Origin of the sequence: Anaerocolumna sp. AGMB13020 (genome assembly GCF_033100115.1) — a bacterium.
In the GTDB taxonomy this organism is placed as follows: domain Bacteria; phylum Bacillota; class Clostridia; order Lachnospirales; family Lachnospiraceae; genus Anaerocolumna.
Map to the genome: position 1 here is coordinate 1,326,444 of NZ_CP136910.1, position 230,686 is coordinate 1,557,129.

Below are 230,686 nucleotides of genomic sequence, written 5' to 3' on the forward strand. Positions count from 1 at the left end.
TCTACTCTCTTCTGATACTCAAGAAAGGATTGCTCGCAGCAATCCAAATAGGATAATAGAGATAAATCCGAGTTCCCAGCTTCGCTGTCGGGGATGGGGCGGCAGGTATCCATAACTTCAAAGCCATAATACCCGTTAGCGCCGGCATCTATTTGAAAAACATAAGGTTTTTCACTTACTAATATTGCTGCTGCCCCTGCTCCGGAACTGGGTTCTGCAAAGGACCAGTCAGCTGTTAGTGCTTCCCCTCCGTCCACTGCCATAAAGCGGGTGATGTCCGTAGCGATTACTAACGCCTTTGCACCCTTTGAACTTCCTGATAATATGAAATTTATAGCCATCTGAAAGCCTGCTGTTCCGGAATAACAGGCATTTTTTAGCTCAAACAGGCGGCAATTTCTGTTCAATCCCAGATAATGGTGGATATAGGTACTGATGGATTTACCAAAGTCGATACCCGATTCCGTACAGGTAATGACCATTTCAATTCGATTTCTCTCGTCTTCACTTAAGGCATCCACGATGGGTTTCGCTGCATTAACACCATAGGTAATCGGATCCTCATAGGGTAATACCACAGTTTTTTCTTCCATCAGCAGGTTTTCAAATCTGGTTGTATCCAGCTTGCGGTATTCGGCTAATTCCTTGACATTAAGATAAGCAAGTCCGCTATAAAAATTTATTGCTTCTATTCCGACACTTGTCATTTTACCCTCTATTCTTGCGCACGCTCTTTGCGCATACCAAGTTTGTGGTGCGCAAGCACAAACTTGCAGTTGAAAAATTTATTTTTCAACCCAACTCCTTTCGTGAATATCAAATCTTTGATTTAATATTCCTGAATTCATAGTTGAAAAACTGCTTTCTATTTTTCAACTAACCCCCTTCTGTGTACTTTAGACATATAAAATCAGGACGTTGAAAAAACTGCTTTTATTTTTTCAATAACCCCCTTCGTAAATTTCAAAATCCGTCCTTTGATATTTCTTTCAATTGCTACATTTTTCTTGCTACTTTTTTCATTTTCATCTGCCTTCTCTGTCGGCTGTTTTCCGTGGTGCTGAAACTCTGCCACTTATACTAATTCTCCCAGGGGAACTTACCCCTTGTGGCAAATTGATAGATCCATTCAAGGTTTTGAGGCTCCAGAAACATCTTACGATTGGCCTCGATGGCAGAGGTTTTATCGGCAGAAAGCTTGTTATACAATTGATTCATATATCTCTTATATTCTGCAATTCCAGACTTTGGCAACCGTTCTAGCCGCAGTAAATGCCTGCGCAGGATTGAATCACTCTTTTCTTCATAAGCATCTACTAACCCCCATTCAAAAGCTTTGGAAACAGAAACCGGTTGTGTCATGATAGTAAGATAATGTGCCTTCTGAAAACCGATACGCCGGATCAAAAAAGGTAACACACAAGCAGGAAAGAGGCCGAATAACAGCTCTGACAAACTAAATTCCGCAGTAGCATCCGCCAAAACGATATCACTGGCTGCAACAAAACCAATGCCACCGGCATTCACCTTTCCTTTTACATGCGCTATTGTAATATAAGGGCCAGTTGCCAGCTTAACCCATACTTCATACAATTTTTCTGAATTGTTCCTGCCAGTACTGTCTTCCCCTTCAGAAGAAATCTCAGCAAAATCTGCTCCCAGGCAGAATACCTGAGGCAACCCCTCCAGAACAATAATATTTACCCGGTCTTCACACTGTGTCAGTACTTCATATAATTCCTCCACCATCAGCGTGTTTATGGTATTCTTTGCATCAGGCCTGTATATCTGGATAAAACAGCGCTTATCATTCCATTGCACTCTGAGTGTCTGATATTTCATATATTCCTCCTGCAAGGGTATTCTGTAATACTTCTTCAATCGTTTTTACTGCTTTCTTAATACCTTCCTGGTCAATTTGCCTTAATTCTTTGCCAATCCTGGCACTGTTATCAATGATCACTTTGTTACTCATGGCTTCTTTAATCGCTGAGGCTAATTTTTTACTTGTTAATTGGGAACGGCTCACTGCCTTTGGTATTAAATGCTTCTTGTATAATAAAGCTCCCTGATAATAGTGATCCAGCATATGAGGGATCAAAACCTGAGGTACCCCGGCCCAGGCCGCTGTATATACTGTACCGGCTCCCCCATGATGGACTACGGCAGCTACTTTGGGGAACAGCTTATAATGGGGCACATATCCAATCATATACGTGTTCTTCCTGTCAACGTTTGTACAAAGCTCTGCCCAGCCTTTTGAAATAATTGCCCTTACGCCTAAGGTATTGATGGTTTCTTCAATTATCCTGCTGGTTTCCTTGGGATTTGAATCTGTCATACTGCCAAAACCTATGTATACCGGCGGAGGACCACTTTCCAGAAATTCAATTAATCCCGGCTCCAGTTCTTCTTCTATTATTTCCGGTACATGCCACAGCCCGGTCTGGATATAATCAAAACTGTAGTCCGGTACTTTATCCAATACTTCATTCACTGCAATAATACAGGTTTTAAAGCTTCCGATAATATGATCATAAAGATCCTTGATAGGCTTTAGTCCAAGGTTATCCCTCTGTTTATTTATAATACCCACCAGGGATAAATTGATAAAGGAGTTTACAATATTCCATAACAGCTTATTTACCCATTTAGGTAAATTCTGCCAGGGTATTACTGTAGGCGGATAGTTTGAGGAAGGCATAAACTGTGTCACCAGATTAAGGAAAACAAAGGGAATCCCATATTTTTCTGCAATCGAAGGTACCGCAAAAGGTTCGCCACTTCCAACGATAAGATCCATGCCCTTTATGCTGTTTTCTAATTCAAACTGTCCGCCGATAATATCGTGCAGAGTTTTCTTAACCGCTTTTAGCAGGCGGACAGGATGTCCCATATATCCGTTTAAATTACCGATGAGTCCATTAATGTCACAGCCAGAGGAGCAGAAATTTAAACCATAGCCGGTAATCCAGGCCTTTTCATTTGGGGGAGCACACAGGATTACTTCGTGACCGGCATTTTGCAGCTCAATTGCCAGAGCTAGTAAGGGGCGTACCTCACCGTGTGTACCCACAACTGTGATTGCTATTTTTCCCATAAAAATCTCCTTCTTTCTATCTTTTTAATTTTTACTTCGTGCATAGCCAAAGCTTATTATGTCCTCCAAAAAGCTCCTCTTTGTTTATTCTTCATTATCATTATTCTAGCTTTGTATTTCCGTCTCTTCAAAATCCCGAACCAGATAAGGAAATTCAGTACAGTAATACTGACTGCTTAAATCTTTATTATTTACAATAATCACATCCAGCCCCGCCTGCTTTGCCGCCAAAGAACCATTAAAAGAGTCTTCAATAACAATGGCTTCCCAAGGCTGTATATTTGCCAGTTGTAATGCTTTCAGATAAATTTCCGGTGACGGTTTTGCTTTATCAACGTCATCTCCGGTTACAATAAAATGAAACTCCTCATATAATCCCAGTTTATGAAGTGCTAAGGTGACACCTTCTCTGGAGGAGGAAGTAGCTACAGACAATATCTTTCCCTTATTTCTTAAAAGTCTGATAAAAGCTATTGCTCCTTCATAAGCCTCTAATTTCTGGGTAATTAATTTTCTCACCAGCTTTTGCTTCCTGTCTGTGAATTCCTCTATTTCTTTTTCAGAATAAGAGATGGTCTTTGACTGGAAGAAATCCTTAAATACTTCCTTGGTCTTCCTGCCCATATAGGCTTCATAATGAAAATCAAATATTCCCAAGGGTTGCAGGACCTCTTCAAAAGCAGCGCGGTGCAGCCGGTTTGTATCGGCTATGGTTCCATCGAAATCAAAGATTACATATTTTTTATTATCCCACTTTAATTTCATAAGTTAATTCCTTAAAAAACCGGTTGTAGTAGATATCTTTTATGGTTGCAACGGTACTTACGGCATCATGCTTGCCCAAATCCGTAGGGGATTCATAGTTGCCATAAACAATATTAATCGGTAATTTTTCCAGCTTCGGAAAATCATTCTCCACATAGCGAATTTCCTCTTTTGTATCGGAGCGGGAGGTATTTACCAGTGCTACATGGATAAAATCAGAAAGAGGCAGTTTTAGTTTGGCGTTTCTGGTCAAATATCGATAAGCACTGGTCAGGAATTCACTGGCGGTATAATCAGGCGTTTCATAATCCTCGCCGATATTACAGATAAATACCTTCAGTGCCTTGGTATTGGAATAGATTGCTTCTGGTATTCCCATTGTCATATAGCTTGGGAAGAGGGAAGAATGTTGCGTTCCTGGTGCATAAATAATAATGTCGGCATTGTTAATTGTCTGTATTGCTTCAGGTGTTCCATATACATAGCTTTGTATCCGGGAAAGATAATCCATCTTTTCTCTGGTTGTCGTAAATTTACTTTCTATCAGTTCTTTGTCCAGGTACTCATCAATCAGAAAGATATCCTTGATTCTGTCACTGGAGCGAAGCTCCACAATTTCCGCTTCATCATAGCAGATAATACCATTTTCCCTGATGCCTACCAATTTCTTATTTTCCAGATTCGTTGGTACAACATCACCACGTACATGCAGAAGCAGATTAAACAGATTAATGGTTTTATTAAAGTCTTTATCGAGAATCTCATAAGCACCTGCATACAAGCAGTTGGATAACGAACAATCGGAAAAGTTAAATTCCCTTCCCTGTACCTTCTCATATATCTCAAGGGAGGTCAAAAACTGACTTAACAGCTTTTTGATCAGACACTCAAGATTACTGTCATTAATCATAATATTGTCTATTCTGTTACTATTCCCGTCTACAAAAGAACTTAAGATATGGACGCATTGTTCATGCTCGATATCTTCCGGAAAACGGTACTTGAATATTTCCGACCAGATTTTATAATTCTCAAAATTGGGAGACATAAGGTTCTCTTGATTCTTTCTAATATCGGAAGGACCCAGCATATTAAAAAAATCACGGATCTCACCAGTGGATTTCCCGTCATCATATGCGTTAACAATCAGTGATAACCTTAAGGTTTCGTCCTTTACCAATTCCTTGACTAATGTGTTAGATCCTCTGCCGCCTGAAAATACCGCTACCTTTAACATAATAATCCTCCTTTAAATTGTGAATTGCATTGTAAAAAGCTGTTAATATCATTTTGGCTATAGGTGACTTCCTCGATAATGCTCCATAAGTGTTCATATTGAATCCCCTCAAAGGGATTATCCGGAGTAAGAGGTGCAGTAATTAAAAAATGACCGCTTAATTCCAATCCCCCCACCATGGATTCTATTGCACTGGATACTTCCTTTCTTCTGGGTACAAAGAATATTTTATCCTCCCAGAAAAGAAGCGAAAACAGAGGGGTTTCGCTTAACATTCCGTCTTTATCAGTAGTTGTCAGGGTTTCTGAACTGGTAAGTGCCTTTATTAAGTCAAATAGCAGCTTACATCGTTCCTTTGGCTTACCGGTAATAAGCAGGTTTCCTCCCGGATAGTCCGGGATAGTCCCTAAATTATTGTCCATAAGCTCATAGGGTAAGCTTTCAAGATGAAAGGGCTCAAACAGTACCTGGGTATGAAAATGATTTAAGGTGGCTGCGGTACCAACGAGATTCAGAAAAGCCCGAAAGCCATGGAGTTCCACCAAACGGGTCACTTCATAGATTTCCTCATAAGCTAATTCATTTTGTGGGTGATATTCTCTGGAACATAAAATACTGTGATATCTGGTTACCGGCCTGTTGTTTGCCAGCAATACCAAATTGTCAAATTCATATAAGCAATCCTTCCTGTTCCAGATTTCAGTACCTAACGGAAGCTGATGATTTTTTTCTCCCTGAAACCTCTTTGCCCTTTCCGGTGCATACTCAAGCGTTAGAGGAAAGCTTTCCCTGTGTAAGATAATTTCTTTGTTCTCCTTTGGGTAATAGTGTATTAATCCCTCTTTCCATAACTTATCCCAGTTATCCTTGACCGCTTCAACAGGCATAACCCACCTCCTTACAGTTGTTACAATTATTAATGCTCCTTTATTTCTCAGAAATTCAGGAATTGTGTTACTTATACTTTTCAAGAAACACAAGGATTGCATTGCTTACGAGCTCATGATGGGTAAGATGTATAAAATGGCCTCCATCTGCAATCTCGATGTATTGAGAATCTCTTACTTTTGAATGAATAAGCCTGGATTCCTCCGTCTCTACTACCGTATCTACCGCACCTACGATTACCAGCGTGGGTACTGTTATCTGTTCCAGCACCTCCCTGGTGGTCATTTTTATTTTCATTAATTCAAGATACTTTAATAATACCGGGCTATTGGTCGATTGGCTGTGCTTATATAAATCAAAATAGTAATCAATATTTTGAATTACATCAGAGGATATTGCATTTTGCTTAACGGCTTCAAAATCTTTCGAAACAGCTTCCGTAAAAGAGAATACCTGCGCTACTCCTTCGAACTTGGTAGCGGTAATGCTGCCAATAAGGGTCAAAGTCTTAACCCGGGCGGGATACTTAAGCGCGATGTTCTGTGCTATGATTCCACCGTAAGAACCTCCCACTACATGTAACTGCTGACGGATCTCCAATTTTTCAAGGACTTTTATAAGGATCTCGCTGATACCTTTGAAGGAAAGATCATCAATTCCGTCACTTCTGCCATGGCCTGGCAGGTTAATTCCTATGACCTGATACTTGGAGGATAATTCTATAAATTGATAGGAACTGATTACTGTCGTTACAGCCAGACCAGGAATAATCAAAATCGGCTCACCTTTCCCTTTAATGCTTACCTCAATTTTTGTGTTGTCCTCAACTTCTACCAGAAAGCTTTCCAGATCAATGGGTAGTTTGATATCCTTTGATTTTTCTTTGACTAAATCTGAGAATCGGAGTTCCTTTATTCCTACGGGCTGAGTCAGTTTCTTTTCTGTTATGGTTTCCTGCGATTCAGTTCTTGGCTTTTCGCCATATATATCATCCGTTTCAGCTGTCAGCTCTCTGCCATATATGTCATCTGTTTCTGCCGTCAACTCTCTGCCATATATGTCATTTGTTTCAGCCTTCAACTCTCTGCTATATGTATCATCTGTTTCAGCCGTCTGTATTCTGCCATACATTTCATCCGTTTCAACCGTCAACTCTCTGCCATATATATCATCTGTTTCAGCCGTCTGTATTCTGCCATACATTTCATCCGTTTCAGCCGTCAACTCTCTGCTATTTATGTCATCTGTTTCAACCGTCAGCTCTCTGCCATACATATCTTCCGTTTCAGCCGTCAGCTCTCTGCCATATATGTCATCTGTTTCAGCCGTCAACTCTCTGCTATATACATCATCTGTTTCAGCCGTCTGTATTCTGCCATACATTTCATCCGTTTCAGCCGTCAGCATTCTGCCATACATTTCATCCGTTTCTGCCGTCAGCTCTCTACTATCTATGTATTCCGTTTCAGTCGTTGACTTCCTACTGCCAACTTCAGCTTCTCTTACTTTACTCCTGCCAGTTAATGCTTGTGATTCAGACTCATAGCTATCTTCCCAAAACATAGATTTGACTTTCTGAGAATAATTCAGGAGCAGAAACTCCGCCAGCTCCTCTACGTTCGTATTATCTAAGAATAAAGTAGCAGGTAAATCTTCAAAGCTGGCTTCTAACGCTGCCAGGAGTTGAAACCCTAAGATTGAATCGATGCCGAATTCTTCAAAACTAAGCTGTGGTTCTATACTTGCCTTATTACATTTTAGGATTTCGGCAATAGTCTCCTGTAAAAAATCATTCAGTTTACTTTTTACAATCTCCTGGTTCACTTTTTTGACAGATTCTGTATTCCCCTGGGTAGTGTTCGTCCAACTATTATCCTGCGATTTATTGTTTCGCATGCCACTGCTTTGCCTTTCATTACTTTGACTATTATTGCATTGACTGCTGTTGCTTTGACTGTTGTCGCTTTGACTGTTGTTGCATTGATAATACAATTGATGGACTCTGTCCTCTTTATTTTGCAGAAAAAAAACAACAAGTTCATCAATATTATCGTTATCAAGGAACAAGGTGGTAGGAATATCTCCGAAACTTTCTTCTAAATCCCCATAGATTTGAAAACCTAAGATAGAGTCGATGCCATACTCCTGGAAGCTTGTTCGGTTTTCTATACCTTCTTTTTCACATTTCAGGTTATTCGCAATAATTGTTGAAAGATAATCACGAAGGAACTCCTTTACAGTTAATAGCTCCTCCTCAGCTGGATACTCCCCTGCTTTCAGCTTATTCTGTAGTGAGATTTCAGTTCCTTCCCCATTACCGGCAGAGTTTCTTATCTCTGACTGGAAAACCTGGCGGGATGCGATAGCAGCACCTGCATGAGCTTTATCCGATGTAATTCCCATCTGCTTTAGAACCTTGTTTTCAGCTTTTAAAATAAAGACTTGCTTCTCATTTGCACTCAGTACCCGCTCAACAATTTCCATACCTTCTATGGGTTCAATTGCCTGTATGCCGGTTTTCTTCATTCTTTCCCTGAATTCTGTCTGCTCACCGGAACCAATTCCCCAATATCCCCAGTTAAATATTTTAACCGGATAGGGTAACTTCTTTTGTATGTAGCTGGCGAAATTATCTTTAAAATTCAATCCGCTGACATAATTGCTTTGTCCCGGCATTCCGATTTGTGAGGAGGTTGACGAAAAGAACGCCATAAAATCCAAAGCTTCTTTTTGAAATACGGAATATAGTGCTACACTTCCATATACCTTCGGAGAAAAGGCAGTTTTGAAGTCTTCTTCTGTCATCTTATAAATCAGCTTATCAGCTGATACCATTGCAGAATGAAAAACACCGTTAATCCTATTACCGCAGACAGCTTTCACTTCTCTGATTGCTGCCTCCAGGCTCTCTTTATCCGTAATATCTGCCTGATAATAATGAACGGTTCCGCCAAGCGACTCAATTTCTCTGATTGTATTTTTCCCGTTTTCACTTAACACGCTTCTGCCGATTAGAAACAGCTTAGCTTTTACGGTTTTTGACAAATACCGGCTTAGTATAAGTCCAATCCCTCCTGCTCCGCCAAGAATAACGTAAACACCCTTTTCTTTTAATACACTTTGTGTTACCAGTGGTATCTGAAGGGGTTCTATTCTACGTTCATAACGCTCACCCTCTCGAAAAACCACGGTTTCACCATTGGGGTTGAAAGCCTCTGAAAATATCGGTAATAATACAGTCGCAAGATTTTCTTCCGTTAAACTGTTCACAGTAAGGTTTTCACTGGTAAGCTTATCTGGATTTGCGTTTATCTCCGAAAGAACTTCCTTTTTATCAGTCTCCCTACTGGTAAGTAAATCGATATCGATTGTTGTAATTCTATATTTGGTATATTCCTTTGCCAGTGATTTGACAAAACCGTGGATACTGGAGGCAGCAGGTAAAATAACAGGACTGTTGTTAACGGGGTAGATATTATTGGTAAGAATTTTTAAGTCCACTGTTTGTTTGCTGTATTTACTGCTTTCCAGAGCTTTTATTAACCGAAAGAGGCTGATTACCCCTTTTTCCTGGGACTCACGTACAGCCTCCAGATCATCCGCTTTTAGAGGTTTCAGCTGAATTCCACCCAAAAAGTATATAAGCTTTCTTTCATTAATTTTTTTAATTATTTCACCGAGAGCCTCTGAAGCATCGTACTTTACTTCCCAGTAATCCTCTGCTATCTTGTTATTTTTTTCTCCTAATAATACTCGTATCGCTTTCCCGTGCTTTTCGGCTATTCTATCCGCAACAGGCTTACCCTCTTTGGTATAGATTATCACAGCAGTCTCATGAGCTGCGAGAACCTCATCACCTATTTTCTTTTGTGTATCCCTGGAAACGGAGGATTTTCGCCATACCGGCTGATAGAAAATATCCGGTGCTTTGCTGCGGATTTCCTTTAACACATATTTGTGGAACCTGGCACAAATTTCACCGGTTTCACTTATCAGGGAAATCTCATAGCTGTTATTACCGGCAGCTCTGACATAGGTATACATAACAGGTTTTAAAGGCTTCCGTATTTCAAATCGTTCCACAGCAAAGGGAAGATTTATCTTTCCTTCTGCCCCTGCAATGCAGCTGATTGTTTGTAAGGCACTGTCCAATAAGGCAGGATGAAGCGTATAGGTTTTTAAATCGGGACCGCTGTTATCGGGTATCTGAATAATACCAAGCACCTCCCGGTCATTCAGATAAACTTCTTTGATACCCTTAAAATAAGCCCCATAGCTGATTCCGTCATTTTCATAATGTCTGTAAAGCTCCTCTCCCTTTATTCTCTGAGAGCATCTTTGCTTTATGGCTTCCAGAGAAATAAACTGGTCACTATCTGATTCCTCTGCTTTTTTATGTAACTCACCTTTGACATAAACAAGAGCATTGGAACCATTAACAGCTTCTTTGATCTCAAAGATTAATTTCTCCTCTTCCTTTTTTAGTGAAATAACAATCTTCACAGCGGATTTATTCAATATAAGAGGACTTAACCAGAAGAGCTTGCAAATTTCAATATCCCTACTGTTAAAAATAATACTTGCTGCCTGATAGGCCATTTCCATATATCCGACTCCTGGAAATATATTCTGTCCGTTTATGATATGGTCTCTAACAATTGCTTCCTGAAGCTTTAACTCTTTACTGAATATTATTTCTCCGTCAAAACTCCTAAGATACTCGGCTCTGTCAATTAAGGCAGCCAACTCTTTGTTCGTTGTCTTCATGGAAGTTATAGGCAGCCAATGGCTTTCCTTTGTAAAGGGATAGGTAGGCAAGGAGATTCTCTGCACGGTATTGGGATTATGAAGCAGTTTCCAGTTGATTTCATAACCTGTGACCCATAGCTTGGCCAGCTGGATTAACTTTCGTTTGCTTATCCACTGCTCTACCATTACAGCAGCATCTTCATCCCTGGCTAACAGTTCATAATTTTCCCGTGTTTTTTTAGTGTTGCTGGATAACAGATCCTTTGACCTTTCCCCTCTAATATATTGGTTCAAGGAGTTTCGCAATTCCTCCAGGTTATTTGCAACAAAAGCCAGCCTTTCATTCATTTCCTCCCTGCCTGTTTGAAGGGTAAATGATATATTTGCAAGGCAAAGGCTATCGTTTCCGTAAGTGTTAACGGCCTTTAATAAATCCGTTGCATATTGTTTTAAATTGCCTTCGCTTCTGGCAGATAATATTATAATCTGGGCTTCCTCTGCTGCCTTCTGGAGTTCTTCCTTCTTATATTCCTCCAAAACAACATGTGCATTGGCACCACCAAAACCAAAAGAGCTAACTCCCCCGCGACGGGGTATTCTATTTCCCTGCAGATCTTCTAACGGAAGCCATTCTTTGGTTTCTGACACAATATAAAAAGGACTGTTCTCAAAGTTAATGTAAGGATTAAGTTTATGAAAGTTAATACTTGCCGGCAAGGTATGGTAACGCATTGCCAGAATGACTTTTATGATTCCGGCAATTCCGGCTGCCGGTTCCAGATGACCAATATTCGTTTTTACTGAACCCAGGCCGCAATTGGGTCCATTTATGGTCTTTTTGTACTTCTTACCTAACTCCCTAAAGGCTTTCTTTAAGCCTTCTATTTCCACCGGATCTCCAAGTTCGGTTCCGGTTCCATGGGCTTCAATATAGGTAACAGAAGCAGGATCAATCCCTGCATCCCGATAAGCAGCCATTAACACTTCTGCCTGGGAATCGGAGTTAGGGGCAGTTAAGGAATTTGCCCTTCCTCCATGATTTTGGGCACTGCCTCTAATCACTGCGTAAATGTTATCGCGGTCTTTGATTGCCTGCTTTAAGGGCTTTAGCAGAATAACACCGATACCTTCTCCTCTTACGTAGCCATTGGCACTTTCATCAAAGGTTTTACAATGGTTATCGGGAGATAAGACGCCTAATTTACTGGCGCTTAAAAAGGTTTTAGGAGAAAGCATCAAACTTACACCACCAGCTACGGCCATTTCACTTTCTCCTCTTTGCAGTGACTTAACCGCATGGTGGATTGCAACGAGGCTGCCGGAGCAGGCAGTATCAATGGCTTCACTTGGTCCTTTAAAATTCATAAAATAGGATATTCTGTTAGCTAAGACCGCATGAGAGTTACCGGTTACTATCTGAGGTTTCATTTCATCCGATTCCTGCAGCAATTCCTGATAATCATTGAACTGAACCCCAATATAAACACCGACTGATTTTCCCGATAATTCCGAGGCCTTATATCCTGCATCTTCGGTTACTTTCCAGACCGTCTGAAGAAGCAGGCGCTGCTGAGGATCCATAAGTTCCGCTTCCATCGGGGATATATTAAAAAAAGGAGCATCAAACTTATCAACCTCCTTGATAAAACCGCCGCATTTGGACGTTGCTTTGTTTTTTGCCAGACGGTCCTCACTATAATACTCTTTCCAATCCCATCGGTCAGGGGGAATTTCTGTAATCAGATCCCTGCCTTCCTTTAGATTATCCCAGAAGTCGTTTAAATCATTTGAACCGGGAAATATTCCTTCAGCGCCTATGATTGCAATGGGTTCATAGGGCATTTGCTCTTGATTATCCCTACGATATTTGACAGCAAGCTCCTGCGTATGATTTTTAAAAGGTGTCAAATACCGCTTATGACTGAATCTTACTTCTCGTTCTGCTTCTTCTTTGTTTAATTGTTCTTTGTTCAATTCTTCTTTGTTTAATTCTTCTTTGTTTAATTCTTCTCGCTCTGTATCTTTTCTGCTTGCTTCTTTTCTGTTTGTTGCTTTTCTGTTTGTTTCTTCTGTTGGCACAGTTCCGGTTCTTACTTTGCTGTTCAATGTTTTGCTAGGTTCTGTTTCCGCAATTTCATTTTTATATCCAGTTGCTTCCTTCAAGCCTTCCTTCGTCCCTGTCCGCTCATAATACCTATCTACTGCCTCAAAAAAATTATTTAGAATATAATCCGCCAGGCCTTTTATGGTGCTGGCAGAAAATAATATGGTCGGTGATAAAGCAAGGTTATATTTCTCTCCAAGCCTTTTTACCAAAATCTTTAAGGAAATTGAATCAAAACCAAAATCCCCAAAGTTAAGATTGCTCTCAATATCTTTTACCTTAACCTTTAGTATATCCGCTGCGATGGTTCTTATATCCGCTTCCAGAGAATGCTCCAACGTTTCGTCTTTTCTATTCTGTGTCCCTTGGGGAAATATTGCTTCATGGTTTTGTTCTGACTGCTTATGTGCATTCAGATTTGCTTTCAGGTGAGTACCCTCACTAAACCTTAAGATTTGATCAACCTTATGTGGGTATCCGCAGAATACAATTGCCTGTCCTCTGTTCAGAGCCAGTATTTCCTTAAATGCCCTTAGGCCGTCGGAGTCCTTTAGATAGCTTAGTCCCGCAGTTTGCAGATATAGATTTTCCGCGTCCTTGTCCTGATGCATTCCTCCGTTTTCCCATAAGGGCCAGTTTATGGTTATGGTTTTTCCGGATCGTAAGCCATTTTCCTTTAAAGACCGCCTATGCTCCTGATAGCAGTCAAGGAACCGGTTCCCTATGGAATAATCGCATTGTCCAAAGTCTCCGATAATCGATGAGGTAGAGGAGAAAAGGAAAAAATAATCCAGTGGTTCATTTTTTGTCAGCTCATCTAATACAATGGTTCCAAGCATTTTCACCTGTATGATTGTATGAAATTCCTCGTACCCTTTTTGGGAAATCAGCTTATCACTTACCAAACCTGCGGCATGAATTACACCACTCAGTGCCCCAAACTTCTTTTTTGTTTCGTGGATTACCTTCTGCATCTGGCTTTTGCTGGTGACATCTGCTTTTTGATATAAGACCTGGCTTCCTGTTTCTTTAAGTTCCTCCAACATAGCCTTCTTTTTATCATCTAAATCAGAACGTCCGACCAACACCAGATTAACCTTGTATTCCTCTGTTAAGTATTTGGCAAATAACATCCCCAGCTTTCCCGCTCCCCCTGTGATTAAAAAAACTGAGCCTGGTCTTATATCCGCCTTTTCAAAGAAAGGAGCCGTTAATTTATGATAGGTTTTTATGTACCTCTTGCCTTTTGTATAAAAAACTTCCGGTTCAGAATAGGAACATGACAATTCATCATTTATAACATCATTTATTTTCTGTACATCACTGATATGTATCGTTGAGAAACCTATTTCCGGCAGAAGAAAACCGGTGGATTTTCCATAATTGGCTATAATCTCATGAAAAGGATTCGTTTGCCTTTCATCCTTATGGGTAAATACAAGCATTTTAGAGAAATGCGTCATTCCTGCCTGTATTATGCTTGTTAGAACCAGAAAAAGATATTCGACCTCTTCCGACATACAGGAGGTTTCAATATCGAAGGCAGACTTCTCTCCTTTGATCAGTTTTTGAAGGACAGCCTGATCCACACCTTCGGATTTTAGCGCCCAGAAATAAAGGAGGTTCTTTATTTTAAGACCCTTCTCTTTTATATCCTTCAGAAGTTTTCTATAGTCCTCCTGGTTGTGCGGATTAACTTCATACTCCTTTCCGCTAAGGCTCTGATACCTGCCTCCTTCGTATACAGTTACGATATGGTCTCTGTCTGCTATATTACTGTCGATACTTACCTGGAGTTCCTTCACCCCAAAGATTAAAATAATCTCCGTTCCTACTGCTTTATTATTCTCAAGGCTTTTCTCAGGTTTTTTCTCACTCCATTGCTCTTCATAATAATTCAACATATATCCGGCAGAAGAGTTTTTATTATCCTCTGCTCTGTGAACACTGCCTGACGGTCTATCTTCTTTTCTGCTGCTTCCTGACATATCACCCCTCCTGTATATTTACTTACTGATACCTTTGATTTTACAAATACGCTCTAATATACCTGCAAAATGGTTCAGGAATAACCCTCCCTGAACCATTTACTTAGTATCCTATGATATTGTAATTGGATATTCTCACAGCAACCTCACCTTCTGTATTGAGAAAGCTTACGTTAAATTTCCATACTTCTTCCTCTTTGTCGGCTTCACACCCGGATAAAACCATATGAACAAAACAAGTCTTAGGAAGTCTTTTAAATATTTCAAGGCTGTCAAAGCCGCTGAGATAATAATGACTTAATTTTCGATCCTGTATTAAAAAAAGGCCGATTTGAAAAGCCGACTCCAGAAAGAATGTATTTAATTCCAAGTCCGGCAGCAAGAAGCATACATGATCTCTCATAGATATTTCTGCGAAGGCTGAATTCTTTTCGGTCGCTATGGATAAAGCGGTGATTATCTGAAAATCAGCTCCATAGTTTCGTTTGAACTCACCGGATAAAAACGTATATAATTCTTCTTTTTGTACTACCAGGGGACAATCATTTTTCAGTAAGTCAAATTCAACCAGGTCAGGCGCATCCATATCAAGCTTGAACGTATCCGCTCTATTCGCCAATAACATATTGGTACGATCAACGAAAATCAGCTGTGCCTGGGCACAGACAAACTCTTCTTCCTCATTAACTGCTACAATTTCTCCCTGGCAGTGTTCACCCACGGGATAAACTTTAGTGTTTAGCAAATATTCCTTTCCATTAAATATATCATTTCCCGCAAAATGTATATTCGAAATAATTCTGACCGGCTTTTCTCCGGAAATCTCACCGGCTTTTCGCAGTATCTCAAGGAAGTTTGCATAAGGATAATGGTTTCTGCCGTGAGACAGACAGTCTTTCCTAAACAGATTCTCTAAGCTTATCTCTGTACGGAATTTCTGCTCCTTAAAGCTTGATATATTCTCATCAATTAAGGGATGCAATCTAATTATTTCCGGCTTCACAAGCTTCGTTTCATTTGCCTGTACCCAATAGCTATTCCTTGCAAAAGGATAAACCGGAAGCGGTATCTTAAGATGCTCCTCTTCTCGGTACAGTCTGCTCCAGATCAGTTCTTCCCGGTTTTGATAAGCAGCAGAAAAACTTTGGAGAATTTCCTTAAAGTCTTCGGCTGAAGGGTTTCTGCCCAACTCCTCATACAACCTGCTATGGTTTCCAAGTTGTATGCTGCCTGTATTCAAAAGCTCCGTACTGCCTGATTCACCTTTTATAAGGTAATGATTGATTGCCTGCTCTAAATCTGACTGTTCCTTTACCACAAAGGCTATTCGTTTATGAAAATGTTTACGACGGTTTCCCAGGGAATAACATATATCCCCCATACGGTAAGTTCCTTGATTTTTCTTTGACCATGCCAAAAATTCCTTCAGCCGCTGCCTTAGCTCCTCCGTAGTTTTTCCGGAAAAGGCCGCCAGATAGCAGGGTTCTTTCAGAGTCGTATTCCTGTTCTTACATGTATTCCGGGTTTCCTGGTATTCCTCTATTACCAGGTGTGCATTGGTACCCCCAAATCCAAAGGAACTGACTCCCGCCCTCAAGGGTCCTTCCTCATTACTCCAGTCCTTTAGCCTGGTATTCACATAAAAGGGACTGTTCTCCAGTTCCAAATGTTCATTTTCCTTTTGAAAATTAAGAGAAGGCGGTATTTCTTTATGTTTTAGTGCCAGTACCGCTTTTAGAAAGCTTGCAATTCCTGCTGCTAAGGAGGAATGTCCAATGTTAGTCTTTACCGATCCCAGAGCACAAAACTGCTTCTTCGCCGTGTATTCCTGGAAAGCGTTTTTCAAGGCCTCAATTTCGATGGGATCGCCTAGCTTTGTACCTGTTCCATGGGTCTCCAAATAGGTTATCGTCTCCGGGTTAATATTTCCTTTCTTATATACCTCCAGCTCCAGGGCTGTTTGGGACAGAGAACTGGGAGCTGTAATTCCATTGGTTTTGCCATCCTGGTTAATACCGGAGCTTCTGATTACACCATAAATATAATCCCCATCTTTTACTGCCTTCGCTAAGCTTTTTAAAACTACTGCTCCGACACCTTCTCCGTTAACAATTCCATTGGCAGCATTATCAAAGGACTTGCACTTGCCTTCGGGAGACAGCATTCCTGCATTGCTTGTAAAGATATAATAGTGGGGGGTGCTGCAGATCCACACTCCTCCTGCTATTGCCATTGTGTTTTCCCCAAGGATTATACTTTGGCAGGCCAGATGCAGTGCAACCAGTGAGGAGGAGCAGGCAGTATCTATGGCCATTGCCGGTCCCTTTAAATTCAACAGGTAAGATATTCTGGAAGCCAATACAGAGCCGGTGTTTCCCCAGAAGGCCTGGGCAGTAATATCAATCTCCCGTTCGCTAATGTTATTGAGATAATCTCTTGGTGCTGCCCCCACATACACCCCACAGGAAAGACCGGAGGCCAGATCATTGGCATAACCTGCATCCTCCAGGGACTTCCAGCACTCTTCCAGAAATAATCTCTGCTGGGGATCCATTACCTCTGCCTCCATACCGGAGATATTAAAAAAGGCCGGATCGAACTTATCAATGTCACTTAAGAATCCTCCCCAGCGGGAATTGGTTTTGTCTAATTTCTCAACCTCCGGGTCATAGTATTCCTCAATATTCCATCTTTCCCCTGGCACTTCCGTCACAGAATTTATGCCGTTCCTTAGATTGCTCCAATACTCCTCCAGATTTGATGCACCTGGAAAACGTCCTGACATCCCAATCACGGCAACCCCTCCTGCTTCCGGTAAAGTTTCTCCGGTAGGAGCTCCTGCCATAGTTTTTATTTCTTCAATATTCTTCCTGCCTTCTGCCGGTGTTATCTTATTGTCCTTTACCCTTTGCAGAATATCCTTAATCCTCTTTGTTACGTCAGCTTGCTCCATTTTGTTTTCTCCTTCTTCACCATATCGATACCCTATTATGACCAAGCCTTATGCTGGATTTTCAGTATTCCTTCCAGAAATCATTTCCATTACTTCCTCAATATTCAATATTCCTTTTGCTAAAAGCTCCAAAGGATCAACTTCTGAAGCCTTTCTGTTATCAAAAGTTTCTGCTGCCGAAGTCAAGGCGGCTTCTGTTTCCAGATTAAATTCCCTGCATAAATACTCACTTAACGACTGAATATTGCTATAGTCAAATAGAACCGTGTTTTTCAGGACTATACCAAAAGCATCATTTATATTTCTCAACAAGGATACACCGGTAATGGAGTCTACACCGTATTCAGAGAACTGCATGGTAAAATCAATATCCTCCCGGTTTACTTTCAGGGTATCTGTAATGCAGGCAATGAGTTTTTCTGTAACACTTTGATTCATCACAATCTCTTCCTGGCTATTTGCATTCCAAGCAGAGCTATCCGGATTCCACTCAGAGCTATCTGGATTCCAATCAGAGCTATCTGCATTCCAGTCAGAGCTATCTGGATTCCACTCTGAATCACCCTCAACTTGCTTTTCTGCCTCTTGCCCGAGCTCAGTTTCCAAATAACCTGCCAGGTCATCTACATTGCTGTAGTCGAATAGAATCGTCGTTTTCAGAGTAAGATCAAACTCATTGTTCATACGGTCAATTAATTCCATTCCGGTGATGGAATCAACGCCATAATCAGAAAAGGAGGTACTGTTGTCAACTTCTCCTGCTTCTACCTTTAATACCTCTGAGATACATTGGATGATTCGTACCTTTAAATACTCTAATAGGCTGTTGTTCCAATCTCTGTCAGAGCCTCCTGAGTTAAATACCTTAATTGGACTGCCGGTAACTGCCTGCATTCCCTCTTCTTTGCTTTTATTTTCATATACCAGTGGATTCACTTGTTGTGTCTTCTGGGTTGAGCTTTTTTCAGGTTTTGCGTTATCAATGATGTCTGTCTGTTTCAAAAGGAAGGGTTTGGCTTTCAACACTATGACCTGGCAGACAGCTTTCTCAGCCAGGATTCTTTCGATTGCTTCCATCCCTTCCTCCGGTTGAATAGAGAGCATACCTTTTGAAGCCATTATTCTATTATGCTCCTCAGAGGAAGCAACTCCAACGCTGCCCCAATATCCCCAATTGATAATCTTCACAGGAAGGTTTCCTGCTTTCCTTAAATGAAGGGCAAAAGAATCCTTAAACCCGCAGGCAGCCGCATAATTGGCCTGTCCCCCATTGCCGACAAAGCTTTGGATAGAGGAAAAGAACATGATAAAATCCAGATTTTCCTCCTTTACTGCCTCATATAAGATAATACTTCCTCTTACCTTAGGCTCCAGGGAATCCATAAGATCCCTTTCGGACATATTGCGAATTGCTCTGTCTTTCATTACGATGGCAGAATGAACAACTCCATTGATTCCACCAAATTCCCGTTTTACTTCCTGAACGGCTGCTTTCATACTGTATAAATCGGTGGCATCAGCTTTCACATATAGAAGCTTTGCGCCTGAGGCTTTCATGGATGAAATCTTCTCATACTTTTCTGCGTCCAGCTCCGAGCGTCCCAGCAAAGCTACTTTAGCACCTGCCTTAAGGGTAAGATACCGACAGAATTCCAAGCCAATACCTCCTGCACCGCCCAGTATCAGATATACACCGTCTTTTCTAAAGGAAGTAGTTGTTGTTTTATTCATAACAGTTGGTATTATCCTATGGAGGTATCTTTGCCTGTTCCGGATTACTATCTCCTCCCCATTTCTATTACCAGGTTCCTCTGCAACGAATCGGGTCAGCGTTTCTTTATCGCTTTCCCATTCCTGAAGATCAATATCAATACAGGTAGTTTTCCAGTATTGAAATTCTTTGGCCATGGATTTTGCAAATCCTAAGATACTGCCGCCGCAAGGTATTACGTCCTCTTCTCCTAAGGTATGGACATTATTGGTTATTATCTTTATATGAAGCCTTTGATTGTCCAGTTCTTTCATAACAAATGCTTTCATCAGGCGAAACAAAGAGAGAACACCCATTTCCTGTGTTATTTCCAAGTTGTCCGGTTCTTTAAAAGCAATATCCTGTGAGGTTATTCCTCCCAGAAAATATACATAATCCAAGCCATCGATTCTTACCAGACAGTCACTTATGCCTTTCTCATCAAAAGCATTTATTTCCCAGGAATTCATACCTATTCTTCTGTTTTCTGAACCCAGAAAAATTACATAGACCTCCGCCTTACCGTAATAATCCATGAATTGCCGGCTCATATCAGCATATTTTGCTGGTACGAGGATTAATACCTTTTTGTCTACCAGGTTACTTACGCTACTCTCTTTCTTATCTGGCAGCGGTAGGGGTTTCCACGTTGGCAGATAAAAACAATCTTCCAGGGAGGCAGCACTTTCATCTGGCATTACCTGATTAAATGAAGCAGCTGTATGAGGACTTTTTTCTTTTACCCTCTCCTGTTGCGGTCCTCTTGCGGAAACGTTTATTTCAGCCGTTTTCCACACTCTTCGCTTCTCAAAGGGGTAGGTAGGTAAAGGGATCCGCGTCAATTGTTTTTCACCATACAGCTGCTTCCAGTCAATTTCAGCACCGGATACCCAGAGATTTGCTAATTTCGTGAATTCGCCCTTTTGCATAAGTTCCTTTATGGCTGAGGCTGTAGTACTTTCTTCTAACGCTGTATTTCCTTTGCCTTTTTCCAAATGCTTCTGGTACAAGCCAGCTATTCCATCTTTCTCCTGAAGATAGTCCGTGAGTTTATGAATTAACTCTTTCAAGTCTGAAAATACGATTGCAAGCCTTTCATCCATCTCTTCCCGCCCTGCCTGCAGTGTATATGCAAAGTCAGAAAGGGAACCATTCTTTAATCCCTCGTAGTTATTTTCAGTTTCCCGCTTAAGAAAAGAGAGCATTTTCAGGGCATAGGCAGCTAACCGGTCTTTGTTTCGGGCCGATATGATAAAGATATAGGGTGTGTCCGTACTGTCCTTTTCCTTGTTCTTCCCTTCATAGGCTTCCAGTGCGATGTGTGCATTTACACCTCCAAAACCAAAGGAGCTAACGCCTGCACGTCTTGGCAATTCCGTTCCATACTCATCGGTTAAGGTCTTCCATTCCTTTGTCTTTTCTACGATATAGAAAGGACTGTCTGTTAACCTGATATAAGGATTCTGTACGCTAAAATTAGCGATTCCGGGAATCATCTTATTTTGAAAGGCCAGTAAAACTTTTAGAACACTGGCAATGCCTGCTGCTGTTTCCAGATGTCCGATATTCGTCTTTACCGAACCAATTCCGCAGTAGGCCTGCTTTCCTGCTGTTGTAATGTCCTTCTTACCCATTTCTTTGAATGCTTTTATCAATCCGTTCACTTCCACGGGATCTCCAAGCTGGGTGCCGGTTCCATGGGCTTCTATGTAGCTGACGGTTTCCGGTTCAAATCCGGCTTTCTCAAAAGCTTTCATAATAACCTCTGCCTGTGCCTTGGTGTTAGGCGCTGTCAGGGAGGCCGCGCGTCCACCGTGGTTGATTGCTGTACCTTTAATTAAGGCGTAAATAGTATCTCCATCCTTAAGCGCTTTGCTGAGAGGCTTTAATAAAATTGCCCCGGTACCTTCTCCACGCACATAACCATTGGCTTTTTCATCAAAAGTCTTGCAGTGTCCATCCGGTGAGAGCATACCGGCTTTGCTGAAGGAGATATGCAGGGTAGGGCTTGCGATTACATTAACACCACCTGCGATTGCCATATCGCAATCACCGCTGTAGATGGATTCTACTCCCCTGTGGATTGCCACCAGGGAAGAAGAGCACGCAGTATCAATGGGTTCGCTGGGCCCATGGAGATTTAGCAAGAAGGAAATCCTGTTCGTTAAAATACAATGAGAATTACCGGTGGAGGTCAGGGCTTCTATTTCACTGTCCTTTAGCACATCCCTGTAATCCGTGGTAGAAACTCCCACAAATAAGCCCGTATTGGAACCTGTCAAATCAGAGGGCTTATATCCCGCATCTTCAATGGTTTCCCATACTGTCTGCAAAAAGATTCTTTGCTGGGGGTCCATTAATTCTGCTTCCATGGGTGATATACCGAAAAACAATGGGTCAAATTTGTCGATTTCTTTCATAAATCCACCCCAGCTGGAAATATTATCCGGCAGCTCTTCCTTTTTCCAACGGTCAGAAGGTATTTCTGTCACCAGATCCCTTGCTTCTTCTAAGTTTCTCCAGAATGAGAACATATCCTCCGATTGAGGCATGACACCTCCTATTCCTATAATGGCAATAGGTTCTCTTTTTCCGGGCAGAGTGTTGGAAAAGTCTTCTTTAACGGCAGTGACACTGACCAGATTCCCTGGCATTATCTGTTCTGTTTCTTCTTTCCCATGGACTGCTAATATGCTGTCATAATGCTCCTTGTACAAGTAATCCGAAAGTGCACCCAAAGTACCATATTCAAAGAAAATGCTGGGGTTTATTTGAATGGAATACAGTTGATTGATTTTATTTGCCAGTTCCGTAAAGGTCAGGGAATGAAATCCATACTCATTCATGTCTTTTTCCAGAAATATATCTTTTTCTTTGATTCGAAGGATTTCCTTTACCGCATTTTTAACATCCCGGTGGATATCTTCCAAGATATCGGTCATAGGAAAGGTATACAAAGTATTGTCTGATATATTACTTTCCGTATTACTCTGAATATTTCTCTGGGTATAATCCTCGGTATTATTCAGGGCAAGATTCTGGACATGCTTCTTAGCATGATGCTGTACACTATTCTGCGCGTGATTCTCGGCTTGATACCGGGTACTATTCTGTGCATGATTTTCTTCATTTTTTCGGGCATGAATCAGTTTAGCATTCACATCTGCTGCTGTATCCATCATCCCCAAAAGCTTACGCAGCTTTTGTCCATCCCCCTGCAATACCACCAGCTGATCTTCACCAGACCTCAAAGTATCTTTCAATGACTGAATTCCACTGCTTGTCTCAAGGCTTGTAATTCCCATACTGACAAATAAATCTTCCGTTGCTTTCTCTACCTGTATCCCTCCTGCTTTCCATAAAGGCCAGTTAACGGACAGGGTATTTCCATACCGCAGCCCCTGTTTACCAAGTTCATTACGCAAACAGGAGAAATAATCCATGAAACAATTACCATATGCGTAATCTGCCTGTCCCAGATTGCCGGTAACTGCCGCCGTGGAAGAGAATAGAATTAGAAAGTCCAGGGGTTCGTCCTTTGTTAAAAGATCCAGATTAATGGTCCCCTGAACTTTTGGTATGATTACCTGTTCCATATCCTCTTTTTGCTTGTCTCTCAAATAGTTATCTCTGGTCATACCGGCACAATGAAGAATTCCGTTAATCCGGCCAAATCTTTCTTTTACAGCATCTATGATCACCGCCGTATCGTTAAGGACTGACACATCCCCCTGTACAAATAATACTTCACTGCCCAAAGCTTCCAATTCTTTTATATGTGATATTTTTTCTGCATCCAGCGGGCTTCTGCTGGTTAAGCACAACTTTGCCTGATAAGCCTCCGCCAAAAATTGTGCAACAATCAGCCCAAGTTTGCCAAAACCACCGGAAATCAGATATACTCCTTTTGTTTTAAAGTCTTCTCTGCCTCTTGAACTGCTTTCTGTGTTTTCTCTCTGTATAGTATTCTCTTTCTGTATAGTATTCTCTTTCTGAATACTATTCTCTTTCTGAATACTATTCTCTTTCCCTATATTATTTTCTTTCTGTATATTAATGTCTTCTATCAAATACTCCTGTATCGTCCTGACGAACCTTCCTTCAGGAGTATGTAATATTTCAATCTCCTCCTTTGCTGCAGCAAGTAATTCCAGAAGGATCAGATTGCTTACCTCCTCTAAAGAAAAGGTTCCATCGAACTGTATGGCTTTGCTGCTATATTTTAAATTTTCTAATTGCAGGGTTTTTGCAAAACCACCAAAAGCTGCGCTAAAGGGTGAAAATACCTTTCCATTGCCTTGAAACATATAGTTCAGATTAATTCTCTTTTCTGGTGCCAGACGCTCTACCGCCTGGTATAGATACAGAAGCGGATAGATTGTATATTCCAGGTCCTGTATCAAAACCGATTCAAACTCATAGTCCGGCTCCTTTGACCACAGATAGATGATATTCCCTGAAAAATGCTCCTTCTGCATTAGACTTTTAAGAAGACGTACATAATTCTCTTTTTGAGTTGGAGCAATGGTAAAGTCATTACCGTCTTCTACGTAATCTGTCCCGGGTTTCACCAGAATAATGGTATATTTCCCAGCCATTTTTTTACGCAGATAGTTTGATAAAATATCGTCTGTATCAAAGACCAAAAGCTCATTGCCTAAGACCTCCGGGTGGTTTTGCGGCAGCCAGAGATCACTTTTTTCCCAGATATACTTATAGTAATGGATCTGATTCCCTGCTGGTTGGACTTCATTTGCTTTCACTCCGATGGTCCATAAGGAAAAATCCTTTACTTTAACCAATACTTTCCCTTTGTCATCCAGGATAAATACCTCGTAACTATCCGATTCCTGCAACCCGTTCTTTTTCCGCCCGGTATATCTTGCATAGGAAAAACAGTTTTCTGTCAAGTCATCCAGAATCTCCACTTCGCCGATATAATAAGGCAAGGTTACGCTGCCATTCCTGGCTTTTGCACTTACCATTCCGATCACTGCCTCTAAGGCTCCATCCATAATGGTCGGATGAAGCCGATATTCCTGAAAGGTTTCTCTTAAATGCTCCGGTAACTTTATAAAAGCCAGTACTTCATTTTCGTTGTAATACAATTCCTGTATAGATTGAAAACTTTTTCCCAGCTTTAGTCCTCCTTTTTTAAACAGCTGGTAACACTCCAGTCCGGTTATCAGACTGGGACACCTTGCTCTTATGGCGTTTAAATCCAGATATTCCTTTAAGCCTTCCTGGCTTGAAGGAATATATTCAAGCTGACCTTTTCCATGTAAAATTTCCTGTTCATTCTGCTCCTGGCTTATTACCTCGTATTCCATAACATTACTGTCAGTTTTGTCCGGAAATAAGGTTATCTTGATGTTTTGGGTGGAATCCTTTACTTTAAGGGCATTAAGCCAGTAATTATTCGTTATTTTCATAACCTTTCTGTTTTGAAAATTGCTGCCTGCTGCCCTTGCTATTTCCAGATAAGCTACAGCAGGCAGGATTTTCTCATTCTGTACGATATGATCCTTCAAAAAGAATTCTGTGCCCTGAAAAGATTTTTCATAAGCAGCTTCTTCCGTACCGGAAAGCTTTCTGTCTATCATAGGATGAAGAAACGCTGTGGATTTGTTTTCTGCATATAATTCTGTCTCTTTCTCAACCCAATATCGATCTCCGAAAAAAGGGTAGGTGGGCAGATGTACAAATTTAAACGTATGGCCTGCATAAATAGATTCACAGCCGGTTACTTTGTTCTGTACATAGAGCCTTGCCAGTTCTGTCAGATTCTCTTTATAGGTTTTCTGCTCAGCAATTGTGCTGCTTTTCAGTACCTCAAAAATCTTATTGAGTTGGACTTTTGTATTTGCATCGGTTTTTACAGGTTTTGAATTATTGGCCTCCATAAAATAGTCTGTGGTCTGACCGGTTGCCACCAACTCCTTAAGCCTTTCTTTTAATTCCAAACAACTGTTTACTATCAATGCACCTCTGATATTAAAATGGCTTCTGCCAATCTGCAAAGTATATGCAATATTCCCAAGATTACTGTTATTCTCTGGCTTCTCTAACCAGTTTAGCAAATCTTTCATCTTCCGGTCATAGGACTCGCGGGTCTTAGCGGATAAGGTAATTAAATAATAAGGATACGCAGGGGTAAGCTCCTTTTCCTTTTCTCCTTTAAATTCCTGTAAAACAACATGTGCATTCGTCCCGCTAAAACCAAAGGCACTGATAGCCGCTAATCTTGGTTTATCCTTATGGACTCTCCAGTCAAGGGTTTTCTGATTGACATAAAAAGGAGTATCCTTTAAAGCTAGATGCGTATTGGGCTCCTGAAAATGAAGTGTGGCAGGTATCTTTTTATGTTTCATTGCCAGGAGGACTTTTATAATGCTGGTTACACCGGCAGCGGTGGTTGTATGTCCAATGTTGGATTTTACAGAACCGATGACGCAAAATTGCTTATCGGAGGTATACTTTTCAAAAACACTGGTCAGGGCTTTCACTTCAATAGGGTCCCCTAATTTTGTGCCTGTCCCATGAGTTTCAATATAACTAATTTCCCTGGGATTAATGCTCGCTCTTTCGTAGACCTCTGTTTCCAATCTTATCTGAGACTGCATGCTGGGTGCTGTTATTCCATTGGTTTTTCCATCCTGGTTTATACCGGAGCTTTTAATGACTCCATATATGGAATGTCCTTCTTCCAACGCAGTTTTCAGGGGTTTTAGTATGATAGCTCCTACCCCTTCACTGATGATGGTTCCATCAGCAGAATTGTCAAAAGCTCTACATTTACCGGCCTTTGACAGCATCTCCACTTTACTGGTGGCTATATGCAAGTCCGGCGTGACCATCAGTCTGACTCCTCCTGCAATGGCCATGTCACTTTCTCTGTTTCTAATACTCTGGCAGGCAAGGTGAAGTGCCGTCAGAGAACTAGAACACGCCGTATCTATCGTGATACAGGGACCGATCAAATTTAAAAAATAGGATATGCGGGAAGCCAGTATGGATACCGCCATTCCAGTAAAGGCTTCACCGCTGTTTTCTGAATTATTTCTGGTTAGTGCCTTTACATAATCCCCTTGAGAGGCTCCTACAAATACACCGCATTTCTTTTCCGACAAACTTCTGTCTGAGCAGCCTGCATCCTCCAGGGCTTTCCACACCTCCTCCAGAAAAAGCCTCTGCTGGGGATCCATATAAACGGCCTCAACTGGGGAAATATTAAAAAATAACGGATCAAATTTATCAATATCCCTGATGAACCCTCCCACTTTACTATAGGATTTACCTGGTGCTTTGGGATCAGGATCATAGAATTCTTCTGCATTCCAGCGTTCTTTTGGTACCGTAATAATACTATCCTTCTCCTGCTCCAGATTAGACCAGAACTCTTCCACATTTTCTGCTCCCGGAAATCGGCCGGATATCCCTATAATGGCAATGTCAGTTATATCCTGATTGGCAGCGTTTACACTAGATTTGATATCTGCTGAAATGGCATTCTTAATATGTTCCTTAGAGCTTAGCTGTATAGCAGCCGGTTTTTGGATTACGGAGTTGCTATATTGTAACCTCGGTTTATCTTGTTCTTCATATTTTTGATTTTTTCTTTGTTCGTTATATTCAGGTATGAAATAACCATGCTTTAAATTACTGAGTTTAATTTTATCAGGTTTAGCAGTCTCTTTTTTATTAATGTCCTGATTAATATCTTCTTTTAGAATGTCTTCTTTTTTAATATCCTCTTGTCTTATATCCTCTTGTTTTATATCCTCTTGTTTTATATCCTCTTGTTTTATATCCTCTCGATAATAATCTACCTGTTTTATATCTTCTTTTTTATTATTTTCTTGTTTACTACTTTCTCGTTTATTACTTTCTCGTTTATTACTTTCTCGTATAGTACTTTCTCGTATAGTACCATCTCGTCTAATACTATCATCTATTACATGATTATGCTTACTTTCGTCAATTCTTAAATTATTGGCTTTGCAATAATTCGTATCTGTACTGCCAAGCCTAATTTTTTTATTTTCCGTATTATTCTTGCTTTCCTCAAGGTGGCTTTTATTTCCCGCTTGAAATTTATACGTTAGATTATATTCCGTATTTATTTCCTTTAGGGCTTTTGAAGTTCTGTTTCTCTCCTGTACCACATACTCAGCAAGCTTTGTAATCGTGGAATAATCATAGATTATAACTGCATCAAGATTTAGCCCGAAGCTTTTATTTACGTCTCTGATAATTTCAATTCCATTGATGGAATCAACACCCAGTTCTTTAAAACTTACTTCGTATCGAAGTTCTTCTTTGGGAAGATGCAGATTGGAGGATATAATATCCGACAAGATGAAATACACCTCTTCTTCCTCAGCACCGGATTCCGCAGAGTCGATGTTATCTGTATATTCTTCCCGGGCAGATTCTTTGTCGGGGGTATTCACACCTGTCCGGGCTAGCGTGATAAGGTTCTTATTTAGTTCTTGTAATACGAATTCACTTAGCTTCGTTACATCGGCATGATCATAAATTACAACAGCATCAAGATTTAAGCCATAAAACCTGTTTATATCACGGATTATTTCAATCCCGTTTATAGAATCAACGCCAAGGTCCTTAAAACTCATTTCATACGCTAACTCCTCCTCTGACATGTGCAGATTACCGGCTACTATTTTAACAATCTCAGCCAATATATCCTCTGCCTGATAAGCCTTGTTGTCTGCTTCCTCCAGGATATGAACATGACTTTCCTTTAGCTCTGCCTCAGCTGCTGTCCTTTGAGGGGCAGCTGACAACAAAGAAAGAGCCTTTTCTTTGGTTATCTCATGGTTAAATAGCATTTGATAGATTTCTTTTTCCGTATAATTATTCCCAGACATCTAATACCCCCTTCGTAATCCATTTTTATTCCCTTGTTCTTTCAATCCTGTGCCGGAACAAAACTGCCTCCTCCGGTGTAATTTTTCCTGCCTCTAAGGCTTCCAGCATTTTACCCAGGTCTGCTGTAAAATCTGATTTACTCTCTTCCGCTTCCCTCTTATCACCCTCCATTTTTATGGCAGTATTAAAAGCTTTATCCTCCAGATAAAAATGACGGATTCTTTCCTTTACTTCCGGTTTGGTGAAGGTTTGGCGGTGCATCAGATTTTCCTGTCTGATATACTCCGGTAATTCCCTTAATATCTTTCCTGCCAGATTTTGCTTTAGGGTTTTTAAGGTGATTAGGGGCTTTTCCGATAAAGATCTTGCGATACTTAAGGCTTCTTTTAAAACCTCTTTGCCTTTTACGAAAGTAACTCCCGCTCCTTTTTGGTATAATTCTTCCCCGGAGTAAGTCTTGGCAGTGTACATCATCTCCGTCGACAGGTTAATGCCGAATTTCTCTTTTAATATATAGGTAGCTCCCATACCAGGAGTAAATCCATATTTAGCAAAAACAGCGCTGTAAATGCCTTCTTTTGCCATTATCACAATATCCCCGAATAACCCAAAAAGTAAGCCGCCGCCGGCTGCATGTCCCTGTATTGCCGTTATGACGGGGACAGGTGCTTCTAATAGTCCCCTGTATAAAAAAGGCGCATCCGTAAAACTGTTCTTCTGCTCTGCGATATTTAACAGCTGCTCCTGGGTCCCTCCCATGCTGAATATATTCTCATAACCCGTTACAATGATTGCTTTTATTCTGAGATCCTTTTTCACCTGTGCAAATCTCGCCATTAATCCCAGTATCAGATTTTCAGCAAACATATTCCTGTTTTTTTCATCCTGCATGGTTATTAGAGCGATGGATTCCTCTATTATTTGCAAGGATACTTCATTTCCTTTATAGTTGCTTTCGGCACACACCAAATCCAGCTCTTGTTCAAACCCATTGGAAACAACTTCATTCTGGGAATCGGTAATTATAACCTGGCTGCTTTCTTTGGGGATGCTTTCTTTGGAAATGCTCTCTTGGGACACTTTCTCAATTGGAGTTCTCTCCGGCGTAATTCGTTCAGCAGGAGTTTGTTCAACCGGAATTCTCTCTGCCGGAATTCTCTCCTTTGTTTCCGATATTTTTTGAAAACTGTTATACCAGTATCTTTTCCTCTCAAAGGGATAGGTTGGTAGCGACAGGGTTTTTGGTTTTTTATCTGAATAGAGTATATTCCAGTCTATCCTTGCTCCTGTTACCCATAATTTAGCTATTTTCATATAATCTTCATTTTGAATACTTTCTTTGGAATAATCTTTCTTTTCCGTTACACTGCCGGTTATAAAACTATTATTTTCGTTCCTGTCCTTCAGGAAATCTCTTAATTTTTGTTGTAATTCTTTTGCATCAGCAGCAATAACAGCCAGCCGAAAATCTTTTTCCTCACGTCCGGTTTGTAAGGTATATGCAATCTCCCTCATATTAATCTGGCATGTCCAGGTATCATTACTTTCCGGCTTTTCCTCTAAGAGTCCGGCCTTGCTAATCTGGTTCGGGCACCTGCTGCTTAAGTATAAAGCAATGCTGTCGACACTAGCATATTCCATTACATCTCTTACCGTCACATCCACATTGAGCTTCTGATTGATACTTTCCACCAGCAGATTCAGTTTCATAATATCTAAATTTAGCTCCGAGAATACTCCCACACTTCCAACCTCCAAAGCCTCAACCTGGAGTAGTTCCGCTATTAGTCCGCATATAAGGTTACGTACCTGGGGCTGAGTTCCTTTCACATCATCGGTTTTATTGCTGAGCTTTTCAATAGAAACACACAGGGCTTTCGCATATTGCTTCAATCTGTCCTTATTACGTGCAGATAAGATAATAAGCTGAGGTTTTGCTGCTCGTGTTTCTGCCGCTTCCTTTTCTATGTATTCTTCCAGGATTATATGGGCATTGGAGCCGCCTGCACCAAAGGCACTGATTCCGGCTATTCTCGGACATTTTTTTTCTTCTCCTTCCAGCTCAACGGTTGGCTGTGCCCAATGGGAACAGCTTCTTTGAAGGTAGAAGGGGGTGTTATTAAATTCGATATTGGGGTTCGTGCTTTCACTATGTAAGGTAGGTACCAGCTGCTTATGCTTCATCTGCAATAGTATTTTCGTGATGCCGGCTATTCCGGCTGCCGCCTCCCCATGACCAATATTGGACTTTACCGATCCGATGGCACAATACTGTTTCTCATCGGTGTATTTTGTAAATGCTTTGGTAAGTCCGGTTATCTCAATAGGATCTCCAAGAGAGGTTCCGGTTCCATGCGCTTCCAGATAACTGATTGCTCTTGGATTAATCTGCGCCTTTTCTAAGGTTTTAACTATAAGCTCACTCTGTCTCTTAGGATTTGGTACCGTGTAGCCGTTGGTCCTTCCGCCATGATTAATGGAACTTGCTTTTATTACAGCGTAGATATGATCTCCGTCTGCTTCCGCCTGACTCAGGGATTTTAATAATAACGCCCCTACTCCCTCCCCTGGTACATAGCCGTCGCCCCCTTCTCCAAAGCTTCTGCATCTGCCGTCTGTGGATGCAAAATTATTGGCACACAGATATTGATGCTTGGTTGGATGTATGGTAAGATTCACACCTCCGGCAACAGCCATCTGGCATTCTCCGCTGTGTATGCTCTCACAGGCAAAATGTATGGTAGTCAGGGAAGACGAACACATGGTATCAATGGCAATACTGGGTCCAGTGAAATCTAAGGTGTAGGATACCCTGTTTGCAATGGAAGCATAAGAAGAGCTTAGTGCCATGGGATTTCCGTATAGCGTCTCCTCCGCACCGAATATCTGATAATGTCCATACATAACGCCTACATAAACACCGACCTCATATCCTTTGAGCTTATCCAGATTATACCCTGCATCCTCCATTGCCTGCCAGGTAACTTCAAGAAATAAACGCTCCTGCGGATCCATCATTTCAGCATCTCTTGGGGTAATTCCAAAGAACAGCGGATCAAACATATCGTAATCAGCCAGGAAACCTCCCCATTTACTGTAAGCTTTGTCTTTTATACCCTTTTCCTTCTTGTAATATCTCTGGTAATCCCATCGTTCCTGCGGAATTTCCGTAATACAGTCCATGCCCGTTTTCAGGTTTTCCCAGAATTCCTCCAGATTCTCTGCCATAGGGTACTTACCGCTTATACCAATAATGGCTATGTCGGTGTTATTTTTATGATTCTTTGCTTTGTTGTTACCCTCCCTTACTCTTTCCGGGTTGCTGTCTGGAGAGACATTAAGAAATCGACTTTTCCCAATTCCCTTATCTTCCTTTATATCTTTACCCATTAGAGGGGAAGCTGTTAAGGGCTTAGAAGCTTTCTGCTCGTTATGAATCAATTTATCCAGAAGGATTTCTTTATGGCTTTCCGCAAAATATTGAACTAATTCCTGAAGATTCTGGTATTCGAAAAATAAAGTTTTTGAAATAGGGCCAAAATCCTTCTCAATTTTATTTGTCATTTTTACAATGGACATGGAATTGATGCCGTACTTTTCCCATGGTTCCGTAGAAATAAAACAGCTTTCAGCTAACTTTAATTCTTCCGCCAGAATTTTTTTAAGATAATTCTCTGTAACTTCACCTATATCAGCAGAGGTTGTTACGAGGTCTGTTTTAACGGAATCCGGCGCCCTCCCTGCTCCCTTTAACAGTCCGTCAATTATATCCAGCTTGTCTGTTTCTGTCTGGACTACAATGACCTCCTCATAAGGACTGTTTAGAGCTCTCAGTAACACTTCCATCCCTTTTTCATTACCAATTGCCTGCAATCCATAATTTTCCTCTAACCACTCTCTCTGCTGCTGTTCAATCCGCATACCGCCATTTTCCCATAAAGGCCAGTTAATGACTCTGATTCTGGTGCCTGGAAGCTCCTTTTTAAGATACCTTGCATAATGGTCTTCAAAGGCATTAGCATAGGCATAATCGATTTGACCCACATTTCCGAATATACTTGCCAATCCGGAAAAGAACACCAAAAAATCCACCGGATACCTTTTTAGCCTTTCACTGAGATAAATGGAGCCATAAATTTTAGGGCCAAATACTTCTTCTATTGCTTCCTGCTTTTTGTTAAGTGCCAGAGTATCCTGAAATATCCCGGCACAATGAAAGATTCCGTTTATCGGTCCGAACTTTAAAGTCCCCTGTTCTAAGAGATAATCAACCTCTTCTTTGTTGCTTACATCGGCTCGAAGATATGTAACAGCTGCGCCCAGCCTTTCTAAATCCTCTAACTCCTGTTTCTTTACTGCACTTAATACGGAACGGCCAGTCAGAATAAGATTTCCAGGAAAGTATTTTGCCAGGTAGCGGGCAATAAACATTCCAATACCGCCGGTTCCTCCTGTAATGAGATAGGTTCCCTGTTGTTTTAACAGGGGCTGACCTTCCTGTAAAGGCGGCAGTTGAATTTCTCTGTATTCCCTCTTATATCTTTCTCCGCCATAATACTTAATCTCTGTCTCCTTCTGTCTGCTTATGAGCTCTCTCGTTATAACTTTAAAGGTAGTCCTTAACTTATCCTTTTCTTTCCGTGAGGCTGAGCCTTCCTCCCATTCTTTTGCAGCTGCAATTACCTTAATAATATAATTTGGGTTTTCCAACTGTATGGTTTTAGCAAAACCACTCATTGCTGCATAGAAGGGTTCATTTTTATCTTGAGCATCATAAAGAAAGAGCATTTTCAGTTGATTTTTTATCTTAAGCTGTAACAACGCCTGGGTTATAAACAATAATGAGTAAAAGCTAATTTCAAGCTGATGGGATATTCCTGTCTCTGCTGCAGGCAGCTGTGTTTTTGCCCATAAATGAACGATTTTTTCCGGCATGATGTCTTCTTCCAGCAAATTATCAAAGAAACGTTTATAATCTTCTTTCTCCGATGGGTTAATTTCATAAGTGTAAGCATCAAATTTGTAGAATTTTTCTCCTGGTGTTACAAGGATAAGCGGAGAGGCTTCCAACTCAGGATCAGCAATGAATGCATTTCTTAAATCGCCGTTGTAATCAAAAAGAATCATATTATTAAAGGACTTATTGTCCCGGTTCTCAGGGTTTATTATCTCCTGGCTTAGCTCACATTTCACCCAACCGGATTGAAAGGTTTTGGTAAGCGTAGAGGAAGCAGGCGCTTGTCTCTCGTCCCTGGGCTTATTTTGCTTCAATAAAAGCAAGCCTTCCCTTGAAGTAATTTTCTTCTCTGCTATCAGCTTTAAAATCTCACTTCTGCTAAGCTTCTCCTCACTCATTGGCTTCCTCCATCAATTTTTCCACTTCCCATGGTGTTAAGGTTCCATTTTCCAATTGTTCCAGCAGCTTTAACGTATTATCCTTCTCTGTTTCCTTCCTAAGCTGCCTTATGTTGTAGCCCTCGATGACAGCCAGGATTTCACCTTTCTTATCTGTAATGGAAAGGTGAAAGGTAAAGGAATTATTCGTTATGGATTCATTTACTTTTATTACATGGGCATAACACTCCGGTTCCAGTGGGTGAAAGAGCTGGACTTCCTGAATGAAAAAAGGAACAAAAGCGGCTTTTGAATCTACCTCCAGATAATCGGCTAACCCTATAGCCGTTTGTAAAGCACCATCAAGTATGGAGGGATGGATTCCGTACATATAAAAACCAGCGGTAAGGGGAGCCGGCAGCTTAAGATATGCCAGTGCCTCCTCTGAATTGCTGTAAAGCTCTTGTATTACCTGAAAGCTTTGACCATAATTCAGGCTCCTTGTCCTAAACGAGGCATAACACACATCTCCCGGCAGTACTCTGTCACATCTTTTCTGAATTACCTCTAAGTCCAGCTTGTGATTGAAAAGGATATCTTCTGATGTATTTTCTTCGAAATCCAGAACACCCTGAGCATGTGTCAAACGTTCTCTACCCTCTTTTGTATAGATTTCAAAGGCTACCTGGCCATCTTCTATCCTTAGTCCGAGATTTACTTCTTTGTTGTCCGTAATTACAACAGGTGTGCCCCAGATAATATTTTTAATACTTTTAACCGGTAATTCTGCTGCTAATTCGCCGCTGGCACGAACCATTTCAATATAGGCTGCACCTGGCATGATTTTATTTCCATTTATCTCATGGTCTTTTATGAAATTTTCCTCTCCGTTAAATTTGGTAGTATATTTTTGCTCATTCAGCGTTGAGGTGTTCTTACCAAGGAGTGGATGAAGTTTTCGGGAGATATCATCATTCACAGCCAGTACAGCTGCTTTGCTTTCTATCCAATACCTTTCTTTTGCAAAAGGATAGGTGGGCAGGGATACTTTTTTATAATCCTCTGAAGCATAAAGTGCTCTCCAAGCCAGAGAATAACCTCTCACATATAATTCTCCTAAACGTGAAAGCTTCTCCTCATATTCAACCTCTCCGGAAACCGATACACGAAGTTCCTCTGCTAAATCATCGCCCGACTTTTGCTCTCCTGGTTCCGGTCTGAAATTTGTACTGATATAATCCCCGGAAAGCATTTTACTATCCGGTGATTGATTTCTTGCCAGTTCCAGTTCCTGAACCAACTCAGCTATGGATTTAACGACAAAGGCCGCCCTATAGGAAAAATGGCTTCTTCCCGTCAGCAGGGTATAGGCAATATCGCCCAGAGAATGGGCATTATTATCTGCTGACAGCCAATGGGCCATATCGGCTAATTTAAGCTGTAACGCCGTTTTTGTCTTTGCCGAAACTGCCACCAGATAATAGGGTAAGGCTGCTGTTTTACCGGCAGGTTCCTCCACATATTCTTTCATTACCATATGGCTGTTGGTGCCACTGATACCAAAAGCACTGATGGCAGCAGTTCTGGGGATTCCCTCCGGTGATGTCCAGGGTATTAATTCTGTATTTACGTAAACCGGGCTGTCCTTAAATGATATGAACTCATTAGCGGTCTCATAGTTTATACTGGGGACAAGTTTCTTATATTTCATGCAGAGCAGAACCTTCATTAAGCTTGCCATTCCCGAAGCCTCCAGTGCATGTCCGATATTTGCCTTTACTGCACCGATTGCACAGAATTGCTTTTTCTCCGTGAATTTGCGGAAGGCCTCGCTAAGTGCTTCAATTTCAATGGGATCACCTAACTTTGTACCTGTACCATGGGCTTCTATATAGCTGATGTTTTCCGGGTCAATCTTATATTTCGTATACACCTCGTATTCCAGTGCTGCCTGAGAGGGCGCACTGGGAGCAGTAATTCCGTTGCTTTTTCCATCCTGATTAATTCCTGTGCCAAGGATTACGCTGTAGATATGGTCACCGTCTTTTATTGCTTTATCGAGTTTTTTGAGCACCACGGCTCCTACGCCCTCCGCAGGAATAAAGCCATCCGCCTTGTTGTCAAAAGGGCGGCATTTATCATTATAGGAAAGCATTCCGGTGCTGCTTGCAATAGTATGGAAATAAGGTGTAGGGAATACATTGACCCCACCAGCTATCGCTATTTCTGAATCTCCCGTAATAATACTTGCACAGGCCTGATGGAGCGCTACCAGGGAGGAGGAGCAGGCAGTGGTAACTACCAGACTGGGACCTCGTAAATTAAGTAAATAGGATATCCTTGCTGATAAAATAGGTAGTGTATTGCCTGTAAAAACATAGTTGCTTTTTTCGATCCCGCTCTCTTCTATAAGCTGCATATAGTAACTTTCGTTGCAACCTACATATACTCCGCATTTCCTTTCATTGAGATATTCATCTGAAAAACCCGCATCCTCCAAAGCTTTCCAGGCTTCCTGTAGAAATATCCTTTGCTGCGGGTCCATTAGCTCAGCTTCTCTTGGTGAAATATGAAAGAATAAAGGATCGAACTTATCTGCATCGGTTAACATACCCGATGTTTTAATATAGCTCTTATTGGGTACCTGGGAATCTGGATCATAAAAGCTGTCCAGTTTCCATCGGTCAATTTCTGTCACTGAATTTTTTCCACTGCATAGGTTATCCCAATACTCCGTCAAGGTAGCTGCCCCCGGAAACATACCGGACATGCCGACGATAGCAATATTCATGGAAGCCTCCTGGCTTGCGGTGTTATAAGTGGTATTTCTGCTTTCTTCCCAGTCTCCGTCTTCTTCCCTAATACAGTCTTTTTCCCTGATGCTGTTTTCTACCTTATCCGTACTATCATTACTATTGGTCTCCTCAGACTTACTTTTATAATCCAACAGTATCTGATCCTGATATTTTTTGAATATGAATTCTTTTAATTTCAATGTGGTGGGATAATTGAACAATGCCGTGGAATTAAGTTCGATTCCAAGCTTATCATTTATTTTATTTATGATCTGTCCGGATAATATGGAATCCACACCATACTCTTTATAAGGTGTATTGATATCCAATTCTTCTATGCCAATCTTTAACACCTCAGCCAGGCAGTCCAGAATGGAGGCTTCCACCAAATGCTCTACATTCCTGCTATCCATTTGTTGGTCGAGGAAGGAAGAGGTTTGAATTGCCGGTTTTATTATCGGGCTTTTTATAGCTTCTTTTTTTATAGCCTCTTTTTCTACAGGCAGCTTAACCACTCCGTCACTTTCAGAAATAATGACATTCTGGTGCAAATGGAAAGCTTCCTCCTCCGGCTGCCCAAATTGTTTTACATTTCGATAACCCTCTTCCAGTAAGAGCTTTCTCCACATATCATTATCCAGTAGAGGAGAACCATTCATACGGCTGCTCTCGTCTTCAAATAACCACCAGCCATCCAGCAATCCAAAGGTTAAGGTGGCAACTTCCTCTACTTTTGTATTTTCATTTAATATCAGCCACCCGCTCTTCTTTAGAAGGACTTTCGCATTTTTTACCGTTTGATTGATATTAATCGTTGCATGCAGAACATTGGTCGCAATAATCAGATCAAACTCTCCCGGTACATAACCCTGGGAGAGGATATCTTTTTCAACATTTAAGGTTCTGAATCTGACATAAGGATTCTCTGCTCCAAAGGATTCTTTACCGTATTTCAGAAAAGCCTCTGAGATATCGGTAAACTCATATTGAAGGTGTTCCCCATATTTCCTGATTCCGTTAAAAACAGTACGGCTTGTGCCTCCTGTTCCGGCACCGATTTCCAATATCTTTATTTTCTCATTTCCCCGAAGACGCTTCAAACGCTTCTCGATATATGTCTTCACTGCCCAGGTTATGACCTCATTCATATAATCCGATACTTCATTTCCGTTATAAATTCGTTCCACCAGTTTCATGGAGGAACCCGGAAAAATAATATCTGTGGCGGGATATTCCCCACTTAAGATTTCCCAGAAATGTCTGGAACAGGTCCATAACAACTCCAAATAGGGTATAACCATAGGATAAAGTTCAGACAAACTGACCTTTTCTTCCTCCATCCGCAGCAACTTGCTTTTCAGAACTTCATTTTCTATCCGTTGGGATACTCTAAAGGTATCAATTCCCGTCTGAACAATAACGCCATCCTTTACTAAAATGTTGAGCATACTATCAAACAGCCTGTTGTATTTCTCCATAAGATGGACTTCTTTTTTAAAAGCTGACAGACTGTAAAGCTGTTCCTTCTGTGCAAATATCCCTTTCTTTTGAAAGGCCTCCAACAAGATGAAAGCTGTAAATTTCCTTAGCTCCTGAAAGGATTCCTCTATTATTTGCAGCCTTTCCTTTCCTAACTCCGGCATATCCTCTTTCTTTAATAGTTCAGCACTAACAGAGTTATCCTCCTCTTTGTATGCAGATATCTTAAGTTTCAGGTCCACACCTATATTTTCAAGAACCTCTTCATTTGCTTTCAATGCAAGTATCTGAGCTCCCTGGGAGCTTAAGATTTTCTCGATTCCGTCTATGCCTTCCTTTGTCAGGATGGGATATATTCCATTGGCAGAAAGCCGTCTGCTGTATTCCCCCCCTGCAACGATACCAACTTCACCCCAGTACCCCCAATTGATTAACTTAACCGGATACTCCAAAATCTCCTTTTCGTACAAGGCAAAGGAATCGGTAAAGGCACACGCCGCCGCATAGTTGCTTTGTCCCTGGTTTCCAAAAAAGGTCTGCCCTGAGGAAAAATACATTAAAAAGTCCAGTTCCTCCTCTTTTACCACATTATGAAGAACTACACTTCCTTTTACTTTTGGTGCAAGAACCTGTTTCATTGTATCTTCTTCCATGTTACAAAGGGACTGATCCTGCAAAACCAGGGCAGAATGAATTACTCCGTTTATTTTACCGAATCTGTCCTTTGCTGTCCTGAGCACTTCTGTCATACTCTCCGGGTCAGTTATATCTCCACGGACATAAAGTGCCTTTCCCCCCAAGGCTTCTATTTGCTTTACTTTTCCTTCTATTTCCTGATTTATTTCCCGTCTGCCGGTAAGCACCAGCTTTCCCTGATATTTTCTTGCCAGATGCAAGGAAAGCTCCAGACCTATACCACCGGCTCCGCCAATAATGAGATATACTCCCTTTTCCTTAAAACCAGCAGTTTCAGAATGAGACAGATTCACCGGGTATATTCTGCGGATATATCTGACCTTGTCCCTGATAACTATTTCTGATTTGCTGATGGACAGGCTGTCATAGACTATTGACTGTAAAGCGGTTTTCTTTTCCGGGAATAAGCTACCTTCTCCGTTATAATCGATATCGAACCCGCTGACCTGCCAGTCAGGAAATTCTTTCTCTGCTGATTTCATCAAACCAAATGCACCGGCTGCATAAGGAAAACAGTTATCTTCCGGTGATATTTTATGTACATTATTCGTAATCAGTTTAAAGGTAATATTGTGGGATCCATAACCACAATTTACCATAGCCTTGATAAGCCGGTACAAGGACATTACACTTTGCTCCTGTACAAGATCTAAATAATCCAAAGCCTGGGTATCGATACCTCCAGCTATCATTCCGCCAAAATAGAGAAAGGTATCTATTTCCTTAACTTCTGTCAATAATTTCTCAAAGGAAGCCAGAGAACTATAATCTAACCTGTACTCTTTTTGCGAAATTCTTTCCTCCCAGGTATCCAGTTTTGCTTTTATTACTTCCTGCTCTTCATACAGTTTTTCCATTTCCTTACACACAGCCTCAGATGCCTCATTTATGATGAGAAGAACTTTCTTGGGCTTAATGGTTCTGCCGGTATTTTGTTCCGATGCTTTCATGCGTTCCCACCTGGGACTATAAAAAAAGTTATCCGCTTCTGCCTCTGCTTCGGCGTATTCCTTTTTGTCTTGCTTCTTTTCATGAACTACTACCGCTTTCGCCAGGGAATACTCACCCCTTGCAAAGGGATAGGTGGGAATGGAAATAAGCTGCGGTAAACTATCCTCTATATATAACCAGTGCCAGTAAATGGCTACGCCTGCTACCCATAGCTCGGCAAGCTTATCAAACTCTCTGTTCTTCATTAACGCTTTTACAAATTCTTCACTTGCTGCTCCTTCAAAAACCTCCCTGAAGGGAAGGGCTTTGGTATTCCCCTGGTAAAGATTTGGTATATATTCTTCCCCGTTGCTATAGTCCTGCAATTTCTTCTTTACTTCTTCAAGGTCAGCTGCTACGATTGCAATTCTTTCCTGCATAGCCTCACGTCCAACCTGAAGGGTATATGCCATATTCTGAAACAGACTGTCCTTATCCCCGTCCGCCTGGTCATTGCAGCCGGCGATATAACTCTGGTGTTTCAAGACATATTCCTTTAATCTTTTCTCATCTCTGGCTGAGAAAACATATATTTGCCGGGATGGCTTTCCGGTACTTTTAGCAAGGGTTGGTTTTATGTACTCTTCTATAACGATATGCGCATTGGAACCACCTGCACCAAAAGAAGAGATTCCGGCCATCAGAGGGAATTCTTTTATCTCACCGTTCAGGCTTAAAGTACAGCGTGTCCAGGGCTCCAAATCCTGCTGCACCTTAAAAGGGCTGCTGTTAAAATCAATACCCGGATTTAATCGCTTCGAATGAAGAGAAGGGACCAGATACCCATATTTCATCTGTAACAGGATTTTTGTAATTCCTGCAATCCCCGCCGCACTTTCACAATGACCGATATTGGATTTTACCGACCCGATTCTGCAGAACTGCCTGTCCTTTGTATATTCGCTGAATACCTTATTTAAGCCACTGATTTCTATGGGATCACCGAGAGCTGTGCCGGTACCATGAGCTTCTATATAACCCATTGCTCTGGGATTGATATTGGCCTTTTTATAAGCCCTGCGTATAACCTCTGCCTGGGCATTGGGATTGGGTACAGTATAGCCATTGGTTTTCCCGCCATGATTGATAGCAGTGCTTTTAATAATTCCATAGATATGATCCCCCTCAGCTACCGCCTTGTCGAAGGGTTTCAGCAAAAGAGCTCCTACTCCTTCCCCCGGAACATAACCGTCTCCACCTTCTCCAAAGCTCTCACAAAGACCCTTGCTGGAAAGGAAATTATTTTGTCCTAGCAGTACATATTTATTGGGATGAAGCGTTACATTGACACCTCCGGCAACGGCCATTTCACAGTCACCTTTTTGAAGACTCTGGCAAGCCAGATGTATAGCTGTTAAGGAAGAAGAGCATAAGGTATCAACAGCCATGCTGGGCCCGTGAAAATTAAAATAATAGGATACTCTGTTTGCAATAGAAGACAGACTTCCGTTCAAAGCAATCATATTCCCCTGTTCCTGTTCCCTGGCACCATAAAACTGGTATTCCTCAAACAAAGCCCCTACAAAAACACCTATATTCCCCTCCATCCCATTTTCTCTGTAACGACTGCAGGTTTCCTTTGTATAACCTGCATCCTCCAGCGTTTCGTGGACACAGGTAAGGAAGAGTCTCTCCTGTGGGTCAATTATCTCAGCTTCATGGGGAGAGATATTAAAGAACAAGGGATCGAACTGATAAACACCCTCTAAAAATCCACCCCACTTGGAATTTACCTTTCCCTCTTTCTGTTTATCCGGGGCATAATATGCCGTGTAATCCCAACGCTCCTCCGGAATTTCTGTAACGCAGTTCCTGCCTGCCTTCAGGTTTTCCCAATATTCGTTCAGATCTTCTGCCTGAGGGTATTTGCCCCCCAGACCTATGATGGCAATTTCCCCGTTATTATTTTTTTCTTCCTGTAGTTCCTTTTCTTCCTGCTTAAAAGAAGCATAACGGCTCTTTTGCTTCCTATCAAACCCTGGAGTTAGGAACGGTATATATTCTTCTTCGTAAGCAAACGCTTTACCCAGGTCTTTGCTTCTATTTCTATCCTTGTTTCTTTTCATATCATCCTGAATTATGTCTCTTTCAAGATTCTGTACCCGTTCTTTGGCTGGTTCTTGCTTCCGTTCATATTGTGGTTCTTGCTTCACTTCCTGGTTTGGTTCTTGCTTTGGTTCATTCTTTGGTTCTTGACTCCGTTCTTTATATAAGACTTTATTGAAATGCGTATCCAAATCCATCGTATTGTCCCGGTTTTCAAGTCCTGGTTCTTCATTATGGGCCGAACTTAAAATCTCCTGCAGTTTCTGATAATGTTCTGCCATGAAATACTCCGTAAGCTCCTCAATGGTCCTGTATTCAAAAAACAGAGTCTTTGGAAGTACGCCAAAGGCCTCCTCCAGCTTATCGGTCATCTGCATAATCATAACCGAATCTATACCATACTCCTCCATAGGCACATCGTCCTCAATTTTATGCTTTGGGACCTTTAATTCTTCTGATAACAGCTCTTTAAAATATATGGTAACCCTTTCTTGGGAAACAACTGCCCCAGCAGGACTGTCTTTTTTCTGGATACCTAAAATATCTCTTAATTTCTGCTGATGCTCGGACATAAAATATTCCGTCAGTTCCCCAATGGTCTGATATTCAAAAAATAAAGTCTTAGGCAGGTTCCCAAAGGTTTCTTCCAGTTTATCGGTCATTTGCATGACCATTACGGAATCTATTCCATATTCCTCCATGGGCACATCTTCTTCTATTTTATGTACCGGAACTTTAAGTTCCGCCGACAGCAATTCTTTAAAATATGGCATTGCCCTCTCTTTTATATTTTCTTTCATATCCGATTTTCCTTTTCCTTTTGACAAAATTGTTAAGTGACCTATCTATTTCTCAATAAATTCACGGATTTTCCTGCCATCTCCCATTGCAACCATGACTTGTGCCTGCTCCTGTCCATATATTTTATAAAAAGCCTCCAGACCTTTCTCTGTCTGTAAGGCTTTCATTCCGGTCTTTGCCCCATGAAGTTTCTCCGCTTCTTCCGTCATATGCATTCCTCCGCTCTGCCACAGCGGCCAGTTGATGGATACTGTTCTGCCATAACGCCTGCCGTTCTTTACCAGCTCATTTCTGTACCCTGCATACTCATCCATAAATGCGTTGGCAGCAGCATAATCCGCTTGTCCGGGATTACCAAGAGAACCTGCAATGGATGAGAATAAAATAAAAAAGTCCAGGGGAATGTCCCTGGCTGTTTTATCGAGATTTATCAGACCACTTACCTTTGGTTCCAGTACCGTCTGAAATTCATCTTTTGTCTTTTTGTATATATAGTTATCACGTTTTATACCCGCGCAGTAGAGAATTCCATTTATAGCTCCATACGCTTTGATGATTTCTTCAATAAGCTCCTGTACGCCCTTAACATCCGTAACATCTGCCTGCCTGTACACAATCGATGCTCCAAGCTTTTGAAGTTCTCTAAGAACCTCCTGCTTATCTTCCTTAAGCTTTCCTCTGCCGGTTAATATAATCGTTGGATTTTTGGATTTTTCTGCTATCTCTCTTGCAAATATTAATCCCAGTTCTCCTCTTCCTCCGGTTATCAGGTATCTTCCGTTATCTCTCCAGGGTTGCTTTTCCCCTAAAACTCCCGTTAATTCCTTCCAGGATTTCACATAACGTTTTCCCTCCCGATAACTGACCTGCTTCTCTGTGGGACTTTTACTATTATCAATGATTTTATCTGCCAGGTCTGCTGCTGTTTCTCCCTGTTCAATTTCAATGATCTGACCATTTATCCTGGGATTTTCCTGTTCTGCGGTCTTTAACAGACCGCTTAAGGCTCCATATAACTTTTCCTCAGGGTTATTATGTATAATAAGCTGTACCAGCTTTTTCTTACTGCTTTTTTCTGAAAGGACTTTCTTTATTTCCTCAAATATTTGGCTGGTATAGCTTTTATACCTTAAGCCTATGTCACTGTTGGAATCCTCAAGTTCCATAAAGTTTAAATCTACAGTGTTCCCAGCCAAAGCTTCCCTTAATTGTCCAATGTTGATTTCCGGTACTTCACAAAGAATTATCAGGTGGTTATCATAGGGAACTACCCCCTTCTTTCTTACATCTGCTTCCTTCCATTCCGGTGCCAGTAATAGCAGCTCTCCCAGATTCTGACTGACCACTGCCTTTTCAAATTTCTTTAAGGTTAATCCTTGCATCTGTATACCTACTTTACCGGTATCACTGCATAGATCAATATCAAACTTTCTAAGATTATTTCTGCTGTTATCCAGGTTAATAGCTCTGATAGAAGCCCACTTAATCTCCGTATTCTGATCAAGTATCCTAAGGGTCTGCAAGGCAAAAGGGACATAAGCACCCAGAGTTCCATTTTCCATCATAAGTCCCATAGTCGCCTGAATAGCAGAATCCAGGATACTTGGATGGAGGGTATAGTTCTTTCTTGTACTTTTAATCTCTTCCGGTAACTCCAGGCTTGCCAGGATTTCATCTTTTCCCAGATAGAGCCGCTCTATTCCCCTTTGTTCCCTGCCATACTGAAAACCAATCTGTTCAAAAGCCTTATAGCATTCCTCTTGTGAGATTTCACCGCTTCTGCACTCCAGCTGTTTGAGTCGGATATCTATTTCATATGTTCTTTCGGTACGTCTTAAGCTTGCCGAACCTTCACTGTGTATACTGGAGTTATCCCCGGTTATCTGGTAGCTGATCTGTTCCTCATTTTCCAAATATAAGGATATCCTAAGAGGAACCGGCTTCTCATTTACTATAACGGCCTTAGCCCAAATTATATTATTCAGCTGGAATATGATATCCTCTTCCTTACGATCAATTGAGGCTTTTATGGCTGCGAAGGCCATTTCCAGATAGGCAACCCCCGGTAAGATTTTCTGACCATGAATCACATGGGCTTTTAAAAAGAATTCCTGTCCGGTTAATATTGTAAGATATTTTTGTTCCGTAAAATTTGACAGATTCTCATGAAGGAGCGGGTGAAGAATTGATATCTTTCCGTTCTCTGTATCGGATTTTTCCTTATGAGCCCCGGGAATCCAATAAGCTTCCTTTTTAAAGGGGTAGGTAGGCAAGCTTACAATTTTAGGTTTCACCTTCCCATAAAGAAGCTTCCAGTCAAAAGACAATCCCTTTGTCCACAAATCAAGTATCTTCTCATATTTTCCTTTATTGGCCCAGTTGAACAAGGTCTCACTGAATTCCTGGTCATCCTCTAGTATTGCTATGGTTTTCTTCTGGGTCTTAACATTACCGCTGAAGACTTCTTTTTGTTCTCTTCCTTTTAGGAAGACATCCAGTTTCTCTGTAAGGTCCTGTATGGAATCCGTCAGAATGGCGACTCTTTCCTGCATGGCTTCACGTCCGCATTGCAAGGTATAGGCTATATCAATAAGTTTGTGGCTGGCTGCCTCCCCCGTTCTCAGAAACTTTAAGAAATTTTCTGCATAAACTTTCAGCCGTTCTTCCGTTTTTGCTGATAGTAGTATGATATGTTCAGGAAAAGTGTCCGTCCTGTCTGCAGCTCCTGCCTTCTCCTGATATTCTTCCATTACGACATGGGCATTGGCGCCGCCAAAACCAAAGGAACTGATCCCTGCCCTTCTGGGTAATGGAACACCGTTTACATCCTCAAGGGCTTCCCAGGGCCTATTGGAGTCTACGACATAAAAAGGGCTTCCCTCCAGACGAATCTTATCGTTAAGTTTCTGAAAATGAAGATTTCCGGGAATCATTTTATGTTTCATGGAGAGCAGCACTTTAAAAACACCGGCAATTCCCGAAGCAACTTCCAGATGTCCTATATTGGACTTGACAGAACCGATTCCGCAATAGTTATCTTTTAAAACAATACCTTTTGCTTTTGCCGCTTCTTCAAAGGCCTTTTTTAATCCATTTACTTCAATGGGATCTCCCAGACTGGTACCGGTTCCATGAGCTTCTATGTAGGATATGGTATCAGGTGTTATATTTCCTTTTTCCAAAGCGGTAAGCACTGCTTCTGCCTGTGCATTTGGACTGGGAGCTGTTAGGGAGTTTGTCAGACCGCAATGATTTACGGCTGTTCCTTTTATTACTCCATATATTTGATTGCCCTCTTCCACTGCTTTGCTAAGAGGCTTCAGTAGGATTGCTCCCACTCCTTCCGCTCTGACATAGCCATTGGCTGATATATCAAAGGTCTTGCACCTGCCGTCTTTGGAGAGCATCCCTGCATGACTGAAGGATAAGTAAGGACGGGGGGTGCATATAAGATTAACACCGCCGGCGACCGCCATTGCACATTCTCCGTTCTGTATGGCCTTCACTGCCTGATGGATTGCCACAAGAGAGCTGGAACACGCAGTATCTACCACACTGCTTGGTCCATGTAGATTCAGAAGATAAGAAATCCGGTTTGCAATAATGCAAAAATACGACCCTGTGGCTGCATAAATATCCAAGCTTATATCACCTTCTGCAATCAGCTGATTATAATCATCATTCCCAACACCAACAAAAATACCGGTATTTGAACCGGCTACCGCCGAAGCTTTATAACCAGCATCCTCAAATACTCTCCATACCTCCTCCAGTAAAATACGCTGCTGGGGATCCATTAATTCAGCTTCTCTGGGAGAAATATTGAAGAACTGTGCATCGAAACCTTTTATATCCTTTAAGAAACCACCACATTTGTTATTTGCTTTATTGCCTTTATGAGGGTCTCCATAATATTCCTCTTTGTCCCATCGATCCTTCGGAATCTCTGTTACCAAATCCTCCCCGTTTACTAAATGCTCCCAGAATTCAGATAAATTCTCTGATTGAGGCAAGCGCCCGCTCATTCCTATTATCGCGATATCTTCTGCAGCCACTGGCGTTGTGACTGTACTTTCTGAAAATAAATCTGATAATTCCCGAATGGATCTCTGCCCTTTTGCTACCTGCTCCCACTCGCTTTCTATCATACCAGACGGATACTTCAATTGCTCTGTCTGGCTTATAGTCTGCTCCGCTTTATTTGTTATCGGTTCTGTCAGACTTTCAGTTTCCTTCAAGTCGTTTATTATTTCCACCGGATTATATTCAATTTGTTCTGGTTGGCTTTCTGTTTTCTTTAACTGGCTTTCAAGGGAGGAATCAAGTGCCGGTTCCTGATATTGCTTAACAGAGTACCTATATTTTTCCGTTAAGTAATTTCCTATTTCCTTCATATTGGAATACTCAAACAGTAGTGTTGAGTCAATGTCAGTATCCAGACGGGTATTAATCATATCGGTGAATTCATTGAGTGCAACGGAATCCAGGCCGAATTCACGTAAATCCGTGTTCTCATCTATTTCCTTTTCCTCTATACATAATAACTCTGCAAGCATGGCAACAAGCAGTTTTACCACATTTTTTTCATCTTCTGTCAGAGTATTCCCAGAAATTTCTGTGTTCCCTTTCCCTCTCATATTGCCTCCCTTTTCTTCTTATGATTTACATCTGTTCCATGTTGTTTGTATAACAGTTGATATGATTCTTAGACAGGAAACTTTCGAATTTTTCCTTATCAGCCACTACGATTACCTGATTTACTTCGCTGGTTATTATGTTTACGAAATCCTTGGTACCAGCCTCTGGTGTAATCAAACCTGTCTTGTTTTCAAAATTCTGAATGGCAGCGCTGTCTTTACCCATTCCGGTATTTTCCCATAATGTCCAATTAATGCTGATACTCCTGCCTGGGCAGGAATTATGCCTGCGATAATCCATAAAAGCATCAAGGACGCCATTGGCATAGGCGTAATCGGACTGTCCCACATTTCCGGTGATGGAAACGACAGAAGAGAATGCCGCGAAAAACTTCAATGGTTCCTTCGCCGTAACTTCATTCAGGATAGAGGTCCCTATGGTCTTTGGCCTTAATACCTCTTTAAAATCCTCCCACTCTTTACTGAGCAGAAGTCTGTCATGATTTATTCCTCCACAATGGATAACGCCCTGGATATTTAAATATTTCTCTTTTATTTTATTTATCAGTGCTTCGGCTTCCCTTTTGTTTGTTATATTACACTCATAATAGTCAACGCAGGCCCTTGTCTTATTATGGTTTAAGGCGATTAGCTGTTTCTTTTTCACTGAATCAAGGGCGGAGGAACCAACAATCAGAATATTGGCTTTTACCAGCTCACAAATCTGCTGAACCAGCTTACTGCCGATTCCCCCTAAACCTCCGATTATCAGATAGGTATCCCCGTCTTCCAAAAGAGAAAGGTTTGGTCTTTTTATATCAGCTGCTTCTACGAGACCTCTAACATATCTGTCTTCTCCCCGATAGGCTACCATACTGTCTTTTTGCTTGTTTTTTTGTTCCATGAACATATCATATAGCATGTCGAGTTCTGTTTTCTGGTAATTGGATTCTATTTTTTGGTATTTGGCTCCTGCCTCAAAATCAATGATGGTAACAGATACTCTTGGCGTTTCCTGCCTGATTGACCGTATCAGGGCTTCAAGGCCACCGTAGATAAAATTAATTCCTTTGTCCTTGTCAACAACAATCCTGCTGTCTGTTACTCCAATTACCAGGTTGGTCACTTTACCGATTTTTATATTTACCAGGGTATGGAGCAAGTAAAATATTGCTTGCACATGCTCTTCTTCCATTTCCTCTAACTTATTGGAAGATGCATTATTCTCTATAATTCCCTCCGTTTGGTTTGCCCATAAATAGTACATATCGTATTGCATATTATCATTCGAATGATTTTTTAGGGCTTCCAATAAGGCAATATAATCACTCTGCTGCTTGGTATTCATGTTATAAATCTTATCCTGTTCCTTAAAGCAACTACCTTTTAGAACGATATACACCTTTTCATAACTTTTCTCTAATATTCCAGCTATTACGTCAAATCCATTCGTTCTTCCATTATCAGAAATCAATCCATTCACACGACTTCCGGCCTTTTCCCTTTTTACACTTTCAACAGTTTTATAAATCATCTCATCCTTAGCGAAGATTACGGCACATTTGTTATTAATTCCCGTTTCTCCAGCATCATTTTTCAGCGTTTCTTTTACCCAGATTGGTTTGTAATGATATAAGAATGCTTCATCTTTCTTATTCAGGTTGACTGCTTTTTGCAAAAAATCTTTTGGACAGGCTTTTAAGCAGAGGCCCTTCATCGAAATTACTGGTATTCCCTCCTCATTAAATACTTCAAAAGAAGCGAGGATATTTCCGTCTTGTTTCTGCATATCCGCTTTATCAATTGCAGCGTAACAGGTTCCTTTCAGCTCTCCCATTATGGTTATTTCTGATATTTTAAAAGGAATGCAGATAGTATTTTTTAGGTTTAAATTTCCTTCCACATATTCTACTGCCAATACAGATTGTATTACTCCATCTAAAAGTTCTGCACTTAGGTGCCTGCTTTTCCTCCCTTTCTGTTCTTCTAACCTTATAAAATAACCATTGTTTATCTTCCAAATCTTCTGAATAACTCGTAAGCTCTCTCCGTATTGGTACCCCATGGAGAATAAAAAACGGTATAGTCCCTCAAAATTTATTTGTGGATAGGTATTAATAGATGACATATTAACCGGTATCTGTGGTACATATTCTATCTCACAATATTCTCCTTTGGACAATATTTCCTGTTCAGCTGCAAGCCGAAACCGGTTATTCTCTAACTGGGGGATTACTGACGTCTTATTCATAACAATACCTGGTTTCATAAAATATACATTTCGAAAGGTTATGACAGATTTCTGATTTTCGGGGATAAGCTCATCTGCCAGGAGTTCGAGCATTAAAGCTCCAGGGATAAGATTTACGCCGGTTATTATGTGATCTCTGATTATGGTATCTTCTGTATTGAAATAGAAAGCTGCCTTATCCCGCTTTTCCTTTTGCTCTTTTCCATTCTCTTTGGCCTGTACTGGCTGAGATTTTGTTTGCGCTTTCCTTTGTAATAATACTTCTGCCTCTGCTTGATCTTTTGTTTGATCTTTTATTTGATCTTTTGTTTGATTTTTTGTTTCTTCTCCTGTTGCTATTTGCAAATCTGATATTTTTAATTCCTGAACTGCTGCTGACATCTCAGAGGTTTTAATTTCCGGTACTCTCCTGTCTTTCATTTCAAAATCTGGAGCTTTCACTCTTAAAGGCTCTGTTTTTTCAAGCTTTAGCTTATTTCCATTTATGGGTAATAAAAATGGACTCTGATCAAATTCATATACTGGTAACGGAACTTTATAATATAATTCTTCCGGAACAACTTTCTCCCAATTAATATCAGCTCCCCGAAGCCAGGCTTTAAGTACCAGATCTGTAAGCATCCCACTCAGTTCTTCTGGTTCTTTTACTGTTTTCTGATTCAGTAACTCTTTTGTTGCATTACGTCTGACAAGAATAGTTTCCACCTTCTCTTCCGTTTCTTTCTCATAGGTAGTTTCAGAGGTCTCTAAAAGATTCAGCCAAGTTTCATAATCCTTGATTTCAGTCAGTTCATGATTGGTTACTTCTGTAAATTTATATTTTTTCCCAGCACCTTGAAGTCTCTCACTGATATTACCTGCAATTGCTTCGTAATCCGGTGTTTCGCTTCCAAATAACTGAACAAGCTCCTCTTTACTAATAAGATTATCTTCAACAAAAGTAAGAAGCTCTGTGAATTGAGAGGTGCAATTAAGCTCTTCCATCCTTAAATCCCATTTCTGGTTTAATCTTCTGAGAGAGCTGCTAAGAAGAACAATCGTCAGTAATTGCTCTTTTGAACCTTGAAAATCGGTATACTTTGAAAATAAAAGTTCTTTTATACTCATACCGGCTTGTGCTAACGGATTATTCCATTCCTCTAACAGCTTGCGAAAAGAAGGAACACTATGATACAAGATTCCTGCTTTTTGCTGATATTCTATAAAATCAGTAAATTCAAGCTTTATACCCTCCAACAGTTTTTTTATATTCATTCCTGTGATCTGATACGGCATAATCTTATTTACTTTATTACCAATATCCCCTGTGTAATCAAGAAAAGTGATAGTGGGTCTGTGAAAGCATAAGCTGTTACTTTCCCTTTTTCCCATAAGATAATGGAGGATATCATTAGGTTCTAAGATTCCGCTTATTCCAAGAGCAGCCCAAGATCCCATACCGCTAGAAGCAATGGAAGTAAAAGGAATCCCCAGCTCTTGCAAAGCAACTGCAATGGAATAGGTTACCATAAAGGAATACAGCTTTTTATCAGCCTCTTTCCAGCTTCTCTTAAGCAGGCCATTCCACTCCCCGGCTTTCATACATTTTCGAAAGCCTTCCAGGCAAACGCGAAAAATTGATTGTGTTTCATATAGCTTTTTAAAATCACCAAACCCTGTCAGCTTCAGATCACAGAGGTACAATAACCAATTATCATAGCTTGCTTTCTTTGGAAGTATGGCCGCATCCTTTAAACTTCTTATAAGTTCTTCTTTATTCTCAGCCTTAATCCCATACCGAAACCGGAAACCAGAGCGGCTTGCCATTGCCGTGCCAAGAATATCATGAAAGCTTAAAGCCTGAAATTCCCGGGTGGTAACAAAGTTTCTCCAGCTGTCTAGAAGCATTGCAAGGCTTTTTGAACTTTTTGCTGATAATAAAAATACATTGATATTTCCAGAAGCTTCTGCCTTTTTTTCTGGCTGATATTCTTCCAGCAGAACGTGACAGCCGGCACCGCCAAAGCCATAGGAGCTTATACCTGCCCGCAGAGGTATGGTTTCCTCCAATCGTTTCCAATCACTTAAGTTATCTGCCGGAATAAAAGGTGTTGCCTTAAAATTTATAATAGGATTCAGTTGTTTGATATTTAACGTCTTAGCTATTTTATGATTCTTCATCATAAGAACCGTCTTGATCAAACCTGCAAGTCCTGAAGTCCCTTCCAGGTGACCGATGTTGGTTTTAACAGATCCGATTTTGCAATAACCGGAGGCCTTTGTGTATTCTCTGAAGGCTCTGGTCAGCCCCTCCACTTCAATGGGGTCTCCCAGGGGGGTTCCGGTACCGTGAGCTTCCACATAACTTACGGTCTCCGGGGTAAACCCGGCTTCTGCGTATGCCGATAAGATCAATTTCTCCTGTTCGCTTACCTTAGGGGCAGTGATGGAAATATGCTCACCGATATGACTTGCTTTGGCAGCCTTGATTACAGCATGGATATGGTTTCTCTCTGCAACGGCATCCTCCAAACGCTGCAAAAGTAAGACGCCTGCTCCCTCTCCCGGAACATAACCATCCGCATTGGCATCAAAGGTCTTACATTGCCCCTCCGGACTTAGCATCCTTGCTTTTGAATAAGAAATATAACGTCCCTGGTGAAGAATATAATTGGCACTTCCTACCAGAACATAATCACATTCACGGCTCTTTAATGCTCTTACCCCTTCGTTAACGGCTACTAAAGAAGCTGCACAGGCAGCCTCTACCGACAAACTTTGCCCCGTCAGCCCAAAGGCATAAGAGATTCTGTTTGCAGAAATACATTGATAATTTCCTAAATTCGTATAGCTGTCAACTTCTCTGTCAACCGCATATGCCCTGAGTCCATAATCGTTATGGGAAGCATTCATGTAAACAGCAGTCTTGCCTTTTTGCAGCTGCTTTCTATTTAAACCGGCATCTTCTATACATTGCCAGGCTATTTCCAACAGTTGTCTCTGATGGGGGTCCATTACAAGGGCCTCACGGGGTGATATCTTAAAAAAATGATTATCAAAATATTCCATCCGCTCCACTCTTCCACACCATTTACTAATGCTTTTATCCGCTTCCATAAGAGAAGAATAATATTGTTTGGTATCCCACCGCTTTTCATCAATTTCTTTGATTAAGTTATCACCCTTTTCCAGGTGACTCCAAAATTCATTGTAATTATCAGCCTCTGGAAAGCGGCAAGCCATACCTATTATTGCAATATCTGAAGTTCTAACCTCAAGAATATTCATGTTATCTGATTGATTTTCTATCATGACTTCCCTCCTTACCGATATAACTTAAAACCGTTTGTATTCTAAACAGTTACAATGACTAGCCTTACAAACCTATGAAATAATTTAAAAAATGCTTGTCCCCATCCAGCACGGCACAAGCATTCTATAAACTCACTATAGCTTTTTATATCATGATTCTTTCATTAAACGTATCAGGCAATTTGCGCAAAACCGAAAGAACGAATACGCCTATTGAAAGGTATTAGAAGTCCTTTCTATGAAAATTTTGTGCTATCTTATAAAGCAGATTGTTTGAGCGCAGCGAGTTATCTGGTTTATAAGATGTCAAGCACAAAATATTCATAGAACCAGGACTTCTTATACCTTGAAATTGAAGTATGAGTCTTTCGGTTTTGCGCACATTGCCGTCCCCTTGCGAAAAACTTCCTTTTGAAGTTTCATCTCACACCCTTTATTAAGATACTCGTATTAATCCCCCCAAAACCAAAAGAATTACTCATAGCCACCCTTATAGAAGCTGGCACCGCTATTTTTCCTGCAAATAAGAACTCCTGGCAGCTGGGCTTCTCCAAATTAGCATTTGGGTGAATAAAACCGAAGTTCATTTGAAGAATAACAGCAATAGCTTCCACAACTCCGGCTGAAAATAAACAGTGACCGGTTAACCCTTTTGTAGAGTTGATAACTATCCTGGAAGTATTCTCTTTATAAACTCCTTTAATCGCCTCTAATTCCGTATCATCTCCCAGAGGGGAGGAGCTTCCGTGCGCATTGATATAATCCACTTCCTCTGGCTTAATTCCCGCTGTCTCCAGGGTCCTTGCCATTGCTTTTATTTCACCGGCCAGACTTGGATTGCTGGACCTGTTACCATCAAGGTTTATCACACCTCCAAGAATTTCGGCAAGAGGTCGTACAGCTCTTTGAGCTGCCGATCTTTCTGATTCTAAAATCAAGCAGCCGGAAGCCTGCCCATAGAGAAATCCTTCATGTTCTTCATCAAATGGACGGCAGGCCTTATCAGGCTCGCCGTAATACTTTCGTCCGCCCAAGGCTCCTATATTATAAAAGCCTTGAAGCTCCATATTGGTCAACTCCGTTAATGCCCCCACTACCACACAAGCCTCCGCAAGTCCCAGCTGCAGCAATTGCCAGGCCTTAATAATACCTGCATTCCCACTGGCTGAGGCACCTCCTACCGTAAAGCCCTCACCCTGGATGCCAAATATCTCACTTAAGGTACCGACATGATCCGTATCCATAAATTGCAGGGCATATTGGGGTGTCAGGTATTCCGGATCTTTTTGAAACTTGTCGAAATACCCCTCCCTGATACCGCTTGTAAGATTGCTGCCCGTCACGATAATTGCAATTCTGTCACCGGGAATAGTTCTATTGAAAAGGTCTGCCTGACAATAAGCCTCCAAAACACAGGCTAATGCGGCTTTCACGGTAATCGAAGCTCTGCGGGCAGTTTTTCTGGCTCTATCAATGAAAGCTTCGGGTACTCTTTCTGAACCTCCATAGGAATCCATTCTTTTGTCAAAAGAAAAGGAGCTAATATCAGCTCCTATGACTCTTGCATTATTAACCGTTTTCCCCTCAAGATACCGAAAGCTCTGGCGCCCGTTTCTTAAGCCCTGTTCAAAATCAGGGATTGAGTCTGCAATGGCATTCACTACTCCCATACCGGTTACATAGACAGTTTTATCCCCTCCCGGCATCATGACACTTTTTTTGAATATACCAGATCAACAATTCCCTGGATATTCTTAAGCTGTCCGAATTCCACAAGCGGAATTTTTACCCCCAGTCTTTCCATCAGTTCGATAATAATATCCATCCGGTCTACCGAATTTGCTCCAAGCTCTCTTAAACTGTCTTCCGGAGTAATTTGACCGGGGTAAACCTCCGGCAATATTTCAGCTATTATTTCTTTCATTATTATAAAAATTTCGCTCTTATCCATATGATTCTCCCTTATTTTATGCTTTCAATAATCGAAAGCGGTTGTTTAAGAAGGTTGCAGTTTCTCCCAACATCAGTAAAGCGATTTCGTCCACATGACGGTTCTTCCAGGGCTCGTATTTGGTTCCCTTAATCCATTGATTAAAAGCTCCCAGGGCAGGTCCGCAGTGTACCTGGTAATCTACTTTCGAATCAGCATCTCCGGTCAGAGCACTTTTTGTACTGTAATGAAAATACCATTTAAAAATCATTGCCATTTTATTCTTGGGATTTTTTTCTGCTTTCTTTATTTCTTCCGGTGAATAATAGTTTTTCAATTCCTCATAGATGCTGTCGAAGCTGCGCTTAAAATATCTGTCCTGTATCTGGTCCCTGGTTTTACTATCAATTTCATCAATGGAATTGAACTGACGGTATAAATCATAGAGCTTATTGGCTCTTGCAGGGAAAAAAAGGCCTTTTTTAAGTACCTGTACCTTCGCTCCGAATTCAAACATATCCCCCGCAGGAGCATAGTCCGTATCCTGCACATTCATCTGCTGCAACAACTCCTTTACCGCATCACTGGTGCCTGCTTCCACCGTACATTGATTAATGGAGCCGGTAACAATAAAATCCGCACCCAGGATAAAGGAAGCACCGGCTGCCTCCGGGGTTCCGATTCCTCCGGCTGCTCCAATGTGGATTTTTCTTTTATAGCAGAATTTTTCCATCATATCATTTCTGAGTTTTAGGATGGCAGGAAGGAGGGTATAGGTTACTCCGCAGTCCGTATGCCCACCCGAATCCGCCTCCACGCACAGGTCATTGGCAACTGGTACGCTTTGAAGCATTTCCGCCTCTGAAGCAGTGATCTTTCCTTCGCTTAATAGCCGATCGATAATTCTGGCCGGAGCCGGGCTCATAAAAGCCTCTGCTACTTCTGGCCTTGATATCTTTGCAATAATCTTATTGGTACTCTTAATATCTCCCTTTTCATTTCTTAACAGGCCTTTCGCTTTGTATCGTACAAGAGCAGGCGTAACTCCCATAAAAGCTGAAGCTTCAATTACCTTCACCTGATATCTAAAATACAAATCGATGATCTTTTCTTCTTTTTCCGGATTATTGGGATCATAGAGAAAGTTCATGCCATAAGCCTGTCCTTGATTTAATTTTTCCTGGATGTATTTTATGGAAGCCTCAATCTCCTCCAGTGATAAACCACCGGTACCCAGGAATCCTAACATACCGGCTTTTCCCATTCTTACCACCATATCTTTTGAGGAAACACCTCGATACATAGCACCGGTAATATATGCATAACGAAGATTGTAATCTTTCTTAAACTCTTCGCTGCCTAAAGAATCATAGGTAATGTCTGTTGCATACTTGTTTTCACCGTTATCCTTGTCTGCAACAGACCTTTCCTTGCTATTTTCCCCGTCAGTATCTTCTGTCACCTTCTGCCCAAAATATTCCTTGTACTCCTCCTGCTCCATCTTAAATGGCTCTGCTTCTGTCCTTATATGCCTTATAAGTCCGGTAAGGGTTCTGCCGATTCCGATTTCTTCAAATGTTATCTCACCTAACCCCAGCAGCAGCCGGATCGTATCTGTCCACCGAACCGAATGTGTTATCTGCTTTACTAAATTATCTTTCATTTCTTTTTGTTTATAAGGTCTGGCAGATACATTGGATATTACCGGTATACTCATTTCTTTGAAGCTAAACTCTGCCAGGAACTGTTCAAACAGTTCACTTGACCCTTTCATATACCTGGAATGAAAAGCTCCGCTGACATTTAGTATCGAGAACAATTTAACCCCTGTGTAATTCTCAAAAACATTTTTTGCCTGAAGAATAGCTTCTTTGGGGCCTGAAATCACGATTTGGGAAGGACAATTGTAATTTGCAATATCGATTTCGCTTAGACCTTCTGTTTGTAATATATGGGATATTTCATTTTCTTTCAGACCGATAATGGCTGCCATTCCTCCGCCACTTGCCTGCCCCATTAATTCCCCTCTTTTTTTCACGAGCTTTAAGCCGGTCTCAAAGTCAAAAGCTCCTGCTGCATGGAGGGCATTGTATTCCCCCAGGCTATGCCCGGCTACAAAATCAGGGTTTTCCTCCGCCTCCTTGCATTTCTTAAGATAGGTTAGAGCATTTACCGTATACAATGCCGGCTGTGTATATTCTGTAAAACCCAATTTTGACTCCGGGTCCTCCAAGCACAGCTCCTTTATGGAATAACCTAATATTTTATCCGCACCGGATACAAGTTCCGGGAATTCTTCAAATAATTCTTTTCCCATACCCTTATATTGAGCGCCTTGACCTGGAAATACATATGCCTTCATATTTTACCTTCTTTCTTATCTTATATATTTGTAATCTCTAAGGATAGCTCTATTAGCTTTGGATAGGTTATGGAACAGACGTAAGTATCAAAAACAAAGGCGTAAGCCGAATATTGCATAAAATGGGTAAAGCTAAGCTTAAAATACTTCTCTTTATTCTCGATTTTCTCCACTTCATATAATTCCAGCGGAACCGTTAATCCGGTCTTCAGGCATTTAGCCAGAGCTTCCTTGGCTGTCCATAAGATAACAAAAGCTAAGGCTTCCTGCATTGCCAGATTTTTTATCAGAGACGCTTCATGGGCTGTAATATTATTTTCCAATGCTTTTTTCACATTCCGATTTACTTCCTCTATGTCAATTCCCATAATAAGCGTTTCATCAAACACCAGGGAGGCCGCACAGGTTTCACAATGAGAAAGACTTCCTCCCGGACTTCTGAAAGCTTCCAGTTCAATTACCGGTTGCCCGAAAATACCATTCTTAATATTAATATTTTTTAGCTGTACCTCTTTGCTGTACTCAGAAACTGCTTTTTTTAATGAATACCTTCCGTATAGATAACTTTTAAGCCTTTTATCACTTTTGATGAATTTAATATAATCCTGTTCTTCGGTAGTTAAAAATGGAATAAGCTGATGGCTTTTATTTTCAGCCATGTATGTAAGATTCAGCACAACCTCATAGCTGCGGTCCTGAGCTTTTCCTTCCAGAAAATAATTACCAGAAAAATCTTTCTTCCCATTGATAGTTCTCACCTCCCGGCTAAAATAAAAACAACCCTCTTTCAAGGATTGCTTCCCAATTGTTTTTATGACCCCTGGCAGCTATGCCTTTTGGTAAAAGGCATAGCTTCGCCATGGATATCTTAAAATATCCGCATCCTTCTTATACAAAGACGATACCATCAACTAGCCGAAACATAGATTGATACTTTTCATCTCTTTTTCATAGCATTTGATAATAATATAGCACTTTTAGAACCCCATAATAAAAATGTCCTTTATTGGTAAGTAATATGGCTTAAATTGCAGAATTCATAAGAGCATACTGATACTCCTCCAGTATTTTACTCATGAATACTTCTGTGTAATCGCCTTCCAGAAATTCAGGTTTACCAAGAAGGAACTTTAAGAAATCCACATTGGTATTTATTCCTTCTATGTTCATTTCCTCCAGACATATGTACATTTTTTTAACAGCCTGGGCTTTATCCGGGGCCTTACAGCATACTTTGGCAATCATAGAATCATAATACGGTGACACCGTACATCCGCAGCCGTATCCACTGTCCACCCGGACATTGAAACCACCGGGCATATTCCATTTCGTAAGCTTACCAAGGGAGGGAATTCCGCCTTTTAGTGTATCTTCAGCCAGAATTCTGCATTGCAGGGCATATCCGTCAAACTTGATATCCTCCTGGGTTACACTCAGGCTCTCTCCTTCAAATACCCGTATCTGCTCCTTTACAATATCAATTCCCGTAACCATTTCCGTGATGGTATGCTCCACCTGAAGCCTGGTATTCATCTCCAGGAAATAATACTCTCCGTTTGAAAGCACTAAGAATTCAATTGTGCCAGGTCCTGCATACTTAATGTGTTTTGCGATTTTTAAGGCATCTGCATAGATCTTCTGTCTTACCTCTTCGGCAATGTTTACGCACCTTGCTTCTTCAATTACTTTCTGGTTTGCCCTTTGGACCGTACATTCCCTGTCACCTAAATGAATGACATTTCCGTAGGTATCACCCAATATCTGAACTTCAAAATGCTTGAAACCCAGTATTGCTTTCTCCAGAAGCAGTTCATTGTTATTAAAGGCAGCCTTCGCTTCTATTTTGCAAAGATTATAATTATCTTTCAGCTTTTCCTTCTCCTTCACGATTCGGATACCTTTTCCGCCGCCTCCGTGGGTTGCTTTTAACAAAACCGGAAAACCTATAAGCTCACCTAATTCTTCACATTCGTGATAACTGTTAACAGGTGCAGTGGCACCTTCTATAACAGGAACCTGACACTCTTTGGCTATCAGCTTTGCATTACTCTTATTTCCAATGGCATCTATCAATTCACTGGACGGTCCAATAAATCCTATCTTGTATTGCTCACACAGTCTGGCAAATTCACCGGATTCAGCCATAAATCCAATTCCCGGATGTATTGCATCCACATTGTATTTTGTTGCCACGGACAGGATTTTGTATACATTCAGATAAGAGTCCCTGGCATCGCCGATACAGACCTTTTCATCGGCGATTCTTAAGTGGGGGGAATCCTTATCAACATTGGAATATACGGCTACCGTACGGATTCCAAGTTCTCTGAGAGCCTTAATTATTCTTACTGCAATTTCTCCCCTGTTTGCAACCAACACCTTATTATATTTCCCCATCATCCACTCACCTTAATAGAAAGTAATTCCTGATCGCATTCCACCAGACTCCCATCGGCTGCCATGATTTCCTCAACGATACCGTCAACCGGTGCTATTACATCGTTATATACTTTCATTGCCTCTATCACTCCTAACACACTGCCTTTGTTTACTTCCTTTTTTCCACCCTTAAGACTGTCCGCTACGGAAAAAGCTCCAACAAAATTTGATTTAACAATAACGTATTCCGTTCCTTCCATACTGCCTGAGCTACCAGCTGCATGACGCCCAGGCTTTTTATCCAGAGCAAGGATATCTGTGTTTTCCTGTACCAGCTTTTCTATGTCAATACTTTCTTTGGTTGCTACACTTTGTGATTCATATTTAACATCACTTTCCTTTAGGACGCCTTTTTGAAAGGATAATTCCTCCCCATTCATGGAGTACTTAAAATAGTTCAGTTCTGACTTTTCACAGATTTCTAAAATACTTATCAAATTTTCACCATTCATACATTATACATAATACGTTAATATTATTTTCCCCTTCCTTTATTTTATAGCTATGCATCAACGCGTCTTAGAACATCCTCTTTCAATTTTCTTATATTGCCGATTTCACGGAATTTATTTCTGCGGGCTTCCTTCAGTTCCATTCCTGAGAGTTTTTGCAATTGTATAATTTCTTTCTGCAGGATGCTTCTAAGTCTTTCACACAGCTGCTCAAAGGTTCCCTTTTCGCTGATTACCCGGTCAATTATTCCTGCCTCATAGATATCGCCGGCTGTCAGCTTCAGATGTTCCGAGGCCAGACTTGCCTTTTTGGAGTCTCTCCATAAAATACTTGCACAGCCCTCCGGTGATACTACCGAGTAGATTGCCTTCTCCAGCATAAATACTTTATTAGCCACTCCAAGGGCCAGAGCTCCACCGCTGCCTCCTTCACTAATGACTACGGATATTACCGGGACACCAAGGGCTGACATTTCAAATAAGTTCCTTGCAATTGCTTCTGCTTGTCCTCTTTCTTCCGCATTTATACCGGGAAATGCACCTGGTGTATCAATAAAGCATATGATGGGCCGATTAAATTTTTCCGCCTGCTTCATAAGCCTTAAGGCCTTTCGGTACCCCTCCGGCAGCGGCATGCCATATTGCCGTAATTTACTGTCTGCCAAGTCTTTTCCCTTGTACTGGCATATGACGGTAACCGGGATATTGCTTAGATATGCCAGACCGCCAACAATCGCCCTGTCATCTCCATAATATCTGTCTCCGTGCAGTTCAATAAAATCCGTGAAGACGTTATTGGCCAATTCCATGCTCTTAAACCGTTTTTCACTTCTTATACTGAGGATATTATTCCAGGTACTGTTTTCCTGCCTGGTTGTTGTCCCTTCGCTGTCCAGATTATGTATTTGATTACTCACCACGTTCCCTCCTTAATTTTATATTAATAAGCACAGGCATCCGTCTTTGGCACTGTATGGTATTTTAACAGCCGGAACAATAAGGCTTTTAAACCTTCTCTGGGGACAATAGCATCCAGAAATCCATGCTCCAGCAGATATTCCGAAGTTTGAAACCCCTCCGGTAATAGTTCCTTAATGGTCTGTTCAATTACCCTCTTCCCTGCAAAACCGATTAAAGCATTGGGTTCTGCCAGAATAGTATCTCCTAAAAAAGCAAAACTGGCACTTACTCCCCCTGTTGTGGGATTGGTAAGGACACTGATATAGTAACCGCCAGCTTCACTGAATTCCTGTACTGCAGCTGCTGTCTTTGCCATCTGCATAAGAGAATAGATTCCTTCCTGCATCCTGGCACCTCCTGAAGTTGAAAATATTATGACCGGAAGCTTACGTTTTTGCGCTTCTTCAAACATACAGGTTATTTTCGTACCAACAGTAATTCCCATACTTGCCATAATAAATCTAGAATCCATAATTCCAATCATGGTGCCTATTCCGTTAATTTCTCCATAACCGGTTATGATAGCTTCCTTTAAGCCGGTTATTTCTGCCGCTTTTTCATATTTTTCTTCATAGCCCGGGAATATTATGGGATCCTGAAAAGCCATTTCTTCATTTAATTCTTCAAAGGTTCCTCCATCAACAATGGCATCGAGTCTGTCTGAAAAAGTCATGGTATTGTATGTACCGCATTTATTACATATGTAATGCTCCCTCTTAAACCTTGTATTCTCATGAACATATCCACACCTGCTGCATTTTCGAAAGGCAATCTCCTCCACTTCTCTCTACCTCCAATCTGTTTTTTCGAACGACACCCTGATACTATTCTTTCTTATAGTTAATGGTATGGTAGCATAAAAGAAAATCAATGAAACATTCTGTCCGTAAACGCTCAAATTATGGGCATAAGAAGTTATTGGGAAAGTGTTAATATATTTGGTATCTCCTCCCTTAAATAACCAAGCAGACTGTAACCAATGCCTGCTGTTCCAGTCATAAAACCGGGATGGTAGTATTCGGATAAGGTAATGTCAGAACTGTCATTTAATATTCCTGTTACCAGGCTTGCCATACAATCGTTATAACCTTCCAGGATGTCTTTGTTTCCGCTATATCTGGCATAGGAATTTGCAATATGGATATTTCCACAATTGCCATGACATAAGCAATAGCTGGCTCGTAAAGGATTGTCAGAAATATTCTTTAACGCCCTGTCGATATCCCTGGTAAGTCTTTCTGAAAATTCATTACCCAGGGTATTAAGGAGTCCCATCCGGCTTAATAGAATCCCCCCTGACCCATGACACCAGGAAACAGAGCTTTCTTTCTTCTTCCCATCCCGCAAATCCGACCAGTTATTCCGCTCTGAATCGTATAAACTTTCCTCATAGTTTAACAACTCATTTATAAAGCCATAATATTCCGTAGTATTGGCTGTTTTTGACAAAAGGGCTAAAGCAAGGCAGATTCCGCTGTTACCGTGAGAAAGCCCTCCCAAGGGAACCTCACAGGTGCTTAGCAGAATACCAGCTCCGCGGGGCATACGAACGGCATTCTTTCTCAGAATATCAGCTGCTTTCCTTGCAGTTGCCAGGTATTCCTCTTCCTGGGTCAATTCATAGAGATTGCAAAGGACAATGATTACCCCTGCATTTCCATTGAGAAGATCAAAGTCTTTGTCCTTCTCAATTAACCCTGCAAGTATCCAAACCTGTTTTTTTGCATAATTCAGATATCTTAAATCTCCTGTGACTTTATACAAGGTCTGATAAGTGTAGACAAGAGAGGCTTCCCCTGTAAAGGCACCTATTCCCTTTTCTTTATTCACTGTAGCTCTTGCCTCCAGATTCCTATCCGTATAGGCAAAGAGGGTTTGCTCTACTATTTCACACAACCTGGTATACGAAGACTTTCTTCTAATGGTATTTAATAAATTCATAAAAATTGCAACACCTGCAATCCCATCATAGAGATAAGGATTCAGCGGTTTGAAAAACTTATTATTTACCCCAGTTCCCGTATGGAATATTCCTGTCCAGTTCACTTCTGTAAAAGCTTCGTTAAAAATTGCCTGTGACACCAACCGGTCACCTAGTTTTTCAGCTGCCTGAGCTATAAGCCTACTGTCAATTATGGTTTCTTTCATAAGCTCCTTTCTTTGCTTCGATTGCCTCTGGAAACTGCTTGTGCCAAACCTCATGTTCATATTTATGGTATTCTGGTCCATGGTTATCCGTATAAAAACCTCCTGTTTTTCCATGTCCGAATAGCTTAAGTTATCTATTCGTTCACACAAACTGCTGTAAGCAGTCTTATGAAAGAAGTTTTCCAATCTGGTTCCGTCGGAAAAAATGAAGGCTTTCCCATCAGCTTCCATAAAAAACTGTGGTATATCTCCTTTCATTAATTCTCTGACTTCCGCTTCGACTATTTTATTTCTATGTTGAACCTTGTAAGGACAGGTTTCATAGAGCTGGTAGAACAACATATTCCTGTCGCTGCCATCCATCAGGAAATCAGGATGATAGGATGCCGTAAGAAGCGACGAATAGTGCTGGGTATCTCTTACTAAGTATCTGCTTTTCGTTTGTTTCAGTTCTTTCAGTCGCTCTTTCAGCTCCTCTTTCTTCTCAAGCGAAGCGGTGTACGCCAGCCAAAAACCTCTCAACAGGTCTTCTGTAAATAAGCTCTCCTTGATATCACTTCCCAATAAGGAGGGAAGATTCTTTGCACCATGAGTACTTGGGTATCGATATTCTATGGATATATCAGAGGATTTGTTGTTTGTAATATAAGGTATCTTAAAGGGTACTTTCTGACCTGCACCTCCACTGATTCCGCTGACATCTACTCCCTTCCCCCCAGCTTCCCAATGATACACCGGTAATAAACCAAGGTATAACACAGACTCACTCAAAGCTTTTCTCACCTGCCCTTCCGCAGTATTTTCTGCCTCCCTTTCTGTTCCTATTAAGGTTTCCAGGTCAATAATTACCGGAAATTCACCAAACGCTATCAGATTTTCATAATGCAGGTCACTGGTCTTTAAGAGATAAGCTGCAAATAAATTAATTCCCATTCTGGTATAGTAATTTTTAATTTCCTGCTTATTCAGGCAGCCTTTATGCCGGATTACTTCTTCCCAGCCGTAATTCCCCCTGTCCAGCATCCTTCTTGAAAATTCCGGTATACTGCATTCTCCTGATATCCAATTCACGAAATTCTGATAAAATATTTCGTTTGCCAGTGAATGAGGTTTATAGATTACACTTTTTTCATTATCAAAGGTAAACTTTATTACCGTTTTTGAACTCTGATGATTATCCGCTATATCTGCATCAAAAGATATAACCCGATCAAATGGCTCTCCGTAAAAAATATGCTGTATAAGCTCTTTCTTATCCTGCCGAAGCTTAATTAACACACCTGTCAGGAAGTCTGTAAAGGAAACAATGGTTTCCAGAATACCTCTTAGCATTACAGGATAGTTTTCACAGATTTCATAGATATAGTTTATATCCTTTAGATAATTCTCCTGATAATATTCATATTCCTCCTCTGAATTACAGCCCTTTAAATATCCCTCTGCTTTCAGAAAATGAATCTCATTAATTAATGTTCTAATACTTATTGCTTTTATTTTTTTATAGATAATCTTTAAAAAATCCCGGGTTATATCCCTGTTTTTACTATTGCTATCAGCTGAAAGCTCCAAATGGAAATAGTACTGGGCTAATTTAAGGAAATATTGATAAAAGTATGCAAAATCCGTATGTTCTTCATAGAAAGCAAGGTTTTCACCAGCGTATAAATTACTCTCGAATAGGAATGCTAACCTCCTGATTGGGTGAAATATATCATCAGAGATCTCAAATTCACCGTTATTTAAATGATTAACAATACCTGGCTTCTTATATAAATGATTCATGGTGTCTTTTCCCAGTAGTTTTTCCCAGTAGTTTTTACTCTCACTGCTTACGGATAAATGGCTTATCTTATAATTTCTTTCATATAAAACACTGCTCTTCTCAAGATTTCTCATATACTGTCCCCTGTCATGAACTTTCTTCGACATGTACTTTTAACTTTCTATGCCATTTGCTTTTTTCGACATGTACTTTTTACTTTCTATATCATGCTTTTTCGACATGTGCTTTTAACTTTCTATGCCATGTGCTTTTTCAACATGTACTTTTTACTTTCTATGCCATGTGCTTTTTCAACATGTGCTTTTAACTTTCTATGCCCTGTACTTTTTCAACATGTACTTTTTACTTTCTATGCCATGTGCTTTTTCAACATGTACTTTTTACTTTCTATTTCATGTACCGTTTCTCTGATTACTCTTCTCTGTTATTTACTTTTCCCTTGCTATACCAGACTCCAGCTTTGCAGACTCTGGTATTGATACACTACTTTCTTCCTGCTAAAAAAAGAAGAGGAGACAATACTAGCTTGTCTCCTCTCTTCTTTGAGATATTTTTTCAGCAGCAGATTAATGTTAAGAATCCGCTGCACCCAACTGTAATTGTATAAATCGCATCGGGGTTCTTACTCTCCCTTAGAGAAACGATTTCACTGATTTCTGCTGGTATATCTCCGGCTGGATGATTGAACTGGTTCCCTGTTTTTACTCTTGTTAATTTTGTTGTCATTTCTTTACCTCCATTTTAATTTTTTTATCCTATCATATCATTTCATGCTTGTCTTGCAGCAGCTTGTACACCAATGACAATGTTTTGTCTCTATTCAGCAGTTTAACGTTACAATGATTTCAAACAGATTGTCATCATAATTATAGTCCAGCAGACCTTCATATTGATTTACTATGGTTTTTATACTCCAGAGCCCTAACCCATGTAAATTCTTATCTTCCTTTGATGTAACAATGGAATCATTTAAGACCTTCGGTTTATGGGCCAAGCTGTTACTTACTTTTACAATTAACATATTGTTTTTCTTCTTCATAACCACATTGATCCACTTCTGAGATTTCTTTACCAGATAACAGGCCTCAATGGCATTGTCAAATATGTTGGATACAATAGAGCATAAATCATCATCTCTGATTTGAACCTTGCCTATCTTCTCAATATCAGTTTCCACCTGGATGTCATATTTTGTGGCTTCTGTAAGTTTATAATTTAGTATGATATCCAGGATCTGATTCTCCGTTTTAACGGTACTATCCAGTAAACGTATTGGTTCCACGATGGATTCTATATAGGCAAGGGCCTGTCTGGAATCATTGTTCATTAAGTACTGATGCAATATATTCATATGGTTCTTTAGATCATGATATATACTGGAATTTTTTTTGTATAATGTTGATAAATTACTGTAGTTCTGTGCTGTCATCTGCTTATAGACTTCTGCAAGGTTAGCCCGTTCCAGATTATCCCTGTAAATGATATAGACAATTGCAACCGTTACGCACAAGATGCACCATATCAGAAAACATGTCCACTGTAACATCATATCTCCGGTTATGTTCTGGAGATAAATTCTCTGGAAATAAACCGTGGCACTGCCTCCGCCAATTACAAAAGCAAGCAATAATCTTTTATATTTATATATATAAGTAATCTTTCCTTTGAAAGCCCTCTTTAAAATTTGATAAAGGACAGCCCAAATCCCTAATAATACGATTGTATAGAGAAATCTTTCCCTGCTGTTCAGTGTTGATATAAGGTAACCCAGATCAATATTATCTTCCAGCAGGCTAATAAGAAAAGTAAATAAAAGCTCGCCAAACACACTCAAAATAATATACAGATTTATTACCAAAAATCTCACCATAAATTTTTCATAATAAAGAAAATAGGTCATGACAGATAAGTAAAGAATAATTACAAAAATTAGTATGTTTGAATAGGTCACTACCTGGCTGTTCAGGAAGCTGATAACAGCAAGGGGTAGTGACAGAGCTATTCTTAACAGCATCTGTCTTTTGTGATTTCCTTTACACTCAAATAAACAGCTTAAAAGACAGAGGCATAAATCAATTCGGAAAAAGCAATGTAAGAATTCAACTATCTGGAATATCAGCATCAAACATTAACCCTCCAAAATTGAATTATTTTCTTTTTTACTTCATTCATATGGGATCTACTAACAGACAGATTAATACCGTTACGCAATATAACAAGATTGTTATGGATTTTCATAATATGAGGGGCATTCACAATAAATCCCCGGTCAATAATTAAAAATTCTTCAGAATTTAAGTCATTATATACATCGGATATACTTTTTCTTTCTCTGCTTTCACCGGATGCCGTTACAAATATAGAATTTTTTCCTTCTTTAAAAATATAGTAAATGTCTTTATAAAAAATTTTTTCAAATCTGGAGTTTGTCTTAATGATATAGCTTTCTTTTTCCCTGTTACAAATCTCTGCCGTTAAATCCTTCAAAGCAATGGGCAGTTTTTTATTGATAAGCGATTTTGGTATGTAACGGCTGATATTAAGCTCATAACCGTCAATTGCATACTCCATGTGGGAAGTTATAAAAACCACATAGCTTTCTTTCATTGTCCGGTTAATTACTTTGGCTAATTCCATACCATTTATATTCGGCATCTCTATATCTAAGAAACAGATGTCAAAATATTGATGCTCTTCCATATCATAAATAAAGTTCTTAGGGTTTTCATAACAGCTCACACGAAAAGGAATGCTTTTATTTCTGAAGAATTTATTCACTTCCAGTGCGATATTGTCGATATTCGCCCTCATGTCATCAACAATAGCAATTTTTATCATATAATACCCTCCCCTCAGAAGATTAATATACAAGGTATTATACCAACATTTTACTAATTTTCAATAAAAAATGTGTAATATTTACATTTATTAATGTCATGAAAATAAATTTCGTCTTTGTTTATGACTAATTCATACAATTCTCTCCCTGAAATAGTATGGTTACAATAGGAGTAAATCCCGATTTCTTTGTTGTTCACCTTTTCAATGATATCATCTACAACTGTAATAATCAGCATCTTATTCTTTTTGGAGGAGGACCATTTTCCTATCATGCTTCTCACCTGGGGCCTGGTTAATTTTATTTTTTTTGAATGATAGAATTTATTAGGAAACATTAAGCTTCTTTCTGTTCCCAGACTCTCTAGGATATCATCAAATTCCTTCTGACAGGATTCATAAGTAAAGCCCATTTCCAAATACGCTTGAATCAGCAGAGTAGCTACTTCCAGATATTTCAGTTCCCTGCCTATTAAATAATAGCCTTGTAAATGCTTGATGCTCATTAAGAATGTTTGATTGATTGAGATTCCTTTATATTTCAAGCTGCCTGCCGCAAGTTTGATTGCTTCCAGGTAGTTTCTGGATTGTTCCGAATTGACCAAAACAATACCCCCTTATTTTTATTAACCAGCAATTAATAACTTAATTTTTTCCTGAAGCTTTTGATTTCTTATCACCTACTATCCTACAGGGCAGCTGTGACAGCTTCTGATTGCTTCTTTCGATAAAAAACCACATGTCTATCTTACATTATTTAAAAGCAAATAAATTCTTTTTAGCCACATTCATCCGGAAATCAATAAACTTGCTTCTGTCCTTTATATTAAAATAGATATTGTCCTCTAAAATCAGCTCAAAGGGCTGTCCGGGATAGACGCCGTAACAATGCCCCGGATATATGATCGTATCCTTACTGACTGTATCCTTTAAAAACTGCAAACTGTCATACATATCAGAGGCAGCCTTACTGGTATCACAAAGCCCGCAGCCTTCATAAAATAAGGTGTCTCCCGTAAACAGGTTATCAGAGATCCAATAGCAGGCACTTCCCAGCGTATGTCCAGGTGTTAATAAAACCCTCACCTTAAAAAAAGCTAATGGCAATAGTTCCAGATGCTCGACGTGGCGAAGATTCTTACAGCTGTACCTGTAATGCTTCGCTTCAATTCCTGATATATAAACCTCTGCATTAAAGGCACTTACCAATGCACCTACTAAATTGGTATGGTCATAATGGGAATGTGTCAGTAATATTGCCTTGACATTAAGATCATTTATTTCTAAATAGGCGATAATCTTCTTTATCTCCCACGCCGGATCAACAATAAGGCACTCCTTTGTTCCAGCTTTGCTTATGATATAGGTATAGTTTATGTAATTAGCCCATTTACACCTTATGGTATTCACTTTGCAGCTGCTTTCCATGTTACTCCTCCGCTCTATAATGCCTCATATGCCGTTAATGCTCCTTATTGCCCTACTGGACCTGCAAGTCCAGGAACACAACATTGCTACAGCTCCATGATATTATTTCCTTTAACAAAAGCTAATTTGATTTTTTATCCTTTCTTCCCCGTGTCTCTCAAGACAGCGAACAGCGATATCAACAAAGCACTGTTTATTCAGGAAATCCACTTGTATTTTAGCACGTCCTTTTCTTTTATTGATTTTCTTAATTATCCCTTTATAATGAATTAATGGCCCGTCTATGATGTTTACTTTTTCCTCCTCCACCAAGACATCGGATATTCCGATAACGCCTTCCTGATTAATCAAATCAATGATAAGACCAATCTCTTTCCTATCAATTTCCTGAAAATAGCTATCATTTTTTAGCATCCTGATAATATGGGAGCTTTTATGATTCTTCATGATTTCATAAAGTTTTACAATCTGATCTGTACCAATCAGCACATAACTGGGGAAAAGTATTCTGAGAACATAAGCTCTCTTACCTTCATGATATTCATACAGGCCTCTTTTCGGGACAATCACTTCATAGGTATCCTTCGGGCTGAAAAATTCATAAAGCTTTTTCAGATTTTCACAAACCTCATCCTCTTTCCCTGTCCTTACAAACAGCGCATACCAGCTCATATTATCTCCCTCCGTATCATCTATTGATTAGGAAATCGTATATTTACATCAAAAGAAATATCCATTACGAATACAGAAATTATTTGTAAGTATACCACAACCAAAAGAAAATAACTTAAAATGGCTTTTTTGGAAGAGTTTTGTCCTTAAAAAATTGTATGCTCCATTTACTGTGCTTCTCTGGCATACGAAAAAGCGGCACACCTGAAAGGGGGCCGCTGAATAATTTACTGAAGCTGCTACAGCTCAAGTATATGCAGATATATCAATATTTTCACAATAACTCATTTCTAGCTTTCCATCTACTTCTGCCAGCGGATAGATTACATAACCGGAGGTAAAGTACTTTTCACCATTCCCACCCCACCGGTCTCCATAATACAGGGCCTGACCGTTCACCTTCAGGATAAAAGCTGCCTGACTGCCAAAAGTAGTTTCATCACCAATCTCTTTCAGACTGCTCCAATTACCTTCCATCGAGTCCGCCACTGCATATTTACCCTGGTTTGGCGCCCAGCCGGTACAAAAGGAAGAAATCATATAATATTTCTCCTGAAGTTTTACGACTGCCGGAGCCTCACGGTACTCTCCCTGCCACAATCTATGCACCAGACATTCCACATTCATATAATCATCGGTAAGCCGGTATACATGGAGATCCGCATTGTCTCTGGCTGCCGAGATAAAGTAAGCCTTACCGTTATCCTCTTTAAAAAGGGTGCAGTCTCTGGACATATATCCATATGGATTGAAATGACCATGATAAATAAAATCTCCCTCCGGCGTATCACAGGTAGCAATCCCAACCGCCGCATCATGATAATCCTTTCCGTTTTCAAAGTGAGCCCAAAGAACGAATTTTTTTGTCATTTCATTATAAAGTACCTTGGGACGCTCCAGATTCACCTTTTTGCTGTCCTCATTCTGCAGCTGAATTTTGGTTCTGACACGATAAGCCTCTGTTCTGGATTCGGTGGTCAGGATATGGTTACGGAATTCCCAGTCTGCAAGATTCTTTGAACGATAGCAGCTGACATAATAGTTTTCCCGTCGATCTTCGCCATACCAGTAATAATAACCGCCATAAAAAATGATACAGCCACCGTGGGCGTGAATCGGGTTTCCTTCCCTGTCCATCCACAGCGCACCGTTTATTAATGCACTCATTTGTTTTCTCCTTATGCTTATTATTTCGTCTTATTAAATCTTTAAAAGGCTATCATAGGTATTGACACCCCTTTTTCTTTCGTGGGACTCTGCTGTCCGTCTTTCACCAGATAAATGCTACTGCTGCACTCCTTCACACCTTCCAATAGCTCTTGATAGGGCTGGGAACAGATATCAAAGAGACCAATATTATAATTTTCTCCGTCAAAACGCCCCAGGGAAAACTGGTCGTAACACTGGAAATAATGGCAACCAACTCCATAGGGATGGGCTGCCACCCGCTCACAATAGTACCGATAAGCCGTCCCTCTGTCTCTCTGGCTTGCAACGCCTTCCAGACCGGTGGCAGTCGGACCTGCATCCAGCGCACCAAAATGGAATTCTCCGATCATTACTGGCAGCTCCACTCCAAGGTTCACAATATTTTGAATATTTTCTGTTGGATCCACAGCATAGCAGTTGATGGAAAAGACATCGAAATTCTCCCATCCTGTTACCAGCTCCGGATCGGACACCCAGGCCCAGCGCATACCAAGAATCATGTGATTGGGATCAACTTTCCTGCACTCCTGACAGGGGATTTCTACATAAGCCCGCAGCATTCTAAGAGAAAATTCTCTCATATCCTTCGCCGCATCCTCGGACCAATGGGAAACCCTCTCCCTGGAATGATAAAAATCATTAAACTCTTTCAGTTCACAGTGATAAGCTTTATTCAGTTCCGAAATCTCACCGTATTTTTCTTTCAGAAAACGAATCAGCTCCTCCTTACATACTGTCTTTTCCGTATTATAAAGTACCTCATCCGCTAATACCAGCTGGTCTACAAAGGCCCAATTCGGTTCATTTCTCAGGAAATACCCTATCATGAGGGGATCATTCTTTCGTTTTTCCAGAGCCTGTGCACATCTTTTCGCTTCTCTGGCATATTCTTCACTTAGCACATCCGGAAAATCTCTGAATATCCTGGCACTGGTATCCGGAAATTCTGGCAGAGACGTCACATAAGGCATATCGGTAGTTCCAAACAGTACTTCATCACTCCAGTTGCCCAAGGTATTCATACCATATTGACGCAGCTGATCTGTGATCAGCTTCTGCCATTCAGGATACCAATTCTTACCTAAAGCCCGGTACAGATTTGCCTGGCTGTAGGAGAATAACAGCCCCTCTCTTCTGGATGCTTCTTTTGCTTTTTCTTTCCTTATCTTTTTAAACATTTTATGATATTCCGGATCTTCTGCTGCCGGAAGCCAGTTAAGCCATTTCTCTACACCATCCACACGACAGTCAGCCCCAAGGCCTACGCAGTCTGTCCCCATGCTGAAAAATGCATTTCCCATCGGATCTGCCAGAAACCACCTTCCACCTGCTTTGTATTTCGTAAAGAAACCCGTTGCTTCTCCCAGCTTTTTCTGCTTCCAACCTCCATATTCTGACCAGTCTTTGGCAGGATAATTCCCACTGCTTTCTGCTATCTGCTTTTGAAGGATATCTTTTAGTTCGTCAAGCCCCTTTACTTTGGACTTCCAGAATTTCTGCTTATTCTGACCGAGTTCATCAATGAGCTTTCCCTCCGGAAGTACATGAGAGGCGGGATAATCTTCTGTAAGAGTCATGTCGGATATCCTAAGTGTTATATCATGAAAGACCGGAAGTGTCTCCAGCTCAATTTTTTCTATTTCATCCGGTACCACTCTTCTGCCATGGCAGACTTGCTTTAGCTGCCCTGCATTGGACTCCGGAAACAGTACATGGCCATCCATCCAGTTCCTGTCGATGCAAATTGGTGTACGTACCCCCGGAAGTATACCAAACTGCACATCAAAGGCCGGCGTTTTTTCATCCCCCTTCACATAGACCCGCAGAGCCAGCACCACACTATGTTCTTCACAGGCCTCCAAGTAAAAAGACACATACCTTTCCTGACAGTTAATCAGTTCAGGAAGGGCTATATCTGCACCATTTGCTGCTATTTTTAGGGTGGAGCTCTCTTCTTCTCTTGCTATTAAGGTAATTCCATTACGAAATCTACCGCTCTCTATCTTGATCTTCTGCATATTCATTTTCCTCCTTCTGCATTGTATCTATCGTAAATCTTCCACTACTGCTTCCATTTTCTATATTCCTTTGGGGTCACTGCATATCTGGCTTTGAAAAGTTTCGAAAAATACTGGCTTTTCTGATAGCCCACCTGCTCCATGATCTCGTGAATTCGAAGTTCTGTCTGCTCCAGAAGCTGTGCCGCCTTCTGCATCCTGACCTCCGTAATAAAGTTTGACAGATTCTCCTCGGTGGTTTCTTTAAAAATTTTTGATAGATAAGCAGGATGAAGATGTACAATCTCTCCCAAAGCCTCCAGGGACAGATTTTTCCCATAATTCTCCTCGATGTATTTCTTTACACAGGTGATAACATCTCGCTGGTCACATTGCATTTCTCTGGCGCTGCCCTGCCTATCCGTCTCCTTGTTAAAGCTTTTCTCCAGTACCCTTGCCAAAGATTCTTCAAAATCCTTCTTTATCACAGGTTTTACCAGATATTCTGATACCCCATAACGTACTGCCTGCTGAGCATACTCAAATTCACTGTATCCGGATATTATCATAACCTTCGTCGGATAGCGATTTTCCTTGATAATTCTTGACAGATCCAACCCTGAAATCTTAGGCATTTTGATGTCCGTTATCAGAAGCTGCGGATGGTGTTCCTGCAGAAGATTCCTGGCCATGGAACCGCCTTTTGCCGTCAGTACCTGTGTAAAGCCATAACTTTCCCAGTCTACCAGCTTTTTGATATACTCGATCATATAGGGTTCGTCATCTACGATTAATACCATCATTCTCCATCTCCTTTGGTAATACATCTATAGTAAAGGATACCATCAGTCCGCCCCAGATGCTCTTTCCAAACCGGAGTCCTGCCGATTCATCATAATAATTGATCAGTCGCTGATTGACGTTCCACAGTCCAACACTCTCCTCCTCTTCCCGTTCTTTTTTGGAAAGCCGCTTAAACAGGGCGTCAATTTCCTCTTCCGTCATCCCGTCTCCGTCGTCAGAGACCTCAAAACACAGAGCACCGCTTCCCAGTTCATATACCTTGACATAGATATGTCGTGCATTTTCCCTCTCTTCAATGGCATGCTCTATTGCATTCTCAATGATTGGCTGGAGAATCAGCGGGATAATCCGCTTGTCATAGAGGTCTTTGGATACCTCAATGGAGTATTCAAGGTCTTTGCGCATAGCCGTTATTGCCAGATAAGCTTTCGCATAGGATACTTCCTCCCCAATGGTAGTTATGGTTTTGTTCTTGGTACAATACCTGTAGTAACTTGAGAGATGGACTGCCATCTCTGTAACCGCTTCCGGCTGATCTGCCACGGTTACAATATAGGAAAGACTGTTGTAAAGAAAATGAGGATGAATCTGCAGCTGAAGCTGCCGAAGCTCCGCCTGGTTCCTGAGCTGCTGTTCTTTTAAGGTAGATTCGATCAACTGGCTGATTCTTGTCACCATGCGGTTAAACTGTCGAAAGACATAACCAAACTCATTGTTTGGCAATGCCATGATTTGTGCAGTAAAATTACCTCCTTCTACCTGCTTTAGCTTTCCGGTCAGAATCCTTAGCTGAAGCAGAATGTTGTTGTAATACAAAAGCATGAAGATCAGACCAATCAGAAGGAGGACAACCAGAAGGCTTCCGGTGATACGGTTAATATTTGAAACCGGGCGCATCATCTCCTTCAGCGGATAATAAGAGACCAGCTCCAGTCCATTCTTAAGAGCTCCGGAGCTTACAAGCTGATATTTCCCTTTGCTTATAGAAAGATAACTGGCAGATTCCCCGCTGGTGGAACCGGATTTCGTGTACCCGCCTTTTAAGTTTTCACCCGGCAGATTTTGGACAACAGAATTTCCTTCTCCTGCTTCACCCATGGACCTGAGAAGCTCCTTCTCTGTCTCACTGCCAGAGAACAGGCTCTTCTTCTGTGAATACAGGAGCATCGTTCCACCTCCCTTCATTCCGGAAGCCATGGTCTTTAGCTTATACAGATAATCCCGCTCCATCCGTATAATCAGATAAGGTTCATCATCGGTATCATCCCAATCCGTAACATATTTTCTTACGAAATATACTTCATTTTCATAGATAAACCATTGGTTGTCTTCCACCGGTTCAAGCATAACATCCTTGACCCCACTGAGAGCAGTGGTCGTGATAATACGCTGTGCCTTCGGCCAGTACAATATGAACTGCGCCATACCCACATTGCTCTTCTGCCGCCCTTTCAGGTATTCTTTCATCTGATTGACATCTGTTACATACCGATAAGCATCATATTCCTCTATAAGGGTAAGATGAAGCGTCTTAAGATCATCACTATTAAGGATTCCATCCGCTTCAATCTCTATCTCTTTGATCTTCTGTCCAAGCAGCATCTTCGAGTATTCCATCTGAATCTTTGCAGCCTGCATCAGAGACTCTTTCAGACTGGAAGTGCTGTATATGTAAAGGATTGCAAAACCTGCTATAATCATAACCAGAAATACTGCAAATATATTGAAAATAGATCTAATTTTCTTCATATGCCACCCCAATTGTATGTAATTCCAAATTTCCGGTACCATTATAGCAAATTAATCTTTGTATTACTATATAAGCATAAGGAACCGCTACTTTATTGTAACAGTTCCTTATTGACAGTTTTATTTTACAGACTGATACCACTCATTGATTTCTTTGGTGATTTCATCTCCGCCTTGAGCTTTCCAATCCTGGACGAATTTATCGAAGGAATCCAAAGCTTCTTTTCCGTAAATGATGTTGGTGTATACCTGCTTCTCCATGGTCTGAAGCTGTTCCCATTTCTTCTTCATCGTAGCGGTAGGTTCACCATTAAACAGATTTGGAAGCAGCTCCTCTCTGTGTGCATTCGCCAGCGCATAACCTTCCGCCATATCCGGTGCTGTCTCAAAATCAGCGGTTGCTCTGATCTGTGCACTGGATTGTGCCTCTTTTCCTTCTTTGACATCTGCGTAAGCCTGCATCGAATCAAGAGCCGGCGCATTCTTCATAACGGTTGATTTACCAGGCATAAATGGATCCGTTACCGCTGGGTCAAACAGTTTGGAATCAAAAACTACTTTATCCCCTACCACATCGTAATCATAATTCTCCAGATATCCATATTGAAAATCACCAGTACCAAAAGCAGCATCATAGAGCCAGTCATAGTAGGCGAAAAAGGCTTCCATGTTGTTAAAATCTTTGTTGAACATCAGCCACCCGTCGTTAATCTGTGCAGCCTGATAGGTTGGCTCTCCGTTGTCCTGAAGGATATTCGGATATGCTTTGATAACAGCCTCCGGTGCTACAGATGTAACATCTCTTACGGAATTGATTGCCCAAGGTCTTCCGATAAAAATACCTGCTTTGCCTTCAGTAAATTGATTCATTGCATCCCAGGCACCGGTTGCAGCAGCTTCCTGAAAAATCCACCCATTTTTATGCCATCCTGCCATACGCTCCAGGGTCTTTTTGTTGCCCTCATCGATAGAACCATAGGTCAGATTACCTGACTCGTCTTCCTGCCAGCTTCCAGGAATATGCTTTCCGGTATTGGCAGAGAAAAGAGTAACGGGATCTGCTACCCAGCCACTGTTGTAGATGCTGTCACCCTGGTAAGTGAAACCATAAGTATCCGCTTTTCCGTTTCCATCAGGATCATTCTCCGTAAATGCCTTTATTACTGCTTCAAACTCCTCCATATTAGTGGGAGCCTTAATTCCCAATTTATCCAGCCAATCCTGACGGATAATCATAACCTGTCCTTCTGTCAAAGCCGGAGCGCAGGCAATGCCATAGGTCTTACCATCCTTGGTCACCGGATAGAAGGACTGAGGATACTTATCATAAATCTCTTTCAGACGTTCCGGCATATATTTCTCAATGTCATCATCGATGGCTTTTACACGTCCGGATTCTATCATATCCGCAATCATCTGGGTACCGTACACCGGAAATACATCCGGCAATTCTTCAGAACCTGTCAGGGCCAGACGCAGCTTCGTATCATAATTGCCCGCATCTCCGCCAAGAAGTGTGGTCTCCATCTTGATTCCCAACTTTTCCTCCGTGAGTACTGTCATGGGATTCTTATTGATGTCTTCCCCATCTCCGTATCTTCCCGTATTCTCATCCAACTGTTTTGCGATGGTAATCGTGATTGCCGGCTCATACTTTCCGTCCCCATTCTTAGTAGCAGCAGCTTCCTTGCTGCCTCCGCTGTTCTTACCGCCGCAGGCTGTAAGGAGCAGTGCGGATACCAGTAAGATTGAAAGGATTGCTTTCTTGTTTTTCATAATACCTTCCTCCTGATTGATTTAATCTGATTCTTTTAATGATTTGTAAATCTGATTTATAATCATAACCTCTGATTCGAAGTCGTTGATTCTTTTGGTAATTCATTTTTTTATTCTTTTACAGCCCCAATGACAATACCCTTTACAAAATACTTCTGTAAAAAGGGATATACCATCAGGATGGGCAGTGCGCCGATGAATACCTGGGCTGCTTTGATGGTACGTTCCGACATAGCTGCCGCAGAGGTAGGGTCCAGTGCCAGATCCTGCTGATTACCCTGTACTACAATTACCTGCAAAAAGGAGGCCAGCGGATAATTCTTGGTATCCGACATATATAGAATACCGGTGAACCATTCGTTCCAGTTACCAACCATAATAAAGAGTGCTACAGTGGCAAGACCTGCCTTGGATAATGGAAGAAATATTTTCCATAGGACAGTGAAGAAGCTAGCTCCGTCTATGAGCGCCGCTTCCTCCAGTGCTTTTGGAATTGATTTGAAGAAGTTCATAATCAAAATCAGATTGTAGCATCCAAAAGCTCCCGGTAGTATGTATACAAGGAAGTTATTCTTTAATCCGATGGAGGTATTCACCATATAGGACGGGATTAAACCACCACCAAAAAGCATGGTAAATACGAAAAACCACATCAGTGCCGTCCTGCCTCTGAAGTCCTTGGAAAGGGCATATCCCGCTGTCGTTATGACGAACATGCTTAGGAAGGTCCCAACAAAAGTTCTGAGAAAGGATATCATAATGGAACGTATGAAGTTACTGTTATTAAACGTCTTTACATAGGCCAGGCCTGTAAAGTCTACCGGCCAGAAGGTTACAATTCCGCTGTTTGCTGCACTCTTTCCGCTAAGGGAGATTGCAAACAGATTAACTAATGGTAGCAGGCACAGAAGCGCTACCGTTACAAGGAATACGGTATTACAGCCTACGAATATTTTTCTGCTCAAAGATGTACGTCTCATCGTGTATTTTCCTCCTAAAAGATTCTGTAGCCTGCGAATTTATAAGCAATCTTATATGACACAACTGTCAGGAATAATCCGATGGCCGACTTAAAGAGCCCCACAGCTGTACCAAAGCTGTACTGTCCGTTTACCAGGGATTGCCGGTATACATAGGTATCAATAATATCTCCGGTGCTATAGGTAAGGGGTGAGTACAGGTTGAAGATCTGATCAAAACCGGCATTCAATACATTTCCAAGACTAAGGGTCGCCATGACAATAATCATTGGTGTGATACTTGGCAGGGTAATATATAAGGTTTGCTGTAAACGGTTGGCTCCGTCCATCTCTGCCGCTTCATAAAGGCCCTGGTCAATATTTGATATAGCGGCCAGATACACAATCATACCGAAGCCGAAGCCTTTCCAAAGGTCGGAGATAACTGCAATCTGCCGAAACATACCAGCCTCGCCCAGGAAAAAAATCGGCTCTACTCCAAATCGTTGAAGAAAATTATTTACAATACCATCCAGCCCCAGGATATCCCGAAGCATACCGGCTACGGTTATCCAGGAAAGGAAATGAGGCAGATATACTAAGGTCTGAATTCCCTTCTTCAGTCCCATATTTTTCACTTCATTCAGAAGCAGTGCCATAAATACAGGCACAATTAACCCAAGAATAATCTTACTAACCGCGATAATCAGGGTATTAATAATCGCTTGATAAGATTCCCGGAATTCGAAGATCTGCCGGAAATTATCCATTCCCACGAATTCCGAGCCGAAGATTCCAAGCCATGGCTTATAGTTCTGGAATGCCATGATAAGTCCGCCCATGGGGATATAGCAGAAAATAATTGCCAGAACGAAGCTTGGTAATATCATTACATAGAGAGGCCAGTTATGCTGTACTTCCTGTTTCCAGGTTTTACGGGTGATCGTTTGTTTTTTTGTCATGATTTTTTTCGAATTCTTAGTCATTTGTCATGCTCCCATCCACCTTGTTTAAATTATCTGATTCATGTTCTTAACAGATTATATAATATTGGTGGCAAAGAAAAATACACCCCGATTAAAAGGTTATGTACCCAATCTTAACATTTTTTTTAATTTTTTATATATCTCGGATGTAATTTAGGACATTATATCTAATTTTTTTGCTTTTCACCAGTTTCTCATTATACTTTTTATCAATTTATTTCTAAATATTGGTACTTTTATTGTTATTTTTCCATATCAAATTAATCAGCTTCCTTATGTTAATAAAAGAGTTCCCTCTCTTTCCTTCTCTTCAGACCAGACTGGAAAACTCTCTTATTTTGGTTCTTTTTGATTCTTTAACTAATACACTGTCTGCAAGTGAACTTGAGCTTCTACAATGTCTTCCAGAAGGAAACCTCAGACAACAAAAAGACACTGATTTCTATATATAAGAAGGTCCAGTGTCTTAATTTAAAAAATGTTTTTTATTGCATAACTGCCAATCCTCTGACTGGTATAACGTTCTGAAGTATTCACCTTAAGAATTGCCTTCACCTGTACCTGAGTCCCGGTTCATGCCAATACCGGTTGAAAATAGTGCATAATTCTCGAATCTACTCCAGAATCCTCTCACATCTTAAGCTGGAAATATCGCGAAAAGCTATCCTTGTATTAACAACATCCAAGGTTCTGCTTACTGCATCAATTCGTGTTACCATCCCGGTTACCTGCACATATTCTCTATTATTAAAATATTCTACTGTAATGAGCTCTTTCTTCTTAAGCTGTTTTATCTTCCGCTCCAGTTCATCCTTCTGTTCTTCCGATAAATCACGTTTTGGAACGATAATCCGTTCCTTTTCTGTTATTGCTTCACGAAATCCTTTTAAAGCATCAAAGGGCATAAATTGCTTCGCACGGGTTCCCCTGTCCATTTTGCTCCTGTTATTCTCCACTTTTATGCCCTCCGATCTGCCTGTTACGTTCCATGGTAGTTCCCGCCTCCTGCAGGTCCATTCCGCGTACAATTGCATTTTTACCAAACTTCTTTTTGATTTCCAAGGCTGCTTTTTGTATTCTCCTGTCCTTCTCTATTTCTATGGGATCTGTGAACAGGTCATACTGTTCATAGGTTTCATCGGAGACATTATTACAGGAGAGGCTCAGCCTCCTTATAGGCTTATTCTTATCTACAATACGCTCATACAGTCCAATCACATAGGGTATGATGGTGCGGTAGGAATTGGTGGTAACCGTCATTGAAGCTGTTCCATTAGCAGGTTTTAGACCCAGCTCATTCGAGTATCCAATCATCAGGGACATAGAACCGGTGACCACACTTTTCTCTACCATATCCAGACATAAGGCATCGGCCATCTCCTTTACAATCAACTTACATTCCTCAAAGCTGTAATCTCTTGCCAGTACCTGCCCGCTGGACATGGAACTGCTTTTCGAGCTGTAAGCCTTAATGTCTGCCATGGTTGTGGTTTCCTTTCCCCAGGCATGGTCTATCAAAAGTTCCGCATCAATACCAAACAGCCGATACAGCAAATCCTCACTTGCGCAGGTGATATCACCCATATCCAGAATCCCTACACTATTGAGCCTGTTTGCAATGCCCTTCCCGATTCTCCAGAAGTCAGTCAGCGGCTGATGCTTCCACAGGGCTTTTTGATAAAGCTCTTCCGTCAGATATCCGATATTGTCTTTTGCATGCTTTGCCATAATATCCAGTGCAACTTTTGCCAGATACAAATTTGTTCCAATTCCTGCGGTTGCAGTAATACCTGTGGAACTCTTGATATCCTCCATAATCCGTAAGGCCAGTTCCCTTGGACTCATATGATACAGGGGAAGGTAATGGGTTACGTCAAGAAAGGCCTCATCTATGGAATAAACATGGATATCCTCTTTTGAAATATACTTTAGATAGATACCATAAATTTCAGCGGAATAATCTATATAGAGCTGCATTCTTGGTGTTGCCATAATGTACTGCACATCTTTGGGTATTTGAAATACCCTGCATCGGTTCTTTATCCCTAAGGCTTTCATAGAAGGTGAAATGGCAAGACATATTGTTTTCTCACTTCTCTCAGGGTCAGCCACCGCAAGATTCGTTGTGAGAGGATCAAGCCCACGCTCCACGCATTCCACAGAAGCATAAAATGATTTAAGATCAATACATAAATAAATGTGCTCTTCCATTCTGGAGACACCTCCTTTGTTTGCAATAATAATTCAGTATTTATTATACCTCCAGAACGTATGTTTGTATATTGTTTTTTTCTGGCAATTGCAATTATTTTTTAAGAAGATTCGTTTATAGAATGAAACAAGAATTAATAATTTCGTCTTAGACTTTGATTATTATTATAGAAATCTTTCCAAGGATCATTGGAATTAATTCTCACAAGGGCTTCCGCCATATTCACCCCATCTGGCGCCACGGTATCAAGTTCCTCCCAGGTAATGGGCATTGACACTTTCGCTCCTTTTCTAGCCCTTAAGGAATAAGGTGCAATACTTGTGGCACCTCTGCCGTTTCTAATCCAGTCAATAAAAATCCGGTCAGTACGCTTGGACTTTCTTACATTACTGGTGTAGCGGTCAGGCCATTTCTGTTCCATTACTTGGGCAACAGTTCTTGCAAACTCATGGAATACCTCCCAGGTTACTACCGGTTTTAGAGGAACAACTACATGGTAACCTTTTCCCCCGCTGGTTTTAAGATAGGAGTTCAAGGAAAGCTCACTAAGAATACTTCTGATATCCCGCACACCCTGACGAACTCTGCTCAGTTCCATCCCTTCATCCGGGTCCAGATCAAAAACCATCATATCCGGTGTCTCAATTGCATCTACACGGCTTCCCCAGGTATGGAATTCCAAAGTGCACATCTGCGCTTCATAGATTATCCCAGCCAAATTCTCAAGATAGAAATATTCCTCCGTTTCGCCGCTGCCATTGGTTACTGGTATCGTAATGATGCCCTTACTGTCAGGGCCTGGATGTTTCTTAAAAAAGCTAGCCTGTGATATTCCCTTTGGACAGCGTACAACGCTTAAAACCCTGTAGCCCAAAAAGGGCAGCATGCGTTCCGAAACCTTTTCATAATACTGTACGATATCTGCTTTTGTAATTTCAGGCACTTCGTATATTATCTTATCCGGACTTGTAATTTTAATTTCACCGACATAGATGCTGCCATTGTTTACATTCAAACTTTCCCCGGCTTCATTTTCCGAGGCCTGGAATCCTGTTTCTTCTATTGCCATTTCTCTTTGAACCTCCCTGGCGTCCTTGTCCGTCCTCAACCCTTGATAACTGGCATGTCTCAGTAGATTTTCTGTGGTCCATTCGATAAATTTGACCTCCGCTACTAGCTCTGGCTCAAGCCAGGTAATCACTTCTGTTGGTTTGGATTCGGGCTCCGCTTTAAAAGCTGTATTCGTCCTTCTTATGTTCTCAAACATCTCCAATAGGTGTTTTATGTCAGCCTCGCGAAAGCCGGTCCCGACACGTCCGGCATAAACCAGATCTTCCCCTTCATAGATGCCTAAAAGAAGGGAGCTGATTCCCCTGGCTTTCTTGTCAGAAAGTGAATATCCGCAGATTACAAATTCCTGCCGCTTTTCACATTTTAGCTTTATCCAGTCGCCATTTCTGGTTCCACTGTAGACAGAATCCGCTTTTTTCCCTACAATTCCCTCCATACCGGCTTCTTCCGCAGCAGCAAAGCTCGCCTTTCCCATTCCTCTGACAGAACGGCTGCAGAAGAGTCTTTTGGGAGCATCCTTTAGCAGGGTTTCCAGCCTTTCTTTTCTTTCAGTCAAAGGATATCCACGAAGATCAACGCCATCCAGAGCAAGAAGATCGAAGATAATATAGGTGAGATTCTGTGGCTTGGGATTTTTCATATAATGCTGTAAAGCTTGAAAATCCGTCTTACCCGCAGCGTCTGTAATGGCAACTTCTCCGTCCAGTACCATTGCTCTCCCGGCAGCAAGGTCTATGAGGGAGCCGGCAACCGCCTGGAACCTTCTTGTATAATCGTTTCCGTTTCTGGTCATCAGCCGCACCTGATTGCCTTCTACAAAAGCAACAATCCGATAACCATCATATTTCAATTCATAGAGCCAGTCCTCTTCCTCTGGTATGCTATGCGTTAATCTGGCTAACATTACCTCAACCTTGCTAAAAGGATTCCGAATGAATTTTTCCGCTTCTCCGGCTTCAATTTCCTCTATGGTACGTCCTGTTCTGATACTGGTGTTAAATCCTGATATACCCTCTGTATTAACATACTCATCTTTTTCCTTCAGTAAGAGCCAGTTGTCCTTTTTCTCTCCATCCTTTGCTTTTAACCGAATCAAAGCCCACTTACCCTTTAGCCGCTTTCCTGTCAGAATAAACTTTAAGACACCCTCTCTTAATCCTTCCTCTACGTTCCCCTGAGGTTCCCAGAAACCTTCATCCCAGAGCAGGACTACTCCGCCGCCGTATTCCCCTTTGGGAATAGTCCCCTCAAAATTTCTGTACTCAAGGGGATGGTCTTCTACTTGTACCGCAAGTCTTTTATCGTGTGTATCAAAGGAAGGTCCTTTTGGTACAGCCCAGCTTAAAAGAACCTGGTTCCATTCCAGACGGAAGTCATAGTGCTCTCTTCTGGCCATATGGTGCTGTACGACAAATCGCAGACTTTCTCCGGTATCTTCCCTTATTCCCTGGGGTTCAAAGGTCTTATCAAAATCCCTTTTTTCATTGTATTCGTTTAAACTCACCGTCATAAGTTCACGCTGTTTCCTTATCTTTCTTCGCTTTTTCTACACTGGCTTTGAGAGCTTCCATAAGATCGATGACTTTCCCTTCGCCTTCTGACTCCGGAGCCACAACCTCTTTTCCGGAAATCTTAGTCTCAATAAGAGCACGCAGTCTGCCCTGGTATTCGTCTTTGTATTTGGACGGATCAAAAGGCGTGTCCATGGAATTAATCAGCATTTTGGCCATACCAAGTTCCTGCTCGGATACCTCTGGTTTCGTGTATTGTTTTTGAAGAGCTTTGATTTCATCTGCGTAGAACATAGTGGATATAAGGATACCATCTTCTCTGGGTATAATTGCCATGAGTGTATCCTTTGTGCCTATGACAGTCTTACCTATGGCTATTTTCTGCTCTCCCATTAATGCGGAGCGCAGGAGCTCGAAAGCTTTTTCACCACCGGCTTCTGGCGTTGCCTGATAAGTCTTCTCATAATAGACCGGTGAAATCTGGTTTAGTTGTGCAAAATGAAGAATCTGGATGGATTTCTCTTTTTCTGTCTTGATTTTTTCAATCTCCTCGTCTGTGATAACCACATACTTGTCATCATCATACTCAAAGCCCTTTACAATTTCTTCTGCTTTTACTTCTTTACCGCAGTGGGCACAGGTTTTCTTATACCGGATCCGGCTGTTGTCTCCTTTATGGAGTTGATTAAAATGGATGTCATTGTCCAGTGTAGTCGTAGACATCCCAATGGGAATTGCAACCATGCCAAATGTTATAACTGATTTGCGTGATATCATGCTGTAAACACCTCCAAGGGTATTGTTTCCAAGTAAGTTGGAAGTATTCATGAGAAATCCCCCTAAAGCAGACTATGGTTATTTACAGCTCTGCTCAAGAGGGATCATGTAAGCCTCTTAACACCTGCATTTAGACGCATTCCTGTTGTTATAGTTTATGACAAAGTTTGAATCAACTACATTTCCATACACCTGCCTCATAAGGCCTTAAGAATGCTGTTGAAAACTCTGCATAATTTGATAACAAAGGAATTCCTTCCGGATAATTTTTTCTTTTTATGTTATTTGAACTTAAATTCATTTCAATATACAGTGTTTCCGTCTCATCTTTACGATAATATACGAATAAATCTTTTACCTTTTGTTCAGCAAATATTACCTCTCCATAATAAATGACTCCATGTTCTTTCCGAAATGCAAGTAATTTCTGATAAAAGCGAAGGATGGAATCCTCCTCCTGAAGCTGCGCCTCTACATTACAGATCCTATAATCCTCATCCATCATAATCCAGGGCTCTCCGTTGGAAAAACCTGCATATTTCTGATCATTCCATTGCATGGGTGTTCTGGCATGGTCCCTTGTACCGGCAAGCACCTTGGCAAACGCCTCTTCTTTTCCCAGGGTCTTACATAATTTCTTATAAAGATTCAAGGATTCAACATCACGAAGCTCCTCAATTCCAGGAAAGCCCTGATTGATCATTCCAAGCTCCTGCCCCTGATAAATAAATGGGGTCCCCCGTAAGGTAAGCTGGATTACTGCCAGAAGTTTACCCAGCACCTTCCGATACTGCGGGTCCGAATTTATCTTGGAAATCATACGGGGATTGTCATGATTTTCATAGAAAAGGGAGGGCTGACAATGGCTTCCGTAGTTCTCCATCCAATGAATCATATAACTTTTCAAATAATTCAGATCATATTGATAATCGTCAAAACGGGTATGTCCGGGAGTTTCCAGATGGTCAAAGGAGAATACCATGTCCAGTTCATTTCGGTAATCCGCAGTCAGCAGCTTACTCATTTCCATCCCTGTTCCAGGAGTTTCACCAATTGAAAAAGCATTATATGGGCCAAACACTTTTTCTTTCATTTCACGCAAATACTCATGAAGGCGAGGTCCGTAAAAATAATGCTCCGCTCCATAATATCCCATAAGCTTACCAATGTCTTCATTTCCATCAGGCAGGCCACCACGTTTAGAAATATAATTAATGACATCCAGGCGGAATCCGTCCACACCTTTCTCCAGCCACATTTTTACCATCTCATGAATCTCCTGCCGCAGGTTTTCATTTTCCCAGTTTAGATCCATTTGCTTTTTTGAGAATAAATGCAGCGCATACTGTTTTCGTTCTTCTACATAGTTCCAGGCACTGCCGCTGAAAAATGATGTCCAGTTGTTTGGCTGATCCTTAAAAATATAATAATCTCCATATTTGGAATCCGGTTCCTGTACTGCTTTCTGATACCATTCATGCTCATCAGAGGTATGGTTAACCACCAGATCCATAATAAGTCTCATGTCACGTTTATGAACTTCCAATAACAAATCCTCAAAGTCCTCCATTGTTCCAAACTCAGCCATTATTTTAAGATAATCTCTGATATCGTATCCATTATCATCATTAGGAGAATCATAAATGGGTGAAAGCCAGATAGCATCGATACCCAGGTCTTTTATATAATCCAATTTACTTATTATCCCCTGCAGATCCCCTATACCATCTCCATTGCTGTCTTTAAAACTTCTGGGGTAAATCTGATAAAAAACAGCCTCCTTCCACCAAGCTTTTTGAATTTGTCCATCCTCGGACACTGCCGTTTCCTGTTCTGTGTTTAAAAGGGTAAGCATAATATCAACAAACCCTTCCTTCAATTGTCGGTTCAATAGCCTGGGTAAGGTCCTTAACCTCATATTTCCTATGATTGGATTAGTAATTAACTTTTTGTTGATATTGAGTTGTAAAGCTACTCGATCTATAATGTCACGTCCGATCGGATTCGCATAAACATCTTTTATACGGCTTTTATTTGTTAACATAGAAGTTTAACACTCCTTTTCCTATACATTAAAATATCAACAGTCCCCTCATATCTTCTATTTCCGCCTGGTTGCTGTCAGCTAATTGAAGATAACCTCAGAAAAAACAATAATCCGAAAGGTCTGATATACAGCTCTTTCATGCCTCCGTTACCGATTTTATGAAAGCTAAGGATATAAAAAATAAGCAAGACATTCTACATAAAGGATGATAGGATGTCTTGCTGCCTCATAAACTGCCAGCATTACGGTTGTGTGATTTTATTCTTCTGCTGTTGGTTGTTGTGATACAGAGGATGTTGCGGATGAAGGCTGTGAAGCCTTCCGCGTTTCCTTATATTCAGCAAGCTGTGTCAATTGCTCCTTCAGTTGTTTGAGGAAGAGCTCCTGTGCTTGCCTTTTGCTCTCAGGAACCGCAACAAGGGCTGCTTCAGCTATGACAATCAGCTCATTTTTTCTCTCCGTCTCCTTTTTAAGCTTTTCATACAAATAATCTATGAAATTAACTGCCTTTTCAGTCACTCCTTTCATTGGTACGGACTCAGATTCACAAGGCGATTTCCCATCTACATTTTCAATAAAGTTGTTACCTGTTCCATTATCTGAGATATTTTCCGGAACATTATTCAAGAAGCAATTGCGCAGAACCAGGTTGTAGTCAGCATTTTCATCAATAAGCAACCCGTAGTTCAGGTTGAAGCGTATATCATTTTCCTCAACAATACCGAAATCAGAATATATCCCCAATCCTTCTCTTTCGTTTTTGGCAACGGTATTCAAACCTATAAAGAAATTGCTGCTGTTTGTAGTAATTCCGCTCAATTTGTTGTCATGTGCTTCATTCTGCAGTGCTACAATATTGGCTCCGCCAAGAAGAAGTAATCCATTTTCTCCATTTGCGATTGCACAATTTTTAAATACACAGCATTTCTCTCCAAGCACTTCAAATCCATTGCCGGTGTTTTCGCGTGCTACATTACCTACCAGCAGATTATTCGCATCTTCTAAGAAGAAACAGTCGATACCGTCATCTCCACTATTCGAAATCTCATTTTCCAGAACATAGTTGCCCGTGCTCGTAAAAGCCAGCCGTATCCCGTCTAATACAGCATTTTCAACTACATTATTGTGGATTAAATTTCCACTGGATCTGACAACGGAAATTCCGATGTTACCTTTAAACATACGATTCTTTCTTATACGGTTTGATGAACCCTGGGTTATTACAATCGCATTGATGAGATAGTTTTGAAATTGCAAACCAAGTATTTCAACTCCTTCGACATTGTTTAGATTTATTCCAGTCAGCAGAGTATCCTCTCCCTCAAAAACAACACACTTGCCATTAGCGACGATTCGTATATGATTTTTTGTGATTGATACCGACTGCCTATAAACCCCGTCTTCCAACAGCAGAACATCTCCTGGCATAACCTCATCCGAATTAATAAATTCCTCTATATTTGTAAGCGGAGTAACATAGAACACCGCCATAATTCCCTGCCTCCTTTAATAATATTCATTAGCATATTTATAGTATGCAGGGATTTCCCTCACTGTGAATCTGTAATTATGTATCTCTGTACAACAGTTTCACTAAACTTTATTTATGTCTAGTAGAATAATCTATTCGGTAATGATAATTCCTATAAGTTAATAATATTTTCTAACACAATAGCAATGTTTCTATCAATATAATAACTAAAAAGCCTACTAGCGAGTAAACTGTTTTTTATTGTCACGTAATTTAAAATCTATATCTCCATATCGTAAATTAAAGTATAAACCCCAATCTTTATCGTTAGCATAAGAATCATGAAAAGCAGCCTTAATACCATTAACATGATGGGGATAGATGCTCTGGTAAAAGCAATTCCCGCATAATGAGAGGCTTTAAGCATCTATTCTCTGGCTTTGAGATGGTTCCCTTCCATATAGGAAAGATAAATATTTTCAAATATTAAGTTGACCGCCTGACTGCTTAGTTTTTTAGTCTCTCTGGTATTGCTTCTTCCAATATAGGCTTCAATTGCATGCGTCAGTGCATCCATTCTTGTAGTCGCGGTTATATATGTCCGGGAAGACCAGTCAAAAGCAATGGATCTAATATGCATAACGTGGGATTAAAGCGGTATCGTTGATTAAATACTTTATATGCGTTTTGGCATCGGTTACCACCGCAGCAATTGTTACCTCACTTCCAGTTCCTGCTGTTGTGGGAACGGCAAATAATACAGGTAATTTTCTTCTGACTTTTAATATCCCCTTCATGGCACTTAGATTTTTATGCGGATTTGCAACTCTTGCCCCTACACATTTTGCAAAGATACTTGAAATGTCAAAAATTGATGATGTTCCATTGGTCAAAGGCTCAAGATATGCACTTTCTGAAACGAAGGAATTGCCCTTGAGTGAAGGTGCAGATTTTATTATAAAGGAAGCATTAAAGGAGGATGAAAGGCCCTTATATGTAGCATTATTAGGTAGTCTTACCGATTTGGGGATCGCTTACCTGAAGGAACCAAAAATTGCAGACAAGGTAATTGCAATTTGGATTGGTGGGGGGAACTATCCGAATGGAGAAGATGAGTTTAATCTTAAGCAGGACATAAAGGCGGCAAACGTTTTATTTGAAAGTCCGATGCAAATATGGCAAGTACCAAAGGGAACATATAAGCAGATGGAAGTTTCTTTTGCAGAACTCAACTACTTTGTAAGGCCTTGTGGTGAAATCGGAGAATATCTTTGTGACCAGATGTTTGATTATAATGATAAATTAGGATCAAATCCAGATACCGCAAACTGGTTATGGCCTCATGGAGAAACTTGGTGTATAGGTGATAATCCTACTTTGAGTGTATTGTTGCAGAGTGGTGACCGTATCTCCTGGCATATGGAAAAAGCACCCTTGATTCAGGAAGATTGTAGTTATTTACCGAATCCAAATGGAAAAGAGATTCGGGTATACGATACTCTTGATACGAGAATGACAGTAAATGATTTATTTGCAAAATTAGCACTTTGTTATGGCAAATAGACAGAAGCTATATACCAATGATTTACCATGTACGAGTATGGCATGCAAAAGAGCATATTACTCGAGTCTGGTAAAGAAAGTAAAACCTCGGTCAATTCTAGCTAACAGTAAACGCTCTTAGTCTTCTTTGTACAATCCTGTTGTTTCTAGTGTATTGGATTGAACTCAGATAGTCCTGTAATTAATTTTTTCTTAAACATCCTTAGACCGTTTCCTGCCAGTATGAGCTTGTCTTTCTCTTTACTATGCTCCAAATGGCTCTACTAATAGATTAGTAGAGCCATTTATACTTCGCTTAATAAAACAAATTTTAGTTTTCACATACTTGCTTAAGTTTACTATTCATCTCCTCAAATCCAGCTTTTGTACCATGATCTAACGATTTTTTTAAAAGAGGTACAAGAATACCATTAAAATTCTCTCTCTGTATAAACGTTGTAGTTCCATTTTGATTATCCTTTAACTCCAATATATGCTCTCCATCGAATAAACCCGGGAATATTGTATGACCTAACCAACGTAGCTCCTTGTCTTTTTGATATATCAAAACCGTCGGTTTAAAAATCATTCCTTTTGAACCTGGCGGAACCATTTTAACCTCAATCTGTGCCCCTTCCTCCGGCTTTCCCTTTATATAGATCATAAATGGATTCCAGCCAGGATAAGCATTAAAATCAGTTAAAACTTCCCATACTTTAGCTACGGATGCATTTATGACTATTTCTGTTCTTATTTCCTTCATGTGTTTTTCCTCCTTCTGTGCCCAGAGAGCTGCAATAATTGTAAGAAAAAGCGGCAGACTCATGAGTAATCAAATCATACCAACCAAGATTCATTAATTTTTATTGATACATCTCTATCTGTAGCCCTTTTAATATAAATCCCATTAGCTCATTTGCAATATTTTCAATATCTTCCGGTTGGTCATATATGCGTTCTTGAAAATATATATTATACCGTGGAAAAATTGCAACTGACATCGTAAAGGCAAAAGCATTCTCAATATTTTCAAAGTAAAACACACCCTGTGCTTTACCTTCCTCCAATAAGCTTTTCACTCTTGTCCAGACCGGCAGCAGCAGGGCTCTAATCTTATCCGCTCGACCGCTGTTTAATATAATTTCGTGATGAAGTATGCTGACTAATTCTGGTTCAATAAACCTTAGTTTTATAATATGAATTAAAGTAGATTTAAGCTCTTGCGTTAAGTCCATGTTCACATTTGCTGGAACTTTCTGAGCAAATTCATCCATGAAGTGATCAAATAGTGCAAATAACACATTTTCCTTTCCACCAAAATGATAGGATATCAATGAAATATTTACTCCTGCTTCATTTACGATTTCCCTTGTAGTTGTGCCTTCAAATCCCTTTTTGGCAAATAGTTTTTTTGCCACTTTCAATATTTTATCTTTTGTTACATTCGTATTTTCCATTCGCATCTTCTCTCATTCAAACGTTTGATTAATTATATTGCTTAAAAGAAAGAATGTCAATAGCTTTTCTTTCATATTAGATTACTTTTATCCTACCAATAAATAATTGTGGTATTGACTGCTTTCATAAATTATGCATTAATTCTTAATGTAAATAAAAATAAGGAACAATTTCATCACTTCATATTACGGGTGATTTTAGTTGTATTGGTTTTTGGGGAAATGAAAAAGACTTGGAGTACTACCTTGATTTGCTCTGTTGTCATTTTAATCTCAGAGACAGTACTCTTTATGTCAATTTACGTTTTGCATTACTTCATAAAGATATGAAACACGAATATTTTGCAGAAATCTATTTTGCAAAATAATATTTGTCGTAATTACCCTTTTGAATATTTTTCGATTCAAGTTTATTGCGATATTTTATGATTAACTCTTTTTTAGTAAGGTATTACCTCACTGTCATTACAGCAACTTTATCACTATTACTAGTAACTCTGCCACTGTTGAAGTAATACTAATTCCAATCAGCAATTTAATCCGATATTTCATTGAGGTCTATTAGTATACCTAACTTTCACAAGCTGTATCCATTATTTTTGACTTTCTATTTGCGGATAACAAAAAGCCTGTTCAACTTGCACGAACAGGCTTTTCTATAAATTGATTTATTTAACTATAATCCTAACTTCATTGCAACTTTATGAACCGTAAAAGTTTTGAAACGCTTTTAAACAAAACAAGTCTTATGAGTAAGGAGGTGAGGATGCGGTAATTTCAGGCGTAATATATTTTACAGCTTTGTACCTTTATTGATTGGAGGATTATAAATTGAGCAAATATGCTTTAACCACAGAAAACATTAAAATGCAATATGGAGTAAGCACCATTTTGAAGGACGTTTCCATCCATATTGCCCAAGGGGATATTTATGCGCTGGTGGGCAAAAACGGTTCCGGTAAAACAACCTTGCTTCGTATTCTTACAGGATTAATAAAAGATTTCAGCGGAATAGTAAGGAAAGCAAACGGGATTGAGAGCAAGATTGCTGCTGTTATCAACGATCCGTCGCTTTTCCTTAACATGAGTGCTTTTGATAACCTGAAAGTACAGTCCTATCTTCTTGGTTTGCATGAAGACAGCAAATTTGCGGAAGTGCTGAAAATTGTTGGCTTGACAGATAGTAAGCACAAACCTGTAAAGAACTTCTCCCTTGGTATGACCCAACGTTTGAAGCTTGCAATGGCATTACTACAAAAGCCGGATATTCTCATTTTGGATGAACCGATGAATGGTCTTGATCCTGATGGAATTGCAGACTTACGTGAATTATTACTATGCTTACAGGAATACGGTATGACGATTCTGATTTCCAGTCATATTTTAAGCGAGTTGGAACAGGTAGCTACCAGCTTTGGTATACTTCATGAAGGCAGAATTGTAAAAGAAGCTGCTGTACATGAGGTATTGCAAAATGGAACTTCATTAGAGAAACTGTATATGCAGTATACAAGAGAGGGGAAGGCAAATGCTTAAACTATTAAAAAGTGACCTTTACAGACTTGGAAAAAGCAAGCTGTTGTATGGTGTTATCGGGTTAGTAATTGTCTTATCCTTTTTACTGACACTGATTATACACCAAGATATCCGGTTGGGAATTTCTGTTTTTGGTAACCTGACCGCTTTTCAGGAGCTTGAAGATATTATACGGTTAGGCACAGAATATCAAAAGGGACTGGGTATATTAGTCGCTATCCTAATTTCCATATGGATTGGTCAAGAGTATCAATGGAAAACATGGCAGCATAAATATATTATCAGCAAAACCCGTACTGGCATCTATTTATCAAAAGCTATTGTTTCATTGTCTATATCTGCTTCCGTTTACTTACTGTTTGTGTTGATTGCTTTCTTAAGCTCAGGTCAGGCTAAAGACCTCATAGCAAGCGGATATTTTGTTACTATCTTTTGTGGGATTTCTTTGTATGGTTCTTTAGGAGCAGTCCTTTGTCTGCTTTCTATGCTGATAAAAAATTATACCGCTTCTACTATTACCTGCTTATGTTATGTACTCTTTAGCGAAACAATATGGTCTGCCATTAGAAATCTTAGTGGTTTCTCTTCAACGCTCGCGGGAATAGTTGAAGCAGGTATGAGGCACTCAATTTATGGTATGTCAGTAACTATATCCTCAGCATCATTTACTGCGGATATGTCGAGAAGCATTGTACTCAATTCTGTTGTTATTATCCTTATTGCCACCTTATTAGGACTCACTGTTTTCAGAAAATATGAACTGTAGATCGTAACACAACATTAACGGATAAGAACAAAAGGATTATTTAATCTAGTTTCCGGTATTTTTTTCGATAGCTTGAGGGGGATTCCTGAAATTTATGCTTGAACATGCGGTTAAAATAAGAGAGGTTATTAAAACCGGTATTGACCGCTATGTCTAAGATGGAACAGGAGGTTGTCAGAAGCTTTTCCTGCGCTATATTCAAACGATAGTCATTTAAATATTGAATGAAAGATGAGCCTGTGGTATTTTTAAAAAATCGCATAAAGTTAGAGGCACTGCTTCCATAAACCTTAGCAGCCTCCTGTATGGATATGGATTCTTCATAATACTCGTTAATGTAAGCCAGAACTTTTTTTAACCTGCCGACAGAAGTATTTAAATAATAGTTATCCGTATGGAGCATATTGTTTGAGGTTAACTGATAAATCATAAGCATGATCTGTGCTTTTACAGCCAGCTCATACCCCGGAAGCCTGGCATCATGGATTTGCTGCATTGTATTGATATATTCTGTAAGAAGAGTATTCTGGGAATTTTTAATATCAATAATTACCGGAAAATATATTTTATTTGCCAAAATGGGAAGCAGCGTATTAAGAGTGCTTTCATCTGAGGTATAAGAAAGTACCATTTTCAAATCAAATATGATATTCCTGTATACAAAGGGATGTCCTTGTAATTGTTCCATGGAATGCAGAATTCCAGGGGATATGAAAGCTATAGTCCCCGCTGTAACGACATAGGGTTTCAAATTGACGGTAATAACTCCTTTGCCTTCACTTACATGTATTACTTCTACCTCCCCATGGTAATGCAGGGGAAAATGAGAAAAAGTCTCCGGCATCCGTACTTTGTAGATAGTGAAAGGATATGTGCTGTTGCCATGACTTTTTTTCTCTTTGTAAAAAGCATAATTATTTTTCTCCATAAGATTCCCCCATCTATGCAGTATAATTTCCCGAACCAAAAGCCTGACTGCTGCTTCTATCCTTCCAAATGATAGTATTGTACAAATAATTCACAGGATATTGCAAGAAAACTCAGTATAAAATGCTATAATTATATTAATGCATATAACAAAACCAGTCAATATAAACAAAAGTATTGAAAAGACTTTCTTTTTCATTGTTTTATTCTAACGGTTGTATGGCCTGCGGGATATAGTCGGTAAAATGTAGCATCAACAGGCTGTCAATAAATAAAATGGCTGTTTCAAAAGGCATACTACAGGACAAGGTCTATCTATGCCATAAATTGCAGCCGCTAAAAAGGCAGGAGGTATAAAGAGAATGAAGAAAGGTTTCTGGAAAAAACTGACTTGCTATGTGCTGCTGCTTATCATTATGGTAACAGGACTGCTACTACCCGGCACAGTGCAAAAGATGCAGGCAGAAACAGTATCCTCGGTTACGGTGCATTATAAAGGAACATATACTGCACCCAACATCTATTACTGGAATTTAAACGGGGGAAGCAATACGCCGGTGACATGGCCGGGAGTACAAATGACACCTGAAGGTAATAATTGGTTTGGTTACACCTTTAGCAATACACAAAGCGTTAATCTGATCATTAACCAGAATAGCTCCCAGACAGCAGACTTGTACAGGACTTCCGGAGAATGGTGGTATAAGAATAACCAGTGGTATCCGTACAATCCGGATAGTACAGCTGAGTCCATTACAGTACATTTTAAAAGTCCCTGGGATGGTGCGAAGATATACTATTGGAATATTCAGCCTTCCGGCAATACAATAACCTGGCCGGGAACAGATATGACACAGGAGGAAAACAGTTGGTACAAGTATACTTTTTCCAATGCTTCACTGGTTCATCTGATATTTAATTATAACGGGAAGCAGACAGCCGATTTATCCCGGACAGCTGGTGAATGGTGGTTCAAGGATAATCAATGGTACGAGAAAAATCCTGAGGCGACCGTTACACCAACACCGACTAGCACGCCATCACCAACCATTACTCCCACACCAACCAACACACCAACACCAACCGTGACGCCGACAACAACCCCAACCATTACGCCAATACCGGAAAAAGGAATTGATTTCAGGGATGAAACCATTTATTTTGTTATGGTAACACGGTTCTATGATGGGGATTCCAGTAATAATGTGCATTGCTGGGACGAAGTTGCCGCTATGAAGAATAGTAATGATGCGGCCTGGAGAGGTGATTTTAAAGGCCTTATTGAAAAACTTGACTACATAAAGGCTCTGGGATTTTCGGCAATCTGGATTACTCCGGTGGTGAAAAATATGAGCGGCTATGATTACCACGGCTACCATGCCGTTAATTTTAATGAGATAGACCCTAGATATGAATCAGACGGTATAACCTATCAGGAATTGATTCATGCGGCACATGAAAAGGGTATAAAAATCATTCAGGATATGGTATTGAATCACACGGGGAATTTTGGAGAGGAAAATCTGTATCCATTGTTTACGAAGGATGAAACACAGGAAGATACTGCTGATGCACTTATTAGAATTGATGAAGAAAAACTTCCCGCTAATTATGATACCTTAACTCCGGCACAGCAATATCAGGCCAGAATAAATGCGATGAAAGAAGATTCCCTGGATACAGAAAATATCTATCATCATGAAAAAAGCTTAAGCTGGGAAGGCTATACGGTCCAGACCGGCCAGATAGCAGGGGATTGTGTGGATCTAAACACCGAGAATCCAGCCGTATCAAATTATTTGATTAATGCTTACAACCGCTATATAACCATGGGAGTGGATGCCTTCCGTGTGGATACGGTAAAACACATCTCCAGACTAACGTTTAATAAAGAATTCATCCCGGCTTTTAAAGCGGCAGGAGGCGAAGATTTCTTTGTGTTCGGGGAAGTAGCTACCAGGTACCGGCAGGTATGGAATAGCAATATTCCTGCAATTTCCACACCATTTTATACCTGGGCGGAAACCTCAGCCTACCCCTGGGGCAGTACCGCTAGAAATATGAATAGTGTTTTTCAGCACTGGAATGATAACCAAAATGTGAGTACCCAGCCTGTCAGCAGAAATCATTTGTTGAACGGCAATACTTATCACACTCCGGATAAAAGTATCTCATCCGGACTGGGTGTAATAGATTTTCCCATGCATTGGAACTTTAACAATGCCAGGGATGCCTTCCGCGTGGGAGTAGAGGGGGATCAATATTACAGTGATGCTACCTGGAATGTAACTTATGTGGATTCTCATGATTATGCACCGGATGGTGCGCCGGAAAACCAAAGATTTGCAGGCTCTCAGGATACCTGGGCAGAAAATCTGAACCTTATGTATACTTTCCGGGGAATTCCTAGTATTTATTACGGCAGTGAAATAGAATTCATGAAAGGTGCAGTGATAGATGCCGGGCCAACCAAACCTTTAAGTGAGACAGGCAGAGCCTATTTTGGGGACAATATCGAAGGCTCTGTAACTGTGACGGATTATGGCGAATATTCAAATGCAACAGGAACAATGGCAGCAACCTTAAACCATCCTCTTTCCCTGCATATCCAGAGGTTGAATAAAATCAGGCGGAATATCCCGGCGCTTAGAAAAGGGCAATATTCAACAGAAGGTGTATCGGGAGAAATGGCTTTTAAGAGACGTTATACTGATACGGACACCGGAGTAGACAGCTTTGCTCTGGTATCCATTACAGATGGTGCAACGTTCTTAGGAATCCCCAATGGCACCTATAAGGATGCTATCACAGGCGATGTAAAGGTTATAACAGATGGCAAATTAACCATATCCAGAACAGGAAAAGGCAATATGCGAATTTATGTCTTGGATCTGCCAGGTAATCCGGCGCCTGGAAAAGTCGGTAATAGCGGGACATATTTGAAATAAAATAAAGAAGAGAGTGAGTAATGTTTGTTTAAAAATCAGGGTCTGTCTGATTTAAAGGTAAGCCCTGATTTTTTTGACCCTTCATACTTTTGTGTACTGTTCTATCTGATCAACGAGCACCATGATGCCTGGACTATAATCCAGACTAAACTGATATATCCATTAAACCTATGGTAGTGTCTGTACCTGCTACATAACTATTTTTTTGACTTGTTCTTGCAGCATTATTCCAGGCTTCATTATATATGCCCCATAGTTCTGATTCACGGGCGTTTTCAGCTTTTGTTCCATAAGAAATCCATTTACCATTTGAGTAAGATGCCACCATTTCACCATTACTATCGTAAAATTCAGCATAAGATACATCTGATGCTTCTTTACAATACTTAACATTGCCTAACAGATAGTCTATCAAGTTAAGTGTTTTAGGTTGCGGATTTTTATTTTTGTATATTGCTGTTAATCCCTCTGTGATAATATTTTTTCTATCAGGAGAAACAACGGAGACATAGCTTTTTACTAAGCTTCTAAATCCAGGGGATTCCGATTGAAATTTTCCGGCAGACTGGTCTTTTTTTGCCTGCTCAATTATAGTCTCCCTGTATTTTTCATCGCTCATGGCAGGAGCTTTCCGAGTATTAAAGTTAAAATCGGTATAATCAGGCAAGGGTACATTCACGTTTTTCCTGGTGCCGGAGAATGTCCGACTTTGTGAAAAGGTGTTGTAACTGTTTATGCGCATTTCATATATCCTTTCTTACTATCCGGGTATCTATTGTTTTCCAATGCTTTGATATATTAGAACCTTTGTATTATATATCGGATTTTTCGATGGAAACTGTAGACTGGTTTGTCACATGTAATAAATTTAATCCGGCACAATACGAATGATTAATACATTCCTTCTAAGTTCTTATTCACAATCTCCTTTAGTACAGGTAATACTTCCATTTCAAACCATGGATTTTGCTTCAGCCAGCCAAGATTTAGAGGGGAAGGATGAACCAATGGGAAATATTCTGGCAGATACTTCTGATAATTTCTCACTGTTTCAGTTAAACTTTTCTCACGCTTTTTATCCAAATAGTACTTTTGTGCATAGCTTCCAATAAGAATTATGGTTTCAATGTTTGGCATTTCACTTAATAAACGCGGATGCCATTTTTCAGCAAAGCCCTTTCTTGGCGGGGCATCACCGCTTTTTGCTTTTCCCGGATAATAGAAATCCATCGGCAGATGCGCGATACGATCCGTATTATAAAATACCTCTCGAGATATCCCCAGCCACTCTCTTAATCGGTCACCACTTAGATCATTCCAAAACAATTGAGTTGCTTCTGCCTTACGTCCTGGCGCTTGTCCTACAATGGCAATGCGTGCCTCTGCGGAAGCTTTAAATAAAGGAGGAATTCCCATTGTGGTATAAGCTTCGTTCATTGCGTCTGTAATAATTTCTTGTTTGATCTTTTCGAATAGCATTCCATTCACTTCCATTATATTTAAGTTATTGTACGATATGCCGAACTCGTCAGGTTCTATTTCTCTCGATTATTCTTTCTGTGAATACTATCAAAAACGATTGAGGTAATAAGAGAACTTACACATGCAATCAGCAATAAGATACCCATTACAAATTTGCCCAATGATTCAAAGCCCTCGTTGGTTGCACTATACATGGTAATGAAATTGTATATCATAAAAAGAAACAATACAAATGCGGGAATATATTTTATATATCTTATTTTTTTGAACAATAGACTTAATATAAATGTAATTACGATTGATGCTAAGGATAATAAAATCAATACAAAAATAAAATTCATAAGAACACCCCCTTCTTTCTTCCTTTACGATTAGACGAATGAAATAACTGATATGTTCCCTAATGCTACTGTTACCAGTTACACTTCCTCTATTCTTATTTTACAGTATCATCATTCCAATTACAAATACCATTAGAAATAAGCAGTGGACAAGCTTTATAATTAGAGCCTTTTCACCCCATCTTTCATAACCTTAGGCTTTCTTCCTAAATTAAATTCAGCCTTTCAAACCCTTTATACAACCCATCTTTATCCACGTCATCCGTAATCATATCTGCCATCATTTTTATCTCTTCCCCACCACTTCCCATAGCAACACCAATTTCGCAGTACTCTAACATCGGGATATCAACTTTTGCATCACCAAAAGCTATAGTATCCTTTCTATCCGCACCCAAATATCTCAAAAGATGTTCTATGGCATTTGCTTTTGTAATATCCTTGACTCCCAGGTCACCAAAAAGTGCTTCTTCCCCTTTTCCACCCCAGGTTCCATTTTCCATATCTGGAAATTGCTCTTTCGTATCCAAATAATCCTTATAAGTAGGAAGGATATAACTGACTTTATTCAGATCTTTCCTATAAAGTTCTCCATCAAAGATCATTTCCGGGTAAATTGTGCGAACCGTTACCAGTTCTGATTGATCATTGCCTTTTCGTCTGGCATATTCTTTCATTGTCTTATCTGCCGCCAGTTCAAATTTTTCACTGGCAAATAATCCATTGTTGCTTTCTAAATAAAACTCCATCTTTTTTTCATGCAGCCAGTCAACGATTCGTCTGCATTGCTCTTCAGTTATTGTCTGATGCATAATCACCTTACCTTTGTCCTCTACGTAACTGCCATTACCTCCTATCATTCCATCCAGACCGATATCCCATATATTTTTATAGACCTCAGCCTTGCTTCTTCCTGTACTGATATAAACTTTATGACCATTTTTTCTGGCTCTTCTAATTGCTTCAACTGCTGAAGCCGGCAGGTTAGCCTCATAATCTACCAGTGTTCCATCTACATCTATGAAAATTATCTTTCCCATCTGATACTCCCTCTTTTCTTACATGTTTTTTTGATTAACTTTTAGTATGTTAAAATTATAATACATAAACAATAAGAATTCAGCCATTATCTCACCTGATTTTATAATAATCATACACCTTTATGTATCCAGTAGGTTATGCAATGAATTGAAAAGTATCAAAAGATTTGTCTGAAAACGGTTATTATCCTAATCCATTCATACCGATATATGTAAGAGTAAGTGACTTGGATTCTTTTCCGTATAAAGAGGCAGACACTTATTTCCTCTTTTATCATTCTAATTTCAAATAGGTGCCACGATTCTAAAAGCAATCTTTCGCTTTCTGAGCTTAAAACAAAAGCTGACAGATGAAGACGAGTAATTTACTCCTAGTAAAAAATAACTCAGGGTAATCAATTACTCCGGTTAATTTTTTACTCGTCTCTATCTGTCAGCTTTCTAAAATTTAAATACTTATTAATCTATCGTCTTGCGTTCAAATACGGGTGAATATTCAATTGGTGCATCAACTGATACCGTTATACCTCCGGTATAAACTTCCCCGGTAGAGGTCAATATCCACTTACCCGCTGGGAGATATACGTCTCTCTTGTATTCATTCAGATGAAGAATCGGCGCTACCAAATATTTGTCACCAAACATATACTGATCCTGAAGCTCCCAACATTTCTCATCTTCCGGAAATTCATAGAACATGGTACGAAGCAAGGGCGAACCATTTGTATGAGCTTCTTCATAAAGTTCTTTGATGTATTCATGCATGCTGATACGGATATCATAATATTTTTTCATAATTTTATAATTGTCTTCTCCATAACTCCATAGCTCATTTGGCTGGCCTGTATGAAGGTAGCCGCCACCCCAGTCTCTGTTATCCAGCGGTGGAATATTGTAAGGTCCTCTGTCCCCATGCATACGCAGTACAGCTGAATATACCGCGAACTGATACCAACGGATCAGCAGATTTCTGAAATCAGGATCATTTACATCATCTGTCATAAAGCCGCCGATATCTGTCGTCCACCAGGGAATGCCTGCAAGACCCATGTTCAGACCACACTGTAACTGGTCTGCAAAAGCCTCAAAGGTACTTGGCACATCACCGGACCAAACCACATTGCCATACTTCTGGGAGCCGGCCCATGCGCAACGAAGCAGATTTACAACAGGTTTATTTTCCTTATTCATCTCATCATAAAATAAACGGCTGTACATCTGCGGATACATATTGCTAATCCCCAAAGCAGGTCCATCACAGTATCTGTAATTTTCAAAATCGTACACACCGTAATCCGGTTCGGAATTATCCAGCCAGAAAGCATCGATGCCAAAATCGTAGTAATTTTTCTTGCATACTTCCCATACGTACTTACGTGTTTCAGGATTAAAAGGGTCGATTTCCACACAGTCGCCTTGATAATCATAGGTCTGCGCAGCACCGCGTTCTGTCTTGATCAGAAGTCCCCTTTCCATCATCGGGCCAAAGTTTTCACTCTTACGATCCACAGAAGGCCATACCGAAACGACAACCTTGATACCCATAGAGTGAAGCTCCTCCACCATTTCTTTGGGATTCGGCCAATACTGTGTATCGAATTTCCAGTCACCTTGTACTGTCCAGTGGAAAAAATCAATGACGATCTGATCAATCTTTATCCCTTCCTTCTGATACTGACGAGCAACTGTCAGAACCTCATCCTGGGTTCTATAGCGCAGTTTGCATTGCCAAAGCCCCATGAGGTCTTCCGGAAACCTATCAGCACGACCGGTAACAGCGGTATAGTTTTCCAGAAGCTGCTTTGGTGCATCTGCCACAGTAATCCAGTAATCCATGTCTTTTGTAGATCTTGCAATCCACTCAGTATAATTCTTTCCAAAGGTTACACTGCCTACAGCCGGATTGTTCCAAAGAAAGCCGTAGCCCAAGGAAGATACAGCAAAAGGAACAGAAATCTGAGAATTACGCTGTGCCAGTTCTAAAACACAGCCCTTTAAGTCCATATCATTTTGCTGATATTGGCCCATACCAAAGATTTTTTCTCCTTTATTGCTTTCAAATTTTACATTTAAAGAATAATCTGTTCCACCAATGATTCCCTTCCACTGACGGTTAATTACTTTTAAGCAACGGCTCTCTTTTGAAATAGTTCCGTCATACATACGGAAGTATTCACGAAGGAACAGCTTATCATTTTTATAAAACGAAATGATCCCCACAAAATTTACAACTACTTTAATACAACCATTGGTTATTGATGCAATTTCCCTCTGATCAATCGTTCCATCACCTACCCAATGAGCTTCCTTTTCAATTTTTACGATGGTATTCATGGTCTTAACATTTTCCGTTAATGCCCTGTCATTTCCACTAAACTTGCCAAGCATGGTAGTACGAACTCTGACAGAATCCTTACCCCAAGCTTCGATTCTTCCCATTTCACCATTTTGATAAAATACCAAGGCTCCATTATCCTCTAAAAATTTCATATTACCTCCGCCTGTATGTAATTGATTTTTTGGATTACAATGATATAATACTCTATAGATCATTACATTTCTTGTGAAATACTATATATTTTCGGTACTATTCTATGATTTAAGTTATAAATCCAATTGTTAACCATGGAGGTCAGATATGAATGATACGCTCATTGCATCTCAAGGTAATAAAGAACAGCGCCAGCACAGCTCGTCATTGATTCCCTACAGTATTTATGATTGCCAGATACCAGATTCTTTTCCTAACGTACCTATGCACTGGCATAGCGAGTTTGAAATTGATTATATCTTGCAGGGAAAAGGTGACTTCATCTGTGGAGATGAACACTTTCCGGTAAACCCTGGGGACGTAATTGTAATTTCTCCCAATATGCTGCATGCCGCTTATCCTTCTCCTAACAGGAAGCTGAACTATATTGCCTTTGTATTTCATGCCAGTATGCTCGGTATTGAAAGCAATGATCGCAGCAGTACTCATTGCATACGCCCTCTTGTCACAGGACAGCTGCGTGTAACTATGAAATATGATACAAGCCACCCGGATTATTCGGTTATCCACTCCCTTGCAGAGACAATTGTAAACTGTGCAAATAAAAACAATGCTTATGATGACCTTTTACTAAAAAGCATTCTGCTGCAACTTTTCTGGTATTTTGAAAAGAATGATAATCTGTCTTCCTTTCAGTACGATGATATCAGTTATTCCTCCCTAATCCGTCCGGCACTGGAGTATATGACCTATTACTATATGGATTCCATCACGATCAATGAACTTGCCGCCAAATGCTCCATCAGTTCAAGTCACTTTATGAACTCCTTTAAAAAAGCCGTTGGCTGCAGTGCGATTGAATTTCTGACCCATCTCAGGATTAAAGCCGCATGCACAGCGCTGACAGATACAACAGAGGACATATCAACGATTTCCTACAATTGCGGCTTTAACAACCTGTCTAATTTTAATAAGCAATTCAAAAAAATCACAGGGATTTCACCTAGAGATTACCGTAAACGATAATAGCGTTACAGCCTATTTTCACTAAAAAAGCAGTGCCTTTTTGGAGTCTGATGCTTCATTATTAGCTAATTGCCCTTTGAATCAATCGAGAACCGAGCTGAAAAGCATTTTCACAATCAATGGGAAATTGCTCTTCCTTTACTTTTTTCTTTTTATTTTCATCAAAAACAGTAACAACATATTTGGTATAGTCTTTAAATTGTAATGTATCATTTACGATTAAAGGTTCACAAGAACCAAAAAGACTTTCTAAACTTTTCTCTGCAAAGCTTAAAACTTGAAGATAGTTTGCTTCTATCATGTATTCTTTTGTGACGTTCATATTATAAATAAAACCAACTGGAAGCTTTTTCTCTAATAATCCTTTATAACCTTCTGTATAAGTTAAAATTGGAAACAGCAAGCGTTCCAAAAAGGAATGCATTTCACCAGTTACAGCATGAAAGTATATAGGCGAACCGAGCAAAAGGGCGTCGGCTGCTAAAATTTTCTCTAAAACAGGAGATAATTCATCTTTGTACGCACATTTACCATAGCTCTTTCCGCCCTTTAATTTACAGGCAAAGCAGCTCATACAACCTTTATAATCCAAATCATAAAGGTTGATAAGTTCTGTTTCTGCTCCTTGTAAGGACGCTCCTTCTAATGCATGCTCTAAAAGTACCGCCGTATTGGATTTTTTTCTTGGACTACCATTAATCGCAATTATTTTCATTATAGTACCTTCCTTTTTTTTATTAAACTGCTATAATGATTATACAAGCTGGAAAAATAAATAGAAGTACGCAACTTTTTCTGCCTTAGTATATACTTGAAACTATTAAGGAGATTTGCTATGTCAGATAAACAGATTCAATATGCTCCGGGATTACCTGCCGAAAATATATATGAGATTAAATGTCCGATTATTTATGCCCTTGATATCATAGGGCAGAAATGGAAGCTTCCGATTATGTGGTATCTTTTCGGGAAAGAAAAAACGAGATATAACGAATTGAAAAGAAGTGTAACTGGAATAACCAATATAATGTTGACAAAATCATTACGAGAGCTTGAAGAACATAATCTGGTTCATAGATTTCAGCATAATTCAGTACCACCTAAAGTAGAATATTCCTTAACAGAAAGAGGGAAAGCCTTACTGCCTACGTTAAATGAGCTGTATACATGGGGAGAAGAACAATACAATATTGATCAGGCAGGGCCAAAATAAGCCAAGCCAAATGAGAAAATGGCTAGAGTTGATTAGGTATGATAATCCAAATGGTTGTAATAAAATAAAAAAAGGGGATTGCGATAGCAAACTTTCAATCCTCTATTTTTGAAAGAGCTTCCTTAACAGCTCGATATCTTAATTTAGGGATTGATAGCTCATGTCCGGAAGTCAAAGCCATCCTATAGTTATTTGTTTTTATAATATGCCTCATATTTACAAGATAGCTTTTATGGATACGCAGAAATTTATTTTCCTTTAACAGCACTTCAATATCGTCTAATTTGGCATAAATGCTATATTCCGTTAATTCTGGTTCGAGTATATAGAAAATCAACCTATGCTTTTGACTCTCTATATATTCAATATTATCTAATAAGACACTTTTTTCTCCTCCAATAAATCTAAAATTCATCTTATCTGTTATTGATTCCAGTTTTTTAAAAAGCGCATCCAGACACTCAATAATAGAAACTTCTAATGTATCCTTCATGATATAACGAAATGCATCGACCTTGTATCCTTCCAGTGCATAATTGAAAAAATCAGTAACAAATATGATTCGGGTATCACTTCTGTACTCTCTTATTCTATAAGCAGTCTCAAGTCCATTAAATTCATCCATATTAATGTCTAAAAAGGCAATATCATATTTCATAATATCAGACCTTTTTTCACAAATCTCTTTTCCTGACGAAAATGTCTTTATCTCAACTTTATTGCTTAACAGATGCTCATCAAAATATTTGGTAATCAAGCTTTTCAATTGCTCCCTATAATATTTTTCATCATCACAAATCGCAATATAAATCACTTGTTTTCCCCTCCCCTAAAACCAACATATATAACTGTTCTTAATATAATTATCGGAGGATGCAAGGAAAATGTTTACAATTTTACAGAAGATTAATCCAGTTCGATTATTAACCCCCCTGCCTGAACGTCAGGGAACAAATACAGTATAAGCGATACATTGTTTATCTCGCTTTTACATCTAGAAACAAGTTCTTGATACTTTCAACAAACCCATTATCACGCATAAAAATACTCTTCATGAGATCATTTACCCCGCTTGATATTTCTACACTTCCTGCATAACTTTCCCAATTTTCATATTTTTCCTCAAATCGTTTTTGAAGCTCTTCTTTTACTTCTTTCATCATGTTATACACTTGATCTTTATACTTTTGCGGAAGAATTGAAGTTCCTTTAATCCAAGAGTCCCATGAAGACGTTTCTTTGGCACAAATATATCCTTTGACATTCTCCATGCAAAGGTCAAAGGCTTTATTTAAAAATTCCAGATCATCTTCCAAGGTAACATACCGTGGTTTTCCTTCTTCCGGGAAATTTGTATAAACTTCTCTCGTTCCATCTTTATGTCCCTGTACTATTTTATCATACATAATACCATAGGCTTCCAAGGTACTCTGAGCTACATCAAATAAATCATAACTCCTTTCTTTATCCTTAATAGATTCAATCCTTCCTCTTTCTAATTGTTTCATTTCTATGTAAAGAGAATATGAAACATCCATATCAAATTTACCTGATGCCCATAAATCTCCCTGCTCATCAAGACTAAGATAATCTTTTAATGACGACGGAGTATACCCCTCCAGATTATTTAAACTATTTCTGTATGCATTCTGACTCTCTTCTGAAATCGAAACTTTGATATAGCTCTCATTCCCCGGCATTTTGACTACTTTCTTCTGATTATATTGCCTCTCTGCAGTACACTCCTTTACTAACCAATTTGATGTAAGAGTCATTTCATGTATTTTCATTTTAATCTCTACCTCCATATTAATACTAGCACATGGATACGAAAGATCCATAATCATCATGATTGATATTTCTCTACATGTAGTCAAATGATGTTATAAGCCATCTTCCAGATATAAAATCATGATTTCATAATCCGATTTAATTTAGCTAATATAAATTTACCAACAGCCCTTAGTATCTATCTATAATATAGTTAGATACCAAAGTCTGTCAGCATTCTGCCACCAGCCTGGATACCATTTTCCTAACGAAAATCAGCTGATTTAGCAATACATTCTTTAACTAAATCAAAAATATAGTTTTATTCATAATTTATCCTATTTGACTATTGTGATTACTTCAAACTCTAATCACAAACTATCTGACAATACTTAAATATAAACTTACTAATTATAAGGTGGGAAAGGCTCTTCTCCATTATAATAAGGATAATAATATTTCATGGAATAAGGACGTGTAAACATCATACTATTTGATCCCTCTGCATAATCATAGAAATAATTGAAAAACTCGATGTCAACTAAATTCCCTGTGTCAGGGTCAATCAGTACAGTAGCATAATTCATATTCAAATGTAGATTATTTGCTGAATATGCGCCACTGCAGAAACAGTTTATGTTATAAAAATTTGATGCCGAAGATACTGATAGCTCTAGCAAATGTTTATTCTTTATTGGCATATTGCTCTTGCTACCACGTAAATAATATACGGTATCTGGAATGATTTGTTGCATTTCTGGATACTCTGCATATTGAGATTGATATATCTTAGCAACTATACCGCTTTTCTGAGTCATCGTAATATCATAAACTTGTGAGCCAGCTGAATTTGATGCATTCACATAATATGAATAACTGAGGTCTATCGGATTACCATTTACATAGTAATTTACTCCATTTGCATCTGTTTGGAATACAATTTTAGCCCCTTCACTGATAGCCAAATAAGTTGCACTACTATCATTAGCTAAATCAGCTATCTTATTAAATTTGACTGTATATGGCTGATCAGCGGAGTAATCCCCATTTAAGCTATGAACCATAAAATAGTAAGTACCCGCTGAGAACTTGGCTAAATTGCCTGATATACTATACGCTGTCGCTGAACCCGCTAAAAAGCCTGATTCATATCCATTAGCGCCCGTTATTGAATATCTTATAACCATTGGTTGTGTAATAGTAAACTTATATATATCATTATCATAAGGGCTGTCAATAACTCCCTCTATATTGGTATCAAATGGAATGCTAGTTGCTGTGGCAATGGAACCATTAACTTCATAATTTACATCTCTTGTACTATTATAGAATGCAAAAGCGAAATCTCCCACGCCCGTATATCCTGATACTGCAAAGTAATAAATTCCAGCTTCAAGGACATCATTATACCATTCTTGCACACCATTACCGGCATTTGCACTTCCGCCAATTAATCCCAGATTATATGTACTTGTATCTAATTGAAACATATATAAGTCCGCATCAAGATTGGATACCATCTGCAGTAAAACGGACACCGTACTCTTCTCATTTAATATAAAACCGTACCAGCGCATTTCATTTGATGTTAGTATAGAGCCTTGAAAAATATCCCCATTTTCTACAATATATGCATTATTAGGGTTTGTATTATCTGTTTCCGCAAGTACTGATTTTACAGAAGAACGCTCTCCCGGAAGACTCGAAACCGTTTCATTCGATTCTGAATATTTCCTTTCCATGATGTTTGGCTCCCTATCGTTAATATTTTCTATGGGAGCTATCTCTTTATAAATTTCTTGAACATCCATTGAACTTTGATTTTCTGGAATCATAACACTTTGTATCCCATCTACTGTTGCTGGAACAACCGGCACTCCGTTTTCGTCGTCAGCAAATGCATAAGCATTGTTTAACAGAATCATACAGAAAATCATGGTAAATGCTAATAATTTTTTTAAATTTTTTAACATATGTTTTCCTCCATAATAGTAAATTAGTTGACTTTATAAGCACTTCACTTCCGGGAAGCCTAGTAAATAAACTGACAACCGACTTAATAGTACATTGGATTCACCACCTTTCCCATTATTCTTATTTACGATTTTGCTTGCATAATCATCCTATGCCAGTTATTTGATTACAATCGTAACAAAAGCCATCATAAACCATTTTTTACGGTATTTAACACCTTATGTGTATTTTTTACAATATCATCAATATACTGTTTCAAAGTTAACCTTTCAATACCAATTACAATAATAAACCTTTTTCTGCAAAAAATGACTACCTTTATTTTTGAAGTACCATTCTCCGTTCCTTTCAGATTTACTCCAGCACACGCCACAAAGAACAGGAACAATACCAGGCATTCTGAACTATCTGTATCTTACTATAAATCTGCCTGTCATCATTTATTTAGTATTCAACTAAAGCCCTCACCATCATCTATAATTACCTTCATCAAAACACTTGCCTCTTTATGGATATATTAAGTTTAATTTTCCTGTTAATACACCGAATAGCACTGACAATCCGCTATTACAGGTCAAACGCCTATTTGCTAAACTATAGATATTAAAAGGAGGTAATAAAAATTATGAAAGTAATAAAAAAAGTGATTTGTTTTGCAATAAGTCTATCTTTGGTACTTGGAGCTTTTATATGTGGTCCAAGCAATACTGTCAGTGCAAAGGAATCATCCACAAAAAAGGTATTAATGGTAATTGCACCAAAGGATTTTGAAGACTGTGAAGTTGTTGAACCCATGGCTATCTTAAAGGCTAACGGTGCAAAAGTCACAATAGCCAGCATAACAACTGATACAGCGATTGGTCTTAATGGATTTAAAATAACACCAGATATCAAAATCAGTAATGCAAAAGTTGATGAATACGATGCCATCGTTTTACCAGGAGGAACAGGCGTTATAAGTAGTTTATGGGATAACGAAGAACTGAGAACACTGCTTCAGCAGTTTAATTCTCAAAACAAAATAGTAGCGGCTATGTGTGCAGCTCCCCCAGCTCTCGCGAAGGCCGGAATATTGAAAGGTAAAACAGTTACCATGTTTCCTTGGGAAGATGGAATAAAGGAACTTACCACAAGAGATGCCATATATGTTAATGAAGAGACTGTTACCGATGGAAATATTGTAACAGGCAAGAATCCAGCTGCCTCCAAAAGCTTTGGACTTGCTATCTGCAATGCTTTAAAAATCAGAAAATTCCCTAAAAACGTGCTTATGGTAGTAGCCCCTAAGGATTTTGAGGATGTAGAGTTCTTTATTCCCAAAACCTTACTTGAGATAAACGGAGCTAATATAACGGTAGCAAGCACTACATCAAAAGCGCTTGGGTTAAATGGATCAACCTATACCACTGATATTATGATATCCAATGCAAAAGCAAAGGACTATGATGCAATCGTTATCGTTGGCGGCACGGGAGTAATCAGTAGTCTGTGGGATGACAAAGATCTCCGGAAGCTAGTAAAGGATGCCAATAAGGAGAAAAAGATTATAGCTGCAATCTGCGCGGCACCGCCAGTTTTGGCAAGAGCCGGTATCCTCAAGGATAAAAAAGCAACCATGTTCCCCTGGAGTGATGGTATTAAGGAATTAACTAACAATGGTGTTAAATATATTGACAAAGAGGTAGTTGTATCAGGTAATATTATTACAGGAAAAAATCCAGATGCCTCCGTAGCTTTCGGATTAAAGCTATGTGAAGAGCTAAAAATACTTGGCAAATAATAGAAAATGTTATTTTTTTCCCCTGAGCAGTGATATAATGAAAGATATCATTGCTCAGGGGGTGTCGTATGAGTACATACTTTACAGAGGGTAGGGAATTTTATCCGGGCTATCAGTTTCCTATCTACCATACAACTGAAAATTGCTTCTCAGATGGTACAAATGAACGAGATCATTATAAAATGATATTTGTTATCACTGGTACCGGAATACTTACTCTTAATAACCGTAAGCAAATCATCGTAGCTCCGTCTGCTCTTTGCCTGAATGAGACAGATATATTTTCCTTGGAATCAGAAGTATCTCTTCAGTGTACAGCCGTCCTCTTTCATCCACAAATTATCAATCAACATTTTAATTTTCCTATACTTAAAGCATCTAATAATCAGCTGTCTGTAAATGAAATACAAGATCTATACTGGTTAAACCCGTTTTTAAGTAAAACAAATGATTTTATGGGCCTGATACATCTTGGTCCGAGCAATGCACACAGAATCAGTAACATTCTTGACAATATAAAGGATGCCCTGGATATTCAAAAGGATAATGATTGGCCCTGCAGGAGCAGAACCTATCTAATAGAAATGCTCTTTTTGCTATCAAGATTACTTATTATTGATGAAACCCTTGAAAGCGTAAAGCTTGATAAAGATCCTGGTGAAATCAAAGAGATAATACTGTATTTTTACACAAATTATATGAACAAAATAACCATACAGGAGCTTACCGGTAAATTTCATATCAACAGAACCTCGTTAACAGAAAGATTTCGTGAGATTACAGGTTATCCTGTAATGGAGTATCTTATTAGACTAAGACTGTATTTAGCGTCTAAGATGCTAAAAGAAACTCTATTACCTGTTTCTGAGATTATTGAGAGGGTTGGCTTTTCTGATTTAACCCACTTTGGAAGAATGTTCAAAAAGAACTTTGGTTATTCTCCTTCTGAGTATAGAACTATATATTGCACCATGCTTTAAAATATAAATGTCATTATCCCAAAAACAGCAATCTCCTAAATACTAAAATCAGTCTTGGTTCAACAAGCCTCCTTTTATTTCTGATAATTAAGTATTGCTATTTCAGCTGATTGAGCTTGTTTTCAGGCTCTTCGCCATTCTCTACACGTTTTATATTGTTCACAAAGAAATCATATCTTTTTTTATGGAATTTTAGCCCGTCAGGCATCCCTGCTGTATGTGGAGTAAGTATTACATTGCTCAGCTTCCGAAGTTCACTATTGGTTGAAAGCGGTTCCGCTTCAAACACATCCAGGCATGCACCTGAAATATCTCCATTTTTTAAAGCATCTATTAAGTCTTTTTCATTGACAATGCCACCACGGGCGGTATTGATAAAAAGTGCAGTATTCTTCATCTTCCTGAATACTTCTTTATCGATTAGCTGCCTGGTTTCTGGATTCAGGGATGCATGTACAGTTACTATATCTGATGTTCTTACAAGATAATCAAAATCCGTCAGCTTTACAAAATCCTCAGAATGTACAACAGCATTTCTAGCATATACCAGCACATTCATATCAAAAACCCTGCAAAACTCAGCTACTTTTTTACCAATAGCACCGAAACCTATAATTCCAATGGTTTTACCTGTTAATTCACTTCCGGTATAATCTAATTTACTTTCATCTATCTTGTTTTTCATGAAAGCATCAAGAAACGGTATATTTTTATAAAATGACAATATCAATGCCATTACGTGCTCGGCCACTGCCTTTGCATTGACTCCTGAAGCATTAGCAGCCCAAATGCCGAGTTGCGTGCAGGCATCGATATCTACATTATCGTATCCAGCACCCGTCTGGACTAATTTTAAATTTTTTGCGATGGAAAGTAGCTTGTGATCCACTTTGATATGTTCAGGTATGATTACCTGGCAATCTTTCATATGCTGCAACATTTCTTCTCCAGGCGGAACAATTACTACTTCCCAGTCATTCGGAAAATGTCTTGTAATAATTGATTTTGATATCTCGGTAAAATAACCGACTATAAGAATTTTCATTAACAAACCACCTTTCATGTTCTATATCCTACTACGTCCTCACTTATTAGTAAATTAAATAACATCCTTTTACAAACGGTGAAGGATTGCTAAATTTTTAACTTCTTTCCAAGTATTTTTTCCAGGTTAATTATACCACAAAACATTATTCGTATCCATTAATAAGCCAATTTCAGTTATTTTATATTAAAAGAAAGTATCAACTTTTGCTCTATGGATTGCTTTCGGAAACAATCATTGAACGCCTCCATTATGATATAAAAAAAGACTACAAAGCATTAAGCTTTATAGCCTTCCATAAATTATTTTTATTCTGTAAACTTTAATTTCAAGTGGAACATCGGTATCTTCCGGCTTCACCTTTAAAAATGTTTCTTAATAGTGTTATGGTTTTCTAGCCAGATACATTGTTATTTTATCATAAAGAGTTATCTTGTCACCAGCATCAAGAATAACTTTTCTTATACCCTCATAAAAATAGGTTTTGTCTGGTTCTTTGAGTGTTATATGATCACAGTGTGTTCCAATGAGCGAAACATAGTCATCGGCATTATACTCTCTAGTTTTGAGGTATTCGCGGCGTTGGAGATTAACAAAGCCATACTTATCACGACCATCATAATCCAGGCGGCACTTGTATTCCGTTTCTGGGTGAAAATACTTAGCATATACTTCCTGAATTTGAGAGAATAGCGGTTCATCGGTATATCCACCGCCTGGCCGTATATCTGGCCGCATCATAAACATAGCAAAGGCTCCACCACTTTTTAATATATCATAGGCTTTAGGGTAACCTATTTTTTCCGGTATCCATTGAAATGCTGCTGCCGAATATACGAGATCAAATTGTTCCCTTCCAAAAGGATATGTTTCAAAGTCAGCATTGACAATATGAAAATTTTCATAAGAATTGAATTTTTCTTTCATTATCTCACTAAAGGACTCCCCCAATTCGATTGCCTTATAAGAACACCCTGTTTTTAAGATAGGTTCGGTAGCTTGACCTGTCCCAGGTCCAATCTCAAGCACTTCACTACTTGAATCGAGCTTTGCGTATGTGATTAGGTCTGCAAAAAGTTCCTCACAATAACGAGGCCGCCATTTGTCAAATTGTTCTGGTACCTGCTCAAAAATAGTTCTAAAATCCATAACACACCTCCACAAAATATATTAACGAAATAATAATAATGACCTGCTCATATTATTTTTATATCGACTATGACTATATTAGATAATATCACTGCCATCCTTATTCATAACCTTGACCTCTCCTTACTCATTTTCATAAATTCCTCAAAACTTAATTATAACAAATACTTACACCACCCGATTTCTCCCCTCTGCCTTTGCACGATACAGCGCTTTATCCGCCAGCTCCAGTAAACGAATACTTGTATCCGCATTTTCAGGTGTTATAGAAGCCACCCCCAATGAAACAGTTAGAATGTCCATATTATCGTCCCTGCCAAGATGAGGTATTTGCAATATTATAACCTGTGTTCTTATGTTCTCAGCAATCTTAAGAGCCTCGACTTTATCCGTTTTGGGTAATACAACAACAAATTCCTCTCCACCATAACGTCCAACAAAGGCAGACGTACTTAGCATGTATTGGTTGATACACTGAGCTACCTCTCTAAGACAAACATCTCCCTTACTATGACCGTATGTATCGTTATATTGTTTGAAATAATCAATATCGATCATAATTAAGGATATCATCTCTTTCGAGAGCATCGCACTGTGCCACTCATGCTCTAATGTCTCACTAAAAGCCAATCGATTATTAATTCCCGTTCCAACATCTGTGTGAACATACTCTATTAGCTTTTGATTTGCCAGATTCAATTCTTCAACTAATTTTTTATTTTGAAATAATTGCAATCTTGCTTTATAGTTTAACAAAGAAAAAATAAAAGCAAATACCATTGCAATAGTAGAATTTACGGTAATTTCCACTATAATAACATTATCATGTACCAAATAAGCGTTAATGAGTAAAAAAACAATATGATTAACTCCAAATAAAATAATACTATATTTCGGTTTTAGATATGCGATTGTAGCAAGTCCCATGAGCGCAATGATATAAGGGGTATAATTGGGAGATACTTGATAACCCTCAAAATTCGTATATTGTGCCCAAATCAAGCAAACTATCATAAAAAATATATGGACAGCTCCTATATATCTTTTATTCTTTTGAAAATGTAATAACGATAGACCTATCAAACCTATGAATATAAACAACAAATTTAAATACATTTGCTGATTAAAAAATATAAATTTCCAAGAAACATATAAACTCATCGGAATAATCAGTATAAGCAGTACGAATTGGCACCTCCGATTGTTTGAATATACAATTTCTTTGTCGATTTCTTCCTGGTATTCTTGCTTAATATGTCCTTTTAAAAATTCATTCAAAAAGTGTCTCACTTTTTAGCATCCCTTCTACTTATCAAACCTCATAAATCTGAATATAATCATCATCGATTTTATCTATATCGCTTCCAACCTTTGTACCATAAAATAGCCTATCCATTTCGTTACCCTCTAAATTGTATCTATTTAATAGAATAACATGTATGTTCATTTTATTGTGATACTGTTTTCTTCACTAGAATTCAATACATTTCTCATTGCTCATACTTCAATTATATACCACCCTATTTTACTAATCAAACATAAACACAAATTTCCAGAGCATAACTCACCTTATACAAAAACAATCTTTCAATAACAGGTTATCATTCCTTTCTGCCTTCTTGACTCAAAAATTAGTTTTTACATCTAAAAAAAAGACCGCCCATTCTCAATTAGCTTGAAAATAAACGGTCTCACGGCATGTTCTTATTTTAGTGGAATATGAAACAAAGATGCTTTAGCCTGGTATCCCCTTAGCACAAATATGGTGCTCATAGTTTGAACTTTTTTAATAGATGGCCATCAAGTAGTAAATTATTTTTATCACTTCTTGGAATTATTTTCCCTTATTCCAGATACATTTCGGTTCATAAGTTTTCTGGCAATATTCTGAAAAATCCATTTCTTTAATGGTGAAAATTCCTGACGATGCTTTCGAAAGAATTCATCCGGTGAGTTAAATATACCAAAATCCCGATTTATCCCTTCTTTTTGTATATAAGTATCATTTTTATTCCAGTCGATTTGTGGTTTTTTAAAATCATTGGTTGCTACACCATAACCACAGAAGCTTCCATTGCATTCAGAAAACTTTTCCTGGAGTTTATTTAAATAAGGAACATCAAGTATGAACCCCTCAATATTCAACCATTTCTCTTCAAAAAATATTTCCGCCCAGCTATGCACAATATTTTGAGGCGCCAAGCGATATATAATTCCTGTCATAGCACCCTTCTGGAGCATTTTATCAATCGTAAACCCATGAGTTCGGCATGGGATACCAACTGCTCTTAACAATGCCATAAATAAAGTACCTTTTGTATTACATTGACCATAACCATCTTCTAGAACTTCACTTGCTTTTATGATATCATCAACATTATAGCCGAATTTTATTTCATCTCTGACAAAATTATATATCTCAAGTATTTTTTGAAACGCATCTTTATCCTTCCATTTCCTGTCCACCACTAACTGCTGTATTCCATTACTATTATAATCAAGCATAGGTGTTGCCTGTAGATACTCTTTCATAATATGACCTCCTTGTTATATTTGATAATCATATTATACCGAGATTTTTACAGGCTTACTTTCAAAAATCTGCTATCTGTGATAATATCCCTTGCTGACATTCCTGTGATTTTTTTATGAAAAGAAGCAAAATGTGAGGAGGAATCGAATCCTGATGCTATTGCTGCCTGGGTTATATTTTCTCCATTAAATATCTTTTGGTATACTCTTTGCAGCTTGTGAAGAACTATATAGCTTTTCAAGGAAATTCCGGTTTCTTTTTTGAATAGATGTGAGAGGCGGCTTTCTGATAAAGACATTTCTTTGGCAAGGTAGTTCACCAGGTGAAGTGCCTCCTCACAATCGCAAGCATCTATCCTCCTTAAGAGCAGCTCTATTCTTTGATCATATTTCACCGGCGGATATTTATCAAACGAACGAATAATGTTTTCTATCAGCATCGAATAGTTATGGCTTTCCCCATTATGGATTACATTTAACAGATATCTTTGAAGCTCGGCTGTTCTATCCTCAGGAATTATATAATAAGGGTTCTCATTTAGAAAGCAAATTCTTAAAGATCGTCCCAATTGGGTTGTTGGATCCACTAACATTGTAAAATGAACTGAGTTGCCGGAATAAAACTCATGTATTGTATTCATATTAACAGCTATGGCTCTGCAACTTATTCTTTGTCCCTCAACGTTAATTAGAAGCTCTTCCTCGACACTGATAAATAGCTGTAGCAGCCAATGCTTATGCAAATCTGCTTCAATGCAATTTGATATAGCGCCATAATGTTGTCCACACATAAAAATATCATTCATTTGCATCACCTTTGCTCTTATATTATACATTATATTAAAAGTCAATACGTGGCTTAGCTTTATTTGAGCTTATCAACGGCAGTTTTACCTGCAATTCGTCCGAAGGTAAATATATCCGTTAAAGCATTGCCACCCAGGCGATTACCTGCATGAATACCTCCTGCAACTTCTCCGGCTGCATAAAGATTCTTGATAGGCTTTCCGTTTTCATCTAATACGCAGGCACTGGTATCTATTTTCAGGCCTCCCATGGTATGATGTACGGCTGGCTTTCTGGGTGTCGCATAGAAGGGTGCTTTCTCCACCTTTAAGCTAAAGGTATCCTTATGGAATTCAGGATCAAAGCCCTGCTCCACATAGGAATTATATTTCTCAACGGTAGCTTTAAGGATTGCAGGCTCCATACCGACTTTCATTGCCAACTCTTCTATGGTATCCGCTCTGAATAAGGTACCAGCCTCTACCTGCTGGTCTATTTTCTCCTGGCTCGTATTGGCTGCGGTTTTCTTTATCTCATCATCAGCAATTAAGTAGAACAGACCTCCCTGATCAATGGCAGCTTTTGTTAACACATCTCTTCCGGAAAATTCATTGATAAATCGTTTTCCTTCTAGATTGACGATTACGAAATTTTCAGGTGGTACCTGAAGTCCACTGAATAGCTCACCGGTCTCAGGATCAGCCACAGGCATCATCTGCGTAAATCCCATTCCAGTCAGTGCTGCTCCTACCGTTTTACCAAGCTGTATTCCATCACCTGTCATAGCATAGGAATTCGTTGTCCTTATATCATCATCAATGTGGCTCCAATAAGTGTTATATTCCTTCAGCATCTTTGTATTTGCGCCAAAGCCACCACTTGCAAGAATAACTGCCTTCGCGTGTACTGTTAGCTTCTGACCATTGACTCCTGTTGCTATTACTCCTTTTATTTCCCCGTTCTCTATGATAAATTCCTTTACAGGACTGTCCGTGATAATCTTTCCAGAGCATTCCTCTACATATTTACTAAGAGCAAGTATAAATGCAGTACCATAGCTTTTCACAGGCTTATGACCTCGGCGCCAGAGAGCACCAACGGGCGCAAATACGATGCTCTTATCATACTCGACACCTATTTCCTCCAGCCAGTTTACACTCTCTAAGGCTCTGTCTGTCAGAATTTTTACCAGGTCGTACTGTCCGTATATGGTGTTGCCATTTAAGTCCGTTCTTTTTCCGCCAAAATATGTCTGTATTCTGTGAAGAAGCGGTGAGTCAAATAGATGCCCTTTTTGTGTTCCAAACTTATTCTGGTAGGCAGCAAAATCTTCCTTCAATGCTCGGAAATCCTCCAGATATTCTGCGTGGATCTCTCTTTCATCTGTACTTAATAGTGCTTCAAGAGTATGTCTTTCTCCCGGATTCTCTTCAAACCTCATCTGCCACTTCGGATCTGCTGCATTGACAGGACCGCCGGAACGTATGGTATTTCCACCCACTGCCGGGTATTTCTCAAGAACAATTGCACTGCAGCCATTCTGTAAAACAGTAGCCGCTGCACTTAGTCCAGCGCCTCCTCCGCCTACAACGACAACATCACAAGTATATTCTTCATCTTCCCGGATCCGGCTGCTGGCAGGCTTGGGCCGTCTCTTAAGGATATCCGGATTAACGCCTGCAAGCTTCACGGCTTTTGCCACACCGTCGATGACACCATGACTGGTTTCAGATGCCCCTGAGAGCGCATCCACATTTAAGGTCTGCCCTTCAAGGATTTTATCCGGTATTCTTACAAACACCACATCAGCAATTCCTTCTGTTTCTCCTTTGGTGTCTATCTTTATGCTTTCGATTCGCTTTTCACTAAAGGATACTTTCATTGGAAGATTTCCGCTGTGTCCAATTGCATTTACCTCATATTCCCCAGGCTCAAAGGAAAACTCCTCTTCCTCATTCAGCTGATTAGAAATTTTAGCAAAACGCAGAAAGCGCAAAAAGCATATCTCCAGGAAATCTACCGTACCTTCATTGTTCAGATTACCGGCATCGTCAAAGGCAGTATTTGCTCTGCCAAGTAAAAACTCGTATCCCGGCATAACATTGGCATCCACACCTGGTGCATCGAGAATCTGACGAAGATGCAGCTGCGCACGAGAGGAACCCTGCGTTCCAAGAGAAGCACCTACTATCATGACCGGTTTGCCAGCCAGTGGATGGAGATCAAAGCTTAACCATTCAATCAAGCTTTTAAGTCCGGATGGTATTGAATGATTATATTCAGGAGTAGCCATAATAACACCATCACAGGCAGTAATCTTATCATTGAACCTCTGTATTACTTCGCCGTAGGACTGATTATCGGATTGATTAAACATCGGAACATCTTTAATCTCAAGGAGCTCTATTTCTGCTTTTGATTCAAAGTGTTTTTTCATAAACTGAAGGAGCTTACGATTATATGATTGTTTTGCATTCGTTCCAACAATAGCTATTAACTTCATTGTAATTTATCCTCCTGCTCTTGCCAAGTATATTTTTTTACTTTTTTATTCAGAACTTTCTCTTTGAGAAGTCTTGATGTGATATCCGTAAAGAGAACAAACTCTCTGAATATTTCCTCAAGCTCTGACACCTTATCTGAATAGATGAGATTTCCGGAACTATCAAAAGCACTCTGAGATTTTCCCAAAAGGAACTCACTGCTTGGCATAATTCTGGCAGCAAGCTCCGGGGAGTCAAGAATCTGCCTGAGATGCGCCTGTGCTCTTGAGGAACCAAGAGTACCATGAGATGCTCCCACGATTAAAACAGGCTTATCCGTAAGTGCCTGACTCGTGTAGCTGATCCATTCCAGAGCGCTCTTTAAAACTGCAGGTATTGCATGGTCGTACTCTGGCGTTGCTATAATAATACCATCGGCTTTCAAAATTTTATCAGATAACACCGCTACTTTCTCCGGAACCTCGGAATCCTCTGGCTCCATAAAAGCAGGCAGCTCCTTAATTTCATATACTTCAATCTCTGCCTCCGGGGAAAAGTGCTTTTGCATAAACTGAAGCAGTAAACGATTCGTTGACACCTCAGAATTAGTGCCTACGATTGCTAAATATCTCATAGTAATCTCCTTCCTGTATATTAAGTTACCACAATAATGATCATGTGTTTGACATTATTTTAACATACTGCATTTATATTATCTAATAGTTATTCATTGAAGATTGATAACAACTTTGTTATAATCAAAAAAACTAGAGTGTGTCTACCATAATGGAAGAAGGAATGAAATGTCAAAAACCGACTCTCAAGATATCCTATTTTATATTGATGCCATTTTAAAATACAGCAATTACAGCAAGGCTGCGAAATCACTTTATATTTCTCAGCCTTATCTGACACAGGTTATAAAAAGGGTGGAAAATGAGTTAAACTGCGAACTGATCACCCGTAACAAGCTGCCTTATCGATTAACTGAGCAAGGAAAGATCTATTATCAATATCTTACTTCTTTAGAAAATAACTACGCTAAGCTGATTCGTGAAATATCAGATATATCAAATCGTGATAGAACGGTTATTAGGATTGGAGTACTTCCAAGCCTTGGTACCTACCTTTTGCCACTTTTTTTACCTGCATTTCAGAATCTGCATCCAAACTGCAGAATCGAGCTTGCAGAGATTTTACCAGAGAAAAGTGAAAAGCTCACGCAAAGCAATGAATTGGATTTTTGGATAGGACAAGATTCAAGATTCATTTCACCGAACTTAAATTCTGTTAGCTGGGGAAGGCACCGATACCGGGCTGTGATTCCGCGCTGCTGTAATCTCTATCAGACAGATGTAGCCGTTGTTCCTGAAGGAACGATTGACATAAGTGAACTCTTATGCCAAAAGCTGATCCTGACATCCAAAGGCTCCGCTATCCGAAAACAGATCGATCATCTACTAAATATTTATAAGGTGGAACCCGATATCATAATGGAAAGCACTGAGATCAATACTGCACTTAAGCTGTCTACAAGCAATATGGGGCTGACCATTATACCCGAAAGTATCTATGTTAAGGAAAGCCCCTCTGATTATAATATCTACCCCATTCCCATGGATGAAATAAGCTTAGATTATTTTATTGCCTATCAAAGCGAGAGGGCCCTGACCAGCCTTGACAATGATCTGATAAAGGCCTTTTTAATTCCTGGGCAGAACCATTCCATTACAGGAGTATGAACATGAAAGAGTATACGAAGATTATTTATCTTATGGGAACTAAAATCTCCCTCTATATTAAGGGTGGCGATGCCGAAGGTCTGGCAAAAAAGGCCGAGGAGATGCTGCTTCATTATAATGAAGTCTTTAGCGCCAACAGTGACAGCTCACAGCTTGCTCTGTTAAAGAAAACAGCTGCAGCAGCCCCTCAGAAGGTGGACAACGAACTGTATGAACTGATAAAAACAGGAAAAAAGCACAGTTTATCTGAAGATAGTTTTTTAAATATAGCAATCGGCCCACTAATAAAATTATGGAGAATCGGTTTTAAGGAGGCACAGGTACCGGACAAAGAAGCAATCAGTAACGTATTGGAACTTTTAAAGCCTGAAAATATACAACTGGATGAGGAGGAAAAAACCATCCATTTCCTAAAAGAAGGCATGGAGATAGACCTTGGCGCTATCGCAAAAGGTTATTTCGCTGATAAAGTAATGGAGTTATTCAAGAATCATGGAGCTGTTTCAGCAATGGTGGACCTGGGCGGCAATGTTCTCGTATTTGGAGAATCTCCTTCCGAAGGCGGCGAGTGGAACGTGGGAATACAAAATCCGTTTTTGCCAAGAGGGAATGCGGTAGCACTTGTTAAAATAAGAAACCAATCGGTGGTAACGTCAGGAATATATGAGAGGGTTCTTGAACAGGAAGGCAGTAAATACCACCATATTTTTAACAGCAAAACAGGCTACCCAATCAAAAGTAACATCGCTTCTTTAACGGTTGTTGCTGACAGCTCACTGGACTGTGATATCTGTACTACTGAAATGTTTGGATTAGATGCTGCTACGGTTATTCACAGAATGAACAGAATGAGTGATATGGGTGCGGTTGTAATCACTTTGGATGGAGAACTGGCCTGCACAAATAATCTCAGAGGGAAGATTATCCATTTATAGCCTATAACATTTTTGCAATAACGATAGCTATATTTGCTATGGCTTATTGCTGCTCTATCCTCACCAATCATATAAGATGGGCTTCTATTAGAAAGTAAATTTTGTTAGCTTTGCATAGTATCTGAGCTTATCTTCTGTAATCTCTATCTCTCGGGTTGCCTTAAGTGAGAGAAGGCAAGCCCTTTACTTTATACTTACCATTTCGGAATACCCCACAAAAGGCAGTTGTATCGGCAGATTTTTTTCACCGAACCAAAACACAAAGATTTTTATTTTCACTTTGTGTTATGCCTGCTCTCTTTCGTTTCGTCAGGCAAATTTGAAAAAACTGATGTCTCAGTATCATAAAATGCTGGTATCCATCCCTCACAATACGGGAAGTATTGGATATAGCTTGAGAAGCATCTTATAAAAGCTTCATAAGACTTTTCATCGTACCTTCTCAACCATTTGTTTTTTTTCTCTTTCATGTTAACCTCTATTCTTGCGCACGCTCTTTGCGCATACCAAGTTTATGGTGTGCAAGCACAAACTTGCGATTGAAAAATTTATTTTTCAACCTATGCTCCTCTATTTTAGCTTATATAAGCCCTCTACAGGGGGTATTGATCCATGATTGCCGTGGTAGAGTAGTTACAAAAAGTACATGCTTTCATGGACGCAGGTATCTTCTCTATAAAATCAGCCTAAGGCTATAGCTCTAGCATGGTGCCGGATCCAACCCTTAGAAATATCATACTACTATTGGAGTGCCTGCCTCAAACCCGCGAAAGTACCAAGTAGGCGAATTAGATACCCCAGAATGATTTCATATGAATTCTCGTTTTTTATCTCCTTTCACGAAATTTCCAGAAGAAATTAAGGCACCTTAAAAATATTTGTCCCCCTTTTGGTTAGTCATCGCTAACTAATATTCAAAAAAAATTGTCCTCAAAAGAACAAATCCCATCTTATTGTAAACAAAGTTAAATCCTTTGCTTTCTACAGTATAATCTTAAATATCAATAATTAAAAATATATAATAATATATATATGTATAAGAAATTATGTATTAATAAAAAAAGACGTATAACAAAACCAATGGCATTATGATAAAAGATTGGTTTTGCTACACGCCTTTTCGTTATAATTATATTGTAGTATTGAAATATTGGCTTACATATTCACGAAAATTTCTTGCCGCTTTTGAAAAATAACGTTGTTTTTTCCAGGCAAGTCGCAGAATATTCTTATAACTGATTTCCTCAATTTTAAGTAAAATAACCGGCAGTTCCTTTTTCTCAGCTTCAGAACACGGTAAAAAAGATACACCAAGCCCGGCTTCAACCAAATTAATAACCGCTGTAAATTCACTGCACTCACAGATGATATTTGGCTCAACTCCATTCTTTTTGTAAAATTCATCACAAAATTCTTGCTGGCTATAATTAGCTTTTAAGCCGATAAAGGCTTCGTCTTTTAAATTCTGAAAAGAAACTGTTTGGTAGCTAGCAAGGTAGTGTGCTGGTGAAACTGCCAGATAAATGTCTTCCTCTGCCAATTTCATAGTAGTAATATTAGAGTGCTCAGTAATGGTGTTGATAAAAGCAAAATCAATTTCATCTTTATCCAGTAGATGAAGCTTTTCCCGATCATCACCTAACTGTGTAATATGAAAATTCACTTTTGGATACTGACATGCAAAGCTTCCTAGTAAACTACCGAATTCTTTATTCAAAGATGTGGTTGCAAAAGAAACAGAACCCGTTTCACTTCCAGACAAATCGGATATCTCCTGCCGTCCTTCCTCAACTTCTTTCAGTATTCTATTCGCACGTTTTAAAAATACTTTTCCATATTCATTCAAGACAATATTACGTCCTGTCCTATTAAACAGAGGAACCCCCAAGTCCTCTTCTAACTTAGCAATCATGGCACTTAAGGCAGGCTGCGCAATTTGCAGCACACCGGCAGCTCTTGTCATATGTTCCATATTCGCCACAGTTTGAAAATATTTAATTTGCAGCAAATCCATAAAGTGCCTCCCTAATAATAGTATTTATGTTATTAATTTTCTCAATTTAATAACTATTCATGTATCATTGATATGGTATCACGGAAAATAGGATTTATCAAATGCAATCAATTATAAAAGCAATAAGGATGCTGTTTGATTCTAAGTAGAACCTTGGAGGAAGGTTGCTTTTCTATTATTCTATATTTCGACTTCCGTTATGGTTAAATTCATCGCTTCCCCACCGACCTTAACGCTAGAAATGGTGCACCGATTGATGTTCCCGTAGCCGATTCCTCCGGGATACTATATAAGGGAGCAAAGTTTCTACAATAAGCGTTAGCACCATGTAATGATTGCGAAGAAAAAATATGATATCCATCAGAATTGTACTTCTGACTGATATCCTTTACTTTTTTCATATCCGGTCTGATAGCATCTAAAGTCTCAAGGCTTCTTAGCGGGGGTTGCAAAAAATGTTAATTTCCCAAATCAATATCATATTCCATCCTTTTTGCAGTGATTTTTGCAGCTTTTAAACCTAATAATTTTTTTACAATATAAAAAGACATATTTATTCCCGCAGATATTCCACCCGATGTAATGATAGGAAATTCGTCAACAAATTTGACGTCACGTATAACTCTGACTTGTGGATAGTCTGCTTCTAATCTATCAATATCCATCCAGTGTGTTGTTGCTTGTTTTCCATCCAGTAAGCCAGCTTCTGCTAATAAAAATGCACCAGTACACACAGATGCCATTATTTGCACCTGCGTAAAGCTTCTTCTTATCCAATCAATGGTCTCCTGGTTATGAATTTCTATTACTTCCGCACCATATCCTCCGGGAATAATTAAAATATCCAATTGAGGCGCATCATGAAAGTCATAGTCAGGTTGAACCTTTAATCCGTTTCGGGTGCTGATTAACTCTTTTTTTCTGGCTATGGTATACACCTCGAATGCTTTTCCTGCATCGTTTTCTGTAATAGAAAACACCTCAAACGGACCCGCAAAGTCCATTACCTCAACCTCGTTAAAAAGCAATATACCTATTTTTCTGCAAGACATATTATTTTCACCTCATTATTTTCTTCTCAAACAAATGACCTCCGTATGTCTCAAATAGGAAAACATATTTACCGGATTATAATATATATTCAAATGCAAACCGTTCGCTACTTTTTCTTAATACTCAGTCCATCCCGAAAAGCATTTCCTGCTTTATCTCCGATTTTATGGTAATTCTTACTCATCCAATCAAACACAAGCGGACTAAATTTATCCAGCCTGACAGCACCTTTCTCATCCAATATATTCTCATCAACACTGATGTTCACGATTTCAGCAATCATGCGCCATTCTTTTGCATCATAACTTTTTACTTTACACTCTAACGCAAATGGAAGTTCCTCAATCAGTGGAGCATCGACAAAATCAGCCTTAACTGCATGAAATCCAGCTCTTGCAAATTTATCCGGAACCTTATTTGCAGTTTCAATTCCAACATAATCGCAGGCCTCAACAAAAGACGCATCTGCCATACTTACGGTAAATGCACCACGCAGCATGATATTCTTTAATGTTTTTCGTTCTGAACTAATGCAGATCGAAATTTCCTTTTCATTACTAATACCACCCCATACAGAATTCATGGCATCCGGAATTCCATTTTCGTCATATGCTGCAATAATAAAAACCGGTTGTGGTAACACATAAGATTTTGCTCCAATATTTTTTCTCATAATCTTACTCCTTATTTATCTTCCATGGCTTTTCTAAATGCCTGATCATATAGTTCCATTATATAAAGAAGTTCTTCCTGATGACTCTCAGATAATTGCTCCATTGCAGTATTTTCAGCATCCTGTATATGCTTAATCATAGGTTCTGCAAACTCTTTTCCTTTTTTAGTAAATAGAATTCGCTTAGATTTGCTATTGTCAGGTATTTCTTCCAATTGAAGATATCCCTGTTCTATTAGCTTCTTAATTACATTATTCACTGTCTGTTTCGGCAGCATTGTTCTTTCACAAATAATCTTCTGCGTACATACCTCATACTGACTAATAAGATTCAAAACAAACAATGTCGTATAGGAAATCCCGGCAGACCTGGCATAGTAATCATAAATCATTTCTAGGCCTTGCCGCATATTGCAAAAACGCTTTGCATTTTCATTCATACTTTTGTCACATCGCCTTTCAACTTATAGTCCCATTATGGGACTATTATACTGAATGGTTCTATGGATGTCAAGAAAGAACAGGCACAAGAAGAAAGCCTAATTACGAAATAGTGATCAGAGTACTTACCATTACATACCAGTTCCAAACAGTTGTCTATCAGCGACTGTAATAATTCCTACTCCCTTTTGTATATTTTTGTGATGGCAGAAAAAATCGTGCTCTTATCATTGTAATATAAAAAACAACGTGATAAAATATAGTTAACCCACTCATATATTAACCCTGTCACATAAAATAGCGAGGTAAAAGTATGTCTGATAATTATATTAAGGTATCAGGTGCAAGGGAACGAAATCTAAAAAACATAAATGTTTTGATACCAAAAAAAGAAATCACGGTATTAACAGGTGTTTCCGGTTCAGGAAAATCATCTTTGGTATTTGATACAATAGCGGCAGAATCGCAAAGACAATTAAATGAAACCTATACTAGTTTTATCCGTCACCGTATGCCGCACTATGGAAAGCCTGATGTGGACAATATTGAAAATTTGTCCGTGGCCTTTATAATCAATCAAAAACGGTTAGGCGGTAATGCTCGTTCAACGGTTGGGACAATTACAGATATTTATTCCGTATTACGTTTATTGTTTTCCCGAATTGGTGAACCATTTGTAGGTTATTCCGATGTTTTTTCCTTTAATAATCCGTCTGGAATGTGTGAACATTGTGAGGGCTTGGGAAAAATTGAAACCATTGATATTGAAAAGCTGTTAGATAAGAATAAATCCTTAAATGAGGGTGCTATCCGTTTTCCAACTTTTGAACCCGGTGGTTGGCGATTAACCCGCTATATTCATTCAGGCTTTTTTGAAAACGACAAAAAAATTAAGGACTATTCTTCCAAAGAACTGGAGCTGTTACTTTACGCTGATGGAATTAAGGTTATAAATCCTACCCCCGAATGGCATAAAACCTCATTGTATGAGGGTTTAATTCCACGCATTGAACGGAGTTTTCTTAAAAAAGAAGATGGTGAAAAAGTCAGATATGGAAAAGAAATTGAGCGGTTTGTTGTAAAACAGGATTGTCCCCACTGTCATGGAACACGCTTAAATAATAATGTGTTATCTTGCAAAGTGAACGGAAAAAATATTGCAGAATGTGCAGATATGCAAATAAATGAGCTTTTGGATTTTGTCAGGTCTATTCATGCTCCCGTATCCGCTACAATTGTTTCGGAACTTGTGAATAGGATTCAGCACGTAGTATCCATAGGACTGGGCTATTTAAGTTTAAGCAGAGAAACATCTACACTTTCAGGCGGGGAGTCTCAAAGAATTAAAATGGTTAGCCAACTTGGCAGCAGCTTGACTGATCTTACTTACATTTTTGACGAACCTAGTATAGGGCTGCACCCTCATGACATAAGCAAAATTAATGAGCTTATGCGGTTGTTGCGCGATAAAGGGAATACTGTTCTCATCGTAGAGCATGACCCGGATATGATAAAAATTGCAGATCATATTATTGATATGGGACCAGGTGCAGGAACCTACGGAGGGGAAGTAGTATATCAAGGGAATTTAGATGGGCTGAAAACAGCAGATACTCTCACTGCAAAATATTTATCATACTGCCCCAAGCTAAAACCTGATACACGTACCCAGAAAGGCTGGCTTTCCATAAAAAATGCAACCCTGCATAATTTAAAAAACCTTTCAGTTGATATACCAAAAGGGGTAATGACTGTTGTAACCGGGGTTGCCGGCTCAGGAAAAAGTACTCTAATTAATGGAGTATTACCACGGCTGTATCCTGAAACTGTTTTTATTGACCAAAAAGGGATTCAAGCGTCAAAACGTTCCAACATAGCAACTTTTACGGGTATTTTTGACATTATCAGAAAACTATTTGCGAAAAGGAATGGTGTAAACGCCTCTCTATTCAGTTTCAATTCACAAGGTGCTTGCCCTGCCTGCAAAGGTCTAGGCGTTATTTATACAGATTTGGCGTTTATGGATACAATTGTTACGGTATGTGAGGAATGTCATGGAAATCGTTATATGGACGAAGTGCTTGCCTGTCAGCTAAGAGGAAAGAGTATTGCCGATGTTCTTAAAATGACGGTCACAGAAGCCTTAGATTTTTTTCAGGAAAAAGAAATCGTAACGGTACTAAAACGGCTTTCAGACGTTGGTATCACTTATGTTTCTTTAGGACAACCATTAAGCACGCTTTCAGGTGGTGAGTTACAGCGAATTAAGCTTGCTTCCGAACTTGAAAACGGTGGTCAGACTTATGTTTTGGATGAACCGTCAACAGGTTTGCATATGGCTGATATAAAACAATTGATTGATATAATGAATCGCCTTGTAGAACAAAATTCCACTCTTATTGTAATAGAACACAATTTGGATATTATCTGTCAGGCAGATTGGATTATTGACATTGGTCCCTATGCCGGGCAGAATGGTGGTAAGATTATGTTTACAGGATTACCGAAAGATTTAATCAACTGTCCAAATTCTTTAACTGGAAAGCACCTGAAAAAGTATATTACTGAAAAATAGGAGGTTGGCTTAATGGCTATAAAAGAGTTAGAGGAAAGTTATATTCCCTTTCAATGCATGATTGTATCAGATTCAAATCGGTTCAATGTTGAAGGTGTTTCAACGGCACAATACTATATACTCGATACCTTGCATAAGCAGGGGGCGAAAACCACAAAAGAACTTGCTGAAATGAGAGGTATCTCACAATCTGGCATTTCAAAATTAACAAAGCGTTTACTGGAAAAGAAGTATATTATGCAGCAAAGGCAGACGGATGACCGCCGTTCTTACAATATTATGCTTACCAAAGAGGGGAAAGCTTTCTTAAATCGTGTTGAGGATTTTGGAAATGAAATTATGAAGCTAATCGAAGAAGCATTAACAGAAGAAGAAGTACATGCTTTTTCAACGATGTGCAAAAGGATTACAAACTTATACGCAGAAAAGCAATAGCATGAAAATGGAATCAAAACACTCAATTATGATTCCACTCCACACTATATTATAATTGTTGCTGACGACCTACTGCGATGCTAAAATTGAAAAGACTAATATGATTGATAAGGAGAGCCATACATGATAAAAGTAATAGTACCAAGTATTATAAAAGAAAACCACCTATCGGATGCTCTACAACTTTATGAGCTGTTGGTAAAGGAAACCGTAAAAGAACAGGGATGCATTTCTTATGAACTGTTTCAGGCGCTTGATGATCCCAATAGCTTAACTTTGATTGAAGAATGGGAAGATGAACAAGCGTTACATCGCCACACAAAGACACCTCATTTTATTAATTTGGTCGGAAAACTTGCGGAGTATGAGCAGGAGCTCCCTATTCATATCTGCAAGAAATTGTTTTAGAATACAGGCAAAATGAATTGTTTCAGACATTTATGACTTGAAAATCCGCTTGTTCAGAGCTTTAAAACCACACAAGCTTACTTTTGTAAGCTTTTCGGATACCTCCCACGGTTTTGTAGCAACCTTTGCATCCTTTGCCAAAGGTGCATTTTTTGCTACGCCTTTTGCTTCTTTTGCGGTTGCTGCATAAAGTGAAGGCCATGCTCCATTGTGGATCAGCGATTATGTTCACTTAGCAAACGTACTGCACATCCAATCATAGAATCTTTCCTTCTCTTCTAATTGCGGATAATGTGCTGAATTCTCGAATAGTATCATCTCATGTGGAGCTTGTCCGTTTAGCTTATTCAGGTATACCTCTGCGGCCTCCGGTGAAGTCATACAATCATATTTACCCATTACAAAATAAACAGGTATATCTATCTCAGTCACAATATCAGTAATGGGATTTATCAGTGCTTCCATAATTAGTGCCTCTTGATATTTGCCTGATGCTGTGTAAAATCGAATTGCATCAAGCAAATTATACTCGCTGCCAAAGAGAAAACCCTTTAAATAATCTGAGTTTTCATTGATATTGCGGGCAGCAAATCCATATTTTCGTACATAATTACGTGGTGTAATTTGATTACCTTTTGATATTGAACTTTCCAAGTCACTTAAATAGGCTACATCTTCTGTATTTCCCGCCTCTATAGCAGCTTCAATACATTTATTTAATCCATCCAGCTCGCTTTCAATAGTGTTTGACATTTGGCCTATTCCTATATACGCATAAAACAATTCTGGTTCTTTAGCCGCAGCCATTGTGGCAATGTAAGTTCCATAGGAATGGCCGATCAAAATCACTTGTTCCTGATGCAAATACTGCTTGATATACTCTGTAAGAGCAATTAAATCATCTACATGCGTAGTAGAAGTTACATCAGAATAGTCAGTCCCGAACTTATACGATTTTCCACTTCCTCGTTGATCGTAATGGACAATAGTAAACTCCTTTTCCAGCAAATCCTGATATCCTCTTATATACGGGATTTCCGAACAACATGGTCCCCCATGTACAAATACAATAACTGGATTATTACGGTTGCACCCACGTATCATAACCTCAATGTCTGTTTCGTTAATCTTAATTTTTCGCAATTCGCTAATACTATTTTCATTAGATATCTTAGGAGTCCATGTAGGAAAGCATAGTCCTGCAATGATCAAAAGCATAAATATAATTCCAAACCATTTTACAATTTTAATTAATTTCTTAATCATTATTTTATTAATTTTCGTTCCTCCTTCTCTGAATTACTTTTCAAAATAAATCCATCTTATTGCTTCAACCTTACAAATGTTATCTATCCTGTACAACTTATCCCTATACATATCTTTTATGAATTGATATGTATCCATAAGCGCTAAAATTCTATATATTCCTTATTGAGCCTGTTCATATAGATTTCCTGAAAATCATTAATTTTCTGAAAAGCATCCAATCCTTTACTGTAATTTCTGCTCTTACAAAACCTCATGCCTTCCTCTAAAATTCAATTTTTAATTTAATTTCATGTATAAGAGCGGGTATGGATTCCCTTGTTCGTCACTATCAGTTCTTTTATAGACTTGAAATCCCATGTATTCATAAAAACCTTTGGCAAGAGGATTTTGCTCATTCACCGTCAACTCATTCACTTCAAAATTTTCAATTCCATATCTAAGCAACTTCTTCCCAAGGCCTTTCCCTCTTTCTTCCACTGCGATAAACAGCATTTCAAGCTTCTGTCCATGAATTCCCATAAAGGCAATCGGAACTGAATTTTCATTCTCACCTACAATCAAATGCGGTATCTCCCTTAACGCTTGAGGAACATATTCTTTAATATTTTGTATTTCGTCGTCTGACAAAAACAGATGTGTCGCTTTTACAGACTTTTCCCATATCTCTAATAGTTGCTGCAGTAGCAATGGGGTTCTTTCTATTACTTTAATTATTTCCATCTTTTTCTCCGCAATTTCTAATTTATCTCTCAGCTACAGGACAAAATGCTTATTTGAGAGGATTCAAACCTTGTGTAAAAACGTTCATTTCCCTTACCCCAAGTTCTTTTTGTCATCTGGATAGATTCTGCTGACTGATACCTTCCATTATACTCTCCCTCATATTTAGTTTTAAAACATTCATATAAATTTCCTACAATAAAACGTTCATCAACAAATGTTAATGAGTGCATCCATTTATCATAAATATTATCCTTATTTCACTTTATTTAACAAACTAACAGTCTCCAAATGTCTTGATAGGGCCCAAAAGATGCCATACCCCTCTGGTATCCCCTTGGCGTAAGCCTATATTTCGGATAAAGTCACCTAGATAGGCTTTTTTAGTAAATTTGCTGCCTATTTTTGCATTACAATTCAAGTTAATAATAAAAATATTATCAGCAAATTAGATTAGTGTGATACAAGGTGCTTGGTGTATAGTTCAAGCAAAAACATAAGCTGCTCAGTAATTTCCTGAACATTGCAGGGCATAGAATTATTGATCCACCTTACCAATACGCCAATAAACCCGGAAGTTAAAAAATATTCTTAGAATAATAAATTGTAGATGTTGTATGTACCTTGTTTTCTTTCCAAACATCTGCAATTTCTATAAATCTGGCCTGTCCAATATAAAACAGAGTAATTCATGTTCTTTTCCACTTTAATTTCTTTATTTGCAAAACATTCCTAAAGTAATTGCTTCAGCCAAGTAATTTTCTATATCCCCTTGTTGAAGCTCCTTCGCATACTCCAAAGCGGTTTTACCTTGGTTGTCCCGTTCATTCACCGCTGCACCCTTTGAAACCAAAAACTCTACCATATCGGGTAAAGCTGCTTCTACCGCAAGGATCAATGCTGTTTTCCCGCTTTTATTTTTTTTGTCGATGTTATAGGGCTTTTTCATTAAATATCTCAGAAGTTCAAATTTTCCGTTCCTAGCACCAAGCATAAAAGCTGTATTCCCTTCATTATCGGTGTCTTCCAGATGAAATCCTTCTTCCAAAAGAAGTTCCATCATATCCAATCTATTATATGCCGCAGCAATCAGAAGCAGATTTCTTCCTTGGTTATCTTTGGTCTGAATATCCGCACCTTCTTCTCTTAAGAATTGAAAAACCTCTGGCCGGTTACCGGAGACAGCTTTTGACAGTGCATCTCTTCCCTCTTCGTCCTTAAGGTTGATATTTGCACCATGCCTGATTAAGTATTTCATAAGGTCTAGTTCACCCGTATTAGCAGCCTTCGAGAGCGCGCTACCGCCAAACAGGTTCATGGCATTGATATCAGCACCCATTTCCAAGAGGTAATCCATGGATTTATAGGCTTCGTCATCCGCACAAAACATAAATGGAGTAGATCCCGAAATACAATTTTTCAGCTCCAGGTCAGCACCGCTTTTTAGCAAAAGCTCCATCATCTTTCTATTCATTTTTACAGAAGCCATTATTAACGGTGTCCACCCATAATTGGTTTGAGTATCCACAAAGGCTCCGCGTTCCAAAAGATATTCTGCAATCTGAAACCGGTTATGTTTTACTGCCATAAACAGTGGGGTAGCACCGTTCTTACTTCGTTCTTCGATATCAGCACCCTTTTCTTCCAGCAGATACTTTACCCGTTCAAAAAGTCCTATACCGCTTGAAAGCACCACATTCAACAGGCTATCATCTCCACTATGCTCCAACAGGCATAATACGACCTCACGGTGCCCATTGTCAGCCCCAATATCAAAAGCAGTCTCACCGTTATCCAAGGCTGCACTGACTGATGCTCCATTCTCCAGCAGGCACTGTACAACCTCCAGGTCTCCGTTCTCTACTGCATACATTAGTGGAGTCCTCCCATCCCTACATCTTGCTTCTACATTTGCACCTTGTTCTAACAGGTACTCTACTAGTTCTATATCATTCTTCTGAACAGCCCACATGAGGGAAGTTTTTTCAAAATTTCCATTTGCTTCTATATTGGCACCATATTGAAGCAGCACTTTAACAATATTATGATAACCCATTGCCGCCGCGGATTCCAGTGGGGTCATACCCTTGCTATTCACAACTTTTGTACTGGCTCCATTTTCTAACAATCGAAGTACAATAGCATCCTCACCAAAGCCTACAGCATAACACAGATCATTTTTGACCAGTGCGGAAAATGCCACGTCTTGCTCACTCCACTGAAAAACACTGTCCAGAAGGCGAAAAACGCCATCGGATAGCCGGTAATTCTCCATTAGAAATTCCATCATTTCGTTGCCTAAAAGACTTCGATCCTCCAAGTTCCACAATACTTCGTCATTCAACAATTCTTTCCACTGATTCATATCATTTCTTGACTGGGCATCAGCATAAATGCTTTCCACTTTATCCATAAATTCTCGAAGTCTGACCGTATCATCTGCCAGGCTTGATGTATTTTCTTCCGAATAAGCCATATTATTCTCTATATACTCTGTTAAAGTTTCATCCGAAAAATCACCTGAATCTGAAGTTTCCTGCCCGGATTCTATCCTTACTTTTTTCTGTCCCAAAGCTATATCATAAGCAGCCTTTAGTCTTTGAAAACCCTCCGGATCTTCTTCCGGACGATGCTGCTTCAACTTTTTTGCATATGCCCTTTTTACCTCTGAACTACTTGCATTAGAGCTTATCTCCAGGATATCCCATATATTCATCAGTACCCCCACCACCTTTCAATTTCTTCCAGTTTCCCTTTTAATTCTTTTGCTGCTTTTTTAATTGCTCTTTCATTCTGCTTCTCAAGAACCTGCTCAAACCTTCTCAATATATAATCAATATGTTCCCGTTCCTCCCCTAGGGCCTCCTGGTACAGACGTTCACCTTTTGCAAGCAGCAGCCTGTTTTCCGTATGTTCCCTGGGGTGGATTTTTATGTTTTCCAAAACTCTAAATCTCTCATCAATTTCTTCCTTTGACAGACTTCCGGGACTTTTCTCTATAATTAATCTTCCTTTTTTCCCTGTACTTACTACTACCGCCTCTACTTCCAATATTCCGTTAATATCATAGGTATAACGGACATCTATCATTTCTTCTCCAGCGGGAGCGGGTGGAATTTTAATCCAGAGTTCACCTAGCTTAATATTATCCTGAGCTCTTCTGCTTTCACCCTGGTATACATCAATGACAATGGTGGTCTGGTTATCCTTAAGGGTACAAAGCCGCTCAACTTTGCTGATGGGTATTGTGTTATTCCGTTCGATGATTGGCAAATAATAACCAGGTTCATATTTCCCGTTCTCCATAGATTTGGATACGGATGTTCCAAGGGAATATGGGCATACATCAGTCATAATAATCTCTTCCAATGCCTCGTTTTTATCTTTCAGAGCTGCCTGTACGGCAGCTCCTAAGGCAATTGCTTCATCCGGGTTTATGTTAGTAAAAGGAAGCTGTTTCAATATTTTTCCGACAGTCGATTTGACAACCGGCATCCTGGTTGCTCCTCCCACCAGAATTACGGCATTCAGATCTCTTGGATTAAGCGAAGCATCTCTTAAGGCGCGCTCAATTGGATGGCGCAGACGAAATAATAATTGGCTTACAATAGATTCAAAATTATCACTATCCACTGTCATTTCATAGCTTTTATCGTCTATCACAATACCCATTTTTCCTTTATCCAATGGTCCGAGGGTACATTTGCAGAATTCCGCTTGTTTATACAAGGCAGACATAGCTTTTAAATCCAGAGATTCCCTATCCAGCTCCTGAGAATTTATAAAATAAGAAACCAGTGTGTTGGTAAAATCTTCACCCCCCAGGAAATTATCTCCTGCAACAGATTTAACCTCTATGACTCCTTCAAATATCTCAAGTATGGAAATATCAAAGGTGCCTCCTCCCAGGTCAAAAACCAGAAAGGTGCTCTCCTCCTGCCGGTGGATCCCATAAGAAAGAGCCGCAGCCGTCGGTTCGTTGATGAGTCTTTCCACCTTTAGTCCTGCCAATTCCGCTGCATATTTGGTAGCTTTGCGCTGAGCATCATTAAAATAGGCAGGCACACTGATAATTGCATCCTCAACTGGAATTCCCAAAAATGCTTCTGCATCCGCTTTTAATGATCGCAATACAAAGGAAGAAAGTTCTTCGGGTGTAAAATGATAATCGCCCATCGAAAAGCGTTTTTCCGTTCCCATAAAACGCTTAAAGGACGCTGCTGTACGGTGAGGATGCGTGATGAGCCTCTCCTTGGCTACTTGTCCTACAAGAATTACCCCGGTCTCATCTACGCTGACCACAGATGGAGTAAGTGTTGCTCCAATTACATTTGGTATTATTTCCGGTCCGTGGTCAGTCCAGTAAGCCACAAGGCTGTTTGTTGTCCCTAAATCAATTCCTATTGTTGTCATCTAGACCTCCCTTAAAATAGTATTGTAAATATTTCATTCGTCACCTCTATTAATAATTTTTTGAATCGGACTCAATGTAATGACTCGACAATATGCTGCAACTTTCAGTTTTTAGATTTCGGTAGTTTAGGTGGTATGACCATAATCTTTTTCATAAAATAGTTCTCCAAATTCTAATAACTTTCCAGCTACGCTGCCTTTATCAAAAAAATGAGGATTCGATGTAATTTCTGCACTAAGTACTGCCAAGCGAATTCTATTTTCGCCCATGAATTGTATATATGAAACAGCTCTACACACCTGCATTATGATTGCCTTTATGGCATTTTCCTGTTTTTTATACTCGCTAGTGATAGGGCCATATCCATATTTTTTTGCAAAGCAACCTGTTCGAGCCACCTGATTGAGTCTTTATGTCTGCTTTTCTCCTCAAGCAGTTCCTTTATTATCGCCTCAAAAAATGTTTGCTTCGCTTCTTTCCTTTCCTGATTTTCCTCCTTATTTGTAATCAGTTTTTCATGAAAGTAACCTTCCAGAAGCTCCTGCATCCCGATTCCTCTAAATTTTGTTTCCTGGAGCGCTTTCTTAAACTCACTCATACGGAACTTAACCGCTTCGCTGTCAAAGCTTCGTCCCAGAAATAACCGCAGGGCTTCCCTCTCGGCATCATTGGCGCTTTCTAATACAATGAAGCCAGATACACTTCCATAGCTTCTCCACTCGTGATGCACTTCCTGTAGCCAAATATACGGTTTCCGAAATCGACTGTAAATACTTCATTGAAGCTCCCTCTTTCATAGCGTTAAATGTTGTCGTCTTTAATCAAGCGTACTAGAAAGTACTATTTTATACATATTTAGTGAATTCATTTTAATTAAGCAAATTAGTTTTGAAGTATACATTCCATATCCCCCTTAAAAATCAACACTATGTTATATAACATTTGAACAGATACATTTTTTCAGCAATCCACTTGCACTGTTTGGTGCATCTTTCAAACAGTTGATGTCTCCGAATACGAAAAAGTTATCTTTTGCACGGGATACTGCAACATTCATCAAGCTCTTGTTTGTATCAATGAAAAAGCATCCGTCCTGGTTTCCATATACTGTTGACAGTATAATAATTTTTCTTTCTGCCCCTTGAAAAGTATGTACTGTACCAACGCTTATCTTTGAATGATTGGTTGGCATCTGCTTTTTTAGCTCTGACTTTATACACTCAACCTGCGCTTTAAATGGTGTGATAATTCCAATCAAACTTTCTCTCTCCTCGTTAGGATAAGCATTTGCAATGAATTTGAAATTATTTTTCAGCCATTCTGCAATCTGTTCCGCTTCTAAGTGGTTTAATCTGCTGCTGCCTTTCCTGCTCGAATACTCTGAATCAATTTGCTTAAATCCCATTTGCGGCCAGTGCTCTATAGCAAGCTTTTGGTCTTCCTTGCCCTTTCCTCTCATCGGCTGGAGATTTCCCTTATAAACCAGTCTATTGCAGTAGTCAATAATTTCATCATAACAGCGGCGATGCTCATTAAGGAACAGGCCTTTCTCATCAAATTTTTCATATTTGCAGCACTTGGCAGCAACTTTCATTACACTGGAGCGAGAACTGTTTAATCCAGTCTGCTCCAGTAATTCAAATTCATCTAGGGATTGTATTGCCCCATTTGACACCGCCAAGGCTTTATCCAGTGCTCTGTTCACACTCCATACCGGCTCTATCTGATAAACATCACCAACGACTACGGATTTTTTGGCAAGTGAAAACGCTCCTGCAGCAATCTCCGGAGATACTTGACCCGCTTCATCTACAATGAGCAAATCAATGTAATTATACATAAAAAAGGTTTTTTGTTCTCCGAATGCCATGAACTGCCTTGGCAACATGTAGAATGTCATAACCAGGCAAGGAGTTATCATGCTGAGCCTGTTATAAAACTTTTCCAAAACATTTATAAAGTTAGTGCCTTTCTGCTTTTCGGATAGCTCATCCTCTCCACTGACCCACCTGCATTCATAATAATGAACTGCCAGCCAAAATTCTATATATCTATGCTTTTTATCAATCAAGCCGTTTATGTAATCAAGATCAAGCTTATACTTTTCATCTTTTTCACCATGTAACTCGATATTGTGCTGATGTAACTGCTCTAGTTCATTGTCATATCGGCTTTTTATTTTCTCAATTACAAATTTTTTCTTCTTAAGGTCAGTAATTGTTGTATTGCACTCAGCATACAACCGGCTATATTTTTCTTTGATTTCGTCCAAGCTCATATATTCATTTAAAAAGCTCTGCTCTTCATCGTTTATAAATAGCCTAAATTCTGTTTGTATTTTCCTTGTAAAAGTTTTTATAAACTTTAACCATTTGACATAGAAAGGTATCTTTTTATAACAGTTTTCCCAGTCAATAATTCTTTGTCGGATGTTAGAGATCGCTGTTTGCTTTTCTTCAATTTGTAGAAGCAAATATTCTAAACATTTATCTATAGTTTCACCATTCAAATCACATTGAGAAGCTTCCTGCGCAAGTGAAAGCAATGCTGTTTTACTCTTCTCTATGAACATCAACTCTTCATGCAATTTCTCCTGACAAGCAATTATACTAGTATACTCGCTTTCAAAATATTCATTGCAGCTTTCTATCAGCTTGGCCTTCGATTTTTCGATATTATCTTTATCTTCAACATCAGAGATGAAATATTCTCCTCTTTGATTAGTGTACTGATACCCTTTGCTTTTTGCTTCTTTTACCTTTGAGAATGACGGAAAATAGGAGGCAAAGCTATTCACTCCCTCAATCCATCTCTCTTCTAAATTAGATATGCCTATCTTTTTGATATTTCCGAAAGAGGAAATGATATTTATTACCGCCTGATTGTTCGTTGAAGAAGCTACAATAAGCGGAGCCTTCTCCTTTTTTATCGCTCTTTTCACATACATATCTGCTACTATCGTTTGCAACAGAGTTGTTTTTCCTGTACCCGGTGGACCATTTACCGCCAATATCTCACCAACACTCATGTAATTAAAATGATTGACAGCTTCTCTTTGGGACGGTGAAAGCGGATATTCCCCGCCCATCTGACCGCAATGTACCTGCATTTTTGTCAAATCGTTTTTTATGAGCGGGCTTGCATTTGCTATTTTTGTAGATATGAAATTCTCATAAAGGGCCTTGGGCTTATCATCTTCCTTGAGATGATTATATAAATTCATGATGTGAAAAGTCGAATAAACAGTTTTATCTAAAAAAACATATACATGATTCTCAAGTTCAAAAAACGGTTCTTTGGCATCCAGATTTCGGATTCTGTTTTGATTAAATTCAGATTCTGTAACAAACTCATATAGTTCTGTAAAAAAAGTAGCATACTCTGACCAGGATTTAATTTTCTCTACACGGTCTACATGATTACTCATAAAATTATCAACCGTTTCAGCTTCTCCAATTGCTAATTTGGGTTCAAGCATAGGTATAAGATACTCTCGTGGAAACCATGGGAGTTTTTTGTCTCCCTCATCAAATAACAGCAAGCCTTCTTCATTAAGAATCGACGGTATATAGTATACTCCAGTAAGTTCCACAATTTCATCTTGTACCTTTTCATTTGCCTCATATATTGTTTTTATCGTTTTAGCACAAATGATGACATTTACAAGAGATTTTTTCTTTGTTTCATTTTCATTGTCAAAAGTACTCTTATTTACCTCTGTAAATATATTCTTACAGACAGTAGGGTTGATTCTCCCTTGCATCATTTCTTTTGAGTCAAGAATGTAATAATTATCAACCTTAAAATCGATGCCCATATTTGCTTGAGCTGCAACTGCGCTTCTAAAATACCCTGTTATCACTTTTGATTTATTATTCATTTTGTCTCCCTAAGCTCCATAACATTTATCAACTTTACTTTTCTTTATTTACAATAACTCTTTTCTAAAACAATTTTTCTAAATCTATCAGTTATCATAAATATCAAATGCTTTTTATATTTAAGTACATAATTTCCGTTGGAGCGACGTTCCCATTCTTTTTTAAGAAAATTTATCTTCCTCATATGTCTGTTTAAGGTTTTTTCTCGTTGACGCGGTGAGTCATAATCTTCTAGCATTTTTGCGTCACACATATGACCCACTCTGAGCTACCTGGATATTTGCTACATTAAGTGAACATATCTAACTCCTTCTTGATTGCACATTTCACACTTTTCATATAATTCATCTTTTTTGATTGATATCCATATCATAGCAACTTCACACAAATCAATCATTCCAACACATCTCCATCTTTTATGAGAAACGCACTTTTATCCCTTAAAACTCCATATACACAACCACTCATCATATATCCGAGTTGCTTTAATAACTTTAATACTTATTTCATTTTATGACAAATTGTAAAATTATTCAATTAAATACTCGCAATTCATTATGATTATACGTTCAAATTGTCACCTTTATATTATCAATAATACATCATCATCAGTCATAAAAACGACAAATAAAATAAGACACATTCTCATCACTGAAAACATGCCTTTCAACTTCTGTCCCTGATTTCCTAGTGTCAAATCCCTTAAGTGAAAATAATATCCACAAGCAGTCATATCTGTTGCTTAAAATTTAAGCGTAAGTGGACGTCTTGAACGCCATTAAAGCGTTCACCTTTCAGAGGTATATCCCATCTTTTTCCTATCTCTAAAATGCTTTAGAAAGATCCTACTCTCAACTATTCTATGTCATCCGCAGAAGAGCGAAAACCACAACATCTTGTCGTCTAACCCCTATTTTCCTTATCCAAACCACAACAAATCATCAGTATCACTGCTTTAACATGCCTTGAAGCAACAATAATGATGACTGCAAGACTTAGTGCTTCCTTTGCGAAAGGATATTTTTCTCGACAACGGTTCCTTAAAACCTGTTTTTCGATTTTAACCTCTGCTCTTTAATTGATCGGGTACGTCATCAATTCTATCCATCGCCATTTGTGAAAAATACAGGACACAACTTTTTTGTTCAATTCTATATCTCAGATTCCTAAAATACATATAAAAATTACCAAACCAATAAGTTTGTAACTTTTAAATGTTCAATAATAAATATTGGTGTATGTTATAAAACATACATCCAACATCTTATTTTTTATATTAAAATGCATTTATACGAGGCCTCTTTATAAAGGCACGTCGTCCAAGCAAACATTATAAAGAAGGTTTTCCGATAGAAGCACTCTCATTGTATCAATAATCTTTCATGTAATCTCTCATAATTAGTAAATGTATTTTCTTATATTATTTCTAAATTCTCCACAGTTCTTTCATTTTTAATATTCCCTGTATTCAATGTCGTCTTTGGTTCAATAAGCATAACATGTACTTCATCCTCAGCAACCGGCATATGTTCTACTCCTCTTGGTATAATAAATAATTCACCCTGGTTTAAAACGATATCTTCCGTACGAAGTTTGATTACCATTTTGCCTTTAATAACCATGAACATTTCATCCTCATTTTCATGTAAGTGCCATACAAACTCACCTTTTAACTTTACGAGTTTTACATATGATTCATTCATTTCACCAATAATCTTAGGACTCCAGAAATCATTGAAAGTTCCCAGCTTTTCATAAACATTAATTTTTTCCAATTTTCAGCCTCCAATCCACTACAATTTATGGTGAATATACATAGCAGCAATCAGTCTGGCGTCTCTCCTAATCTTAAACTTTACATCCGCTTTTTGGAATGCCCGCCAGTGCCTCATTCACAGCGTTCATTTTAAGCCGGTTGAATACCTTACATTCTTATTACATCACAATGGAATGAATGGGTAATCTATGACGTGAAAGTGTCAATATGCTACTTTTTAACTAGAAGCCGATAAAAGCTTGGTAGACTTTTTGCTGTTTTCTTCAATATTACTTCTTCTCGTGTATCAAAATAAAACCAATAACAGTTACAATTCGTTCGCTAATTATAAGTATCTTAATTTAGACATAACTCAACTTTTATTCACGGCGCAATTCGACACAAACTTCACAATGCACCGTATTCGGATTGTAAAAATCACTATTGCATTATTATCATTTACTTTCTTCTACAGCATTGATTTTATCATATTCTAGAAGAAATTAAAACATTTTATTACACTTGATTGCATATAGTATAATATTTCTGCAAATTAGACGATGGCCGAAGCATAGACCTTATGTTCTTCACATGTGAAAATAAGTGGGTAATAAAATCTTAATATTTACCAAAATATTCAATATAGAAGTGTTAGTAACAGTTGATCATCAATAATTCCCCAGACTATCTCCTTGGGGGATTATTTAATTTGACATTGCAGGGAATATAATCCATAATAGTTACACAATATTACATAGGAGGAGAATAATGAAAAAATATTTAAGCCTATTTTTATTGGCTATATTATTAGTATCATTACTACCAATTAGAGCAGAAGCAGCCAAAGTAAAATACGTTCTTAAAGCTGATGTTGTTTACGAACTTTATCCCAAAGAAAAAATTACACTTTATGTAAATACGAAAAGTAAGACTACATGGAGCTCGTCAAACAAAAAAATTGCAACTGTTTCATCTAAGGGTATAGTAACCGCAAAGAAACCAGGCAATACAATAATTACGGCTACTGTTGGTAAAAAGAAGTACAAATGCAAAGTACAGGTATGGTCACGTGAACCAGTAATCATATCTGAACATGACATCTCACCGCAAGATCCAGTTGATAGATATGCAGCATCTGAATATGTCCTTCCTGAGGAAGATAAGGATTCGTACAATAGAGATATTGACGGAATTAAGGTACCCGACTCTTACGATGATGAATCTGATGAATACGGTGATGATCCTGAGTGGGTTGGTGATCAATATCTTAATAGTAAATATGGGCTATCAGCCAGTAGGTTTGGTGATAAAATCTATCTCATTAGAGGTGCTGATGATAGTTTCGAAATAACAGCTTCTCTTAAAGGAGAAATAAAAGCAGGAGTTGTTTATGAATGTAAATATAACAATTATACAATTAGAATCAAATATGTAGACGAACTTCTACTACTTAATACAGATGATTTAAAAAATGCAAGTATAATCAAATGATATAACCCGGAGGATACTCCTCCGGGATTTTTTAATACTTTCTACTGGCTAGTGCTGTCTTTGTATTAATGCCTGCAAATAAATATTAAGCAGCAGTTATGTAAAGAGGGAATGACTGGTTTTATAGACCACCAAAATACGATTCATATCGAACAATGAAAAAATTCATTCTATGTATCAACGTGAAATTCAGGACTTACAAATACAAGCGAGGCAAGTAATTCTACTAATTAATACCAGAAAAATGTTTTGTACTAATGCAGAATGCAATCATAAAACCTTTGCAGAAAAATTTGATTTTGTAAACTCTCAAATAGTTTTAACTTACTAAAAGCGAAATTTCTTTTAATGAATATTTTTATCAAATCAACTAAGCTTGGAAAGAACCTATGGTGCGCTTACCCTTCTTCAATTATTTTATACCAATAACAGCACAATAAAAACATACAGTACAGCAAAAAGCACCCAGCAACAAAAGTCAAGGAGTGCGCTAAAAATATTACATATTCAGTTTTAAAAAATTTTATGATATTATACTACAATCAAATAGCATTGGAAATACCCCATACTGATTATTGATATTCTACCGTACCTAAGAATCTCAGGTAACTAGATTGAATTGTAGCTTCAGCAATCTCTCCAGCATACTTAAAGTGATGTTAGCATCTAATTAGTACAAAACAAAATGAGACAATCCCTTGAAATAATGTATAATAACAAGAGGAGGAACTCATTATGCCAAGAAAATCAAAACAACACACTAAGCAGTTCAAGTTGGATGCTATCAACTATCGCAAGGAACATCCTGATCTTACACAGGTTGAATGTGCCAAGAATCTCGGAATTGGTATAAGTACCTTAGCCAAATGGGAGGCTCAGTTCCGTGACCATGATGGTGACATTCCCGTTAGAGGTTCCGGTAACTACGAATCAGATGAACAAAAGGAAATCGCTCGTCTCAAACGTGAGCTCCGTGACGCTCAGGATGCACTTGATGTGTTAAAAAAAGCCATCGGCATTCTGGGGAAAGATTGACAGAAGCTATCTATACCGAAGTTTCTGCCAAGGTAGAGGCATCTAAAGTCACAAAACGCCGAGTCTCTACTTCCGGAATGCTGAAATTTTTAGGCGTGTCTCGCTCTGGATATCATGCTTTTCTGAACCGAAAAGTCTCTTCCACCAAGCAACGTAAAGAGGCTGTCAAAAAGGAAATCCAGAAGATTTATGATAGTTCAAAACAGAATTACGGCGCTCCTAAAATCACCAAGGAACTTCGCAAATCTGGGGAAACCATTGCCCAGCGCACAGTAGGTAAATACATGCGTGAAATGGGTATCAAAGCTCAGTGGATTAGACCTTGGACCACTACAACCAGAGACTCTGATTTCAGTGATGAACTTCACAACATTCTTGATGAACAGTTTAATCCAGAACGCCCTAATGCTGTCTGGTGTACCGATATCACTTACATTTGGACACAGGACGGATTTGTCTATCTCAACTGCGTTATGGACTTATTTGCGAGAAAGATTATTGCCTGGACTCTTTCTGATACTATGGAAGTGTGTTCCGTTATCGAAACAATCAATAAAGCAAAAGCTTGTCGAGACACCGATTTTCCTTTGATTATACACTCAGACCGTGGTAGCCAGTATGTTTCTAATGCCTGGCGAGAAGCCACTGTAAATATGCAACGAAGTTATTCTCATACTGGCTATCCTTACGACAATGCCTGTATTGAATCTTTCCATTCTCTCATCAAACGAGAATGGTTGAACCGGTTTAGTATTCATAACTACAACCATGCATATAAGCTTGTTTTTGAATATATTGAAGCCTTTTATAACACCGTCAGAATACACAGCTATTGTGATTATTTGTCTCCAGACGAATATGAAAAACTGTATGAGAGGGCTAAGTCTCTGCCTGCTGCTTAACATGCAGAACTTCTCATTTTAATTTGTACTAAATCTTGACATAGGACCAAAGTTATAAAGTAAAACTACTGCATTAATATCATTTGGCAGTTCTTCTTTTACAAGCGTATCAAATCTTGGGACAATTTCATCATCATAAGAGAATCCTTCAAGCAATTGATTCAGGTCATTACTTGCTTCTTTATAATATTCTGCTTCTCTTACCGTATCATCATATCTATGTATCTCAAAGGATTTAGCAAATATAGATGGGATAAAGTCTCCTTCATCTGAATATGAAACAACAAGTAATCTATCCAGTTCCTCGAAAGATTGAACATTCCCTACCCATAGAGACACGAATCCTTTCTTTTCCATGTTAAGCCTCCTCTAATGTTAGCCTTGCCTTTTTATAGTTTATCTTACTTTAGTATTAATTTTTAGTTTACATTTTCAGACATATTCAAGAATAATATCAATATCTACCCACATAGTCAATAAGTTGACAACTATGGCTACTTACGTTAATCTGCCTTTTCAGGCTTCTCTATTACCAATGATCTAGCAGTTTATCAGTAACAGAACATAACTTTCTTTATCCCTTGAGGATACAAAAAAGATGTCGTACTACTCTGGTGCCCCTTGCTGCGGATTGTTCAGATGGATTTTACTGCGTAATTTCTCTCCGCTTTACTAATCTATTTGCATATTTACGGGTTTCATCGTATGAATCAAATTGACATTCAAGAATAATTCCGTCTGGCAAAATACCGTTCTTACCCATAGCAGTTACAATCTCCGATCGACAAAAGGAGCACTCCCCGTTTCTGTAAGCATGTATAAGAACCTCCCCACAGGTATATGATCTGTGCTTAGAATAGATATCTCGTAAATCCATTTGCATATTATGCGGAACTCGCTGAGATTTTGTTACTACTTTTCGAATCAAAATGTCATCAGGCTTTTCCCAGTTCTCTTTGAGAAGAGTTAGTCCAGATGCCGTATCGCCTGCTTCAAGAATCTTAATTGCAAGGTCATGTATCCTTTTATCTCTAAAACGTTCCAATGCTTCTATCGCTGCTTGACGAAGATCAAGGTTATTGGTCTGAACCAAATTTATCAAAAACTCTATGCCTAATGGATAATCAATCCGGCGAAATACTCGGAGTAATTGTGTTCTCACAAAATCGTTATCCTCTGCTTCGATACGGTTTGCCAATTCTATGAGTTCGGCTCTACTCGCTTCCCGTGCAAATCTAATAAGGTATCCGTTTATCCCATATGGGCTTTGATTCTGTAAGCACTTTTGAGTTTCCTCTATTAGAAATTCCAATGTAACATACGGGAGTATTGCTTGATGATTTTTACGAGTAAGTTCAACTTTTCTAAACTCACTCACAACCACATTCACATTTTGTGATATAGAACTTGCACTGTTTAGATATTCCCATACCTTGCTTTTTCCAAATTGGTTTGTGGCACTATCAAGAAACCAATCATAATATGAACATTGATCGTCTTTCCGCGCTTGGATAATGACACCAGCATCTTCAACACATTGCTTGAAAGCCCTCCATTTACCTAAACTCATGGAAACTATCATAAGTAGTTCAAATTGTTCCCGTTCACAATAACGATATGGAAAAATCCTTTGCTTAGTTAGTTTCTCTTTAAGCTGTTCATATTTATCTTTTAAAATAGCTGCTGCTTTTGATGAACCATCCTGTACATATGAAAGAAGGATATCCGTAAGTTGCTGCATCAATCTATGAGGTAATCGCTCCTTATAAGCTTTTGCTATAGATTCAAGAAATTCATCTTCACACCTCAACGCAGAAATCGCAGTATAAAGGTAATAACCTTTTGTACCCTCAACTTGTGTGTCAAACCCAATGTCTTTCAGGCAACAACGATAAACAATTTCTTTATACTTCTCTCGATTATCATTCTGGTTTAGTTCAATTACCGCACTTCCGATTCCACGGCGTAATTGATGCAAAAATTCCTTGTCTGTCATGTGAAAATTCCCTCCTTCTGCCAGATTTATTTTTAGCACTTTTGCTTTTGTTCTTTTCAATTGAAGCAAAATCGTCAAATATCATCTGTTTGTATCCTCAAAGGTAGCATTACTTATTTCTCCAAAAACAATGCCTCAAACCCTTTGTTTTCAATGATTTACGCTCTCTCCAACAAGCAACAGCATTCTGTATGCCTTGAGGAGATAAAAAAGATGCTACTTGTAGCTGGTTACCCCTTGGCGACAAGGATGATACTTTCCTGTCTAATGTCCATATATTCATTCTGCAAAGTATTTGTCGATAATATCTTTATATCAGAATGACCGTTATCATCCTCTTCGAGATTAAGAGGTTTAAGATTATCCAGTGACTCCTCCAACAAAACAAACTTTTAATTCAGTACATCCCTCATTATCAAGAGCCAATGCACTTGTCGCTCCATCTATGATCGAGATTGCCCCAAATAAAAGCAAATCCAATACTGGTTTTGCATCATTTAGATTTTCACGTTTTATGCGGACATATGACCGCGCCGCCGCTTGGGTAATCATGTTCTCCGGGGTATTATGTTCAAATATTTAACATTAATTCGTTATGGCAGTTACTGCCACCAATGCATTATTTCTGCGATTCCAACATCCCATACTTTAGCGTTTCCAGTGACTATTATCTTTAAATCTTTTAATTTTGCATTATAAAACGTTTTCACTTTACACGTATTTTTATCTTCGTCTTTATCACTAAATAAAAACAGTTCTTCCCCGTTGACCATAATCGTAACTGAGCCTTTATATTCTACGCCGTCAGGAATACCAATATTGGCATAAATCCACGGATTTTCCTTTCCTACATTAAATAGATACTCCTTACTTGTTTCATCCGTACTGCTATACAAATTTAATGTAGGATTTATTTTTTCACCTTGAACCGTAAAAGACGAAATTTTTTCGGTTACAGGTGCAGTTGCACTTATTTCGTTTATTGCTTGAACAGGTCCAATTGTTTCATTTACATGTACACTATAATCAATTGCTTCAGAAACAGTCATAATCCCAAGAAATAATATAAGAATAGTTGCTGCTGAAGCAGCAAGCTTTTTAAAGGTAATCCCTGTGGTAACCCCTACTTTATAGGCAACAAATCCTATGATTGCACCCAATGTATTCGATATAATATCCATCACATCAAACGTACCCAGGAAAGTTAAAGACTGAAGCACTTCTAAAAAGGTAATCACTAATATAAATAATGGGAGCAACTTTTTAAAACGGATTCGATACAGCAATGGAATTATGATACCAAATGGAATAAAAGCAGCAATGTTTCCAAAATCGAATAACCATGACATCGTCAGTTGCGGAAACCTTAATGGAACCCCATCCGGGACAAATAAAAATGTATAATCATTATAATCAATCTTATCGCCTGTTCTATGAAACCCTAAGAACATGAAGTACAAAACTAAGACTGTATATACTATCATTCCTGCAAGAATAAGTCTACGAAATTTAATGTTGATAACCTGCAAATTAGACGATAATATTTTATTGCCATTTGGTATTTCTTTTTGTTCGTTTTTCATTCTTAGAGCCTCCATTCAAAATATATCATATTTTTGCCTCTTCAATATAATATCTGTGATAGTTCATGCTATAATATATATATTTCACGCCCTAACACACTTTTTCTTTAAGAGATTAGAACTAATAATTTATACCCATGACTATCGCAAAGCTTAGCATTTTCCTCCAAATCTGTTAGTTCAATTAAAGTATATGCTAAATTCAATGTTCGATACGCCCTCTTTATTTTCGACGCAATTTTACAATTGTTTCTGTATGCCCTGAGGAGATAAAAAAGATGACCGTTGAACCTAATACCCTCTTGGCGTCGGCTAATTCTTTTAAAATCTTCCTGCGATTATTTTTTGAATGAAATATTAATCTATTTTAGAAAATCGCAAGTTATCCATATTATCCCTGTTAAATAAGTAAATGCCAGAAAATAATTGTTTAAAACTTTATTATATTAAATTGTAAACAATAAAGCCTTCAAATCCCTTTCAGTCTTGAAGACTTTATTCGTTACGTAATGACTCCTCCTCCAGAATTATAATCAATATGAGTATTTGCTTCATCAATAATATGATTGGGCTTAAAAAACAAATTAATTGATTCCCCCTAAAAAGTTATTGCTTGAAATGTATCAATTTGGTCATTTTTAAAACATATATAACCTTCTGGTTTAGCTATATAACTCGAACTGGATACTTTAAAATCAACATTAAAAATATATTTTTTCATTTGATACTTAAGATGCAATATTGTAATTTGCCCACGTACAAAGTTTAACGTGGGCAATACGTGGACAAATCCACAAATATGTTAAATATCAACTCTTTAGATCATTGGTTTATCTGCAAAGCAAGCAAACGGTCTCCACATGCACAGTATTCGGAAACATATCCACACAACAAACCCTTTCCACCTTATACCCCTTCTCCTGCAGCATCACCAGATCCCTGGCCAAACTAGTCGGCTTACAAGAAATATATACAATCCTATCCACTCCAAAATTAATAATCTTCTCCAACGCCTTGGGATGTATCCCATCCCTTGGCGGATCCAATACAATCAAATCCGGCTTCTCCTCAATGTTATCTATCACCTTCAGTACATCACCGGCTATAAAATCACAGTTATCCAGTCCATTCAGCCCCGCATTTTCCCTCGCGGCTATAACGGCTTCTTCAACAATTTCCACACCAATTACTTTCTTGGCTACCGGTGCCAACAACTGAGCAATTGTCCCAGTTCCGCTGTATAAATCAAATATCAGCTTGTCCTTCGTCTCTCCAATAAACTCCCTGGCAGTACTGTAAAGCACTTCCGCTCCCAAAGAATTGGTCTGAAAAAAGGAAAAGGTCGAGATCTTAAATTTCAGTCCAAGAATCTCTTCATAGAAATAATCCTGTCCATACAATATATCCGTATGGTCACTTTGTACAACATCTGCCTGACTGTCATTATACGTATGAAGAATCCCAACAATACTGCCACTCAATTCCAGTTCTAAAAGCTTATTCTTAAACTCCTCTATAATTAATTCTTCCTTTTCTTCATAATCCCACTGACTGGATGTCACCAGATTAATCAGAATCTCTCCCGTCTTAACCGCCTTTCTTACCAGCAAATGGCGCAAATACCCCACATGAGACAGCTTCTTATAAAAAGTCATCCCCTTAGCACTAAAGTACTCCAGCACGCAGGTCAGTACCTGATTATAATCCGTATCAACAATCTGGCACTCAGATGTTGTTACAATATCATAAAAGCTCCCTTTCTTATGAAGTCCCAAAGCCAATGGTCCGTCCTTCATTTCATCACCAAAGGAAAACTCCATCTTATTACGGTATCCCCACTGGTTTGGACTGCCTTTGATCCCTTCAAAGGGATAATCACTACAGACAGCATCCAACAAACGCTTTACCTGGTCTGCTTTCATATTTAGCTGGGTCTCATAGGGTATGGTCTGATAGGTACAGCCTCCGCAGGGTCCAAAATGACGGCACTTTGGCTCTTCCGTTTCCAGAGGGGATTTTTCCAGGACTTCAAGGAGCCTGCCTTCGTTTTTTCCTTTGCGGGCTTTGTTTACTACAACGCTTACCTTCTGGCCTGGGAAGGTATTTTTTACGGATACCTTTTCATCTTCTATCTGAAGGATTCCCTTGTTGGGGAAATCGACTCTTATTATTTCACCGACACACTGTGTACCTTTTTTCACGTTTTTTGTCTCCTGCTTCTTTTTTTCAATGAGAACATTATACGATATAATGCCTCTGTTTGTCCACCTGCTCCGGTTTGTTCCTGCTGGTTATATTCTATTTTTATTAATTCTTCTGCAATAAAATTTAAAATAACATCAAACTCATTGCTTATTATTCAAAATAATGTATAATTAATTTATATGTGTATAAGTTATAGGTGAACTCTTTGCTTAATCTGGCATTAGTCAATTACTTTCCTATCATAGTTCTATCTTTTATATCCATTTGATTATGTTGGTGAAATTTCATTTTAATTCATTGAGAATTGGGATATTTTAATCAATCCTTTGTTTTGTAGAAATTTCCTATAAGTAGAATTTATTATTTAGGATAAACGTCTATGGTTGCTGGCACAGTCTTAAGGTTAGCATTAGTTGATATAGCTTATAAGTACATAAATTTGAGATAGGAGAACGTGATGAAGAATTTGAAACTAAAAAGTAAACTAGCTATTTTTAACACCACGCTGAGGGAAGTTTTTATTTCCTCACTACCTCTTGCAATAATTATTATTATTGTTTGTGTTTTTATCGCACCCTTAAATAATCCAAAGGATTATTTGAAATTAATTATAGGTTATGCTAGTGTGGTTGTGGGGCAATCTGTTTTTCTGGTCGGTCTTAATGTTAGTATTCTTCCAATCGGTATGCTAGTTGGAGGTTCCCTGATTAAACTGAAAAAAGCCTCTTTTATTATTTTCTTTGGTTTGGTTTTTGGTCTGCTGGCTACTGTTGCCGAGCCTGCCTTAACCGTTTTAGCCAGGCAGACAAATATGATTATGCCCATTATCAATGAGACCATCTTTATCTGGATCATGGGTTTGGGTATTGGTCTTTTGGTTGGCTTTTCGCTTTACCGTATTATGAAAGACTTAAATATTAAGATAGTTTTCGCTGTTTTGTATATTATTACCTTTATTGTACTTATCTTTGTCCCTAATGAATTTGTTGCCTTGGCCTTTGACGGAAGCGGTGCTACCACCGGTGATATCTCTGTGCCCTTCATTTTGGCACTGGGTATGGGTGTTTCGGTTACTTTGTCCAAGCATAAAAGTAATGATGATACCTTTGGTATCATCGGTCTCGCTTCTGTGGGCCCTATTTTAGCATTATCCATTTATGCTATCGTACTTAACCTCCATTACAAAGGTGTTTTACCTCCGGAACAGCTCTATGCTCCCGGAACCGATAGTACTGTCCGAGAAATCCTTACCGGTAACTTAGGGGGAGTCGCCCTGGCACTTATTCCTATCATTGTTATTTTTCTGCCTTTTCAGTTCTTTCTGATCAAACAGCCGAAGAAAGACTTTATAAATATTCTTCTTGGCTCTATCGTAGTATTTATCGGTTTATTGATCTTCCTGTCAGGTATTGACTACGGTTTTGCTTTTGCAGGCAAATACATTGGTGAAGTCTTCCTGGAACCTACCCGTCCGGAATGGTTTAAATGGTTGCTGCTGCTCATTGGTTTTATTCTCGGTGCAGCTATCACCCTGTCAGAACCTGCCGTTACCGTTCTGGGTGAACAGCTGGAGGAAATAACCAATGGTCATATTAAAAAGAATACCATTCGAATGACCCTTGCCATCGGTATTGGTTTTGCTTCTTTGATTGCGATGATAAAAATCCTGACTCAGGTAAATATTCTTTGGTTTCTTGTTCCTCTCTATTCAATTGCACTTATTATGATGAAATTTACACCAAAGCTATTTGTAGGTTTGGCTTTTGACTCAGGCGGCGTTTCCGGCGGTGCGTTAACCTCTGCCTTCTTAACTCCATTGACACTTGGTATGGCACAGGCGATTGCTCAGAAATCCACTACCGGCGGTCAGTCAATTTTAGTAAATGGTTTTGGAATTATTGCCTTTATTTCAGTTACCCCATTGATTGCTGTACAGTTTTTAGGTATAGTATATGATATGACTCTTCGAAAGGTGGAAAAAGCCGCTAAAGAAGCTGAACTAAAAGAATTAGAGGAATTGGCTTTACTTGTAAATTTAGTGGAACATTCATCAAAGCAAGTCAAAGAGCACATGGATTATGAATTAAAGGAGAATAATGATACTATGGATTTGATTAAAACAGAGGAGGGAGTCAATAGCTTTGATGGATTCTGATAATACACTTGATTATTTAACTGTAATTACAGCAAGAAAATTTAAAGATAATGCACTGAAATTATTACTTGACTCCGGCTGTTATCTTATTGATGTGGTATATGCCAAGGGTTCAGTACAATCCGGTTATTTTAAGGATATGCTGGGGCTTGTCGATGATGAGAAAAAGGTCATGATTACATGTATGGTAAAAAGTAATCTAACCCCCCTGTTAATGGAACAGTTTGTTACAAAATTGAAATTTGATCAACCTAATACAGGTATTGCTTATGTTATTCCTGTTGAAAAGTTGTCCGTGTAGGAGGTAAACATGACAGACCTTAATATGAATATGAAAGCCTTGTATATCGTTGTTAACGTAGGATTTGCTGAAAAAATTGTGGAATATATTCGTTCCTACGGTTCTTGCGGGGCTACAATTATAAATGCTCGCCGTTATAGTTTTCAACACAAAGAAATTATGGGTATTAATACAGATAAAGAAAAAGAAATTATCTTAACCATAATTGACAGCGATGCAGCTGACAGGATTATGAACAGTATCAAACAGTATTCCGGCTTTAAAACAGAAGCTCATGGAATCTGCTATACCCTGCCGGTGTCCAGTGCCGTCGGTCTTGGCCAATACAATTGTGAGAACCTGGATATTAAGAAACAAGTGTAAAAATTTATCTTAACTTAAGGTATTCTCATTTTTTCAAGGTGAATTTTATTTTATTTGGTTATAAAATATTGATAAATAGACAATGGCTTCCCAATCACAAACAAATTGTGCCGGGAAGCCATTATTTATTTACTGTTAAATAAATACGGGGAGCATCTTTTAGAGTACCAGTCTATGATGGCTTCTCCAATCCCTACGGTATCTGCCCGTATCTGCCCCCTTCATTATATGTTTTCTTTCGTCTATATCTTTAAATTCACCTTTATCTTTAATCTCGTCTATACCTTTTATTTTCTTTCTTAACATAATGACTATAACTTAATCTCTATATACAGCTGGACGCTTTGCTTTTAAACGAATTTTCTATAAGACATTTCTGTTTTAAAGCATTTATAATATAATACTGTTTTAAAGCCATTATACTATTTTAAGCATTTATACTATGATACTGTTTGGAAACTTTTATACTTATAAACCATCAGCCAATTTTTTTCTCTTAAGTATCAGCTTCTTCACCAGAAACATAAACGGCTGTATTTCATCACAAAGCATATAATGCATTATTTTACAAGTCTCTACATAGAGCGACAGTATATTGAAGCTCTTTATTGCAGATTCTACTTCTAGAAATGTATTTTAGGTCTTTGCGTAAAAAACACCATGGTGCCATAGGATGATAATTATCACAAAGTTCTGTTAGCACCAGACATGTAAGAAAGGAATAAAACTTTATGAAATCGAATAAATTAGCATTTCTAATTATCCTGTTACTCCTGCCGGTTCTTTTAACCGGCTGCAGTAAGATCTTTCCTACTCCTTTTGGCAGCAACACCGGAGGTAATGAGAGTTCAGAAGACCCAAGTGACATTACAGACGCACCTGCTGACACTCCGGTTCCCACGATTACGGAGATTCCTTCTGTCGCTACCGAAATCCCCTCTGCTGAAACCTCCGGCAGCGGTACTACCCTTCCTTCTGACAATGATTCCACTTCCGGTCAGGGTGGCTCATCAGACCCGGACAGCTCTTCGGGACAGAATGGAAGCTCGGTTTCCGATTCCTCTGCAGATTCCTATAAAGCCAGAGCGGAAGAATTTCTCTCGCACATGACCCTGGAGGAGAAGGTAGGTCAGATGTTCTTTGTTCGCTTGCGCAAGGACAGTGCTGCTGCCGATTTAAAGGATTATCGCCTGGGCGGTTATATCTTATTCGGTGATGATTTTAAGGACGAGACAAAAGACAGTATCAAAGATTTGTTATCAGAATACCAGGATCTTTCTTCTATTCCTTTATTGATCGGTGTGGATGAAGAAGGCGGTTCCGTAAACCGCGTCAGTAAATATTCCGCTTTTCGTTCAGAACCCTTTAAGTCTCCACAGGACCTGTATAAGGCTGGCGGTTTTGAAGCCATTCAGACAGATACCAAAGAAAAAGCAGATCTTCTGCTGGACCTTGGCATTAATGTGAACCTGGCCCCGGTTAGCGATGTTTCAACAGCTGCTGATGATTTCATCTACAATAGAGCCTTTGGTAAAGACGCAAAAGCTACTGCTAATTATGTAAAGACCGTTATTCTGGCAATGAACAGAGCACATATCGGCAGTACTTTAAAACATTTTCCCGGCTATGGCAACAATGTCGACACACATACAGGAGTTGCAACGGATAACAGGGAATATGACCAGTTTCTAAAAAATGATTTTCTTCCCTTTCAGGCAGGTATCGAAGCCGGTGCTGACAGTATTCTGGTATCCCACAATATTGTTACATCCATGGACAAGAAATACCCCGCCTCCCTCTCCTTTGCTGTTCATGAGATTTTACGGGATACCCTGAAATTCGAGGGTGTTGTTATGACCGATGATCTGAGTATGGATGCTATTAAGAAATATACCTCGGATAATGAGGCTGCTGTTCTTGCCATAGAGGCCGGAAATGACCTGCTTATTGCAACTGACTTTGATACACAGATACCAGCAGTTCTGAAGGCGGTTAAAAGTGGTACAATAACGGAGGATCGACTTAATGATTCTGTAATCCGTATTCTTATCTGGAAATTGAAGCTTGGTATTCTTCAATAAAAAAGTTATAGCTTACAATCAAATACAAGATGCAAGTCGGGTATAGATTTCTAAACTAAACTGACATTCAAATGAAATACATTATCCTCCTGACTTGAATCTTAATGAAGCCCTGCTCTTCTGTTTATTCAATTTGCATTGCATTCTCATCTGTTATTCGTTAAAATAATAGATATCAAATAATTATGAGGTGATAGGATGCAGATTAAAGAATCCGCCGAAGACTATTTAGAAACTATTCTAAGATTGCAAGAACAAACCGGACATGTCCGTTCCATAGATATTGCCAATGATTTGGGTTATACCAAAGCAAGTGTCAGCATTGCCATGAAGAAACTGCGTGAAAATGGCTATATACATGTAGATGAGGCCGGAGCCATCACGCTTGAGAAAGCCGGTCAGGAAATTGCTTCAAAAATATATGACCGCCATCAGACCCTTACCAATCTGTTGATTGCTGCGGGAGTGACCAAAGAAACAGCAGCAGAAGACGCCTGCCGAATTGAGCATGTTATCAGTAATGAAAGTTATCAGTGTATCAAGAATTATTTTAACAATAAGCTCCTATGAACAGGAATGGCAACATGAAGTGAGAATAGTTTATATAATCCATGAACCACTGTAAAGGCTGAACCCCTTGCCTTGACAGCGTTTCATGGATTTTGTGTATCATTATCAAGCTCAAAATGGATTACTCTGTAAAATAAGTCTCACGAAATAAGAAACGGATACCAAACCATGATAAAGTTTAAAAAGTTTCCTACATTATATTCAGAATTGCCCACAATGAAATCCCACAAAACTCCCTACTTAAGTGATAGCAGTTTGCTTACTGCTGTACTTTCTTCTTAATCGGGAACAATAAATCCAGCTGCATTTTTTCACTGTTAAAATTCGAATCCTGAACATTATGAAAGAAATTCAGCTGCTCCTCTAACGCCCAGTCCATTTCTGCATCCGGCAGGTTACATCTCTTTTCTCCCCAGGCAGAGTCATAATCGGGATTATTATGAAATACCCAATCCGCCAACAATCCCCAGTGGTCGAATTCATCCATACTGATGGCATGTGCCGCATACAGTCCGCCATAGAACTGCTTCTTTACAAGCGGCTCCGGGACCTCCATATCTTCCGGAATTGAGACCCACACTTCGTAACCGACTGAGGGTGTACCATATGCTGTATCCCTTGTCGGCATAGGGTTATTAAAGCCAAAATGCCTTGCATCCGGTTTAAGCTTTAATAAGCCGCTTTCCCTGACAAAATTATCAATTCTTTCCCCTGAATGCATTTCACTGTCTTTTCCCGTATACTGACTGGCTGCTACCGTTAAGGGTGGTAAATACACAATTCTTATATCCTTTAATGCGTTCAATTCCTTATTGGCTTTGTTTAAATCATTTACGGTCTGATTATCCTGCACAGACTTATCCTCCACAGGCCTATCCTCCTTGAATTTGATTTTGGTCACAGCAAGTGCCTCCACCACTTTCAAAATTTCAGCATCTCCCAGCAAATCCAGCTTTTTCTTCTCAGTAATTGTATTTCCAAGCTTCTCAATAAAAACCTCTAATATTTTCTTTATAGTTGATAAGGCAGATATTTCATTGTTGATCTCTTTCAGATTTTCCTGAAAAATATCTATTGCCAGCAAGGCATCCTCTCTTTTTACTATTTCTGTTATCTGTTTTAAAGGAATTCGAAGTTTACGCAGTATGATTATCTGCTCTAAACGGCTGATAGAAGCTTCATCATAGGTACGGTAGGCATATTCCTCTTTCTTGATGCTTGGCAGCAGTCCGATCTGTTCGTAGTATCTGAGAGTTCTGGTTGATACGTTGAATAATTTTGACACTTGACTGATTGTAAGAAGTTCCATTGCTATCTCCTTTGTAAACCTGTGCGCATCGGTTTGATATAAGTATATCTGTTGACGTGGCGTCAAAGTAAAGCTTAATTTTATAAGTTTTTTCGTCTTTAAAATATTATCATTAAATCTTCCTATTTCAAAAGTCAGGTGCTTCTTTTCAGAGACAGATTTCCTTTTCGCTTTAGTCATCTCCTGTGAAAGCAAACTATCGGTCCTTCCAATCTATCTATGTAACCTATTAAAAGAAAAGAAATATTTCCAGCTCCCAACGAAATAAAAAGCCTGAGAAAATTTAACTTATCCTCAGGCTCCGTTTTGTATGCTGCTTATTCTATTCTCCCGCCAATTCGGCAATATTTTCTCCGGAAAGACGGTAAGTTCTCCATTCGTCCATATGCTTCGCTCCAAGACTTTCGTAGAAGGCAATAGAGGGAGCATTCCAGTTTAGGCAGGACCATTCTAGTCTGGGACATTCTCTTCTTCTGGCCTCTTTTGCTACTGCGGATAAGAGTGACTTGCCATAACCTGTTCCTCGGAATTCCGGTTTCACATAGATATCCTCCAGATAGATACCTGCTTTTCCGGTAAAGGTCGAAAAATTGTAGAAATAGAGAGCATAGCCAATTGGCCTGCCATCGTATTCCGCTATTAATACATTCGCTGCTTTCTGCTCAAATAGGGAATTCTTCAGGATTTCCTCTGTAGCAGTGACCAGGTTTTCCATTTTCTCATAAACGGCCAACTCTATGATAAGCTCCAGGATAATCCTGATATCTGTTTCCTTTGCTTCTCTGATCGTAAACTTTGTATCACTCATTGGTATCCTCTCACTTTCCTATAGGATTTCTCTTTCGGTTCTTGTTACTTCTCCTTCGGTGTTGCTATCCACAAAATCCAAAACATTATTTAGCATACTGTCTGCCGTTTTATTGTCTAAAGCCACGCAGGCAATACCAAATACTGCTGTCTGATGGGTATCCTGTTCCTCTACCTCAGCAACCGAAACATTATATTTATTTCTGATTTTCTGGCACAGACTCTTAACCACCATCCGTTTTTCCTTAAGGGAATGCACCCAGGGGAGATACACCCATATCTGCAGGGTTCCTATTTTCATAGTCTTTTATTTACGCCTCAATCTTTCCCACAGATGCAGCATATACGCTATATTCACTATCTTCTTCTAAATCAACCGCTGCCAGCCCAAGCAGACTGTCTGTAAGCTGCTGGTCATATGCTCCGATAGCACATACACCGCAGCCGATGGCTTCTCCTGCCAGATACAGATTCTGACAGATATGTCCTACATCGATTAGTGCATACTTCTGAGCATTCACCGTATATCTCCATTCGCTGCGGTAAGGCACTACTGTCCATACAAAGCTCACTGGTGCACCCGCTGCAAAGCTCTGTCCGTAATATGCCCTTGAAACCTTGCTTATCTGATCTTCATCCTCTCTGATCAACTCCAGTTCATGGGATAATGGGAGGTAATGGTATAAGCCTTGTTTCAAACCTTCAACTTTGTTAATAAAGAGGTAGGTCTCAAAGGGATGTCTGGCTCCCGCAGAGGGAACCGTACGAAGAGTTGCTTTACGCTTATTTCCGATTACATTCTTAACTCCCTGGGTTGCCCATAAAAGGAAGGACAGCTCTTTATAGGATATACTTTCATCTGCGTATTTTCTTCTGCTGGTTCTATCATTCAGAATGTTTAAATAATCCTTTTTAACAATAATATCTTCAAAGTCTTTGGAAAGCTCTATAACTGTTTCAGCAGATTTCTCATTTGACAGTAACGGCTGTGGTAAGCCTTTCTTTTCGTCACTTTCGATTTCATAATCGGATGACTTCATGATTTCCCTTCCCTGAATAATTTTTTGTTTGTAGATGTTCTCCATGTACATTCTCCTTCTTGTTGTATCTTTGCTTCAAGTCTCTTAACGATAATTAACAATTTGAAATTTTTCATGCTATGCTGTTAATTATCCTATGTCTGAGGTGTGTCTGAAAACTGCATGGAATTTCCAAACATCTCCTGCGGATTGCGCACAAGTCTACCTCTTAAGGTTATCCAAAAAGTAGCGACATAAACTATCTGTTCCATTTGGTGTTGTAGCCCAGGAAGTTACCAGACGTATAGCGCTGTGGTCTTTATCTATTCTCTTCTGCACGGAAAATACGAATTCCTCTTCTAATTTTTCCAAAAAGCTGTCGGGTAAGATGGGAAACAGCTGATTACTTACAGGAGGGGTCAAAAATTCCACTCCCAATGAAAGAAGTGTCTCCCTGATCTTTTCTGCCATTGCATTGGCGTGGTATCCAAGCTCAAAATACAGATTATCCTGAAATAAAGCTTGAAATTGAATACCGGCTACAAAACCTTTTGCCATGAGAGCACCTCTTTGTTTGATAAGAAAGCGAAAATCTCTTTTCAGCTCTTCCTTAACGATTACCAGTGCCTCTCCCAGCAGGGCACCATTTTTGGTGCCACCGATATAAAAGACATCTGTAAGCTCAGCGATATCTGATAGTTCCAGATCATTTGCCTGTGAGGTAAGTGCAGAAGCAAGCCTTGCCCCATCCAGAAAGAGCAGCAGCCCTTCTCTGTTACAGATTTGGCGTATTTTGTAAAGCTCTTCTTTGGTATATACAGTTCCAAGTTCAGTGGAATCTGATATATATACCATTCCCGGTCTAACCATATGTTCATCTGTGTGGTAATCAACCGCAGCCTTAATTGCCTGGGGTGTAACCTTTCCCATCTCATTCGGTACTGTTATTACTTTATGCCCGGTAGCTTCAATTGCGCCTGTTTCATGAACATTTATATGACCGGTATCTGCAGCTATAACAGCTTCAAAAGGACGCAAAAAGGAGGATATAACCAGCAGGTTAGTCTGAGTTCCTCCGGGAATAAAATGAATATCCACTTCCGAAAGGTTCTGACTGCTTGCCGGTCTATCCTGCCCTTTTGTTAAATGCTTCTTTATATATTCTTTTGCTTTTATTGTATGTGTATCTTCTCCGTAGCCTGCATTTTGTTCCAGATTGCTCTCTATTAACAGTTCCAAAACCTTAGGATGGGCTCCTTCGCTGTAATCATTCATAAAACTGTACATTCTGTCTGCCTCCGTACTATAATTAGTTATCTTATAGGAATTCCGTCTAATACTTTATTATAGCCTCAGAAACCACTAATTGCAAGCTACTTAGCAGGCAAAGATAATCAACATTAGCATTATGATAAAGAGCATATTAAGTTTTCGTTCCATATACTGTTTTACATTCATAAGCCTCCTCCTTTATTTGCGTTATTTTCTCACGTCCTATTTCTCACCTCTTATTTCTCACGTCCAATTTCTCAAGTTTTTTAGCAAATTTTTTTCTCAAGTCCTATTTTTCACATCTTATTTCTAATGTCCAATTCCTCAAGTTTTTTCACCAAATCTTTTTTCTCAAGTTCTATTTCTCACCTCTTATTTCTCACGTCTCACTTCTCAAATCTTATTTCTCACCTCATCCTTTCTCATCAAAATTTACTTTTTTCATTCTTTTACGTCCTGTTATAGTTTTTTGCTACTAATCTATTCTTCAACAAAGACCAAACCTGCTGCCTTAAAGCTTAACTGCTGCTCTTTCCCATCCAGTTCAATCGTAACCGGTCCCTCATACGCACCATATTTTCGAACCGTCACTGTGCTTCCTATATGGACACCCAGCCCTTGTAAATAATCCATTAATTCATTTTCTTCTGTTACTCTTCTTATATGAGAGGTCTCTCCTACTTCCATTTCTGTAAGACTTTTCAGCAAAATTGTTTTTACATCCCCATCTGCTTTTGGAATTACATTCCCATGAGGGCAGTAAGCAGGATTTCTAAGATATTCGTCCAGCCGGTCTATCAGTCTCTTAGGAGCTACATGTTCTAATTTTTCTGCATCCTCATGAGCTTCGCTCCAGCTATAACCAAGCTGCTCGATTAGGAATACCTCCCATAATCTATGTCCTCTCAGAAGGGTAATCGCATACCTGATACCCTCTGCTGTTAATTTGGAGCCTTTGTAGGGTTCATATTCTATCAATCCTTCTCTACCAAGTCGTATAAGCATCTCCGTAACTGAAGCAGGTGCTATATTCAATACTTCTGCTATCTGCTTGTTGCCTATCTGGTGTTCTCCGCCCCCTAATTTATATATTTCCTTTATATAATCTTCTTTGTTACGGGTCATGTTCTTTACTCCTTTTAGGTATACCTAATTTAATTTTATTATAACCCAAATTTTATTTTTAGCAAGCTAATTTAAAAAGAAAAATGATATTACCCTATTTTTAGGCAATATCATTCTCAGGATAAAAATATCTATGTAAGGAATTAACCAATAATTCCAAGGTGCTCAAGGAGTATTTTAACACCAAGACAGACCAGTATGGCGCCACCGGCCATTTCCGCCTTTGATCTTAATTTTCCGCCAAAAATATTACCGATAATAACACCAGCTGCTGCAATCAAAAAGGTTATAACACCTATAAAGGAGGTAGCTATGAATATATTCACCTTCAGAAATGCAAAAGTTATACCCACTGCCAGCGCATCTATGCTGGTTGCCACTGCCAATATCAACATGCCCTTCACTGCAAGAGTATTATCCGGCTCATTGCAATCACAGTCTTCTTCTTCCTCTTCCTCTTTTATCGAACCTTTTATCATATTGATTCCTATAATACCCAATAAGATAAAGGCTACCCAGTGGTCTATGGCATTAATCTTACTGCTGAACTGTTTGCCGAGAAAGTAACCGATCATAGGCATTCCTGCCTGAAAGATTCCAAAGTATAAACCAACTACAATAGGATGTTTTGCTGTGATTTTCTTAATTGATAAGCCCTTACAGACAGCTACTGCAAAAGCGTCCATTGCCAAACCGATAGCTAAAATAAGTAGTTCTAACAAATTCATGCCTATCTCTCCTTCTCACTGATACTTCACCTTTTACCGCCAATATCTATTATATATCGCATAAAAAAGACTTACCTGCAACTTTGACGCTGCAGGTAAGTCTCGTTATTTAAAATAAAACCAGATAACCCGTTGGTTACCAGCATGTTGGCTTTATTGCACATAATCGGCTAACTACTCCCTTACTACAATAGATAAATCATAACTGATTGCAAGGGGAATGTCAATTATTTTTTGGGTGAATATGGATATTTTTAGGTTGTGGCGAAGGAGCGCTGTTAAGTTATCACAGTCCACTGGCTGTGAGCCCAGACAGTGGTATAATCTGGCCTGGTCGCAACTGTCGTGAAGTGTCATAAAAACCTTCAATAGAAAATCCCCAAACAGAAGCCAATACTCAGCTATTACCTAATCTCATTTAAATCTTAATACTAGTCTGTAGTTACCATATATTCTGAATCTTTGAAATGTTTTTCATAGATTGCCCTGCTGCAATTGGTGGTTATATAGATTCCATCTTCGGCATAGTCAAGACTGCTTACGGAGGTGTTTTCTTTTAGGTAGGCTACCCACTTGCTGTCACTGTAGCTTATTCGAAGATTGATGTTCACATTTTCCTTAAAGAGTCGCTCTGCTATAACTTCAATCAGTCTTTTCAGGTCTTCTTCTGATTTAGCTGACAGTAAGATACTGTTCTCTTCTTCAAAGGTACTTTTTATACTGCGGTATTCTTCATCGGTCAATTTATCTGCCTTGTTATATACATAGAGTACAGGTATATTTCCCGCTCCCAGTTCTTCCAGGGTCTTTCTGGTAACTTCGGCTTCTCTTACATGCTCTTTATCAGATACATCTATTACCTGTACTAATAAGTCAGCCGTCAAAACTTCTTCCAGGGTTGATCGGAAGGCTTTGATAAGATGGTGCGGCAGTCTGCTGATAAAGCCTACGGTATCTGTTAAGAGAAAGCTTTTATTGTCTTCTGTCAATACCTTTCTTACTGAGGTTTCCAGGGTGGCAAAGAGCATATCTTTCTCCAATACCAGCTTTTCTTCTGCACTTCCCATCAGCTTCAGTACTCCGTTCATTACAGTTGACTTGCCTGCATTGGTATAGCCTACCAGGGCTGCTAACGGAACCTCATTCTTCTCTCGCTTTTGTCTCTGGTTCTGTCTTCTTCCTACCAATTCTTCCAGCTCACGTTCCAATCTTGCTATTCTCTCTTCTATCTTTCGTCTGTCCAGTTCCAGCTTCGTTTCACCGGTTCCCTTATTGTGCATTCCTGAGCCGCCTCCCTGACGGTTCATATTTATTCCCATTCCTGACAGTCTTGGCAGCAGATATTTAAGTCTGGCAGCTTCAACCTGAAGTTGTGCTTCTCTGGTTTTTGCTCTTCTTGCGAAGATATCCATAATCAGTACCGCACGGTCTACTACTCTGCAGCCTAAAAATCTCTCCAGATTTCTTGTCTGAGAGGGTGACAGTTCATCATTAAAAACGACCAAATCCGCTTCTTGTTCTTCAAAGAGCTCTTTTAATTCTTCTGCTTTTCCTTTTCCGAAGTAGATATCAGCGTGAATTCGATCCAGATTCTGTGTTACTTCTCCCACCACTTCCATGTCGCAGGCATAAGTAAGTTCCTTTAATTCCTCCATGGACGATTGGAAGTTGTCATCATTTTTTAGTTTTCCTCCGGCCAGGAGGACTTTTTCTTTATTCATCATACAAATTTTCCCTTTCCAAGTCTCTGCCTGGTGTTTGTTTAAGAGCAAGAAAAATATGCACGAAAAAAAGAAGGTGTTCTTTCCTTCTTTTTTTAATATTACACTATTTAAACCGATGTGTATTACAAAAAGGCAGACTTATCCCGTTTCACTCTCTGACAGGCAGAGCTTTAAGCACTATGAAATTAGCGGCAAAAAGATAATAAACGAAATTTAATAATCCACATTCTTGTAGTACCTCCTTTAATCAACTATGGTTATTATAACAAATGCGCTTGTTAAATACAAGAAATTTTTCTTTCCTCCTTTTTAGTATTAACAATAGGGTTTCTTTTTATGTATTTATTGTGAATTTCATAGAACTGTAGGCATGTTATGATTCCTGTCCCCGTATATATATAATAATTAACCTGTCTTATTTACAGAACGATATAGAAAACACTTAGCCAATAAGTATATCCGTTGTGCTAAACAATCCCGTTCTTGCAGGCAGACATTTTTTGCCCCGGTACGCTTTGCACCGAACGGCGGATAGGAGGAGCTATGAATTCCTGTGAACTTGTAACCTTAGTAACTGCTATAGCCTGTACTATTTCACAAATGTACTCATCCGATGAGCTGGCAGTTATATCGTCTGTTTTCAATCAGCTTGGTGATACAATTGCAACTATTCAAGCGCAGCAGGATCTCTGCGAATCAAAGAAATCCGCCGCACTTGAAGGCTCTGATGAAGATGATAACTCTGGCGCAGAGGACACTTCTGACTCTGATGGCAACTCCGAGGCAGATGATAGCTCTGATTCAGGTAACAGCACTGACTCTGACAACTCTGCTGCAAATAATAGCTCTGGTTCGGATAATAGCTCTAATTTTAATGGAACTTCTGGTACAGGGTCTGATAATAACTACTCTAATGGCAACTCTGGCTCAGGTAGTTGCTATGGGTCTGATGATTTCTGTAATTCTGATGACGGCTCTGGCTCTGGTGATAGCTCTGATTCTAAGAATTATTTTAGGTAAAATATATCTCTGAGGTAAATAGCCTCTATACAATCAACGATGGAAAGAGACAGCAAATTTCTATACTTCAGAAGATATCTCAGAAACCAAAAGTTCTACCTTTACCCAATGACTGACAAATCATCAGGTAAAGGCTGTTCCTTTTATAGTTATAACTTTATCATAACATTCCCTGGTATCTTTAAAAATCACATGGCTTACATTGATAACCGTGATATCCTGAAGATTTAGGATGGTCTTCTCGATTTCCCTTGCTCTTTCCATATCAAGGGACGCAAAAGCTTCATCCATCAGTAATATTCTGGCTTTACTAAGAAGCGCTCTGGCAATTACGATACGGCTTCTCTCCCCCCCTGATATATTCTTGCCGTTGTCATAGATTACCGTATCCAGTCCCTGTGGCAGGCCTTCTACGAATTCTTTTAAGCCTGCATCTTTGATGGCTTTTTCGATTTCATTTTCTCCCAGCTCTTTGTAGAGAGTTATGTTATTCCTGATTGTATCTTCAAAAAGAAAGACCTGCTGCTCAATATTGGCAATAAGACCGAAATAATCTTCTTTCTTTACATCCATCAGGTTATGTCCGTCGATAAGGATCTTTCCCTGGGTTGGATTTACATATTTACGGAATAATCGGAGCATGGTTGATTTACCGCCTCCGCTGGGACCAACTACAAGATACTTGCCATTTTTTCTAAAGTCCAGGTTAATCTCTCTTAAGATCTGTCTTTCATCATCTTCGTAATGAAATCCTACTCCCTCAAAACGTATCTCTTCTTTAAACTCTTCTAATGATACCGTTTCCTCATAAGTCTCCGTATTCTTAAGGGAATCTTCTATCTTGTCTATCAGATCCCCGGAGGTAAAGAGCTTTGGTAAGCTTTCCGCCAGTTCGAAAATAGGAAAGGTCATACGGTTGATTCCTTCCATTATAACAATTAATCCCCCGGCACTGATCTTACCCGTAACCGCTATATACCCGATTCCGCATAGGATTCCATAGAAACTGCTGCTCATTACAAAGTTCTGAGAAGCATTTACAAAAGACATCATCTTCTCAATGAGGAAGCCCTTATTCTGTATCTCATCACTTTTATGATAATAATCTGCCGTGACCTTGTCCTGAAGATTATAATTTTTCACTATATGGAAAGCGGAAAGTACCTCTTTGATATAGGACGTATAACCATCAAAGAGATCACTTCGTTCTTTGTAATTCTTTTTTAAAGGTTTTGCTGTAATTGCAGATATCCCCAGATTTATGAATATAATAACCACAGCAAGCAATATCATTCGCAGATCTACTGTTGAAAGCAGCCACATACCCGCCAGAAAGTTCATCAAAGCCCTTCCCACCGTATAGATTCCTGTCAGCAGATTAATCTCCAGGGTATTAAAATCATTGGTCATGGAGGATAAGTATTTTCCATTGTTCTCTTTCTGGAATTCCCTGATATTCTTTGCAAAAACTCTTGTGATGTAGTAATTTTTTATATTCAGATTGCTCTTTTTCTTATAGAAATTACTAGTCATGGCTTCTAAGACACCTAAGGGTACCAGCAGCACCGCTCCTGCCAAAAGATAGGGAGTCTCTTTTTTAAGAGACACAAGATCCCCAGCAAGTGCGAAATCAAGCATTCCTAACATCTTTCTCGTTACCACTGCATCAAGGCCTACTAAAAGCAACGTCACCACCAGGGAGCCTAACAGGAAGGGAAGTGCACGAAATAATTTCTTTAACATACAACCACCTCGTTGAAATATTCCTGTGCCAGAAACTGGTGAACTCTTCCGTTCTTGATTTCCAGCACATAATCATAATTTTCGGTAACGCCTTCATAATAACGATGACTAATGGCAATAACCGTATTTTCCAAAGATAAGAATACCTTTTCGATCTCTCTTCCCAGTTCTTCATTGAGGCTTGAAGTGCCTTCGTCAACAAAAAGAATCTGTGCATCCTTTGCGATAGCCCGGGCTATGGAGATACGCTGACGCTGCCCGCCGGATAAATTCTTTCCGTTTTCAAGCAACATCTCATCAAGTCCTGCTTTCTTATCCGTAAAGATTCCCTCTAAGCCGCAGACCTTCACTGCAAAATTCACCTTCTCTTCCGATACCTCCTGGTAAAGGGTAATGTTATTTCTGATCGTATCTTCAAAGAGAAAAACATCCTGGTATACGAAAGCCACCTTTTCATGAAAAGATTTTTCATTCAGGTTATGATATTCCACATGATCTGCCAGGATTTCACCTTCATAGTCCTCGGTGGTTTTAGCAAGAAGATTTATTAATGTGGATTTTCCTGCTCCACTTGCTCCCTTAATCAGATATTTCTTTCCTTTCTCTATGACAAAGCTTGCATCTTTGAGAATCTCTTTGTTGCCATAACGAAAGGTTACATGATTAAGCGAAATCTTCTCCTGTAAATGAAATACTGTGCTTCCTTTATCTTCTTCCAGAGTTTCCGCTGATCTGTCTGCAATCTTATGGTATATGGTCATGGAGGCTTTCATCTGATTTCTCATCGGGAACGCATTGATTAGAAAGTTACTGCTGGAAGAACAAAGCTGGAACAGCAGCCCTCCCATACTTAAGGTTAATCCATTGACAAAGCTATGTGCCATATATATCATAACCCCTACAGTTGACGCAAAGGAAATAATACGGATAACATATTTCTGCATGTCGGTAAAGACAGCCGCCGCATACTTCTTTCTCTCCATTCTGCTGACAGCCTCCATGCTCTTATCACGGAATTTATCTTCTATGTGGTTTAATTTCAGTATTTCCATCCCGTTAAAGGTATTTGCCATATCTGTAGTAAACTGTTCATTGCTCTCTGACAATTCCTGCTCCAAGGTTGTGGACTTCTTTATAAAGAATCCAGCCAGGGCAGTTAACAGCACTGCCTGAGCTGCCATAGCTATGGCCAGTTTGTAGTCCAGAAATACCAGTATTAATATGGAGAAGAGGAACATTCCCATATTGATGAGGTAATTTAATAGACTAATAAAGAATTTATTTTCAAAAGTATTGATATCATTGATCAGATTGGATATGTATACTTCCTTCGATTTGGAAGAAAATTTCTTAAAAGGCATATTGATGATCTTGTCAAAAGCCTGTTTTCTGACATCCAGTATGGTATCTCTCATATATCGGATACGCAATAACCTTGATATCAGGAAATTAAGTGGTGCATAAAGGATAAACAAAGCCGTAATTACGATTACCTTCCAGTAATCTCCGGCATTCCCCTTCTCGATGGCATGGAGTATCAGTACGAAGATACCCATCTGGGCGAAGTGGTCTATGATAAACATAAACGTGGCAAATAAATATTGAATAAATTTCCCCTTGCGTCGCAGCAGTAGTTCTTTCATCTCTCCTCTTTTCCAGAGCAGTGACAATTTACTTCATTACTGTAAATTGTTACTGCTCCTTATAAATAAGACTAAATTTAATTCTTATAAATTTAATTCTTATAATTTTTAGTCTATATATTTTTTGTCTGTATTATCTTTGTTTCGTATTATCTTTGTTTCGTATTCTCTTTGTTCGTATTCTCTTTGTTCGTATGCTCTTTGTTCGTATTCTCTTTGTTCATATTCTCTTTGTTCATATGCTTTTTCTCTAAATGATTTTTGTCTGGTCTGTTCTGTATAATAATTGTACGAGCACCGCCTTTACTCTTAAGATGAATATGTTCGCAAGTATTTCCATCCTTTTTGCAGTCCTTTAACCTAAGTGGTTCAAAGGAAAAATACGAGCTACCATCTTTTTCGCAATAACACCAAGGCAACGAGTTATCGCGTTTTATAAAAAAGGTGCGAGTTTGACAAACTCTTTCATATTGCCATTCTTCATAAACAGGTCAGCCAGTTTTTTTGCCGCCTGGCTGCTAAGGAAAGGATATAGTCCTGTGCATTCACCAATCTTACCTTCTTCAAATGCCTTCTCAACCAGCGTATCAAGACTTTCTTCCGAAAGAAACGGAGCCAGTGAACTAATTTGTGAGAGCTCTCCCACCTTTGTTATCTTTTTCACCAGTACATCCAGGGATTTTTCCTCTAAGAAAGGAGCCAGTGCGGTAACTCCTTTTATATTCTCCACTATATCAATACGGTTGATCCATTCCATAAGGAACTCCTCGCTTACAAAAGGAGCTATCTTAACCAGATCCTCTAATGAAATACGGTCAGAATTCTCATCCAGAACGGTTTCAACCAGACTCTCCGTCTGGCTTGGCTTAAGAGCAGGTGCTGCGGAGGCAAGCTCTTCTACCGATACTTTCTGCTCCTTCACGTATTCCTTCGCATCGCCTTCCAGTACTTTCTTAAAAAGTTCACTTTCTTTCCTGTTACCCAATAATTCATCAATGCTGCAGCCTAATATGGAAACCAGTTCCGGAAGCTTTGCGATATCCGGCATGGAATTGCCTCTTTCCCAATTGCTTACTGCCTGATAACTTACTCCCAGATTATCTGCCAGTTCCATCTGTGTCATATTTCTTTCTTTACGATATGCCGCTATTTTCTTTCCAACTTCACTTGTACTAAACATAATCTACCTCCTGATTGTTTTGCGTTGCCGGCTACAAAATTCATTATAATCAAAACACTGCTAAAGTGAATAAACCAATAATTGAGTACAAGTTCTCCCCACTAAAGGAATGCTTTAGAACGCAAAAACATACAGGTGTCTCTGCTACTATCCAAGCTTTTCAGATTGATCAACAGCTTGAATATAAATCAGTTTCTCCTGTATGATGGCTACATACTCTGATAAAATTATTGTAAAACGATTGCTTCTGCTTGTCAATTATTAACAGAGCAGTGTGATGCCAGGTAGAACTCAAGCATTGCTTTATCTATTCTAAATCAGAAATAATCCGGTATACTATCAATCTCTGCTTGTATAATCTGGTCCCAAACTGCTTCTGAACAGGATGCCATGCAATAACAGCCCTGCTTTTTCTGAAGTCTGTCCGGTAAGACCCTGAAATGCAGTCTTTCATAAAAGGCAGGTTCTATTTCGGAATAAAGGAATATGATACAGTCCTCTTTGTGCAGCTTACCAATACAGGAATTGATAAGAATAGTTGCATAACCTTTACCCGCATGGGCTTTATCCGTAAATACAGATCCAATGCCATAAGTATCACAATGAAACTTCTGACCAAGTCTGAGTAAAATAAGAGAGCTCACCAGGGCTCCGTTCTCCTCTAATACATACCTGGTCCCATAACGGTCTTCCTTCGTGTTATCTTTATAGTACTCCTCAAAGGTTCTTCCTTTGTTCCATAATTTATAGCCCGCCTCCAGCAAGTACTTAATTTCCTTGGGTTTTGCTTCACGAATCAACATACAGCCAAACTTCCTCTTCTTGTGTTTCACACATTAAATGTAAATAAATAGGGCTTTATTACGAATGCCTCTATGCATTATATCAGAAGTAAGAATAATTGTAATCATAAATTTTATATTATATTCATTGATTTTAATTTATCAAACTGATAAACTGATGGAAGAATTAACAGAAATTGCTCCGTGGATCAGTAAATCCTTGTATTCGGACTTTTGTTAAAGAAGAATTCATATCACATTTATGTTGATATTTAGAAAAGAGGTTATTTATGGACAAACTGACGTTTACAATGGAAAATTATCTGGAAGCCATTTATGAACTATCCTCTGACAAGGAAGGTGCCCGGGTATCAGATATTGCGAAGAGACTCGGCGTATCCAAAGCCAGTACCAACAGTGCCATTGTCTCACTGGCTGAAAAAGGACTAATAAATTATGAAAAATACAAAGAAATCTTTCTGACGGAGAAAGGGCTTGAGTTAGCCAAATCCACTTCGGACAAGCACCGGATCATCAAGAAATTCTTTGTGGATATTCTGAAAATAGATAGGGAAATTGCAGATAAGGATGCTTGTTCCATTGAACATGTAATCAGCAGGGATTCTGTTATAGCCATGGAAAAATATATGAAAGGACATAAAGAAAAAGATGGAAAGAATACAAATATATGAGAATAAGATTCATATGGTTCTTGAGATTACGGAGGAAGGACAAATCAAACTGCTTCACTTCTCCGCCCTCCCTTTTAAGGAAAGCGATATAAAATCAAGAAATCTGGAGGGTTCCTTTCATCTAATGGAGATTAACCTCTCAGGTATCAACAGGCCGCTGGAGCGCCATGGTAACAAATACATTATAACGGCTCCCGGATATCGTATGAAATACCAGGCTCATAAAGATTATCGAAATGACCTGGGACGGAAGCTTGAGATAACGGTCATTGATGAAGAAACCGGTGTTATAGTTATAAGTCATATACAATTCTACGACGGAGTATCCGTTATTCGTTCCTACAGTGAAGTAATTAACAGGGGCAAAGAAAGCCAAACCCTTGAATATATCTCCTCCTTCTATTATAACGGAATCGATAAGGAAGGAATCTTAAAAAGAGACGATAAGTTATCCTTAAAAATTCCTCATAACGCCTGGCAGAGAGAAATGTTTTGGCAATCCTACACCCTTTCAGAGCTTGGTTTACCGCAGGCACAGCCGGATGTGGAACAGCGTTCCTCTAAGGCTGTCAGTATTACCAATACCGGTAATTGGTCCACAAAAGAATACCTTCCCATGGGATATCTGGCAAACGAAGAGACCGGCAGCAGCCTCTTCTGGCAAATTGAACACAACGGCTCCTGGCATTGGGAAATCTCAGATTACAATGCTCACCTCTACCTTGCCTTAAGCGGCCCTACTGAAATTCAATCCCACTGGTCCAAGGAGCTTGCCCCTGGTGATACCTTCCTCTCCGTGCCGGTATCCGTAGGTGTTGATGCCGGTAATTTTGATACTGCCATGGGTGAGCTCACAAAGTACCGCAGAATTATAAGACGCCCCAATAAAGATAATGAATCCCTAGCAATCATATTCAATGACTATATGAATTGTCTCTGGGCTGATCCCACCACCGAGAAAGAACTCCCTTTAATTGATGCAGCAGCAGAAGCCGGCTGTGAATATTTCTGCATAGATGCAGGCTGGTATTCGGCAGGGTTCTGGTGGGATAATGTCGGTGAATGGCAGGAATCCAGAGAACGCTTCCCCGGAGGTCTGAAAGAAGTTACAGATTATATTAGAAGCAAAGGCCTTATCCCAGGTGTATGGCTGGAGTTGGAAGTTATGGGAATCAATTGCCCCAAGGCAGCCAAAGTACCGGATGACTGGTTCTTTCTGCGCCATGGCAAAAGGGTCTATGACCGTTCCCGTTATCAGCTGGATTTCCGCAACCCTGAAGTCAGAGCCCATGCGGATGAGGTAATTGACCGGTTAATCAAGGATTATGGTGTGGGATACATCAAAATGGATTACAATATAGAACCCGGTATTGGCACAGAACTTCATGCCGACAGCTTCGGGGACGGCCTCTTGGGCCATGAAAGAGCCTACCTTGCCTGGTTGGATGCTATCTTTCAGAAATATCCTGACCTTATTATTGAGAACTGCTCCAGCGGCGGTCTTCGTATAGATTATGCCATGCTGTCAAGACACTCCATCCAGTCCACCAGTGATCAGGATGATTACAAACGTTATGCTACCATAGCCGCCAACTCTCCCTCCGGTTTAACGCCTGAACAGTCTGCTATCTGGTCCTATCCAATGACTGCCGGTGATAAAGAAGAGGTAGTCTTTAATATGGTGAATGCAATGCTGCTTCGTATTCATCAGAGCGGACACCTGGTGAACCTGACGGAGGAGCGAAAAGTTCTGGTAAAAGAAGCCTTGGATTATTATAAAACAATCCGTGGAGATATCCGAACCGCTCTTCCCTTCTGGCCTTTAGGCTTGTCAGCCTTTTCGGATACCTGGGTTAGTTTAGGTCTTCAGGCAGATAAGAAGCTTTATATAGCAGTATGGAGAAGAAACAGCGAAACGGATACCTGTGTTCTCCCTCTGCCTGGTATAAGCAGACAGGTAGCTGAGGTCAAGTGTGCTTACCCGTCTTATAAAGAATGCGATTATCGTTATAACCAGGAGAATAACAGCCTGTCTGTAAGACTGCCTAAGACTTTTACAGCAAGGCTGTTTGAAATTACACTTCAGTAATTGAACGGAAACTTCAGTATTCTATAATTCATAATGCATCCGTTAGTACATGATTATTCGAACCAATTTATACATTATAATGATAAATCAAGAATACACCTGCCAGATACCGTTATTTTATGAACGAAACAAAAAAAGCAAGACCTCAGGGACTTGCTTTTTTGTTTATCAGGTTTATATGACTCAAGATATACTTTATGAGTCCAAAAATTTTCCTTAACTTGTTTTCCTTATAAGAACAATTAACTTTTTACTAAATAATAAAATCCTGATTTAATCATCTACACCAACCATAATAGAAGTTGCTTTAATGATTGCGTAAGCATCCGATCCTGGTTTTAAGTCAAGTTCCTTGATGGCATCCATTGATATCGTAGCACTCAATACATTTCCACCACCGATATCAAGGGTAACAATACCGTTTACCGCTCCGTCTTTAATAGCCACAACTTTGCCTTTAAGCTGGTTTCTTGCACTTATCTTCATATAATCTACCTCCTGTATAATGGTTGTCACTTTTGTTAATCCACATTATACACCATATTTTGTCAAATTACAAAGCAGATTTTTCAACTATCATACAAAGACGCAATTATACAAATAAATATTATCGATAATCCTCAACATCAAACTCTTTATCTTTAAAGTAATACTTTCTATCCGCCTCCGTTATTTTCCTAATTACCTTACAGGGACTACCAACTGCTATTACATTGTCAGGAATATCCCTGGTTACGATACTGCCGGCACCTATTACAACATTGTTTCCTATGGTAACGCCTGGATTAAGGATAACATTGCCTCCAATCCATACATTATCTCCAATTGTTATAGCAATTCCATATTCATAACCTGTATTTCTGGAATCAGGATGCACGGGATGCCCCGCAGTATATATTGACACATTGGGAGCAAACATAACATTATCTCCAATTACCACTTTACCTACATCGAGTATGGTGCAGTTATAATTGACAAAAAAGTTATTTCCTACTTCAATATTCTTTCCATAATCGCAATGAAAAGGAGCTTCAATATGCGCATTTTCCCCTACTTTTCCAAGTATTCCTTTAATTAATGCTTCTCTTTTATCTTCCTCCTCCGGAGGCAGCATATTAAAAGCATATACCTTCTTTTTATTTTCCAGCCGATCTTCTGGCAGCCCATCAAGCCAGGCTTTATAGGGCAAACCAGCCAGCATTCTCTCTTTTTGATTCATCATAAGTTTCCCTTTCCTTTCAATTATGGTTAAACTTTTTACATATTATTGACTGATTAAGAAAGACATATTAATTGAGTTTCATGAATGTTTTTTAAGTCCACTTACTAAATTACTTATTAAATTATCTTTATTAAGCATTATTACTATATCTCTCTTTTGTTTTTTTGTCAACCTGCCAGGCATCCAACCTGTTTAAAATCTATGTATTGTAATTGTCATATTCTATTGCTCCCCTATAAGACTTATATGATAAATTTCTCCACCTAATTATGCCTCAAATGGCCTAAAGTCGAACATACTGTAAATATCCCTTGTAATTTCTTAGAATTTGTGTATAATAAAATCAAATATATTGTTAACGGTGTTGATAAAAGCTACGATTATGAGATTTCCAAAGAGAGCCGGTGGTTGGTGTAAATCGGTGAAAGCTCAGATCTTTCCACTTTTGGAGCTGTCGGTGAATAAGCATAAACCAGACCTGTTTATGCAGTTAGGAAGCCGAAAGGGCGGCAGCCTTTATCCTGCCATGTTGAGCGGCCGTTGTTGTAACGGCAATTTGGGTGGCAACGCGGAATCCTTTCGTCCCAATTATTTATGGGAACGGAGGATTTTTTTTATTGTTTAAATCCTCTGCTGCAGACTTCCTATCAACAGCTTGGCATATTCTGCCCAAAAGCATGAGTACAACTGCAACCTTAACAATAGCAGGTGAAATGGCAGCTTGTTTACAGTCTTTCACCAATTATATTCCAAATACAGTGAATGAATGGAGGAAATTATGTTAGATATTAAATTCGTCAGAGAAAATCCCGAAATCGTGAAACAGAACATTAAGAACAAATTCCAGGATAACAAGCTTGGTCTTGTGGATGAGGTGATAAACCTTGATGCAGAAGCTCGTGCTACGAAGCAGGAAGCTGACACCTTAAGAGCTGATAGAAATAAGATTTCCAAACAAATCGGCGGTCTTATGGCTCAGGGCAAAAAAGAAGAAGCAGAAGAAATGAAAGCAAAGGTGAATGCTGAATCCCAAAGACTTGCTGAGTTAGAGACCAAAGAAGCAGAACTGGAAGAGAAAATCAAGAAAATTATGATGACTATTCCTAATATTATCGATCCCAGCGTACCTATAGGTAAAGACGACAGTGAAAATGTTGAAGTAAAACGCTATGGCGAGCCTGTAGTTCCTGACTTTGAAATTCCCTACCATGCTGAAATCATGGATAAATTCAACGGATTGGATTTAGACAGTGCGAGAAAAGTAGCCGGAAATGGCTTCTACTATCTGATGGGTGATATTGCCAGACTTCACTCTGCTGTTATTTCTTATGCAAGAGATTTTATGATTGAGAGAGGCTTTACCTATTGTATCCCTCCTTATATGATTCGAAGCGACGTCGTTACAGGTGTTATGAGCTTTGCAGAAATGGATGCCATGATGTATAAAATTGAAGGTGAAGACCTCTATCTTATCGGTACCAGCGAGCATTCCATGATCGGTAAATTTATTGACACTATTCTTCCCGAAGAGACGCTTCCTCAGACCTTAACCAGCTATTCTCCTTGTTTTAGAAAAGAAAAAGGCGCACATGGACTTGAAGAGCGTGGTGTTTACCGTATTCACCAGTTTGAGAAGCAGGAAATGATCGTTGTCTGCAACCCAAAAGAAAGCCCGAAGTGGTTCGATGTATTATGGCAGAATACCGTAGACCTCTTCCGTTCACTTGATATTCCTGTTAGAACTTTGGAGTGCTGTTCCGGTGACCTTGCCGACCTGAAAGTAAAATCCGTAGACGTTGAGGCCTGGTCTCCCAGACAGCAGAAGTATTTCGAGGTTGGAAGCTGTTCTAACTTAGGAGATGCTCAGGCACGTCGTTTAAAGATTCGTGTTGTAGGGGAAGAAGGCAAATACTTTGCCCACACCTTAAATAACACCGTTGTTGCTCCTCCCAGAATGCTTATCGCTTTCCTTGAGAATAACTTAAATGCTGACGGTTCTGTTAACATTCCCAAGGCATTACAGCCTTACATGGGCGGAAAAACTGTAATTAAATAATACTGATTCATATCTAATCTCGCTTGGTAAACTTATTGTAAACAATCCTTCCTATCCGGTAGAAAAGCTGCCCGAAAGCCTGTAACGAAAACAGGCTTTCGGTATGCTTTTAAGTAAGTACCTATACATAAATGTACTTAAAGTTACTTGAAGCTCTTACTATTTAATCTATGGACAAAAGAAGCGATTGTTTAATTTTTACCGCACTGCAGAAGGAGTTATCTATGTCCTCAAACCATTCCCTGAAAGGTCATGCAGCTGCATTATTCAGTGTTCTCTTCTGGGGTACCACTTTTATATCCACCAAGGTACTTCTAAAGGCTTTCACTCCCTATGAAATTCTGGTATACCGCTTCCTGATCGGTTTTCTCATACTCTGGCTAATCAAACCCGGTAAAGATACCCAGGTCCTTCTTAAAAAGAAATCGGATGAATGGCTCTTCTTCGGCGCTGGTTTTTCAGGAGTGACCTTATACTTTCTGATGGAAAATAATGCGCTAACCATGACAAGTGTCTCCAATGTCGGAGTCATCGTATCCACAGCACCATTTTTCACAGCCTTAATGGCACATTTTCTTCTAAAGAATGAGAAGTTCCGCCCATCTTTCTTCCTGGGTTTTCTCTCTGCTATGGCTGGAATCGTTCTAATCAGCTATAACGGCAGTGCGGCTTTAGCACTAAATCCCATGGGTGATTTACTGGCATTGGCTGCTGCTTTTATATGGGGAATTTATTCTATCTTTACGAAAAAGATCAGCGACCTGGGCTATAACATGATAATTGCCACCAGAAAAATTTTTCTATACAGCTTACCATGATTCCCCTATATCCTGTATTCCGTCCGGAAATCGAGCTGGCAAAGCTGCTTAAGCCAATTCATACTGCCAATCTCCTGTTCTTAGGGATAGGAGCTTCCGCTCTTTGTTATGTAACCTGGAATTGGGCTACCAAGGTTTTAGGAGCTGTTAAGACCAGCATTTATATCTATATCATTCCTGTTATTGCTATTCTTACGTCCGCTTTGATATTGGATGAAAAAATGACACTGCTTGGAACAGTTGGTACTCTTCTTACAATTGCAGGTCTTGTAATATCAGAGAATCCAATAGGTAAGAATAAAAACAAGGGATTCCAAAAAGATTAAGAACTATTTATTTTAGTAATATAATACAAATAAAAACAACAACCTGGTCATTTACAGGTTGTTGTTTTTTGTAGGCAATCATCATATTTCCTAGGTGTAACGAAATCTTTCTGAAATCTTGTTGCTCTAGAATGATTACGCTACATGAATAGTCTGGTTTTATAAAACGAACTTGTCTCTAATAAAATTAAAAAAGATAGAAAAAACATTAAATCTATTAATTTCCTAAAAAAGTTTAATTTCTTACAGAAGTTTCCTTCTATGTGATGGAATACCATACTATGCACATTTTTAAGCAAAGGCACATTTATCTATGAGCACGTATTCCTAAAAACCAGTTAAAGCAATTACAGCTTGGACAGTACAAAGATATCATAAATGGCCTTAATAGCCACCTCAAAATCCTTGTTGCTGACACCAATTATTATGTTCAGTTCACTGGAACCCTGATCGATCATTTTAACGTTTACATTCGCATGGGCAAGGGCTGAGAAGATTCTTCCTGCAGTCCCTCTGGTTTGACGCATCCCTCTCCCAACAACTGCTATAAGGGCGAGATCACTTTCCAAATCGATGGAATCCGGGTTAGCAGCATGATCAATACCAGCTAATACACTCTGTTCCTTTTCTACAAATTCATCCTGATGAACGAAAACGGTCAGCGTATCGATACCGGAGGGCATATGCTCAAAAGAAATTCCATTGTCCTCGAATACACGGAGCACTTTTCTCCCAAAACCAATTTCAGAGTTCATCATATCTTTTTCAATATTTATGGCAACAAAACCCTTCTTGCCGGCAATACCGGTGATGGTATATTCCGGCTTAAGAACGGTATTCTTTACAATCATTGTACCAGGCTCTTCCGGTGCATCAGTATTTCTGATGTTAATGGGAATTCCCTCTTTTCTTACAGGGAAAATTGCATCTTCATGCAAAACGGTCGCTCCCATATAAGACAGTTCACGAAGCTCCTTATAGGTAATAGTGGAGATTACCTCAGGATTTTTAATAATTCTTGGGTCAGCTACAAGAAAACCGGATACATCAGTCCAGTTCTCATAGATATCTGCCTGTACGGCTTTTGCTACAATGGAACCGGTAATATCGGAACCACCTCTGGAGAAGGTCTTTATTCCTCCATCTTCATAAGCTCCGTAGAAACCGGGTATTACCGCATTAGGTGTGTTCTTAAGCTTCTCTGCCAGAATGGCGTCGGTTTTATCCGCATCAAAAACACCGTTATTATCAAAGAAAATGACCTCTTTTGCATCTATAAACTCATAGCCTAAGTATTCAGCCATAATCAAACCGTTTAAGTATTCTCCCCTGGAAGCTGCGTAGTCTGCACCCTTTTTTGCGGCGAAGTCTGCGCTGATCTGTTCGAACTCTGTGTCTAAGGACATGGCAAGATCAAGCCCCTTAATAATATCTGAATAACGAGTCTTAATACCTTCCATTGCTTCTTTAAAATCAGCTCCTTTTACTGCCAGGTCATAGCAGTGATAGAGCATGTCCGTAACCTTCGTATCCTGAGAATTACGCTTTCCTGGTGCGGAAGGTACCACATATCTCCTTGCTTCCTCGGAACGGATTATGTTTCCGACCTTCTTGAATTGTTCTGCGCTTGCTAAGGAACTCCCGCCGAATTTAACTACTTTAATCATATTTTCCTCCACCATAATTAAAATATCAAACTTTCTATCTGTAGTCTGGCCTTTAAGCAAATACATGCCGCGGGTAAGAACAAATAAACGTAAAAATAACAGCACGCTACATGCTGTTTGAAGCAATCTGTCTAAGATGCATTACTCCATTGTAGTACTTTATTACAAATTTTGATACTTATAATAACACATATCCCCCCGGATTGCAATGAATAAATAAAGTAATTATTTATAGAACAAGTGCAAATAGTTTTTCCACATATTTGCATAAAACTAGGATATACACTAGGTCAAATGGGATATCAAAAAAAACAATTATTAACAGCAAATGCATGAATACAATAATACAACGTATATATATTCATTATCTTTCTGATAAAGATACCTTCTTATAGATTTCACCTTCCAGATTCTTAAACAGTACTTCTTCTTCCCACAGAATATAGCTGTTAGGACTATCCTCTTTTGGTATCGATACAGAACCCGGATTTACATAGATAAACGCTTCTCTTTCCTCCCATTTCGGCACATGGGTATGACCGTTTAACAGGATATCCCCTTTCTTTAACATAGGTTTGTTATCAGGATTGAAATGGTGGCCGTGAGTGGCAAATACCATACGATTATTCAGGTATAAAATACAGTACTCCGCCAATACCGGAAATTGAAGCACCATCTGATCTACTTCTGTATCGCAGTTTCCTCTGACACAAAGTATCTCTTCTTTCACAGCATTTAACATTTCAATAACCTTTTTAGGTTCATACTCTCTTGGCAGATCATTTCTTGGCCCATGGTACAGGATATCCCCTAAAAGCAAAAGCTTATCCGCTTTCTCTCGTTTATAAGCTTCCAGCATTTTATTACAATAATAGGCTGATCCATGTATATCGGATGCAATCATTAATTTCATTGTTCTACCCATTGCATATCGCAGGCCTGCCTGCGATACTGCCACAAAATGAAAAGAGTGAAAGAATCTCCACGTGGCATCCTTTCGATTATTATTTTCTTCCACTCCCTATCTCTTTTTCTCTTCTTGTTGCATTTCCTGTTTACTGAAATTTTGAGTCACTTGATAATTCTGCTCTTCTATGATTGTCTTATGGAACTAAGTGTTTTTTCTGTTTATAATACCTCTTTTAACACTTCTATAAATTTAGCAGAAGCAGTGGAAAGATGCTTGTGCTTATTATGGATAAGACTATAGGGGTATTCCAATTTACTGCAATTGATATTCAGTTGCGTAAGCATACCCTTTTCAATTTCAGATTTAACTGCATAATAGGGCAGTATGGATACTCCAAGATCTGCATATATGGCATATTTAATGGCATCGATGCTGCCAAAATGCATACCGATATTTTCCGAAATCCCGTATATTTCTATAAATTTCTTATAATATGTGTACAGCTGGGAGGTTGTACTATGAACAACAAATGCTGTTTTCGCCAATTCCTTAATACTGATGGTATCCTTATCTTTCAACGGATTATCCGGTGAGGCCACTACCACCAGTCTGTCATCCAGAAGCTTCTCAACGACTATACTGTTGTTGTAGTTGCAGTTGCCTCCATTAACGGCTACATCCAGGGTACCGTTCTCAATAAGATTTGTTATTTCAGAAGTATCGGCAACATGAAGATTTACGGTGACACCTGGATATCGCTTCTTCATTTCCCCAATAACCTTAGGAAGGATGTATACGCCAGGGGTATTGCTGGCACCAAGGTTTATACTGCCGCCAATTTCATTTCCAAGGTTCTGTACATGATTTTCCAATTCCTCCACAATAGCAAATATTTTTTGGGTATAGCCATATAACATCTTTCCGTCTTCACTCAACACAATCCGGTTTCCTATTTTATTAAAAAGCTTCATTCCCGTTCCGCTCTCAAGCTTCTTAATCTGTATGGATAATGCAGGCTGGCTTAAATGAAGTACCTCTGATGCTTTTTTAAAACTCATGCATTTTGCTATGGTATGAAATATTCTTAAGTAATGCAGTTCCAACCTGCCACCCCTTTCTAATTATTTACAGTCCATAACTTTTATTTATCACCTACATTTAATCTATAAATTGGATTAATAAAGGAAAATGACTTATACTGTACTTGTAAAAATTCAAATCACCTAAACCTTAAGGGCCTCCGGATTTCAAGTAATCTGATTACTTACACCAGTTTTCGCGGGGGCTCTCGTTCTGTCTATTTTTATGTTTTCCGTTTATTTCTTCCATTTCCGAACTTCAATATCAGTACATTAATATCAGTACTCTAATATCAGTACTCTAATATCAATACTCTAATATCAGTACTCTAATATCAGTACTCTAATATCAGTACTCTAATATCAGTACTTTAAAATCAAAACTTTTACACAGTGTTATTAATACCTTAATACCACAATGTCCTGAAAATACAAGGTATAAACAGATATTTCTTTTTAATTATTCCTTTAATTATTCTTTCTTACTTTTTTTATTCCTATGAATTATTTGATTATAACTATAGTAATATCCCTATCGCTTTACATATAGTGAATTATAGCATACTCGAAAAAAAATACAATTGCTTTCTTCTGATTGCAGTCCATGCCTAAGCAAAGGGCAAATCTCCTGATAATTTGAAAGTGATTGTATCTTTTAAAGTATTGTGTTATGTTTATTACATCCCCCTAGGGGGGATGTAAATTAATTGCTTTTGTATTCCCACAGAATTGGAGCTAAGCTATGAGATTTATAAATCATTCTTCTATATTTTACGCGATACTTGCTGCCCTTTTATTTTCCTTAAGTTCCCCTTTTTCTAAAATCCTTTTAGAGAAACTGCCTCCCGCTCAGATGGCAGCGATGTTGTATTTGGGTGCCGGCTTCGGTATGTCTTTCCTGTATCTCCTCCGCGGAAAGAACAGGCCCTCTGAAAAAGAAGCACGCCTGACAAAAAAGGAGCTTCCCTACATCCTCGGAATGATTCTTTTAGATGTGGCAGCTCCGGTATTTCTGATGCTTGGTCTCACAATGACAACGGCAGCCAGTGCTTCTCTTCTTGGTAATTTTGAAGTCGTAGCAACAGCACTTATTGCCTTAGTGGTTTTTCAGGAGGTTATAGGAAAGAGACTCTGGTGGTCCATCTCCCTGATCTGTTTCGGTTGCCTGATTCTCAGCCTTAAAGATATGACAGGTCTTTCATTCTCCTCCGGCTCCCTGTTTGTATTGATGGCGAGTATTTGCTGGGGGTTTGAAAATAACTGCACCCGAAGGCTCTCACTGAAAAATCCCATGGAAATTGTTATCCTTAAAGGCTTTGGTTCCGGTTTCGGCGCTCTATTAATCTGTTTTATAACAGGAAATTTCACCTTACATATTCCTTCTGTTACAGCTGCCTGCCTCCTTGGATTTTTTTCTTACGGCCTGAGTATTTTCTTCTATGTTCTTGCCCAGAGAGAACTAGGAGCGGCAAGAACCGGTGCTTATTACGCTTTTGCACCTTTTCTTGGCGTTCTACTGTCCGTAATTGTTAACAAAGAGACCCTTACTATGGTCTTTTTCATAGCTTTGCTGTTCTTTGGAACCGGCGTCTACTTAGCCAGCAGCGAAAAGCACAAGCATGTGCATACCCATACTCCCCTTGTACACGAACACCGGCACAGCCATGATGACGGACATCATACTCATTCCCATTCAGCTCAGATGAAAGGGGAACACAGCCATTTACACAGCCATGCTCCCCTTACCCATGATCATTCTCATACACCTGACCTTCATCATACCCACGGTCATGACTGATAAAGTGATCGGGTATACGATTGATGAAGGCAGCTTACGGATCATGGATGCATCGCCAGGAATTTACCAGGCAAAGTGGGCAGGATAAACTTTTAAGACAAGTAAAAGTCTGGTTAATTCAAGAGCGATGCACAAAACTTTTATTTCTATCTTCTTAACAATATTTCATCAATGAGACCATAGGCTTTACCTTCTTCAGCGGTCATAAAGTTATCTCTTTCGGTATCTCTTTCTATAACTTCAGCACTCTGTCCTGTATTTTTTGCAAGTATATCATTTAACCGTTTTTTATTTTTCTGAATATGCTCGCTGATAATTCTTATGTCACTGGCAGTGCCGCTGCCCCCGCCGGAAGGCTGGTGAATCATTATATCAGCGTTGGGCAGGGCATAACGTTTTCCTTTGGTTCCACCGGAAAGCAGGAACGCGCCCATACTGGCTGCCATACCGATACATATGGTAGACACATCACATTTAATAAAATTCATCGTATCATAAATTGCAAAGCCGGCTGTTACAGAACCACCGGGAGAATTGATATAAAGATGTATATCCTTACCTGAATCCTCTGCTTCCAAAAATAGCAGCTGTGCTACAATCACGCTTGCCGATACATCTGTTACCTCTTCATTTAAAAATATAATTCTATCCTTTAACAGCCTGGAATAAATATCATAGCTTCTCTCACCTCTGGATGTCTGTTCAACTACATAAGGCACTAAACTCATGCCGCAGCCCTCCCTTTCCAATCATTATTTGTTATTAACCACTTCCTGTTCTGTCCTGTTACTGCCTTCCGCCTGCAAGCTTCCTGCTTCACTTTACTTCTGTATATACCTGGTGGTACCTGATATAGCCGTTTAAAGGCCAGCGTAAAAGCCTGCTGTGACTCATAACGGGCTTCCAATGCTATCTCAAGGATTGAAGTATTCGTAAATAGAAGTCTGGCGGCAGCATCTTTTAAGCGCTCTTCCCGAATATATTTTGAAAGTGTGCTGCCATAGTTCTTTGTAAAAAGCCTTTCCAGATGATATTTGGAATAACCGGCTTCCTGCGCAAGCTTTGCAAGCTCCAACTCCTCATACAGATTATCATCAATGTATTTCTTTATCTTTTCGATGGACTTATCTTTTTCAGACATTCTTACCTCCATTTCATAAACGTGTTTAAACTGCTTATGCCGGTCTGGGCGTCTCAATTTTATATTGTTATTATAACAGATAATTTCTTATATGTTTTAATAGAAATTGCGATACTGTATTACTACAGGTATCGCAATCAGGTTTTATGTTTATTAGGTTTCATTGGTTTGAAAGGACTCTTCCTCCAGCGTATGAAAACTGGCTTCATATTTCTGCACAGCCTGAGCAGGTGACTGGTGAAGCAATTCCCGATTCCTTCCTTCCAGCAGCTTTATATTAACCGCCGTTCGTAAGTTTTCATTATACAATCTGGCAGTAGGAAAGAGTTTCTCACGTACCTTCCTGCCGCTTTGTGTCAGATAACGGTCTAATAGCTCCTTAAAAGACGTATCCGTTCCGGTAATATCCTCTAAACGTATAGTCCCGTCCTTAATATCCTCCATACGTTTCACATAATGCTTTAAAGTAATTCCGTTATCATCGGCAATTTTTATTTCAATATTTACTATCATATCTCCACCCTGTTTCTATACTGTACATAACAGACTGCGTTTGAATGAATTGCTCAAACACACCCCCTGCTGTCTTAAAAGCAACAGCTGTATATATTGTATCGGATGAAACAGATATTTTAGAGACCTTTTTCATAATATTTGTTAATTTTCCTGAAGCAGATAGCTGGTCATGGACAAAGAACCTAACACGCAGGAATCATTAAAGACTTCTGCTGTATCTTCCTCCGAAGAAGCACCCAAAGTATATAACAGGGGATAGAAATGATCTGGTGTGGGAAAAGCCATCGCTGATGCTTTGGATCTTCTATAATCAATTACTCCGTCATAGTCCTTGCTAAGAATACAAGTCTTAATATAACCGTCGAATTCTTCTGCATAAGGAAATCCCTGCTCCTCCATCTCCCAGTTGATCCTGCCAAGATGGTGAACAACATTTCCACTTCCCATAATCAATACGCCCTGCTCTCTTAGGGCACTGAGCTTTCTACCCAGCTGGAAATGATAGGCAGCATCCTTCTTACTACTAATGCTTAACTGGAAGACAGGGATATCCGCTGCAGGATACATCTTACATAACACTGCCCAGGTTCCGTGATCCAGTCCCCAGCTGTTGTCAGCTACAGCCTCTCCCTCCAGTAATTCCAGGACTTTTGCTGCAAATTCCGGTGAACCTGAAGCTTCATATTTCAAATCATATAACTCCTGGGGAAAACCATACATATCATAGATTTGCCTTGGATTATGTTCTGTCAGGACTGCCGTCCCTGGTACATACCAATGGGCTGATACAGATAAAATAGCTTTGGGCGTTGGAATCTTTTCTGCAATTGCCTCCCAGCCTCGTGTAAATTTGTTATCTTCAATGGCATTCATAGGTGAACCGTGACCTACAAATAATACCGGCATCTTATTTGTTGCTTTCATTCGATTTCCTCCTTCTATATCTTTATACTATGCGGTACTTAATTATTTCCTTCGTCATTATAACTCGTTATCATTATAACTCTTCGTCATTACATCGCTGGATATTACCTAAATTTCAATTAGTTCTTTCTGCATTATCTAGCTGTAATATATGTATTATAACACTAAATTTTATAAAATCAAATTGTTTCCTTATGGATAATTGAATCCGGATAATAACATACATTATTATAAAATTTCATATCACAAGAAGTTCGTTTCTTCGTTTATAAAGCTCTTAGAAGAGAGGTTTCCATATCAATAAAGTATATATTAGGGTAATAACAAAACTTGCATATTAAGATAATTATGCACTGGAAAAATAATGAAATATAGTATAAAATATAACCCTATAGCTTAATCTTACAATTTATCCTGTTGGAAAGGTACTTATGAATACAACCATAAATATTTTAACAAGTCGTTTGGTAACTATTTTATCAGCCAATAACCCTTCTATATATCTGTATGGCTCTATTGTACTGAAGGATTTTAAGCCTGGCTGGAGTGATATTGATATCATTTGTCTGACGGACACAGAAATAGGGCTTCTACAGGCAAACCAGTTAATAGATCTGCGTCAGCAGCTTACAGAGGAAACGAATACTGATTATTTTCGTTTTTTTGAGGGCAATATTCTGTCAAAGAATACTTTCATGAACAACAAAGCTGAAACAGTTGTGTATTGGGGAACAGGGAGCCAAAGAATTACTGATAGCTTTTCCTTAGACCCCTTTTCAAGGATGGAAATAATCGATAGCGGTCAATTGTTATATGGCCCTGATATTAGAGCCTCCTTTCATTATCCTGCAAATGAGATTATTTTAGAAGCAATCGTAAGCCATTATGAAACAATCAGAAAGTATGCTGTCACAACAAGCAGAAGTATTTACTCTGCTGGATGGTTATTGGATATTGCAAGATGCCTCTATACCTTAAGAACCGGTAAAATTATCGCCAAGACAAAAGCCGGGGAATGGGCCCTTATGGAAGGATTGGTTCCTGACGTTCATATCATGGAGCAAGTTATCTCCATCAGAAATAATCCAAATAAATATAAGAGCGATGAGGCTGTCTTAGAATGGTGTGGAACACTGGGTGAATATATTCAGAATTTTGCCGATGTCTTAGAAAAGGAGCTTGTCATCAATGCTGTTAAAAAGAGCAGATCCTGAGATCTGCTCTTTTACCTGTCAGCTACAATTAACTCAACTTAAGTTTTATTAACAGTTTTACAGCTTTATTGAAAGGTCACATGAAATCCATTCATGATAAGATACTTTTCAGGCGCTTCAATATTACTGGTAGTCAGATTGATAAAAGTAGCCGATCCATTTGAGGTATAGGTATAGATTGCGGTTCCTAAATGAGGTGCTGAAAATCTTGAGGTTGTGATTGCATCTTTACCCGTTCCGTTAATGTTGATATTTTTGAATACTATATTTTCGAACCCTCCGCCATATCCCATCTGGATGGCATCTCTCTGGCTATTGATAATATCAATATTCTCAAAAGTTATATTTTTAATGCTTGTATTGGAGGCTTCCAGGTCTATTGCTCCTCTTTCACCATTGTAGCAATCCTTACTGGTACCGGAATTGATAATGGTCGTATCTGAGAACAGAATCCCTGTATTATTCTCAAAATGATACCCTGGGAATACGGTATTCAGACGAATTCCTGAACCCATAAAGCAATCCTTGATGTAGTTATACTGAGCTTTGTGTCCTGAACCGCCAAAGATAGCAATTGCAGCTGCTCTCCAGTTGTTTTCTATTGTATTATAAAAGAAAGCATTGTTGACTTCCATCGGTGCTCCCATGGTGTTGTCCGGCCACATGGCAAGTCCGTCGTCTCCGTTATTTCTGACATTACAGTTACGAACAGTAGAATTCTTGGTGCCCTGGCAGAAGTTGACACCATCCGCAAGATTGTTTCTTATTCTTCCATTCTCAATTAATAAATTATCGGCTGCGATGGCAGGTGTATGTGCATAATCTCCAACCCAGAAACCGGCTTCAAAATGCTCCTCCCAGAAATTATGTATCCTGGAATTGGTACCGAAGTTATCCATAAAACATTTGTAAATTGCATTCTGTCCGTATCTTGAGCGTAACATGGAATTAATGTATACATTACCGAAATCCACCGTACCGGTTATACGGAAAGAGATTCCTCCGCTCTGTGCATTAGGAGAAGTAAACTGCAAATTCGTATGCCACATTCCGGCTCCGGTAATAGAAATATTCTGTGCAGAAATCGTCCACATACCACCAAGATGAAAGGTTCCCGCCGGGATATATACTGTCTTTCCCTGGGCTGAGGCTGCACTGACGCAGGCATTAAAGGCACTTAAATCATCCAGACCATCATTTGCTACGGCTCCATAAGAGGTTACGGATAAAGAATTAACCGGCTGTGATATTACAGACGGTATCGGTTCAACTTCCACAAAGTCCACGCCGTATTCCAGGTTGTCACCGTTCGTCTTTTGGATACGCAGTTTATCACCTGCTTTTAATGCAGCAGGAAGTGTCCAATGGATTTCATCAAAACGGAAGGCTGCCTGTCCGCCATTGGGAGCATCTCCCGGCTGATCCCCGATAAAATACTGCCAGGACCAGTAGGAAGACAGATTAATAGTAGAAATCTTGCTTCCGTTGACATAACAATCAAGAGAACCGTTTAGCCCCATACCATTTGATGAATCCGGCATGGTAAATCGCATATTCACACCTGCTCCCCCCTGATTGATGGTCCATTCTATATAAGAACCATTTACAGGCAGCGCAACATAAGCTTGATTAGAAGCTTCTGAAGCGGTGAGAGCATAGTTAAAGTCCGGTGCTGTACGTAGTATTGCTCCTCCGCCTGTCTGTCCATCTTCTGATTCATATCTGGTATAAGGAACAGTCGCTCCTCTGCCACCGCTGCCTACCGTAAGATTGGCTGTTAAGGTATTGTTGGTCTCATCCGTTTCAGCAACTGCTGATAAACTGTCAGCTGCGGCTGTAATAACGTGTGCTCCGCTCGTAGCAGTCCAGGTGCCGGAAGCTGTAACCGTTACCGATGTTCCTGCAGCAATTGAGGCTGTACTGTTTGCTGTTGCAATCTGGGTTCCGTCTACTTTAAAGGCAACTGTTCCTACAGCTCCTGCAACTGTTCCCTGATTCTTTATAACAGCACTGAAAGTAACCTTATTGCCTGCTGTAACATAGGAAGGTGACCAGCTTAAGTCAGCTACAATAAAATCGATACCAGCCTTTGGATTAACTGTAAGATTGGTGCTGTAGGTATTATTCGTTTCATTACTTTCAGCTGTTATCCCTGCACTGTCTATTGTTGCGGTAATGGTATGGCTGCCTGTACCAAGTCCTGCCAGTGTTCCTGCGATGGCTACAGATGCACCTATTTCCAGTGCTGCTGTATGATTGGCTGAAGTATAGACAGTATTTCCATCCACGCTGATCGTTAATACGCCGGGTGCACCTGCTGCAGTACCCTGATTCTTCACAGCAGCAGTAAAACTTAAGGTATCCCCTGCTGTAGGTGAAGCCGGACTTATAGTCAATCCTGCTACCACCAGATCTGCCATAGGTGATGTTGTTACTGCCAGATTCTCTGAGTATTTATTATTATCTTCATTGGTTTCCGTGATACGGTTTACATCATCCACAAAAGCCATTACCGTATGACTTCCCGTTGCAGCTGTCCACGCAGCATTACCGGAAGGTCCGCCATTTGCCGTTACCGTAACTGAGGCACCTGCTGCCAGAGCTGTCGATGTATTATCTGACCAGCTCACTTGTGTTCCGTCAACAAAGAAGCTGACTCCTATAATGGTTCCTGCAGGGGTTGCACCATTTCCCTGATTCTTAACCACTGCACTGAAGGTGGTTGCATTTCCTGATAAAGGAGCTGCAGGAGAGGAGGTTATATCCGTAACTATCAGATCCGGTGTCCCACTCCCTTGATTATTTCCTGATACTGCCATACTCTTGCTGTATTGATTATTGTCTTCGTTGGTTTCCGCCATGCGATTTACATCATCCACCCATGCCATAATAGTATGATTACCGGTTGTTGCATTCCAGGATGCCGTTCCTGCAGGACCACTGTTAGCAGCTACAGTGATAGAAGCTCCCGCCGGTATGGAGGAGGTATTGGTATCTGACCAACTTACCTGCGTTCCATCTACAAAGAAGCTCACACCGTTAATAACACCTGCCTGTGTCGCACTTGTTCCCTGATTCCTGATAGTTGCAGAAAAGACTACGCTGCTGCCAGCTGCAGGACTGGCCGGTGACCAGCTGATATCTGTAACAATAAGGTCCGGTGCACCTGCTGCCTTGACCTCCGTAGCTGGTGTATACACAAATATCTGGCTAATAATTAATACTAATGCTATAAGCATTCTTAAAAGTTTATTTTTACCGTTCATATTTTTTGCTACCCTCCACATCATTTTAAGTAACCCACATGTAATCAAGCAAGGCAGCAATAACTGTTTCCGGGGACAGTTATTGCATTCCTTTTTAACATTAACTGCTTACCCTCCTTTCGAAAATTTTTTATCAGAGCTCTTTTCGTTGCTTCAATATATTTTGGAATTCCAGGCCGTACAGAGAGGAAGTTTAACGTTAAACTGCCTAAACTTATTCCTTACTCCATAAGTTTATATTATCATGGCTTATTTTTATATGCAAGTACTTTATCGTTATTTTGTATAAATATAGGAACTTATTCTTATATTTTTAGTTATAATTAACATAACAATATGCATAGAAGAACTTTCTCAACAAGATAAATTTTTTTCATTCCACTCTTTGATTTATTTTTCATTTTGTCTTATAATTAAGAGACTTGATGCGTTGCAGAAAAGAAAGCTGGAACGTCAATTACAGAATTTTGAAATGGAAGGCTGCCGTAAAGAATTAAAATTGCGGAAAGCCATTGATATGCAATGGGGGTAAATTATGAACAAGAAAGATACATTAGAGTTAAAAAACCGACTCAAAAAAACCGGATGTACTTTTACGAAAATGTGTGGCTGTTACGTCAATTCAGAAAAAGAAATACTGGTTAACTTTCAGGATACCTTTTTAAATCTGGAGGAAGAAGAATTCTATAAATATTTGGAACTTGCAAAAAAAGTCCTATCCGGTTCAGTCGGAAATAACCTGATTGAATTGAATTTTCCCTTAGCGGAAGAAGAACCAAACGGTAAACAGCAGTTTCTTATGGGCTTAAGAGAGAGTAAGCTAAAAAATGAAGGATTGCTTAATACCTTCTACCAGCTTGTTATTGACAGCTATGATTATTCCGGAAACTATCTGATTTTAGTCTTTCATGATGCTTATGATGTAATGACAAAGACATCCGATCAGGCAAAACTTGATGAATCGGAAGAAGTTTATGAGTATTTATTATGTGCCATCTGTCCTGTAACCTTATCAAAACCAGGCCTTGGTTATTTGGAGGATATGAATAAGATCGGTCCTCGTAACAGAGACTGGATTGTTACCGTACCTGAGACTGGCTTTCTCTTTCCGGCTTTTACAGAACGCAGCACAGATATCCACTCTGCTATGTTTTATACCAAGAATCCGCTTGAGCCACACAGGGAACTGGCAGAACTGGTGTTGGGCTGTCCTGCAAAAGCAACCGCTGCGGAGCAGAAAAATACCTTCCATTCTATTATAAAGAATGCCCTTAATGATTCCGAGCAAACAAGCAAGGTTATAAGCGAGATTCAGGAAAGTCTAAGTATGATAGCAGAGGAGCAGGCAGCTACCGCAGAGGAACCAGACGAGCCGGTCTTACTGACCAGTGACTCCGTACAGGAAATTCTGACAGAAAGCGGTCTATCCGAGGATATTACTCAGAAAATACAGCTTTCTTATGAAGAAACCTTCCGTGAAGAACCTCCTGCAGTGGAATATCTCTTGGATAAGAAAATTCTGACTGAAAATGAAAAGAATAAAACAAATAAAGCACTGGTTGAGCAGATACAGATACTGCAGGGAAAACTGGAAGAAGCAACAAAAGCTCCCATCCCGACTGTATCCTGGGATTTCGATGAAGCCCCCGACGCATCTTTAACAGAAGGTCAGGACAGTGACCAGGATTATGCTGTTCTGCTTCAGGTTAAGGAAGATAAAGTCCCGCAGATAACTTACCAAACCCTTGACGGCAGGAAATGCATTATCATTCCCATGGACAATGATGAACATGCCAAAGTTAACGGTGTTATGGAACTATAGCCACAATTTATTTTGCTTCCGCTTAAGTAGAACCGATCCCTTTCATCTCTCTGCTTAAACGGAGGCATTTATTAACCTAATTTATCACCCTTTTTAACGGGTTGTTGCGGTTGAATTAATACCACCCCTTTATCGGAGTATACTCCAAGAACCAATACTTCTGACATAAAATCTGCTATCTGCCTTGGAGAAAAATTAACTACTCCTAAAACCTGTTTACCGATTAATTCCTCTTCGTGGTAACATTCTGTAATCTGGGCGCTTGATTTCTTTCGCCCAATCTCATCACCAAAGTCTATCCAAAGTTTATATGCTGGTTTTTTTGCCTTATCAAAAAATTCTACTTTTATAATTTCTCCTACCCTGATATCCAGTTTTGAAAAATCTTCAAACGAAGCCATAACGATTCCTCCCGAAAATTGATTTAAGGTTCAGTAAAACGCAACTGCTTTTATTGATTTTCCTAATTATATATCAAACCTTGGAGGAATAATAGTAAGGACACAATTCTCATAGGTACTTTTATCATACTGTTCTATTCCATTTTTCCTATTCCATTTTCCATTTTCTCTATTCCATTTTCTCTATTCTCTATTCCATTTTCTCTATTCCATTTTCCTTTTGTTAGCCGATATGGATCGATACCATAAGGCATGAATTATGTATTAAAATGATCACACCAATACAACACCAAATCGCACTGGTATTCCACGTAAATGGATTTTGATTTTCTAGTTCCACATTAACTGCGGTTGACAAATCCTTAAAACAATTTTAGAATTACATACAGCGCAATGTAACACTTTATTCTATTGCTGTACTAAATCAACTTTAGGAGGTTATGACTTGAAAAAGCAGCACAAATACCGCGATGCCTTTCTTGCGGCTTTCCCCTGTACCTTGCCTATCCTTACAGGCTTTGCATTTCTGGGTTTTGCCTATGGTTTACTTATGAGTACCAGCGGATATGGACCCTTGTGGTCATTTCTTATGAGTTCAATTGCGTTCTGCGGCAGTATGCAGTTTGTTGCAATCACTCTGTTAACCAGTCCATTTCAGCCCTTTCAGGCTTTTTATATAGCACTGATGGTTAATGCCAGACATTTATTTTACGGTCTTTCCATGCTGGAGAAATATAAGGGTGTCGGAAAGCTCAAACCGTTCCTAATTTATGTACTCTGCGATGAAACCTTTTCCGTAGTCAACAGTAAGGAAGCACCGGAAGGAGTGGATAAAGCTTCTTTTTATTTCTTTGTTTCCTTTCTGGATTACTTCTATTGGGTATGTGCTTCGGTTCTGGGTGGTTTACTTGGCAGTGTGATTCAATTTGAAACCAAAGGACTTGATTTTGTATTAACCGCATTGTTCGTAGTCATCTTTATTGAACAATGGCTGGAAGGAAAAAACCACCTCTCAGCAGTGTCCGGAGTTATCTGCTCTATTATCTGTCTTCTGATATTTGGAGCAAAGAACTTTATCATTCCTTCCATGATTTTAATACTTCTGGTACTCACTATTTATAGAAAATTCTACAAAGGAGATAATCAGCCATGTACTTAACACCTCTTCAGACTTTTATTATCATAGCAGCAATTGCTCTGGGAACAATGCTTACCAGATTTCTGCCTTTTATATTATTTCCGGAAAAGAAAACACCCCCAGCGTATGTTACCTACCTTGGGAAGGTTCTTCCCTGTGCCATAATCGGCCTTTTGGTAGTCTACTGCATGAAGGGTGTATCTTTTATACAATCACCTTATGGTATTCCGGAAGGTGCTGCTGTTCTATTTATTTTATTATTGCATGTATGGAAGAGAAATACCCTGCTTAGTATTGCGGGCGGTACAATTCTTTACATGACTCTGGTACAGTTTGTTTTTGTATGACATGCTATTGTTATGAAATCTAAAACTCTCTTTTTTCATATAATCGTACAGAGAGAGCTGCCGATAATAAGAAGATCAATACATCCATAATCAAAATAGCCCAGGGTTTATTCATGATATTATATAGGATATCGAAACTTACCGTTGACTTATTTACAAAAAAAGCTCCTATACCACCACCAAGGGCTGCTGTTATTACAAGAAACCATAATCTTGCTTTCTCCACTCCAAGGCGGAACATTAATGGAAGAAGTAAAGCAGGATATAAAAGCCCAATACTCAGCATCAGGGTAATATACGAAATACTAAACATTTCCTCAAAATGCTTACCAGCTAACTGCATGACAATTCTAGCACAGGCATAAAATAGTGATGTAAAAAATAACATAACTACTACTATCAGATATTTGCTGATTACAAAATCGCTCTTCCTGTAAGGCATGGTAACAGCCAGGTTTTCCCATTTGTGCTTCTCATCAATCCCCATTAAAGTCATTGGCAGCATGGATATAAAGAGTACGGTAAAGGCTCCGAAGGAATCGGTTCCTGCAGAGGCAAGAAAGGTATATACAACAAGGAGCAGTAATAATAGCCTGCTTTGCTTCATTAAAACGTAGTAATCCTTTAATAATAACCCCTTCATTATGCTACCTCCTTTTTCGTCATTAAGAGAATAATATCTTCTACCCCGGCTTTATCCAGATTGAATTCTCTGAGCTCCTTACTGCGCTTTACAAGGACTTCCGTACTGTAAGCTGAACTTCTCTTACCCAGTATCTGTTCTTTGGGGATTTTTTTCAAATCTTCGTTGCCGCAGCGAAGGATTGCATAATCCTCCAGGAGCTGATCTTTCTCCTCACTGAATAATACCTTCCCTTTATGAATAAAAGTGATATAATCACAAAGCTTCTCCAGATCCGAGATGATATGGGAGGAGATTAAGATTGTATGATTCTCTTCTCTCGTATAATCATAGAAAATATTTAATATTTCTTCCCTCGCCATAGGGTCAAGGCCACTGGTGGCTTCATCCAAAATGAGCAGCTTCGCTTCGTGTGACATTGCAGCAGCAATTGATAATTTCATCTTCATTCCTCTTGAGAATTCCTTAAAACTCTTTTTACGGGGAAGTCCAAATTGCTCCAAATAATCAAAAAACTGCTTTTCTCTCCAATTCCGGTAGGTGTATTTTAAACAATTATTAATCTGCTCCGGTGTCATACATTCTGGGTAATAAGCTTCATCCAGTACCACTCCAATATCTTCTTTTGTCCTTGTAAAATCTGTGTTATTACCTTTTCCCAATACAGTTATCTCACCGCTGTCCCGTCTGATAGAATTCATAATTAATTTGATTGTGGTACTTTTACCGGCTCCGTTCTCACCAATTAGTCCCATAATTCCTCCCTGCGGAAGGGTAAAGCTGACATTATCGAGTTTAAAACCCTTATAGGATTTACTAAGATTCTTTATTTCTAATGCATTCATAGTTTTATTCCTTTCTATTAAATCATTTACTTACTCGTCTGCTTGTTTTTTTATTGTCTTGCTGTTTTTTAAGTTTCCTTGTCGCTTGAATTCATCATCATGCTTTTAATACCTGTGATGCTTTTTATATTTCTACTTGCTTTACGCATCTAATGCTTTTTATATTTCCACTTGTTTTTATTCATCTATGCTTTTTTATATTTGCACTTGCTTTTATGCATCTATTGCTTTTTTTATTTCCACTTGCTTTTTATGCCTCTATTGCTTTTTTTATTTCCACTTGCTTTTTATGCCTCTACTGCTTTTTACACCTTCTTGCTTCTAATACATCTGTATTCTTACGTTTATTACAATTCTCATTACATCTTCTTTCCTTGTAAATCGTTATTTCTTTTTCTTCATTTTTGTAATTATCTGTTCACTTTTCAGCCTGTTTCATGAAGAAGGGTGCGGAACATTTCGATCAGATCCTCATTTGTCAGATTACAGGATACTGCCAGTCTTGCTACTTCCTGCATATGTTCTTCTATCTTCATCAGATTTTCTTCTCTTAGAAGCTCAACTCCTCTGGTTGCAACGAAACAGCCTTTTCCAGGAATGGTATCTATATACCCTTCCCGCTCCAGCTCGTCATATGCCCGCTTTGTGGTTATAACACTAATACGCAAATCCTTTGCCAGGCTGCGGATGGAAGGAAGCGCTTCTCCACTCTCCAGCTTACCGGCTATAATCATATCTTTAATAGATTTACATATCTGGTCATAAATAGGCACATTGGAGGAGTTGCTTATTATAATATCCAATTAATCACTCCTATCTCTTTGAATAAATTTCTTTGCTACGAAATTTGTTCATACTGTATATAAACAATATATACAGTATGAACAATATTGTCAAGACCTTTTTTCATATTGACTTTAAGATTATAGAAAGAAATTGCATGGTTCATGGCTTATAAGATCAAGTTAAACTATGTGATAGGAAGAAATGGCATTTAAAATTGACATGTACGATTGTAACAGCTACAGAAATATCATATAATTATAAAACACTTATTTACTTCATACAGAGGACAAAGGAGTACATTATGAATTTCCGTAATTTGCTGGATACAAAAGAATATGAATTCTTAAAAACTGACAAGCATTTAGGCGATAAGATTATTCTTCTGGGTTTAGGCGGCTCACATGCTTATGGTACTAACATCGACACCAGTGATGTTGATATCAGAGGCATTGCTTTAAACAGCAAATCTGATTTAATTGGTATGAGCAGCTTCGAGCAGAGAGTAAATGAAGCAACGGATACAACCATCTACGCTTTTAATAAAATCATTGGCTTATTGCTTAATACAAATCCAAACACAATAGAAATGTTAGGTTTAAAACCAGAACATTATCTGTTGATAACTCCAATCGGAGAAGAATTGCTTGCGAAAAAGAATTTATTTCTATCAAGAAGATGTATACATTCGTTTGGCGGCTATGCGACGCAACAGCTTAGAAGATTACAGAATGCAATTGCCAGAGATACCTTAACACAGCCTGAAACCGAAGGACATATCCTTAACACGATAAACGATATGTTATTTGATATTAAAACAAGTTATGAACAGTTTGAAGATGGTAAAATTAAGCTCTATATAGACAAATCAGACAGAGAAGAGCTGGACACTGAAATTTATATGGATATAGCTTTGAACCATTATCCGCTGAGGGATTATAAAAACCTTTGGTCCGAAATGAACAATGTGGTCAAAGAATATAGTAAAATAGGCAAACGAAATAGTAAGAAAGATAAGTTACACCTCAATAAGCACTGCATGCATCTGATCAGATTATATATGATGTGTCTGGACATTCTTGAAAAAGAAGAGATTAATACCTTTAGAGAGAACGAACATGATCTACTTATGGATATTCGTAGTGGTAAATTTATGCATGAAAACGGTAACATGAGACAAGAGTTCTGGGATTTATTGAATGAATATGAAAAGAGATTCAAATATGCGAAAGATAATACGGGTTTACCTGAGAATCCCGATTACAAGCAGGTAGAAGAATTTGTTATAAGTGTAAATGAAAGAGTAATAACAGGAGAGTATGAATATAAAGGAGGAAGCCATGAATTATAGAGCCGCTATTGAAGCTTACAAACCAGTTAATGAACAGGAAGCACAGGATAAGAAAGTTATCCTCGATTATATCAACTCTTTTGGAGATAATGTATTACTAAGAGATAACGAAATTGCACACATTTCCAGTTCCGGCTTTATTATGAACCGTACCCTGGATAAGGTATTATTAGTACACCATAATATCCGAAATGTATGGTCCTGGACCGGCGGACATGCTGACGGTGATAAGGATATGTTATATGTATCAATAAAGGAAGCAAAGGAAGAAACCGGCCTGACCCAAATAGAGCCTCTGTCAGAAGACATCGCCTCCATTGACATACTCCCCGTATTCAGGCACAGAAAGAACTCAAGGTTTGTCAATGCACACCTGCACCTCTCCGTTGCTTATATCCTTATCGCTGAAGAAAAAGCTGCCCTTCACATCTGCGAAGAGGAAAACACCGGGGTAGACTGGTTTTCAGTTGATAAGTTTACAGTGGAAAACTTTTCAGAAGAAGATGTATATCTGTACAATAAACTACTTACCTTTGCACTTAGTATTACGAAATAAGGAGGGTTAACTGTCTTTTAAGATTCCCTGAATATGAATATTTAAGTAATTACATCCCTAAAATAAAGGAAGCTGATGGTCGGTTGCATTTACCGGTAGCTTCTGGCTTTGATCCAATCCACTGAAGCTCTCAGGCTTTCTGCTGTTTTTGTTTCCAGTACACATCTGCTTCCGGTCTTCTCGGCCAGGGAAAGTCTTTCTGCCAGATCGATTTCTCCCTGCCCGAGGGTCATATGATTCTGTTTTCCTGCTCCGTCATGAATATGAAAATGTTTTAACCTTCTTTTATGATCTATTAGAAATTGTTCGTCTACGTCTTTTGCAGCATGGGAATGGCCGATATCCCAGGTCAATGCAAATACCTTGCTGTCAAGCAATAATTCAATCCCTTCTTTTTGAAAAGACCGAAATCCGTCCGTATTCTCCAAAGAAATTACGAGGTTTGAATTGCCGATTACCTTCTGACAGTTATCCCGGAATACCTCCAGCTTCTTTAGATAGATATCCTTGTACTTTTCGTAAAGATAAACCTTCTTATCAGGCAGGGTAATGTAGATACCACTATGCATATGCATGTTCAATAACGGAACCTTTAGTGCCAGAGCTGCTTCAATGGTTTCATAGACCGTAGCTTCATAAGCTTTTGCCACTGCCTGGTTGAATTCACAGACATTTAAATTTTCCTCAAGATGAATGGTATAATAATGGCCATACTCTTCTGATATTCTTTTAAGAAACTGGGTTTCTTTTAAATGTTCCAAGGTATATTGGGGCAGGTTCATGTTTAGTTCAATGAAATCTAACCCTGCTGCTTTACATAGTCTTGCATTTTCAGCCAATGTTTCATATTCAATTAAGGTAGGCATTCCAAAATCCATGATTTTATCTTGTATAATGAGCCTCAAAAGAAATTCAAGATACATTTTCCTTTCTCTTTTATACCCAGAACATATGCTGTACACGCATATGTTCTGAAGTTTTTTGGATCACCACAACTGATTCAGATAAAAATGTCGTTTTATCTTAAGGTATTTATTATAATCTCATTGTACAAAGGGTTCTCCCAGGTTGCGGTTGCTTCTCTTGCCCTTAATTTAAATATTATTTTAAGAATCCAGATACTTTCTCTCTTATGAATGAAAGAAGCTTTGTATCCACCTCTTCCTCTCCCTTTTCAGGAACAAAAGTGTTCGCTGAAATATTACCATGCAGCAAGGTCTTGTACCAGGTCAAGGCAAGGGCATAACGTCCGTATGGTATATTCATATGAAAGCCGTCTCTGCACAGGCTCATTCCGCCATTATCATAATCAAACTCCGGTAAACTTCTTAAATACTGGATAACATCACCGCAGGGTATGAGTTTTACAGAAAGCTTTTCTGCAGCTATATCATAAGCTTTTGTAAGTTCTGCATACATCTTTTCCTGACTTTTATCATAATATCCGTATTCTCCATGATTCGAATCCTTCTCATATGCCCAGGTTTTGTGAATCCACTGTTTCGCAGCGGGCACCTGGCTGCTTACATATTCGGAAAGCTTTTCAAGATAGGGATAGTAACTGTCAGGCAGTCCGCTTAGGCCGCTGCACTGCTGCAGGGTAATCACATCCCAGTTATCTTCAGAAAGTGCCTCCTGAATGGATATCTTCCTGCCGGTATACTCTCCGTTTATCTGGTAATCATAATCTGCTATGTTTCCTTCTACATTTTCCTGGTGCCTTTGCAGGGAACAGCCTCCAATATAGAGATTCACTACCTTGCTATCATATCCGCCGGCTTTTGCTATCTGATATAGATATGCTGTTGCATCCTCTGAAAAACTGTTTCCGATAGCCAATATTTTCATAACAAAATCCTCCTTGTAATATCCATAACACCATCATACTGCAATATAGTGTAAAAAGAAAGTACAAGGAGGATTTTTATAAAAGCTGCACCAAGTTTATGAATTTGTTTATTGTTTGGAAATCAGAGAATAAATTTGATTATAAGAATCCTTCATAGGAATATCAGAAAGCTTTCCAGAGAAACAAACAGACAATCACGAAGCAAGGAAAGGGCAGTCTGCCTTTTTTATGAATAGTTATGACAGTGAAAAACCCGTCATGCAGGTCCCTTCCTTGCGAACTTATTGGGATAATAGACTTGAATTTACACAAGATTATCTTTCATCTTGCTGAATACTTTTAAGATTACGAACTGTTCCTCTTCGGTTATGCCTCCAAGCGCTTGTTCCAAGAGAGCAATTACAAGAGGTTCTGTTTCTCTGTAGGCTCTTTCACCTAAAGGTGTCAGACTGTAAATGTGTTTCTTCTTTTCTTCCGATACATCAATGATATAGCCTGCTTTTAACAGCTGTTTTATGTTCCTGGTCAAGGAATTTGCTTTAATATATTGGCATTTTTCAATATTCACAAACGCATTGGGTCCTTCATGGAACAAATAATAGACTACTGCATATTGGTTACCGTCTAGATGGTAAGCAGACAGACAATTGTTCAGCCGGCTGATGTAAGAATTATAAAGCGCAACGTACTGACCGAAAAAATTGATATGTGGCTGCATAAGTTCTCCTATATAAGCTATTTATATATAAGCTTGAATAAACTTTAACCACTTTCAATATTAAAATGCCATAGAATGAAACCTTTTTATTTATGAAAGCTGAAATAACTTTATTCAACTTATATAGTAACTTTTAAAGGATAGCATATCAATTTCATGATGTAAAGACATAACCTTAAAAACTTTCTTCTCTTTCCATGACAAAATCATCCATAACAAAACCGTTACCGATATCCTTTACCTGCGTGCGAATCTTTCTGAAACCTAATTTTTCATATATAGTTATACTGTTACTATTATCGCGATTAACAGTAAGCCATATTTTTTGAAGCTTTCGCTCTTTGCAAATAGCTTTAAGATATCCCATAACCTCTTTCCCAAAGCCTTTTCCTCTGCATTCTTTTTTCATATAGAATTTACTTAAAAACAGCGAGGGTATCTCTTCTTCTATTTTTATACTTATAAAACCTGCCATTACACCCTGGTCGAAAAGCAGATAATAATCATACCCTTCCTTCTCAATCTGGGCGGTGATCGCTTCCTTACTCTGAAATTGCTCCAACATATAGTCTATCTGCTCTTTTGAGATTATCGTAATATAATGTTCCAGCCAGATTTCCTCAGCTGCTGCGGCTATCTGAATAATATCTTGTTCTGTTTGTGCTTTCTTAAATTGTAAGCTCATCTTGATTCCTCTTATCGTGTTTATAAGAAATTTTTCTTTATTTTCGTTTTATAGTTTTCTCTGCATCCTCTAACAGTTTATCAATGGGATAATTATGGGATCGGCAGATTCTTTTAAGGGAAAACAATGTATCCTTATCTTTTGAGATCCGATTCAAACCATAATCACAGGTTAATGCTGCCTTAAAGCCCAATTTTTTAATTATTTCAATGGTATCATCACTATATTCACCATAAGGTATGGTAAAGGTCGTCGGGGTGATACCGGTCATTTCAATAATTTCCTGCTGCAGTTTCATAAGATCTTCTGTGAGAACCTTTTCGTATTCTTCTAAGGATTCTCCCTTCTTCTGCTTGCTGCCAATTCTTCCGCTATGTGTCTTGTGGAGATTATATGTATGATTCTGGATTTCAATAAGCCCTGATTCCAGCATTTCATTTAAGAGAGGCCAGGTCAAATGGGCATATTCCAGATGATCATCTCCAACTCTTGTGAAATCATCCGTACTTTTTCCGATGATGGACAATACAATTTTCATATCATACTCCTGCATAACAGGATAAGCATATCGATAGGTGGTAAGATATCCGTCATCAAAAGTCAGCATGATTGGCTTTTCCGGAAGCGGTTTATCTTCATATACATACCCCAGGAGATCCTCCATTGTAATTGAGGTATAGTTATTCTCTTTTAAGTACTTTAAATCACTTTCAAATTCATTGGGATGGATGATATCCTTACCGGAATTTGATTTTTTGATATCATGGTACATTACAATTGGCAGATATAACTTCTCCTCCGTATTATCCACCTCTTCCACCGTTTCATTGGAGGAGGTGGCAATCTGCCCCGGCGAAATATTAATCAATGGAATTGTCAATATAATAAGCAGAGCTATTAATGCAACTGAAATAAAAACATATCTTTTATTGGACATATACAAACACCTTAAGACCGATTAATACAATATATGTTTATCTCCTTGCTTTATCCCAGTTAAATTACTTCATCTCTTCAACGACTGCATTTATGAGGAGACTTAAGTCACTGGAGGCCTTTTTAGCTATTTCTATTACTCGTTCATGTGAATGTTTGACCTTCTGTATTCCTGTTGCCATATTGGTTATGCAGGCTATTCCAAGTACTTTCATTCCAAGATAATTGGCTGCTATGGTTTCCGGTACAGTTGACATTCCCACAGCATCTGCCCCATGGTTCCTGATCATCCGTATTTCAGCAGCGGTCTCATAATAAGGCCCCTGAAAACCTGCATATACGCCCTCACCATAAGGAATAGAAAGCTTTTCTGCTGCATTTCTTGCCACTTGCAGGAGCTCCAGGTTGTATGGCTCTGTCATATCCGGAAATCTTGGCCCAAATCTTTCATCATTTACTCCTATCAGAGGATTGGAAGGCATCAGATTGATGAAATCTTCAATTAGCATTAATGTTCCCGGTGAGAAGCTTTCCTTAATACCTCCGCAGGCATTGGTCAGTATCAGGTTACTAATTCCCAGTAGCTTCATGACAAAGACCGGATAAGTTACCTCTTTCATGGAATATCCCTCAAAGAAATGAAATCTCCCCTGCATAATGAGCACTGACTTTCCCTTTAATTTCCCAATTACCAGGCGCCCGGCATGTCCCGCAACGGTGGACTGGGGAAAATGGGGGATATCTTCATAGTTGATGATTTCCGTTTCTGTCAGGGAATCTACCAGGTCTCCAAGTCCTGAGCCCAGGACAATTGCAATTTCCGGTGATAATTTTAACCTGTTCTTTATATATTCTGCTGATTGCACTACTTTATCGTACATAGGTTCCTTTCTTTCGTTACTGAAATTTCATTATAATGATTTATTTCAGTATTTATTGTGATATTCTATATTATAGTTACATTAATAAATATTATAAGATATTTTTCCGAAGTTTACAAATCGGAATTCATACAGCTGGATAAAAGAGAAATTCATCTCAAATAAACATAACAGCTTTGAAACTATAAACAATGTGTTTGGAAAAGTAATTACCAGTGATATCACTTATTTCAATACTTATTTCCAGAAAATCAAACAAATCTTAGTTCGCAGGAATTTAATCATGCAAGAGAAAAGCTGAACCAGAAGTAAGTTTACAAACTGGAACCTCGGATTCCAATTCAGCTATTTTTTTAGATAGAAAGCTTATATATTAAATTTTACTCGTTTTTATTTTATTAATTTCGATATTAATATATTTAATTTTTTAATTAATATTATTAATTTTATTGTTGACATATGGAATTATTAATAGTATATTATAAATACATAAGACAAAAGGAGGTATTTTCCATGAAATATAAAGCGCCCGGAATATGTCCTGTCTGCGGAGAAAAGCTCACTATCACCAAGTTAGGCTGTCCAAGATGTCATACCTCCCTGGAAGGAGATTTTGAACCTTGTGAATTCTGCAGGCTCCCGGAAGAAGATCTTTTATTTGTTAAAGTATTTATCAAATGCAGAGGTAATATCAAAGATGTAGAGAAAGAACTCGGAATCTCGTATCCTACAGTAAGAGGTAAGCTGGATACTGTTATCAGAAATCTGGGCTTTGAAGTACCGGCCAAAGAATCGGCAAGAGATTTGGAAATTATAAAAGAAGCGAAAAATGAGATTCTTGAACAGATTTCCAGAGGAGAGCTATCACCCAAGGAGGCTGCTGAACGTATCAAGAAGCTGAACTCATAAAGAATATACCTTATTGTGATGAGCTTTTCATGATTATGAACTTTTCATAATTATAAACACTTAAAGATATGGACTCTTTCAAAAATGAAGCTTTGAAAGAGAATGAGCTGCTTTAGCAGTATACTTCTCTAAAAACAGATTATAGAAAGACAACGAGATGCTTTCGTAGGGAACTCCTTTAGAAATGTAATAAATAAAGACAATGAACTGCTCTAGAAGTAAACTCCTTTAGAAACGGTATATTAAAAGACAATGTCAGAATTCATTAAAATGCTTGTAATTTCTATTGGCATTTTAACTGTGCTTGAACCAGTAAAACATAGAAACTTTAAAACATAGAAACGATAGATTCAGTTTCTCGAAACATGCTATATTAAATGGGAGGTTATAATATGAACGAACAACTTAAGATTCTTGAAATGATTGAAAAAGGCCAGATAACAGCTTCTGAAGGAATGGAATTGCTGGAAGCCTTAGGAACAGCAAAAGAAACTGACAGCACCCCGCTACCTGCCACTTACCCTGCCACCCGAAAGACCAATTACAAGTTTCTGCGGATAAAAGTTTCTGCAGATAAAAAATCGCTAAACGTCAATGTCAATGTTCCCCTTGGATTAATCACTACACTTGGCGAAGTTGCAGGTAAGATTGTATATCACATTCCTGCGGAGGCCAGAAGTAAAATGGAGAGTAATGGTGTAAATTTATCCGAAATCGACTTCTCCAGTATTATCAGAGAGTTGCTTAATGGTACTTTGGAGGATCCGAATATCGTAGACGTTGAGGTTTGGGATGACGAAAGCAACGGAAATATCCGGGTAAAGATTTATGTTGAGTAAGCTCTACCCGGTCTTGTGGATATCAATAAGGATACGGGAGGAGAAGAATTTTTCACTTTCGCTTCCCCTATCCCTTTTTGTAATAGATGAATTGTTAGACTGCGTCCAGGATCTTGTGTCTATTGCTGTTTGGTTCATACCGGAGAAGAAGTTTAAGCTGTCTCGCAATGATAGTATCAATCTGCCTGTACAGAGCTTCTCCCCCTCTGCCATTTCTGAAATGCTTAAAGGCACCAGAGTTCTGTTAAAATCATTTAAAACCAGTGAATCCTATGATCTGGTTAATGTGACTACTGACAATGTACGGGTATTGATTAAAATGCTTTAAGTATAGCTCTTTTTGTTACGGTACATCCGAACAATACCTCCTTATTGTTTTGTTCGTTGAAAAATGCATTGCATTTTCCTTTTCTGAATTTAGGTGTGCTATAGCACACAGATGGGAGTTATCATGAAAAAAATACTTTTTAATTATCTCTCTTATATAGCCGTAATCTATTTATTGTCCATGGCGATTCCCAGTGTTACAATCTACAGCACCGGTGGGTTATTGACAGTTGGTCTTGTTTTGTTATTTGTGAATTTATTGATAAAACCTTTGCTTTTGCTGGTAACCTTCCCTCTTAATGTTATAACCTTGGGTTTGTTTAGTTTTGTGGTAAATGCCTGGTCTATTATGATTGCGGATTATTTTGTAAGAGGAATTTCCATGGGAGGATTCTTCAATTCCTTACTGGCAGCATTATTTATAAGCCTCTTAAAGGGACTTTTGGAAAGCAAAAAATAGACTGCATAAAAGCTGTTTCATTGAATAAAGGGCCGGAAGATACCATCAGGTTACTTCCAGCCCTTTATTCCTTAACAATAGCCACTTCTATAGGCTTTAATCAACTCGTTTATCACCAACAAAGAAGAGGGCCACCGTCCCTGGTCCAGTATGTGAGCCGATTACTGTACCTATATTATTTATCAGGACTTTCCCTTTAAGCCCGGGAAATCTCTCTTCTATCATATCAGCCACCAATCTGGCATCTTCGTAACAGGCAGACTGGGAAATGTAGCACTTTCCATTATAAGCCTGCCGATCCTGTGCATGTTCCTCCATACGTCTTACCATTTCCTCTGATACCTTACGTTTGCCACGGTACTTATCTCTTGGTATGAGCTTTCCTTCATGGTTTACATTCAGAAGAGGGCATATCTTAAGAATCGTTCCGAAAGCAGCTGAGGTAGCTGAAATTCTGCCGCCGCGGTAATAACTGGTGAGGTCTGTGGAAAAGAACCAGTGATTTACCTTAAGTTTATTCTCCTCCAGCCAATTGTAACAGGCTTCTAGGCCTATCCCTTCCTGTTGCTTTTCTTTTGCCAGGGTTATCAGCAATCCGTATCCGGAGGATGCTGCCAGGGAATCCAGTACGACCACCTTTTGATCAGCATACTTTTCATTTAAAATATCCCTGCCTATACAGGCAGAATTATAGGCTCCTGAAATACCGGAGGAAAGACTGATATGCAGAACGTCTTTTCCCTCTTTCAGAATCGGCTCCCAGACTTCCATATACTGTTCCGCATTGGGCTGAGATGTGGTAGAAGTTGCACCATCTTTTATTTTGTTGTAGAAAATATCAAAAGGCATGGATTTTCCCATATCATCCACATATTCCCTGCCTTCCATTGTATAGTGAAAATGTATGACGGAGATGTTATTCTCCTCAAAAAACTCCAAGGACATATCTGCCGTTGAACAGCAGGTAATAATAAAGTCAGACATCTTCTAACCTCCTGGTACTGTATTGTATTCCTGACAAAGGGTTGTTATAGTATCAATCCTGCTATACAAGCCACCTTATGTAGTATTTAAAACTATTATATCTCTAGTAGCAAGCCTTGTAAAGTACAGGCTTGCTATTTATACCTTCTTTTCGTATTTTTTCAGAGCATTTGTATAATTGCCCTGAAGTAGAATTCCCAGCTTTTCCATAATAATTTTAGGTTCTTCCTTCATTCCTTTATCAATCCAGTCTAATAACAGCCCGGCAAAAGCAAATTTGTAGAAGTTGGCTATAAAGACTTTGTCCTCCTCTTTCACTGACATTCCTTCCGCAAATTCTTCTAAGACCCCTGATAGAAGATTGTAGGACTCATGATGCAGGTAACGCTCCAGATGCTCTTTGTTCACAGAATGATAGGTACTCTTAACAAAGGATTTATTCTCCAGAACATATTCAAAAAGGCATAAAAATCCTTGCTCCCAGGTATCTGCTGTCTTATTACCGCCCAATGCTTTTGTAGCTTCACTGGCATAGATCCATTCAACCAGATCATAGATATCTTTAAAATGATAATAAAAGGTCTGCCTGTTCAAATCACAGTCCTCGGTGATATCCATTACTGTTATTTTCTCAAGAGGCTTTAGCCTCAGCATTTTTTTCAATGAAGAGGCAAGTGCCTTTTTCGTAGTCTGTGACATTGGTATTCCTCCGACCCTATAAAAACATAATCTGTTTCATTATACAAAAATAAACCCTGTCCATCAATAGATTTAACTATTGATATTCAATTGTTTGTTCTTTATAATACGGTTAATGACAATAATTAGAATACCCTGAACATATTCCGGTATTAGATATAGAGGTGCACATCTATGGACTGTTTAAAAGATATGATAAAAAGTTCCTTTCTTCCTGTAATAAGAGAACAATGGCTTACTGCAAAAGATACTTTTCCTGAATTTCTGGAAAAGATTACAGATACCAAAAAAGCGGTCAATGAAAACGATGTTCAGGGCATATCTGAAAAAATCCTCCTGCTGGTAAAGAAATGTCCACGTTTTCCTTTAAAACGCAGGCGTTGGAAATTTCAGATGGATTCCCTACTATCCCAGGTTCTTCTATCAGAAACCATTATACAGCTTCATACCTACCTCTCTGCGGAAAGCCTGGATAGCTTTGTCACAGAAGTTAAGGATTTTCTTAGAGAAGTGAGAGCGTATACCCCGGAGCTCTCCTTTGCCGATATCGGCCAGGCTCTTAGAAATTATATTGTTTATATGATGTTTAAACAGATACATAAGGATGCCTCACCTTTTTCAAAAACCTGTTATGGTTATAGTATGCTCTACCCTTACACGGATAATTATATCGATCATCCAGGAAACTCTTCCTCAGATAAAGCTCGCTATAATACACTGATACAGGATTTTCTGCATAAGAAGCAACCGTTTCCCTCCTGTACCCACGACACAAAGACTCTGCACTTTCTCACGGCAGCTTCTGCTGCAGCGGACAGTAATGCTTCTGACACTGCCCGCACCCTGCTCCTTATGATGTTGGATGCCCAAAAGGAAAGTCTAAAACAGCAGAACTCTGATAAGCCTTTAACCCTCGAAGAAAGACTTGCAATATCACTTTACAAAGGAGGTGTATCTGTATTAATCGATCGTTATTATGTAACAAAAGAAATGACAAGAGAAGATTATCTCTTCTACCTTGGCTTCGGATTCTTTCTGCAATTGGCCGATGACCTGCAGGATATCGGAGAGGATTTCAAAAGAGGCGGGCAGACCTTATTTACTCTAAGTCTGCAGGAAGATGCACTTGAAAAGCTTGTAAATAAGCTTCTTCATTTTGTCCATAGTCTCTGTTCCTCCTTCTGTCCGGAAAATACTGCTTTTCTGCAGTTTGTAAGAAACAGCAGTTATCAGCTGATAGCCATGTCCTTAAATAGGAGCAGGGAATACTTCTCTGCAGATTATATAAGACAAATGGAAACCTCCTTTCCAGTATCCTTTGCCTGCCTGGAGCAAGGAAGGCAGGGACCTTTCGGTAATCTGGATTCTACCGACCAGAAAAAGTATCAAAGAGTCATTGATGCCCTGCTTTCATAAACTTTTTTGTGGGATTATAAATTGATTGTTAGCATAGATGATAGCAGCTCTTGAATTGTGGTACGAGAATCAAAACCGTCTCCCCTCAGATGCTACCGTACTGTTATCGGATATATCCTCCGGCATGTTAAGAAATGCCTCCTCCCGATTAAAAGCTAGCCCCGGTAATTATGAATACAGGCAATTTGATATGCAGGATATTCCCTATGAGAATGAAACCTTTAACCTTGTAATTGCGAATCATGTATTATTTTATGCGAAAGACAGAAAAAAAGCTTTGGCAGAGCTGAAACGGGTTTTAAAGTCTGGGGGATGCCTTTGTCTAAGCACTTACGGTCAAAAACATATGCAGGAAATTGAAGCTTTGGCAAAGGATTACGATGAGAGAATAGCCTTATCAGAAGTAAAACTCTTTGATATCTTCGGTCTTGATAAGGGGGCGGAAGAATTAGAAGAATTGTTTCAGGCTGTGGAAAAGCATTGCTATTCCGACAGCCTGTTGGTAAAAGAGGTTAAACCTCTCGCAGATTTTATTTACTCCTGCCATGGTAATCAGATGCGTTTCTTAAAAGATTCCAAGGAGGATTTTGAGAAATTCCTTGCTGCAAAGCTTGGTAAAAAGGGGTTAATGGTGACAAAGGAGGCTGGAATCTTTCTATGTTATTCTTGATTACATATTGTTATCGCTGATTACATTTTGTTATCGTTGATTGCTTATTGTTATTATTACTTTAGTTATTGCTAATAGAAAGCCATTCCTCCATTACATCTTCAAGCTCAGCTGACAGGTCTTGTTGCCTGTTATAGAGTGTATTTAGTTCCTCAAAAGGTATTTCTGGTGAATTCATACGTTCATTAACTGCTTTTAGCTCCTTCTCCAGGTTTTCTATATTTTGCTCAAGATAAGTTATACGGACTGGATTCACCTTTTTTTCTTTTTCTAAAATTTGTTTATCTTTGGTGTATGTGATTTCCTTCTTTCTTTTGCTATCAATGTTTTCTTTTACTCCGGATGTTTTGTCAATACGATTCCCCTGTTGTATACTGACTGATTTGGTGCTAATCCTATTTATTTCAGAAGTAAAACTACCCTCCAACTTTTCTTTTTCCGCCTTATAAGCATCATAATTACCGTCATAACTCTTTAGTTTCCCTTGGTTTAGCTCCAATATCCTGGTCGCTGTCTTATTCATAAAATATCTGTCATGAGAAATATAAAATACTGTTCCTTTAAAGGCCGCCAGTGTATTTTCAATATTCTCAATGGACACCGTATCCAGATGATTGGTCGGCTCATCCAGTATCAATAGATTCACATCCGTAAATAGAAGTTTACTCAACATCAAACGTACCCGCTCGCCGCCGGACAGATACTTTACTCTCTTAAAAACAGTACTTCCAAAGAATAAGAATCTGGACAGGTATTCTCTGGCTGCTCCCTCCAGAATTGAAATATCCTCGCGAAAGCATTCTAACAGAGTAATTTCTTCATTCTGAAAAGTAAGGTTCTGTGGCAGGTACGCAAGCTTTACATTACTGCCAAATTCAATGCTGCCTTTATCCGGTATTATTTCTTTTAAGAGCATTTTAAGAAAGGTAGTCTTTCCGCTGCCATTCTGTCCAATCATAGCAACTCTCTCCCTGAAATAGATCTCTGCCTCCGTTTCGTTAAATAATATCTTTTCACCAAAGGCCTTCACTAACTCCTTGGCTTTTACGACTACATTTCCCGACCTTTCTGCTTCTGAAACCTTAAGCCGCAGATTATTATCTCTTGCACCGGGTCGTTCAATCCTCTCCATTTTATCCAGCTTTATCTGCATACTGGCAGCTCTTTTGTAGAACTTTTCATTACCGCCTTTTGCTGCCCATTCTCTTAGCTGTTTCACGGACTTTTCCATATCATTGATTTTCTTCTGTTGATCTTTGTAATGCTCCTGCCATATGCGTAAATTTTCTTCCTTCTGGCGCAGAAAGTCCGTATAGTTTCCGCTGTAAGTCTCTGCTTCACCATCTTCGATCTCAATTATTTTTGTTACGGTATTATCCAGGAAATACCTGTCATGGGACACAATGATTACTGTTCCTTTATAGGTCTTTATATATTCCTCCAGCCATTCTACTGATTCCATATCCAGATGATTGGTGGGCTCATCTAATAGCAGTACATCAGGATTATCCATTAAGAGTTTACCCAGTGCGGTGGTTGTCTTCTCTCCGCCGCTCAGTACCTTGAATTCTTTCTCTAAGAATTCTTCACTGAATTTTAAGCCTTTGCAGATTCTGTTAAGCTTCTCGGTAACCTGGTATCCGCCTTTGCTTTCGTATTGCTTCAGACAGTTATCATATTTCTTTAACACTTTCTCAAGAATTGTTCCCTCTGCCTGCTGCATCTCAAGCTCAAGGCTTCTTAACTCTGCCTCTAATTCATATACCTCTTCAAAAGCCATATTAAGCACATCAATTACCCTGACCCCTGCTTCATAATCCGGTATCTGGTCCAGGTAGGCACAGGTGGTATCCTTTGACAAAAGAACCCAGCCTTCATCGTAGCCCGGCGGTACTGGTGCATATGGGTAACCTGCACAATGATTTAAGGTCAGTTTGCCTGCAATCAGTTTCATGATGGTAGTCTTACCGCTTCCGTTTTCTCCTACCATTCCTGCTCTTTCACCTTCATTTACCATAAAGGTCACGTTCTTTAAAACCAGTGTGGTGTTCATATATTTTTTTACACCATTAACAAATACGTCTTTCATTTTAATAATACCCTTTGTTATCGGGCACCCTTTCCTTTATTTTTTCCGAACAATGAAAGGTTCCAAGAGAGAAAGCACTGCTATTCCAGGGCATAAAAAAACTGCAGAAGAATACTCCTTCTACAGTGCTGTCAACTTATCTATTTAACCTGATTACAAACTGATTATTTTTTAAGAAAGACCTATCCATCTTCAACTTATAATCCAAGGTTTCCTTACGATGACTTCAGCAAAGTATATCCCTTCAAAATGCTTTCTTATAATGAACCCATTATAAAAATACTATTAAATTGATCCATAGTTGCAATTTTCAGGTGTCATACCTTACAGCTCCTTCCACGTAATACTTTATATAAGATGGTTTATCTTATAACAATAGTGTATCAGTATAATAACAAGAAGGAAACCTCAAGAATTATTTTAAAAATTTATGACCTTGATAAAATTTACCTCTACCGGGTTAAAAGCTTTTTAAATAGCAATTTTCCCTTGCAGAGGTAAATATTAATGTGACTTATTTTATTTATAGATTTTTCTCAGCAATCAAGCGGTAGAGATTTTTGTTTTCTTTATCCATACGGCTCTTAATCTTACCAAGTACGGTTTTTGTCATAGGGCGGAACTCTGCTTCTGCCGCAAGCACCTTGTTTTTGGTGTTGAACCGGTTCTTATACTCCGTAAATTCCGTAACAAGGCCTCCCATTTCATCACTGTAGGAGCTTGCCATATTTTTTATTTCCGTATCTTTGCTATCCCTTAAAGCAGGGTACATAAAATCATCTTCTGACAGCAGATGAATATTCAGAAGTCCTGCCAGTTTATTGATATGGAGAGTGATATCACTTAATAAATCAATATACTCCGTACTGAAAGTAAGACTTAGTATGATATCCAGCTCTTCTTCAATGCTGGCATGCTGCTTTTTTAATTGTTCCAGGTTAATCATTGTAACACCTCTGTTCCAGACCTTTATTCCACACCGTATTTTCCGGTAAGTTCTTTTAATATTCCAAGGCAGTGCTCTTGAACGCCCTGCTCTGTTGCTTCCTCTTCAAAGACTCTGACTCTTTCATCCACTGACTCGAGTATTTCTTTGGAAAGGCTTTTCTCTGCATAAGGATAGATTACTTCATTTTCCTTTCCGATATGCCTTTTTAACAGAACTGCGTAACCGGAAGCTCCCCCTATCATTCCAAGCTTATGAAGTGTTACCGGATTTTCTCTGTAAAGCTTAATGGAATCTTCCAGGTCGGATATGTGCAGGCGTCCCAGATCATGTTCTACCAGCATACCATGCTGAATCAAATTGGTTCCAATCTTACCTAAGTTATTAGTCATTTCAGCAAACAATACCTGTTCTTCTTTTCCGTGATGATGCTTATCTGCATAGTTTCTGGCAAAATAAATCATCTTCTCAAAATCCTCAGTTACCGGTTCTTCACCATCTATGATTTTGCAGCATGCATTTTCTACCACCTGAATAAGCTTTAAAATATTGTCATGTTCTGCTACCATTAATTCCACACTGTACATATCCATACCTCCTGTATTATTTATTATTATTTTAATTTTAGTTTAACGTAAGTTCAAAAACAGCATCGGGTTTTACAACAAATTTAATTGCTGTTCCGCTAATCAAGCCCTCAATGATTGCCTTACGAAGTTCATAATATACGTCTATAGAGCCATTTACCTGTTCCCAGTATCTGCTGTGTACACACTCAGCCTGCTGCCAGCTCGTATAAGCTGAACCCTGCTCCAGGATTTCATTTACATGGTCACAGGGCATACCATCAATGAGGCTGTCACTGATAACCTGAAAAGCATCTTCCGCATCTGCAGTAGCTGGAATACTATGTTTCCTGCCAAATTCAAAAGCCGTTTCTATCAGCTTCTCTTTTCTGCTATTGTCTTGATTTAATATTTCGGTTACTGCTAAAGCAAGCCTTCCTTCTGTAATTGAAAGCTTGGACTGTAACCAGCCATGTATGTTCATACCATCTATAATATCTTCCAGAGGCTCACTGCTGATCGTACCAAACCTCCTGGCAAGTTTATCTTCTAATTCATTATCCCAGCCATTTGCAGCACTGAGTTCTACAATATCCTTAACCAGCTCTTCCTGAAGCTTAATCTTATTATATACCCAATAATGGATCGGTCCTAAAAATGCACTCATCTCTTCTCTCCTTATTCTCTATAAGAAACAATACGCTATAAGGTGGGGCTGCCTTACAGCAATTTCTTTAAGGCAGCCCCAAGATATAGACAGGTGGTTTGCAATACCCTAAGCAGGCTTAGGATATGAGCGCTCCAAGGCGCTAGTTAGTGGCTAATGTGAAACAAAGAACATTTCACACCTTGATCTGTGCAGTGCCGCATCTACAGACAGATGCAGCCTGCACATTTGTACGCACTATACATTTGTAAAGTGCGTACAAAGGGAGTGTGTTACATGGATGAATCTATATCTTAAAGGGGGAGTTAAGCATTATAACGTTATTTTCTTACTTCGCTAACTGGTTGTTTAATTTCTCTAGTACTACATTTACGTCCATACCGTGAACTGCGCAGGCATCCTCTAAGGATTCCATCTGTGAGGAAGGGCAGCCTAAGCAGTGCATACCAACCTCTAACAGGATAGGTGCAAGGTTAGAATCGATACGAAGAATGTCGCCGATTAACATATCCTTTGTAATAGCACCTTCTACTTCTACAGTTGCAGCAACTTCTTCTTCGTTACCAAAGAACAGTTCCATATCCTCTTCAACAGTACCGATTCCGGCAATACCAAAGTTCTCTACCAGTACCTTTGCAACGTTAGGAGAAAGGAAAGCAGGTAATGTAGGTCCTAAGTGGATATTCTTAACACCAAGGTGTAATAAAGCTAATAATACGATAACAGCTTTCTGCTCATACCAAGCAATATTGTAGATAATAGGCAAATCGTTAATGTCCTCCAGACCGAATACTTCCTTAAGCTTTAATGCGATTACTGCAAGGGAATAGGAATCGTTACACTGTCCGGCATCCAGAACTCTTGGAATACCACCGATATCACCAAGTTCTAATTTGTTGTATTTATATTTTGCACAACCTGCTGTTAAAATAACCGCATCTTTCGGAAGAGCATTAGCAAAATCTGTATAATAGTTTCTGGATTTCGCTCTGCCATCACAACCAGCCATAACTACGAATTTCTTGATAGCTCCGGATTTCACAGCCCCTACTACTGCATCTGCAAGTGCAAGAACCTGATTGTGTGCGAAACCACCAACGATTTCACCGGTTTCGATTTCTGTAGGAGCTGCACACTTCTTAGCATGCTCGATGATTTCTGAGAAATCCTTCTCCTGTCCGATTTCACCGCCAATGTGCTTACAGCCAGGGAAACCAGCAGCGCCTGTTGTGTAGAGTCTGTCTTTGTAGCTGTCCTTGGGAGGAACGATACAGTTGGTTGTCATTAAGATAGGTCCGTTGAAGCTTTCGAACTCTTCTTTCTGTTTCCACCATGCATTACCATAGTTCCCTACGAAATGTGAATATTTCTTAAAGGCAGGATAGTAATGTGCTGGCAGCATCTCGGAATGGGTATATACATCTACTCCGGTTCCTTCGGTCTGCTGTAAGAGTAATTCCATATCACGGAGATCATGACCGGAGATCAAGATACCGGGGCGGGTTCCAACACCAATGTTAACCTTTGTGATTTCAGGGTTACCATAAGCAGTTGTATTGGCAGCATCAAGAAGTGCCATACCGTTAACACCATATTTACCGGTCTCTAAAGTAAGTGCTACTAACTCTTCTGCACCAAGGGTGTCATCCAGTGTCTTAGCAAGTGCTCTCTGTAAGAAAGCATCTACTTCTTCGTCGTCTTTAAGAAGAGCATTGGCATGTTTGCTGTAAGCGGAAAGTCCCTTTAATCCGTAAGTAATTAACTCACGAAGACTTCTGATATCTTCATTTTCAGTTGCAAGAACACCTACTGTAGCTGCTTTGGCAGCGAATTCAAAAGTAGTGCCTTCCCATAAAGCGGCTTCGCTTAAAGAAGCTTTATCACTTAACTGGCTGATTAATTCTTTTTTTGCATCTATAGTTGAAACGATACGTGAAGCAATTGCTTCTTCGTCAAAGTTTGCATTAGTAATGGTTGTAAATAAATTTAAGGTGATCAGGTGGTTAATTTCAGTGCTTACCTTTTTGCCTTCTTCACGAAGTTTAGTAGTCACCTCAGAGATGCCTTTTGTCACATAAACTAAAAGATCCTGAATACCTGCAACTGCCGGTGATTTTCCACAGACACCTGCCTGTGTACATCCACTGTTGCCTGCTGTTTCCTGACATTGATAGCAAAACATCTTGTTATCCATTCTTAAATCCTCCTGTATAATTTGATTATTTAGCGCATCTGCTTCCTAAGTACTGCGCTTCGATGTGTATATCATAACAGGATGGTAAAATAAATTCCGTAACATATGTTACGAACAAATAGTTTTTTTGATATTTTTTTAAAATAGTTATCTTCCATTTGATTTGCAATGCTATTTTGCTGTTTCAAACCATATTTCGTGAATAGCGAATTTTCCCCACAGTTTTTCATTATGGGTTTAACATATTGTTTTACCCAGGTATAATTGACTTATACTATGATATAACATAAGATAAAATTAAACTGTATTCACAGTTTGCTTCTATAGAATTGAATAAGTTTATTAAATAGATTGGATGGTGAGGCAATGAATGAAAAGATTATGGTAATCGAAGACGAAAAGAAAATCTCTGACGCCATTCTATATGCTCTTAAGAGAGAAGGTTATATAACAGAAGCTGTTTATCAAGGTGATGAAGCCCTTTTAAGACTTAAGGCTTTTAATCCGGATGCTATCATTCTCGATGTCATGCTGCCTGGTATGGATGGTTACGATATCTTAAAAAAACTGCCGGACAAAGGAAACAAAGGTGTGATCATGCTTACAGCCAAAGAAGACATTGTCAATAAAATATTAGGCCTTGAGCTTGGAGCTGATGATTATATGACCAAACCTTTTGACATGCGAGAACTCCTTGCAAGGCTCAAATCCCTCCTGCGCCGAATGCAGACAGCAGGTGAGAAAAAAGACACTTCGAATATACAGGTTGGCGATGTCAAACTTCATACAGGGAATAGAACCGCATATGCAGGAGAGCATTTACTGGATTTGACGCCAAAAGAATACGACCTCCTGGCTTTGTTATTAGCAAGCCCTGACAGGGTCTACTCAAGAGAACAGCTTCTGGATCTGGTGTGGGGTATGGAATACTTCGGTGGTACCCGTACAGTGGATATCCATGTTCAGCGATTACGTAAAAAATTAGGAAATGAACACTCCGATGTCATTCAAACCGTGCACGGCATAGGTTACAAAAGTATAGGGGGTTAAGGTGAGAACCAGTATAAGGATTAAATTCAGTATATTCCTGGCGGTACTTTTACTGTTTACGGTTTTTCTCCTAAGCTTGTTAGTACTAAGAGGAATCAAGACAAATCAACAGGGACAATACGAGCAGTATTTGGCAAGGCTTACGGAAACCGCAAATACTTATTTTCTTCAGACTATCCTTGGGGAATCCAATAAGGATAGTCAGAGTTTTCTGCACAATAAAGGGAAGGATTTCGCAGACCAGCTTACCTTGATCAGTGGTCAGCAGGTTATCTTATATGACAAAGAAGGCCTGGCTGTCAATAAGAAGCTGTCCTTTACAGATATAGAAAATATGAAAACTGCTCTGGCATACGCTATGGATAATAAAACTGCCTATATGATAGAAAAGGATTCTCTTTATTATCTGACTCCTTTAAAAGCCTATAACGAACAGGCAGGTGTAATACAATTCTACTATTCCCTTACAGAAAACCAACGTTTCTATTACCAGATCCAAAAGATGTTTCTTTCTATCGGCGGTACAGTATTTCTGCTTAGCTTTTTATTTGCATACTTTTATTTTAATCTATTTGCCAATGGAATCATAAGACTTTTAAAGACAGTAGAACGAATCGGGGACGGAGAGTATGAAATCTCAGTCCTTTCCCGCAGAGATGAAATCGGAAGACTGAGTATCGGTATTCAGAAAATGAGCCAGAAGATCCGCAAGAACATTGAGAACATGGAGGATGAGCAGAAGAAACTTACCCTGGCGGTTAATAAGTTATCAATGCTGGATAAACAGCAGAAGCAGTTTATAGGCAGCGTTACCCATGAGTTCAAAACCCCCTTGACCTCTATTAAAGCTTATATTGATCTCCTTGAGATGTATCCCGATGATGAAGAGCTTCTTGTTACCGCCAGGCTTAACATTAAGAGTGAAACAGAACGGTTATATGATATGGTGGAAAAGGTTCTAAAATTAGCGGCTCTGGATAAATATGAATTTGAGCTGAACAAAGAGCCTACAGATATACGACAGATGCTGCTGTCCGTCATTGCAAGTGTTCAGGGTAAAATCGATAAGTTTGGACTCCGTTTGGACATTGATCTTACAGAAGCTTATATGGAAGCAGATAAGGACAGCTTGACAATTGTCTTCGTTAATCTGGTGGATAATGCTATTAAGTATAATAGAACAAATGGCAGCATTCAGATAAAAAATTATAAAGCTGCCAATGAGGTAATAATAGAGATTACCAACACAGGAGCAGGAATACCAAAGGAAGCCGCCGAGAAAATCTTTGAACCTTTCTATACCGTTGACAAAAACAGAGCCCGGCAAAATGGCGGTGCCGGTTTGGGACTGTCTCTTGCAAAAGAACATGCTGAATTACTTGGCGGCAATATTGTTTTAGTAAATACAAGCCCAGAGGAAACCAGGTTTCGTGTTTCCTTTCCCGCATATCTTCCATAGTATGTTTGTTTTAAATCAATTGAACTCTTTGGTGCCAAGGCTTTATTACAGCAGACCTTCATAAAACCATAGGATTTAACAGACTTGATACATTTGTTTACAATTTAGATACATCTGTATATCTTATGGATACAAATACTTGGTAGGATATCTATATCAAGGAGGTAACGAGCAGGAGAAAAAGTACTCTTACTCGAAAAGAAGCTATCGTTTCTTTTGCCGGATTGTGTGCCGCTTCGTGCGGCGGAATGGAGGAAATATGAAAAATTCAAAATTTATAAGTTCTATTTTAGTAGCAGCATTAATATTAACTTTCACCGGGTGTGGAAAGAGTGAGAACAACAGCAAGGTAACCATCAAGGAACCCGGTAAGAGTATAACCGTCATTGACAATGACACAAAAGAAGAAGAAACTCCTTCCGTAACCGTAGATAAAATCGACCGATTTGATAATATCAATATTACAGACTGGCTCGACAAAGAAACTGTTATTGTATCAAAGGATAATGAATCGCTTGGTAAATTAAGTCTGTCAGAATTATCTGATTCCTATCCGAAAAGCCTGTATCTTTATAACCTTACCACCAAAGAATTCAAGTTATTAAAAGAGAAAAAAGATACGAACTTAAGCGGTGCTGTTCTGTCAGCTGATAAAAAATACCTGTTATATACTGATTATACTTTAGGTGATCCCGCTTTTTTTGTAATGAATATGAATACCCTTAAGACCTTTGTTCTTTCGAACGAAAGTATTGCAGGGGCGAAGAGCGCAAAATGGGCAGATAATGAAGTTATTGGAGCTGCTTATATCGGAGGTGCCTATACAGCTACTACTTCCGGAGATATCAGCGTATTAAAAGGCCTTGAGGAAGAAAACCTTTTTCTTGTTGATAGAATCAACGATAAAATTTATTACAATACCAGTTATGATGAAACCCTGAATATGTATGATACTGTTACCAAAGAAAAGACCACCCTGGAGTTTAAAAGTGTATCTGACATCATACCATCACCTGATAAAAATCAGATGCTTATATTGCAATACAACGGCTCCAAACTGAGCTTACTGCTTACAGATACAGATGGCAGCAACCAAAAAGTCATTGCTGAGGGAACAGAACTTGGCGGCGTTTCCTGGTCACCGGATCAGAGATTGATTGCCTATAATCTTCAGGCAGATGTTAACGGTTCTTCCGCAAAAGGCCTTTATGTATATGATGTTCTGACCGGAACTTCCACTCAGATAGCTGTCGATACGGAAAACGCGATTACTGCCTTTGGTCCTACCGGCAAAGAATTGTTCTTCTCTGAGTACAACGGCACACAATGGAATAGCAGCATCATCTATTTAAAATAACTGTTCGGAGCATAGAGCGGCATCATAATAAAAAACCGGTACCTTTCCTGCCAGATAAAGAAAGGTACCGGTTTTTTATTTTGCAGGCATATACTTTATCCCGTAGTTATTCCTGCCATTGTTTTTAACCTGATATAAAATACCGTCTGCTATATCAAAAACATCCTCCAGTCTGTCCGTTTCTGAAGGAATACAGCAGCAGATTCCGATGGATACCGTAAGTTCACCGTTAATCGGGGAAATTTTGTTCGGGATATGACTGTTTATAATACTGCTTTGTATTTTCTTTGCCAGCTTCTCGGCCACCTCTAAGGTACCATTGGGAATGATTAATACGAATTCATCTCCGCCGTAACGATATACCTCCCCATATCCATCCAGACAGTTCTTAAGAATTTTACCTACCTGCTTTAGTGCTTTATCCCCTTTTAAATGTCCATAACAGTCATTTAATTCTTTGAAATGATCTATGTCCAGAACACCTACCGCAACCATGGTCCCTGTTATCTGTGCCAGCTCCAGTTTCTTAACGCCATGCTGCTGCAATGCATAACGGTTTTTAAGCCCTGTTACATTATCCTTTTCCAGTTTTCTTTTGGTTGCCTTTATATCATCCTCTGCCTGATGCAGCTCCAATTTCGCATTCAGTGCCATGATTTTATCCTGGTTGATGAATTTCTTTAATTCCAGATACAGTTTGGTGTGGCGAATGCACATATTATCATGTTCCTTCTGCATTCCTCTGTCTTCGTAATAATCCAGCCAGAATTCCACTGCCTGGAGCATAACCGTAGGAGACTTGACTTCCTTTGATAACTGATCAAATATCTCCAGACACTGTTTCCAAAGTTCGTATTCCTTCAGATTTCTAAGGATAAAGGTAAAATTGATCATATCCTGCATAAAATCATTAACCGGCGCAGCTTTTAACTGAATGAACTCCATCATAGTCTTAAGGTTTTCCCTGACATATGCCTCCGAACCTCTTGCCATATACAGCTTGGACAGACAGCACATTATGGTTAAAAGATAGGTATCATCTTTTGTCTTGTCTGCTGTATCCAAAGCTGATAACAAATTTTCCTCCGCTTCTTTTAACTCTCCAAGCTTAAAATAAGCTCCTCCCAGATTCAGATCATTCACGACCAGCCATTTCTCATAAAGTGCATAAAGTTCTTTTCCGTTCTCGACCAGATCCTCTTTCCCTTTGATAAAAAACTCCAATGCTTTGTCTGTATCCCCCAGTTCCATATATCGGTTTCCGATATTACTGTAAAAGAGATGAAGCAGTCCTTTTACCTGATGTTTTGTACAATATTCTATACCATTCAGATAACAGTCAACAGCCATGGTCTCATTATCCATGGCACCGTAAATTACGCCAAGAAGGTTCTGGCTTCTGGCACACCAGAAGTATTCACCAAGTTCCTCGTAGCTGTTAATTGCTTCCATGCAGCTCTTAACAGCTTCCTCCAGGTGATGGGATTCTAATTCCTCCAGACTCTTATAAAATAATCTGTCCGCCTCATCTCTCGTACCTACCATGACGACCCCTTTTCTCAAATGTTATACCTGCTCCATCTGATGTTAAACTAATCTTCCTCATTATTATCCAATATTATAAGTTCTCATTGTAAAACTTACAATACTTTTTTCATATTTTTGTAATAAATTGGCTTCTGAAGCAAATTTAGCTATAAAACATCCTTAAATGCATCTCATTTCATAAAAAATGTCGGTTATAATTGCTCCACCAGCTTCTTAAAAAGCCTCTTTTCGGTCCATATAATAACTCCTGTACAATTCCTTAAAACCCATTGAATTTCTCCATACGAAATACATATTCCTTTGCTATAACAATTCTATCTTAATAATCAAAGGAGATTCATCTATATGGAAAATGCAACTCATTATATGGAATTGCTGGCGTCACATCAGCCCTGGCAGCTCATCATTTTTATGGCCATTCCGGTAATCTGTGCGGAAACACTCGCAATCACTGAATTCATCATTTTGTACTCCAGAAATTTTACCGGTACTTCTAAAAAAATCAATAAGTTTACGGGTATTTTTGCCGGTATCTATTTTACAGGTATATTCCTTTACCTGTTATTCCAGGCAGTTATCCCTCTTACCACTTCGGGTACCTGGCGTGGCCCCTTTGATGTCATCGCTGTATTGTTTTACTTATCCGGTGTAATTCCTTTTGGTGGCCTTTTTCTTCTGGAAACCGGAATACTGGGAAAGAAGAAAAGTGAGAGTGAAACCTTAAAGCTGCATGCTATTTTTGTCAGTATCTTTTTAGTGGTCGCACATATTGCTATGATTTTTGGTATGCTGAATCCTGAGCTTCTATCCGGCGGTGGTATGTAATCCCTTATTGATGTTCAGGTTTTCAGAAGTTTTATCCCACATAAAATCCAGAGATTTGTTTGAAAATTACTTGTATCGTCCTGGATACCAGACTAAACACAAGAGAATTATTCAAACTCCCTGACAAAATTCATAAAAAAGGTATGCTGTGAGCTTAATTTATCATTCACACAATAGAATTGGTGATTGATGGTAAATTCACAGCATACCTTTTTTATTCTTTGGCTGACAAATAGCGGAAGACCTTGCTTTTCCCAAGTGCCACCTTGCTTCCTGCCAGTTGTTCTATATAAATGTTGCACTCTTCTTCCGGATTATCTGAAATACTCACCTTCGTATCACTTATATATTCCGTTTCGTACTTTTTTCCGTTTACCACAACAGCACTGTATTCAGTAAAACCGGAACCGGTTATAATAAGCTTATCTCCCTGCCTGGTTACCTCGGTTATCTCAGGTTGTGTGATTCCCATACTCATATTCTTTACTTCATTGGGATTTTTTTTGTCAAATACATATTTCTTGCCATATAAAAGGTCATATTGGAGAAGCTTAAGTTCATCCTTATATTCTTTATCAGCTGAAGCTCTCTGATGAAACTGGGTCAGGATACCTTTATCCATTCCAAGTCTGTCCAGCACATATGCACTCAATTGATAAGCGGTAAGATCCTTATCCGCCTTATCAAGCATAAAATTACTCCACAGCACATATTCCGTCTGATGTCTGTCATTTATAATGTCCTTCTGTTCCAGTGACAGAGGCGGCAGGTGGTCTCCGTAAAATACAACTACAGTAGGTTCCTCATAAGCCAAAAGCGCTTTTGTAAGGTCCCCAACAAACTGATCTGTCTCATTAAGCTGATTTACATAGTATTCCATACTATTGACATACGCTTCAAGTGAGGTATAAGCAGCCGTGGGATAAGGTGCCTCTGCTTCTGGTGTCACCTGAATCCTGTAGGGTACCTCCGGCTTGGTAACTGGATAGATTCCATGGGGCTGTACAGAAATCGTGTATATGTAATTCCTGGCATCCTCCGCTTTCAGTGCCTTTAATATTTCACCTGTTAACACACTGTCCTTTGCCCAGCCAATCTGATTATAAGACAATCCGCTCATAAATTCGATGGAATCAAAGTTATCAAAGCCAAGTCTGGGAAATACGTCCTTGCGGTCGTAAAAGGATGCGGAGTTGTTGTGAATTACATAACTGCGGTATCCTTCTCTGTTCAGGTTATAGGGAACACTTTCACAGGTTTCAGACTTAAGGATTGTTCTATAGGGATATTCACCGGTTCCAAAATACTCCATACTCATCCCCGTAATAACCTCAAATTCCGTATTGACTGTACCTGCACCATAAACAGGAACGGTCAGGAAACCGGAGGTACAGCTCTCTTTTAAAGCCGTAAAATTAGGCAGAGGATTCTCAGAAAAAGAATAGTGCTTCAAATAATTCACATCAAAGAAGGATTCCAGCTGCACCATAATAATATTAGGATTATCTCCCTGTACTTTATCCCCTGTATACAGTACATCAGAAGCCTTTGCTAATTCCTCTGTGATTTCCTCCATACGGCTTGCTGAGTAATCCGAAGGTTTATCAATACCTCTTTCAAAGATACTGTTGGTAAAGCAGTAGGTAAACCCATACTGAAAATAAGCATCGTGAAGATTATCAAATTCGTTTTGAAGTACTTTTGTCCTGGTAGCCGTATAGGTGATAACTCCAAGAAGTAAACCAGAAAAGACCAGGAGACTTATAGGAACTGCCAGTAATCTTTTCTGAGATTTGATTCTCTTCCACAGAAATACAATCAGAAAGATCACTGCCGGAACTAAGACTGCCAGTAGTAATATATTAAAGGTGTTCATATACATAGGCAGATTTTTTAAAGCTTCTTTCATCTGATAGAAATCCATGGCTGAAATGGGGGTGAGACGAAAACATTGTATGATCCTGTTGACTATTCCTAAAATGATCCAGGCTCCGGCAACAATAGAGAAAAAGAATCTTCTTTTTGCCGTAAAAAGTGTTACAGACAGCGTCAGCAGTATAATAGATAAATTTAAAAAGAATAAAAGTGGTTCCTGCCATAGAAAGATAAGGGCCTTAAAAAGGGATGCCCTGCTTAGGCATTCCAATATGATAGCTACTATAAATGCTGACAGCAGGGTACCTGCAAAATAATATACAAAATTTAACCTGATGGATTTTCTGTTCATTTCATTAACTTCCTGTATTTAATATTACACTGCTTTGTATTTGTAATGGTAACTGACTAGCAAATTATACTTCTTATAGCTGTTTTGTCAAGCATTATTTGCTTTTCTTTTTACTTAAGGCAAGCTCTTCATTTTCTTTTGCCCGATATCGCACAATCTCCTCTACCAGTTCGAATGGAATCGGCTTATCGTTAGGAAACTGAACGGCTCCTTTGGAACTTTTATAGTCCTTCATTTTGTCTTTAAATACACTGACGCCGCTCTCCCCTGGGTATAGACCAATATGGTTCTTAAAAACTGCAAAATGCACCAGATTACCATAGTGCTTAAAGGTTGGCATTCTCCAGCTTATGGCTTCCGTAACCTCAGGCACTGCTGAATGTATCAGTTCTCGCAGAGCAGTAAGCTTCTCCTGTATCTCTTGCGGATATAACATAATATATTCATCAATTGTTGTAAAATCCAGCTTCTTTTCTTCCATTTTCCTGTCCTCCTGGTGTGTTTTAGTTCTCGTTTTTGTATTTTATCTTCTCTTCATACATTCTCTTGTCGGCGCTTTCTATGATATCCTCCAACTCCAGTTCCATACCGGAACTATAATAAGCCATACCATGGCTGGCAGAAATATCAAAAGTACCAAGGTGCTCTGTTAGTTTCTTCCACAGCTTTTCTGACTGCGATAAGGATTTGTTTAAGAATACGATTATAAACTCGTCTCCTCCCATACGAAAGAACAGATCCTTTTCCCCAAGCTTCTCCTTCGTCTGATCACAAAAGGTCATAAGATATCTGTCACCTTCACCATGTCCCAAGCTGTCATTAATCTTCTTTAAATCGTTGATATCCACAAAACACAGGACAAACTCCACAAAGCTTGTTTTACCTGATTCCATAAGTTCTTCCAGCTTGTTCATTCCCATTCTGCGGTTCATAATTCCTGTCAGTACATCTGTTGAGGCCTGACGTGAAAGTTCTTCCTCTACTTTGTGTATTTCAGTGATGTCCATAATACCCGTAAGTATACACTTTTCACCATGATAATCTATTACTTCATAATTAGCAGTTACCCACATACGTTTACCTTGAAAATCATAGGCCACAATACGGTTGTAAACGGAATTATTACTTTTTAGCTCTTCTAAAAGGGATAATCTGTTATCCTCCTGAATATACCAGTTCAAACTGTTATACCCTTTGGTCTCATCTTCGTTCATACCCATAAGACTGATAGCCCTTTTGCTGGCTTTGATCACTTTGCCATCCTCAAGCCTGGTAATGAACACCGGATAGGGATTGGCGTAAAAAAGCTTTTTAAAATTTTCTTCATTTTCTTTCAGCTTCTGCTTTGTAAAATATTCTTTCATTCGATGCTTGTAAAACATTATACTCATAAACAGGGAAGTGGCAATCATAATCGTTGCATTGAACTGCTTTGTAAGAGCTTGTCCTGCGTCTGTATCAAGCAGGCTGATGCCGAATAGGAATATCGCATGACTTAGAAGATATGATATAACCATTACCAGAGGTTTCAAAGTAAGAACAGCTCCGGCTATGAGAGAGAGAATAATATAAGAATATATATTTCCTGTGTAATGCTGGCTGTTTACGGAAGACAGGGCTCCCACAAGGATATACAGAAAGAAATACACTTGAGGTATGGTGGATATGAAGCGTTTTCCGTCTTTCGTATGTTTTACAATACGCCGATAGAATATAAGAAATACTGCAGATGAAAGCAGACAGAATAAATGCATGGAAATCAACGTAATCTGATACACCTTGTCTGTTCCTATCCTTATAACTGTCCAGTCAAAATAAATGAACAGAAAGGAAAGTAAAACAACAGCAGCAGATATAAGCTTGATCCTGCTTAATACGATAAGATTATTATAACTTTCAAATTCTGATTGCTCTTTGCTAACATTTATCCATTTCATATTATAATTCCTCTAAAGGTATCTAATGAAAGAAAAGCACCCCCGCAGAACCATCCGCCACTAAGTGACAGTATTCGGGAATGCTACTATTAACGCAGTTATATTATACAAAATTCTATTTTAATGCGCAAGAAAAAGTTAAAAATACCTGCTGCCAATTTCTTCAATCAAATAAGAATTACTATTTTCTTTTCCAGAAAGTTTGTGTTAGAATTGTGATATTTAAAGAACGAAGGAGAAAAACATGAGAGGCTTAGGTACCATCGTAAATTTTTTGGCAGTTATCCTTGGAAGCGGTGTAGGGCTTCTGATAAAAAATGGTTTAAAGCAAAGATTTCACGAAATTCTTATGCAAGCCTGCGGTACGGCAACTTTATTTATCGGTTTAGGCGGTGCCATGGCAGGGCTTTTGACAATAACCGATAAGGGCAGCTTTGAAACTACCAATACCATGCTGTTAGTAATGTCCCTGGTTATCGGTGGCTTTATCGGAGAAGCATTAAACCTGGAAAACCGTATGGAGAAGTTGGGTAACAGATTAAAAGGCTTCTTTCAGTCCTCTGGTGACAACAGTTTCGTTGAGGGGTTCGTAACCTCCACTCTGGTTATCTGTGTCGGCGCTATGGCAGTGGTAGGCTCCATTAAAGATGGTCTTACGGGAGATTACACCACACTTCTTGCCAAAGCCTTATTGGATTTTATTATTGTTATGGTATTTGCCTCTTCTCTCGGTATTGGTGTTATGTTTTCTGCCGTTCCTTTATTGCTCTATCAGGGTTCGATTACTCTGTGTGCTTCTCTGATTTCCGGTTATATGAACGAGACTTTAATCGGTTACCTATCCTGCATTGGTTCTGTATTAATTTTCTGCGTGGGACTTAATCTGTTACTTGGTAAAAAAGTACGGGTTGGCAATCTTCTGCCTGCAATCTTCGTACCGGTTGTTTATTATTTAATTGTTCCTATAATAAAGTAAGTAATAAGACCTTTTTATGGGGTTGCCCCAGGCACATAACATGCTTTCTTAAGGATTGTATCCGTAAATATGGCTAAATTATTTACATTCCTTCCGAAAAATACATTAAAGTAATGTTGCTTTTACATTGACGATAAAATGTTTTAAATGTTGCTTTTACATTGACGATATAAAATGTTTTAAGTAAATGTTGCTTTTACATTGATTTACGATATATCTTGAAGGTTCCAAAGAACCTCTTTGTAAAATGGAAGAAAGTTCTTAGCTTTAGTCGGACAGCTAAGAACCTTCTTACCCATATCTTATCTGATTAACACTTTAATAACCTCTCTTAGCCAAACTCATGATACATCCCAAATACTCCGGAAAGTGAATTATTCTGTATACCATTCATAATCCTGATTGCATAATTTTTGCTGCCCTGCATGAAATATACTTTCATTTCCTCCTGCCCGGAAAAAACCTGCTGAAAAAGAACCGTTAATATATGCTTTATTTTTCCTTCTGCCGCTTCCATATCATCGCCCCTAAAATAATCCCGTACTGCATTCATATCCTCTTCCCTTAAGTCAAGCTCACCTATGGATTTATCCGCGGCATAACAGCCAATTATGGTTAGGAGTACTGCATCACAAATATTATCATAATATGCCTCCTTATAGTCAGGCATAAACCTTTCCAACCGCCTTGCCACATTCTCAGGAGCAAATACCTGCAAGAAATCATTCTCAAGTTTGATGTTGCATAAATATTGATATATGGCATCAATCCCATTAAGGTTGCCAATGGCACCTACTGTAGGATAATCCAACGTTAATAGATGGTCCTGGGGTTTGAATTTCGCATCATAATGAATGAAAAAAGCAGGCATTCCGTCTAAAAAGGTTTCTTTTAGATTTCTTAAACCGAAATCCCTGAAATTTTTGAGTATATTTTCATACAGCTCTTTCGCTTTAAATACCTTCTCTTTTACTGCCTCATACCCCAGCTTATAGACATAGGCTGCTTCCTGTCTGGCCTCGCTTCTGACACTGTATGCATTCCCTTCCCTTTCATACACTTCTATACAATAGAGAATTGCTTCCATCAGCATTCTGGCAGTCTCATAGGTCACGGAACTGCTGTCTCCGGAGGTGTATTGAAAGGTAAGCTTCTCTACTAATGGCAGAAGTTCTTCCATGGTATAATCCATATCCATATAGCCTCCTGTTAATCCCAAAAGATTTCTTTTAGGACCTGTAGATATAACTCCCTATCCCAACGTGTTACATCGTCGAACTGGCTGAATTCTCCGCTGCCGCCAGTCTGTTTATAACCTCGATAACCTGCCCTGATAGCTTCTGTGAATTTCTCCAGACAAGTACCGGCTAAATATTCTAAGTCCCCTGTACATACCTCTTCAAACTGCTCTTTCATAAAGGTAAACAATTCATCATCGGTAAGATTATCCTCCGCTTCATTCTTAAACTGATAAAAGATATCCTGGAGATCTGTCAGCGTCTGCATGTAATTATCCTGTGTAATATACTGGGAGTCACAGAAGTGGTATATAAGCTTCGGCAGAATTCCTTCCCCGAATTCCACTCTTTGAGCACTCTTAAGACTGTCGTTTCGCAGTACCACCAATTCCTTCGCCTCTTCATAGGATAAAGACAGACCAAAGCTTTCTGTTTTTTCATTTACTGCCAGAAGTGCCGTTATTTCAGCTTCCTGCTTTTTAAGCTGCATTACTTCAAATAAATTGTCCTCCATAAATAATCCTCCTTCCAAGATGGTATCTCATTATAGGGCAGCTTCCAATCTATTACAAGACTTGAAAAAATCGTGATTTTGTGGTAATATATATACAGGAAGAGACAGATTGCTTGAAGATTTGTCTCTTTTTTTTATTGAAGATAGATTGGATTAGAAAAGACAGTTTTTCACAAGGGGACGGTGAATTACAAAAGAGAGAAAGAACTCCTGCTTCATTTCCGAGGTATAAGAAGTCCTAATTGTCTGAAGATTTTGTGCTTGACATCATGAAAAACAGATAACTCGCTACGCTCAAACAATCTGTTTTACATGATAGCACAAAATCTCCAGACAAAAGGACCTCTAATACCTCTCCATAGGCACATTCGTTCTTTCTCTCTTTTGCAATTCACCTGAAATCATTTATATGGGAGCAGAGTTATATGTTTTATAATTTCAGACCTTTTGTAATGATGGTTTTCGTTTTTTACAACCTGAATTCTATGGGATATTGTTTAGCAAATTAAGTCCTAAAAATGCTACATATATTCATTTTATATATAGCAAAAAAATTATTAAAGTTTTTGTTGACTCTCACCCAACGTGATAGTATATGCTTATAACAGAGATTAGAAGCAATAGAACAGCTGTTACCAATTAACCTATAAATATATAATCAACCAACCTGAATATAATCTCTGGATATGGAGGTACCGCCATGATGACAATAAAACAGGTCTCTGATCTTACGGGAGTAAGTGTTCGTACCCTGCAATATTATGATGAAATCGGTCTGTTAAAACCATCTGATACTACAGCTGCCGGATACAGGCTCTATAATAAGGCATCCCTGGAGACCCTTCAACAGATACTGTTTTTTAAAGAACTGGACTTTCCTTTAAAGGATATAAAAGCAATTATGCAAAATCCACAGTTTGACAGGCTAAAAGCTTTAAGAGATCAACGAAAGCTTATACAGGCTAAGGCTGACAGACTTGGTAACCTGCTTGGTTTAATCGACAGGCTTTTGAAAGGAGAAGAGGATATGAGCTTTAAGGAATTCGATATGACGGAATATTTTTCTGCCCTGGAGGATTTTAAAGAGACCCATTTAGATGAGATTGTAACTTACTGGGGCAGCATGGAAAAGTTCGATGAGATGTTTGAGACCATGAAAGAAAAGGAATCA

General features: G+C 39.1%; 175 protein-coding genes and 1 pseudogene (2 of these 176 only partly in view). 49 read left to right on the forward strand and 127 right to left on the reverse strand.

The annotated features are described in order from the left end of the window. From R2R35_RS05305 to R2R35_RS24545, 44 genes are all read right to left on the reverse strand, one after another. Positions 1–707 carry the 5' portion of a hydroxymethylglutaryl-CoA synthase family protein gene (locus R2R35_RS05305; protein WP_317733464.1) on the reverse strand. 553 nt of this gene lie to the left of the window's left edge, so only the first 707 of its 1,260 coding nucleotides appear in the window; the start codon lies at positions 705–707; its stop codon lies off the left edge, out of view. Between the two features lie 203 nt (positions 708–910). Further along, positions 911–1,075, reverse strand: a complete 165-nt coding sequence (locus R2R35_RS05310; protein WP_317733465.1) for a hypothetical protein — start codon at positions 1,073–1,075, stop codon at positions 911–913. A gap of 5 nt (positions 1,076–1,080) precedes the next feature. Further along, positions 1,081–1,842: an enoyl-CoA hydratase/isomerase gene (locus tag R2R35_RS05315; RefSeq protein ID WP_317733466.1), complete on the reverse strand. Its 762-nt coding sequence runs from the start codon at positions 1,840–1,842 to the stop codon at positions 1,081–1,083. Next, positions 1,808–3,100, reverse strand: a complete 1,293-nt coding sequence (locus R2R35_RS05320; protein WP_317733467.1) for a glycosyltransferase — start codon at positions 3,098–3,100, stop codon at positions 1,808–1,810. Before R2R35_RS05320 ends, R2R35_RS05315 begins: the two co-directional genes overlap by 35 nt. Positions 3,101–3,205: 105 nt before the next feature. Then, the gene (locus tag R2R35_RS05325) at positions 3,206–3,865 is read right to left on the reverse strand and encodes an HAD family hydrolase (protein ID WP_317733468.1); all 660 of its coding nucleotides are present in this window, start codon (positions 3,863–3,865) and stop codon (positions 3,206–3,208) included. Next, positions 3,846–5,102, reverse strand: a complete 1,257-nt coding sequence (locus tag R2R35_RS05330; protein ID WP_317733470.1) for a 2-phospho-L-lactate transferase CofD family protein — start codon at positions 5,100–5,102, stop codon at positions 3,846–3,848. The genes R2R35_RS05325 and R2R35_RS05330 overlap by 20 nt, the downstream gene beginning before the upstream one ends. Then, positions 5,096–5,989: a hypothetical protein gene (locus R2R35_RS05335; protein WP_317733471.1), complete on the reverse strand. Its 894-nt coding sequence runs from the start codon at positions 5,987–5,989 to the stop codon at positions 5,096–5,098. The genes R2R35_RS05330 and R2R35_RS05335 overlap by 7 nt, the downstream gene beginning before the upstream one ends. A 67-nt stretch (positions 5,990–6,056) precedes the next feature. Beyond that, complete coding sequence (locus R2R35_RS05340; protein WP_317733472.1) at positions 6,057–14,831, reverse strand: SDR family NAD(P)-dependent oxidoreductase; 8,775 nt, start codon at positions 14,829–14,831, stop codon at positions 6,057–6,059. A 103-nt stretch (positions 14,832–14,934) separates the two neighbouring features. Beyond that, entirely contained in the window at positions 14,935–17,784 is a 2,850-nt protein-coding gene (locus tag R2R35_RS05345) for a type I polyketide synthase (RefSeq protein ID WP_317733473.1), read from the reverse strand. A gap of 48 nt (positions 17,785–17,832) precedes the next feature. Then, entirely contained in the window at positions 17,833–28,425 is a 10,593-nt protein-coding gene (locus tag R2R35_RS05350) for an SDR family NAD(P)-dependent oxidoreductase (protein WP_317733474.1), read from the reverse strand. Between the two features lie 25 nt (positions 28,426–28,450). Next, on the reverse strand, positions 28,451–33,781 hold the full coding sequence (locus tag R2R35_RS05355; protein WP_317733475.1) for an SDR family NAD(P)-dependent oxidoreductase: 5,331 nt from the start codon (positions 33,779–33,781) through the stop codon (positions 28,451–28,453). After that, complete coding sequence (locus R2R35_RS05360; RefSeq protein WP_317733476.1) at positions 33,774–42,566, reverse strand: SDR family NAD(P)-dependent oxidoreductase; 8,793 nt, start codon at positions 42,564–42,566, stop codon at positions 33,774–33,776. The genes R2R35_RS05355 and R2R35_RS05360 overlap by 8 nt, the downstream gene beginning before the upstream one ends. A 45-nt stretch (positions 42,567–42,611) precedes the next feature. Beyond that, positions 42,612–47,204, reverse strand: a complete 4,593-nt coding sequence (locus R2R35_RS05365) for a type I polyketide synthase (RefSeq protein ID WP_317733477.1) — start codon at positions 47,202–47,204, stop codon at positions 42,612–42,614. 25 nt (positions 47,205–47,229) lie between these two features. After that, positions 47,230–52,746 (reverse strand): SDR family NAD(P)-dependent oxidoreductase, encoded by a 5,517-nt coding sequence (locus R2R35_RS05370; protein WP_317733478.1) that lies wholly within the window; start codon positions 52,744–52,746, stop codon positions 47,230–47,232. 419 nt (positions 52,747–53,165) lie between these two features. After that, complete coding sequence (locus tag R2R35_RS05375; RefSeq protein WP_317733479.1) at positions 53,166–54,452, reverse strand: beta-ketoacyl synthase N-terminal-like domain-containing protein; 1,287 nt, start codon at positions 54,450–54,452, stop codon at positions 53,166–53,168. Then, the gene (locus R2R35_RS05380; RefSeq protein ID WP_317733480.1) at positions 54,452–54,697 is read right to left on the reverse strand and encodes an acyl carrier protein; all 246 of its coding nucleotides are present in this window, start codon (positions 54,695–54,697) and stop codon (positions 54,452–54,454) included. The genes R2R35_RS05375 and R2R35_RS05380 overlap by 1 nt, the downstream gene beginning before the upstream one ends. A gap of 16 nt (positions 54,698–54,713) precedes the next feature. After that, complete coding sequence (fabD, locus tag R2R35_RS05385; protein WP_317733481.1) at positions 54,714–57,038, reverse strand: ACP S-malonyltransferase; 2,325 nt, start codon at positions 57,036–57,038, stop codon at positions 54,714–54,716. A gap of 20 nt (positions 57,039–57,058) precedes the next feature. Next, positions 57,059–57,829 (reverse strand): 4'-phosphopantetheinyl transferase family protein, encoded by a 771-nt coding sequence (locus R2R35_RS05390; protein ID WP_317733482.1) that lies wholly within the window; start codon positions 57,827–57,829, stop codon positions 57,059–57,061. 232 nt (positions 57,830–58,061) lie between these two features. Beyond that, on the reverse strand, positions 58,062–59,435 hold the full coding sequence (locus R2R35_RS05395) for an acetyl-CoA carboxylase biotin carboxylase subunit (protein ID WP_317733483.1): 1,374 nt from the start codon (positions 59,433–59,435) through the stop codon (positions 58,062–58,064). Then, positions 59,435–59,914, reverse strand: coding sequence for an acetyl-CoA carboxylase biotin carboxyl carrier protein (locus R2R35_RS05400; protein WP_317733484.1), 480 nt, complete (start codon positions 59,912–59,914; stop codon positions 59,435–59,437). The genes R2R35_RS05395 and R2R35_RS05400 overlap by 1 nt, the downstream gene beginning before the upstream one ends. A gap of 65 nt (positions 59,915–59,979) precedes the next feature. After that, a complete protein-coding gene (accA, locus tag R2R35_RS05405; protein WP_317733485.1) occupies positions 59,980–60,846 on the reverse strand; it encodes an acetyl-CoA carboxylase carboxyl transferase subunit alpha in 867 nt (288 codons plus the stop codon). 23 nt (positions 60,847–60,869) lie between these two features. Beyond that, complete coding sequence (gene accD / locus R2R35_RS05410) at positions 60,870–61,670, reverse strand: acetyl-CoA carboxylase, carboxyltransferase subunit beta (RefSeq protein ID WP_317733486.1); 801 nt, start codon at positions 61,668–61,670, stop codon at positions 60,870–60,872. Between the two features lie 134 nt (positions 61,671–61,804). Next, positions 61,805–64,966: a type 2 lanthipeptide synthetase LanM family protein gene (locus R2R35_RS05415; RefSeq protein ID WP_317733487.1), complete on the reverse strand. Its 3,162-nt coding sequence runs from the start codon at positions 64,964–64,966 to the stop codon at positions 61,805–61,807. Positions 64,967–65,375: 409 nt separating this feature from the next. Then, positions 65,376–65,546, reverse strand: a complete 171-nt coding sequence (locus tag R2R35_RS05420) for a hypothetical protein (RefSeq protein ID WP_317733488.1) — start codon at positions 65,544–65,546, stop codon at positions 65,376–65,378. 94 nt (positions 65,547–65,640) lie between these two features. Beyond that, positions 65,641–66,942, reverse strand: coding sequence for a sensor histidine kinase (locus tag R2R35_RS05425; protein ID WP_317734748.1), 1,302 nt, complete (start codon positions 66,940–66,942; stop codon positions 65,641–65,643). After that, complete coding sequence (locus tag R2R35_RS05430) at positions 66,942–67,658, reverse strand: LytR/AlgR family response regulator transcription factor (RefSeq protein ID WP_317733489.1); 717 nt, start codon at positions 67,656–67,658, stop codon at positions 66,942–66,944. Before R2R35_RS05430 ends, R2R35_RS05425 begins: the two co-directional genes overlap by 1 nt. A gap of 53 nt (positions 67,659–67,711) precedes the next feature. Next, on the reverse strand, positions 67,712–68,263 hold the full coding sequence (locus R2R35_RS05435; RefSeq protein WP_317733490.1) for a hypothetical protein: 552 nt from the start codon (positions 68,261–68,263) through the stop codon (positions 67,712–67,714). 148 nt (positions 68,264–68,411) lie between these two features. Further along, positions 68,412–69,086 carry an MBL fold metallo-hydrolase gene (locus R2R35_RS05440; protein ID WP_317733491.1) on the reverse strand — a complete coding sequence of 225 codons (675 nt, stop codon included), beginning with the start codon at positions 69,084–69,086 and terminating at the stop codon, positions 68,412–68,414. Between the two features lie 111 nt (positions 69,087–69,197). After that, positions 69,198–69,758, reverse strand: coding sequence for an antiterminator LoaP (gene loaP, locus R2R35_RS05445; protein ID WP_317733492.1), 561 nt, complete (start codon positions 69,756–69,758; stop codon positions 69,198–69,200). A 246-nt stretch (positions 69,759–70,004) separates the two neighbouring features. Next, positions 70,005–70,925 carry a family 43 glycosylhydrolase gene (locus tag R2R35_RS05450; protein ID WP_317733493.1) on the reverse strand — a complete coding sequence of 307 codons (921 nt, stop codon included), beginning with the start codon at positions 70,923–70,925 and terminating at the stop codon, positions 70,005–70,007. Between the two features lie 41 nt (positions 70,926–70,966). Further along, positions 70,967–72,985, reverse strand: coding sequence for a beta-galactosidase (locus R2R35_RS05455; RefSeq protein WP_317733494.1), 2,019 nt, complete (start codon positions 72,983–72,985; stop codon positions 70,967–70,969). Between the two features lie 44 nt (positions 72,986–73,029). Then, positions 73,030–73,767 (reverse strand): response regulator transcription factor, encoded by a 738-nt coding sequence (locus R2R35_RS05460; RefSeq protein WP_317733495.1) that lies wholly within the window; start codon positions 73,765–73,767, stop codon positions 73,030–73,032. Next, positions 73,745–75,517, reverse strand: coding sequence for a sensor histidine kinase (locus R2R35_RS05465; protein ID WP_317733496.1), 1,773 nt, complete (start codon positions 75,515–75,517; stop codon positions 73,745–73,747). The genes R2R35_RS05460 and R2R35_RS05465 overlap by 23 nt, the downstream gene beginning before the upstream one ends. Before the next feature lie 120 nt (positions 75,518–75,637). Then, positions 75,638–77,293 carry an extracellular solute-binding protein gene (locus R2R35_RS05470; RefSeq protein WP_317733497.1) on the reverse strand — a complete coding sequence of 552 codons (1,656 nt, stop codon included), beginning with the start codon at positions 77,291–77,293 and terminating at the stop codon, positions 75,638–75,640. Positions 77,294–77,403: 110 nt separating this feature from the next. Beyond that, positions 77,404–78,273 carry a carbohydrate ABC transporter permease gene (locus R2R35_RS05475; protein ID WP_317733498.1) on the reverse strand — a complete coding sequence of 290 codons (870 nt, stop codon included), beginning with the start codon at positions 78,271–78,273 and terminating at the stop codon, positions 77,404–77,406. A 14-nt stretch (positions 78,274–78,287) separates the two neighbouring features. Further along, the gene (locus R2R35_RS05480; protein WP_331670229.1) at positions 78,288–79,238 is read right to left on the reverse strand and encodes an ABC transporter permease; all 951 of its coding nucleotides are present in this window, start codon (positions 79,236–79,238) and stop codon (positions 78,288–78,290) included. A gap of 614 nt (positions 79,239–79,852) precedes the next feature. Next, entirely contained in the window at positions 79,853–80,194 is a 342-nt protein-coding gene (locus R2R35_RS05485) for a YolD-like family protein (RefSeq protein WP_317733499.1), read from the reverse strand. Further along, positions 80,184–81,449, reverse strand: coding sequence for a Y-family DNA polymerase (locus R2R35_RS05490; protein ID WP_317733500.1), 1,266 nt, complete (start codon positions 81,447–81,449; stop codon positions 80,184–80,186). Before R2R35_RS05490 ends, R2R35_RS05485 begins: the two co-directional genes overlap by 11 nt. Positions 81,450–81,583: 134 nt before the next feature. After that, positions 81,584–84,031, reverse strand: coding sequence for a DNA ligase D (gene ligD, locus R2R35_RS05495; protein ID WP_317733501.1), 2,448 nt, complete (start codon positions 84,029–84,031; stop codon positions 81,584–81,586). A 4-nt stretch (positions 84,032–84,035) separates the two neighbouring features. After that, the gene (ku, locus tag R2R35_RS05500; RefSeq protein ID WP_317733502.1) at positions 84,036–84,860 is read right to left on the reverse strand and encodes a non-homologous end joining protein Ku; all 825 of its coding nucleotides are present in this window, start codon (positions 84,858–84,860) and stop codon (positions 84,036–84,038) included. Between the two features lie 121 nt (positions 84,861–84,981). Continuing rightward, the gene (locus R2R35_RS05505; RefSeq protein ID WP_317733503.1) at positions 84,982–86,853 is read right to left on the reverse strand and encodes an alpha-glucosidase; all 1,872 of its coding nucleotides are present in this window, start codon (positions 86,851–86,853) and stop codon (positions 84,982–84,984) included. A 261-nt stretch (positions 86,854–87,114) separates the two neighbouring features. Beyond that, positions 87,115–88,347: a NosD domain-containing protein gene (locus R2R35_RS05510; RefSeq protein ID WP_317733504.1), complete on the reverse strand. Its 1,233-nt coding sequence runs from the start codon at positions 88,345–88,347 to the stop codon at positions 87,115–87,117. A 407-nt stretch (positions 88,348–88,754) separates the two neighbouring features. Then, positions 88,755–88,967: an iron-containing alcohol dehydrogenase gene (locus tag R2R35_RS24540; protein WP_334309119.1), complete on the reverse strand. Its 213-nt coding sequence runs from the start codon at positions 88,965–88,967 to the stop codon at positions 88,755–88,757. Then, positions 88,957–89,124 (reverse strand): iron-containing alcohol dehydrogenase, encoded by a 168-nt coding sequence (locus tag R2R35_RS24545; RefSeq protein ID WP_334309120.1) that lies wholly within the window; start codon positions 89,122–89,124, stop codon positions 88,957–88,959. Before R2R35_RS24545 ends, R2R35_RS24540 begins: the two co-directional genes overlap by 11 nt. A 64-nt stretch (positions 89,125–89,188) precedes the next feature. On the opposite strand from R2R35_RS24545, the gene R2R35_RS05520 reads away from it, so the two are divergent. Then, on the forward strand, positions 89,189–89,890 hold the full coding sequence (locus tag R2R35_RS05520) for a nucleoside hydrolase (RefSeq protein WP_317733505.1): 702 nt from the start codon (positions 89,189–89,191) through the stop codon (positions 89,888–89,890). Positions 89,891–90,200: 310 nt separating this feature from the next. Here R2R35_RS05520 and R2R35_RS05525 read toward each other — a convergent pair whose 3' ends face one another. Both R2R35_RS05525 and R2R35_RS05530 read right to left on the reverse strand, forming a co-directional pair. Continuing rightward, the gene (locus tag R2R35_RS05525; RefSeq protein WP_317733506.1) at positions 90,201–90,632 is read right to left on the reverse strand and encodes an SRPBCC domain-containing protein; all 432 of its coding nucleotides are present in this window, start codon (positions 90,630–90,632) and stop codon (positions 90,201–90,203) included. 100 nt (positions 90,633–90,732) lie between these two features. Continuing rightward, positions 90,733–91,326 (reverse strand): TetR/AcrR family transcriptional regulator, encoded by a 594-nt coding sequence (locus tag R2R35_RS05530; protein ID WP_317733508.1) that lies wholly within the window; start codon positions 91,324–91,326, stop codon positions 90,733–90,735. A gap of 831 nt (positions 91,327–92,157) precedes the next feature. On the opposite strand from R2R35_RS05530, the gene R2R35_RS05535 reads away from it, so the two are divergent. Both R2R35_RS05535 and R2R35_RS05540 read left to right on the forward strand, forming a co-directional pair. Continuing rightward, positions 92,158–92,862, forward strand: coding sequence for an ATP-binding cassette domain-containing protein (locus R2R35_RS05535; protein WP_317733509.1), 705 nt, complete (start codon positions 92,158–92,160; stop codon positions 92,860–92,862). Next, on the forward strand, positions 92,855–93,628 hold the full coding sequence (locus R2R35_RS05540; protein ID WP_317733510.1) for an ABC transporter permease: 774 nt from the start codon (positions 92,855–92,857) through the stop codon (positions 93,626–93,628). Before R2R35_RS05535 ends, R2R35_RS05540 begins: the two co-directional genes overlap by 8 nt. Before the next feature lie 40 nt (positions 93,629–93,668). Here R2R35_RS05540 and R2R35_RS05545 read toward each other — a convergent pair whose 3' ends face one another. Next, positions 93,669–94,556, reverse strand: a complete 888-nt coding sequence (locus R2R35_RS05545; RefSeq protein WP_317733511.1) for an AraC family transcriptional regulator — start codon at positions 94,554–94,556, stop codon at positions 93,669–93,671. 361 nt (positions 94,557–94,917) lie between these two features. Between R2R35_RS05545 and R2R35_RS05550 the strand changes: the two genes are divergently transcribed. Beyond that, complete coding sequence (locus tag R2R35_RS05550) at positions 94,918–97,503, forward strand: alpha-amylase family glycosyl hydrolase (RefSeq protein WP_317733512.1); 2,586 nt, start codon at positions 94,918–94,920, stop codon at positions 97,501–97,503. A 145-nt stretch (positions 97,504–97,648) separates the two neighbouring features. On the opposite strand, the gene R2R35_RS05555 is transcribed toward R2R35_RS05550, so the two are convergent. The 4 genes from R2R35_RS05555 to R2R35_RS05570 form a co-directional block, all read right to left on the reverse strand. Continuing rightward, entirely contained in the window at positions 97,649–98,122 is a 474-nt protein-coding gene (locus R2R35_RS05555) for a hypothetical protein (protein ID WP_317733513.1), read from the reverse strand. Between the two features lie 272 nt (positions 98,123–98,394). Further along, on the reverse strand, positions 98,395–98,982 hold the full coding sequence (locus R2R35_RS05560; RefSeq protein WP_317733514.1) for a uracil-DNA glycosylase family protein: 588 nt from the start codon (positions 98,980–98,982) through the stop codon (positions 98,395–98,397). 550 nt (positions 98,983–99,532) lie between these two features. Then, on the reverse strand, positions 99,533–100,366 hold the full coding sequence (locus R2R35_RS05565; protein ID WP_317733515.1) for an HAD family hydrolase: 834 nt from the start codon (positions 100,364–100,366) through the stop codon (positions 99,533–99,535). 459 nt (positions 100,367–100,825) lie between these two features. After that, positions 100,826–102,856 carry a glycoside hydrolase family 31 protein gene (locus tag R2R35_RS05570; protein WP_317733516.1) on the reverse strand — a complete coding sequence of 677 codons (2,031 nt, stop codon included), beginning with the start codon at positions 102,854–102,856 and terminating at the stop codon, positions 100,826–100,828. Between the two features lie 148 nt (positions 102,857–103,004). Here R2R35_RS05570 and R2R35_RS05575 point away from each other — a divergent pair, with 148 nt between their 5' ends. Beyond that, positions 103,005–103,883: an AraC family transcriptional regulator gene (locus R2R35_RS05575; RefSeq protein WP_317733517.1), complete on the forward strand. Its 879-nt coding sequence runs from the start codon at positions 103,005–103,007 to the stop codon at positions 103,881–103,883. Between the two features lie 61 nt (positions 103,884–103,944). On the opposite strand, the gene R2R35_RS05580 is transcribed toward R2R35_RS05575, so the two are convergent. After that, positions 103,945–104,598: a flavodoxin family protein gene (locus R2R35_RS05580; RefSeq protein WP_317733518.1), complete on the reverse strand. Its 654-nt coding sequence runs from the start codon at positions 104,596–104,598 to the stop codon at positions 103,945–103,947. Between the two features lie 120 nt (positions 104,599–104,718). Between R2R35_RS05580 and R2R35_RS05585 the strand changes: the two genes are divergently transcribed. After that, entirely contained in the window at positions 104,719–105,096 is a 378-nt protein-coding gene (locus R2R35_RS05585) for a winged helix-turn-helix transcriptional regulator (RefSeq protein WP_317733519.1), read from the forward strand. A 94-nt stretch (positions 105,097–105,190) separates the two neighbouring features. Here R2R35_RS05585 and R2R35_RS05590 read toward each other — a convergent pair whose 3' ends face one another. The 3 genes from R2R35_RS05590 to R2R35_RS05600 form a co-directional block, all read right to left on the reverse strand. Further along, positions 105,191–105,910, reverse strand: coding sequence for a LytR/AlgR family response regulator transcription factor (locus R2R35_RS05590; RefSeq protein WP_317733520.1), 720 nt, complete (start codon positions 105,908–105,910; stop codon positions 105,191–105,193). A gap of 163 nt (positions 105,911–106,073) precedes the next feature. After that, a complete protein-coding gene (locus tag R2R35_RS05595) occupies positions 106,074–106,943 on the reverse strand; it encodes a hypothetical protein (protein ID WP_317733521.1) in 870 nt (289 codons plus the stop codon). Between the two features lie 330 nt (positions 106,944–107,273). Beyond that, positions 107,274–108,839 (reverse strand): hypothetical protein, encoded by a 1,566-nt coding sequence (locus tag R2R35_RS05600; protein ID WP_317733522.1) that lies wholly within the window; start codon positions 108,837–108,839, stop codon positions 107,274–107,276. Between the two features lie 626 nt (positions 108,840–109,465). Between R2R35_RS05600 and R2R35_RS05605 the strand changes: the two genes are divergently transcribed. Continuing rightward, the gene (locus R2R35_RS05605; protein WP_317733523.1) at positions 109,466–110,620 is read left to right on the forward strand and encodes a DJ-1/PfpI family protein; all 1,155 of its coding nucleotides are present in this window, start codon (positions 109,466–109,468) and stop codon (positions 110,618–110,620) included. A 68-nt stretch (positions 110,621–110,688) separates the two neighbouring features. Continuing rightward, the gene (locus R2R35_RS05610; RefSeq protein ID WP_317733524.1) at positions 110,689–111,600 is read left to right on the forward strand and encodes an AraC family transcriptional regulator; all 912 of its coding nucleotides are present in this window, start codon (positions 110,689–110,691) and stop codon (positions 111,598–111,600) included. A 97-nt stretch (positions 111,601–111,697) separates the two neighbouring features. Here the strand turns inward: R2R35_RS05610 and R2R35_RS05615 are convergent, their stop codons facing one another. The 7 genes from R2R35_RS05615 to R2R35_RS05645 all read right to left on the reverse strand — a co-directional run bounded on the left by R2R35_RS05615 (position 111,698) and on the right by R2R35_RS05645 (position 120,229). After that, entirely contained in the window at positions 111,698–112,645 is a 948-nt protein-coding gene (locus tag R2R35_RS05615; protein WP_317733525.1) for an NAD(P)-dependent oxidoreductase, read from the reverse strand. A 384-nt stretch (positions 112,646–113,029) separates the two neighbouring features. Then, on the reverse strand, positions 113,030–113,794 hold the full coding sequence (locus tag R2R35_RS05620) for a class I SAM-dependent methyltransferase (RefSeq protein ID WP_317733526.1): 765 nt from the start codon (positions 113,792–113,794) through the stop codon (positions 113,030–113,032). A gap of 168 nt (positions 113,795–113,962) precedes the next feature. After that, positions 113,963–115,072, reverse strand: coding sequence for a GGDEF domain-containing protein (locus tag R2R35_RS05625; RefSeq protein WP_317733527.1), 1,110 nt, complete (start codon positions 115,070–115,072; stop codon positions 113,963–113,965). A gap of 543 nt (positions 115,073–115,615) precedes the next feature. After that, positions 115,616–116,326: a transglutaminase-like domain-containing protein gene (locus tag R2R35_RS05630; RefSeq protein WP_317733528.1), complete on the reverse strand. Its 711-nt coding sequence runs from the start codon at positions 116,324–116,326 to the stop codon at positions 115,616–115,618. A 47-nt stretch (positions 116,327–116,373) separates the two neighbouring features. Next, positions 116,374–117,132 carry a helix-turn-helix domain-containing protein gene (locus R2R35_RS05635; protein ID WP_317733529.1) on the reverse strand — a complete coding sequence of 253 codons (759 nt, stop codon included), beginning with the start codon at positions 117,130–117,132 and terminating at the stop codon, positions 116,374–116,376. A 59-nt stretch (positions 117,133–117,191) separates the two neighbouring features. Then, on the reverse strand, positions 117,192–119,615 hold the full coding sequence (locus R2R35_RS05640) for a flavocytochrome c (RefSeq protein WP_317733530.1): 2,424 nt from the start codon (positions 119,613–119,615) through the stop codon (positions 117,192–117,194). Beyond that, positions 119,612–120,229 (reverse strand): NADPH-dependent FMN reductase, encoded by a 618-nt coding sequence (locus tag R2R35_RS05645; RefSeq protein ID WP_317733532.1) that lies wholly within the window; start codon positions 120,227–120,229, stop codon positions 119,612–119,614. The genes R2R35_RS05640 and R2R35_RS05645 overlap by 4 nt, the downstream gene beginning before the upstream one ends. Before the next feature lie 169 nt (positions 120,230–120,398). Between R2R35_RS05645 and R2R35_RS05650 the strand changes: the two genes are divergently transcribed. Both R2R35_RS05650 and R2R35_RS05655 read left to right on the forward strand, forming a co-directional pair. Then, positions 120,399–121,337, forward strand: coding sequence for a LysR family transcriptional regulator (locus R2R35_RS05650; protein WP_317733533.1), 939 nt, complete (start codon positions 120,399–120,401; stop codon positions 121,335–121,337). Positions 121,338–121,339: 2 nt separating this feature from the next. Next, positions 121,340–122,272, forward strand: coding sequence for an FAD:protein FMN transferase (locus R2R35_RS05655; protein ID WP_317733535.1), 933 nt, complete (start codon positions 121,340–121,342; stop codon positions 122,270–122,272). 275 nt (positions 122,273–122,547) lie between these two features. Here the strand turns inward: R2R35_RS05655 and R2R35_RS05660 are convergent, their stop codons facing one another. The 6 genes from R2R35_RS05660 to R2R35_RS05685 form a co-directional block, all read right to left on the reverse strand. Beyond that, positions 122,548–122,742, reverse strand: a complete 195-nt coding sequence (locus tag R2R35_RS05660) for a hypothetical protein (protein WP_317733537.1) — start codon at positions 122,740–122,742, stop codon at positions 122,548–122,550. A 659-nt stretch (positions 122,743–123,401) separates the two neighbouring features. Continuing rightward, the gene (locus tag R2R35_RS05665; protein ID WP_317733538.1) at positions 123,402–124,286 is read right to left on the reverse strand and encodes a LysR family transcriptional regulator; all 885 of its coding nucleotides are present in this window, start codon (positions 124,284–124,286) and stop codon (positions 123,402–123,404) included. A 209-nt stretch (positions 124,287–124,495) separates the two neighbouring features. Further along, on the reverse strand, positions 124,496–124,687 hold the full coding sequence (locus tag R2R35_RS24635) for a hypothetical protein (protein ID WP_317734750.1): 192 nt from the start codon (positions 124,685–124,687) through the stop codon (positions 124,496–124,498). A gap of 57 nt (positions 124,688–124,744) precedes the next feature. After that, positions 124,745–125,338 carry a DJ-1/PfpI family protein gene (locus tag R2R35_RS05675; protein WP_317733539.1) on the reverse strand — a complete coding sequence of 198 codons (594 nt, stop codon included), beginning with the start codon at positions 125,336–125,338 and terminating at the stop codon, positions 124,745–124,747. A 107-nt stretch (positions 125,339–125,445) separates the two neighbouring features. After that, positions 125,446–126,012, reverse strand: a complete 567-nt coding sequence (locus R2R35_RS05680) for a flavin reductase family protein (protein WP_317733540.1) — start codon at positions 126,010–126,012, stop codon at positions 125,446–125,448. An 11-nt stretch (positions 126,013–126,023) separates the two neighbouring features. Then, entirely contained in the window at positions 126,024–126,404 is a 381-nt protein-coding gene (locus R2R35_RS05685; RefSeq protein WP_317733541.1) for a MarR family winged helix-turn-helix transcriptional regulator, read from the reverse strand. 362 nt (positions 126,405–126,766) lie between these two features. Between R2R35_RS05685 and R2R35_RS05690 the strand changes: the two genes are divergently transcribed. The 3 genes from R2R35_RS05690 to R2R35_RS05700 all read left to right on the forward strand — a co-directional run bounded on the left by R2R35_RS05690 (position 126,767) and on the right by R2R35_RS05700 (position 129,871). Beyond that, on the forward strand, positions 126,767–129,028 hold the full coding sequence (locus R2R35_RS05690; RefSeq protein ID WP_317733542.1) for an excinuclease ABC subunit UvrA: 2,262 nt from the start codon (positions 126,767–126,769) through the stop codon (positions 129,026–129,028). 12 nt (positions 129,029–129,040) lie between these two features. Continuing rightward, positions 129,041–129,463 (forward strand): MarR family winged helix-turn-helix transcriptional regulator, encoded by a 423-nt coding sequence (locus tag R2R35_RS05695; RefSeq protein WP_317733543.1) that lies wholly within the window; start codon positions 129,041–129,043, stop codon positions 129,461–129,463. A gap of 123 nt (positions 129,464–129,586) precedes the next feature. After that, a complete protein-coding gene (locus R2R35_RS05700; RefSeq protein WP_317733544.1) occupies positions 129,587–129,871 on the forward strand; it encodes a putative quinol monooxygenase in 285 nt (94 codons plus the stop codon). 228 nt (positions 129,872–130,099) lie between these two features. On the opposite strand, the gene R2R35_RS05705 is transcribed toward R2R35_RS05700, so the two are convergent. The 9 genes from R2R35_RS05705 to R2R35_RS05740 all read right to left on the reverse strand — a co-directional run bounded on the left by R2R35_RS05705 (position 130,100) and on the right by R2R35_RS05740 (position 141,930). After that, a complete protein-coding gene (locus tag R2R35_RS05705; protein WP_317733545.1) occupies positions 130,100–131,137 on the reverse strand; it encodes an alpha/beta fold hydrolase in 1,038 nt (345 codons plus the stop codon). Positions 131,138–131,416: 279 nt separating this feature from the next. Beyond that, entirely contained in the window at positions 131,417–131,860 is a 444-nt protein-coding gene (locus R2R35_RS05710; RefSeq protein ID WP_317733546.1) for a GNAT family N-acetyltransferase, read from the reverse strand. A 453-nt stretch (positions 131,861–132,313) separates the two neighbouring features. Continuing rightward, a complete protein-coding gene (locus R2R35_RS24640) occupies positions 132,314–132,418 on the reverse strand; it encodes a hypothetical protein (RefSeq protein ID WP_442872268.1) in 105 nt (34 codons plus the stop codon). 157 nt (positions 132,419–132,575) lie between these two features. Beyond that, positions 132,576–134,576, reverse strand: a complete 2,001-nt coding sequence (locus R2R35_RS05720) for an ankyrin repeat domain-containing protein (protein WP_317733547.1) — start codon at positions 134,574–134,576, stop codon at positions 132,576–132,578. Next, the gene (locus tag R2R35_RS05725) at positions 134,576–136,273 is read right to left on the reverse strand and encodes a molecular chaperone HscC (RefSeq protein WP_317733548.1); all 1,698 of its coding nucleotides are present in this window, start codon (positions 136,271–136,273) and stop codon (positions 134,576–134,578) included. Before R2R35_RS05725 ends, R2R35_RS05720 begins: the two co-directional genes overlap by 1 nt. A 126-nt stretch (positions 136,274–136,399) precedes the next feature. Then, positions 136,400–136,579 (reverse strand): TIGR02679 domain-containing protein, encoded by a 180-nt coding sequence (locus tag R2R35_RS24645; protein ID WP_442872269.1) that lies wholly within the window; start codon positions 136,577–136,579, stop codon positions 136,400–136,402. An 11-nt stretch (positions 136,580–136,590) separates the two neighbouring features. Then, a complete protein-coding gene (locus R2R35_RS05730) occupies positions 136,591–137,004 on the reverse strand; it encodes a TIGR02679 domain-containing protein (protein ID WP_317733549.1) in 414 nt (137 codons plus the stop codon). A gap of 201 nt (positions 137,005–137,205) precedes the next feature. Further along, positions 137,206–140,154, reverse strand: a complete 2,949-nt coding sequence (locus R2R35_RS05735; RefSeq protein ID WP_317733550.1) for an AAA domain-containing protein — start codon at positions 140,152–140,154, stop codon at positions 137,206–137,208. Positions 140,155–141,570: 1,416 nt separating this feature from the next. After that, positions 141,571–141,930: a cupin domain-containing protein gene (locus R2R35_RS05740; RefSeq protein WP_317733551.1), complete on the reverse strand. Its 360-nt coding sequence runs from the start codon at positions 141,928–141,930 to the stop codon at positions 141,571–141,573. Between the two features lie 749 nt (positions 141,931–142,679). On the opposite strand from R2R35_RS05740, the gene R2R35_RS05745 reads away from it, so the two are divergent. From R2R35_RS05745 to R2R35_RS05755, 4 genes are all read left to right on the forward strand, one after another. Further along, positions 142,680–143,402, forward strand: a complete 723-nt coding sequence (locus R2R35_RS05745) for an Ig-like domain-containing protein (RefSeq protein ID WP_317733552.1) — start codon at positions 142,680–142,682, stop codon at positions 143,400–143,402. Between the two features lie 172 nt (positions 143,403–143,574). Next, on the forward strand, positions 143,575–143,733 hold the full coding sequence (locus R2R35_RS24650; protein WP_442872270.1) for a hypothetical protein: 159 nt from the start codon (positions 143,575–143,577) through the stop codon (positions 143,731–143,733). Between the two features lie 404 nt (positions 143,734–144,137). After that, a complete protein-coding gene (locus R2R35_RS05750) occupies positions 144,138–144,437 on the forward strand; it encodes a transposase (RefSeq protein ID WP_317731048.1) in 300 nt (99 codons plus the stop codon). Continuing rightward, the gene (locus tag R2R35_RS05755; protein WP_317731047.1) at positions 144,434–145,339 is read left to right on the forward strand and encodes an IS3 family transposase; all 906 of its coding nucleotides are present in this window, start codon (positions 144,434–144,436) and stop codon (positions 145,337–145,339) included. The genes R2R35_RS05750 and R2R35_RS05755 overlap by 4 nt, the downstream gene beginning before the upstream one ends. An 18-nt stretch (positions 145,340–145,357) precedes the next feature. Here the strand turns inward: R2R35_RS05755 and R2R35_RS05760 are convergent, their stop codons facing one another. From R2R35_RS05760 to rlmD, 4 genes are all read right to left on the reverse strand, one after another. Further along, on the reverse strand, positions 145,358–145,696 hold the full coding sequence (locus R2R35_RS05760) for an immunity 22 family protein (RefSeq protein ID WP_317733553.1): 339 nt from the start codon (positions 145,694–145,696) through the stop codon (positions 145,358–145,360). Between the two features lie 289 nt (positions 145,697–145,985). Next, the gene (locus tag R2R35_RS05765) at positions 145,986–147,335 is read right to left on the reverse strand and encodes a HEAT repeat domain-containing protein (RefSeq protein WP_317733554.1); all 1,350 of its coding nucleotides are present in this window, start codon (positions 147,333–147,335) and stop codon (positions 145,986–145,988) included. Between the two features lie 602 nt (positions 147,336–147,937). Then, positions 147,938–148,918 (reverse strand): VanZ family protein, encoded by a 981-nt coding sequence (locus R2R35_RS05770; protein WP_317733555.1) that lies wholly within the window; start codon positions 148,916–148,918, stop codon positions 147,938–147,940. An 830-nt stretch (positions 148,919–149,748) separates the two neighbouring features. Next, positions 149,749–151,119 carry a 23S rRNA (uracil(1939)-C(5))-methyltransferase RlmD gene (gene rlmD, locus R2R35_RS05775; protein WP_317733557.1) on the reverse strand — a complete coding sequence of 457 codons (1,371 nt, stop codon included), beginning with the start codon at positions 151,117–151,119 and terminating at the stop codon, positions 149,749–149,751. A 461-nt stretch (positions 151,120–151,580) separates the two neighbouring features. Here rlmD and R2R35_RS05780 point away from each other — a divergent pair, with 461 nt between their 5' ends. From R2R35_RS05780 to R2R35_RS05800, 5 genes are all read left to right on the forward strand, one after another. Next, a complete protein-coding gene (locus tag R2R35_RS05780; protein WP_317733558.1) occupies positions 151,581–153,278 on the forward strand; it encodes a DUF1538 domain-containing protein in 1,698 nt (565 codons plus the stop codon). Continuing rightward, positions 153,265–153,579 (forward strand): hypothetical protein, encoded by a 315-nt coding sequence (locus R2R35_RS05785; RefSeq protein WP_331670232.1) that lies wholly within the window; start codon positions 153,265–153,267, stop codon positions 153,577–153,579. Before R2R35_RS05780 ends, R2R35_RS05785 begins: the two co-directional genes overlap by 14 nt. 9 nt (positions 153,580–153,588) lie before the next feature. Beyond that, positions 153,589–153,942, forward strand: a complete 354-nt coding sequence (locus R2R35_RS05790) for a nitrogen regulatory protein P-II (RefSeq protein ID WP_033165222.1) — start codon at positions 153,589–153,591, stop codon at positions 153,940–153,942. 731 nt (positions 153,943–154,673) lie between these two features. Beyond that, the gene (locus tag R2R35_RS05795) at positions 154,674–156,023 is read left to right on the forward strand and encodes a glycoside hydrolase family 3 N-terminal domain-containing protein (RefSeq protein ID WP_317733559.1); all 1,350 of its coding nucleotides are present in this window, start codon (positions 154,674–154,676) and stop codon (positions 156,021–156,023) included. 198 nt (positions 156,024–156,221) lie between these two features. Then, a complete protein-coding gene (locus R2R35_RS05800) occupies positions 156,222–156,593 on the forward strand; it encodes a metal-dependent transcriptional regulator (RefSeq protein WP_317733561.1) in 372 nt (123 codons plus the stop codon). A gap of 259 nt (positions 156,594–156,852) precedes the next feature. Here the strand turns inward: R2R35_RS05800 and R2R35_RS05805 are convergent, their stop codons facing one another. From R2R35_RS05805 to hflX, 9 genes are all read right to left on the reverse strand, one after another. Next, complete coding sequence (locus tag R2R35_RS05805; RefSeq protein ID WP_317733563.1) at positions 156,853–157,902, reverse strand: effector binding domain-containing protein; 1,050 nt, start codon at positions 157,900–157,902, stop codon at positions 156,853–156,855. A gap of 322 nt (positions 157,903–158,224) precedes the next feature. Then, a complete protein-coding gene (locus R2R35_RS05810) occupies positions 158,225–158,710 on the reverse strand; it encodes a GNAT family N-acetyltransferase (RefSeq protein WP_317733564.1) in 486 nt (161 codons plus the stop codon). An 18-nt stretch (positions 158,711–158,728) separates the two neighbouring features. Then, positions 158,729–159,010 carry a DUF503 domain-containing protein gene (locus tag R2R35_RS05815; protein ID WP_317733566.1) on the reverse strand — a complete coding sequence of 94 codons (282 nt, stop codon included), beginning with the start codon at positions 159,008–159,010 and terminating at the stop codon, positions 158,729–158,731. Positions 159,011–159,020: 10 nt separating this feature from the next. Beyond that, entirely contained in the window at positions 159,021–159,794 is a 774-nt protein-coding gene (locus R2R35_RS05820) for a SagB/ThcOx family dehydrogenase (RefSeq protein WP_317733567.1), read from the reverse strand. A 156-nt stretch (positions 159,795–159,950) separates the two neighbouring features. After that, positions 159,951–161,015 (reverse strand): threonine aldolase family protein, encoded by a 1,065-nt coding sequence (locus R2R35_RS05825; protein ID WP_317733568.1) that lies wholly within the window; start codon positions 161,013–161,015, stop codon positions 159,951–159,953. Positions 161,016–161,480: 465 nt separating this feature from the next. Then, positions 161,481–162,125, reverse strand: a complete 645-nt coding sequence (locus R2R35_RS05830) for a metal-dependent transcriptional regulator (RefSeq protein WP_317733569.1) — start codon at positions 162,123–162,125, stop codon at positions 161,481–161,483. Positions 162,126–162,268: 143 nt separating this feature from the next. Beyond that, positions 162,269–162,853 (reverse strand): manganese efflux pump MntP, encoded by a 585-nt coding sequence (locus R2R35_RS05835; protein ID WP_317733571.1) that lies wholly within the window; start codon positions 162,851–162,853, stop codon positions 162,269–162,271. A 174-nt stretch (positions 162,854–163,027) separates the two neighbouring features. Then, positions 163,028–163,210, reverse strand: coding sequence for a hypothetical protein (locus R2R35_RS05840; protein WP_317733573.1), 183 nt, complete (start codon positions 163,208–163,210; stop codon positions 163,028–163,030). A 74-nt stretch (positions 163,211–163,284) separates the two neighbouring features. Continuing rightward, complete coding sequence (gene hflX / locus R2R35_RS05845) at positions 163,285–164,577, reverse strand: GTPase HflX (protein ID WP_317733575.1); 1,293 nt, start codon at positions 164,575–164,577, stop codon at positions 163,285–163,287. 600 nt (positions 164,578–165,177) lie between these two features. Between hflX and R2R35_RS24550 the strand changes: the two are divergent. Together R2R35_RS24550 and R2R35_RS05855 are read left to right on the forward strand one after the other, a co-directional pair. Further along, a pseudogene (locus R2R35_RS24550) lies at positions 165,178–165,231 on the forward strand (hypothetical protein); the annotation flags it as partial. 73 nt (positions 165,232–165,304) lie between these two features. Then, a complete protein-coding gene (locus tag R2R35_RS05855) occupies positions 165,305–165,610 on the forward strand; it encodes a hypothetical protein (protein WP_317734868.1) in 306 nt (101 codons plus the stop codon). 110 nt (positions 165,611–165,720) lie between these two features. On the opposite strand, the gene R2R35_RS05860 is transcribed toward R2R35_RS05855, so the two are convergent. The 4 genes from R2R35_RS05860 to R2R35_RS05875 all read right to left on the reverse strand — a co-directional run bounded on the left by R2R35_RS05860 (position 165,721) and on the right by R2R35_RS05875 (position 170,966). After that, positions 165,721–167,340, reverse strand: coding sequence for an ABC transporter ATP-binding protein (locus R2R35_RS05860; RefSeq protein ID WP_317733576.1), 1,620 nt, complete (start codon positions 167,338–167,340; stop codon positions 165,721–165,723). After that, positions 167,334–168,983 (reverse strand): ABC transporter ATP-binding protein, encoded by a 1,650-nt coding sequence (locus R2R35_RS05865; RefSeq protein WP_317733577.1) that lies wholly within the window; start codon positions 168,981–168,983, stop codon positions 167,334–167,336. The genes R2R35_RS05860 and R2R35_RS05865 overlap by 7 nt, the downstream gene beginning before the upstream one ends. Before the next feature lie 433 nt (positions 168,984–169,416). Next, entirely contained in the window at positions 169,417–170,163 is a 747-nt protein-coding gene (locus R2R35_RS05870; protein ID WP_317733578.1) for a helix-turn-helix domain-containing protein, read from the reverse strand. A gap of 317 nt (positions 170,164–170,480) precedes the next feature. Next, the gene (locus R2R35_RS05875) at positions 170,481–170,966 is read right to left on the reverse strand and encodes a GNAT family N-acetyltransferase (RefSeq protein WP_317733579.1); all 486 of its coding nucleotides are present in this window, start codon (positions 170,964–170,966) and stop codon (positions 170,481–170,483) included. Between the two features lie 269 nt (positions 170,967–171,235). Here R2R35_RS05875 and R2R35_RS05880 point away from each other — a divergent pair, with 269 nt between their 5' ends. Continuing rightward, entirely contained in the window at positions 171,236–171,637 is a 402-nt protein-coding gene (locus R2R35_RS05880; RefSeq protein WP_317733580.1) for a metal-dependent transcriptional regulator, read from the forward strand. Continuing rightward, entirely contained in the window at positions 171,615–173,726 is a 2,112-nt protein-coding gene (locus tag R2R35_RS05885) for a glycoside hydrolase family 36 protein (RefSeq protein ID WP_317733581.1), read from the forward strand. Before R2R35_RS05880 ends, R2R35_RS05885 begins: the two co-directional genes overlap by 23 nt. 273 nt (positions 173,727–173,999) lie before the next feature. Here the strand turns inward: R2R35_RS05885 and R2R35_RS05890 are convergent, their stop codons facing one another. Both R2R35_RS05890 and R2R35_RS05895 read right to left on the reverse strand, forming a co-directional pair. After that, positions 174,000–174,212, reverse strand: coding sequence for a TOBE domain-containing protein (locus tag R2R35_RS05890; RefSeq protein ID WP_317733582.1), 213 nt, complete (start codon positions 174,210–174,212; stop codon positions 174,000–174,002). 121 nt (positions 174,213–174,333) lie between these two features. Continuing rightward, complete coding sequence (locus R2R35_RS05895; protein WP_317734752.1) at positions 174,334–174,945, reverse strand: sugar O-acetyltransferase; 612 nt, start codon at positions 174,943–174,945, stop codon at positions 174,334–174,336. A 385-nt stretch (positions 174,946–175,330) separates the two neighbouring features. Between R2R35_RS05895 and R2R35_RS05900 the strand changes: the two genes are divergently transcribed. The 4 genes from R2R35_RS05900 (at position 175,331) to R2R35_RS05915 (ending at position 178,148) form a co-directional block, all read left to right on the forward strand. Then, a complete protein-coding gene (locus tag R2R35_RS05900) occupies positions 175,331–175,573 on the forward strand; it encodes a hypothetical protein (protein WP_317733583.1) in 243 nt (80 codons plus the stop codon). A gap of 153 nt (positions 175,574–175,726) precedes the next feature. Beyond that, the gene (gene serS, locus R2R35_RS05905; RefSeq protein WP_317733584.1) at positions 175,727–177,004 is read left to right on the forward strand and encodes a serine--tRNA ligase; all 1,278 of its coding nucleotides are present in this window, start codon (positions 175,727–175,729) and stop codon (positions 177,002–177,004) included. A 224-nt stretch (positions 177,005–177,228) separates the two neighbouring features. Continuing rightward, complete coding sequence (locus R2R35_RS05910) at positions 177,229–177,822, forward strand: DMT family transporter (protein WP_317733585.1); 594 nt, start codon at positions 177,229–177,231, stop codon at positions 177,820–177,822. Then, positions 177,819–178,148, forward strand: a complete 330-nt coding sequence (locus tag R2R35_RS05915) for a DMT family transporter (RefSeq protein WP_317733586.1) — start codon at positions 177,819–177,821, stop codon at positions 178,146–178,148. Before R2R35_RS05910 ends, R2R35_RS05915 begins: the two co-directional genes overlap by 4 nt. Before the next feature lie 347 nt (positions 178,149–178,495). Here the strand turns inward: R2R35_RS05915 and R2R35_RS05920 are convergent, their stop codons facing one another. The 3 genes from R2R35_RS05920 to R2R35_RS05930 all read right to left on the reverse strand — a co-directional run bounded on the left by R2R35_RS05920 (position 178,496) and on the right by R2R35_RS05930 (position 181,828). Further along, complete coding sequence (locus R2R35_RS05920; RefSeq protein ID WP_317733587.1) at positions 178,496–179,815, reverse strand: aspartate kinase; 1,320 nt, start codon at positions 179,813–179,815, stop codon at positions 178,496–178,498. A gap of 364 nt (positions 179,816–180,179) precedes the next feature. Continuing rightward, a complete protein-coding gene (gene yfcE, locus R2R35_RS05925) occupies positions 180,180–180,728 on the reverse strand; it encodes a phosphodiesterase (protein ID WP_317734753.1) in 549 nt (182 codons plus the stop codon). A gap of 215 nt (positions 180,729–180,943) precedes the next feature. After that, positions 180,944–181,828 (reverse strand): LysR family transcriptional regulator, encoded by an 885-nt coding sequence (locus tag R2R35_RS05930; protein ID WP_317733588.1) that lies wholly within the window; start codon positions 181,826–181,828, stop codon positions 180,944–180,946. Between the two features lie 718 nt (positions 181,829–182,546). Between R2R35_RS05930 and R2R35_RS05935 the strand changes: the two genes are divergently transcribed. After that, positions 182,547–183,602 carry a DMT family transporter gene (locus tag R2R35_RS05935; RefSeq protein WP_317733589.1) on the forward strand — a complete coding sequence of 352 codons (1,056 nt, stop codon included), beginning with the start codon at positions 182,547–182,549 and terminating at the stop codon, positions 183,600–183,602. A gap of 146 nt (positions 183,603–183,748) precedes the next feature. On the opposite strand, the gene clpP is transcribed toward R2R35_RS05935, so the two are convergent. From clpP to ygiD, 4 genes are all read right to left on the reverse strand, one after another. Continuing rightward, complete coding sequence (gene clpP / locus R2R35_RS05940) at positions 183,749–184,330, reverse strand: ATP-dependent Clp endopeptidase proteolytic subunit ClpP (RefSeq protein ID WP_317733590.1); 582 nt, start codon at positions 184,328–184,330, stop codon at positions 183,749–183,751. Continuing rightward, positions 184,327–184,743 (reverse strand): helix-turn-helix transcriptional regulator, encoded by a 417-nt coding sequence (locus R2R35_RS05945; RefSeq protein ID WP_317733591.1) that lies wholly within the window; start codon positions 184,741–184,743, stop codon positions 184,327–184,329. Before R2R35_RS05945 ends, clpP begins: the two co-directional genes overlap by 4 nt. A gap of 153 nt (positions 184,744–184,896) precedes the next feature. Further along, positions 184,897–185,256 carry a hypothetical protein gene (locus R2R35_RS05950; RefSeq protein ID WP_317733592.1) on the reverse strand — a complete coding sequence of 120 codons (360 nt, stop codon included), beginning with the start codon at positions 185,254–185,256 and terminating at the stop codon, positions 184,897–184,899. A 144-nt stretch (positions 185,257–185,400) separates the two neighbouring features. After that, a complete protein-coding gene (gene ygiD / locus R2R35_RS05955; RefSeq protein ID WP_317733593.1) occupies positions 185,401–186,183 on the reverse strand; it encodes a 4,5-DOPA dioxygenase extradiol in 783 nt (260 codons plus the stop codon). 431 nt (positions 186,184–186,614) lie between these two features. On the opposite strand from ygiD, the gene R2R35_RS05960 reads away from it, so the two are divergent. Then, a complete protein-coding gene (locus tag R2R35_RS05960; protein WP_317733594.1) occupies positions 186,615–187,397 on the forward strand; it encodes an aminoglycoside adenylyltransferase domain-containing protein in 783 nt (260 codons plus the stop codon). A 65-nt stretch (positions 187,398–187,462) separates the two neighbouring features. Here the strand turns inward: R2R35_RS05960 and R2R35_RS05965 are convergent, their stop codons facing one another. Continuing rightward, complete coding sequence (locus R2R35_RS05965; protein ID WP_317733595.1) at positions 187,463–190,663, reverse strand: CARDB domain-containing protein; 3,201 nt, start codon at positions 190,661–190,663, stop codon at positions 187,463–187,465. Between the two features lie 535 nt (positions 190,664–191,198). On the opposite strand from R2R35_RS05965, the gene R2R35_RS05970 reads away from it, so the two are divergent. Then, entirely contained in the window at positions 191,199–192,485 is a 1,287-nt protein-coding gene (locus R2R35_RS05970; RefSeq protein WP_317733596.1) for a DUF4317 domain-containing protein, read from the forward strand. A 71-nt stretch (positions 192,486–192,556) separates the two neighbouring features. On the opposite strand, the gene R2R35_RS05975 is transcribed toward R2R35_RS05970, so the two are convergent. Further along, positions 192,557–192,886 carry a tRNA-binding protein gene (locus tag R2R35_RS05975; protein WP_317733597.1) on the reverse strand — a complete coding sequence of 110 codons (330 nt, stop codon included), beginning with the start codon at positions 192,884–192,886 and terminating at the stop codon, positions 192,557–192,559. A gap of 445 nt (positions 192,887–193,331) precedes the next feature. On the opposite strand from R2R35_RS05975, the gene R2R35_RS05980 reads away from it, so the two are divergent. Together R2R35_RS05980 and R2R35_RS05985 are read left to right on the forward strand one after the other, a co-directional pair. Beyond that, on the forward strand, positions 193,332–194,045 hold the full coding sequence (locus R2R35_RS05980) for an AzlC family ABC transporter permease (RefSeq protein WP_317733598.1): 714 nt from the start codon (positions 193,332–193,334) through the stop codon (positions 194,043–194,045). Continuing rightward, positions 194,036–194,371, forward strand: coding sequence for a branched-chain amino acid transporter permease (locus R2R35_RS05985; protein ID WP_317733599.1), 336 nt, complete (start codon positions 194,036–194,038; stop codon positions 194,369–194,371). Before R2R35_RS05980 ends, R2R35_RS05985 begins: the two co-directional genes overlap by 10 nt. Positions 194,372–194,390: 19 nt before the next feature. On the opposite strand, the gene R2R35_RS05990 is transcribed toward R2R35_RS05985, so the two are convergent. The 3 genes from R2R35_RS05990 to R2R35_RS06000 form a co-directional block, all read right to left on the reverse strand. Beyond that, on the reverse strand, positions 194,391–195,014 hold the full coding sequence (locus R2R35_RS05990) for an ABC-2 transporter permease (protein WP_317733600.1): 624 nt from the start codon (positions 195,012–195,014) through the stop codon (positions 194,391–194,393). Next, entirely contained in the window at positions 195,014–195,859 is an 846-nt protein-coding gene (locus tag R2R35_RS05995) for an ABC transporter ATP-binding protein (RefSeq protein WP_317733601.1), read from the reverse strand. Before R2R35_RS05995 ends, R2R35_RS05990 begins: the two co-directional genes overlap by 1 nt. Before the next feature lie 425 nt (positions 195,860–196,284). After that, entirely contained in the window at positions 196,285–196,662 is a 378-nt protein-coding gene (locus R2R35_RS06000; RefSeq protein ID WP_317733602.1) for a GntR family transcriptional regulator, read from the reverse strand. Between the two features lie 284 nt (positions 196,663–196,946). On the opposite strand from R2R35_RS06000, the gene R2R35_RS06005 reads away from it, so the two are divergent. Together R2R35_RS06005 and R2R35_RS06010 are read left to right on the forward strand one after the other, a co-directional pair. Then, positions 196,947–197,993: a nucleotidyltransferase domain-containing protein gene (locus R2R35_RS06005; protein ID WP_317733603.1), complete on the forward strand. Its 1,047-nt coding sequence runs from the start codon at positions 196,947–196,949 to the stop codon at positions 197,991–197,993. Then, positions 197,983–198,549, forward strand: a complete 567-nt coding sequence (locus R2R35_RS06010; protein ID WP_317733604.1) for an NUDIX hydrolase — start codon at positions 197,983–197,985, stop codon at positions 198,547–198,549. The genes R2R35_RS06005 and R2R35_RS06010 overlap by 11 nt, the downstream gene beginning before the upstream one ends. An 89-nt stretch (positions 198,550–198,638) precedes the next feature. Here R2R35_RS06010 and R2R35_RS06015 read toward each other — a convergent pair whose 3' ends face one another. From R2R35_RS06015 to R2R35_RS06040, 6 genes are all read right to left on the reverse strand, one after another. Then, a complete protein-coding gene (locus tag R2R35_RS06015) occupies positions 198,639–199,472 on the reverse strand; it encodes a sugar phosphate isomerase/epimerase family protein (RefSeq protein ID WP_317733605.1) in 834 nt (277 codons plus the stop codon). A 178-nt stretch (positions 199,473–199,650) separates the two neighbouring features. Next, a complete protein-coding gene (locus R2R35_RS06020; protein ID WP_317733606.1) occupies positions 199,651–200,397 on the reverse strand; it encodes a DUF4886 domain-containing protein in 747 nt (248 codons plus the stop codon). Between the two features lie 305 nt (positions 200,398–200,702). Continuing rightward, positions 200,703–201,116: a MarR family winged helix-turn-helix transcriptional regulator gene (locus tag R2R35_RS06025; RefSeq protein ID WP_317733607.1), complete on the reverse strand. Its 414-nt coding sequence runs from the start codon at positions 201,114–201,116 to the stop codon at positions 200,703–200,705. Between the two features lie 175 nt (positions 201,117–201,291). Next, on the reverse strand, positions 201,292–201,801 hold the full coding sequence (locus R2R35_RS06030) for a GNAT family N-acetyltransferase (RefSeq protein WP_317733608.1): 510 nt from the start codon (positions 201,799–201,801) through the stop codon (positions 201,292–201,294). A 37-nt stretch (positions 201,802–201,838) separates the two neighbouring features. Beyond that, complete coding sequence (locus R2R35_RS06035; protein ID WP_317733609.1) at positions 201,839–202,738, reverse strand: polysaccharide deacetylase family protein; 900 nt, start codon at positions 202,736–202,738, stop codon at positions 201,839–201,841. A 64-nt stretch (positions 202,739–202,802) separates the two neighbouring features. Beyond that, on the reverse strand, positions 202,803–203,618 hold the full coding sequence (locus R2R35_RS06040; protein WP_317733610.1) for a purine-nucleoside phosphorylase: 816 nt from the start codon (positions 203,616–203,618) through the stop codon (positions 202,803–202,805). A gap of 513 nt (positions 203,619–204,131) precedes the next feature. Between R2R35_RS06040 and R2R35_RS06045 the strand changes: the two genes are divergently transcribed. The 4 genes from R2R35_RS06045 (at position 204,132) to R2R35_RS06060 (ending at position 206,153) form a co-directional block, all read left to right on the forward strand. Next, the gene (locus R2R35_RS06045; protein ID WP_317733611.1) at positions 204,132–204,527 is read left to right on the forward strand and encodes a DUF2089 domain-containing protein; all 396 of its coding nucleotides are present in this window, start codon (positions 204,132–204,134) and stop codon (positions 204,525–204,527) included. 392 nt (positions 204,528–204,919) lie between these two features. Continuing rightward, a complete protein-coding gene (locus R2R35_RS06050; RefSeq protein WP_317733612.1) occupies positions 204,920–205,366 on the forward strand; it encodes an SHOCT-like domain-containing protein in 447 nt (148 codons plus the stop codon). Then, on the forward strand, positions 205,356–205,694 hold the full coding sequence (locus R2R35_RS06055; RefSeq protein ID WP_317733613.1) for a hypothetical protein: 339 nt from the start codon (positions 205,356–205,358) through the stop codon (positions 205,692–205,694). The genes R2R35_RS06050 and R2R35_RS06055 overlap by 11 nt, the downstream gene beginning before the upstream one ends. A 123-nt stretch (positions 205,695–205,817) precedes the next feature. Then, positions 205,818–206,153 (forward strand): phage holin family protein, encoded by a 336-nt coding sequence (locus R2R35_RS06060; protein WP_317733614.1) that lies wholly within the window; start codon positions 205,818–205,820, stop codon positions 206,151–206,153. A 96-nt stretch (positions 206,154–206,249) separates the two neighbouring features. Here R2R35_RS06060 and R2R35_RS06065 read toward each other — a convergent pair whose 3' ends face one another. Beyond that, complete coding sequence (locus tag R2R35_RS06065) at positions 206,250–207,137, reverse strand: DegV family protein (RefSeq protein ID WP_317733615.1); 888 nt, start codon at positions 207,135–207,137, stop codon at positions 206,250–206,252. A gap of 138 nt (positions 207,138–207,275) precedes the next feature. Further along, positions 207,276–207,836, reverse strand: a complete 561-nt coding sequence (locus tag R2R35_RS06070; RefSeq protein ID WP_317733616.1) for a TetR-like C-terminal domain-containing protein — start codon at positions 207,834–207,836, stop codon at positions 207,276–207,278. Positions 207,837–208,010: 174 nt separating this feature from the next. On the opposite strand from R2R35_RS06070, the gene R2R35_RS06075 reads away from it, so the two are divergent. After that, a complete protein-coding gene (locus R2R35_RS06075) occupies positions 208,011–209,252 on the forward strand; it encodes a hypothetical protein (RefSeq protein ID WP_317733617.1) in 1,242 nt (413 codons plus the stop codon). 55 nt (positions 209,253–209,307) lie between these two features. Next, on the forward strand, positions 209,308–209,922 hold the full coding sequence (locus R2R35_RS06080; RefSeq protein ID WP_317733618.1) for a methyltransferase domain-containing protein: 615 nt from the start codon (positions 209,308–209,310) through the stop codon (positions 209,920–209,922). A 61-nt stretch (positions 209,923–209,983) separates the two neighbouring features. On the opposite strand, the gene abc-f is transcribed toward R2R35_RS06080, so the two are convergent. The 5 genes from abc-f to hcp form a co-directional block, all read right to left on the reverse strand. Next, the gene (gene abc-f / locus R2R35_RS06085) at positions 209,984–212,011 is read right to left on the reverse strand and encodes a ribosomal protection-like ABC-F family protein (protein WP_317733619.1); all 2,028 of its coding nucleotides are present in this window, start codon (positions 212,009–212,011) and stop codon (positions 209,984–209,986) included. 523 nt (positions 212,012–212,534) lie between these two features. Further along, positions 212,535–212,957 (reverse strand): hemerythrin domain-containing protein, encoded by a 423-nt coding sequence (locus R2R35_RS06090; RefSeq protein WP_317733620.1) that lies wholly within the window; start codon positions 212,955–212,957, stop codon positions 212,535–212,537. A gap of 23 nt (positions 212,958–212,980) precedes the next feature. Continuing rightward, positions 212,981–213,544 (reverse strand): hemerythrin domain-containing protein, encoded by a 564-nt coding sequence (locus R2R35_RS06095; RefSeq protein ID WP_317733621.1) that lies wholly within the window; start codon positions 213,542–213,544, stop codon positions 212,981–212,983. 37 nt (positions 213,545–213,581) lie between these two features. Further along, positions 213,582–214,190: a hypothetical protein gene (locus tag R2R35_RS06100; protein WP_317733622.1), complete on the reverse strand. Its 609-nt coding sequence runs from the start codon at positions 214,188–214,190 to the stop codon at positions 213,582–213,584. A gap of 328 nt (positions 214,191–214,518) precedes the next feature. Next, positions 214,519–216,384: a hydroxylamine reductase gene (gene hcp / locus R2R35_RS06105; protein WP_317733623.1), complete on the reverse strand. Its 1,866-nt coding sequence runs from the start codon at positions 216,382–216,384 to the stop codon at positions 214,519–214,521. Positions 216,385–216,750: 366 nt separating this feature from the next. On the opposite strand from hcp, the gene R2R35_RS06110 reads away from it, so the two are divergent. From R2R35_RS06110 to R2R35_RS06120, 3 genes are all read left to right on the forward strand, one after another. After that, the gene (locus tag R2R35_RS06110; RefSeq protein WP_317733624.1) at positions 216,751–217,434 is read left to right on the forward strand and encodes a response regulator transcription factor; all 684 of its coding nucleotides are present in this window, start codon (positions 216,751–216,753) and stop codon (positions 217,432–217,434) included. A gap of 1 nt (position 217,435) precedes the next feature. Continuing rightward, entirely contained in the window at positions 217,436–218,893 is a 1,458-nt protein-coding gene (locus tag R2R35_RS06115) for a sensor histidine kinase (protein WP_317733625.1), read from the forward strand. A 259-nt stretch (positions 218,894–219,152) separates the two neighbouring features. Beyond that, positions 219,153–220,250 carry a hypothetical protein gene (locus R2R35_RS06120; RefSeq protein WP_317733626.1) on the forward strand — a complete coding sequence of 366 codons (1,098 nt, stop codon included), beginning with the start codon at positions 219,153–219,155 and terminating at the stop codon, positions 220,248–220,250. A 75-nt stretch (positions 220,251–220,325) separates the two neighbouring features. On the opposite strand, the gene R2R35_RS06125 is transcribed toward R2R35_RS06120, so the two are convergent. Then, complete coding sequence (locus R2R35_RS06125) at positions 220,326–221,795, reverse strand: GGDEF domain-containing protein (protein WP_317733627.1); 1,470 nt, start codon at positions 221,793–221,795, stop codon at positions 220,326–220,328. 348 nt (positions 221,796–222,143) lie between these two features. On the opposite strand from R2R35_RS06125, the gene R2R35_RS06130 reads away from it, so the two are divergent. After that, entirely contained in the window at positions 222,144–222,623 is a 480-nt protein-coding gene (locus R2R35_RS06130) for a DUF6803 family protein (RefSeq protein ID WP_317733628.1), read from the forward strand. 214 nt (positions 222,624–222,837) lie between these two features. On the opposite strand, the gene R2R35_RS06135 is transcribed toward R2R35_RS06130, so the two are convergent. The 3 genes from R2R35_RS06135 to R2R35_RS06145 all read right to left on the reverse strand — a co-directional run bounded on the left by R2R35_RS06135 (position 222,838) and on the right by R2R35_RS06145 (position 226,787). Continuing rightward, positions 222,838–224,850: an LTA synthase family protein gene (locus R2R35_RS06135; RefSeq protein ID WP_317733629.1), complete on the reverse strand. Its 2,013-nt coding sequence runs from the start codon at positions 224,848–224,850 to the stop codon at positions 222,838–222,840. A gap of 94 nt (positions 224,851–224,944) precedes the next feature. Beyond that, on the reverse strand, positions 224,945–225,331 hold the full coding sequence (locus tag R2R35_RS06140) for an iron chaperone (RefSeq protein ID WP_317733630.1): 387 nt from the start codon (positions 225,329–225,331) through the stop codon (positions 224,945–224,947). A gap of 22 nt (positions 225,332–225,353) precedes the next feature. Continuing rightward, entirely contained in the window at positions 225,354–226,787 is a 1,434-nt protein-coding gene (locus R2R35_RS06145) for a sensor domain-containing diguanylate cyclase (protein ID WP_317733631.1), read from the reverse strand. 244 nt (positions 226,788–227,031) lie between these two features. On the opposite strand from R2R35_RS06145, the gene R2R35_RS06150 reads away from it, so the two are divergent. Beyond that, positions 227,032–227,763 carry a DUF554 domain-containing protein gene (locus tag R2R35_RS06150; RefSeq protein WP_317733632.1) on the forward strand — a complete coding sequence of 244 codons (732 nt, stop codon included), beginning with the start codon at positions 227,032–227,034 and terminating at the stop codon, positions 227,761–227,763. Between the two features lie 331 nt (positions 227,764–228,094). On the opposite strand, the gene R2R35_RS06155 is transcribed toward R2R35_RS06150, so the two are convergent. Continuing rightward, positions 228,095–228,961 (reverse strand): DUF6179 domain-containing protein, encoded by an 867-nt coding sequence (locus tag R2R35_RS06155; RefSeq protein WP_317733633.1) that lies wholly within the window; start codon positions 228,959–228,961, stop codon positions 228,095–228,097. Between the two features lie 11 nt (positions 228,962–228,972). After that, positions 228,973–229,515 carry a DUF6323 family protein gene (locus tag R2R35_RS06160; RefSeq protein WP_317733634.1) on the reverse strand — a complete coding sequence of 181 codons (543 nt, stop codon included), beginning with the start codon at positions 229,513–229,515 and terminating at the stop codon, positions 228,973–228,975. Positions 229,516–230,215: 700 nt separating this feature from the next. Between R2R35_RS06160 and R2R35_RS06165 the strand changes: the two genes are divergently transcribed. Next, positions 230,216–230,686, forward strand: the 5' portion of a protein-coding gene (locus R2R35_RS06165) for a MerR family transcriptional regulator (RefSeq protein ID WP_317733635.1). The gene runs 411 nt beyond the window's last position; 471 of the gene's 882 nt are visible here — the first part of the coding sequence; its start codon is at positions 230,216–230,218; its stop codon lies beyond the right edge, outside the window.

Excerpts from the sequence above, each read along its gene's own strand:
- R2R35_RS05780 (WP_317733558.1), top strand. The coding sequence starts at position 151,581 with ATGAAGAATTTGAAACTAAAAAGTAAACTAGCTATTTTTAACACCACG.
- R2R35_RS05375 (WP_317733479.1), bottom strand. The coding sequence starts at position 54,452 with ATGCCGGGAGGGGATAAAACTGTCTATGTAACCGGTATGGGAGTAGTG.
- R2R35_RS05425 (WP_317734748.1), bottom strand. The coding sequence starts at position 66,942 with ATGCTGATATTCCAGATAGTTGAATTCTTACATTGCTTTTTCCGAATT.
- R2R35_RS24650 (WP_442872270.1), top strand. The coding sequence starts at position 143,575 with ATGTATCAACGTGAAATTCAGGACTTACAAATACAAGCGAGGCAAGTA.
- R2R35_RS05345 (WP_317733473.1), bottom strand. The coding sequence starts at position 17,784 with ATGGAGCAAGCTGACGTAACAAAGAGGATTAAGGATATTCTGCAAAGG.
- R2R35_RS05615 (WP_317733525.1), bottom strand. The coding sequence starts at position 112,645 with ATGAAAATTCTTATAGTCGGTTATTTTACCGAGATATCAAAATCAATT.
- R2R35_RS24545 (WP_334309120.1), bottom strand. The coding sequence starts at position 89,124 with ATGAAGGGGATATTAAAAGTCAGAAGAAAATTACCTGTATTATTTGCC.
- R2R35_RS05800 (WP_317733561.1), top strand. The coding sequence starts at position 156,222 with ATGCAGATTAAAGAATCCGCCGAAGACTATTTAGAAACTATTCTAAGA.
- ligD (WP_317733501.1), bottom strand. The coding sequence starts at position 84,031 with ATGACGGTGAGTTTAAACGAATACAATGAAAAAAGGGATTTTGATAAG.
- R2R35_RS06095 (WP_317733621.1), bottom strand. The coding sequence starts at position 213,544 with ATGTACAGTGTGGAATTAATGGTAGCAGAACATGACAATATTTTAAAG.
- R2R35_RS05635 (WP_317733529.1), bottom strand. The coding sequence starts at position 117,132 with ATGAATGATATTTTTATGTGTGGACAACATTATGGCGCTATATCAAAT.
- R2R35_RS05725 (WP_317733548.1), bottom strand. The coding sequence starts at position 136,273 with ATGACAACAATAGGAATTGATTTAGGGACAACAAACAGCCTTGTGGCT.
- R2R35_RS05330 (WP_317733470.1), bottom strand. The coding sequence starts at position 5,102 with ATGTTAAAGGTAGCGGTATTTTCAGGCGGCAGAGGATCTAACACATTA.
- R2R35_RS05315 (WP_317733466.1), bottom strand. The coding sequence starts at position 1,842 with ATGAAATATCAGACACTCAGAGTGCAATGGAATGATAAGCGCTGTTTT.
- R2R35_RS05460 (WP_317733495.1), bottom strand. The coding sequence starts at position 73,767 with ATGATGGTATTAATCGTAGATGACGAACCCTATATGATCGAGTATATC.
- R2R35_RS05760 (WP_317733553.1), bottom strand. The coding sequence starts at position 145,696 with ATGGAAAAGAAAGGATTCGTGTCTCTATGGGTAGGGAATGTTCAATCT.
- R2R35_RS06005 (WP_317733603.1), top strand. The coding sequence starts at position 196,947 with ATGAATTTCCGTAATTTGCTGGATACAAAAGAATATGAATTCTTAAAA.
- R2R35_RS05325 (WP_317733468.1), bottom strand. The coding sequence starts at position 3,865 with ATGAAATTAAAGTGGGATAATAAAAAATATGTAATCTTTGATTTCGAT.
- R2R35_RS05455 (WP_317733494.1), bottom strand. The coding sequence starts at position 72,985 with ATGCAGAAGATCAAGATAGAGAGCGGTAGATTTCGTAATGGAATTACC.
- R2R35_RS06135 (WP_317733629.1), bottom strand. The coding sequence starts at position 224,850 with ATGAACAGAAAATCCATCAGGTTAAATTTTGTATATTATTTTGCAGGT.
- hcp (WP_317733623.1), bottom strand. The coding sequence starts at position 216,384 with ATGGATAACAAGATGTTTTGCTATCAATGTCAGGAAACAGCAGGCAAC.
- R2R35_RS05815 (WP_317733566.1), bottom strand. The coding sequence starts at position 159,010 with ATGAAAATAGGAACCCTGCAGATATGGGTGTATCTCCCCTGGGTGCAT.
- R2R35_RS05595 (WP_317733521.1), bottom strand. The coding sequence starts at position 106,943 with ATGATTATGGATCTTTCGTATCCATGTGCTAGTATTAATATGGAGGTA.
- R2R35_RS05475 (WP_317733498.1), bottom strand. The coding sequence starts at position 78,273 with ATGAGACGTACATCTTTGAGCAGAAAAATATTCGTAGGCTGTAATACC.
- R2R35_RS05865 (WP_317733577.1), bottom strand. The coding sequence starts at position 168,983 with ATGAAAGAACTACTGCTGCGACGCAAGGGGAAATTTATTCAATATTTA.
- R2R35_RS05370 (WP_317733478.1), bottom strand. The coding sequence starts at position 52,746 with ATGATAGAAAATCAATCAGATAACATGAATATTCTTGAGGTTAGAACT.
- R2R35_RS05895 (WP_317734752.1), bottom strand. The coding sequence starts at position 174,945 with ATGAATCAAAAAGAGAGAATGCTGGCTGGTTTGCCCTATAAAGCCTGG.
- R2R35_RS05860 (WP_317733576.1), bottom strand. The coding sequence starts at position 167,340 with ATGTTAAAGAAATTATTTCGTGCACTTCCCTTCCTGTTAGGCTCCCTG.
- R2R35_RS05380 (WP_317733480.1), bottom strand. The coding sequence starts at position 54,697 with ATGGATAAGAGCGAAATTTTTATAATAATGAAAGAAATAATAGCTGAA.
- R2R35_RS05640 (WP_317733530.1), bottom strand. The coding sequence starts at position 119,615 with ATGAAGTTAATAGCTATTGTTGGAACGAATGCAAAACAATCATATAAT.
- R2R35_RS05415 (WP_317733487.1), bottom strand. The coding sequence starts at position 64,966 with ATGTCGAAGAAAGTTCATGACAGGGGACAGTATATGAGAAATCTTGAG.
- R2R35_RS06145 (WP_317733631.1), bottom strand. The coding sequence starts at position 226,787 with ATGAAATGGATAAATGTTAGCAAAGAGCAATCAGAATTTGAAAGTTAT.
- R2R35_RS05790 (WP_033165222.1), top strand. The coding sequence starts at position 153,589 with ATGACAGACCTTAATATGAATATGAAAGCCTTGTATATCGTTGTTAAC.
- R2R35_RS24540 (WP_334309119.1), bottom strand. The coding sequence starts at position 88,967 with ATGCATATTAGATCCATTGCTTTTGACTGGTCTTCCCGGACATATATA.
- R2R35_RS06025 (WP_317733607.1), bottom strand. The coding sequence starts at position 201,116 with ATGCAGCCACATATCAATTTTTTCGGTCAGTACGTTGCGCTTTATAAT.
- R2R35_RS24645 (WP_442872269.1), bottom strand. The coding sequence starts at position 136,579 with ATGCAGGTGTGTAGAGCTGTTTCATATATACAATTCATGGGCGAAAAT.
- R2R35_RS05875 (WP_317733579.1), bottom strand. The coding sequence starts at position 170,966 with ATGTTGATTCGTGAAGCAAAACCCAAGGAAATTAAGTACTTGCTGGAG.
- R2R35_RS05585 (WP_317733519.1), top strand. The coding sequence starts at position 104,719 with ATGTCAGATAAACAGATTCAATATGCTCCGGGATTACCTGCCGAAAAT.
- R2R35_RS05520 (WP_317733505.1), top strand. The coding sequence starts at position 89,189 with ATGTCAAAAATTGATGATGTTCCATTGGTCAAAGGCTCAAGATATGCA.
- R2R35_RS05420 (WP_317733488.1), bottom strand. The coding sequence starts at position 65,546 with ATGACAACAAAATTAACAAGAGTAAAAACAGGGAACCAGTTCAATCAT.
- R2R35_RS05705 (WP_317733545.1), bottom strand. The coding sequence starts at position 131,137 with ATGATTAAGAAATTAATTAAAATTGTAAAATGGTTTGGAATTATATTT.
- R2R35_RS05570 (WP_317733516.1), bottom strand. The coding sequence starts at position 102,856 with ATGAAATTTTTAGAGGATAATGGAGCCTTGGTATTTTATCAAAATGGT.
- R2R35_RS05720 (WP_317733547.1), bottom strand. The coding sequence starts at position 134,576 with ATGAATATATGGGATATCCTGGAGATAAGCTCTAATGCAAGTAGTTCA.
- R2R35_RS05350 (WP_317733474.1), bottom strand. The coding sequence starts at position 28,425 with ATGTCTGGGAATAATTATACGGAAAAAGAAATCTATCAAATGCTATTT.
- R2R35_RS05605 (WP_317733523.1), top strand. The coding sequence starts at position 109,466 with ATGAAAGTAATAAAAAAAGTGATTTGTTTTGCAATAAGTCTATCTTTG.
- R2R35_RS05320 (WP_317733467.1), bottom strand. The coding sequence starts at position 3,100 with ATGGGAAAAATAGCAATCACAGTTGTGGGTACACACGGTGAGGTACGC.
- R2R35_RS06035 (WP_317733609.1), bottom strand. The coding sequence starts at position 202,738 with ATGTCCAATAAAAGATATGTTTTTATTTCAGTTGCATTAATAGCTCTG.
- R2R35_RS05870 (WP_317733578.1), bottom strand. The coding sequence starts at position 170,163 with ATGTTTAGTACAAGTGAAGTTGGAAAGAAAATAGCGGCATATCGTAAA.
- yfcE (WP_317734753.1), bottom strand. The coding sequence starts at position 180,728 with ATGAAATTAATGATTGCATCCGATATACATGGATCAGCCTATTATTGT.
- loaP (WP_317733492.1), bottom strand. The coding sequence starts at position 69,758 with ATGAGCTGGTATGCGCTGTTTGTAAGGACAGGGAAAGAGGATGAGGTT.
- R2R35_RS05820 (WP_317733567.1), bottom strand. The coding sequence starts at position 159,794 with ATGGAGAACATCTACAAACAAAAAATTATTCAGGGAAGGGAAATCATG.
- R2R35_RS05890 (WP_317733582.1), bottom strand. The coding sequence starts at position 174,212 with ATGAAGATAAGTGCAAGAAACCAGCTTAAAGGCAAAGTTGTGGCTATT.
- serS (WP_317733584.1), top strand. The coding sequence starts at position 175,727 with ATGTTAGATATTAAATTCGTCAGAGAAAATCCCGAAATCGTGAAACAG.
- R2R35_RS05650 (WP_317733533.1), top strand. The coding sequence starts at position 120,399 with ATGTCAAAAACCGACTCTCAAGATATCCTATTTTATATTGATGCCATT.
- R2R35_RS05795 (WP_317733559.1), top strand. The coding sequence starts at position 154,674 with ATGAAATCGAATAAATTAGCATTTCTAATTATCCTGTTACTCCTGCCG.
- R2R35_RS05630 (WP_317733528.1), bottom strand. The coding sequence starts at position 116,326 with ATGAAAGAGTATCTACAGGCAACACCTATGCTTGATTATAATAGTAAT.
- R2R35_RS05935 (WP_317733589.1), top strand. The coding sequence starts at position 182,547 with ATGAGATTTATAAATCATTCTTCTATATTTTACGCGATACTTGCTGCC.
- R2R35_RS06030 (WP_317733608.1), bottom strand. The coding sequence starts at position 201,801 with ATGAGCTTACAATTTAAGAAAGCACAAACAGAACAAGATATTATTCAG.
- R2R35_RS06155 (WP_317733633.1), bottom strand. The coding sequence starts at position 228,961 with ATGGATATGGATTATACCATGGAAGAACTTCTGCCATTAGTAGAGAAG.
- R2R35_RS05825 (WP_317733568.1), bottom strand. The coding sequence starts at position 161,015 with ATGTACAGTTTTATGAATGATTACAGCGAAGGAGCCCATCCTAAGGTT.
- R2R35_RS05750 (WP_317731048.1), top strand. The coding sequence starts at position 144,138 with ATGCCAAGAAAATCAAAACAACACACTAAGCAGTTCAAGTTGGATGCT.
- R2R35_RS05510 (WP_317733504.1), bottom strand. The coding sequence starts at position 88,347 with ATGGCGGTGTTCTATGTTACTCCGCTTACAAATATAGAGGAATTTATT.
- R2R35_RS05565 (WP_317733515.1), bottom strand. The coding sequence starts at position 100,366 with ATGGGAAAGATAATTTTCATAGATGTAGATGGAACACTGGTAGATTAT.
- R2R35_RS06100 (WP_317733622.1), bottom strand. The coding sequence starts at position 214,190 with ATGAGTGCATTTTTAGGACCGATCCATTATTGGGTATATAATAAGATT.
- R2R35_RS06065 (WP_317733615.1), bottom strand. The coding sequence starts at position 207,137 with ATGTCTGACTTTATTATTACCTGCTGTTCAACGGCAGATATGTCCTTG.
- R2R35_RS05900 (WP_317733583.1), top strand. The coding sequence starts at position 175,331 with ATGAGATTTCCAAAGAGAGCCGGTGGTTGGTGTAAATCGGTGAAAGCT.
- R2R35_RS05660 (WP_317733537.1), bottom strand. The coding sequence starts at position 122,742 with ATGAAAGAGAAAAAAAACAAATGGTTGAGAAGGTACGATGAAAAGTCT.
- R2R35_RS06130 (WP_317733628.1), top strand. The coding sequence starts at position 222,144 with ATGGAAAATGCAACTCATTATATGGAATTGCTGGCGTCACATCAGCCC.
- R2R35_RS05465 (WP_317733496.1), bottom strand. The coding sequence starts at position 75,517 with ATGAAGAAAATTAGATCTATTTTCAATATATTTGCAGTATTTCTGGTT.
- R2R35_RS05470 (WP_317733497.1), bottom strand. The coding sequence starts at position 77,293 with ATGAAAAACAAGAAAGCAATCCTTTCAATCTTACTGGTATCCGCACTG.
- R2R35_RS05945 (WP_317733591.1), bottom strand. The coding sequence starts at position 184,743 with ATGTCTGAAAAAGATAAGTCCATCGAAAAGATAAAGAAATACATTGAT.
- R2R35_RS05885 (WP_317733581.1), top strand. The coding sequence starts at position 171,615 with ATGGAAAGAATACAAATATATGAGAATAAGATTCATATGGTTCTTGAG.
- R2R35_RS06120 (WP_317733626.1), top strand. The coding sequence starts at position 219,153 with ATGAAAAATTCAAAATTTATAAGTTCTATTTTAGTAGCAGCATTAATA.
- R2R35_RS05655 (WP_317733535.1), top strand. The coding sequence starts at position 121,340 with ATGAAAGAGTATACGAAGATTATTTATCTTATGGGAACTAAAATCTCC.
- hflX (WP_317733575.1), bottom strand. The coding sequence starts at position 164,577 with ATGATGAATAAAGAAAAAGTCCTCCTGGCCGGAGGAAAACTAAAAAAT.
- R2R35_RS05880 (WP_317733580.1), top strand. The coding sequence starts at position 171,236 with ATGGACAAACTGACGTTTACAATGGAAAATTATCTGGAAGCCATTTAT.
- R2R35_RS05970 (WP_317733596.1), top strand. The coding sequence starts at position 191,199 with ATGAACAAGAAAGATACATTAGAGTTAAAAAACCGACTCAAAAAAACC.
- R2R35_RS06070 (WP_317733616.1), bottom strand. The coding sequence starts at position 207,836 with ATGTCACAGACTACGAAAAAGGCACTTGCCTCTTCATTGAAAAAAATG.
- R2R35_RS05620 (WP_317733526.1), bottom strand. The coding sequence starts at position 113,794 with ATGGATTTTAGAACTATTTTTGAGCAGGTACCAGAACAATTTGACAAA.
- R2R35_RS05685 (WP_317733541.1), bottom strand. The coding sequence starts at position 126,404 with ATGATTTATGATTACTATGCCAGGTCTGCCGGGATTTCCTATACGACA.
- R2R35_RS06160 (WP_317733634.1), bottom strand. The coding sequence starts at position 229,515 with ATGGAGGACAATTTATTTGAAGTAATGCAGCTTAAAAAGCAGGAAGCT.
- R2R35_RS05680 (WP_317733540.1), bottom strand. The coding sequence starts at position 126,012 with ATGAGAAAAAATATTGGAGCAAAATCTTATGTGTTACCACAACCGGTT.
- R2R35_RS06150 (WP_317733632.1), top strand. The coding sequence starts at position 227,032 with ATGAGAGGCTTAGGTACCATCGTAAATTTTTTGGCAGTTATCCTTGGA.
- R2R35_RS05710 (WP_317733546.1), bottom strand. The coding sequence starts at position 131,860 with ATGGAAATAATTAAAGTAATAGAAAGAACCCCATTGCTACTGCAGCAA.
- R2R35_RS05910 (WP_317733585.1), top strand. The coding sequence starts at position 177,229 with ATGTCCTCAAACCATTCCCTGAAAGGTCATGCAGCTGCATTATTCAGT.
- R2R35_RS06090 (WP_317733620.1), bottom strand. The coding sequence starts at position 212,957 with ATGATTAACCTGGAACAATTAAAAAAGCAGCATGCCAGCATTGAAGAA.
- ku (WP_317733502.1), bottom strand. The coding sequence starts at position 84,860 with ATGAATACTTCCAACTTACTTGGAAACAATACCCTTGGAGGTGTTTAC.
- R2R35_RS05365 (WP_317733477.1), bottom strand. The coding sequence starts at position 47,204 with ATGAGAGGGAAAGGGAACACAGAAATTTCTGGGAATACTCTGACAGAA.
- R2R35_RS05545 (WP_317733511.1), bottom strand. The coding sequence starts at position 94,556 with ATGGAGAAAAATAATTATGCTTTTTACAAAGAGAAAAAAAGTCATGGC.
- R2R35_RS05335 (WP_317733471.1), bottom strand. The coding sequence starts at position 5,989 with ATGCCTGTTGAAGCGGTCAAGGATAACTGGGATAAGTTATGGAAAGAG.
- R2R35_RS06140 (WP_317733630.1), bottom strand. The coding sequence starts at position 225,331 with ATGGAAGAAAAGAAGCTGGATTTTACAACAATTGATGAATATATTATG.
- R2R35_RS05805 (WP_317733563.1), bottom strand. The coding sequence starts at position 157,902 with ATGGAACTTCTTACAATCAGTCAAGTGTCAAAATTATTCAACGTATCA.
- R2R35_RS05960 (WP_317733594.1), top strand. The coding sequence starts at position 186,615 with ATGAATACAACCATAAATATTTTAACAAGTCGTTTGGTAACTATTTTA.
- R2R35_RS05645 (WP_317733532.1), bottom strand. The coding sequence starts at position 120,229 with ATGAGATATTTAGCAATCGTAGGCACTAATTCTGAGGTGTCAACGAAT.
- R2R35_RS06075 (WP_317733617.1), top strand. The coding sequence starts at position 208,011 with ATGGACTGTTTAAAAGATATGATAAAAAGTTCCTTTCTTCCTGTAATA.
- R2R35_RS06125 (WP_317733627.1), bottom strand. The coding sequence starts at position 221,795 with ATGGTAGGTACGAGAGATGAGGCGGACAGATTATTTTATAAGAGTCTG.
- R2R35_RS05540 (WP_317733510.1), top strand. The coding sequence starts at position 92,855 with ATGCTTAAACTATTAAAAAGTGACCTTTACAGACTTGGAAAAAGCAAG.
- R2R35_RS05995 (WP_317733601.1), bottom strand. The coding sequence starts at position 195,859 with ATGAATGCATTAGAAATAAAGAATCTTAGTAAATCCTATAAGGGTTTT.
- R2R35_RS05440 (WP_317733491.1), bottom strand. The coding sequence starts at position 69,086 with ATGGAAAGCAGCTGCAAAGTGAATACCATAAGGTGTAAATGGGCTAAT.
- R2R35_RS05530 (WP_317733508.1), bottom strand. The coding sequence starts at position 91,326 with ATGGAAAATACGAATGTAACAAAAGATAAAATATTGAAAGTGGCAAAA.
- R2R35_RS06015 (WP_317733605.1), bottom strand. The coding sequence starts at position 199,472 with ATGTATCTTGAATTTCTTTTGAGGCTCATTATACAAGATAAAATCATG.
- R2R35_RS05665 (WP_317733538.1), bottom strand. The coding sequence starts at position 124,286 with ATGGATTTGCTGCAAATTAAATATTTTCAAACTGTGGCGAATATGGAA.
- R2R35_RS05600 (WP_317733522.1), bottom strand. The coding sequence starts at position 108,839 with ATGTTAAAAAATTTAAAAAAATTATTAGCATTTACCATGATTTTCTGT.
- abc-f (WP_317733619.1), bottom strand. The coding sequence starts at position 212,011 with ATGAAAGACGTATTTGTTAATGGTGTAAAAAAATATATGAACACCACA.
- R2R35_RS05480 (WP_331670229.1), bottom strand. The coding sequence starts at position 79,238 with ATGACTAAGAATTCGAAAAAAATCATGACAAAAAAACAAACGATCACC.
- R2R35_RS05395 (WP_317733483.1), bottom strand. The coding sequence starts at position 59,435 with ATGGGGAAATATAATAAGGTGTTGGTTGCAAACAGGGGAGAAATTGCA.
- R2R35_RS06110 (WP_317733624.1), top strand. The coding sequence starts at position 216,751 with ATGAATGAAAAGATTATGGTAATCGAAGACGAAAAGAAAATCTCTGAC.
- R2R35_RS05855 (WP_317734868.1), top strand. The coding sequence starts at position 165,305 with ATGAAGATGATAACTCTGGCGCAGAGGACACTTCTGACTCTGATGGCA.
- R2R35_RS05835 (WP_317733571.1), bottom strand. The coding sequence starts at position 162,853 with ATGAATTTGTTAGAACTACTTATTTTAGCTATCGGTTTGGCAATGGAC.
- R2R35_RS05610 (WP_317733524.1), top strand. The coding sequence starts at position 110,689 with ATGAGTACATACTTTACAGAGGGTAGGGAATTTTATCCGGGCTATCAG.
- R2R35_RS05560 (WP_317733514.1), bottom strand. The coding sequence starts at position 98,982 with ATGCTATTCGAAAAGATCAAACAAGAAATTATTACAGACGCAATGAAC.
- R2R35_RS05450 (WP_317733493.1), bottom strand. The coding sequence starts at position 70,925 with ATGAGTGCATTAATAAACGGTGCGCTGTGGATGGACAGGGAAGGAAAC.
- R2R35_RS05975 (WP_317733597.1), bottom strand. The coding sequence starts at position 192,886 with ATGGCTTCGTTTGAAGATTTTTCAAAACTGGATATCAGGGTAGGAGAA.
- R2R35_RS05830 (WP_317733569.1), bottom strand. The coding sequence starts at position 162,125 with ATGACCCGTAACAAAGAAGATTATATAAAGGAAATATATAAATTAGGG.
- R2R35_RS05920 (WP_317733587.1), bottom strand. The coding sequence starts at position 179,815 with ATGATTAAAGTAGTTAAATTCGGCGGGAGTTCCTTAGCAAGCGCAGAA.
- R2R35_RS06055 (WP_317733613.1), top strand. The coding sequence starts at position 205,356 with ATGTTGAGTAAGCTCTACCCGGTCTTGTGGATATCAATAAGGATACGG.
- clpP (WP_317733590.1), bottom strand. The coding sequence starts at position 184,330 with ATGAGTTTAGTGCCTTATGTAGTTGAACAGACATCCAGAGGTGAGAGA.
- R2R35_RS05340 (WP_317733472.1), bottom strand. The coding sequence starts at position 14,831 with ATGTCAGGAAGCAGCAGAAAAGAAGATAGACCGTCAGGCAGTGTTCAC.
- R2R35_RS05675 (WP_317733539.1), bottom strand. The coding sequence starts at position 125,338 with ATGTCTTGCAGAAAAATAGGTATATTGCTTTTTAACGAGGTTGAGGTA.
- R2R35_RS06020 (WP_317733606.1), bottom strand. The coding sequence starts at position 200,397 with ATGAAAATATTGGCTATCGGAAACAGTTTTTCAGAGGATGCAACAGCA.
- R2R35_RS05965 (WP_317733595.1), bottom strand. The coding sequence starts at position 190,663 with ATGAACGGTAAAAATAAACTTTTAAGAATGCTTATAGCATTAGTATTA.
- R2R35_RS05695 (WP_317733543.1), top strand. The coding sequence starts at position 129,041 with ATGGCTATAAAAGAGTTAGAGGAAAGTTATATTCCCTTTCAATGCATG.
- R2R35_RS05525 (WP_317733506.1), bottom strand. The coding sequence starts at position 90,632 with ATGAAGGAAATAAGAACAGAAATAGTCATAAATGCATCCGTAGCTAAA.
- R2R35_RS06045 (WP_317733611.1), top strand. The coding sequence starts at position 204,132 with ATGAAATATAAAGCGCCCGGAATATGTCCTGTCTGCGGAGAAAAGCTC.
- R2R35_RS05735 (WP_317733550.1), bottom strand. The coding sequence starts at position 140,154 with ATGAATAATAAATCAAAAGTGATAACAGGGTATTTTAGAAGCGCAGTT.
- R2R35_RS05810 (WP_317733564.1), bottom strand. The coding sequence starts at position 158,710 with ATGAGTGATACAAAGTTTACGATCAGAGAAGCAAAGGAAACAGATATC.
- R2R35_RS05765 (WP_317733554.1), bottom strand. The coding sequence starts at position 147,335 with ATGACAGACAAGGAATTTTTGCATCAATTACGCCGTGGAATCGGAAGT.
- R2R35_RS06040 (WP_317733610.1), bottom strand. The coding sequence starts at position 203,618 with ATGTACGATAAAGTAGTGCAATCAGCAGAATATATAAAGAACAGGTTA.
- R2R35_RS05840 (WP_317733573.1), bottom strand. The coding sequence starts at position 163,210 with ATGACACTTCACGACAGTTGCGACCAGGCCAGATTATACCACTGTCTG.
- R2R35_RS05915 (WP_317733586.1), top strand. The coding sequence starts at position 177,819 with ATGATTCCCCTATATCCTGTATTCCGTCCGGAAATCGAGCTGGCAAAG.
- R2R35_RS05700 (WP_317733544.1), top strand. The coding sequence starts at position 129,587 with ATGATAAAAGTAATAGTACCAAGTATTATAAAAGAAAACCACCTATCG.
- R2R35_RS06050 (WP_317733612.1), top strand. The coding sequence starts at position 204,920 with ATGAACGAACAACTTAAGATTCTTGAAATGATTGAAAAAGGCCAGATA.
- R2R35_RS06060 (WP_317733614.1), top strand. The coding sequence starts at position 205,818 with ATGAAAAAAATACTTTTTAATTATCTCTCTTATATAGCCGTAATCTAT.
- R2R35_RS05550 (WP_317733512.1), top strand. The coding sequence starts at position 94,918 with ATGAAGAAAGGTTTCTGGAAAAAACTGACTTGCTATGTGCTGCTGCTT.
- R2R35_RS05950 (WP_317733592.1), bottom strand. The coding sequence starts at position 185,256 with ATGATAGTAAATATTGAAATAAAAATTGCCGATGATAACGGAATTACT.
- R2R35_RS05990 (WP_317733600.1), bottom strand. The coding sequence starts at position 195,014 with ATGAAGGGGTTATTATTAAAGGATTACTACGTTTTAATGAAGCAAAGC.
- R2R35_RS05490 (WP_317733500.1), bottom strand. The coding sequence starts at position 81,449 with ATGGAAGAGCACATTTATTTATGTATTGATCTTAAATCATTTTATGCT.
- R2R35_RS05555 (WP_317733513.1), bottom strand. The coding sequence starts at position 98,122 with ATGAGCGATGAAAAATACAGGGAGACTATAATTGAGCAGGCAAAAAAA.
- R2R35_RS05360 (WP_317733476.1), bottom strand. The coding sequence starts at position 42,566 with ATGAAAGAAAATATAAAAGAGAGGGCAATGCCATATTTTAAAGAATTG.
- R2R35_RS05985 (WP_317733599.1), top strand. The coding sequence starts at position 194,036 with ATGTACTTAACACCTCTTCAGACTTTTATTATCATAGCAGCAATTGCT.
- R2R35_RS05770 (WP_317733555.1), bottom strand. The coding sequence starts at position 148,918 with ATGAAAAACGAACAAAAAGAAATACCAAATGGCAATAAAATATTATCG.
- R2R35_RS06010 (WP_317733604.1), top strand. The coding sequence starts at position 197,983 with ATGAATTATAGAGCCGCTATTGAAGCTTACAAACCAGTTAATGAACAG.
- R2R35_RS05690 (WP_317733542.1), top strand. The coding sequence starts at position 126,767 with ATGTCTGATAATTATATTAAGGTATCAGGTGCAAGGGAACGAAATCTA.
- R2R35_RS24635 (WP_317734750.1), bottom strand. The coding sequence starts at position 124,687 with ATGAAAAAAGTAAAGGATATCAGTCAGAAGTACAATTCTGATGGATAT.
- R2R35_RS05580 (WP_317733518.1), bottom strand. The coding sequence starts at position 104,598 with ATGAAAATAATTGCGATTAATGGTAGTCCAAGAAAAAAATCCAATACG.
- fabD (WP_317733481.1), bottom strand. The coding sequence starts at position 57,038 with ATGAAGGCATATGTATTTCCAGGTCAAGGCGCTCAATATAAGGGTATG.
- R2R35_RS05430 (WP_317733489.1), bottom strand. The coding sequence starts at position 67,658 with ATGATAAAAATTGCTATTGTTGATGACATGAGGGCGAATATCGACAAT.
- R2R35_RS05355 (WP_317733475.1), bottom strand. The coding sequence starts at position 33,781 with ATGAGTGAGGAGAAGCTTAGCAGAAGTGAGATTTTAAAGCTGATAGCA.
- R2R35_RS05745 (WP_317733552.1), top strand. The coding sequence starts at position 142,680 with ATGAAAAAATATTTAAGCCTATTTTTATTGGCTATATTATTAGTATCA.
- R2R35_RS05575 (WP_317733517.1), top strand. The coding sequence starts at position 103,005 with ATGAATGATACGCTCATTGCATCTCAAGGTAATAAAGAACAGCGCCAG.
- ygiD (WP_317733593.1), bottom strand. The coding sequence starts at position 186,183 with ATGAAAGCAACAAATAAGATGCCGGTATTATTTGTAGGTCACGGTTCA.
- R2R35_RS05505 (WP_317733503.1), bottom strand. The coding sequence starts at position 86,853 with ATGTTAACAAATAAAAGCCGTATAAAAGATGTTTATGCGAATCCGATC.